At 60.8% G+C, this 198,788-nt stretch carries 175 protein-coding genes, 1 tRNA gene, 2 rRNA genes and 4 pseudogenes (1 of these 182 only partly in view); 81 read left to right on the forward strand and 101 right to left on the reverse strand.

Annotated elements, in window-relative coordinates; translation table 11 throughout:
• On the forward strand, positions 1-261 hold the 3' portion of the coding sequence (locus AC245Y_RS16925; protein ID WP_017994940.1) for a group II truncated hemoglobin. The gene continues 150 nt to the left of window position 1, outside the view; 261 of the gene's 411 nt are visible here — the last part of the coding sequence; its start codon lies off the left edge, out of view; the stop codon is at positions 259-261.
• Complete coding sequence (locus AC245Y_RS16930; RefSeq protein ID WP_017994941.1) at positions 258-629, forward strand: DUF423 domain-containing protein; 372 nt, start codon at positions 258-260, stop codon at positions 627-629. Before AC245Y_RS16925 ends, AC245Y_RS16930 begins: the two co-directional genes overlap by 4 nt.
• 241 nt (positions 630-870) lie before the next feature.
• Here AC245Y_RS16930 and hmuQ read toward each other — a convergent pair whose 3' ends face one another.
• The 5 genes from hmuQ to AC245Y_RS16955 form a co-directional block, all read right to left on the reverse strand.
• The gene (hmuQ, locus tag AC245Y_RS16935) at positions 871-1,185 is read right to left on the reverse strand and encodes a heme-degrading protein HmuQ (protein ID WP_017994942.1); all 315 of its coding nucleotides are present in this window, start codon (positions 1,183-1,185) and stop codon (positions 871-873) included.
• A gap of 9 nt (positions 1,186-1,194) precedes the next feature.
• Positions 1,195-1,467 carry a hypothetical protein gene (locus AC245Y_RS16940; protein ID WP_017994943.1) on the reverse strand — a complete coding sequence of 91 codons (273 nt, stop codon included), beginning with the start codon at positions 1,465-1,467 and terminating at the stop codon, positions 1,195-1,197.
• Positions 1,464-1,871 (reverse strand): DUF2325 domain-containing protein, encoded by a 408-nt coding sequence (locus AC245Y_RS16945; protein WP_017994944.1) that lies wholly within the window; start codon positions 1,869-1,871, stop codon positions 1,464-1,466. The genes AC245Y_RS16940 and AC245Y_RS16945 overlap by 4 nt, the downstream gene beginning before the upstream one ends.
• Before the next feature lie 110 nt (positions 1,872-1,981).
• Entirely contained in the window at positions 1,982-3,337 is a 1,356-nt protein-coding gene (locus AC245Y_RS16950; RefSeq protein ID WP_012758647.1) for an energy transducer TonB family protein, read from the reverse strand.
• Positions 3,338-3,494: 157 nt separating this feature from the next.
• Positions 3,495-3,917: a hypothetical protein gene (locus tag AC245Y_RS16955; RefSeq protein WP_003542212.1), complete on the reverse strand. Its 423-nt coding sequence runs from the start codon at positions 3,915-3,917 to the stop codon at positions 3,495-3,497.
• A 177-nt stretch (positions 3,918-4,094) separates the two neighbouring features.
• Here AC245Y_RS16955 and hemP point away from each other — a divergent pair, with 177 nt between their 5' ends.
• From hemP to AC245Y_RS16990, 7 genes are all read left to right on the forward strand, one after another.
• A complete protein-coding gene (hemP, locus tag AC245Y_RS16960) occupies positions 4,095-4,277 on the forward strand; it encodes a hemin uptake protein HemP (RefSeq protein ID WP_012758649.1) in 183 nt (60 codons plus the stop codon).
• An 8-nt stretch (positions 4,278-4,285) separates the two neighbouring features.
• Entirely contained in the window at positions 4,286-5,335 is a 1,050-nt protein-coding gene (locus tag AC245Y_RS16965) for a hemin-degrading factor (protein WP_017994945.1), read from the forward strand.
• Positions 5,336-5,346: 11 nt separating this feature from the next.
• Positions 5,347-6,276: a heme/hemin ABC transporter substrate-binding protein gene (locus AC245Y_RS16970; protein ID WP_017994946.1), complete on the forward strand. Its 930-nt coding sequence runs from the start codon at positions 5,347-5,349 to the stop codon at positions 6,274-6,276.
• A 2-nt stretch (positions 6,277-6,278) separates the two neighbouring features.
• A complete protein-coding gene (locus tag AC245Y_RS16975) occupies positions 6,279-7,391 on the forward strand; it encodes a FecCD family ABC transporter permease (RefSeq protein WP_017994947.1) in 1,113 nt (370 codons plus the stop codon).
• 36 nt (positions 7,392-7,427) lie between these two features.
• A complete protein-coding gene (locus tag AC245Y_RS16980; protein WP_012758653.1) occupies positions 7,428-8,222 on the forward strand; it encodes a heme ABC transporter ATP-binding protein in 795 nt (264 codons plus the stop codon).
• A gap of 147 nt (positions 8,223-8,369) precedes the next feature.
• Complete coding sequence (locus AC245Y_RS16985; protein WP_012758654.1) at positions 8,370-8,714, forward strand: DUF883 family protein; 345 nt, start codon at positions 8,370-8,372, stop codon at positions 8,712-8,714.
• Positions 8,715-8,723: 9 nt separating this feature from the next.
• Positions 8,724-9,125: a hypothetical protein gene (locus AC245Y_RS16990; protein ID WP_012758655.1), complete on the forward strand. Its 402-nt coding sequence runs from the start codon at positions 8,724-8,726 to the stop codon at positions 9,123-9,125.
• A 256-nt stretch (positions 9,126-9,381) separates the two neighbouring features.
• On the opposite strand, the gene AC245Y_RS16995 is transcribed toward AC245Y_RS16990, so the two are convergent.
• On the reverse strand, positions 9,382-9,939 hold the full coding sequence (locus AC245Y_RS16995) for an RNA polymerase sigma factor (protein ID WP_003542247.1): 558 nt from the start codon (positions 9,937-9,939) through the stop codon (positions 9,382-9,384).
• A gap of 9 nt (positions 9,940-9,948) precedes the next feature.
• Entirely contained in the window at positions 9,949-10,155 is a 207-nt protein-coding gene (locus AC245Y_RS17000; protein ID WP_003542250.1) for a NepR family anti-sigma factor, read from the reverse strand.
• 257 nt (positions 10,156-10,412) lie between these two features.
• Here AC245Y_RS17000 and AC245Y_RS17005 point away from each other — a divergent pair, with 257 nt between their 5' ends.
• The 4 genes from AC245Y_RS17005 (at position 10,413) to preA (ending at position 15,495) form a co-directional block, all read left to right on the forward strand.
• Positions 10,413-11,207 (forward strand): response regulator, encoded by a 795-nt coding sequence (locus tag AC245Y_RS17005; protein ID WP_003542253.1) that lies wholly within the window; start codon positions 10,413-10,415, stop codon positions 11,205-11,207.
• Between the two features lie 193 nt (positions 11,208-11,400).
• Entirely contained in the window at positions 11,401-12,396 is a 996-nt protein-coding gene (locus tag AC245Y_RS17010) for a sensor histidine kinase (protein WP_017994949.1), read from the forward strand.
• 408 nt (positions 12,397-12,804) lie between these two features.
• Positions 12,805-14,166, forward strand: a complete 1,362-nt coding sequence (locus tag AC245Y_RS17015; RefSeq protein ID WP_017994950.1) for an NAD(P)-dependent oxidoreductase — start codon at positions 12,805-12,807, stop codon at positions 14,164-14,166.
• Between the two features lie 15 nt (positions 14,167-14,181).
• Complete coding sequence (preA, locus tag AC245Y_RS17020) at positions 14,182-15,495, forward strand: NAD-dependent dihydropyrimidine dehydrogenase subunit PreA (RefSeq protein ID WP_012758659.1); 1,314 nt, start codon at positions 14,182-14,184, stop codon at positions 15,493-15,495.
• Between the two features lie 107 nt (positions 15,496-15,602).
• Here the strand turns inward: preA and prfH are convergent, their stop codons facing one another.
• The 3 genes from prfH to ftrA all read right to left on the reverse strand — a co-directional run bounded on the left by prfH (position 15,603) and on the right by ftrA (position 18,627).
• The gene (prfH, locus tag AC245Y_RS17025; RefSeq protein WP_012758660.1) at positions 15,603-16,217 is read right to left on the reverse strand and encodes a peptide chain release factor H; all 615 of its coding nucleotides are present in this window, start codon (positions 16,215-16,217) and stop codon (positions 15,603-15,605) included.
• Entirely contained in the window at positions 16,204-17,394 is a 1,191-nt protein-coding gene (locus AC245Y_RS17030) for an RNA ligase RtcB family protein (RefSeq protein WP_032996693.1), read from the reverse strand. The genes prfH and AC245Y_RS17030 overlap by 14 nt, the downstream gene beginning before the upstream one ends.
• A gap of 231 nt (positions 17,395-17,625) precedes the next feature.
• A complete protein-coding gene (gene ftrA, locus AC245Y_RS17035) occupies positions 17,626-18,627 on the reverse strand; it encodes a transcriptional regulator FtrA (RefSeq protein ID WP_017994951.1) in 1,002 nt (333 codons plus the stop codon).
• A 69-nt stretch (positions 18,628-18,696) separates the two neighbouring features.
• Between ftrA and AC245Y_RS17040 the strand changes: the two genes are divergently transcribed.
• Entirely contained in the window at positions 18,697-19,107 is a 411-nt protein-coding gene (locus AC245Y_RS17040; RefSeq protein WP_017994952.1) for a rhodanese-like domain-containing protein, read from the forward strand.
• Between the two features lie 57 nt (positions 19,108-19,164).
• On the opposite strand, the gene AC245Y_RS17045 is transcribed toward AC245Y_RS17040, so the two are convergent.
• Positions 19,165-20,187 (reverse strand): zinc-dependent alcohol dehydrogenase family protein, encoded by a 1,023-nt coding sequence (locus AC245Y_RS17045; RefSeq protein ID WP_017994953.1) that lies wholly within the window; start codon positions 20,185-20,187, stop codon positions 19,165-19,167.
• A 101-nt stretch (positions 20,188-20,288) separates the two neighbouring features.
• Between AC245Y_RS17045 and AC245Y_RS17050 the strand changes: the two genes are divergently transcribed.
• The 3 genes from AC245Y_RS17050 (at position 20,289) to AC245Y_RS17060 (ending at position 24,427) form a co-directional block, all read left to right on the forward strand.
• Complete coding sequence (locus AC245Y_RS17050; protein WP_017994954.1) at positions 20,289-21,188, forward strand: LysR family transcriptional regulator; 900 nt, start codon at positions 20,289-20,291, stop codon at positions 21,186-21,188.
• Between the two features lie 138 nt (positions 21,189-21,326).
• Positions 21,327-21,863 (forward strand): biliverdin-producing heme oxygenase, encoded by a 537-nt coding sequence (locus tag AC245Y_RS17055; protein ID WP_012758666.1) that lies wholly within the window; start codon positions 21,327-21,329, stop codon positions 21,861-21,863.
• Positions 21,860-24,427 (forward strand): HWE histidine kinase domain-containing protein, encoded by a 2,568-nt coding sequence (locus AC245Y_RS17060; RefSeq protein ID WP_017994956.1) that lies wholly within the window; start codon positions 21,860-21,862, stop codon positions 24,425-24,427. Before AC245Y_RS17055 ends, AC245Y_RS17060 begins: the two co-directional genes overlap by 4 nt.
• 5 nt (positions 24,428-24,432) lie before the next feature.
• On the opposite strand, the gene AC245Y_RS17065 is transcribed toward AC245Y_RS17060, so the two are convergent.
• The gene (locus AC245Y_RS17065; RefSeq protein ID WP_012758668.1) at positions 24,433-25,110 is read right to left on the reverse strand and encodes a TetR family transcriptional regulator C-terminal domain-containing protein; all 678 of its coding nucleotides are present in this window, start codon (positions 25,108-25,110) and stop codon (positions 24,433-24,435) included.
• Positions 25,111-25,385: 275 nt separating this feature from the next.
• Between AC245Y_RS17065 and AC245Y_RS17070 the strand changes: the two genes are divergently transcribed.
• From AC245Y_RS17070 to hydA, 3 genes are read left to right on the forward strand one after another with little or no spacing between them, the layout of a single operon-like run.
• Positions 25,386-26,639 carry a Zn-dependent hydrolase gene (locus AC245Y_RS17070; RefSeq protein ID WP_012758669.1) on the forward strand — a complete coding sequence of 418 codons (1,254 nt, stop codon included), beginning with the start codon at positions 25,386-25,388 and terminating at the stop codon, positions 26,637-26,639.
• The gene (locus AC245Y_RS17075) at positions 26,636-26,980 is read left to right on the forward strand and encodes a barstar family protein (protein WP_012758670.1); all 345 of its coding nucleotides are present in this window, start codon (positions 26,636-26,638) and stop codon (positions 26,978-26,980) included. Before AC245Y_RS17070 ends, AC245Y_RS17075 begins: the two co-directional genes overlap by 4 nt.
• 10 nt (positions 26,981-26,990) lie before the next feature.
• The gene (gene hydA, locus AC245Y_RS17080; protein WP_026157455.1) at positions 26,991-28,445 is read left to right on the forward strand and encodes a dihydropyrimidinase; all 1,455 of its coding nucleotides are present in this window, start codon (positions 26,991-26,993) and stop codon (positions 28,443-28,445) included.
• Positions 28,446-28,503: 58 nt separating this feature from the next.
• Here the strand turns inward: hydA and AC245Y_RS17085 are convergent, their stop codons facing one another.
• Positions 28,504-28,917 carry a cupin domain-containing protein gene (locus tag AC245Y_RS17085; RefSeq protein ID WP_012758672.1) on the reverse strand — a complete coding sequence of 138 codons (414 nt, stop codon included), beginning with the start codon at positions 28,915-28,917 and terminating at the stop codon, positions 28,504-28,506.
• Positions 28,918-29,011: 94 nt separating this feature from the next.
• Here AC245Y_RS17085 and AC245Y_RS17090 point away from each other — a divergent pair, with 94 nt between their 5' ends.
• From AC245Y_RS17090 to AC245Y_RS17120, 7 genes are all read left to right on the forward strand, one after another.
• Positions 29,012-29,788 (forward strand): ABC transporter ATP-binding protein, encoded by a 777-nt coding sequence (locus tag AC245Y_RS17090; RefSeq protein ID WP_020397631.1) that lies wholly within the window; start codon positions 29,012-29,014, stop codon positions 29,786-29,788.
• A 241-nt stretch (positions 29,789-30,029) separates the two neighbouring features.
• Entirely contained in the window at positions 30,030-30,959 is a 930-nt protein-coding gene (locus AC245Y_RS17095; RefSeq protein WP_012758674.1) for an ABC transporter permease, read from the forward strand.
• Complete coding sequence (locus AC245Y_RS17100; RefSeq protein ID WP_017994960.1) at positions 30,956-32,083, forward strand: ABC transporter permease; 1,128 nt, start codon at positions 30,956-30,958, stop codon at positions 32,081-32,083. Before AC245Y_RS17095 ends, AC245Y_RS17100 begins: the two co-directional genes overlap by 4 nt.
• A gap of 58 nt (positions 32,084-32,141) precedes the next feature.
• Positions 32,142-33,113: an ABC transporter substrate-binding protein gene (locus AC245Y_RS17105; protein ID WP_003561937.1), complete on the forward strand. Its 972-nt coding sequence runs from the start codon at positions 32,142-32,144 to the stop codon at positions 33,111-33,113.
• Positions 33,114-33,618: 505 nt separating this feature from the next.
• Positions 33,619-34,809 (forward strand): efflux RND transporter periplasmic adaptor subunit, encoded by a 1,191-nt coding sequence (locus tag AC245Y_RS17110; RefSeq protein WP_012758676.1) that lies wholly within the window; start codon positions 33,619-33,621, stop codon positions 34,807-34,809.
• 12 nt (positions 34,810-34,821) lie between these two features.
• On the forward strand, positions 34,822-38,148 hold the full coding sequence (locus AC245Y_RS17115; protein WP_017994962.1) for an efflux RND transporter permease subunit: 3,327 nt from the start codon (positions 34,822-34,824) through the stop codon (positions 38,146-38,148).
• A 165-nt stretch (positions 38,149-38,313) separates the two neighbouring features.
• A complete protein-coding gene (locus AC245Y_RS17120; RefSeq protein ID WP_012758678.1) occupies positions 38,314-38,997 on the forward strand; it encodes a Crp/Fnr family transcriptional regulator in 684 nt (227 codons plus the stop codon).
• A 120-nt stretch (positions 38,998-39,117) separates the two neighbouring features.
• On the opposite strand, the gene ureG is transcribed toward AC245Y_RS17120, so the two are convergent.
• The 18 genes from ureG to AC245Y_RS17210 all read right to left on the reverse strand — a co-directional run bounded on the left by ureG (position 39,118) and on the right by AC245Y_RS17210 (position 55,788).
• Positions 39,118-39,729: an urease accessory protein UreG gene (ureG, locus tag AC245Y_RS17125; protein ID WP_003542294.1), complete on the reverse strand. Its 612-nt coding sequence runs from the start codon at positions 39,727-39,729 to the stop codon at positions 39,118-39,120.
• A gap of 190 nt (positions 39,730-39,919) precedes the next feature.
• Positions 39,920-40,591 carry an urease accessory protein UreF gene (locus AC245Y_RS17130; RefSeq protein WP_012758679.1) on the reverse strand — a complete coding sequence of 224 codons (672 nt, stop codon included), beginning with the start codon at positions 40,589-40,591 and terminating at the stop codon, positions 39,920-39,922.
• Positions 40,592-40,597: 6 nt separating this feature from the next.
• Positions 40,598-41,182, reverse strand: a complete 585-nt coding sequence (gene ureE, locus AC245Y_RS17135; protein WP_012758680.1) for an urease accessory protein UreE — start codon at positions 41,180-41,182, stop codon at positions 40,598-40,600.
• Positions 41,183-41,268: 86 nt separating this feature from the next.
• Positions 41,269-42,129, reverse strand: coding sequence for a GGDEF domain-containing protein (locus AC245Y_RS17140; RefSeq protein WP_012758681.1), 861 nt, complete (start codon positions 42,127-42,129; stop codon positions 41,269-41,271).
• Between the two features lie 331 nt (positions 42,130-42,460).
• The gene (locus AC245Y_RS17145; protein WP_017994963.1) at positions 42,461-43,132 is read right to left on the reverse strand and encodes a TIGR02117 family protein; all 672 of its coding nucleotides are present in this window, start codon (positions 43,130-43,132) and stop codon (positions 42,461-42,463) included.
• A gap of 31 nt (positions 43,133-43,163) precedes the next feature.
• Entirely contained in the window at positions 43,164-44,876 is a 1,713-nt protein-coding gene (gene ureC / locus AC245Y_RS17150; protein ID WP_012758683.1) for an urease subunit alpha, read from the reverse strand.
• A gap of 3 nt (positions 44,877-44,879) precedes the next feature.
• Complete coding sequence (locus AC245Y_RS17155; protein WP_012758684.1) at positions 44,880-45,503, reverse strand: hypothetical protein; 624 nt, start codon at positions 45,501-45,503, stop codon at positions 44,880-44,882.
• 16 nt (positions 45,504-45,519) lie between these two features.
• A complete protein-coding gene (locus AC245Y_RS17160; protein ID WP_012758685.1) occupies positions 45,520-45,927 on the reverse strand; it encodes a lysozyme inhibitor LprI family protein in 408 nt (135 codons plus the stop codon).
• A gap of 22 nt (positions 45,928-45,949) precedes the next feature.
• Positions 45,950-46,255 carry an urease subunit beta gene (locus AC245Y_RS17165; RefSeq protein ID WP_012758686.1) on the reverse strand — a complete coding sequence of 102 codons (306 nt, stop codon included), beginning with the start codon at positions 46,253-46,255 and terminating at the stop codon, positions 45,950-45,952.
• Positions 46,256-46,265: 10 nt separating this feature from the next.
• Complete coding sequence (locus AC245Y_RS17170; RefSeq protein ID WP_012758687.1) at positions 46,266-46,517, reverse strand: DUF1272 domain-containing protein; 252 nt, start codon at positions 46,515-46,517, stop codon at positions 46,266-46,268.
• 10 nt (positions 46,518-46,527) lie between these two features.
• Entirely contained in the window at positions 46,528-46,830 is a 303-nt protein-coding gene (locus AC245Y_RS17175) for an urease subunit gamma (RefSeq protein ID WP_003542318.1), read from the reverse strand.
• A gap of 33 nt (positions 46,831-46,863) precedes the next feature.
• Positions 46,864-47,685, reverse strand: a complete 822-nt coding sequence (locus AC245Y_RS17180; protein ID WP_012758688.1) for an urease accessory protein UreD — start codon at positions 47,683-47,685, stop codon at positions 46,864-46,866.
• 151 nt (positions 47,686-47,836) lie between these two features.
• A complete protein-coding gene (gene urtE, locus AC245Y_RS17185; RefSeq protein ID WP_020487020.1) occupies positions 47,837-48,532 on the reverse strand; it encodes an urea ABC transporter ATP-binding subunit UrtE in 696 nt (231 codons plus the stop codon).
• Between the two features lie 198 nt (positions 48,533-48,730).
• Complete coding sequence (urtD, locus tag AC245Y_RS17190) at positions 48,731-49,486, reverse strand: urea ABC transporter ATP-binding protein UrtD (protein WP_020487021.1); 756 nt, start codon at positions 49,484-49,486, stop codon at positions 48,731-48,733.
• Between the two features lie 5 nt (positions 49,487-49,491).
• A complete protein-coding gene (urtC, locus tag AC245Y_RS17195; protein WP_012758689.1) occupies positions 49,492-50,655 on the reverse strand; it encodes an urea ABC transporter permease subunit UrtC in 1,164 nt (387 codons plus the stop codon).
• Entirely contained in the window at positions 50,652-52,289 is a 1,638-nt protein-coding gene (urtB, locus tag AC245Y_RS17200) for an urea ABC transporter permease subunit UrtB (RefSeq protein WP_017994967.1), read from the reverse strand. Before urtB ends, urtC begins: the two co-directional genes overlap by 4 nt.
• A 115-nt stretch (positions 52,290-52,404) precedes the next feature.
• On the reverse strand, positions 52,405-53,697 hold the full coding sequence (urtA, locus tag AC245Y_RS17205) for an urea ABC transporter substrate-binding protein (RefSeq protein WP_017994968.1): 1,293 nt from the start codon (positions 53,695-53,697) through the stop codon (positions 52,405-52,407).
• Between the two features lie 186 nt (positions 53,698-53,883).
• Positions 53,884-55,788 (reverse strand): acid phosphatase, encoded by a 1,905-nt coding sequence (locus AC245Y_RS17210; protein WP_012758692.1) that lies wholly within the window; start codon positions 55,786-55,788, stop codon positions 53,884-53,886.
• A gap of 178 nt (positions 55,789-55,966) precedes the next feature.
• Here AC245Y_RS17210 and AC245Y_RS17215 point away from each other — a divergent pair, with 178 nt between their 5' ends.
• Positions 55,967-59,353: a hybrid sensor histidine kinase/response regulator gene (locus AC245Y_RS17215; protein ID WP_017994969.1), complete on the forward strand. Its 3,387-nt coding sequence runs from the start codon at positions 55,967-55,969 to the stop codon at positions 59,351-59,353.
• The gene (locus AC245Y_RS17220; RefSeq protein WP_012758694.1) at positions 59,346-60,263 is read left to right on the forward strand and encodes a response regulator transcription factor; all 918 of its coding nucleotides are present in this window, start codon (positions 59,346-59,348) and stop codon (positions 60,261-60,263) included. The genes AC245Y_RS17215 and AC245Y_RS17220 overlap by 8 nt, the downstream gene beginning before the upstream one ends.
• 131 nt (positions 60,264-60,394) lie before the next feature.
• On the opposite strand, the gene AC245Y_RS17225 is transcribed toward AC245Y_RS17220, so the two are convergent.
• The 7 genes from AC245Y_RS17225 to AC245Y_RS17255 form a co-directional block, all read right to left on the reverse strand.
• Positions 60,395-61,366, reverse strand: coding sequence for a 2-hydroxyacid dehydrogenase (locus AC245Y_RS17225; RefSeq protein WP_017994970.1), 972 nt, complete (start codon positions 61,364-61,366; stop codon positions 60,395-60,397).
• Positions 61,367-61,501: 135 nt separating this feature from the next.
• Positions 61,502-62,623, reverse strand: a complete 1,122-nt coding sequence (locus AC245Y_RS17230; RefSeq protein ID WP_003542332.1) for a branched-chain amino acid ABC transporter substrate-binding protein — start codon at positions 62,621-62,623, stop codon at positions 61,502-61,504.
• Between the two features lie 120 nt (positions 62,624-62,743).
• Positions 62,744-63,097: a DUF6867 family protein gene (locus AC245Y_RS17235; protein WP_003561969.1), complete on the reverse strand. Its 354-nt coding sequence runs from the start codon at positions 63,095-63,097 to the stop codon at positions 62,744-62,746.
• An 18-nt stretch (positions 63,098-63,115) separates the two neighbouring features.
• The gene (locus AC245Y_RS17240; RefSeq protein ID WP_012758696.1) at positions 63,116-63,859 is read right to left on the reverse strand and encodes an ABC transporter ATP-binding protein; all 744 of its coding nucleotides are present in this window, start codon (positions 63,857-63,859) and stop codon (positions 63,116-63,118) included.
• Positions 63,859-64,734 carry an ABC transporter ATP-binding protein gene (locus tag AC245Y_RS17245; RefSeq protein ID WP_012758697.1) on the reverse strand — a complete coding sequence of 292 codons (876 nt, stop codon included), beginning with the start codon at positions 64,732-64,734 and terminating at the stop codon, positions 63,859-63,861. The genes AC245Y_RS17240 and AC245Y_RS17245 overlap by 1 nt, the downstream gene beginning before the upstream one ends.
• A complete protein-coding gene (gene livM, locus AC245Y_RS17250; protein WP_017994972.1) occupies positions 64,734-66,125 on the reverse strand; it encodes a high-affinity branched-chain amino acid ABC transporter permease LivM in 1,392 nt (463 codons plus the stop codon). The genes AC245Y_RS17245 and livM overlap by 1 nt, the downstream gene beginning before the upstream one ends.
• A gap of 4 nt (positions 66,126-66,129) precedes the next feature.
• Positions 66,130-67,032, reverse strand: a complete 903-nt coding sequence (locus AC245Y_RS17255) for a branched-chain amino acid ABC transporter permease (RefSeq protein WP_003561974.1) — start codon at positions 67,030-67,032, stop codon at positions 66,130-66,132.
• 543 nt (positions 67,033-67,575) lie between these two features.
• On the opposite strand from AC245Y_RS17255, the gene cysQ reads away from it, so the two are divergent.
• The 3 genes from cysQ (at position 67,576) to AC245Y_RS17270 (ending at position 69,742) form a co-directional block, all read left to right on the forward strand.
• The gene (gene cysQ / locus AC245Y_RS17260; RefSeq protein ID WP_012758699.1) at positions 67,576-68,373 is read left to right on the forward strand and encodes a 3'(2'),5'-bisphosphate nucleotidase CysQ; all 798 of its coding nucleotides are present in this window, start codon (positions 67,576-67,578) and stop codon (positions 68,371-68,373) included.
• A gap of 188 nt (positions 68,374-68,561) precedes the next feature.
• Positions 68,562-68,843, forward strand: coding sequence for a hypothetical protein (locus AC245Y_RS17265; protein ID WP_157628340.1), 282 nt, complete (start codon positions 68,562-68,564; stop codon positions 68,841-68,843).
• A gap of 173 nt (positions 68,844-69,016) precedes the next feature.
• Positions 69,017-69,742, forward strand: a complete 726-nt coding sequence (locus tag AC245Y_RS17270; RefSeq protein WP_017994975.1) for a sugar transferase — start codon at positions 69,017-69,019, stop codon at positions 69,740-69,742.
• Positions 69,743-69,792: 50 nt separating this feature from the next.
• Here AC245Y_RS17270 and AC245Y_RS17275 read toward each other — a convergent pair.
• Positions 69,793-70,646, reverse strand: a pseudogene (locus AC245Y_RS17275) (LuxR C-terminal-related transcriptional regulator).
• Between the two features lie 399 nt (positions 70,647-71,045).
• Here AC245Y_RS17275 and sciP point away from each other — a divergent pair.
• On the forward strand, positions 71,046-71,321 hold the full coding sequence (gene sciP / locus AC245Y_RS17280) for a CtrA inhibitor SciP (protein WP_007533628.1): 276 nt from the start codon (positions 71,046-71,048) through the stop codon (positions 71,319-71,321).
• Positions 71,322-71,344: 23 nt separating this feature from the next.
• On the opposite strand, the gene AC245Y_RS17285 is transcribed toward sciP, so the two are convergent.
• A complete protein-coding gene (locus AC245Y_RS17285) occupies positions 71,345-71,911 on the reverse strand; it encodes a paraquat-inducible protein A (protein ID WP_017994976.1) in 567 nt (188 codons plus the stop codon).
• A gap of 55 nt (positions 71,912-71,966) precedes the next feature.
• Between AC245Y_RS17285 and AC245Y_RS17290 the strand changes: the two genes are divergently transcribed.
• Entirely contained in the window at positions 71,967-72,245 is a 279-nt protein-coding gene (locus AC245Y_RS17290) for a GNAT family N-acetyltransferase (protein ID WP_012758703.1), read from the forward strand.
• Positions 72,246-72,449: 204 nt separating this feature from the next.
• Here the strand turns inward: AC245Y_RS17290 and AC245Y_RS17295 are convergent, their stop codons facing one another.
• Positions 72,450-72,800: a hypothetical protein gene (locus AC245Y_RS17295; RefSeq protein ID WP_003542353.1), complete on the reverse strand. Its 351-nt coding sequence runs from the start codon at positions 72,798-72,800 to the stop codon at positions 72,450-72,452.
• Positions 72,801-73,235: 435 nt separating this feature from the next.
• Between AC245Y_RS17295 and ctrA the strand changes: the two genes are divergently transcribed.
• Positions 73,236-73,937, forward strand: a complete 702-nt coding sequence (gene ctrA / locus AC245Y_RS17300; RefSeq protein WP_003542362.1) for a response regulator transcription factor CtrA — start codon at positions 73,236-73,238, stop codon at positions 73,935-73,937.
• 335 nt (positions 73,938-74,272) lie between these two features.
• On the opposite strand, the gene AC245Y_RS17305 is transcribed toward ctrA, so the two are convergent.
• Together AC245Y_RS17305 and chpT are read right to left on the reverse strand one after the other, a co-directional pair.
• Complete coding sequence (locus AC245Y_RS17305; RefSeq protein ID WP_003542364.1) at positions 74,273-74,635, reverse strand: response regulator; 363 nt, start codon at positions 74,633-74,635, stop codon at positions 74,273-74,275.
• 121 nt (positions 74,636-74,756) lie between these two features.
• Positions 74,757-75,404, reverse strand: a complete 648-nt coding sequence (chpT, locus tag AC245Y_RS17310; RefSeq protein ID WP_003542366.1) for a histidine phosphotransferase ChpT — start codon at positions 75,402-75,404, stop codon at positions 74,757-74,759.
• A 194-nt stretch (positions 75,405-75,598) separates the two neighbouring features.
• Here chpT and AC245Y_RS17315 point away from each other — a divergent pair, with 194 nt between their 5' ends.
• The gene (locus AC245Y_RS17315; protein WP_012758704.1) at positions 75,599-76,186 is read left to right on the forward strand and encodes a DUF1134 domain-containing protein; all 588 of its coding nucleotides are present in this window, start codon (positions 75,599-75,601) and stop codon (positions 76,184-76,186) included.
• Between the two features lie 116 nt (positions 76,187-76,302).
• A complete protein-coding gene (locus AC245Y_RS17320; RefSeq protein WP_012758705.1) occupies positions 76,303-77,469 on the forward strand; it encodes a coiled-coil domain-containing protein in 1,167 nt (388 codons plus the stop codon).
• A 70-nt stretch (positions 77,470-77,539) separates the two neighbouring features.
• Here AC245Y_RS17320 and AC245Y_RS17325 read toward each other — a convergent pair whose 3' ends face one another.
• Positions 77,540-78,364 carry a TrmH family RNA methyltransferase gene (locus AC245Y_RS17325; RefSeq protein WP_017994977.1) on the reverse strand — a complete coding sequence of 275 codons (825 nt, stop codon included), beginning with the start codon at positions 78,362-78,364 and terminating at the stop codon, positions 77,540-77,542.
• Positions 78,365-78,371: 7 nt separating this feature from the next.
• On the reverse strand, positions 78,372-78,758 hold the full coding sequence (locus AC245Y_RS17330) for a hypothetical protein (protein WP_017994978.1): 387 nt from the start codon (positions 78,756-78,758) through the stop codon (positions 78,372-78,374).
• A 43-nt stretch (positions 78,759-78,801) separates the two neighbouring features.
• Between AC245Y_RS17330 and AC245Y_RS17335 the strand changes: the two genes are divergently transcribed.
• Positions 78,802-79,827 carry an RluA family pseudouridine synthase gene (locus AC245Y_RS17335; protein ID WP_017994979.1) on the forward strand — a complete coding sequence of 342 codons (1,026 nt, stop codon included), beginning with the start codon at positions 78,802-78,804 and terminating at the stop codon, positions 79,825-79,827.
• A 189-nt stretch (positions 79,828-80,016) separates the two neighbouring features.
• Positions 80,017-80,925, forward strand: a complete 909-nt coding sequence (rpoH, locus tag AC245Y_RS17340) for an RNA polymerase sigma factor RpoH (RefSeq protein ID WP_017994980.1) — start codon at positions 80,017-80,019, stop codon at positions 80,923-80,925.
• Between the two features lie 123 nt (positions 80,926-81,048).
• On the opposite strand, the gene AC245Y_RS17345 is transcribed toward rpoH, so the two are convergent.
• On the reverse strand, positions 81,049-83,577 hold the full coding sequence (locus AC245Y_RS17345) for a hypothetical protein (RefSeq protein ID WP_017994981.1): 2,529 nt from the start codon (positions 83,575-83,577) through the stop codon (positions 81,049-81,051).
• A 60-nt stretch (positions 83,578-83,637) separates the two neighbouring features.
• Positions 83,638-84,936 (reverse strand): adenylosuccinate synthase, encoded by a 1,299-nt coding sequence (locus tag AC245Y_RS17350; protein WP_017994982.1) that lies wholly within the window; start codon positions 84,934-84,936, stop codon positions 83,638-83,640.
• Positions 84,937-85,129: 193 nt separating this feature from the next.
• On the opposite strand from AC245Y_RS17350, the gene AC245Y_RS17355 reads away from it, so the two are divergent.
• On the forward strand, positions 85,130-86,047 hold the full coding sequence (locus AC245Y_RS17355; RefSeq protein ID WP_026157456.1) for a DMT family transporter: 918 nt from the start codon (positions 85,130-85,132) through the stop codon (positions 86,045-86,047).
• 23 nt (positions 86,048-86,070) lie between these two features.
• Here the strand turns inward: AC245Y_RS17355 and AC245Y_RS17360 are convergent, their stop codons facing one another.
• The 7 genes from AC245Y_RS17360 to AC245Y_RS17390 form a co-directional block, all read right to left on the reverse strand.
• On the reverse strand, positions 86,071-86,919 hold the full coding sequence (locus tag AC245Y_RS17360; protein WP_017994984.1) for a GNAT family N-acetyltransferase: 849 nt from the start codon (positions 86,917-86,919) through the stop codon (positions 86,071-86,073).
• Positions 86,920-87,287: 368 nt separating this feature from the next.
• Positions 87,288-89,105 carry a putative bifunctional diguanylate cyclase/phosphodiesterase gene (locus tag AC245Y_RS17365; RefSeq protein ID WP_017994985.1) on the reverse strand — a complete coding sequence of 606 codons (1,818 nt, stop codon included), beginning with the start codon at positions 89,103-89,105 and terminating at the stop codon, positions 87,288-87,290.
• Between the two features lie 131 nt (positions 89,106-89,236).
• Positions 89,237-91,021 carry an IlvD/Edd family dehydratase gene (locus AC245Y_RS17370; protein ID WP_017994986.1) on the reverse strand — a complete coding sequence of 595 codons (1,785 nt, stop codon included), beginning with the start codon at positions 91,019-91,021 and terminating at the stop codon, positions 89,237-89,239.
• A complete protein-coding gene (locus tag AC245Y_RS17375; RefSeq protein WP_017994987.1) occupies positions 91,018-91,929 on the reverse strand; it encodes an NAD(P)-dependent oxidoreductase in 912 nt (303 codons plus the stop codon). Before AC245Y_RS17375 ends, AC245Y_RS17370 begins: the two co-directional genes overlap by 4 nt.
• A gap of 206 nt (positions 91,930-92,135) precedes the next feature.
• On the reverse strand, positions 92,136-95,336 hold the full coding sequence (locus AC245Y_RS17380; protein WP_017994988.1) for an efflux RND transporter permease subunit: 3,201 nt from the start codon (positions 95,334-95,336) through the stop codon (positions 92,136-92,138).
• A gap of 119 nt (positions 95,337-95,455) precedes the next feature.
• Positions 95,456-96,646: an efflux RND transporter periplasmic adaptor subunit gene (locus AC245Y_RS17385; protein WP_017994989.1), complete on the reverse strand. Its 1,191-nt coding sequence runs from the start codon at positions 96,644-96,646 to the stop codon at positions 95,456-95,458.
• 46 nt (positions 96,647-96,692) lie between these two features.
• Entirely contained in the window at positions 96,693-97,505 is an 813-nt protein-coding gene (locus tag AC245Y_RS17390; protein WP_026157457.1) for an alpha/beta hydrolase fold domain-containing protein, read from the reverse strand.
• Positions 97,506-97,673: 168 nt separating this feature from the next.
• On the opposite strand from AC245Y_RS17390, the gene AC245Y_RS17395 reads away from it, so the two are divergent.
• Positions 97,674-98,585: a LysR family transcriptional regulator gene (locus AC245Y_RS17395; RefSeq protein WP_017994991.1), complete on the forward strand. Its 912-nt coding sequence runs from the start codon at positions 97,674-97,676 to the stop codon at positions 98,583-98,585.
• A 282-nt stretch (positions 98,586-98,867) separates the two neighbouring features.
• Here the strand turns inward: AC245Y_RS17395 and AC245Y_RS17400 are convergent, their stop codons facing one another.
• The gene (locus AC245Y_RS17400) at positions 98,868-99,770 is read right to left on the reverse strand and encodes an SDR family oxidoreductase (RefSeq protein ID WP_017994992.1); all 903 of its coding nucleotides are present in this window, start codon (positions 99,768-99,770) and stop codon (positions 98,868-98,870) included.
• 87 nt (positions 99,771-99,857) lie between these two features.
• A complete protein-coding gene (locus tag AC245Y_RS17405; RefSeq protein WP_017994993.1) occupies positions 99,858-100,601 on the reverse strand; it encodes an SDR family oxidoreductase in 744 nt (247 codons plus the stop codon).
• A gap of 119 nt (positions 100,602-100,720) precedes the next feature.
• Here AC245Y_RS17405 and AC245Y_RS17410 point away from each other — a divergent pair, with 119 nt between their 5' ends.
• The 3 genes from AC245Y_RS17410 to AC245Y_RS17420 are packed head-to-tail and all read left to right on the forward strand — an operon-like array spanning position 100,721 to position 102,654.
• The gene (locus AC245Y_RS17410; RefSeq protein WP_020487022.1) at positions 100,721-101,629 is read left to right on the forward strand and encodes a LysR family transcriptional regulator; all 909 of its coding nucleotides are present in this window, start codon (positions 100,721-100,723) and stop codon (positions 101,627-101,629) included.
• Positions 101,630-101,668: 39 nt separating this feature from the next.
• Positions 101,669-101,983: a hypothetical protein gene (locus tag AC245Y_RS17415; RefSeq protein ID WP_012758722.1), complete on the forward strand. Its 315-nt coding sequence runs from the start codon at positions 101,669-101,671 to the stop codon at positions 101,981-101,983.
• A 53-nt stretch (positions 101,984-102,036) separates the two neighbouring features.
• A complete protein-coding gene (locus AC245Y_RS17420) occupies positions 102,037-102,654 on the forward strand; it encodes a DNA-3-methyladenine glycosylase (RefSeq protein ID WP_032996463.1) in 618 nt (205 codons plus the stop codon).
• 57 nt (positions 102,655-102,711) lie between these two features.
• Here the strand turns inward: AC245Y_RS17420 and AC245Y_RS17425 are convergent, their stop codons facing one another.
• From AC245Y_RS17425 to AC245Y_RS17435, 3 genes are read right to left on the reverse strand one after another with little or no spacing between them, the layout of a single operon-like run.
• Entirely contained in the window at positions 102,712-104,253 is a 1,542-nt protein-coding gene (locus AC245Y_RS17425; RefSeq protein ID WP_012758724.1) for a DHA2 family efflux MFS transporter permease subunit, read from the reverse strand.
• Positions 104,246-105,487 (reverse strand): HlyD family secretion protein, encoded by a 1,242-nt coding sequence (locus tag AC245Y_RS17430; RefSeq protein WP_017994996.1) that lies wholly within the window; start codon positions 105,485-105,487, stop codon positions 104,246-104,248. Before AC245Y_RS17430 ends, AC245Y_RS17425 begins: the two co-directional genes overlap by 8 nt.
• The gene (locus tag AC245Y_RS17435; RefSeq protein WP_012758726.1) at positions 105,480-105,944 is read right to left on the reverse strand and encodes a MarR family winged helix-turn-helix transcriptional regulator; all 465 of its coding nucleotides are present in this window, start codon (positions 105,942-105,944) and stop codon (positions 105,480-105,482) included. The genes AC245Y_RS17430 and AC245Y_RS17435 overlap by 8 nt, the downstream gene beginning before the upstream one ends.
• Positions 105,945-106,188: 244 nt before the next feature.
• On the opposite strand from AC245Y_RS17435, the gene AC245Y_RS17440 reads away from it, so the two are divergent.
• The 3 genes from AC245Y_RS17440 to AC245Y_RS17450 all read left to right on the forward strand — a co-directional run bounded on the left by AC245Y_RS17440 (position 106,189) and on the right by AC245Y_RS17450 (position 112,356).
• Complete coding sequence (locus AC245Y_RS17440) at positions 106,189-107,733, forward strand: cation:proton antiporter (protein WP_012758727.1); 1,545 nt, start codon at positions 106,189-106,191, stop codon at positions 107,731-107,733.
• Between the two features lie 262 nt (positions 107,734-107,995).
• On the forward strand, positions 107,996-109,171 hold the full coding sequence (locus tag AC245Y_RS17445) for an efflux RND transporter periplasmic adaptor subunit (RefSeq protein ID WP_012758728.1): 1,176 nt from the start codon (positions 107,996-107,998) through the stop codon (positions 109,169-109,171).
• Positions 109,168-112,356, forward strand: coding sequence for an efflux RND transporter permease subunit (locus tag AC245Y_RS17450; RefSeq protein WP_017994997.1), 3,189 nt, complete (start codon positions 109,168-109,170; stop codon positions 112,354-112,356). The genes AC245Y_RS17445 and AC245Y_RS17450 overlap by 4 nt, the downstream gene beginning before the upstream one ends.
• A 29-nt stretch (positions 112,357-112,385) precedes the next feature.
• Here the strand turns inward: AC245Y_RS17450 and AC245Y_RS17455 are convergent, their stop codons facing one another.
• The gene (locus AC245Y_RS17455; RefSeq protein WP_017994998.1) at positions 112,386-113,162 is read right to left on the reverse strand and encodes a metallophosphoesterase family protein; all 777 of its coding nucleotides are present in this window, start codon (positions 113,160-113,162) and stop codon (positions 112,386-112,388) included.
• Positions 113,163-113,325: 163 nt separating this feature from the next.
• Here AC245Y_RS17455 and AC245Y_RS17460 point away from each other — a divergent pair, with 163 nt between their 5' ends.
• Positions 113,326-114,453 carry an acyl-CoA dehydrogenase gene (locus AC245Y_RS17460; protein WP_017994999.1) on the forward strand — a complete coding sequence of 376 codons (1,128 nt, stop codon included), beginning with the start codon at positions 113,326-113,328 and terminating at the stop codon, positions 114,451-114,453.
• Here the strand turns inward: AC245Y_RS17460 and AC245Y_RS17465 are convergent, their stop codons facing one another.
• Both AC245Y_RS17465 and AC245Y_RS17470 read right to left on the reverse strand, forming a co-directional pair.
• Positions 114,454-114,918, reverse strand: coding sequence for an RrF2 family transcriptional regulator (locus AC245Y_RS17465; RefSeq protein WP_026157458.1), 465 nt, complete (start codon positions 114,916-114,918; stop codon positions 114,454-114,456).
• Positions 114,919-115,094: 176 nt separating this feature from the next.
• Positions 115,095-115,883, reverse strand: coding sequence for an SDR family NAD(P)-dependent oxidoreductase (locus AC245Y_RS17470; protein WP_017995001.1), 789 nt, complete (start codon positions 115,881-115,883; stop codon positions 115,095-115,097).
• Between the two features lie 142 nt (positions 115,884-116,025).
• Here AC245Y_RS17470 and AC245Y_RS17475 point away from each other — a divergent pair, with 142 nt between their 5' ends.
• Positions 116,026-116,796: a TIM barrel protein gene (locus AC245Y_RS17475; protein WP_017995002.1), complete on the forward strand. Its 771-nt coding sequence runs from the start codon at positions 116,026-116,028 to the stop codon at positions 116,794-116,796.
• Here AC245Y_RS17475 and AC245Y_RS17480 read toward each other — a convergent pair.
• A pseudogene (locus AC245Y_RS17480) lies at positions 116,793-117,799 on the reverse strand (LacI family DNA-binding transcriptional regulator). The gene AC245Y_RS17475 and the pseudogene AC245Y_RS17480 overlap by 4 nt on opposite strands.
• Positions 117,800-117,979: 180 nt before the next feature.
• On the opposite strand from AC245Y_RS17480, the gene AC245Y_RS17485 reads away from it, so the two are divergent.
• The 8 genes from AC245Y_RS17485 to AC245Y_RS17520 all read left to right on the forward strand — a co-directional run bounded on the left by AC245Y_RS17485 (position 117,980) and on the right by AC245Y_RS17520 (position 130,016).
• Positions 117,980-119,905, forward strand: a complete 1,926-nt coding sequence (locus AC245Y_RS17485) for an ABC transporter substrate-binding protein (protein ID WP_017995003.1) — start codon at positions 117,980-117,982, stop codon at positions 119,903-119,905.
• 87 nt (positions 119,906-119,992) lie between these two features.
• Entirely contained in the window at positions 119,993-122,101 is a 2,109-nt protein-coding gene (locus AC245Y_RS17490) for a family 10 glycosylhydrolase (RefSeq protein ID WP_017995004.1), read from the forward strand.
• A 104-nt stretch (positions 122,102-122,205) separates the two neighbouring features.
• Entirely contained in the window at positions 122,206-123,192 is a 987-nt protein-coding gene (locus tag AC245Y_RS17495; RefSeq protein WP_011653237.1) for an ABC transporter permease, read from the forward strand.
• A gap of 10 nt (positions 123,193-123,202) precedes the next feature.
• Positions 123,203-124,393 carry an ABC transporter permease gene (locus AC245Y_RS17500; protein ID WP_017995005.1) on the forward strand — a complete coding sequence of 397 codons (1,191 nt, stop codon included), beginning with the start codon at positions 123,203-123,205 and terminating at the stop codon, positions 124,391-124,393.
• 10 nt (positions 124,394-124,403) lie between these two features.
• Entirely contained in the window at positions 124,404-126,131 is a 1,728-nt protein-coding gene (locus AC245Y_RS17505) for an ABC transporter ATP-binding protein (RefSeq protein ID WP_017995006.1), read from the forward strand.
• A 10-nt stretch (positions 126,132-126,141) separates the two neighbouring features.
• Positions 126,142-126,936 (forward strand): 2-oxo-tetronate isomerase, encoded by a 795-nt coding sequence (otnI, locus tag AC245Y_RS17510; protein WP_017995007.1) that lies wholly within the window; start codon positions 126,142-126,144, stop codon positions 126,934-126,936.
• Positions 126,933-127,808: a 2-hydroxy-3-oxopropionate reductase gene (locus AC245Y_RS17515; protein WP_017995008.1), complete on the forward strand. Its 876-nt coding sequence runs from the start codon at positions 126,933-126,935 to the stop codon at positions 127,806-127,808. Before otnI ends, AC245Y_RS17515 begins: the two co-directional genes overlap by 4 nt.
• Before the next feature lie 108 nt (positions 127,809-127,916).
• On the forward strand, positions 127,917-130,016 hold the full coding sequence (locus AC245Y_RS17520) for a beta-galactosidase (protein ID WP_017995009.1): 2,100 nt from the start codon (positions 127,917-127,919) through the stop codon (positions 130,014-130,016).
• Between the two features lie 3 nt (positions 130,017-130,019).
• Here AC245Y_RS17520 and AC245Y_RS17525 read toward each other — a convergent pair whose 3' ends face one another.
• Genes AC245Y_RS17525 through AC245Y_RS17550 form a run of 6 tightly spaced genes read right to left on the reverse strand, consistent with a single transcriptional unit; the run spans position 130,020 to position 135,669 of the window.
• Positions 130,020-130,760 carry an ABC transporter ATP-binding protein gene (locus AC245Y_RS17525; RefSeq protein ID WP_012758743.1) on the reverse strand — a complete coding sequence of 247 codons (741 nt, stop codon included), beginning with the start codon at positions 130,758-130,760 and terminating at the stop codon, positions 130,020-130,022.
• The gene (locus AC245Y_RS17530; protein WP_026157459.1) at positions 130,757-131,581 is read right to left on the reverse strand and encodes an ATP-binding cassette domain-containing protein; all 825 of its coding nucleotides are present in this window, start codon (positions 131,579-131,581) and stop codon (positions 130,757-130,759) included. The genes AC245Y_RS17525 and AC245Y_RS17530 overlap by 4 nt, the downstream gene beginning before the upstream one ends.
• Complete coding sequence (locus AC245Y_RS17535) at positions 131,574-132,431, reverse strand: ABC transporter permease subunit (protein ID WP_017995010.1); 858 nt, start codon at positions 132,429-132,431, stop codon at positions 131,574-131,576. The genes AC245Y_RS17530 and AC245Y_RS17535 overlap by 8 nt, the downstream gene beginning before the upstream one ends.
• Positions 132,428-133,510, reverse strand: coding sequence for an ABC transporter permease (locus AC245Y_RS17540; protein ID WP_012758746.1), 1,083 nt, complete (start codon positions 133,508-133,510; stop codon positions 132,428-132,430). The genes AC245Y_RS17535 and AC245Y_RS17540 overlap by 4 nt, the downstream gene beginning before the upstream one ends.
• Complete coding sequence (locus AC245Y_RS17545) at positions 133,511-135,097, reverse strand: ABC transporter substrate-binding protein (RefSeq protein ID WP_017995011.1); 1,587 nt, start codon at positions 135,095-135,097, stop codon at positions 133,511-133,513.
• 29 nt (positions 135,098-135,126) lie between these two features.
• Positions 135,127-135,669, reverse strand: a complete 543-nt coding sequence (locus AC245Y_RS17550; protein ID WP_003562034.1) for a carboxymuconolactone decarboxylase family protein — start codon at positions 135,667-135,669, stop codon at positions 135,127-135,129.
• 266 nt (positions 135,670-135,935) lie between these two features.
• On the opposite strand from AC245Y_RS17550, the gene AC245Y_RS17555 reads away from it, so the two are divergent.
• On the forward strand, positions 135,936-136,409 hold the full coding sequence (locus AC245Y_RS17555; RefSeq protein WP_017995012.1) for a cupin domain-containing protein: 474 nt from the start codon (positions 135,936-135,938) through the stop codon (positions 136,407-136,409).
• 86 nt (positions 136,410-136,495) lie between these two features.
• On the opposite strand, the gene AC245Y_RS17560 is transcribed toward AC245Y_RS17555, so the two are convergent.
• The 5 genes from AC245Y_RS17560 to AC245Y_RS17580 all read right to left on the reverse strand — a co-directional run bounded on the left by AC245Y_RS17560 (position 136,496) and on the right by AC245Y_RS17580 (position 142,571).
• Positions 136,496-137,605 carry a sn-glycerol-3-phosphate import ATP-binding protein UgpC gene (locus AC245Y_RS17560; RefSeq protein WP_012758748.1) on the reverse strand — a complete coding sequence of 370 codons (1,110 nt, stop codon included), beginning with the start codon at positions 137,603-137,605 and terminating at the stop codon, positions 136,496-136,498.
• A 12-nt stretch (positions 137,606-137,617) separates the two neighbouring features.
• Positions 137,618-138,532, reverse strand: coding sequence for an ABC transporter permease subunit (locus AC245Y_RS17565; RefSeq protein WP_017995013.1), 915 nt, complete (start codon positions 138,530-138,532; stop codon positions 137,618-137,620).
• A gap of 10 nt (positions 138,533-138,542) precedes the next feature.
• Positions 138,543-139,427: a carbohydrate ABC transporter permease gene (locus tag AC245Y_RS17570; RefSeq protein ID WP_012758750.1), complete on the reverse strand. Its 885-nt coding sequence runs from the start codon at positions 139,425-139,427 to the stop codon at positions 138,543-138,545.
• 222 nt (positions 139,428-139,649) lie between these two features.
• The gene (locus tag AC245Y_RS17575; RefSeq protein ID WP_017995014.1) at positions 139,650-141,005 is read right to left on the reverse strand and encodes an extracellular solute-binding protein; all 1,356 of its coding nucleotides are present in this window, start codon (positions 141,003-141,005) and stop codon (positions 139,650-139,652) included.
• A gap of 360 nt (positions 141,006-141,365) precedes the next feature.
• Entirely contained in the window at positions 141,366-142,571 is a 1,206-nt protein-coding gene (locus AC245Y_RS17580; protein WP_012758752.1) for an ROK family transcriptional regulator, read from the reverse strand.
• A 223-nt stretch (positions 142,572-142,794) separates the two neighbouring features.
• Between AC245Y_RS17580 and AC245Y_RS17585 the strand changes: the two genes are divergently transcribed.
• The 6 genes from AC245Y_RS17585 to AC245Y_RS17610 all read left to right on the forward strand — a co-directional run bounded on the left by AC245Y_RS17585 (position 142,795) and on the right by AC245Y_RS17610 (position 148,855).
• Positions 142,795-144,033 (forward strand): extracellular solute-binding protein, encoded by a 1,239-nt coding sequence (locus tag AC245Y_RS17585; protein WP_012758753.1) that lies wholly within the window; start codon positions 142,795-142,797, stop codon positions 144,031-144,033.
• A 73-nt stretch (positions 144,034-144,106) separates the two neighbouring features.
• A complete protein-coding gene (locus AC245Y_RS17590) occupies positions 144,107-144,991 on the forward strand; it encodes a carbohydrate ABC transporter permease (protein WP_012758754.1) in 885 nt (294 codons plus the stop codon).
• Positions 144,991-145,836, forward strand: a complete 846-nt coding sequence (locus AC245Y_RS17595) for a carbohydrate ABC transporter permease (RefSeq protein ID WP_012758755.1) — start codon at positions 144,991-144,993, stop codon at positions 145,834-145,836. The genes AC245Y_RS17590 and AC245Y_RS17595 overlap by 1 nt, the downstream gene beginning before the upstream one ends.
• On the forward strand, positions 145,833-146,855 hold the full coding sequence (locus tag AC245Y_RS17600) for an SIS domain-containing protein (RefSeq protein ID WP_017995015.1): 1,023 nt from the start codon (positions 145,833-145,835) through the stop codon (positions 146,853-146,855). The genes AC245Y_RS17595 and AC245Y_RS17600 overlap by 4 nt, the downstream gene beginning before the upstream one ends.
• Positions 146,856-147,785 (forward strand): PfkB family carbohydrate kinase, encoded by a 930-nt coding sequence (locus tag AC245Y_RS17605; RefSeq protein WP_017995016.1) that lies wholly within the window; start codon positions 146,856-146,858, stop codon positions 147,783-147,785.
• A complete protein-coding gene (locus tag AC245Y_RS17610) occupies positions 147,782-148,855 on the forward strand; it encodes an ABC transporter ATP-binding protein (protein WP_012758758.1) in 1,074 nt (357 codons plus the stop codon). Before AC245Y_RS17605 ends, AC245Y_RS17610 begins: the two co-directional genes overlap by 4 nt.
• 131 nt (positions 148,856-148,986) lie before the next feature.
• Here the strand turns inward: AC245Y_RS17610 and AC245Y_RS17615 are convergent, their stop codons facing one another.
• The 5 genes from AC245Y_RS17615 to AC245Y_RS17635 form a co-directional block, all read right to left on the reverse strand.
• Positions 148,987-149,814, reverse strand: coding sequence for a glycoside hydrolase family 16 protein (locus tag AC245Y_RS17615; protein WP_012758759.1), 828 nt, complete (start codon positions 149,812-149,814; stop codon positions 148,987-148,989).
• Positions 149,815-149,864: 50 nt separating this feature from the next.
• Positions 149,865-151,346 (reverse strand): lipopolysaccharide biosynthesis protein, encoded by a 1,482-nt coding sequence (locus AC245Y_RS17620; protein WP_017995018.1) that lies wholly within the window; start codon positions 151,344-151,346, stop codon positions 149,865-149,867.
• Positions 151,347-151,424: 78 nt separating this feature from the next.
• Positions 151,425-152,669: a glycosyltransferase family 4 protein gene (locus AC245Y_RS17625; protein WP_017995019.1), complete on the reverse strand. Its 1,245-nt coding sequence runs from the start codon at positions 152,667-152,669 to the stop codon at positions 151,425-151,427.
• Positions 152,666-154,015, reverse strand: coding sequence for a glycosyltransferase family 4 protein (locus AC245Y_RS17630; protein WP_017995020.1), 1,350 nt, complete (start codon positions 154,013-154,015; stop codon positions 152,666-152,668). Before AC245Y_RS17630 ends, AC245Y_RS17625 begins: the two co-directional genes overlap by 4 nt.
• The gene (locus AC245Y_RS17635) at positions 154,012-154,749 is read right to left on the reverse strand and encodes a Crp/Fnr family transcriptional regulator (RefSeq protein ID WP_017995021.1); all 738 of its coding nucleotides are present in this window, start codon (positions 154,747-154,749) and stop codon (positions 154,012-154,014) included. The genes AC245Y_RS17630 and AC245Y_RS17635 overlap by 4 nt, the downstream gene beginning before the upstream one ends.
• Positions 154,750-155,217: 468 nt before the next feature.
• On the opposite strand from AC245Y_RS17635, the gene AC245Y_RS17640 reads away from it, so the two are divergent.
• The 5 genes from AC245Y_RS17640 to AC245Y_RS17660 all read left to right on the forward strand — a co-directional run bounded on the left by AC245Y_RS17640 (position 155,218) and on the right by AC245Y_RS17660 (position 161,804).
• Positions 155,218-155,919 carry a sugar transferase gene (locus AC245Y_RS17640; RefSeq protein ID WP_017995022.1) on the forward strand — a complete coding sequence of 234 codons (702 nt, stop codon included), beginning with the start codon at positions 155,218-155,220 and terminating at the stop codon, positions 155,917-155,919.
• 117 nt (positions 155,920-156,036) lie between these two features.
• A complete protein-coding gene (locus AC245Y_RS17645; RefSeq protein WP_017995023.1) occupies positions 156,037-157,803 on the forward strand; it encodes a polysaccharide biosynthesis tyrosine autokinase in 1,767 nt (588 codons plus the stop codon).
• Positions 157,800-158,822 carry a glycosyltransferase family 2 protein gene (locus tag AC245Y_RS17650; RefSeq protein WP_017995024.1) on the forward strand — a complete coding sequence of 341 codons (1,023 nt, stop codon included), beginning with the start codon at positions 157,800-157,802 and terminating at the stop codon, positions 158,820-158,822. The genes AC245Y_RS17645 and AC245Y_RS17650 overlap by 4 nt, the downstream gene beginning before the upstream one ends.
• 6 nt (positions 158,823-158,828) lie before the next feature.
• Positions 158,829-160,214 (forward strand): polysaccharide biosynthesis/export family protein, encoded by a 1,386-nt coding sequence (locus tag AC245Y_RS17655; protein WP_017995025.1) that lies wholly within the window; start codon positions 158,829-158,831, stop codon positions 160,212-160,214.
• A gap of 123 nt (positions 160,215-160,337) precedes the next feature.
• Positions 160,338-161,804 carry a hypothetical protein gene (locus AC245Y_RS17660; RefSeq protein ID WP_017995026.1) on the forward strand — a complete coding sequence of 489 codons (1,467 nt, stop codon included), beginning with the start codon at positions 160,338-160,340 and terminating at the stop codon, positions 161,802-161,804.
• A 185-nt stretch (positions 161,805-161,989) separates the two neighbouring features.
• On the opposite strand, the gene AC245Y_RS17665 is transcribed toward AC245Y_RS17660, so the two are convergent.
• Positions 161,990-162,289, reverse strand: a complete 300-nt coding sequence (locus tag AC245Y_RS17665) for a hypothetical protein (RefSeq protein WP_012758769.1) — start codon at positions 162,287-162,289, stop codon at positions 161,990-161,992.
• Positions 162,290-162,597: 308 nt separating this feature from the next.
• Here AC245Y_RS17665 and AC245Y_RS17670 point away from each other — a divergent pair, with 308 nt between their 5' ends.
• Positions 162,598-163,509: a glycosyltransferase family 8 protein gene (locus AC245Y_RS17670; protein WP_012758770.1), complete on the forward strand. Its 912-nt coding sequence runs from the start codon at positions 162,598-162,600 to the stop codon at positions 163,507-163,509.
• 132 nt (positions 163,510-163,641) lie between these two features.
• On the forward strand, positions 163,642-164,664 hold the full coding sequence (locus AC245Y_RS17675) for a glycosyltransferase family 2 protein (RefSeq protein ID WP_012758772.1): 1,023 nt from the start codon (positions 163,642-163,644) through the stop codon (positions 164,662-164,664).
• A gap of 181 nt (positions 164,665-164,845) precedes the next feature.
• Here the strand turns inward: AC245Y_RS17675 and AC245Y_RS17680 are convergent, their stop codons facing one another.
• The gene (locus AC245Y_RS17680) at positions 164,846-165,595 is read right to left on the reverse strand and encodes a Crp/Fnr family transcriptional regulator (RefSeq protein WP_012758773.1); all 750 of its coding nucleotides are present in this window, start codon (positions 165,593-165,595) and stop codon (positions 164,846-164,848) included.
• A gap of 452 nt (positions 165,596-166,047) precedes the next feature.
• On the opposite strand from AC245Y_RS17680, the gene AC245Y_RS17685 reads away from it, so the two are divergent.
• Positions 166,048-166,704 (forward strand): sugar transferase, encoded by a 657-nt coding sequence (locus tag AC245Y_RS17685; protein ID WP_012758774.1) that lies wholly within the window; start codon positions 166,048-166,050, stop codon positions 166,702-166,704.
• Positions 166,705-166,854: 150 nt separating this feature from the next.
• On the opposite strand, the gene AC245Y_RS17690 is transcribed toward AC245Y_RS17685, so the two are convergent.
• Both AC245Y_RS17690 and AC245Y_RS17695 read right to left on the reverse strand, forming a co-directional pair.
• On the reverse strand, positions 166,855-167,151 hold the full coding sequence (locus AC245Y_RS17690; RefSeq protein ID WP_012758775.1) for a hypothetical protein: 297 nt from the start codon (positions 167,149-167,151) through the stop codon (positions 166,855-166,857).
• 592 nt (positions 167,152-167,743) lie between these two features.
• On the reverse strand, positions 167,744-168,964 hold the full coding sequence (locus AC245Y_RS17695) for an acyltransferase family protein (RefSeq protein ID WP_017995029.1): 1,221 nt from the start codon (positions 168,962-168,964) through the stop codon (positions 167,744-167,746).
• Positions 168,965-169,106: 142 nt separating this feature from the next.
• Between AC245Y_RS17695 and AC245Y_RS17700 the strand changes: the two genes are divergently transcribed.
• From AC245Y_RS17700 to AC245Y_RS17710, 3 genes are all read left to right on the forward strand, one after another.
• Positions 169,107-171,425, forward strand: coding sequence for a membrane-bound PQQ-dependent dehydrogenase, glucose/quinate/shikimate family (locus tag AC245Y_RS17700; protein WP_012758777.1), 2,319 nt, complete (start codon positions 169,107-169,109; stop codon positions 171,423-171,425).
• A 147-nt stretch (positions 171,426-171,572) separates the two neighbouring features.
• Entirely contained in the window at positions 171,573-173,360 is a 1,788-nt protein-coding gene (locus AC245Y_RS17705; protein WP_017995030.1) for an adenylate/guanylate cyclase domain-containing protein, read from the forward strand.
• Between the two features lie 192 nt (positions 173,361-173,552).
• On the forward strand, positions 173,553-175,724 hold the full coding sequence (locus AC245Y_RS17710; RefSeq protein WP_012758779.1) for an adenylate/guanylate cyclase domain-containing protein: 2,172 nt from the start codon (positions 173,553-173,555) through the stop codon (positions 175,722-175,724).
• A 6-nt stretch (positions 175,725-175,730) separates the two neighbouring features.
• On the opposite strand, the gene AC245Y_RS17715 is transcribed toward AC245Y_RS17710, so the two are convergent.
• The 3 genes and pseudogenes from AC245Y_RS17715 to AC245Y_RS17725 form a co-directional block, all read right to left on the reverse strand.
• The gene (locus AC245Y_RS17715) at positions 175,731-176,237 is read right to left on the reverse strand and encodes a YHS domain-containing (seleno)protein (protein ID WP_012758780.1); all 507 of its coding nucleotides are present in this window, start codon (positions 176,235-176,237) and stop codon (positions 175,731-175,733) included.
• Between the two features lie 13 nt (positions 176,238-176,250).
• Positions 176,251-176,844: an ankyrin repeat domain-containing protein gene (locus AC245Y_RS17720; RefSeq protein ID WP_012758781.1), complete on the reverse strand. Its 594-nt coding sequence runs from the start codon at positions 176,842-176,844 to the stop codon at positions 176,251-176,253.
• 132 nt (positions 176,845-176,976) lie between these two features.
• A pseudogene (locus AC245Y_RS17725) lies at positions 176,977-177,294 on the reverse strand (FCD domain-containing protein); the annotation flags it as partial.
• A gap of 68 nt (positions 177,295-177,362) precedes the next feature.
• Here AC245Y_RS17725 and AC245Y_RS17730 point away from each other — a divergent pair.
• Positions 177,363-178,552 (forward strand): IS3-like element ISRle4 family transposase gene (locus AC245Y_RS17730; protein ID WP_085989693.1). Its coding sequence is split into 2 segments (ribosomal slippage): positions 177,363-177,612 and positions 177,612-178,552, totalling 1,191 coding nucleotides; the frame shifts between segments, so codons are not numbered across the junction.
• Positions 178,553-178,574: 22 nt separating this feature from the next.
• Here AC245Y_RS17730 and AC245Y_RS17735 read toward each other — a convergent pair.
• The 3 genes and pseudogenes from AC245Y_RS17735 to AC245Y_RS17745 form a co-directional block, all read right to left on the reverse strand.
• Positions 178,575-179,036 (reverse strand): annotated as a pseudogene (locus AC245Y_RS17735) (FadR/GntR family transcriptional regulator); the annotation flags it as partial.
• Positions 179,037-179,231: 195 nt separating this feature from the next.
• Positions 179,232-180,218, reverse strand: coding sequence for a substrate-binding domain-containing protein (locus AC245Y_RS17740; RefSeq protein WP_012758783.1), 987 nt, complete (start codon positions 180,216-180,218; stop codon positions 179,232-179,234).
• Between the two features lie 48 nt (positions 180,219-180,266).
• Positions 180,267-181,247: an NAD-dependent epimerase/dehydratase family protein gene (locus AC245Y_RS17745; protein WP_017995034.1), complete on the reverse strand. Its 981-nt coding sequence runs from the start codon at positions 181,245-181,247 to the stop codon at positions 180,267-180,269.
• A gap of 259 nt (positions 181,248-181,506) precedes the next feature.
• On the opposite strand from AC245Y_RS17745, the gene AC245Y_RS17750 reads away from it, so the two are divergent.
• Together AC245Y_RS17750 and AC245Y_RS17755 are read left to right on the forward strand one after the other, a co-directional pair.
• Positions 181,507-182,247 (forward strand): ATP-binding cassette domain-containing protein, encoded by a 741-nt coding sequence (locus AC245Y_RS17750; protein ID WP_017995035.1) that lies wholly within the window; start codon positions 181,507-181,509, stop codon positions 182,245-182,247.
• A 40-nt stretch (positions 182,248-182,287) separates the two neighbouring features.
• Positions 182,288-183,286 (forward strand): ABC transporter permease, encoded by a 999-nt coding sequence (locus AC245Y_RS17755; RefSeq protein WP_003542537.1) that lies wholly within the window; start codon positions 182,288-182,290, stop codon positions 183,284-183,286.
• Positions 183,287-183,344: 58 nt separating this feature from the next.
• Here AC245Y_RS17755 and AC245Y_RS17760 read toward each other — a convergent pair whose 3' ends face one another.
• The 6 genes from AC245Y_RS17760 to AC245Y_RS17785 form a co-directional block, all read right to left on the reverse strand.
• On the reverse strand, positions 183,345-184,394 hold the full coding sequence (locus tag AC245Y_RS17760) for an ABC transporter ATP-binding protein (protein WP_012758786.1): 1,050 nt from the start codon (positions 184,392-184,394) through the stop codon (positions 183,345-183,347).
• Between the two features lie 13 nt (positions 184,395-184,407).
• Positions 184,408-185,250 (reverse strand): carbohydrate ABC transporter permease, encoded by an 843-nt coding sequence (locus AC245Y_RS17765; protein WP_012758787.1) that lies wholly within the window; start codon positions 185,248-185,250, stop codon positions 184,408-184,410.
• Positions 185,247-186,170: a carbohydrate ABC transporter permease gene (locus AC245Y_RS17770; protein WP_012758788.1), complete on the reverse strand. Its 924-nt coding sequence runs from the start codon at positions 186,168-186,170 to the stop codon at positions 185,247-185,249. The genes AC245Y_RS17765 and AC245Y_RS17770 overlap by 4 nt, the downstream gene beginning before the upstream one ends.
• Before the next feature lie 11 nt (positions 186,171-186,181).
• Positions 186,182-187,429, reverse strand: a complete 1,248-nt coding sequence (locus AC245Y_RS17775; protein ID WP_017995036.1) for an ABC transporter substrate-binding protein — start codon at positions 187,427-187,429, stop codon at positions 186,182-186,184.
• A 132-nt stretch (positions 187,430-187,561) separates the two neighbouring features.
• Complete coding sequence (locus AC245Y_RS17780; RefSeq protein ID WP_012758790.1) at positions 187,562-188,353, reverse strand: SDR family NAD(P)-dependent oxidoreductase; 792 nt, start codon at positions 188,351-188,353, stop codon at positions 187,562-187,564.
• A complete protein-coding gene (locus AC245Y_RS17785) occupies positions 188,350-189,108 on the reverse strand; it encodes a FadR/GntR family transcriptional regulator (RefSeq protein WP_012758791.1) in 759 nt (252 codons plus the stop codon). Before AC245Y_RS17785 ends, AC245Y_RS17780 begins: the two co-directional genes overlap by 4 nt.
• Before the next feature lie 160 nt (positions 189,109-189,268).
• Between AC245Y_RS17785 and AC245Y_RS17790 the strand changes: the two genes are divergently transcribed.
• The 3 genes from AC245Y_RS17790 to AC245Y_RS17800 are packed head-to-tail and all read left to right on the forward strand — an operon-like array spanning position 189,269 to position 191,674.
• Complete coding sequence (locus AC245Y_RS17790; RefSeq protein WP_012758792.1) at positions 189,269-190,414, forward strand: mandelate racemase/muconate lactonizing enzyme family protein; 1,146 nt, start codon at positions 189,269-189,271, stop codon at positions 190,412-190,414.
• Positions 190,415-190,472: 58 nt separating this feature from the next.
• On the forward strand, positions 190,473-191,339 hold the full coding sequence (locus AC245Y_RS17795; RefSeq protein ID WP_017995038.1) for a DUF6772 family protein: 867 nt from the start codon (positions 190,473-190,475) through the stop codon (positions 191,337-191,339).
• A complete protein-coding gene (locus tag AC245Y_RS17800; RefSeq protein WP_012758794.1) occupies positions 191,339-191,674 on the forward strand; it encodes a hypothetical protein in 336 nt (111 codons plus the stop codon). The genes AC245Y_RS17795 and AC245Y_RS17800 overlap by 1 nt, the downstream gene beginning before the upstream one ends.
• A 44-nt stretch (positions 191,675-191,718) precedes the next feature.
• Here AC245Y_RS17800 and AC245Y_RS17805 read toward each other — a convergent pair whose 3' ends face one another.
• From AC245Y_RS17805 to AC245Y_RS17830, 6 genes are all read right to left on the reverse strand, one after another.
• Positions 191,719-193,113, reverse strand: coding sequence for an FAD-dependent oxidoreductase (locus AC245Y_RS17805; RefSeq protein ID WP_012758795.1), 1,395 nt, complete (start codon positions 193,111-193,113; stop codon positions 191,719-191,721).
• Positions 193,114-193,132: 19 nt separating this feature from the next.
• Complete coding sequence (locus AC245Y_RS17810; RefSeq protein WP_026157462.1) at positions 193,133-193,936, reverse strand: SDR family NAD(P)-dependent oxidoreductase; 804 nt, start codon at positions 193,934-193,936, stop codon at positions 193,133-193,135.
• A 544-nt stretch (positions 193,937-194,480) separates the two neighbouring features.
• Entirely contained in the window at positions 194,481-194,846 is a 366-nt protein-coding gene (locus tag AC245Y_RS17815) for a hypothetical protein (RefSeq protein WP_157628341.1), read from the reverse strand.
• A 32-nt stretch (positions 194,847-194,878) separates the two neighbouring features.
• Positions 194,879-194,955, reverse strand: a tRNA-Met gene (locus AC245Y_RS17820).
• 209 nt (positions 194,956-195,164) lie between these two features.
• Positions 195,165-195,279: ribosomal RNA gene (rrf, locus tag AC245Y_RS17825) — 5S ribosomal RNA — on the reverse strand.
• 229 nt (positions 195,280-195,508) lie between these two features.
• Positions 195,509-198,412: ribosomal RNA gene (locus tag AC245Y_RS17830) — 23S ribosomal RNA — on the reverse strand.
• Positions 198,413-198,788: the final 376 nt, after the last annotated feature.

Here is a 198,788-nt window from a genome sequence, read left to right on the forward strand (position 1 = left end):
GAGAAATTTTACGAATATATGAGCGGTTATCTCGGCGGCCCGCCGCTCTATATCGATAAGCGCGGCCATCCGCGTCTGCGCAGCCGCCATTTCGTCGCCGAGATCGGTCCTGTCGAGCGCGACGAATGGCTGCTCTGCTTCCGCCGCGCCCTGGACGAGACGATATCGAGCCAGGCGCTACGCGATCTCATCTGGGCGCCGGTGGAACGGCTCGCCCATCACATGCAGAACAAGGCCCCTGACGACAAGGAACAACCATGAGCTTGAACGCGCGTCTGGAGCCGGTGCTCTATCTCTTTGCCGGCCTGTTTGGCGTAGCCGGCGTGGCGCTTGCCGCCCTAGCTGCCCATGGCGGCGGCGAGGCCAATCTTGCGGCATCCGCATCTGCCATGTGCCTTGCCCACGCCCCTGCCCTGCTGGCATTGGCTCTCGGCAACGCCAGGCTCAGAACCGCCTGGCTGGCCGGTTTGCTGATGATTGCCGGAACGCTGCTTTTTGCGGGCGATCTCGTCACCCTGCGTTTTACCGGCTCTAGCCTCTTCCCCTATGCCGCGCCGACCGGCGGCTGGGCGATGATGCTTGGTTGGCTGGCCGTTGCGGCAGGCGCGGTTCTGCGCGTCAGGGCTTGAGAGCTTTTACTGACCGTTCAAGCCCTCTCCTCCCTCATTCCTGTGCCTGTCACAGGAATCCAGTGCGCCCAAGTCCTTGGGCGCAAAAGACTCTTCCCCCGCGATATGGGTTCATTCACGGCGCGGACGCACCGTGGCTGGATTCCTGTGACGAGCACAGGAATGAGGATGCGCGTGGGGCCAAGGCGAATACAAAGCTAAGATTTCAACCAAGAGCTAAGTCACGCCGCATCAACCGCAATTAAATGCCGTCGACCACGTTGAAACCCTCGAAAACAGGCGGCCCCTTGTAGATCGCCTTGTGATCGCCGGCATTGCGGTGCGCCGCGCGAAAGCTCTCGGACTTCGTCCAGTTCTGAAAATCCGCTTCGCTTTTCCAGACCGTGTGCGAGGAATAGAGCGTATAGCCCTCCTCGTCGTTGACCTTGCCGCGCAGCAGGCGGAATTCGACGAAGCCAGGCACCTCGGGCAGGCTGGAATCGCGGTTGCGCCAGACCGTCTCGAAATCGCCTTCGCTCCCGGTTGCAACCTTGAAGCGGTTCATTGCGATATACATGGAATCTCCCTACGCCTTCCTCTTGCCCGCCCTTGCAGAACGCAAGGGAAAGGCGAGAACATTATCGCCGTTTGCCGCTGCCGGGCCAAGCGGTCTTGTTGTCGCTTCCCCAGGCATGCGCGCTTCCCAGGTCGGGAACAGCGTTACATTCTGGTAGATCTGCTTGCGTTCGGCATGCTGCTGGAAAAGTTCGTAGAGTTCGGGCACGAGGCCCTCGCCTGTCTGCGCGGCGAGCTTATGCAGGCCGATCATGGTGAAGCCGTCGGGGCGCTGGTCGTTCATCGGGAATTGTCTCGTTCGTTCATCGTCTGCAGCGCACGCTCCAGGCTGGACTTGCTGCCATTGCGCAGCGGGATGAAGGTCTTGCCGAATTTCTTGCAGCCGGTCTTCACACGCAGGCAGGCATCGTGGCTGATACAGTCGATCGGGCAGAACACGCAGTCGACCGAGGGAAGCACGGTATCGATGCGGGAAACCGCTTCGCGCAACCCGCCGTCATGATGAATGAGCTCGGCGCCGAAATTGCTGCAGATCTGGCGAAGATGCGCCACCTGGCAGTCACGGCCACCGACATAGAGGAAACTGCGGCCATCCAGTTTGGACCGACCGAGGGATGCCTGACCAGCGTCCTCGCCCGCGCTATCGCGGACCTCCCGGTTCGAACCCTTCTTGCCCTTGCGAGCCATATGCCACCCGTTCGCTCGTTGATCGTCACACGATTCCTGCGTGTGCGGGTGGACCTTATTAAACTTGATTTTTAGAGTAAAGTATAAAGTTGATTATTTTTATCATATTATTATGGCACGATCTCGATAGGCGCTGACATGGTCATCGCCTGCCCACCGGGCGGGGGGCTGAAGGGTGCCGCACGACGCACCGCATCGAGAGCAAGCTGATCGATCTCCGGAACGCCGGACCCACGCGAGACACGAGCGGAGGTCAGGCCGCCGCCGCCGTTGACTGAGAAGGTGACAACAACGCTGCCTTCGACACCTCGGGGCTTCCTGATCGCACGCCGAATACGGCTACGGACCTTGCCTTTATAGTTTGCGGTCGCGGCCGTCCCCACCCCGTTATTGCCGTTGGCGGCCTGCGAACTGTTGTCGGATTGCGCCGATGAATTGCCTTCGGCAACGCCACGCGTTGAAGTCTGCTGCCCCTCCCCCTTGTCGCCAGCGGCCTTCTGCGGCGGACGCTTCTTCTCGACCGGCTTGGGCTTCTCCTGTGCCACTTTCGGCTTTGGCGTCGGCGTTACAACCTCGGGCGGCTGTTCCGGTTTCGGCTGGATTTCTGCCGTTTCTATGGGCTTCACCCCCTGTGGAGTCTCCTCCGCGACTTCCGCCGGGGTTTCCGCAGGCTGCACCTCGCTCGGCTGGACCGCAGTCGGCTGTACCTCGGATGGCGGCACTGCGTCGAGCGGCACCTGCTGCTGTTCGGGAACAACCGTCGACATTGGCTGCGCGACGGACTCCTCCGCCGGCACCTCGGACACCAGAATCTCCGGCTCGACGGCCGCGGCCGTTTCGGGCGAAACGCGCGTCACTTCCGGTGCCGGCGCCTGCTGAATAGGATCCTGCGCTTCGAAGGGCGAAACTTCGGTCGGCTGCACGGTTTCCGGTTGAACTTCCGCCGTTTGCGTCGGCTGGATCGTGTCAGGCTGCACTTCTTCGGGAATGATTTCCTGCTGGATGGTCGTTTCGGTCTCGCCAGCAGCAGCCTGGTCGATATCGGAATCGCCATACATGACGACGCTCATCGCCTGACCGGCTTCTTCGATTGCCTCCTCCGGCGCTTTGGGGAAAGCAATCAGCAGCACAGCCGCCAGTGTCGCGTGAAAGATCAGCGAGCAGATGTACGTCAGCGCCACCCGTCTCCGCACCGGTGCCTTCTCGTCTCCCTGCTTTTCTACCGCTGCATCCATCGGCGGCGCAGGAACAGAGGCTGTCGGTTCGGCCTCCGGATGATCGGGAAAGGAGGGTATCTGCGCGAAACGCGCATAATGGACCACCGCCTCGCCAGCCGGCTGCCGCTGCACATTGCGCAGGTCGGAAAGCTCGTGGCCGGGATGCATGTTGTTGTCGTTCAGACCGCCGTCAGCGTCCGGCTCCCCGATGAGCACCTGTCTCGATCTGGTCTTCGCTGAAATTGCCATTTGTATGCCTCGGACAGTCTGACCATGCCCGCCGGGATTCATTCCCGGCGTATTCTCAAAGCAATTCCAGGAAAAGTGCGAAGCGGTTTTCCCTCCGGAACTGCGTAAAAACAAAAGGTTAGAGCGGTTCTGCGCTTTCGTGAAAAGCTGAACCGCTCTAGCCCTCGAAGGGAACGGAAATCTGCGAGCGGGTGACGAGACCCTTCATGCATTCGCCCGCCGCCGGGCCGTCACAGACCGGCGTGTCGTTGATGATGATGCGGGTGACCGTCTCGCACTTCACATTCGGCATATCGAACTGGCGCACGCGCTTCTTGCCCTGCGGCAGATCGCGGAAGTCGAGCACGGTGATGCGGTCGACGGCATTCTTGTCGTTGAAAAAAGCAAGCTCGAAGGAGATCTTGTTGATCGGGGTCTGGAGATTGTTCTCGGCGACGAAAGTCATCATGCAGCCCTTTTGCGATGGCGCCAGAGCGTTGAGTTCGACATCCAGCTTGGCTGTTGCCGCATCCTGCGCCTGGCAAATGCCTGAAACCGCCATCACCATGCCGGCTGCAACAGCCGCAAACCTACCCGTCATCATCTTCTCCGCCATTGTCGCGAACCGCCGCCAGGCGGCCTCATATCAGCAATCTTAAAAACTTGACTGTATTTGTCTCCTATTGCGTCTTTAAAAAACTATGAGTAAGAAAGTCAAGATAATTGTCATCACAACCGGGGACCCCTGATCACCGGCCTTATGGAATTGCCAACCGAAATGATGGTTGAAAAGCCAGATAACTTTAAGCACGTGCCGCTGCAGAGCGAGCCTGCGGCGCAGCACCGGATCGTCGAAAGCGCGGATCTTTTCCGCGGCACGAACGAGATCATGATAAGACATGACGGCTTGGTCTATCGCCTGAAGATCACCCGTCAGGGCAAGCTCATTCTCAATAAGTAGGGTAGGACATGACCGAACAGACAAGACCGGCACCAGCCGAAATCCGTGCGTTTCGCGCTGACAATCCGAAGATGCGCGAGCGTGATATCGCCGCCCAGCTGAAGATTTCCGAGGCAGCCCTCGTCGCCGCCGAAACAGGCATCAGCGTGACCCGAATCGATGGCAGTGCGCTGAAGCTTCTCGAGCGCGTGGCCGGCCTCGGCGAAGTCATGGCGCTGTCGCGCAACGAAAGTGCCGTTCACGAGAAGATCGGTGTCTTCGAAAACATCAAGAGCGGCGCGCAGGCCGCGATCGTTCTCGGCGAGAATATCGATCTGCGCATCTTCCCGAGCCGCTGGGAGCATGGTTTCGCCGTATCCAAGAAGGATGGTGACCAGGAGCGCCTCAGCCTGCAATATTTCGATAAGGCGGGCAACGCGGTGCACAAGGTGCACCTGCGCCCGAGCTCGAATGTCGAGGCCTATCACGCGATCGTCGCCGAGTTGAAGCTGGAAGAACAGTCGCAGGAATTTGTCGAGGCTGAGACCTTAAATGCCGTCGATGAAACCGCCGACGTCAACCGCGACGAACTGCGCGACAACTGGAGCAAGCTCACCGATACGCATGAGTTCTTCGGCATGCTGAAGCGCCTGAAGATCGGCCGCCAGGCGGCCGTGCGCACCGTCGGCGACGACTATGCCTGGAAGCTCGACAACAGCGCGACGGCAGACATGATGCATGCCTCGGTGAAATCCGGCCTGCCGATCATGTGCTTCGTCGCCAATAACGGCATCGTCCAGATCCATTCCGGCCCGATCTTCAACGTGCAGCCGATGGGTCCGTGGATCAATATCATGGACCCGACCTTTCACCTGCATCTGCGCCAGGATCACATCGCCGAGACCTGGGCCGTACGCAAGCCGACCACGGACGGCCACGTCACCTCGCTGGAGGCCTACAATGCCGAAGGCGAGATGATCATCCAGTTCTTCGGCAAGCGGAAGGAAGGCTCCGACGAACGCGCCGAGTGGCGCGAGATCATGGAAAACCTGCCGCGGGCAGCGAGCGTGGCCGCATAAGGATCGCAACGATGACGATGCGTAACAATCTGCGCCGGATCCGCCCTTGGGAACTGGCCCTGACGGCGGCCATCATGGCGCTGCCGCTGATCCCGACGGCGCCGACCGTCGAAGGCTTCGCCTTCATCCGCGCCGCCCACGCCGAGGAAAAGAAGCTCGACACGTCGCGCCTGGTTTCGGTCGGCGGCGACATCACCGAAATCGTCTATGCGCTCGGCGAGGAAAGCCGGCTGATCGCCCGCGACACGACGAGCATCTATCCGGAGGCTGCGCTGAAGCTGCCGAACGTCGGCTACATGCGTGCGGTCTCACCGGAAGGCATCCTCGCCATGAACCCGACGGCGATCATCGCCATCGAAGGTTCAGGCCCGCAGGAAGCGCTGGCTGTGCTGAAGAATGCCAGCGTGCCCTTCGAGACCGTGCCGAGCGCCTTTACCCGTGACGGCATCATCGCCAAGATCGACCGTGTCGGCACGCTGCTGGGCGTGCCCGACAAGGCAAAGGCGCTCGAAGAAAAGGTCGCGGCCGACCTCGACTCGGCGATCGCCGATGCCGAAAAGCGCCCGGAGGCCGAGCGCAAGCGCGTTCTCTTCATCCTCAGCGCCCAGAACGGCCGGATCATGGCATCGGGGACCGGCACGGCCGCCGATGGCATCGTCAAGCTCGCCGGCGCCATCAACGCAGTCGGCGCATTCCCGGGCTACAAGCCGTTGACGGACGAGGCGATCATCGAAGCCAAGCCCGACATCATCCTGATGATGAATCGCGGCGACGGCGCCGGCACCAAGAACGAGGACCTGCTGGCTCAGCCGGCGATCGCGCTGACGCCGGCAGGCGAGAAAAAAGCGATCATCCGAATGGATGGCGTCTACCTGCTCGGCTTCGGCCCGCGCACCGCAGCCGCCGCGCGCGAGCTCAACACGGCGATCTACGGGGGCTGATCATGGCCCTGCCGCAAGCCATGATGGAACAAAGGCGACGATTCACGATGGCGGACATCCGCGAAATCAGGCAGGCGGGCGACAGGACGCGGCTCGCCTTGCTGGCGATCGCGCTGCTCGTCGTCGGCTCGGTCTTTTCGATGCTGTTTTCGGTAACGACCGGCGCCTCGGATGCCTCGATCCTCGACGTCATCAGCAACATGGCCGGCTCCGAGGCGGCGCTCAGCACACGTGACCGGATCATCATCTTCGATATCCGCCTGCCGAGGGCGATCCTCGGTTTCCTGATCGGCGCCTCGCTGGCCGTTTCCGGCACGGTGATGCAGGGCCTGTTCCGCAATCCGCTGGCCGATCCCGGCCTCGTCGGCGTCTCCTCCGGCGCAAGCCTCGGCGCGGTCGCGATGATCGTGCTCGGTGGCGGTCTCGCAGCGCCGGTCGAGGCGCTTCTCGGCATCTACGCTCTGCCGACAGCCGCTTTCGGCGGCGGCCTCGTCACGACGCTGCTGCTCTACAGGATCGCCACCCGTCACGGACAGACCTCGGTGGCGACGATGCTGCTTGCCGGCATCGCGCTCGGCGCGCTCGCCCTCGCCATCACGGGACTGCTGATCTACATGGCCAACGACCAGCAGCTGCGCGACCTGACCTTCTGGAGCATGGGCTCGCTTGCCGGCGCCACGTGGACGAAGATCGCCGCCGCCAGCCCGATCATCCTGTTGTCCTTTACCGCCCTGCCCTTCATGGCCCGCGGCCTCAATGCCATCACGCTCGGTGAGGCGGCCGCCTTTCATATGGGCGTGCCGGTGCAGCGGCTGAAGAATGTCGCGATCGTCGGTGTCGCTGCGGCGACCGGCGCGTCCGTCGCCGTCAGCGGCGGCATCGGTTTCGTCGGGATCGTCGTGCCGCATATCCTGCGCATGGCGATCGGCCCCGACCATCGTTTCCTGCTGCCGGCCGCAGCTCTTCTCGGCGGCTCCCTGCTGATCTTCGCAGATGTCTTGGCGCGCACCCTGGTCGCCCCGGCCGAGCTGCCGATCGGCATCATCACGGCGGCGGTCGGCGGGCCGTTCTTCCTGTGGATCCTGCTGAGGCAGCGTTCGCGCCTTGCCCTGTGAGTGATGTCGTGAGTGACCCCCGTGAGTGACATTGAGATGATCGAAGTTTCCGGCGTCTCCGTGCGCCTTTCCGGCAAAACCATCATCAGCGACGTGACTTTTGCGGCAAAGGCCGGCGAACTGACGGCGATTGCCGGGCCGAACGGCTCCGGCAAGACGACGACGATGAAAGCCATCTCCGGCGAACTTGCCTATGGCGGCTCGGTGCGCATCGGCGACGACGAAGTACAGGCGCTGAAACCCTGGCAGCTTGCCGCCATTCGTGGGGTACTGCCGCAGGCAAGCACCATCTCCTTTCCCTTCACCGTGCGCGAGATCGTCCGCATGGGCCTGACGTCAGGCCTCAACCTGCATCCCGACAAGGCCGAGCAGACGGCGACGGCAGCGCTTGCCTCCGTCGACTTGACCGGCTTCGAAGGCCGTTTCTATCAGGAACTCTCCGGCGGCGAGCAGCAGCGCGTGCAGCTTGCCCGCGTGCTCTGCCAGATCGCCGAGCCCATCGTCGACGGCAAGCCCTGCTGGCTGCTGCTCGACGAGCCGGTCTCGAGCCTCGACATCAGCCACCAGCTGACCATCATGACGCTCGCCCGCAATTTCTGCGAACGCGGCGGCGGTGTCATCGCCGTCATGCACGATCTCAACCTGACGGCGCTCTTTGCCGACCGCATCGTGCTGATGAAATCCGGCCGTCTCGCCGCTGCCGGCAGCATAGGCGAAGTGCTGACGAACGAAACGATGCTCTCGGTGTTCGGCTGCGCGCTGCGGATCAACCAGGTACCATCAGATGGCACGCCCTTCGTACTCGCCCATAGCGCCGTTTCCCGCCCCTGAGCACCGCGCGAGCGGAACTTTTGATCGCCCGGCACGTTTCCGGCATGATCTGGGTCAATGCCGGGCGATATCATTCATGCAACGGACGGTGGTGACCCTCGTGCGAAACAGGCGGGCTTGTGCGCGCCCCAGCCAATGGAGACAGCCATGAGCTATTCTATCTTCCAGTCCGGCCGCAGCCGCCGCAACGGCACCTTCCACAATTTGGAATCCGGCATCGAGGAGCAGATCGAGGCGCTGCGCGGCGAACTCGCCGAACTGACGCGCCTCGTCGGCAAGAGTTCACGCCATCAGGGCGAAAAAATCCGCAGCCAGGCTGGTGCCGGCTATGAGGAACTGCTCGGCCGCAGCGAGGATCTGCTGCGCGAATTGCAGCACGGCTATGAGCGTGGAACGACGGAAATGCGCGAGACCGTGCGCAAGCATCCGCTGGCAACCATCGGCGCTGCGGCCGCTTTCGGCCTTGCCATCGCCTTCCTCGCCCGGCGCTGAGGAAGCGCGATGCTCTTACCGATCCTCAGCCTGCTGACGGGCGCAAGCGTGCACCGGACCGTTGCGCGCGCCAAGCGCAATGGCATCTTCATTGCGCTTGCCGTGCTCTTCCTCCTCACCGCCTACGCGCTGGCCGTCACCGCCGGCGCTATCTGGCTCGCCGGCATCTACGGCCCGGTCGGCGCTGCTCTCTTCCTGGCCGCCTGCGCGCTGCTGATCGCCATCATCGCCTTGGTGGCGATGTCGATCATCAACGCCCGGGAAGCACGCCGCGCCCGTGAACGCCGTGCGTCGCTCGAATCGCTGGCAACGGTCGGGCTCGGTCTTATCCGCGCCCAGCCGCTCCTGACCGCCGGTGTTCTGGCGGCAATCGTCGCGGCCAATCTGGTAGGGTCAAAGCGCGAGGATTGATTGAGGAGACGCGCAGCAAGCGGCTGCCCCTCACCCTAACTCTCTCCCCGTAAAAACGGGGAGAGGGGACGTGCCCTGCGAGAGCGAGGTGGGAACGGTGAGGGTGCGACATGTTCCTTCGCCCGCTCGCGGGGAGAAGGTGGCGGCAGCCGGATGAGGGGCGAATACACACAATTATATCAATGGCATAACCGAAAAACGCAAAAAAGCCGGCGCCCCGAAGGGCAACCGGCTTTCCTCCCAAATATGACTCTTGTCAGAACGCGAAAGCCTTCGACGTCAGCGGCGCCGAGGTGGCGTCGGGGCCAAAATCAGCCTCGCCTGAGATCTGCAGCAACTCCTGCAGCCGCTGGCGGGCCCGGTTGACGCGGCTCTTGATGGTGCCCACGGCGCAGCCGCAGATTTCGGCCGCCTCCTCGTAGGAAAAACCCGAGGCGCCGACGAGGATGATTGCCTCGCGTTGATCCGGCGGCAGCTGGTCGAGCGCCTTCTTGAAGTCCTGCAGATCGAGCGCACCATATTGCGAGGGGTGCATCGCCATCGATTCGGTAAACAGCCCGTCGCTGTCCTGCACTTCGCGGCCGCTCTTGCGCATCTGGCTGTAGAGTTCGTTGCGCAGGATCGTAAAGAGCCAGGCCTTCATATTGGTGCCCATCTCGAAATGATCCTGCTTGGCCCAGGCTTTCATGATGGTGTCCTGGACGAGATCGTCGGCACGGTCGTGCCGCCCGATGAGCGAGATCGCGAAGGCGCGAAGGCTTGGGAGTGCCGCCAGCAGTTCCCGCTTGAAGCTGGGTTGCGATTTGTCTTCCATGCGGCGATCCTATTCGGCCATCTTGGCAGAAGCCATCATTTCAGCATGGTCGAGCTTTTCGAGAAGGTCGAGAAAACGATCGGGAATCGCCTCATCCTGTGCGGCCGAATAGAGCGACCGCAGCCTGACGCCGATCTGGTTGTTCGGGTCCAGGATGTCGCTTGCCCGCAGCTCCAGCTTTCGCTGATCGGCTGCTTCTTTCTTGCGTGTAGTCATCAATTCGTCTTCTCGCCGGTTGTCTGTTCGAGGGGCGTGGATGGGATCAAACACGATTTCAACCATCGACATCGAACGTTCCATTGTCGATGTCGCTGGCATTTGCCGTTGCATGGGTCAAAACGCTACGCCCTTTCTTCGTCGGCTGGAATAATGCGGCGCGACGAAAAAAGTTCCTCCCCTTCCGGAACTTTTTTATCAAGGCGGCGTTAACCGCTCATTGAAGCCAATGCCGGCCTGTATGCAGGAGCCCATTAATGACACTTTCTACTCGGATTGCGCCGCACCTTCCTTATCTGCGCCGCTATTCCCGCGCCCTTACCGGCACTCAGACTTCGGGCGACGCTTATGTCGCCGCCGTTCTCGAAGCCATCATCGCCGATCTGTCGATTTTTCCGGATACGGCGAATGACCGGGTCGCACTCTACAAACTGTTCACGCAACTGTTTGGTTCCACCGCAGTCCAGATTCCAGAGCCGACCTCGCCCTATGCCTGGGAGCAACGCGCCACGCTGAACCTTTCCAAGGTTTCGCCGCGCGCCCGTCAGGCCTTCCTGCTCGCCTCCGTGGAAAATTTCCGCGTCGCCGAAATCGCCGAAATTCTGGAGACCGAGGAACAGGATGTCATGCATCTGCTCGACGTCGCGTCGCAGGAGATTTCCCGTCAGGTCGCAACCGATATCATGATCATCGAAGACGAACCGCTGATCGCCATGGATATCGAGCAGATGGTCGAGAGCCTCGGCCATCGCGTCACCGGCATTGCCCGTACGCATGCCGAGGCCGTGGCGCTTTACAACAAGACCAAGCCGAGCATGGTGCTGGCCGACATCCAGCTTGCCGATGGCAGCTCCGGTATCGACGCAGTCAACGACATCCTCAAGACGTCGAGCGTGCCGGTGATCTTCATCACCGCTTTCCCGGAACGGCTTCTGACCGGCGAGCGCCCGGAACCGACTTTCCTGGTCACCAAGCCGTTCAATCCCGACATGGTCAAGGCACTGATCAGCCAGGCTCTTTTCTTCAATGAATCGACCAGAGTAGCCGCCTGAGACGCAATTTTCCGGCCTTCGGAACCAAATCGCCAAAGCAGGCGTTCCGGTGCTACCGGGACGCTCCGGTGGCTTTAACGGTTTTTTGCAGCGCTTTGTTCTAGAGTTGGCAGGCGGTGTCTGTAAGGGCGCTCCCTTCAGCGACGTTCAAGATGTCACAAGGAAAGGCGGCCGAGTGAATACGACTGAACCATTGTCCGGCATGCCTTTTACCTTCGAAGGCAAAGCCGCAATGATGGAACGCGCGCTCGGCAGCGCCGGGATTTCGATCCTCTGCCAGGACGCCCGACTGTCGATTTTCTACGCCGAAAATCTGCCGCCGCATTTTGCAGCACTCTTTACGCCCGGCAGCAGCGACGCCGCCCTTTTCGGCGACGCCCATGGGCGATATCTGACAGCGCTGAAACACAAGGTGCTGGAAACCGGCATCCCCAACAATGCCGAAGTCGAGATCGACGTTGACGGCGAAAGGCGCACTTATGAACTGAAGATCCAGCGCACCGGCGAACGCGGCGCATATGGACTTTTGTCCGTCATGGCTGAAGTCACCGAAAGCCGGCATCGCGAAAAAGTTCTGAAGTCGCTGCTGCGCGAACTCTCACACCGCTCGAAGAACCTCCTCGCCATCATCCAGGGCATTGCCACGCAGACGGCGCGCAACACGCTCTCTCTCGACAGCTTCCTCCTCAAGTTCCGCGGACGGCTGCAATCGCTTTCCAACTCGCAGGACCTGATCACGGATTCGAGCTGGCGTGGCGCCTATCTCTTCGAACTCGCCGAAAAGCAGTTTGCCCCCTATTGGCCGGAGACGGCCGGCTCCATGCCGATCTACGGGATCAACGCTCATCTGACGCCGAATGCCGCCGTGCATCTCGGGCTCGCCCTCCACGAACTCATCGTCAACTCCGCCTCCTTTGGCGCGATATCAGGCGGCGCCGCGTCCATCACGCTGAATTGCCGCGAAGCCATGATCAACGACAGGAAAGCGATCGAAGTCGCCTGGGCGGAAGTGCTGCATGATCAGTCGGAAGTCCACGAATTCAGCGACAACAGCTTCGGCCGCACCGTGCTGGAGCGTGTCGTGCCTTCTTCGGTCAACGGCAAGGCGGAGTTGAACCTCGTTCCCGGCCGCATCGAATATCGTCTGACCATTCCGGAAACTGAATTCGAGATCTTCAAGCGAGTGTGAAAGCCTTGGAGACAGCCAAAAACGGAAAAACAGCCGGTGCGAGGGCGGCGCACCGGCTGTCTTCACTCACCGGGAGGGGACCGTGAGTACGTCCGGATAGTGGGTTGGGGGCGCGCATGTTGGGTCGATGCGATCACCATCCGGATATCGCAATAACGACGACATCAAACTTTGGTTCCCTGCCATCCGAAAAAAATTCGACTTTTTTGAATCTTTTTTCGGATGCCCTTCCTTCATCGCGCGCTCAGCCGTTTCACCGATATAGAGCGATTAATTTCTTCCAGCAAAAACAGTGGATTACTTGCGAGACAGCAAGACAAAATCGTCAAAATTTTACCGTTTGATAAATTTTTAAACCTGAGTTACGCTTTCCCTCACAGGCCGTTTACCAATAATGAGGGAACTTCAATGGAACGACTGGAAACGGGGATTCATGCCGGCCGGCTTTCGCCCACCGAGTATGAGGCTAATTTTTCCGATCTTCATCCGCGCCTCGACAATCATGAGGCGCTGGTCGCCGCTGACCGCTGTTATTTCTGTTACGACGCGCCATGCATGACGGCCTGTCCCACCTCGATCGACATTCCGCTGTTCATCCGCCAGATTTCGACCGGCAATCCGATCGGCTCGGCAAAGACGATCTTCGACCAGAACATCCTCGGCGGCATGTGCGCCCGCGTCTGTCCCACCGAAGAACTCTGCGAACAGGCCTGTGTGCGCAACACGGCTGAAGAGCGGCCGGTCGAGATCGGCCGCCTGCAGCGTTATGCGACCGATGCCGCCATGCAGGCCGGCCGGCAGTTCTATGCCAGAGCCGAACCGACCGGAAAGACGATCGCCGTTGTCGGCGCCGGCCCGGCCGGCCTTGCCGCTGCCCATCGACTGGCCGTAAACGGTTATTCCGTCGTCATCTATGATGCCAGGGAAAAGTCCGGTGGCCTCAACGAATACGGCATCGCCACCTACAAGACGGTCGACGATTTCGCCCAGAAGGAAGTCGACTACGTCCTCGCGATCGGCGGCATCGAGGTCCGGCACGGTGAGCGTCTCGGCCGCGACTTCTCGCTTTCCGATCTGCAGGCGCAATATGACGGCGTCTTCCTCGGTATCGGCCTTGCCGGCGTCAACGCGCTACGCATCGAGGGCGAGAACCTTGCAGGCGTCGACGACGCCGTCGATTTCATCGCCGCCCTCCGCCAGGCCGAAGACAAGAGCGACATCGCCATCGGCCGCCGCGTCGTCGTCCTTGGCGGCGGCATGACGGCGATCGACGCTGCCGTGCAGGCAAAGCTGCTCGGCGCCGAGGAGGTGACGATCTGTTACCGCCGTGGCAAGGAACACATGAACGCGTCGGAATTCGAGCAGGATCTGGCAAGCTCCAAGGGCGTCATCATCCGCCACTGGCTGGCGCCGAAATCGATCCTATCGCAGGACGGCAAAGTCGCCGCTATCGAGGTGGAATATACAAGGATTGTCGAAGGCCGCCTGGTCGGCACCGGCGAAACCGGTGTGATTGCCGCCGACCAGATTTTCAAGGCGATCGGTCAGAGCTTTGACGCTTCTGGTCTCGGTTCGCTGCGCATGGAATCCGGCCGCATCGCTGTCGATGGCGAAGGCCATACCTCGCTCGACGGCGTCTGGGCCGGCGGCGACTGCGTCTTCGGCGGCGACGATCTCACGGTTTCCGCCGTCGCCCATGGCCGCGATGCGGCTGAATCCATCCATCGTGCCCTCACCGCAGCAGCCGCTCCGGCTGTCGCGGTCGCTTGAAGGGGAGAATGAACAATGGCTGATCTCCGCAATAATTTCGTCGGCATCAAGTCCCCCAACCCGTTCTGGCTGGCGTCTGCGCCGCCGACCGACAAGGCCTACAATGTCGAGCGCGCCTTCAAGGCCGGCTGGGGCGGCGTGGTCTGGAAGACACTCGGCGAGGAAGGCCCACCCGTCGTCAACGTCAACGGCCCGCGCTACGGTGCGATCTGGGGCGCCGACCGCCGCCTGCTCGGTCTGAACAACATCGAGCTCATCACCGACCGCGACCTCTACACCAACCTGCGAGAGATGAAGCAGGTGAAGATGAACTGGCCGGACCGGGCGCTGATCGCCTCGATCATGGTACCCTGCGAGGAAGAGGCCTGGAAGGCGATCCTGCCCTTGGTCGAAGAGACCGGCGCCGACGGTATCGAGCTCAATTTCGGCTGTCCGCACGGCATGTCGGAGCGCGGCATGGGCTCGGCGGTCGGCCAGGTGCCTGAGTATATCGAGATGGTCGTGCGCTGGTGCAAGCAGTACACCCGCATGCCCGTCATCACCAAGCTGACGCCCAACATTAGCGATATCCGCCGCCCCGCCCGCGCCGCCAAGGCCGGCGGCACCGATGCCGTCTCGCTGATCAACACGATCAATTCGATCGTCTCCGTCGATCTCGACAACTTCGCCCCCAACCCGACGGTCGGCGGCAAGGGCAGCCATGGCGGTTATTGCGGCCCGGCGGTAAAGCCGATCGCGCTCAACATGGTGGCCGAGATCGCCCGCGATCCGGAAACCTACGGCCTGCCGATCTCGGGCATCGGCGGCATCACCACCTGGCGCGACGCGGCCGAATTCCTCGTGCTCGGCTCCGGCAACGTCCAGGTCTGCACGGCGGCGATGACCTACGGCTTCAAGATCGTCCAGGAGATGATCACTGGCCTCTCCGACTGGATGGACGAAAAGGGCCACCGCAGCCTCGACGACATTACCGGCCGCGCCGTGCCCAACGTCACCGACTGGCAATATCTCAACCTCAACTACATCGCCAAGGCGAAGATCGACCAGGACGCCTGCATCAAATGCGGCCGCTGCTACATCGCCTGCGAGGATACCTCGCACCAGGCGATCACCAACTTCGTCGATGGCGCTCGCCATTTCGAGGTGGTGGACGAGGAGTGCGTCGGCTGCAATCTCTGCGTCAGCGTCTGCCCGGTCGAGAACTGCATCACCATGGAGCAGCTTCCCGCCGGCGCCCTCGACAAGCGCACCGGCCGCGTGGTCGATCCGAACTATGCCAACTGGACCACGCACCCGAACAACCCGATGGCCCGGCAGGCGGCGGAGTAAGGATCTGCAACGCCGCGGAAATACGCGGCATGTCGTGACCTGTGAAAACGGCGCCCTTCGCGGAAGGACGCCGTTTGCTGTTTGTGGTCAGTCCATGCGATTGCGGATCACAGCTTGAAACTCTTGACTTCGTTGCCTCTCTCGATGGTTCGGTTGGCGATGAAGCGCCCGGATTTGGCCGCCTCCTGCTTCTCCACTTCGAGATGGCGCAGCATTGCCTCCAGACGCCGGAGCGCCAGGGCCTTGTTGCGATGCTGGGAACGCTCATCGCGCGCGGTCGCGACAAGACCCGTAGGCCGATGCAGGACGCGAACCGCACTGTCGGTCGTATTCTGGTGCTGCCCGCCCGGTCCGCCGGCTCTCAGCGTCTCGAAACGCAGGTCGGCTGGATCAATCGTCACCTCGCCGCCTTCCGGTTTTGTATCGATACGCTGAACCGAGACATACCAGTTCTGCCGTTTGTGACCCGGACGCACCTGGCTCTTGAAGGTAAAACGGATCGTCCCGCAATAGTCATTGGCAATCTGCTCCGCCTCGAAACCATTGAGGCTGACGATTGCCGACTTTGCACCGTGCTGATCCGGCATCGGGCCAAGATTGGTTTCGAAAGAGCACCCGAGCCGTACAGCCTCCCGCTCGAGAATGCCGAGAAGCGCCGCCAGCGCCATGCGGCATTCCACCGGGCCGTTGCCTGCGGTAATGAGAAGATCAATAGCGCTCATGGCCACGTCCTCCTTCCCTGCGATATTCAGGTTTTCGCCGGCGCTGCTCAACTTCCGCTTCATCAACCGCCTTCTTGAAGGTGACAAGCGGCCGAAAGCTGGCAAGCCTCACGACCAGGCTCTCATTTTCCAGATCGGTCACCACCTGCCCGGCATCCTTGTATGCGGATGCCGCCTCCTCGACGACAAGGGAGCGATCGTCGCAGATGGCGATACCGCCCCAGGAATTGCGCAACAGCTGTTCTCGTTCGGAGCGATTGCGGCCGACACGCCCGTGCATGGTGGCGCGGTCATATTTGCGACCGGCCCCGTGAGAGATGCCATCCAGCGAACGGGCAACGCCAGCGCTCGGACGAACCACATAACTGAGGCTCGCTCGAGATCCCGCAATCGGCGCAAGTTTGCCCGATACGACCGCTGCCGCACCCTTGTAGTGCACAAACCCACGATCGGACGGGCGAATGAGATTGTGCGGCACGTCGGCGATGAGACGCAGATCGACATGAAGCGCTGCGGCCGCCCGTTCTGCGATCAGTCGTCGGTTCAACGATGCCCAGGCAACGCACTGGTCATGGCGCATAAGCCAGGCGGTGCCGGCCTCAGAACCGGAAGCAAGACCGGCTGCGAGCCCCGAATGAGCGGCCACCATCTCCGAGAATATGGTGGCACCAAGAGAGCGCGAACCGGAATGAACCAGCAGATAGAGCCCCTGATCATCGAGTCCCTCGGCAGATCCGCCTTCGGCGAGATCCTCCACAGCCTGCAACTCGCAGAAATGATTGCCGCCGCCGATCGTGCCAAGCGCACCGGGTGTCAGATCGGTGGACAGACCTGCCTCCGCGAGAAGTTCCGCGGCATCTCCGATCGCCTGCGTTTCAAACCGGCGAAGCCGTTCCGCCGCCCTGTCGATCTTCAGTTTGCGCAACGGAAGATCCAGGCCGAAGAGCGACATGCCGCAACCGATATCATTGCCGATCAACAGCGGGTGCAGCCGGGACGACAACAATGCCACGCCAGTCGCACCATATTTTCCGGGGTGCAGATCTGGAAAGGCGGCGATTTCCATAACACCCGGCAGGCGGGACATTTCGTCAAGTTGGTCTAAAGCGGCGCCTTCGATCCAGGCGCTACCGGAAAAGAAACGATTGATGACCGCCGGATGTGCCGACGACGTCATCGGGGAGCTTTCGCTCCCAATGAAATTGCCCATGATAATGAACCTGGATATGAGTGGTCTTTCATCGCCAAAACGGCGATGTTCAACCGGCATTCATCGGCCCGTCGGCCGAGTTAAGCCGAAACCCTCTCGGGGCGTGCTGAGATATTCGTCATCGTGGCGCTCCCTTTCCAGAAACATCGAGAGCGCCCACTTAGGTGAAATGGCAAGGAAATGCAAGCATGGGATGCTCTAACCGCCGAATGACTTCCGATAGGCATTGGGGCTCGTCCCCAGTCGCCTGCGGAAATGATGCCGCATCGTCGCCAGTGTTCCAAAGCCGCTGGCGGCGGCGATGTCATCGAGCGAAACAGCAAGTTCCTTCTCCAGCAGATCGCGGGCATGCCGCAGCCGCTCCTTCAACAGCCATTCGCCGACGCTGAGGCCCGTCGTCGCTTCGAAGCGCCGCTGAAAGGTGCGCATGCTCATGCCCGCTCTTTTCGCAAGCAGGCTGATCGGCTGCTCCTCGGAAAGGCTTTCGCGCATCCATTCGATCAGCGGCCCCAAGCGGATGCCCTCGCGTTCCTCGGGAACCGGCGCGTGAATGAACTGCGCCTGTCCGCCTTCGCGGTGCGGCGGCACGACGAGGCGTCTTGCCACGCTGTTTGCAGCTTCCGAACCGAAATCGCCGCGCACTACATGCAGGCAGAGATCGATGCCGGCCGCACTGCCCGCCGCCGTCAGCAGGCTGCCCTCGTCCATGTAGAGAACGTCGGCATCGAGCGTGATGTCGGGATAGCGCGCGGCGATCGAGGCGACATAACGCCAATGCGTCGTCGCCCTGCGGTTCGTTAGCAGACCCGACCCGGCAAGAACGGCAACGCCCGAGCAAAGCGACATGATCCGCGCGCCGCGTTCATGCGCTGCCTTGAGCGCTGAAACCAGCGGCTCGGGAACGGCGGCATCGATCGACCGCCAGCCGGGCACGACGATCAGGTCCGCTTCGTCAAGCACTTCCAGTCCCTTGTCGACTGCGACCGTCAGCCCTCCCGCAGCGCGAAGCGGACCCGGTTCGATGCCGCAGACCGAGAAGCGATACCAGCCTTCGCCCATCTCCGGGCGTGGCAGGCCGAAGACCTCGTAGGCGATGCCGAATTCGAAGGTGCAGAGCCCATCATAGGCAAGCGCGGCGACCAGCGGTCCTTTGCTCTGCTGCGGCGATGAGTTTGGCATGATCTTTACGCTGTCGGTCATGTTGGCCAATTTCGCACAGCTTTAGCATCGGCGATACCAGGCGGCAACTTCAGAAAAAAGGAAAGACCGATGCCAAGTCCCGTTTCCCAAATACCTGCTGCGGCTCCGGATGCCGCTGCCGCTCACTTTGCCGCTAAGCTCGCTTTCGAAACCGATTGCTCGGACGTGCATGCCACCTTTGTGGCCGGCAAAGTCGATTTCGTTCTCCTCGACGTGCGCTCGCCGCAGCTCTTCGCAGAGTCCCATATTCCAGGAGCGATCAACCTGCCGCACGGCAAGATGACGGCGCACCGCATGTCGACATGGGCAAGCGATACACTCTTCGTCGTCTATTGCGCTGGCCCGCACTGCAACGGCGCCGACAAGGCTGCCTTCCGCCTCGCCAGTCTCGGCCTCCAGGCCAAGCTGTTGATCGGCGGCATGACCGGCTGGGCCGATGAAGGCTTCGCCTTCGAGCAGGGCGTCCCCGCTGCCGCCTGAACGGCCCCCGTCTCCCCCTTAGAATTATACTGCGGGGAGACGGGAAATTCGCCGCCGTCAGAACTCGACGACCACCTTGCCGAAGGGCCCGCGATAGAGATGATCGAGCGCCTCAGGGAATTCGTCGAAGGCATAACGCTTGTCGATCACAGGCTTCAGCCCGGTCTGGTCGATTGCCCGCACGAGGTCTTCCAGCGCACGGCGATGGCCGACGGATATGCCCTGCACAACCGGCGCCTTGAGCAGCAGCGGGCCGGCCGGGCCGGAAACCTCGAACCCTTCGAACACGCCGATCACGGAAATGCGGCCATTGATCGCCACCGCCTTCAGCGCCTGGCCGAGATGCGGGCCGCCGACAATCTCGAGCACGTGATCGGCGCCATAGCCGCCGGTCAACTGATAGAGTTGCTCCACCCAGTCACCCTCATGGCGGTTGATCGCGTGATCGGCGCCGAGAGCAATGGCGCGCTCGAGCTTCTCGGTGCTGCCTGATGTGATGAAGACCTCCGCGCCATGCGCCTTGGCGATCTGCAGACCGAAGAGCGCCACGCCGCCGGTGCCTTGCACCAGCACCTTGTCGCCGGCCTTCAGACCGCCGCGTTCGATCAGGGCGAACCAGGCAGTCAGCCCGGCACAGGGCAAGGTGCTCGCCTGCGCCGCATCGAGCGTATCAGGCGCGCGTGAATACCACTCCTCGGAAAGCACGGTGTATTGGGAGAGGACGCCGGGATAAAAGCCACCGCGCGTCTTGTAAGGTGGCGTGCGCGCATCGCCCAAGCCGCGTCCGTCGATCCAGTCGGGAGAAAAGGTCGAGATGACACGATCGCCCGGCTTGAAACGGCTGACCTCGGGTCCGACTGCCTCGACGACCCCCGCCATATCGGAAGCAGGCACGAAGGGAAATTGCAGCGGCAACCCCATGCCGCTCTCCAGCACCAGCCGGTCGCGGAAATTGAGCGAGACGGCTTCCGTCCGGACCAGAACCCTGTTTCCCGAAACCGGTTCGAGCCTCCGCTCGCCGATCGTCAGCTGGCGCTCCGGTCCAACCGCGTCGATCTGCCATTGCCGTGTCGGCTGCATTGTCTTGCTCCTTGTTCATTGCAGGGAGGACAAGGATATCGTTGAATATTTCGCACCAGTTGCGATATTAATTCTCCAGAATGGTTCCAAAGAGGAAACAAATGGAACGGCTGAAGGGTATCTCGATCTTTGTCGAAGCCGTCGAGGCAGGTGGCTTTTCGGCTGCCGCCGAGCGGCTCCATCTCACGCGTTCGGCGGTCGGCAAGACGATCGCACGTCTGGAGCAGCGTCTCGGCGTGCGCCTCTTCAACCGCACGACACGCATGCAGAGCCTTACCGAGGAAGGCCGCTTCTTCTACGAGCGCTGCCTGCGGGCGGTCGAGGAAATCCGCCTCGGGGAAGCCATGCTGGAATCCGGCCGGCGTGACGTGCGCGGCCGGCTGCGCATCTCGATGCCCGTGCTTTTCGGCCGCCACTGCATCGCGCCGACCCTGGCACGCCTGCTCGATGAACATCCGAACCTCGAACTCGACCTTTCCTTCAACGACCGTATCGTCGACCTGCTCGAAGACGGCTTCGATCTTGTCATTCGCAACGGGCCGTTGAAGGACAATCCGGATCTGATGGCCCGCGCGATCGCCCGCCAGCGAATGACCGTCTGCGCATCGCCCGCCTATCTGGAAAAACATGGCGCGCCGCAGACAGTCTTCGATATTCCCCAGCATGAAGGCATCGTCTACAGGCGGGGCGATGACGACAAGGGTTGGATCTTTCCGACCGCAGCCGATCCCGGACGGCGGCTGGTGCCAAAGGCGCGACTACGGCTCGACGACCTCGCTTCGATTTCCGATGCGGCCGTCGCTGGGCGCGGTCTTGCCTGGCTGCCATGCTGGCTGGTCCGCGAGGAGGTGCTGGCAGGCCGGCTCATTCAGGTATTGAAGCAGGAACCGGCCAATGTCTTCGATGCCCATGCCGTGTGGCTGCGCTCCCCGGTCATGCTGCCGAAGGTGCGGCTCGCGATCGATACGCTCGCCGCCAGACTGCCGGCAATGATGGGCTGAAGCGCTCGCCGCGCCTGCGAGCGACGAGAAACCCATGTTATTCTTCGGCTTTCTCTGGAAATAACGCGATACCGCAGTATATCCGCTCATTCACCGTCCGTTGTGGGCGGCCGCCATATCACTCGGAAAAACGCCAGCATGTCACTTCGCAGCGCCCTCCGCGCACAAACTGCAGATTGCCACACCGCGGTGGACACTCTCTTCGGCAGTTTCGACCTCTCACGCATCCAGGATTACAAGGCTTTCTTGCGCGCGCATGCCCGGGTCGTACCATCAGTCGAACATGCGCTTGAGAATGGAGGAATCGGCCGTCTGCTGCCGGACTGGCCGGAACGAAGGCGGGCGCATCTATTGGCTGCCGACATCCGGGAACTCGATGATCGATTGCCGGTGCTGCTGCCGCAACCGGTATTGCGCTGCGAAGCAGCGGTCTGGGGCGCCGCCTATGTCCTTGAAGGCTCCAAGCTCGGCGGCGCGCTGCTCGCCAAGGCCGTGCCCGACCACTTGCCCAGCAGCTATCTGAGCCCGCAGGGCCCGAAGGGCGCCATACGGCTTTTCATGGATCGTCTCGACGCGAGCGAGGTGGACGATCCGGGTGCGGCTGTCGCCGCAGCCCGCGATGTCTTCGATCTCTTCCTCAAAGCGGGGCAAGTCGAATTGGAAGCCGTCCCATGAACGGCACGCACGAACCGGTCGATCTCACCAATTGCGACCGTGAGCCGATCCACCAGCTCGGCTCCGTCCAGCCCTTCGGCTTTCTATTGGCCGCATCCTCAGACTGGATTGTCATGCGCGCCTCCGCAAATCTGGCGGAGTTTATCGGAGTGACAGAGGCCAACGCGATCGGCCGTCCTGTTCTCTCTCTGATTACACCCGAAGCACTCCACACAATCCGCAACAAGCTTACCACGTTGCGCGGTTCGGACGTCGTCGAGCGCATTTTCGGCATTGCTCTGACGTCCGATCAAAACAGGTTCGACCTTGCCGTGCACCTGAACGGAGGTCAGGTCATCATCGAAGGCGAGCGCTGCCAGGAAGACAGGCACGACGCCGCGTCACTCTCGATGCGCAGCATGATGTCCCGCCTCGATCACACGGAAACACTGGAAGCTTTCTTCCGTGAGGGTGCAAGACAAGCGCGGGCGCTTACCGGTTTCGATCGGGTCATGGTCTATCGTTTCGACGAAAGCGGTTCCGGCGAAGTCGTGGCGGAAGCCGCCCGGGCCGGCATCGGATCGTTCCTCGGGCTGCACTATCCGGCTTCCGACATTCCGGTACAGGCGCGCGCGCTTTATCAGCGCAACCTGTTCCGTATCATTGCTGATGTCGACGCCGTCCCGGTCCCGATCCTGCCGCCGCTCGATGAGCACGGCCGGCCGCTCGACCTCTCCATGTCGGTCTTGCGTTCGGTCTCGCCGATCCACATCGAATATTTGAAAAACATGGGCGTTGGCGCTTCGCTCTCCATATCGATCGTTGTCGACGGTAGGCTCTGGGGCCTGTTTGCCTGCCATCACTACGGCCCGCGTCTGCCTTCGGCCCAAAGCCGCTCCACTGCCGAACTCTTCGGCCAGATGTTTGCGTCGCGCCTTGAAAGCCGCGAACGGCGACTGGCTCTCGACTACGAGACCAAGGCGCGCCGCATTGCCGACCGGCTTCTCACCTCCGTCGCAGACAATGCGAGCCTGCTCGACGATCCGGCCTGGCTGATCGAGGCGCTCGCCGACGCCATTCCTGCCGACGGGATCGGCGTCTGGATCAACGGCCGGCTGGCACTTGCCGGTAACGGGCCGAATGAGAGAGGCTTCGCAGCCCTCGTCCGCCACCTCAACCGCAACGCCGCCGGCCGCATCTATGCCGTGGACAGGCTCGCGGAAACCTATCTGGATCTTGAGGTCGACGATGCTGTAGCAGGCATGCTCGCCATTCCGATCTCGCGTTCGCCGCGCGATTATGTGGTGCTTTTCCGTCAGGAATTGGTGCGCACAGTTCGCTGGGGCGGCGATCCGTACAAGCCGGTGGAATACGGTCCGAATGGCCCGCGGCTGACGCCGCGCAAGAGTTTCGAAGCCTGGTCGGAACTGGTGCGCGGCCGCTCCCTCCCCTTCACCGAGGCCGAGCGCCGTGTCGCCGAAACGATCCGCGTCACATTGATCGAGGTGGTGTTGCGCCTCACCGACGAGGTCAGTATGGCGCGCCAGACGGCAAACGAGCGCCAGGAACTGCTGATTGCCGAGCTGAACCACCGCGTCCGCAACATATTGAGCCTTATCACCGGTATCATCCGGCAGTCGCAGGCAACGTCGGTCGGCCTTGGCGACTACATCCGCCAGCTCGAGGGCCGCATCCAGTCGCTCGCCCGCGCCCATGACCAGATCACCCGCGATCACTGGGCGCCTGCTTCGCTCCGGCAATTGCTGCTGGCAGAGACCGCCGCCTATCTCGGGAAAAATGCGCAACGCATCCAGATGGGCGGCGAGGATGTACTGCTGGAACCGCACGCCTTTTCCACCGCCGCCCTTGTCTTCCACGAGCTGATGACCAACAGCGCCAAATATGGCAGCCTTTCCGGCACCGGCAGCGGCACGGTCCAACTTGGCTGGCACCGCGACGACGAGGGCAATCTGCGCATTGGCTGGCGCGAAAAGCATGGTCCGCCCGTCATCGAACCCACCCGCCATGGCTTCGGTTCGACGATCATCCGCCGCTCGATCCCCTATGACCTCGGCGGCAAGGCGGAGGTCCGCTACCTCAGGGATGGGCTCGAGGCCGATTTCTGCATTCCGGCGCGACATGTCGTCGGCCCGACCAGCGAACGGTCAAATCCGGTTCCGATCGGAGCAACCGAACCCAAGACCAATCCCGACGATCAACCGCTTTCCGGCCTGAACGTGCTGCTGGTGGAAAACAATCTGATCATCGCCATGGATGGGGAGGATATCCTGCGCCGCCTGGGCGCCGACGTCGCAACGGCACCAAGTGTCACTGAGGCGATGGAAATCCTGGCCGGCCAGTCCTTCGATCTGGCGCTTCTCGATGTCAATCTTGGCGATGAGACGAGTTTCGGGATTGCCGACCGGCTGGCAGTTGATGGCGTGCCCTTCGTTTTTGCCACGGGGTATGGGGAAGGCATCGCCCAGGCAAACAGCCACTCGGATGCACCCGTGCTGCAGAAGCCTTATACGATGGAAGGCGTGACGGATATTCTTGCCCGGGTACAGCTTCGCAGGAGCGGGTAAAACCCTCACCCTCCGAGAGGATCCGGTCGCAGCCCGCCGATGAAGAGCTGTTCCAGAAACCGCGCCGCATCCTCGAAACGCCCTTCGCCCGAATGTTCCTGCCCCAGCACCGCGCGCACCTGGACGTCGAAATCCGCGTAATGCTGCGTCGTCGACCAGATGGAGAAGATCAGGTGATAGGGATCGCATTTGACGATCTTGCCTGACTTCGCCCAGGTGCGGATGACCTCCGCCTTCTCGTCGACCAATTCCTTCAGCGGTCCCTTCAGCTCGTCCTCGATATGCGGCGCGCCCTGCAGCACCTCGTTGGCGAAAAGCCGGCTCTCGCGGGGAAAATCGCGTGCCATCTCCAGCTTGCGGCGGATGTAGCTGCGGATTTCCGCCTCCGGATTGCCTTCGGCGTCGAAGGCCCGCAGCGGCTCCAGCCAGGTGTAGAGCACCCGGTCGATCAGCGCCCGGTGCATGGCTTCCTTGGTGCGGAAATAATAGAGCAGGTTGGGTTTCGACATGCCGGCCACTTCGGCAATCTGGTCGATGGTCGAACCGCGAAAGCCGCTTGCCGAAAACACATCGAGCGCGGCTTCCAGGATCTGCTCTTCCTTCTCTTCCTGGATTCGCGTCCGCCTCAGGGTTTTCGCTGCTCTCGGTATGGTCACAGGCTGTCGTTTCCCCTTGAAATTCAACTTCTTCGCTCAAGTTTTGGTTGGGGACGACCCTCGCCGCTTCCTTGAGCAACTACCCGCATTTTTATCGGCGATTTTCGTGATTTTCGTCTTGAGCCCGGCGGTGGAAGTTGTAATGTTTACCAATCGGTCAAATTATCCGTCAGATGTAAAACAAAGGCAACTGGCGATTTTCCGGCGCTCGACAAAACCAATAAGGGGGCGCAGGAACGGACCACGGGAACAGGCAGGCATGCCCCTTGCATGACTGCCGCAAACAGGTGAGGGCATACAAAATGGTGGCAGCACCAGGCGAGAACATGCGCGTCAATGGCGACCGTCTCTGGGACAGTCTCATGGACATGGCGAAGATCGGCCCCGGCATAGCAGGCGGCAACAATCGCCAGACGCTGACGGATGCCGATGCGCAAGGGCGCAGCCTCTTCAAGACATGGTGCGACGATGCCGGTTTGACCATGGGCGTCGACCGCATGGGCACGATGTTCGCCACCCGCCCCGGCACCGATCCCGATGCCTTGCCCGTCTATGTCGGCTCACATCTCGACACCCAGCCGACCGGCGGCAAATATGACGGTGTGCTCGGCGTACTTGCGGCTCTCGAAGTCGTGCGCACCATGAACGATCTCGGCATCAAGACCAAACATCCGATCGTCGTGACCAATTGGACGAATGAGGAAGGCGCGCGTTTTGCCCCCGCCATGCTGGCGTCAGGCGTCTTCGCCGGCGTGCACAGCCTGGACTTTGCCTATAATCGCAGGGACCCCGAGGGCAATTTATTCGGCGACGAATTGAAGCGTATCGGTTGGGTCGGCGACGAAGAGGTCGGCGCCCGCAAGATGCACGCCTATTTCGAATATCACATCGAGCAGGGACCGATCCTCGAAGCCGAGGAAAAGCAGATCGGCGTCGTCACCCATTGCCAGGGCCTCTGGTGGCTGGAATTCACGCTGATCGGCAAGGAAGCCCATACCGGCTCGACGCCGATGAACCTGCGTGTCAATGCCGGCCTTGCCATGGCCCGCATCCTGGAAATGGTCCAGGGCGTGGCGATGGGCGAACAGCCGGGCGCCGTCGGCGGCGTCGGACAGGTGTTCTTCTCGCCGAATTCCCGCAACGTCCTGCCGGGCAAGGTGGTATTCACCGTCGACATCCGCTCGCCCGACAAGGAGAAGCTCGACCGTATGCGGGCAAAGATCGAGGCGAAGGCGCCTGAGATCACCGACGCACTCGGCGTCGGCTGTTCCATCGAGGCGATCGGCCACTTCGAGCCGATCACCTTCGATCCGGAACTGGTCACGTCGGTGCGCGATGCCGCCGAGCGACTCGGCTACAGCCACATGAACATCATCTCCGGCGCCGGCCACGACGCCTGCTGGGCCGCCAAGGTCGCACCGGCAACGATGGTCATGTGCCCCTGCGTCGGCGGGCTCTCGCACAATGAGGCGGAAGAGATCTCCAAGGAATGGGCGATGGCGGGAGCCGATGTGCTATTTCATGCCGTGGTGGAAACGGCGGAGATCGTGGTGTGAGCGCAACCGAAGCGGTGGTCGTCATGGATGGCACTCGACTGGTCGGGCATGATAAATTTCATGACAGCTTCGCCGAGACGTTCGGCTTTCCTGACTTCTACGGTCGCAACATGGACGCCTGGATCGACTGTATGAGCTGTCTCGACGACCCCGATGCTGGGATGTCGAAACTGACCATCGAGCCAGGAAAAGCTCTGACCGTTCGGATCAACAACTATCTGCATTTCAAGGATGCAGCGCCGCAACAGTGGGTCGACCTGATGGAATGCGCAGCGTTCGTGAATTGGCGCCGCACTGAAAAGGGCCGCGGCGCAGTCCTGGCTTTAGCGTTTTACGATTGAGGATATGATCATGACCACAGTCATCAAGAATGGCACCATCGTCACCGCCGACCTGACCTATAAGGCTGACGTGAAAATCGACGGCGGCAAGATCATCGAGATTGGTCCGAACCTCTCGGGCGACGAGACGCTGGATGCGACCGGCTGTTATGTAATGCCCGGCGGTATCGATCCGCACACCCACCTCGAAATGCCCTTCATGGGTACTTATTCCTCCGACGATTTCGAAAGCGGCACGCGCGCCGCCCTTTCCGGCGGCACGACGATGGTGGTCGATTTCGCTCTGCCCGCCCCCGGCCAGTCGCTGCTCGAGGCGCTGACCATGTGGGACAACAAATCGACTCGCGCCAACTGCGATTATTCCTTCCACATGGCGGTCACCTGGTGGAGCGAGCAGGTCTTCAAGGAGATGGAGACCATCGTCCGCGACAAGGGCATCAACACCTTCAAGCACTTCATGGCCTACAAGGGCGCGCTGATGGTCGACGATGACGAGATGTTCGCCTCGTTCCAGCGCTGCGCCGAACTCGGCGCCCTGCCGCTGGTGCACGCTGAAAACGGCGACGTCGTCGCCTCGATGTCGTCAAAGCTGCTGGCCGAGGGCAATAACGGCCCCGAGGCGCATGCCTATTCCCGGCCCGCCGAAGTGGAAGGTGAGGCCACCAACCGCGCCATCATGATCGCCGACATGGCCGGCTGCCCGGTCTATATCGTCCATACCTCCTGCGAACAGGCGCACGAGGCGATCCGCCGCGCCCGCGCCAAAGGCATGCGTGTCTATGGCGAACCACTGATCCAGCACCTGACGCTCGACGAGAGCGAATATTCAAATCCCGACTGGGATCATGCCGCCCGCCGGGTGATGTCGCCGCCCTTCCGCAACAAGCAGCATCAGGATTCACTCTGGGCAGGCCTTGCCTCCGGCTCGCTGCAGGTGGTCGCCACCGACCATTGCGCCTTCACCACGGCGCAGAAGCGTTTCGGCGTCGGTGATTTCACCAAGATCCCGAACGGCACCGGCGGCCTCGAAGACCGCATGCCGATGCTCTGGACGCATGGCGTCAACACCGGCCGGCTGACGATGAACGAATTCGTCGCCGTCACCTCGACCAACATCGCCAAGATCCTCAACATCTATCCGAAGAAGGGCGCGATCCTTGTCGGCGCCGATGCCGACATCGTCGTCTGGGACCCCAAACGTTCCAAGACCATTTCGTCCAAGGCCCAGCAGTCGGCGATCGACTACAACGTCTTCGAAGGCAAGGAAGTGACCGGCCTGCCGCGCTATACGCTGACGCGCGGCGTCGTCGCGATCGAGGAAGGTGCGATCAAGACCCGCGAGGGTCACGGCGAATTCGTCAGGCGCGAGCCGGTCACGGCTGTCAGCAAGGCGCTTTCCCAGTGGAAGGATATCACTGCACCGCGCAAGGTGACGCGTAGCGGCATTCCGGCAAGCGGCGTATGACGATGGCGTATGACGATACGGCCATCAACCGAGGACCGCTGCCTCTATGCCAATGACCTCACGCCGGCACCAAAGCGTCCAACTCCGGCAGAAGCACGACGCTTTCCTGCTCGTTCGGATCGGTGCGCGCGATGATCGCCGTGCACGGCGTGCTGCTGAGGTTCGCCGGCAGGTGTGGCACACCCGCCGGGATATAGAAAAGTTCGCCGGCATGGACGATGACGTGATGTTCCAGTTCGTCTCCGTACCAGGTATGCGCCTCGCCGGAGAGCATGTAGATCGCCGTCTCGTGCGCCTCGTGCAGATGCGCCTTGGCGCGCACGCCGGGCGGGATCGTCAACAGATGCATGCAGATGCCCTTGGCGCCGACCGTTTCGGCGGCGATGCCTGCGAAATAGCTCAGCCCCTGCTTGCCGTCATAGGCATGATTGGGGCGAACGATATGGCAGGTGGGCTTTGATGTCACGTCCATCCTCATCCTCCATGGAGTGTGTCGTCGATAAAACCGGCGGTAATAATAGCACGCAAACCGCGTTCCCGCGGCGAAAACAAGACTGGTCGCATTGATGCAAGCACCCTCCGTCGTATCCGCCAAGGATCTCTGTCTCACCTACCAGGCCAACGATGGCCCGGTGAGCGCACTGAGCAATGTCAATCTCGATGTCCGCAAGGGCGATTTCGTCTCTTTCATCGGCCCGTCGGGCTGCGGCAAGACCACTTTCCTGCGTGTCATCGCCGATCTCGAGAAGAGCACCTCGGGCGAGATCTCGATTAACGGCATGACACCGGAGGAGGCGCGCAAGGCCCGCGCCTACGGCTATGTCTTCCAGGCGCCGGCGCTCTATCCCTGGCGCACCATCGAAAACAACATCGCCCTGCCCTTGGAGATCATGGGGTATTCCGGCGCTGACCGGACGCGGCGCATCGCCGAAGCGCTCGATCTCGTCAGTCTTTCGGGCTTCGAGAAGAAATTCCCCTGGCAGCTATCCGGCGGCATGCAGCAGCGCGCCTCGATCGCCCGAGCGCTCGCCTTCGACGCCGACCTGCTGCTGATGGACGAGCCCTTCGGCGCCCTGGACGAGATCGTCCGCGACCATCTGAACGAAGAGCTGCTGAAACTCTGGACCCGCACCAACAAGACGATCTGCTTCGTCACTCATTCCATCCCCGAGGCGGTCTACCTCTCGACCAAGATCGTGGTCATGTCTCCACGCCCGGGCCGCGTGACCGATGTGATCGACTCGACCCTGCCGGCCGAACGCCCGCTCGACATCCGCGAAACCCCCGAGTTCCTGGAGATTGCCCACCGCGTCCGCGAAGGGTTGAGGACGGGGCACGCATGAGGAGCGGGAGCGTGCGCCCTGGGGCCACCCCCCTCTGCCCTACCGGGCATCTCCCCCACAAGGGGGGAGATCGATATGCTGCACCGGCTTCCCCAAACAAGGATCGCCGTTCCGTTCGCTGCAGAGCTAACACGGAGCGAGGCGCTACCCTCCTGCCGATCTCCCCCCTTGTGGGGGAGATGCCCGGCAGGGCAGAGGGGGGTGGCTGCGCGTTCGACGCCAACCAATGGGGGCAGTCGCTGTGAAACCCGACACCTTCAAGGACAAGATCGTCCCCGTCACCACAATCCTGCTGGCGCTCGTCGTCATCTGGTATATCGCCGCCATCCTCATGAACGCGCCGTTCCAGCGCGACATGGACGGCCGCGCCGGCGTTACACCTACGACCCTCGAATTCATCGGCAAGACTCTGGCGCAGCCGAAGCCGATCCTGCCGGCGCCGCATCAGGTGGCGCAGAACGTCTACGAGAACACCTTCCTGCGCAGCCTTTCGAGCAATCGCAGCCTCGTCTATCACAGCTGGGTAACGCTCTCCTCCACCCTGCTCGGCTTCGGCTTCGGCATGCTGCTCGGCATCCTTCTCGCCGTGCTGATCGTCCATAACCGCGCCATGGACCGCTCGCTGATGCCGTGGCTGGTGGCGAGCCAGACCATACCGATCCTCGCCATCGCGCCGATGATCGTGATCATCTCCTATAACGTGCTGACCGGCGACAATGCCGTTGCACATCTCCTCAATCTCGATTCCGACGCCTCCCGGCTCGTGTCGAAGGCGCTGATCTCCACCTACCTCTCCTTCTTTCCGGTCGCCGTCGGCATGGTGAAAGGGTTGCGTTCACCTGAGATCATGCATCTCGACCTGATGCGCACCTATTATGCCAGCCCGATGCAGACTTTCTGGAAGCTGCGTGTTCCAGCCTCGATCCCTTTCCTCTTCACCTCGATGAAGGTCGCGATCGCCGCCAGCCTCGTCGGCGCCATCGTCGGCGAGCTGCCGACGGGTGCCGTCGCCGGTATCGGCTCGAAGCTGCTCGCCGGCTCCTATTACAGCCAGACCATCGATATCTGGGCCGCCCTCGTCGCCGGATCGCTGCTGGCGGGCATCCTGGTTGCGATTGTCGGCGTCGCGGCGAAGATCGTCGACCGCGCCATGGGCGGGAGGCCGGCATGAGACATCTGACCTTCTCCTGGCAAGCCATGGTCGCCCTCCTCCTCTGCATCGGGGCACTGACGGCCTTGCCGCTTCTGGGCGAGGGCGCGGCGCGCCCCCTCACTGACGACACGGCAAGCCTCATTTTCATCATCGTCATCGCGGCTGCCCTGCTGTCTCTAGCGCCGCAGCCGCCGGCCTATCGTGCCACCGTGCTGTTTATCGGCGCGCATGGCGCCGCCTGGATGCTGCTTTCCGCTCTTTCCGGCAACGAGGGCACGGCGACGCGGGCTTTCTTCTTGCTGCTCTTCGCCTGCTGGCTGCTTGCCTGGCGATGCGTCACCGAGCTGTCGAAACTGCAGCCCGTCACTACTTCCGGCAAGTCGGCGCTCCAGCTTCTGATTCCGGCGATTTTCGGCGCCTGGATCCTCATTCTCTGGGAGGCGGTCACGCGTGGCGCCGGCGTTCCCTTCATCCTGCTGCCGCCGCCGAGCGCCATCGGCGCGCGGTTCATGGCATCGCTGCCGATCCTCGGCGCGGACGTCAGGCAGACGATCTTCAAGGCAGTGCTGATCGGTTATATCGCCGGCTGCCTCAGTGGCTTCGTCGTAGCGGTGCTGGCCGACCGCATCGCCTTCCTGCGCCGCGGCCTTCTGCCGATCGGCAACATGGTTTCGGCCCTGCCGATCATCGGCGTCGCCCCTGTCATGGTCATGTGGTTCGGCTTCGACTGGCCGTCGAAGGCCGCCGTCGTCATCATCATGACCTTCTTCCCGATGCTGGTGAATACCGTAGCCGGCCTTGCCGCCTCCGGCAGCATGGAGCGTGACCTGATGCGCACCTATGCCTCCGGCTATTGGCAGACGCTGCTGAAGCTCAGGCTTCCGGCGGCAATGCCCTTCATATTCAACGCACTGAAGATCAACTCGACGCTGGCGCTGATTGGTGCCATCGTTGCGGAATTCTTCGGGACGCCGATCGTCGGCATGGGCTTCCGTATCTCCACCGAGATCGGCCGCATGAATGTCGACATGGTCTGGGCGGAAATCGCCGTCGCGGCGCTGGCCGGCTCGATCTTCTATGGCATCATCGCCCTGACCGAACGGGCGGTGACGTTCTGGCATCCGTCTATCCGTGGTGGCTAGGCGCGCACGGGCTCCAGAAACGGGTCCGGGCATAACTTCAGAGGGTAAGGATAAGAAAATGAGAAAGTTGATGGTTGCAATGATGGCGAGCGCGATGTCGCTTGCATCGGCCCATGCGATGGCCGCCGACAAGGTGGTGCTGCAGCTGAAATGGGTCACGCAGAGCCAGTTCGGCGGTTATTACGTCGCCAAGGAAAAGGGCTTCTATAAGGAGGAAGGCCTCGACGTCGACATCAAGCCGGGCGGCCCTGATATCGCCCCCGAGCAGGTGATCGCCGGCGGCGGCGCCGATGTCATCGTAGACTGGATGGGCGGTGCCCTGGTTGCCCGCGAAAAGGGCGTTCCGCTCGTCAACATCGCCCAGCCCTATCAGAAGGCGGGCCTGGAAATGGTCTGCCGCAAGGACGGCCCGATCAAGACCGAAGCCGACTTCAAGGGCCACACGCTCGGCGTCTGGTTCTTCGGCAACGAGTATCCCTTCTTCGCCTGGATGAACAAGCTCGGCCTGTCCACAGAAGGCGGTCCGAACGGCGTCACCGTGTTGAAGCAGAGCTTCGATGTGCAGCCGCTTGTCCAGAAGCAGGCCGACTGCATCTCTGTCATGACCTATAACGAATATTGGCAGGCGATCGATGCCGGCTTCAAGCCGGAAGAACTGACGGTCTTCAACTACACGGAAATGGGCAACGACCTTCTTGAAGACGGCCTCTATGCGATGGAAGACAAGCTGAAAGATCCGGCCTTCAAGGAGAAGATGGTCAAGTTCGTCCGCGCATCGATGAAGGGCTGGAAATATGCCACCGAGAATCCCGACGAAGCCGCCGAGATCGTCATGGATAATGGCGGCCAGGACGACAACCATCAGAAGCGCATGATGGGCGAAGTCGCCAAGCTGGTCGGCGACAGCTCCGGCAAGCTGGACGAGGCGCTCTATGCCCGCACGGCAAAGGCGCTGCTCGACCAGAAGATCATAAGCAAGGAGCCGTCGGGCGCCTGGACGCACGATATCACCGACGCCGCTTCCAAGTAGTTTCGGCAGGATTGCGAAGCGAAACGCGCGGGAGATTTCCGCGCGTTTCGTCATTTTCTGGAGCATGATGGCAAAAACTGTCCGCGGTATTCGGACGACATTCTCTATCTATTTGATTTGGATGCTGATTCAGATTTCCGGTCAGTCGGCCTACATCATCTGCATCCAGCAACCGAAAAAAATGCCTTGCAACTGTCGCATTTTTCGGGCGTCAAACGTCTTAGGGATGAGGCGCGATCAATCTTCGTAATGTTGACATAACCTTGCGGTGATTGATTGACGTCGGAATGGTAATTATTATTGCCTAATGGGGAATTGTTTTCTGCCGGACTTGTAGATCGAGCAAATCGATACCACCTACAAGCCGAATTTGCCGGCGAGGGATGAAGGCGGCAAAGGATCGGCGGATACCTCTGAGAATGCAGGAAGGGCAGTGGCCTGATCGCGCGCTGAGTGGCAGACGCTCGAGTTCGGCCAACCTTATCATAAGATTGGACGAAGACGCATGGTACGCAAGCCGACTGGAATTCTAGGCGCCTCTACTCTTTTTGCAGCGGCACTTGCTGCATCCACCGCATTTTCGCAGGAAGCGCCGGTCGCAAAACCGCAGCAGAACCTGCCGGCGATCGTCGTCACCACTGCGGTGAACCGCACCCTCGTCGACCGTGTCATCGGCACCGGAACGGTCAAGCCCGTCGAAGAAGTCTATATCCAGCCGCAGGTCGAAGGCCTCTCGATCCGCACGCTGAAAGCCGATATCGGCGACAAGGTTCAGGCCGAAAGCACGTTGGCGACGCTCAACGATGACGCAGTGGTCCTGGAAAAGAGCCAGATGATGGCGACGAAGGCCAAGGGCGAGGCAAGCCTCGCCCAGCTGCGCGCCCAGCTCATCGAGGCGCAGGCCAATGCCGAACAGGCAAGGCAGCAGCAGGCCCGCGCCCAGGAAATGGTCAAGAAGGGCACGGTTTCCACCGCCCAGGTCGAACAGGCCGATGCGACCGCCGCCGCAGCCAATGCCCGCGTCGTCTCCGCCGAACAGGCGATCGAGGTCTCCGAAGCGGATCTCAAGGTCTTCGACAGCCAGATCGCCGATGCGGATTTGAAGCTGGCGCGCACCGACGTGAAGACGCCGGTCGCCGGCACGGTCTCGGCGAAGAACGCCAAGGTCGGCGCCATTGCCGCCGGCAACGGCGATCCGCTGTTCACCATCATCCGCGACGGTGATATCGAGCTTGTCGCTGAGGTCGCTGAAAGCGATGTCGTCAGGATCATGGCCGGCCAAAAGGCGACGATTTCGCTTTCCGGCAGCCGTGAGAAGCTTTCCGGCGCCGTACGCCTGGTTTCGCCGACCGTCGATCCGGTCACCCGCCTTGGCCTCGTCCATATCTCCATCGATGATGACAGCAAGGCGCGTTCAGGCATGTATGGCAGCGCCGAGATCACCGTGCGCGAGACTGAAGGCGTAGCGCTTCCCCTGACCGCTGTACTCACCGGCAACGAAGGCTCCTCCGCCCGCAAGGTCGAGGACGGCGTGGTGAAATTCGCCAAGATCGAGACCGGCATCCAGGACGGCGCCTATGTCGAGGTCATCGATGGATTGAAGACCGGCGACGAGGTCGTGGCCAAGGCGGGCGCTTACGTTCGCGACGGCGACCACATCACGCCGGTGCGTGAACAGCCCCCGGCTTCCAACTAAAGAGACCATCCGATGAATTTTTCAGCCTGGTCCATCCGAAATCCCATTGCACCACTGCTGGCCTTCTGCCTGTTGGTGTTCATCGGCATGCAGTCCTTCAACGCGCTGCCGATCACGCGTTTTCCGAACATCGACGTGCCGCTCGTTTCGATCAACGTGACGCAGAGCGGCGCTTCGCCGGCCGAGCTCGAAATGCAGGTGACGAAGGAGATCGAAGACGCGGTGGCCTCCATCACCGGCATCGACGAAATCCAGTCGACGGTGACCGACGGTAGCTCGCAGACCGTCGTCATGTTCCGGATGGAAGTGCCGACCGAACAAGCCGTGCAGGACACCAAGGATGCGATCGACCGCATCCGCAGCGATCTGCCGACTACGGCCGAAGCACCAATCGTCTCCAAGGTCGATGTCGAGGGACAGGCGATCCAGACCTTCGCCGTTTCCTCGCCTGCCATGTCGCTGGAAGAACTTTCGTGGTTCGTCGACGATACGATCAAGCGTTCGCTGCAGGGCCAGGCCGGCATCGGCCGTGTCGACCGTTACGGCGGCGCCGAGCGCGAAGTGCGCATCGAACTTACCCCTGACAAGCTCAATGCCTACGGCATCACCGCCGCGAGCGTGAACCAGCAGCTGCGCGGCACCAACATCGACCTCGGCTCAGGCCGCGGCCAGGTGGCGGGAAGCGAACAGGCCATCCGTGTTCTCGGCGACGCCCGCAACGTCGCCGACCTCGCCAACACGACGATCGGCCTGCCGAACGGCCGCTTCGTCAAACTATCCGATCTCGGCGTCATCAAGGACACCTATGAGGAGCCGAAATCCTTCTCGCGCTTCAACGATACGCCAGTCGTTACCTTCGGCGTTTTCCGCTCCAAGGGCGCCAGCGAGGTCAGCGTCGCCGAAACCGTGGCGCAGAACCTCGACAAGGTGCGGACCGAAAATCCGAATGTGAAGATCGAACTGATCGACGATTCGGTCTATTTCACCTACGGCAACTACGAGGCCGCCATCCATACGCTCCTCGAAGGCGCGCTGCTCGCCGTCATCGTCGTCTTCCTGTTCCTGAGGAACTGGCGCGCGACGCTGATTTCGGCAATCGCCCTACCCTTGTCCGCGATCCCGACCTTCTGGATCATGGACATGATGGGCTTCTCCCTGAACCTCGTCAGCTTCCTCGCTCTGACGCTCGCCACCGGTATCCTTGTCGACGATGCGATCGTCGAAATCGAAAACATCGCCCGCCACATCAAGATGGGCAAGACGCCCTATCGAGCGGCGATCGAGGCGGCTGATGAAATCGGCCTTGCCGTCATCGCCACCACTTTCACCATCATCGCCGTTTTCGTGCCCGTTTCCTTCATGCCGGGCATCCCGGGCCAGTACTTCATCCAGTTCGGTCTGACCGTCGCCTTCTCCGTCTTCTTCTCGCTGATGGTCGCGCGACTGATCACCCCGATGATGGCCGCTTATCTGATGCGCGCCGAAGACGCCATGGAAGACCATCACGACAATGATGGCCTGCTGATGCGGGGATACACCCGTCTCATACGTGGCACCACCGGACGCTGGTACACGCGTTATGCGACGCTGATTGTCGCGTTCGCTTTCCTGGTCGGCTCCGTTTTGTTGCTGATGCAGGTTCCCGGCAGCTTCCTGCCGCCGGAAGATGCCTCACGCATCGTTCTCTCCGTCGAGCTGCCGCCCAATGCACGCCTTGACGACACCGAGAAGACGACGGATGCGATCTATGACAGGGTCAAGGACATCTACGGCGTCGATAGCGTCTTCGTCCTCGGTGGCGCATCGCCGAAGGGCGATCTCGAACTGCGCCGTGCGACCATCACGCTGGCACTCGACAAGCTCGACCAATCGCTGGTCAAGAAGATGGTCAACGACGTGATCGGCCGTATCCCCGTCATTGGCCCGAAACTGCCGAAGGTGGAGGTCCACGGCCGTGAACGCCCGCAGTGGGATATCGAAAAGGAAGTCTTCGCCAAGCTGCGTGATATTCCCGACGTCCGGATCCTGAAGCTCAATGACCGCGGCGAACGCGACCTCTCCTTCAACTTCCTTTCCAAGAACGACAAGGACCTGAACGACGCCGTCGGTATTCTGGAATCCAAGCTGCGCGCCGATCCGCTGCTTGCCAATGTCAGCGCCGACGGCTCCCTTCCCCGTCCGGAACTGCAGGTTCACCCGCGCATGGATGAGGCGGCCCGCCTCGGCATTACGCCGCAGCAGATCTCCGAGACGATCCGCGTCGCCACCATCGGCGATGTCGATGCCGCCCTTGCCAAGATCTCGCTCGACGATCGCCAGATCCCGATCCGCGTCCAGGCCGCACTCGACATGCGTCGCGATCTCGCGGCCATCCGGACATTGAAGATCCAGACCGCCAGCGGCGGCACCGTTCCGCTCGCGAGCGTCGCCAATATCGACTATTCGGAAGGCGTAAGCTCGATCAAGCGCAACAACCGCTACCGCGTCGTCTCGATCGGTTCCGACCTGCCGCAGGGCGTAGCACTCGACACGGCTTCGGCCCGCTTCCGTCAGATCGTCAACGACGCCAATATCCCGGCCACGGTGCACCTTGCCGAAAGCGGCGACACCAAGGTGCAAAGCGAGATGCAGCAGAGTTTCGTCAACGCCATGTTGATGGGCCTGCTGTTGGTGCTGACGGTGCTGATCCTGCTCTTCAAGGACGTGATCCAGCCCTTCACCATCCTGTTCTCACTGCCGCTCGCCATTGGCGGCGTCGCAGCCGGCCTGATCCTCACCAGCAATCCGCTGTCGATGCCTGTCATGATCGGCATCCTGATGCTGATGGGTGTCGTCACCAAGAACGCGATCCTGCTCGTCGATTTCGCAATCGAGATGCGCCATCAGGGCATGCCGCGCGTCGAGGCCATGGTCGAAGCCGGCCGCAAGCGCGCCCGGCCGATCATCATGACCTCGATCGCCATGTCGGCGGGCATGCTGCCTTCCGCGCTTGGTGTCGGCGAAGGCGGCTCGTTCCGCGCGCCGATGGCGATCGCGGTGATCGGCGGCATCATCGTCTCGACTGTGCTCTCGCTCGTCGTCGTGCCCTCCTTCTTCTTGATCATGGACGACCTGTCCCGCCTGCTCGGCTGGGCTTTCGGCCGCCTGGTCGGCAGGAAGGACGAGGAGGAGCTGCCGCTGTCGCGCGAGGATCTCACCCGTGTCACTCGGGAGAACCGAAGCGAGATCGACTCGCTGGAGGAGCGCCTGACCGCAATCGAAAAGCCGGAAGGCAAACGCAAGAGCGCCAAGGGCAACGACACCAACGTGCTGCGCCTGCCGCCCTTCGCGGCGGAATAAGCAAGACCCAGGAAAGGAACGGGCCGGGAGCGATCTCCCGGCCCGTTTCGTTTTTTGGTCATGTCTGACGATTGACCGAAATCAAATCCACCGCCATCTCCCTCCCGTATTTTGCCTGGCATGCACGTGGAATTGGAAAGACCGGCCATATCAGGAGACCGGGAGATGAACAGGACGCTGACATTCAACGGCCATGAGGCCGCTGTGCTCGCCAAGGCCGCCTTCATGGCCGGGCTCGACCACAACGAGGCTGAAGCCCTGCGCGCCTGCGCCACCGTTCGCCTCTGCGACCCGCACGACGTTCTCTTCGAGGAGGGCGACAAGGCGGCCTATTTCTATTGCGTACTCAGCGGTTATGTCAGGCTCTATCGCCACAACGGCGACGGCAGGCAGGCCGATATCCGCATCTGCGAGCCCGGCGACGGCTTCGCGGAATGCCTGATCCACGCCGACGAAACCTATCGCACCGGCGCGCAGGCGATGGATCATGCCGTGCTGGCATGCTTCCGCATTCCCAAGGTCCGGCTGTTGCTGGAGGAGCGGCCGCGGATCGGCAAGGCGATCATGCGCAGCCTGTCACTGCATCTGATCTCGACGATGGAATGCCTGGCAAGCGACCGGATGCAGACCGCGCCGCAGCGCGTTGCGCATTATCTGCTGACCCACTGTGCCGGGAACGGTGCGGCCGGTTCGCTGCGGTTGCCCTTTCCGAAAAACCTGCTTGCCCGCAAGCTTGGCCTCGCACCGGAGGCGCTCTCACGCGCCTTCTCGACGCTGAAAACGAAAGGTGTCACGGTGCGCGGCCGGGCGATCGCCATCAGCGACGTCAACCTGCTGCGGCAGGTCTGACCGCCAAAATCATCCCGCTTTAGAGCAATTCCAGCAAAAGTGCGTAGCGGTTTTGCGTCCGGAATTGCGTGAAAACAAAGAGATAGAGCATTTCCGTGATTCGGAGAAAAACGGAATGCTCTAGAGCCCGCCCTGCTCCCTGAGGAAGCTGACGATCGAACTGACGCCGTCGCCGCGCTTCATGTCGGAGAAGACGAAGGGGCGGCTCGCACGCATGCGCGTCGCATCCCGGTCCATGACCTCGAGATCGGCGCCGACATAGGGCGCCAGATCCTTCTTGTTGATGACAAGCAGGTCCGATCGGGTGATGCCGGGGCCTCCCTTGCGCGGGATTTCCTCGCCCTGGCAAACCGAGATGACATAGATGGTGATATCGGCAAGATCGGGCGAAAAGGTCGCCGCCAGATTGTCGCCACCGGATTCGATGAAGACAACGTCGAGATCGGGGATTCGCTGGTTGAGGCCGGCGATCGCCTGCAAATTGATCGTCGCATCCTCGCGGATGGCGGTATGCGGGCAGCCGCCCGTCTCGACGCCGACGATGCGGTCCGACGTCAATGCTTGCATCCGCACCAGCGCCTCGGCATCCTCTGTCGTGTAGATATCGTTGGTGACAACGGCGACGGAATAGTCGTCGCGCATCGCCTTGCAGAGCTTTTCGGTCAGCGCCGTCTTGCCCGAGCCGACCGGCCCGCCGATGCCGACACGCAAAGGTCCGTTTCTTGATTTCATATGCCTTACTCCAATCGAACCCCGATGATAACGAAGCCGCCCGCCCGCGCCACCGTCAAATGACTTAGAGCGCCTGTTTTTCTTCGAATCACGGAAGCGCTCTATCTCTTGGTTTTCACGCAATTCCGGACGCAAAACCGCTGCGCACTTTTGCTGGAATTGCTCTCACCGCAGCGATAATTTCGGACAATCACGAACGGAACAGCCGCGTCGCCTGCGTCTCGTGGCGCAGGCTGGCAATATCGGCCTGCACCGTCGCCGAACCCAGATCGTCAAGCGTCGAGGCTGCCGCCCGCCGGGCGACCTCCGTGATATGGTCTTCGAGACCGGCAAGCACGGCGACACCATCCCTTTGCCCCGCGACACCGAGGCGGATGCCTGATGAAACCGCTTGTGAGGCATAGGCATGCAGGAAGGCGGCAAGCGCCTTCTCGGGCTCTATGCCATGGGCGCCCGTTACCGCCCCGACCGCAATGGGATAAGCGACCTTGCCGGGTAGCCGATCGAACACCCCGTCCGGCCAGGCCCGCGCCGCTGCGAGAAAAGCCTCGCCGAGCAACATCGTTTCCTGATGGCGCTCGCGTGATCCCGCAAGCGCCTCGGCAAGCACGGCGATCTCGGCAAGGCGTACGGCTTCCACTTGGTGCCTGTGGCTTTCAGCCAGAAGCACCGCATCGTTCCAGACCGAACCATTACCGATCAGCGTGGCGGTCCAGGCCGCAAGCGAGCCAGCATCCGTGACGAGCCCGTCGGCAACCGCCCGCTCCAGCCCGCCCGAATAGGCAAAGCTGCCGATCGGAAAGGCCGGTGACAGCCATGCGGTCAGGCGCAGCAATGCCTGCAGCTCGCGATCCCCGGTCATCAAGGCTCAGTCGTGCTTGTGGTCATGATCATGACCGCGATCGTGGCGGTGTTCATGCTCGTGCTCGTAGCCATGTTCGTGATCATGGTCATGGCCGTGATCATGCCCGTGGTCATGATTGTGATCGTGATCGTGATCATGCCCATGCGAATGCCCGCCTTGGGAATGATAGGCCCCGCGCGCCGGCTGGAATGGTTCGTCGATCTCGAGGACGACGGCGCCGAGGCCCTGCAGCATGGTGCGGATGACATGATCGCGGAGGATGACGATGCGGTCTTCCTCGATCTGCGCGGCAAGATGCCGGTTGCCGAGATGCCAGGCGAGCTCGACCAGATGCGTGCGGTCGCGGCCGCGAACCTCGAAGAGCTTCTCGTCGGCAGCGAGGATCTCGATCAGTTCGCCGTCGTCGCGCACCAGCAGATCGCCATTGGCAAAAAGCACCGGATCCTTGAGATCGAGCATGACCATCTCGCCATTTTCCAGATGCAGCAGCTTGCGGCGCAGATGGCGTAGATCATGCGGCAGCTTGACCTGGGCGATCGGATGGGAGGAAGGGGTTCCGGCAGGAAGATAGGAGGTGACGCGCTGCATGATATGTCCGTTTTGCTGAGAGGACGACCATGCAAAATAGCTCTTCCCGATGCAAGCACCAATGGTCTTTCGTTCGGGTCCCGTTTTTATATTCCGTAAGCCTGCATCACATTGTCGCTCTCCGGTCCGCCCTCGCCATCGACGCCCTTATCGACGAGCCCGTGCCAGGCGTGATGCAGACCTTCCCGCTCGTGTACGACGCGATTGCGCCCGAGCGCCTTGGCGAGATAGAGCGCCCGGTCGGCGGAGGCATAGACCGCCTGCTTGTTGCGCCCGGCGACGAGATCGGCAACGCCGCCGGAAACGGTGATGCGGATATCGTGCCCCTCGGCCTTGATGGCGCCACCGGCGATCCGGGCTCGGACACCTTCGACGCGCTCCATCCGCGCCTCCAGCGGTTCCCCGGAGACGATGACGCCAAACTCCTCCCCACCCAGCCGTGCGACGACGGACATCTCATCGAAGGCGGAGGTGAGCATGGCCGAAACGGCAATGATAACGGCATCGCCGCAGCCATGGCCGAAGCGGTCATTGATCGTCTTGAAACGGTCGACGTCAAAAATGACCAGCGACGCGTCGCCATCAGTATTCTCAAGCGCCTCGGTAAAAGCCCGCCGGTTGAGCAGTCCGGAAAGTGTATCGGTGCGGCTGAGCTTTTCGAATTCCGCCCGCGAGAGCGCGAGATCGCGCATGGCAAAGCCGGCGAACAGTGACAGCATGCCGGAAACCGTACCGCCGATCAGCCAGGAAAAGATCGCGCTGAAGCCAATTGCATGAGCGAGTGTCACCGGCAGCAACCCGAGAAGATCGAGCGACGGCATCGTCAATGCGATAATGACTCCCGAGAGAATAACGGCGAGAAAAGCCATCTTCAGGGCGAAGACGTAGACGTTCTTGCGGTATTGAAGATCGCCGAAATCGGCCTGCAGCGAAATCCAGTTTCTCATGAGAATCAACCTTCCTGCTCGGCGTTTCCAGGCATTGATAAGAGCCCAATTGCTGCGGGTGTCTTAATCGACTCGTTAAGATTCGAACGGTTTGGGACGAATCGGTGGATAGAACTTTTCTAGCAGGGGGTGCAGTTTTCCAATCTCTGAATCGAACAGCGCAGAGAGACACTTAAATTACTGATATAAAAGAGATTTATTGATCACTGCGGGGCAGATGTTCCAGAATGGTTTAGCTGGGGAAAACATCGGTTCTTCCACTGATTTTTACAACCATATGGAGAGCGCTGTTCACAATTCACTTTAAGAGCGGACTGGCTCTACGGCTGCTTCAATTGTAGACAGAAACAGACAATCGCAATGCTTGTGGAATCGGGCTCCATAAGCCGGTTCGAAGCCCAGCCGAACGCAGGGCGGCGCCGCTCCAGGTGTTGCAGCCGAAGAGAGCGTTGAAGTATCCCCTGGCCTCGAAGAAACGGTCGATCTCGCCGTAACCGGCATCCGGGATCGGCACCACCGCGCCCGCGTCGCGCACGAAGCTGTCCGAGATAAAATTGCGCAGCTGCGCCAATTGATCGTCACTGACATTGAATGCCGCAACAGTCGGCTGCGGCTCGGTGATGTGACCGGCAAGATCCACATGCAGCACTGAACGGTCGATTGTCAGCGCGCGCAACACCGGCAGCGGCTTCAGTTCCGCCCATGTGGGAGTTTCCAGATAGAAGGCCCGACCGCCCCAGCCGATAATGAGCCACTCCGCATTCGGATGGCCGAGCGGAAAACCGGTATCGTCAAGGAAGGAAAAGGCAGCCCGCGTTTCCGCGTCGAGCGGAATGGCAATATCGGTATGGATCGGGCCCGACAGCAGCAGAATCCGATGCGTCACCGCCGCAGACGACGCCTTGACCGGCGCAATCAGCGGCCGGGGAATGAAGATTCCGCAGGCCGCCGAAAACACGAGCAGGAATACGATCCGCAACAACCAGCGGATGCCTGTCCTCATCGGAGCCGTCCATCACACATCCGACCTGGGCCTAGAACAGGAAGTAGCGCTGCGCCATCGGCAGCACCGTCGCCGGCTCGCAAGTCAGCAGCTCGCCGTTCGCCCTGACCTCATAGGTCTCCGGATCGACCTCGATCTCGGGTGTCAGGTCGTTGTGGATCATCGATGCCTTGGAGATGCCGCCGCGCGTGTTTTTCACCGCGACCAGCTCCTTGGCGACGCCGAGCCGGCCCTTCAGGCCGGCATCGAGCGAGGCCTGGCTGACGAAGGTGACGGAGGAATTGGTGAGGCTCTTGCCATAGGAGGCAAACATCGGCCGGTAGTGTACCGGCTGCGGCGTCGGGATCGAGGCGTTCGGATCGCCCATCGGGGCGGCCGCAATCGAGCCACCGAGCAGCACCATATCGGGCTTCACCCCGAAGAAGGCCGGGTTCCAAAGCACGAGGTCGGCACGTTTGCCGACTTCAACCGAGCCGATCTCACGGCTGAGACCATGGGCGATCGCCGGGTTGATCGTATATTTGGCGATATAGCGGCGGACGCGGAAATTGTCGTTGTCGCCCTTTTCCTCCTTCAGCCGGCCGCGCTGACGCTTCATCTTGTCAGCCGTCTGCCAGGTGCGGATCGCCACCTCGCCGACGCGGCCCATGGCCTGGCTGTCGGACGAGATGATCGAGAAGGCGCCGATATCGTGCAGGATGTCTTCGGCGGCGATCGTCTCCTTGCGGATCCGGCTTTCGGCAAAGGCGATATCTTCGGGGATCGACGACGACAGGTGATGGCAGACCATCAGCATGTCGAGATGCTCGGCAATGGTATTGACCGTATAGGGACGCGTCGGATTGGTCGACGACGGAATGACATTCGGCTGGCCGCAGATCTTGATGATGTCAGGCGCGTGCCCGCCGCCCGCCCCTTCCGTATGGAAGGCATGGATGGTGCGGCCCTTGATGGCGCCAATCGTATCCTCGACGAAGCCGCTTTCGTTCAGCGTGTCGGTATGGATCATCACCTGCACGTCGTATTCGTCGGCAACCGACAGGCAGCAGTCGATGGCGCCTGGCGTCGTACCCCAATCCTCGTGCAGCTTCAGCGAGGTGGCGCCGGCCAGCACCATTTCGGTCAGCGCCCCCGGCAGCGAGGCATTGCCCTTGCCGGCAAAGGCAAGGTTCATCGGAAAGGCGTCGGCGGCTTCAATCATGCGCGCCAGATGCCAGGGACCGGGCGTGCAGGTGGTGGCAAGCGTGCCGTGTGCCGGTCCGGTGCCGCCGCCGAGCATGCAGGTCATGCCGCTCATCAGCGCTTCCTCGATCTGCTGCGGCGCGATGAAATGGATATGGCTGTCCATGCCGCCAGCGGTGACGATCTTGCCTTCGGCGGCGATCGCCTCCGTGCCGGGGCCGACGATGATGTTGACACCCGGCTGCATGTCGGGATTACCGGCCTTGCCGATCGCGACGATGCGCCCATCCTTGAGCCCGATATCGGCCTTGTAGATACCCGAATGATCGACGATCACCGCATTGGTGATGACCGTATCGACCGCGCCATCCGCCCGCGTCACCTGGCTCTGGCCCATGCCGTCGCGGATCACCTTGCCGCCGCCGAACTTCACCTCCTCACCATAGGTGGTGAAATCCTTCTCGATCTCGATGAAGAGCTCCGTATCGGCAAGGCGCACCTTGTCGCCGGTGGTCGGTCCGAACATGCCGGCATAGGCGGCGCGCGAGATCTTGTAGGGCATCTATCAGGCTCCTTGGGAGGAAGAGACGAGTGTTTTTCCGCCGAGCCGCTTGAGGCGGCCAGCGGCAATATAACTATCGACAAGCTGTCGTTCGGCCGCAAATGGGTGCCATTCCCAGCCGACGTGGCCGAAGCCGGCAAGCGTCACCTCGGCCTCGGCATATGTGTTCAGCACCTCGGCAATGACGATCATACCGCTGCTCGGCACGACATAGGGCGACGGAGAAAACGCCGAAAGCGAGGCATCCACGGACTCGTGAACCGCCTTGCCGATGACGACGTGCTTCTTGCCGGTATCGGCGCAGTAGACACTGAATTCATCCGTATAGTCGTCGCAGAAATCGTCGAGTTCCGGATGCGAGACGGCAAGCGGTGCCCGCATCGCGGCGAATTTTTCCGGGTCGCGCACGCTCCAGATTTCGCCCGCCGACACCACGCCCGGATGGGTGCGCCACTCACGCGAGCCGAGCATCGCCTTTGCCGGTCTGCCGGTATTGCAGACCGCGACGGCATCCGTGCGGCTGCCGCCGGCGCCATAGGAGCGGCAATCATTGAAGCGGATGACGAAATCGGCGGCATCGATGATGCCAGCCCCGCCCTCCTCAATGTCGCCATTGCCGACGATCATGATTTTCCTGATCACCCTAGTTGCTCATCGTATCTTCGAGCTCTTTCAGCTCTTTCGTGCGTTTGTCCGTGATGTTGGCGAGACACCCGGCGACCAGCATCGGCTCCATCGTGCCGCCGCGGGCCTGAAAGCCGAAGGCGTCGCATTCGGCGTCGCGATAATCGATCCAGGCGCGCTGCGCCTTGACCAGCGCCTGCTCTGCACCCTTCCTGTCGCCATCCAGGTCCTTGTCGATCGCTGTCAGGACGGCGCGGGTCTTCTTGTATTGCGCATTCAAAGCCTTGTCGGCGGCCTCATGACGCGCCGCCTCGCAGGCAGTCATGTCCGATTGCGTCTTGGGACTGTTGCAATCGACATCCTCAGCAGAGGCAGCACCTGCCGTCAGCAGCATCGCCGCCCCGACGAGGCAGATATTCAAGCGCATGCACTCCTCCAGCCTATTGTTCTTAAAGCTTGCCCATCACCAGCTGACGGAAACCGTAGACCTCGCGCTTGCCGGAAAGCGGGATCAGCGTCACCGAGCGCGTCTGCCCCGGCTCGAAGCGCACGGCCGTTCCCGCCGGGATATCGAGCCGCTTGCCATGCGCCGCCGCGCGATCGAAGGAAAGTCCCGCATTGGTCTCGGCGAAATGATAGTGGCTGCCGACCTGCACCGGCCGATCGCCCGTATTGGAAACCTCCAGCGTCACCGTCGGCGCGCCGGCATTCAGTTCGATGTCGCCGCTCGCGGCAAAGATTTCGCCTGGAATCATCTCGTCCTCCTTAAGCCGCCTTGGGCGCGCAGCCCTCGGCTTTTAGCACACGCTTCGTCGACGCCGGATTTTTGGCAAGCATCGCCGCCGGCCGAATAGGCCTCGCAACGAGATTGCCGCCGCAGTTCGGGCAGACACCCTTCAGCACGCCGTCCACGCAATCGGCGCAGAAGGTGCATTCATAAGTGCAGATCCGTGCCTCAGTGCTATCAGGCGGCAGATCCTTGTCGCAGCATTCGCAATTGGGCCTGAGCTCGAGCATCCCTATCTCCTCACCGGATCGGCTCGTGCACGGTGACGAGCTTGGTGCCATCAGGAAACGTCGCCTCCACCTGCACGTCGTGGATCATCTCGGCAATGCCCTCCATCACCTGGGAGCGGCCGATCACATGGGCGCCGGCTTCCATCAGCTCGGCAACCGGGCGGCCATCGCGCGCGCCTTCGACGACGAAGTCGCTGATCAGCGCGATCGCTTCGGGATAGTTCAGCTTGACGCCGCGCTCCAGTCGCCGCCGCGCCACCATCGCCGCCATGGAAATCAACAGCTTGTCTTTTTCTCTCGGAGTGAGGTTCATCGCTTGTCCATCTGCTTGACCGAATGCTTACGTTCATAGATTCCAGACTTTCGGCACAGGCGCACCATTGCGCAAGGCGGAAATGACCGGGATCAGGATTTTTCTGAGTGAGAAGCCGTCGGCTGCGGCAAGGCGGACGACGAGTTTGCCATTCCAGGCGCTCGCACCGCCCATCGATCCTTCGACCAGCGGCCGGACCTTGCTAAGATAGGCTTCTGAAAGCGGCCCGGCATAAAGCAGCGTCGCAAAGGCCACCTGTCCGCCGAGCACGGCCCGCCGCGCCGCCAGTGCCGCCACACCTTCGGAAAGCCTGAGTTCCTCGGCATGGATCAGTTGACCCGAGCGGCGGATCCGCCAGCGATCGCGGAACAGCCCCGATACCACCGCCTCACCCATCGCCTTGCGGCCGAGCAGCACGGCTTCGACAGCCAGAAATTCGGCGCTCTCGTCAAGATCGACATCCAGCCGGCGGAAAAGTGCGGCCCGGTCGAAGAGGATCGTTTCCTGCGGCAGCCAGTCGACACGGGCTTGGGCTCCGACCTTGATGCTGGTCGCCACCTCGGCGATGCCGGCCGATGCCTTGTAGATCTTCTCGCAAGCCTGAGTGGTGACGTCGATGCGCGTGCCGGGGCCGGCATCAACGCTCCAATCCATCCGATCGCCGCCCGTCAAACCGCCAGCAGTATTGATGATGACGGCTTCCATGGAGGCGTCGAAGGTATCGGGCAGGCGGATCTTCGCTGCCCCCTCCTGATAGAGTTCACGGATACGCGTGCGGCCATCGAACAGCTTTGCCGCCAGATGCCCGCGCCCTTCCGCTCTTTGCGGTCTCGTGCCTGCCGCCGCGATCGTCATATCGTCCCTTTCGGTCGCGCCCCTGGTTTTCATTCAAGCGCGCGAATAACGGAAAGCAAGCAATTCCTATGCCGCCCCGAGCAGACCCTTGGCGGCGGCGGAAGGTTTTCCAGGCGCCGCGCGCTTTGCTGCAAAATGCGGCATCTGCCGGTCAGACAGTCAGGTGGCGGCGGGCCTCCGGCGTATCCAGCGTCTCGGCAAGCCCTTCATGCACGATTTCGCCGCGGTCCATGATGTAGACATAGTCGGCAAGCTCGCGGCAGAAATCGAGATACTGCTCGACGAGCAGGATCGCCATGCCTGTGGAGTCGCGCAAATAGCGGATCGCCCTGCCGATATCCTTGATGATCGATGGCTGAATGCCCTCGGTCGGCTCGTCGAGCACGAGAATCCTCGGCCGCGTCACCATGGCCCGCCCGATCGCCAGCTGCTGCTGCTGCCCGCCGGAAAGATCGCCGCCGCGACGTGACAACATCGACTTCAGCACCGGGAAGAGACTGAAGATGTCATCGGGAATGTTGCGTTCGCGGCGGCCAAGCGGAGCAAAGCCGGTTTCGAGATTTTCCTTGACTGTCAGTAGCGGGAAGATTTCGCGCCCCTGCGGCACATAACCGATGCCCTGCTTGGCACGGGCAAAGGGCGGCAGGCCGTTGAGCTTGGTATCATTGAAGGCGACGGTGCCGGCCGACAGCGGATGCTGGCCGGTAACTGCGCGCAGAAGAGAACTCTTCCCCACGCCGTTACGCCCCAGCACGCAGGTGATCTTGCCCATCTCCGCTTTGATCGAGATGCCGCGCAGCGCCTGAGCGGCGCCATAATGCAGGTTTGCGTTTTCGACTGTCAGCATCGGTTTCCCTTTACATTCAAACTGCTGTCGGAGCAGGCCGCTGCCGCTCATCCGGCTGCCGCCACCTTCTCCCCGCTTGCGGGGAGAAGGGAATATGCCGCGACCTGTCCGTCCCTCGTCCACCTCTCGCATGACACGTCCCCTCGCCCCGTTTACGGGGAGAGGGTTAGGGTGAGGGGCAGCCGGCAAACACGACGCTCACCGCCCCAAATAGTTCTCGATGACCTTCGGATCCGAACTCACAAAATCGATCGACCCTTCGGCCAGCACCGATCCCTCAGCAAGGCAGGTCACCTTGACGCCGAGGTCTCGGATGAAACCCATGTCATGCTCGACGACGACGACCGAGCGGGTTTTGGCGATATCCTTGAGCAGGATCGCGGTTTCCGCCGTCTCCGCATCCGTCATGCCGGCCACCGGCTCGTCGACCAACAGCAGCTTCGGCTCCTGCGCCAAGAGCATGCCGATCTCCAGCCACTGCTTCTGTCCATGCGAGAGGTTGGCGGCGAATTCGTTGCGGCGATGCGTCAGCCGCACCGTTTCGAGGATCTCCTCGATGCGCGCCTTGTCCTCGCCCGAAAGCCGGTAGAACAGCGTCGAGAACACGCCGCGACGACGGTTCAGCGCAAGCTCCAGATTGTCCCACACCGTATGGCTTTCGAAGACGGTCGGCTTCTGGAATTTGCGGCCGATGCCGAGCTGGGCGATATCGGCTTCATCCTTCTTGGTGAGATCGATCGTGCCGTTGAAGAACACCTCGCCCTCATCGGGCCTGGTCTTGCCGGTGATGATATCCATCATCGTCGTCTTGCCGGCGCCGTTCGGGCCGATGATGGCGCGAAGCTCGCCGGGTTCGATGACGATCGACAGCGAATTCAGCGCCTTGAAGCCATCGAAGGAAACCGAGACGCCGTTGAGGTAAAGCACGCTGGTGGGTTTGTCGTCGGGGATCATGGCGCTCACTCCGCTGCCTGGATTTTCGGCTCGATGCCATCTTCCTCAGCCGCCGATGGTGCCACCTTGGAGACGACCTTCCGCTTGCCGAGATATTGGGCGATCGTGCCAACGACACCCTTGGGCAAGAACAGCGTGACGGCAACGAAGAGGCCGCCGAGCGCAAACAGCCAGAACTCCGGGAAGAGGCCGGTGAAGATCGTCTTGCCGCCGTTGACGAGGATCGCGCCGATGATCGGACCTATCAGCGTCGCCCGCCCACCGACCGCCGTCCAGATGACGACTTCGATCGAATTGGCAGGCGCGAATTCGCCGGGATTGATGATGCCGACCTGCGGCACGTAGAGCGCGCCGGCAATACCGGCCATCATCGCCGAGACGACGAAAGTGAAGAGCTTGAAATGCTCGACGCGGTAGCCGAGGAAGCGCGTGCGGCTTTCGGCATCGCGTACACCGACCAGCACCTTGCCGAACTTCGAGCGCACGATCGCCGAGGCGATCAGCAGCGATAGAGCCAGGAAGATCGCAGTTGCAGCAAAGAGGACTGCACGCGTGCCGTCAGCCTGGACGCTAAAACCGATAATGTCCTTGAAATCGGTAAGGCCGTTGTTGCCGCCGAAGCCCATGTCGTTGCGGAAGAAGGCCAGCAGCAGCGCATAGGTCATCGCCTGGGTGATGATCGAGAGATAGACGCCGTTGACGCGTGAGCGGAAGGCAAACCAGCCGAAGACGAAGGCGAGCAGGCCGGGCACGACGAGCACCATCAGCGCCGCAAACCAGAAATGGTTGAAGCCGAACCAGAACCAGGGCAGATCCTTCCAGTTCAGGAACACCATGAAGTCGGGCAGAACAGGATCTCCGTAGCTGCCGCGCGTGCCGATCTGGCGCATCAGATACATGCCCATCGCATAGCCGCCGAGCGCAAAGAAGGCACCGTGGCCGAGGGAGAGGATACCGCAGAAGCCCCAGACGAGATCAAGCGCCAGCGCCAGCAGCGCATAGGTCAGATACTTGCCGAACAGCGACATGATATAAGTCGGCACGTGCAGCGGATTGCTCGGCCCCGTCATCAGGTTCAGGACCGGCACAAGAACCGCGACCAGAAGCAGGAGGGCGATGGCAATAACGATCTTGCGATCGAGTGATCGGAGAAGGAAGGCCGTTATCATGCTTCCACCGCCCTTCCTTTGAGTGCGAAGAGCCCGCAGGGACGCTTCTGGATGAAGAGAATGATGAGGACGAGCACTAGGATCTTGCCGAGCACGGCGCCGGCGAAGGGCTCGAGGAACTTGTTGACGACGCCGAGCGAGAGTGCACCGACCAGCGTGCCCCAGAGATTGCCGACACCGCCGAAGACGACGACCATGAAGCTGTTGATGATGTAGGATTGACCGAGGTTCGGCGAGACATTGTCGATCTGGCTGAGCGCCACGCCGGCGATGCCGGCAATGCCCGAGCCGAGCGCGAAGGTGAAGGCATCGACCCAGCCGGTGCGGATGCCCATCGACGACGCCATGCGCCGGTTCTGCGTAACGGCACGCATCTGCAGGCCGAAGGCGGACCGTTTGAGCAGCAGGAGCAGCGCCACAAAGACCACCATCGAAAAGACGATGATCCACAGGCGGTTCCAGGTGATGGAGAGCCCGCCGAGATCGAAGACGCCGGACATCCAGGTCGGATTGCGGACCTCGCGGTTGGTCGGGCCGAAGCTGCTGCGCACCGCCTGCTGCAGGATGAGCGACACGCCCCAGGTGGCGAGCAGCGTTTCGAGCGGCCGGCCGTAGAGATAGCGGATGACGGCGCGCTCGATCACCAGACCGACGAAGCCGGTAAAGACGAAGGCCGCAGGCACGGCAAAGGCCAGCGAATAATCGGCAAGTTCAGGAAAGGCGGAAGTAATGTATTCCTGCACCACATAGGTGGTGTAGGCGCCGATCATCACCATTTCGCCATGCGCCATGTTGATGACGCCCATGACGCCGAAGGTGATGGCAAGGCCGATCGCGGCAAGCAGCAGGACCGAGCCGAGAGACAATCCGTACCAGATGTTCTGGACGATATCCCACAGCGCCAGGCTGCGATTGATGGAGCTGATATCCGCCTGGATCGCCGGCTTCAGGTCGTCAGGCGCGGTTTCGAGTGTGGTCGTGAGGATGGTCAGCGCATCGCGATTGCCGCGCGCCGCGATCGTATCGATCGCAGCCTTCTTGTCTTCGACGCTCGCATCCGTCTTGAGCAGCAGCACTGCGCGCGCCGCTTCCATCGTATTCTTGATCTCAGCGTCCTTTTCGGCCGCAAGCGCCGAGTTCAGCAGGTCGAGATTGGCGGGATCGGCATCTTTCAGGAGGCCCTGCGCCGCGGCAAGCCGCGCGGAGCGGTCCGGGCTCATCAGCGTCAGCTGGCTGGTGGCGGCGCCGATGACGCCGCGAAGCGCGTTGTTGATCTTCACCTTCGTCATCAGATCCGGATCGACATCGGCAGCGGCTTCGCCGGTGATCGGATCGGAATAGGTCGGTTCGTCATCGGTACCGCCCTGGAGAAGAACCGGGCCGCCATCGGAATTGACGTAGAGAAGGCCGTCGCTCAACTGCTGCAGGATCTGGCTGACATGCGGATCCTTGGAAGCGACCAGCGCCTTGATGGCCTCTTCGCGTTCCGGGAAGTCGCCGACGCCGAGCGCGTCGATAAGCACGTGGATATCATCCTGGGCATGGACTTCGCTCGAGATTATCACGCCCGAAAATGTCAGGCCCGAAAATGTCAGGCAAACCGTGATGAGGAAAATCTTTATGGCGCGATACATCGGCTTTCTCGCCCTTGATAGGGTTGGCCTCGCGGCGCAATCGCTGGGACGGAGCTTCCGCCCGGGATCAAACCCGGACGGAATCCTTCAGGCAATCATCGGATCGGAGTCGTACTCAGGAGCCCTTGCCACCGCACTTGCCCGTAGCGACGTTGAAGTTGCCGCAGGACATCGGCTTGCGCCAATCGGAGATCAGATCCTTGGAATCAGGCAGGAAGTCTGACCATTCGTCACCGACGACGGCAGGTGTCTGCTGGACGATTTCGAACTGGCCGTCGGCCTGGATTTCACCGATCAGCACCGGCTTGGTGATGTGGTGGTTCGGCATGACGGTCGCATAACCGCCGGAGAGGTTCGGAACGCTGACGCCGATGATGGTGTCGAGAACCTTGTCGGTGTCGGTCGTGCCGGCAGCCTGGACGGCCTTAACCCATGCGTTGAAGCCGATATAGGCGGCTTCCATCGGGTCGTTCGTCACGCGCTTGTCGTTCTTGGTGAACGCATGCCAGTCCTTGATGAACTTCTTGTTGGCAGGGCTTTCGACCGACTCGAAGTAGTTCCAGGCAGCGAGATGGCCGACGAGCGGCTTGGTGTCGAGACCGGCAAGCTCTTCTTCGCCGACCGAGAAGGCGACGACGGGAATGTCAGTTGCCTTGATGCCCTTGTTGCCCAGTTCCTTGTAGAAGGGAACGTTGGCATCGCCGTTGATCGTCGAGACGACGGCGGTCTTCTTGCCGGCCGAGCCGAATTCCTTGATCTTGGAAACTTCGGTCTGCCAGTCGGAGAAGCCGAACGGCGTGTAGTTGGTCATGATGTCTTCTTTCGGAATACCCTTCGAAATCAGGTATGCCTCGAGAATCTTGTTGGTCGTGCGCGGATAAACGTAGTCCGTACCTTCGAGAACGAAGCGCTTGACGCCTTCTTTTTCCATCAGGTAGTCGACAGCAGGAATGGCCTGCTGGTTCGGAGCAGCACCGGTGTAGAAGATGTTGCGCGAGGACTCTTCGCCTTCATACTGGACCGGGTAGAAGAGGATCGAGTTGGTCTCTTCGAAAACCGGCAGAACGGACTTGCGCGACGAGGACGTCCAGCAACCGAAGACGGCGGCAACCTTGTCCTTCTGGATCAGCTCACGTGCCTTTTCGGCAAATAGCGGCCAGTCGGAAGCCGGGTCGACGACGACGGCCTCGAGCTTCTTGCCGAGAAGGCCGCCCTTCTTGTTCTGCTCGTCGATGAGCATCAGCATGGCGTCCTTGAGCGTGGTCTCGGAGATGGCCATGGTGCCGGAAAGCGAGTGCAGAATGCCGACCTTGATCGTATCGTCGGCGGCAACCGCACCGCTGAAGGCAGCCGAGGCCGCCATGACGGCGCCGAGTGCAGCGCCCGCAATAGTAGTTCTGAGATTCATCTGGTTGAGCCCCTCTTCTTGTTCCGCAACAGGCCGGAAACGGAGATTAACTGTTGCTTAAGGGACTATCGGGTGCTGCAGCGCAAAAACACATACGCAAAATGACGTAGGCGCGGGGGTCAAACAGGCAGGCCAGAGAAGGAAGGGCATCCTCGCAGCAGGGATGCCCTATCTCGATACCGGAAATTATCCGTCGATCGTCAAGGTGACGGATGTCGGGCCATAGGAGAGGCTCGCCTTGTGGCCGGAGACGGTGACCTTGCCGAAGGTGCCGGTCACGGCACCCGCCTTGAGGATTTCGATCTTCGTTCCGGGCGTCGGGGCATAACCGTCGACAAGCGTCACGGCGAGGTCGCCGGCCAGCGCCGCCTTGCCCTCGACGACCAGCGTCCCCGCGCCGTTTGCGCCGAGCGCCGGCTTCGTCGTGGCATTGGCGAGCTGCTGATAATCGCCGCTCACGGTCAACGGCTTGTCGGCCGCCAAAACGAGCGAGCCACCGTTGACCGTCAGCCCGCCACGACCGAAGGCCGACGACGACAGGGCCACCAGCGCGCCCTCTTCCAGCATGGTGCCGCCGGAATAGCTGTTGGCGCCCGACAGCCCGAGGATGCCGTTGCCACGCTTCACCAGCCTGCCCCTGCCGGTGATGTCGTTCCGCCAGGTGTCGATCGAATTGAACCCGCCCTTTGCCGCGTCCATCGTCACGGTCACGTCCTGTTCGAACGCACCGTAACCGTCGGCGGCGGCAAACAGGTTGAGACGGCCGTAACCTTCCGCATCGTCGAGCAGCGGATAGCCGGAGGCGATCTCCGTCGTCTTCAGCACATCGCGGCGCTGCTCGCCGTCCAGATAGGGCAGACGCGTTTCGAGAAGCGCTTCGGCGCCCTGCGGCACGCGCGCCGGTTGATCGGTCGCATGGATCGTCGGCAGGCCGTAGCTCAGGCGCTGCAGCACGTAGGCGCGATTGGCGTCATGATCGGCGAAACGGTCTGCAGCGAGCGGTGCCGCGTGGGCGGCAACCTCGAGCGCACCCGCATCCGCAACGCCTGATTTGGCGACGAGCCATGACTGCGCTTGGGCGTAGGCATCGCTCTTCAGCGCCGCATTGTCGGCCTTGTTCAGATTGTAGACGACCGTGGCGGTGCCGAGCATGCGGCCGCCCATCACGTCGAGCGGAGAATGCATGCCGGCGAGAATACGGTCTTCACCCAGCTCGCTGGCGCGCGTGATCATTTCCTGAAAGCGCTGCGGCACGAGATAGGCCATGGCGAGCGCATCCCGCCAGGCTTCCGCCGTATGCCCGCTCGGGAAACCACCATCCTCGACCGGCTTGCCGCTCTTGGCGGGCTCTAGCGTCGGGACGACCGACACGTCCTGGCTCCAGCGGTAGGGACGGCCATATTTGAAATAGCGTTTTGCGGGCTCCGTCGAGCCGTCACCGCTTGCGGCGTTGATGAAGTCGATTGCAAGGCCCATGTCGGGATTGGCATCGGTCTTGTTTTCCGTGTCCGGCTTGCTGCCGGCGCCGCGATTGTTGCCCTTGTCGTCATATTTGGCCGTCGTCGCGTCGGCCGCCACCTCGGTGATCGTGGTGGTCTGCTTCGAGCCGGCCTTCCAGGCATCCGTCAGCGGACCGAGGCCATCGACGATGCTGGCATTCTTGCCGCGCCGATCGTCGAGATAGGCGGCGACGGCCTGATCGGCCGTCCGCGCCCGCGTTGCTTTGACGACATAGGCGATGTTGGCGTCATGGACGGCCTGGTTGAGTATATGGCCGTCGGTCTTGCTGGAAGGAATGCCGTCCCAATCCGTCTTGGCAACCGCCGGGCAATTATCCTTGGCCGGGGCTTCGACACCCGCATCGACGAAAGGCGTGCGCGGGGTCCAGATTTCGAGGAAGCCGGAGAGGAGGCGAACGGCAGCGTTGGTGTCCACCGTCGAGAAGCAGGCGTCACCGCGTTTGTTGGTGTTTCCGGCCTGCGCATAAGGCGCTTTCGCCGCCGTGGCCTGCTCGGCGCCGGCAAGCGAGGGCACGATGGAAAGGAGGCAGACGAGGGCGGTGCTCAGGCGGAAAAAGCTTAAAACAGACATGGTGATACCCGAAATAGTTGAACGAACGCCGGAGAGTTAGAGCTGTTATGTGAAAGATCAATTGCAAAAATATTGCCATTCTGTGAACCAGCTGGTGCCCGCCTCTTGCCTTTCCCATCCATCCCGCCAAAACTGCCGAAGAGACGATGAGCCCAACCGGAATGCCGGAAAGGAAGACATGGCAGCGCGCCAACGCATCATTCCGGTAAGACGCGAATATAATCGCTGGGTCGCCAACCAGACGCTGGAAGATTATGCGCTGCGCTTCACTGCCAAGAGCGCCCGCCATTTTTCCTCACAGCGCATCTCACAGACGGCGATCGGCGCAATCTCCTTCCTGGCGCTGGAGGCGATCGGCGGCGCGATCACGCTTTCCTACGGCACCACCAACGCCTTTTACGCCATCATCGTCGCCTCGATCGCCATGCTGGCGATCGGCCTGCCGATAAGCCGCTACGCCATCCGCCACGGCGTCGACATCGATCTTCTGACGCGCGGCGCGGGCTTCGGCTATATCGGCTCGACCATCACCTCGCTGATCTATGCAAGCTTCACCTTCATGCTGTTTGCGATCGAGGCTTCGATCATGTCCGGGGCGCTGGAGCTCACCCTCGGCATCCCGCTCTGGATCGGCTACATCATCAGTGCCGTCATGGTGATCCCCCTGGTGACGCACGGCGTGCGGCTGATCAGCAAGTTCCAGCTGATGACCCAGCCCTTCTGGATCGTGCTGAATATCCTGCCTTTCATCTTCATCGCCTTGCTGGATTGGGAAAAATTCGATCTCTGGCGCGCCTTTGCCGGCATCCGTCATGCCTCCGGCCCGCCCGGCACCGTCGCCGAGTTCGATCTCGTGGAGTTCGGCGCCGCCTCCGCCGTCATCCTGGCGCTGATGTCGCAGATCGGCGAACAGGCCGACTTCCTGCGCTTCCTGCCGCCGGACCCGCAGCGCAAGTGGCGCCACCGCCTGGCGATCTTTCTCGCCGGCCCCGGCTGGGTCATCATCGGCGCGCCCAAGTTGCTTGCCGGTTCATTTCTGGTCGTGCTGACCTTCACCTCGGGCGTCCCCCTCGATCGCGCCGCCGACCCGGCACAGATGTATCTGACCGCCTTCGGCTACATGGTCCCCTGGCACAATGCCGCGCTGCTGTTGATGGCGGCCTTCGTCGTCGTCTCACAGCTAAAGATCAATGTGATGAACGCCTATGCAGGTTCGCTCGCCTGGTCGAACTTCTTCTCGCGGCTGACCCACAGCCATCCCGGCCGCGTCATCTGGCTGGTGTTCAACGTCGCGATTGCCCTGCTTTTGATGGAACTCGGCATCTACCGGCTGCTGGAGGAGACGCTCGGCATCTTCTCGATCATCGCCATGGCCTGGCTCTGCACGATCTCCGCCGATCTCTTCATCAACAAGCCGCTGGGGCTGGCTCCCCCCGGCATCGAGTTCAAGCGCGCACATCTCTACGACATCAACCCGGTCGGCCTCGGCGCCATGACGCTATCGGCGACGGTGTCGCTGATTGCCCATTTCGGTGCCTTCGGCGAGATCGCCGCCTCGCTCGCTCCCTATATTACCCTCGTCGTCGCGCTGGTCGCCTCGCCTGTCATCGCCTGGGCAACGAAAGGCAAGTTCTATCTCGCCCGCAAGCCGCGCCAGAGCTGGAAGAACCTGACGAACATCACCTGCTCGGTCTGCGAGCATCCCTTCGAGCCGGAGGATATGGCCTGGTGCCCGGCCTATGCCGCGCCGATCTGCTCGCTCTGCTGCTCGCTCGACAGCCGCTGCCACGACATGTGCAAGCCGGCCGCCCGTTTCAATGCGCAAGTCGGCACCGTCGCCAAGGTGCTGCTGTCTGAAACCATCATCGAGAAGCTGACGACGCGCCTCGGCCGCTACGGCATCGCCGTCGTGCTGGCATTGACCGCCATCGGCGCGATCCTGGCGATGATCGCCCATCAGGTCGCCTCCGCCTCCCCTGAGACGGCCGAGGTCGTCAACCGCACCATCTTCATCGTCTTCTTCGTCTTCTCGGTGATCGCAGGCGTCGTCTGCTGGTTCTATGTGCTCGCCCATGACAGCCGCGTCGTTGCCGAGGAGGAATCCTCACGCCAGAACACGCTGCTGCTCAAGGAAATCGCCGCCCATAAGAAGACCGACGCTGCCCTGCAGAACGCCAAGGAAACGGCCGAGGCCGCCAACCGCGCCAAGAGCCGCTATGTCGTCGGGCTCAGCCATGAATTACGCACGCCGCTGAACGCCGTGCTCGGCTACGCCCAGATCCTCGAACGCGACGAGACCATTCCGGCGCCGCGCCAGTCCTCGATCAAGGTCATCCGCCGCAGCGCCGAACACCTCTCCGGGCTGATCGACGGCCTGCTCGATATTTCCAAGATCGAAGCCGGCCGCCTGCAGGTCTATTCCAACGAGATCAACATCCAGGATTTCCTCGACCAGATCGTCGATATGTTCCGGCCACAGGCGCAGGCAAAGGGGCTCGCCTTCATCCATGAGCGCGCGCCGGCCTTGCCGCAATTCGTCCGCACCGACGAAAAGCGCCTGCGCCAGATTCTCGTCAACCTGCTCTCCAATGCCATCAAGTTCACTGACGAGGGCGGCGTCACCTTCGATGTCGGCTATCGCAGCCAGGTCGCGACCTTTACCGTCGCCGATACCGGCCGAGGCATCACCGAGAAAGACCTGCCCCGCATCTACGAACCCTTCCAGCGCGGCGAGGCCGAAAGCGTGCGGCCAATGCCGGGGCTCGGCCTCGGCCTCACCATCACCCGGCTTCTGACCAACACGCTCGGCGGCGAGATCTCGGTTTCAAGCGTGAAGGAGGAAGGCTCGACGTTCCGCGTCCGGCTGATGCTGTCCGCCGTCATGCGCGCAGTGGCCGCAGCGCCGCAGGAGAAGCGCATCGTCGGTTATGACGGCCCGCGCCGCACGATCGTCGTCGTCGATGATAACGAGGACCACCGCGAGATGATGCGCGAGATCCTGGCGCCGCTCGATTTCATCGTGCTGACGGCGGCAGGCGGCGGCGAATGCCTGACGCTGATCGAGGGCATCATGCCGGACCTTTTCCTCGTCGATATCCTGATGCCCGGCATGAACGGCTGGCAGCTCGTCTCGCGTCTGCGCGAGGCCGGACAGACAGCGCCAGTGCTGATGCTGTCGGCCAATATCGGTGATGCGGCCGTTCTCAGCGACAGTGACGACAGCCACAATGATGCGATCGGCAAGCCGGTCGACATCCGCCAGCTGCGCGACAAGCTCGCCCTGCATCTCGGCCTGACATGGATCTATGCCGATGCCATGCCAACCGTCCCTGTCAAGATCGAAGCGCCGATGCTGAGCCCAGGTGCTGCCCATGTGCAGGAATTGCTGCGGCTCGGCGAGATCGGCTATATCAGAGGCATCGAAGCCAAGCTTTCGGACCTTGCCAAGGTGGAGGCAAATCAGCCATTCACGGAGGAACTTCGCGCCTATGTCGCCGCCTTCGATCTCGCCGGCTTCATGACCTTCCTGCACGACTTCGACGAAAAGGTGGAATCCATTGGCTGAGCCGGCCCTCCCCCGCGACATCGTTCTGCTCGTCGACGACTCGGCCGAAGCACTCGGCTTCATGACTGACGCGCTCGAACAATCCGGCTTCTCCGTGCTGATCGCCACGTCGGGTGCGGCAGCCCTTGGTATCGTCGAGCGCATCACGCCCGATCTTATCCTGCTCGACGCGGTGATGCCCAGCATGGATGGCTTCGAGACCTGCCGCCGGTTGAAGGCGAACGCCACAGTAGCGCAGGTGCCTGTCGTCTTCATGACCGGCCTGACCGAGACCGAGCATGTTGTGCACGCGCTGGAATCGGGCGGCGTCGATTATCTCAGCAAACCGATCAACATCGATGAACTGCGCGCCCGCATCCGCGTCCATCTGCGCAATGCCCGCTCGGCCCAAAGCGCCCGCATCGCCCTGGACGCGGCTGGCCGTCATCTGCTGGCAGTCAAGGGCGACGGCGCCATCCACTGGTCAACGCCGCAGGCGACACGGCTGGTCAATGCCGCCATGGGCAGCGACGACGGCATGGAAATCGTCGTGCGCCATATCGCCGGCTGGATGCACGACCGCGTCGCAGCGGTGCGCGACGGCATCATCTCGATCGCCCATGCCGGCCAGGCGGCGCTGCAGCTCGCCTTCCTCGGCGCAATCGGCCCTGACGAATATCTCTTCCGCCTCACCGCCGCCAGTCAGCGCAGCGACGACGAGGTGCTGCGCCAGCGCTTTTCGCTCACCCAGCGCGAATCCGAAGTGCTGCTCTGGATCGCCAAGGGCAAGGCCAACCGCGACATCGGTGAAATATTGGGACTGTCGGCGCGGACGGTGAACAAACACCTCGAACAGATTTACGTGAAGCTCGGCGTCGAGAACCGGGCCTCGGCCGCCGTGAAAGCCACGCATGTGCTGTACGAGATGTAAGATGGTGTTGGAGGCTAGAACAGGATGATTTTAGGCCTGTTCGGCCTAAAATCATCCTGTTCTAAATTAAATAGTTAGAGCATGATGTCGTCCGAAAACCGCTCACACTTTTCGGCATCATGCTCTAGTCGCTAAACCACCCGATCCGGCACATCCCTGCCCTCGAAAAACGCCGTCACGTTTTCGACCACCTTCATGCCCATGGCGGTCCGCGTCTCTTCCGTGGCGCTGCCGAGATGCGGCAGCACCATAACGTTCTCCATCCGTCGCAGCGCCTCCGGCACATCAGGTTCCGCCTCGTAGACGTCAAGCCCGGCGCCGCGGATCGTGCCCGCCTTGAGCGCTGCAATTAGCGCCGCCTCATCCACCACGTCGCCACGCGCCGTATTGATGAGAAAGGCGCCCGGCTTCATCGCCGCAAGCCGCGCCGCATTCATCAGGTGCCGGTTCTCTGCTCCACCTGGGCAATGCAGCGAGACGAAATCGGCCACCGCCAGCACAGCCTCGATCGTCGGCAGCTGCCGCGCGCCATAACGCGCCGCCTCGGCCGGATCGATCGGTGAACGGTTGAAGAACACCACATCCATGCCGAAGCCGAAATGGCAGCGTTGCGCGAAGGCCTTGCCGATTCGGCCGAAACCGATAATGCCGACCGTCTTCCCGGTCACCTTGGTGCCGACCATATGCGTCGGACACCAGCCCTTCCATTCACCAGCGCGTAGCTGCCGCTCGCCCTCACCGCCGCGCCGGGCAACGGAGAGCAGCAGCAACATGGCGATATCGGCCGTGCAGTCGGTCAGCACGCCCGGCGTATTTGTGACCGCAATGCCTCTCTTCTTGGCAGCGGATATATCGATGTGATTGTAGCCGACGCCGAAATTGCCAAGGATCTTGGTGACGACAGGCACGCCGTCGAAGACGGCGGCGGGCAACCGATCGGAAACCGTCGGCAATACGGCTTCAAAGGTCGAGAGCGCCAGCCGCAGCTCGTTTTCAGCGAGCGGGATATCGTCACGATTGAACGTCACATCGAAACGTTCAGCAAGGACGGTTTCCACCGTGGCTGGCCAGCGCCGGGTGACGAGAATGCGGGGTTTGGACATGGACGGTTCCGCTCGATGCTTCAAAACGATGCCAAGAGTTAGACCAGCCAGGCGAAAATTGAAACGCCCGCAAAAAGAAAGAAGCCCGGTCGGAACCGGGCTTCGATAATCATGTCCCATAAAGGGGAGCGAGGCTTACATGCCCTGCGGGAAGTAGCTGTACTTGCCGTCCGGACCCTTCTTCCATTCGTACATGATGTAGCCAGGAATCTTCGGGTCGCCCTTTTCGTCGAACGAAATGTCGCCGAGAACGGTCGGGAACGGGCCCTTTTCCTTCATGGCCTTGGCAACGGCCTCAGGATCCAGCGAACCGGCAGCCTTGGCGGCTCCGGCGATCGTCTGCATCGCAGCGTAGGAATAGAGCGTGTAGGCTTCCGGATTGAAACCAGCGGCCTTGAACTTTTCGACGAGTTCCTTGTTCGCAGGGTTCGCCGTCGGATCCGGGCCGAAGGTGTTCAGCGTACCGGCAACGGCGTCGCCAGCGATCGAGGCCAGTTCGTTCGAAACGATACCGTCGCCCGAAACCAGCGTCGCCTTCAGGCCCTGGTCGGCCGCCTGGCGGATGATGAGACCGGCTTCGGTGTGCAGACCACCCCAATAGATGATCGAGACGCCGGCTTCCTTCATCTTGGCGATGAGTGCCGAGAAGTCCTTGTCGCCGACATTGATGCCTTCGTAAATGACTTCGGTGACGCCGGCGGCGTTCATAGCCTTCTTGGTTTCGTCGGCAAGGCCCTGACCGTAAGGGGTCTTGTCGTGAACGACAGCGATCTTGGCGTCCTTGAAGTGATCGGCAAGATACTTGCCGGCGATGGCACCCTGCTGGTCGTCACGGCCGCAGGTGCGGAACGTGTTCCAGAGGCCCCGTTCCGTGAAGGTCGGGTTCGTCGCGGCCGGGGTGATTTCGAGGATGCCGTTTTCGGCATAGACTTCCGAAGCCGGGATCGAAACGCCCGAGTTGAAGTGGCCGATGACGAACTTGACGCCGTCAGCGGCGAACTTGTTGGCGACCGAAATGCCCTGCTTCGGGTCGGAGACGTCGTCGCCGAGCTCGATCTTGATCTGCTCGCCGTTGATGCCGCCAGCCGCGTTGATGTCGGCGGCTGCCTGTTCGGCACCCTTCTGGAGCTGAGCGCCGAATGCGGCGTTCGGTCCAGTCAGTGGACCAGCGACAGCGATGAGAACGTCGGCCCACGCGTTGCCGCTGAAGGCGACCATCGCCGTCAGAGCCACTGCCGACAGAAGAGACTTCTTCATATTATTACTCCCAATTTTTGGGCGGGTTCCGGTCCAAGGCCCAGCGCACTACCCACCATTGACTGCGCCAGGAAAGCTGTTCCACTCGGAAGGCAATTCATGCCTAGTTTCAACGGACTGTCAATGTTTGTCCTTCCACGAAAACGCGGAAGTTTTTTCGTACAGCCAGTAATAGTTGTTAACCATCTGATTGGTGCGGCGGTAACGGAAGCCGGCCGTCGAGAACACCAACAGCGTCACAAAGTCGAGGATATAGTAGAAGGCGTTGAGCATCGGCCCATTGAACAGGGCATGATGCAGGAACTGCATCGCCCAGGCGAGCAGGAATGTATAGACGATGACCAACGGATAGTCGGCCCAGCCTTCGGCAACCGCTTTGCCGGCGCGCCAGGCCGTCCAAAAGCCTAAGAGCAAGACGATGACACGGATCGCCACAAGGGGGCCGGCATCCGCTTCGAAGAAAAGTCCCTGCATGTCAAACTCTCCTTCGACCTAGTGTCTTCCGCCTTCGAGATAGGCGGCGCGGACCTCGGGATTGGCAAGAAGCTCCTTGCCGGAGCCGCTCATCGTCACCTTGCCGTTCACCATCACGTAGGCGCGGTGAGAAAGCCTGAGGGCGGCGAATGCGTTCTGCTCGACGAGGAAAACGGTCAGCCCCTCCGCCTCGTTGAGCTTTTTGATCGCCTCGAAGATGCCCTTGACGATCAGCGGCGCGAGACCGAGCGAGGGTTCGTCGAGAAGCAGCAGCTTCGGGCGCGCCATCAGCGCGCGGCCGATCGACAGCATCTGCTGTTCACCGCCCGAAAGTGTTCCGCCCCGCTGGGCGTGACGTTCCTTGAGACGCGGGAAGAGCGTGAAGATCTTCTCGACGTCTTCGGCGAAGTGTTTCAGATTGTCGAGGCCAGCGCCCATCTGAAGGTTTTCCAGAACCGTCATGCGCGGGAAGATGCGGCGGCCTTCCGGTGACTGTGCAATGCGCAGACGGGCGATTTCATGCGTCGGCATGTGGGTGATGTCGCGGCCCTCGAAGACCACCGAACCGGTGCGGGCCTGCGGGCTGCCGCAGATCGTCATCATCAGTGTCGACTTGCCGGCGCCGTTGGCGCCGATCAGGCTGACGATCTCGCCCTTGTTGACGTGGACATCGACGCCGGCCAGCGCCCGGATATTGCCGTAATAGGTTTCGACGCTATTCACCTGAAGGAGCGGTTGACCCGTCATTACTTCATCGCCCATCAGTTTGCGCCTCCCTCGAGCTGCTCGACGGCTGCGATCACCTCTTCCACTTCTTCATCCTCGACACCGAGATAGGCCGCGATGACCCGCGGATCGTTCTTCACGTGATCCGGTGTGCCATCGGAAATCTTCTGACCGTATTCGAGGACGACGACGTGGTCGGAGATTTCCATGACCACGGACATGTCGTGCTCGATCAGAAGGATCGACGTTCCGGTTTCGGCGCGAATGCTCTTCAGCAGTGCGTTGAGCGTTGCCGATTCCCGTGGGTTGAGGCCGGCAGCCGGTTCATCGAGGCAGAGCAGCTCCGGACCGGTGCACATGGCGCGGGCAATTTCGAGACGCCGCTGGGCGCCGTAGGGCAAATCGCCGGCGGGGTCGTCGGCGCGGTCGATCAGATCGGCCTTCTCGAGCCAGAAACGGGCGAGTTCGATTGCCGCAGCCGCTTCCCGCCTGTAGGGGCCGACACCGATAAGGCCGAGGATCGTATAACCCGATGCCTTCATCAGCTTGTTGTGCTGGGCAACCAGAAGGTTTTCGAGAACGGTCAGGCCGGAGAACAGCCGGATGTTCTGGAAGGTGCGTGCGACCTTGGCTTCCCTGGTGATGCGAAAGTCCGGCAGGCGCTCCAGCAGGTATTGCTTGCCGCTCTTCTGGTTGAACGTGATCATGCCCATCGTCGGCTTGTAGAAGCCGGTGATGCAGTTGAAGACGGTGGTCTTGCCGGCGCCGTTCGGCCCGATCAGCGCGGTGATATCGCCACGCTTGGCTTCGAAGGAGAAGTCGTTGATGGCCATCAGGCCGCCGAACTTCATCGACAGGTGTTCGACCTTGAGAAGAGTGTCGTCAGACATCGTATTCGTTACGGGGCTCATCAACCATGCCCCTCCTTGATGAAGCTTCCGGATATCGCCTTGCGCTCTCTGAGGAAGGCTGTCGGCTCACGCGAGCCGACGAAGCCGCGCGGCTTGAACAGCATGACGACGACCATGGCGAGGCCGAAGATCAGCATGCGGTAGAGTTCCGGCGTAAAGTCGGGTCCGAAGATGAGTTTTAGGAAGTCCATGCTGCGCAACAACTCGGTGCCGCCGACCATGACGATCGCGGCAATCGCGATGCCGGTCAACGAACCCATGCCGCCAAGAACGACGATGGCGAGAATGACGGCCGATTCCAGGAAGACAAAGGATTCCGGCGAGACGAAGCCCTGCCGGGCGGCGAAGAACGAGCCGGCGAAACCGGCAAACATCGCGCCCGTCGCAAAGGCGGTCAGCTTGGTCGTCACCGTGTTGATGCCGAGCGAACGGCAGGCGATCTCGTCTTCGCGCAAAGCTTCCCAGGCGCGTCCAATCGGCATGCGGCGTAGCCGGATGGTGACATAGGCCGTCAGCATGCAGAGCATCAGAATAAGATAGAAAAGGAAGATCTTGTAGTAGGCCGAGGAGGGCGGCAGGTGAAAGAGCTTGGCAAAACCGCCGGCCGTCGCATCGAAAGGAATGCCGAAGAGTGTTGCCTTCGGGATGCTCGATATACCGAAGGTGCCCCTCGTCACGTCAGTCCAGTTGATGAGGACGAGACGAATGATTTCACCGAAGGCAAGCGTCACGATGGCGAGGTAATCGCCGCGCAGGCGCAGCACCGGGAAGCCGAGAATGACGCCCCAGAGTGCCGCGAAGATGCCCGAAAGCGGCAGCAGCACCCAGAAGGATAGGCCGAAATAGCTCGAAAGCAGCGCGTAGGAATAAGCGCCGACGGCATAGAAGGCGACGTAACCGAGGTCGAGCAGGCCGGCGAGGCCGACGACGATGTTCAGCCCCCAGGCGAGCATCACATAGATCAGGATCTGGATGCCGAAATTGTCGACATATGTCAGCGAGCCCTGAGGGCCTTTGATCGCCACCACCACCATGGGATAAAGCAGCAGCGCGATCAGCGCGATCTTCAGGAAATGCCGGTGGAAGAAGCTCTTCTCGGTTGAGATGTCGAGTTCGCCCTGTCTCGCCTTTGCCAGCTTGCGGCTGTCGAGATGCGGCCGCAGGAAAACCACTGTGGCGAAGCGGCCGATGGCGGCGACCGCGACGAAGATCGCAAGCAGGCCCCAGCGCTGGACGATGATCAGCTCGTTGCTGATGTTCTGGTCGGTCTTGAGGCCGACATAGAGAACGAACATGCCGAACGACAGGACGGCGGCGAAAAGAGCTTCGGTAAGGCCTTTGCGGACAAGTCCGGCATCGGGCTTGCCTGCAGAATTTTCAATGTTTGCCATGACGTTATACCTTCTCGACTTCCGGCCGCCCGAGGATGCCGGTCGGCTTGAAGATCAACACGAAAGCCAGGATCGCAAAGGTCGCGACGTCTTTGTAGGCGATGGTGAAGTATGCCGACCACAGCGACTCGATAAGGCCGATAAGCAGGCCGCCGAAGACGGCGCCGGGCAACGAACCGATACCGCCGAGAACGGCTGCCGTGAAGGCCTTCACACCAGGCGTGAAGCCGTCGTTAAACGAGGCGACGCCATAATACATCAGGTACATCGTGCCGGCCACGGCCGCGAGTGCCGCACCCATAACGAAAGTGATCGAGATCGTCTGGTCGACGTTGACGCCGAGCAGCGCCGCCATCTTGCGATCCTGCTCTGTGGCGCGCTGGGCACGGCCGAGTGCGGTGCGATTGACGATGTACCAGAAGATCGTGAGCAGCACTGCCGTGATCACGATGATGATGATCTGTTTCAGCGACACCGAGATGTTGCCGAACTGGTAGACCGTGCTCACCATCGGTGGAATCGGCTTGTTGCGCGGGCCTTGCGTCACCTGGATGAAGTTGGACAGCGTGATCGACATGCCGATCGCGGTAATCAGCGGCGCCAGGCGGAAGGAACCGCGCAGGGGACGGTATGCGACGCGCTCGATCGTCCAATTCCACAAACTCGTCATCAGCATCGCGACAACAAGCATCGCCAGCAGCAGAACGGCCACCGGGAGACCTGCGAAGATGGATGTGAGGACGAGGAAGACGATAAGAGCGGCGAAACCACCAAGCATGAAGATGTCGCCATGGGCGAAATTGATCATGCCGATAATGCCGTAAACCATCGTATAGCCAATAGCCACGAGGCCATAGATGGATCCGAGCGTCAGCCCGTTTAAGAGCTGCTGGACGAAATACTCCATATGTCGTTTTCCCCTGGATGCGAGCCGAAAATGCTGCATCTCTTTTTGGTTCTTCAGTTCTCCGTTTCAGAGAACCTCATAGGCCGAATGCATAGCGGTTTCGTTGGAAATGTGAAGACAAAAAGGATTTACTTCGACAGATTCTTGTCTGAACAGGCCGAAATGGCGCGTTTTGAACCAAAATCCACAGAAAAACGGCAGAGCAGGGCCTATTTTTAGCCAGAAACCGCCACTGGGTTAACCGTCCGGAGATATCGCCGTCGATTTCCTGCGCCGCTTGCTGCGTAAGCTATTCCACAGAATTGGACAATGGAGCAAATTCAGACCCCAAGGCAGCTTCTTTGACGAATGCCATTTCACGAGCGATGCCCGCTTCTTCGTCTGACAAGGCTGAAAATTTATGGTAGCATCATCAGGCTTTGTATTGAGGGATGCGGAGCATGACGGGGAACACCATATAACTTGAGTATCTGGTTGTGACAGGGATGGTTTGCGGACGAGCGACAGCGGGGTGCTCGCCGCGTGGCGAACGGCAAAAGGACGATGCTGAGGACATTTGAAAAGGCGGCGCTCGAAGCCGGCAGGGCCATCATCACGGTCCTGCGCGAAGGCTTCCCCGTCGCCATGAAGGCGGATGCAAGTCCGGTCACGGTCGCCGACGAGGAGGCCGAGCGCATCATCCTCGCGCATCTCGCCAGAGATTATCCCGAAATACCCGTCGTGGCGGAAGAATCGGTCGCCGCTGGCAAAGTGCCCGACATCGATGGCCGAGGCTTCTTCCTGGTCGACCCTCTCGACGGCACCCGTGAATTCGTCGACGGACGGCAGGAGTTCACCGTCAACATCGCCTATATCGAGAACGGCGCCCCGATTGCCGGCATCGTCTATGCGCCGGCGCTGGGGCTTGCCTTCTCCGGAGAACGCGGCCACGCCGAAAGGCTCGTCGTCATGGACGATTTCACGGTTGGCGCACGCAGCGCGATCACGGTGCGCGAACAGCCGGACGACAGGCTGGCGCTTGCAAGCCTTCGCCACAACAGCCCGGAGACTGGAAGCTTCCTCGCCGATCAAGCGATCTTCAAATGCACCAATATCGGCTCCTCGCTGAAATTCTGCCTGCTGGCCGAAGGCAAGGCCGACGTCTATCCGCGTTTCACCCGCACGATGGAATGGGACACCGCAGCCGGCGATGCGGTGCTGCGCGCAGCCGGCGGTTCGACGGTGACGCTGGACGGGACGCCACTGACCTACGGCAAAACGGGAACGGCCGCCGATTTCGACTTCGCCAACCCGAACTTCATCTCCTGGGGCGGCAGGAAACGCGTCCTCGAACCGGCGTAACCACCCGCGGGAATCGCTGAAGACCGGCAAGCGGCAAATCCTTTGCATCGCCGCCACGTGTTCAGGCCCGCCGCTACGATCCGCGGTCGACCTCATGCATGCGCACCCCAACTGAGCGAGCCGCCTCCCCTTAAAGCGTGCCACGATCCTATTTCTAGCTGTGAAGTGATTCGCGTTATCGGGCCTGATTGAGCGATTCGGGCTGCGAATTCATTGCCCTGCATCTTTTCAAGACGCCGCGCGCCATCAATCCTGCCTTGATTTTGTCACATTTCGGCACGGCTTCGACGATGATCGATATCTTCATCAGAAAAATTTCGCATCGTCTTTCGTTAAGAAATACGCTTAAGAGCCACGGCCCACGTGTCGAATCGGCACGTCGCCAGCCTGCGGCGAACCCCTCCAAAGGCCTAAAAACTTTGACAAAATTCCAATTATTAACGAAATATCATGAGCTTGCCTCAACTTAACGCAAATGCGAAAGATTTGCTGCGATGCGATATTTCTCTGGACACCATTACACAATTGTCGCATTTTTCCGTTTTAGTAGGGTTACCAAGACCTAAGTGCAGCCCTGGTGACAGGGTAAACCATTGATCGCCTTTTGCCGCCGCGCCCCCTCGAAGACAACAGAGTACGATCCTTGAGCATCACGGAACTAAACAACAGCATTTCGACAGAGTCCTTCCGGCCGAGCCGCCGCCAGCAGCCGAGCCTGAAGATCCAGACCCCTGTTATCCACAGCGATGCGCCGCAGGCGCCGTTGCTGGATCTGGTCCTGAAGCGGGCGTTCGACATTGTTTCGTCGTTGAGCGCCCTCCTCGTCCTTGCCCCTTTCCTTCTGTTCGTCGCCCTGCTGATCAAGATCGACAGCCCGGGGCCGGTGCTCTTCAAGCAGACCCGCTGGGGCAAGAACTGCAAGGCCATCAAGGTCTACAAGTTCCGTTCCATGCGCACCGACCTCTGCGACGTCTCCGGCGTTGCCCAGACGGTAATGAACGATCCGCGCGTCACGCGCATCGGCGCCATTCTGCGCCGTACGAATGTCGATGAGTTGCCGCAGTTGCTGAACGTGCTGCTGGGCCACATGTCGGTCGTCGGTCCGCGCTGCCATGCGATCGGCATGCGCGCCGGCGGCGTGCTCTACGAAGAACTCGTACCGGAATATCATCAGCGCCATGCGATGCGTCCCGGCATGACGGGTCTTGCCCAGATGCGCGGCCTGCGCGGCCCGACCGATCGTCCGGCCAAGGCGCGTGCCCGCATCGCCAGCGATCTCTACTATGTCGGGAATTTCTCGATCTGGATGGATATGCGCATCGTTGCCGGAACAGTCGTGTCGGAGCTGACCCGCGGAAAAGGCTTTTAAAGCGCGTCGTGATCTTTCAGATCGGCTCCTCGCGCTTTCGGTCGTTGTTTTCACGCATGTCGCGCAAACCGATGCACACTTTGCGCGACATGCTGCCAAGCTTTAGCTTTGTGAGAAAGGACCGTCTGCATGCGGCTGACCGAATCGAGCTTGCACATCGCGCTCTTCAGATAACCCGCCACCGTATGCGACGAGAGATCGAGAATGATTGCGATCTCGTCGCTGCTCTTGCCGACAGCGCCGCTCGTCTTTTTAGACGCGCAAAGGACGCTGTAGCACTTTGAATTGCTGCGTGATTCCCTAAATCAATTCGTGGCAGGCATTCGATTTCGCGCCGGGTGAGCGTCTCCAACGGACCATCCTCCACGCTGCCGCTACGCGAAACCTTATTCAGAAGCTCCATGCAGCCGGAGAGCAGCGCCATCGCCTGCTCTCGCGTGGGCATAGGACAGCTGCCTGAAAAGGCGAAGGTGTATTGTTTCAGGTCAGCATCATGCTGCGCGAAGGCGAAGGTATTCTTCAGCCCGTGCATCTGAAAGAGCCTGTCGAGTTTGCGGTTTTCCTGATTGGCGGCGCTGCCCGCAAAAGACCCCTCCTCGCAGAAGACCGGCATGATCGCCCGCTTCATCGCGGTCACCAGTCTGCCGCAATAGAAGAGATCGGCAGCGTCATAAAAGCCGACAAGGCTTTGCAGCCAATTGCTGATCAACCGGTTTTCGGTGAAATCCGTGCGGTCGCCCCGCGGGAAAGCCGAGAGCAGATAGAAATCGAAGCCCACAAGCTTCGCCATCACCCCGAGCCGTTCCTTACCGTCGTTAAACGAAACCCCGACGCCATCGGCCTGCGAAGGCGAAAATGCAGCATCCTCAGCGCAGTCGCCGACTGCGCGTCCACGTCTTTTCATCTTTGTATCCTCGTATAGCCAGCTTCGGCTCAGCCTTGCTGCCGGCGGCGAAAAGTTCGCGTCGGGGCATCAGCAAAGACGGCTTCTTCGCCGCATCCCGAGGACACGAAGCCTCAAAAGCGCGAACTGGACCGATACAGCGGGACGAACGTAGACGACGTCTTGCGCTCATTCTTATGTTGCCGCACGTATCAGATCATCCCGGGAAATCAGCTAATATTTATTCCGCATGGCTCCCATGCGGGCGCTGCAAATTGACGTAGCAGCATGCCGCTGCCCGACGTCACCAGCCGGGCGGGCGTCTAAATTTGTTATCAAAGTCTTACGATGGGTTTAGGCAATTTTTAAATGTGGCAGGCTAGAGTGGGGTTCGTGGTCTTGCGTTGTGTAGAGAGTCCAATGACCGAAATGATACGTCCCCGAGTAAAATATGTCATCGGCCCCGATGGCAGCCCCCTGACGATCGCGGATCTTCCGCCGCCCAATACGCGGCGCTGGGTGATTCGCCGGAAGGCAGAGGTTGTCGCGGCTGTTCGCGGTGGCTTGTTGAGCTTGGAAGAGGCCTGCGAGCGTTACACGCTCACGGTCGAAGAATTCCTCTCCTGGCAGTCGTCGATCAACAGCCACGGTCTTGCCGGCCTGCGCACCACGCGCATCCAGCAATATCGTCACTGATCACACCCCAGCATTGACGACATTTATTTCGGGCCGGACGCATCTCCCGTTAGGGAATGAAGAAGGCCCGAAATCATTGACGAGGCTGCGTAGCACCAAAGGCCCGGCTGCGTGAATGCATCCGCCAGCCCCGTCGTCTTCGCCGCCGCAATGACGATCGCGACCAGCAGCACATCCATCATCGACCACTTGGACAGATGCGGTACGACGCGACGATAGAACAGGCTGCCGGCCCCACCGCCGGCGGCCGTCGCTTCCGCGGTGATCCCCATCGCCTCCACGGTGATGCCGACCATCTTCAGAAACGGGAGCAGGATCGAAACCAGGGCGACGATTGCCGCCAGCAGCCCGTCCCCGCCTTGCCATAGCGAGACGATGATTTCGATCAGCGACGGCGTCTTGTCGAAAAAATACAGCGTCTCGAAACGGACCAGCGGCAAGACGAGACCGAGCGCCAGGAAGAACGGCGCGGCCACGAGAAGCACGGGGCGAGCCATCGAAAGCGCACTCATTGCCCTGAATCTCTTATCGATCCGACATTTTGCATGAACACTCTGTCTCCTGCCTGTATTGCCTCTACGGCTTGGCACGACCGCGCTGCCATGTCACGGTCCGCTAAGACAATATCCGTTACGAGGAAAGACAATGGACATTCGAAGTGAGGAAGGCGCCTCCGGCGGCCGCTATGCGGCCGAGGTCGAAGGGCACGAGGCGGAGATGACCTATTCACGCACATCGCCGAAGCTCGTCATCATCGATCACACGGCCGTTCCCGATGCGCTGCGCGGAAAAGGTGTCGGCCAGGCACTGGCGCTCCACGCCGTGGAGGCAGCCCGCACCGGCGGCTGGAAGATCATCCCGCTCTGCCCTTTCTTCAAGGCGCAGGCGCAACGCCATACGGAATGGAAGGATGTCGTGAATTAATGCATGTCGCCCAAAAACGCACAGCGCGCTTTGGGACAGGACATGCATAAGACAAATCGTCCCCGCGGGGGACGAATCTCGTTTCCCATGGGAGCGACGCATAAGGCAAACACCAAAAGCCATGTATAACGGACAGCGCGCCCATCATACATGGCTTCTCAGTGGCGATCCCAGGGCGCCAAAGCCGGCACCCAGCCGTTTCTGTTACGCCCTTGCTCTGGCGCCGCCGTCACGCTCTTCCAGCGCTGTGGCCCTTGCATATTCCGCCTGCATCTCCTCGAGCGCCATTTCCAGCGTCTCTTCCTGCATCTTCAGTTCCTTGATCGAAACCTGCAGGTTGTCGGCCCGCTGACGCGCGGCCTTGGCGAAGGTCGGATAAGCAAAGTGATTCGGGTCGGAAATACCGGACTTCTTTTCCTCGACAACGATCTGGCTCTCCAGATCCTTCGTCATCCGTTCGAATTCGGACATCATCATCTGCAACTGCTGCAACTGACGTCGTTTTTCGTTCACCTGAAATTCCTTCAGGCGAACGAGACTTTCTCGCGACTTCATACGCATTACTCCCGTGATGCGAGACCCCGGCTCAACTTGAAACCGCCCTGCGCGCCGCTTTGACACGGTTTGCTAAAAAATTTCCTGCGATATTAACAAATACCTACCGCTGGTAACCTTTCGTTTACGGGCATCGTTAATGATAGGCCCGATGATTTAAGGGTCGGTAAATGCCGCGGCATAAGTTCGAACCTTTTCATTGGCGAGTCGGATGAATCACTTAGCGCTGTTTCCTAATGTTAAAGTTGAGGAGCACCTTTTTGAGATTCCTATTGGAAAACAGAGAAATGGAAAAATTGTTTAATAAATTCGATACTCCTTGCCAGAGTGAATTAGAATTTGTTAACCATTTCGTGGCAGCTTTCAAATCACGTAGCGTGTTCGGTATCGTGTAGGGGGCCAGACCACCTTTCGGCGGCGGTAAAGGGGATAATTATGCGGGTACTTCTAATCGAGGATGACAGCGCGACGGCGCAGAGCATCGAGTTGATGCTGAAATCAGAGAGTTTTAATGTTTATACCACCGATCTCGGTGAAGAAGGCGTCGATCTGGGCAAGCTGTATGATTATGACATCATCCTTCTCGATCTGAACCTGCCCGACATGTCCGGATATGAAGTGCTTCGCACTCTTCGGCTGTCCAAGGTCAAGACACCGATCCTCATCCTGTCGGGCATGGCCGGCATCGAAGACAAGGTTCGCGGCCTCGGTTTCGGCGCTGACGACTACATGACCAAGCCGTTCCATAAGGACGAGCTCGTCGCCCGCATCCACGCCATCGTCCGTCGCTCCAAGGGCCACGCCCAATCGGTCATCATGACCGGCGAACTGATCGTCAACCTCGATGCCAAGACGGTCGAAGTCGGCGGCCAGCGCGTCCACCTGACGGGCAAGGAATATCAGATGCTGGAGCTGCTTTCGCTCCGCAAGGGCACCACCCTCACCAAGGAAATGTTCCTGAACCACCTCTACGGCGGCATGGACGAACCGGAACTGAAGATCATCGACGTCTTCATCTGCAAGCTCCGCAAGAAGCTCGCCAACGCTGCAGGCGGCGCCAACTATATCGAGACCGTCTGGGGCCGTGGTTACGTTCTTCGCGAGCCGGATGGTGCCGAATACGCCGAAACCGCCTGATATTTTTTTCCGATCCCCCTTGTCGGACAAACGAAGATCCCGCCTTTTCGGCGGGATTTTTCGTTTCTGCCTGCGGGCAATAAGAACCCACCCTCACAACACATGACCTCAGGCCGGATCGGCCTGAGATGCTCTGTCATTTCGATCTAGAGCATGTCTCGCAAAAGTGTGCAGCGGTTTTGCGATAAAGACATGCGGAAAAGCAAAGACCTAAAGCGTGGCAAGCGAATCTGAAAGATCGCGACGCTTTAGGAAATAGCGTAGGGCGGCTGAAACCGCTTGCACTCGGCATCATGCGCCAGTGATGCCGATATCGGCGAAAAGAGATCTGCCGGTCAGGCGGCGATCGCGCGGTTTCCGAAAACGGCGGTCAGGATCTTACGATCGAACGGCTTCAGCAGGAAGTCGGTAGCACCGGCCCGTTTGCCCGCCATCAGTTTCTTCAGATCCGCCTCGACGACGCAATAATAAATCTTGACCTCTTTGCCGCCTTCCATGGCACGGATGGCGGCGATGAGGTCGAGGGCGCCTTCCATGCCGGAATCGACGATCAGATATTCCGGCAGTTCCGCCTGGCAGCGCTGCAGCGCTTCGCCGGCGTTGGAGGCTTCGCTGACGAGAAAGTCGAGTTCGGAGAGAATGCGCTTGCCGACCTTACGGACGATGTCCGAATTATCGGTGATCATGAACCTTTGCATGGCCGCTCCTTTGCCCCCGCATTCGTCGCAGCAAGAGGCCTCTTACAACCCTGGAGAATAGGTCCATCAGGCTAACGAATCGTTACCGGACGGAGCGCCGACGCACGTCTGCGCTCCGAAATCAGGCTGCCGCAGCCACTGCCGTGAACACCAGTTCGTCGGCGCTGGCGCTGTGATCAAGCGTCATTCCGCACTCCTGCGCCAGAAGCACGGTGTAATAGGGCTGGATCGAATGGGCATCGATCGCCTCCTCGATCGTGCCGGTCGATATCTCGACGAATTTCGGCGGCAAGCGCATCAACTTGCCTTTGGACGTGAGCTTGAACTTGGCATCGAACTCGGGATTTTCGAGCGTTACCTCAAGCACGCCGCCGCGCGGAATGGCGGAATAGGCAACGAGGAAGAGGTTGAGCAGCAGCTTGACACGGTTCTTGGCGACGATCGCGCGCGGTCCGTTCCAGATCACCTCGGTCTTCTTCTCGGCGACGGCGAAATCCTTGGCTGCACGCTCGGCCTCGCCAGTGTCGATCGATGCGCCGACGGAACCCGACGCGCCGAAAGCGAGACGTGCGAATTTCAGGCGGACGGAAGCGTTGAGCGCGCTGGTGCGGATCAGGTCCATCGCGTCGGCATCGGCGCCGCCCTCATCCAGGAGTTCCAGCCCGTTGTTGATCGCGCCGACGGGCGAGATGACATCGTGGCAAACTCGGCTGCAAAGAAGCGCGGCCAGATCTGGGCCGGACAGGGTGAGATTGGGGTTCTTGGACATCATTGTCTCCTGATGGGCGGCAATTTCATTGCGCCCGGAATATGCTTCATCAAAATTGCGCGAAGTTTGCGATCGTACTCGATGCCATAATGACACCATATTTGGTAAACCGATTGTTAAGATCATCGGCGCAAAATGCACCAATCGCCGCGAGCGGTTGCCCGCTCCTAGCCAAACGACGAACGGATGACACCATGCGCCCTCGATTTCCGCACCGATTCATCGGCTTCTGCAGGTTACTTTCGGCCCTCATCTTCTCCTCGCTGATGGTTGCCGGGCCGGCTGCCGCCCAGGACAACGGCCAGTACACGATGCAGGAAATCGTCGACGCCGGCCACTCCTTCTTCGGCTCCGCCAGCGGCGGACTTGCCAAAGTGGTCGAGAGTGCCTTCCAGAAATATGGCCTGCCGAACGGCTATATCCTCGGACAGGAAGGCGGCGGCGCCTTCATCGCCGGCCTTACCTATGGTGAAGGCCAATTGAACACCAAGAACGCCGGCGAACATAATCTCTACTGGCAGGGACCCTCGCTGGGCCTCGATTACGGTGGCCAAGGCTCGCGCGTGATGATGCTGGTCTACGACCTGCCTTCCGTCAACGGCATCTATGCCCGCTTCGGCGGCGTCAGCGGCTCGGCCTATGTGATCGCCGGCTTCGGCATGACGCTGCTCAAGAACAACGACGTGCTGGTCGTGCCGATCCGCACCGGCGTCGGCGCCCGCCTCGGCGTCAATGTCGGCTATCTCAAAATCACCCAGGCGCCGACCTGGAACCCCTTCTGAGGCCTCAAAGCCGCTGGAATCTGCCGCCGTCCCCACCGGCGGCCTTGCCATGCGCGTCACGCGTGCTTAATCATCGCGGCTGACCTCGTATCAACCTTCTTACCGATGGCCGCGCCGTGATCGAATATGCTCTCTTGTTCGGATTGGGCTTCCTGACCGCGGCCTTTCTCGTCTTTCTGGTCTCGCCCGCTGTTCACCGCCGCATCGTCTGGTATACGGAGAACAGGCTGAAAGCGACGATGCCGCTGAGCCCGCAGGAGGTTCGCGCCCAGAAGGATATGGTGCGCGCGCTCTATGCCGCCGAAAACGCCCGCACCGCCCAGGACCTTCTGCGTGAGCGCGAGAAATCCCTGTCACTCCAGCTTCGCCACGACGCCCTCGCCGTCGACGCCGGCAGGTTTGCCGCCGAGATCGGCGAATTGCAGGCCCAGATCGGCGAGATGCATGTCGAGGCGGCCGACCAGCGCTCGCATCTTCGCAAGGACGAGAACTATATCAGCCAGTTGAAGACCAATCTGCATATTGCCGAGCAGTCCGCTGCCAATAAGGAGAGCGAACTGACGACGATGAGGACGCGGCTGGGCAAACTCGGTGAACAGGCCGATGGGCTGAGGATAGACCTGGCCGCGCGCGAGACCGAGGCGGAGAGCCTGAAATTCCGCGTCAACGCGCTACGCGACGAACGCGACACGCTGCGCCAGGACGTCAGCTTGCTGCAGAAGCGCGCCAAGGATGCCGAACAGAAACTGACGCAGCAGCAGCATATGGTGATCCGCCTGGAGGATAAGGCCGCGCGCGAGAGCGCTTCCGCCACCGAAAAGGAAAACCTGGTCGCTCGTCGCCAGCAGGAGATCGCCAAGTTGAAGGAGCAGTTGAAGGCCGCCAACACCGAGATCCGCAAGGTCAACCGGGTGCTGCGCGACGCCGGCCTTGCCGGGTTGGTCGCGGAGCTGCCGGCGGAAATGACGGCCGAAGACACGACCACATCCACGTTCGACACCGCCATGATCACGGCTGAGATCGGCGAGGATGTCCGCAAGCGCAGCGCCGCCCTTGCCGAGCGCCTGCAAAAGGCAAAGGCCGTAACCGGACGCGACGGTGCGATCCGCGAGGAGATCGCCTCGATCGCCGCCAATATGGTGGCGCTGACCGCACTCAGCGAGGGTCCCGCCTCACCGATCCGCACGCTGCTCGTCGAAGCTGCGGAAAAGAACGCGAACGATCGTGTCAGCCTTGCCGACAGGGCGGCCGCGATCATCGCCGATCCCCCGCGCGCGCCATAGGACGCCCGGCGCGCCAACATGTTTGAATTGACGCAGAACCTGAAAATCGATTCCGATGAAAGGATGTGCGTTAGACCCGGCCCATCGCCGAGGCCATGGAAAACAACGCGATCCCCGTCGCCGTCGCGGCATTGAGGCTGTCGAGTTCCTCCGACTGCGGAATGCGCGCGCTCTGGAACCGCGCAAGCAGCGCCTCCGGCAACCCCTCGCCTTCAGTGCCGACGACGAGCGCCATGCGCGTCGAGGCGGGAATGGCGCGGATATCGGTCTTGCCGTGCGGCGAAAGCGTCCAAATGGCAAAGCCCCGTTCGGCAAGCGCCACGAGTACATCCAGCGCCTTGCCGCCGCGACGGTGCGGAACGCTCAGCACAGAACCGACCGAGACACGCAACGCCTTGCGGTAGAGCGGATCACAGGAGGTTTCGTCGAGCAGCACTGCATCCGCACAGAAGGCGGCCGCATTGCGGAACATCGAGCCGGCATTGTCGTGATTGGAAATGCCGCAGCCGACGAGCACCAGCGCCCGTTCCGGCAGCGCGTCGAGAAGGGCCGCCTCGCCGCGATCCTGTCGCCTCCCGAGCGCGAGAACACCGCGGTGCAGATGGAAACCGACGACGCCGTCAAGCACATCCGCCCCGGCGACATAGACCGGCACATCGGCCGGAAGCCGCTCCAGGATGGGCAGGACGCCCTCGACACGGTTGCGCAGCAGCAAGATCTTCTCGGCGAAAAAGCCGCGGCCTGCCGCATGCGCCTCGGCCAGCATGCGCAGCACGACCGTGCCTTCGGCGATGAAGCGGTTCTCTCGGCCTGTCAGGTCGCGCTCGCGGATCTCGCGGAATTCAGCGACGCGCGGATCGTCGGCGCTGTCGATGTCGATCGGGACGGCGGCCATGCCGGCCTCAATTGCCCGTAACAGTGACGTCCGCGACGGTGCGGCCGGTCCTGAGATCGTAAACCAGCGCCTTGTTCTTGCCCTCGCCCGTTTCGCCGTAGAACAGGATCTGCTCCGCCGAAAACGAGGTGGACTGCACCTTGAAGCCGAGCGGCAAGGAAACGGTCACCGCAAGCGGCGCATCCGAGGGCACGCCGGAGGCGGCAACAGCCGACGCCGTCTCCTTCGGTTCGCTGTGCATCACCTTGTAGACAACCGCGCCGAAGACCGCCATAAGGCTCACGAACATGATGGCGCCGGAAACGATCTGCAGGCGGACCATCTTGCGCCGGACACTTTCCATCGCCGGATCAAGGGGCTTCTCTTCCTGGTCGTCTGGCTCGATTGCTGTCATCTGTGCGTCCCGTTCTAAAAAAATACGTCGGAGAAGAAGCGTCTTGAGCGACCCCTTTAAACAAGCAGCCGGCAATAGAAAAGTCCTGACCGCCGATGAAAGCGCCGAAGGCCGGCTGGACGCCTGGCTGACGGCGCAGGTCGGCGAGGAATTTTCGCGCAGCCGCATCAAGGCGCTGATCAAGGACGGCCAGGTTTTTCTGCGCGGCGAACCCGTCACCGACCCGCAGCGCAAGGTACGCACCGGCGATAGTTTCGAACTCATGCTGCCCGAGCCGGAAGATCCGACGCCGCAGGGCGAGGACATCCCGCTGGATATCCTCCATGAGGATGACGACGTCATCGTCATCTCCAAGCCTTCCGGTCTCGTCGTCCATCCCGGCGCCGGCAACTGGACAGGGACACTGGTCAACGCGCTGATCCACCATTGCAGTGATACGCTCTCCGGCATCGGCGGCGTGCGCCGCCCCGGCATCGTCCACCGTCTCGACAAGGACACGACAGGCGTCATGGTCGTCGCCAAGAACGATATTGCCCATCGCCACCTGTCGCTGCAATTTGCCGACCATGGCCGCACTATGCCGCTGGAGCGGGCCTACCAGGCAGTCGTCTGGGGCCGGCCCCGCTCGCTGTCGGGCATGGTAGACGCGCCGCTTGGCCGCGCCACCGGCGACCGCACGCGCCGCGCCGTCAAACGCCCCGACAGTCAGGACGCCGACGAGGCGATCACGCATTACCAGGTGATCGAACGCTTCCATGAGAAGCCGGATGCGACCGCGTTCGCCTCGCTGGTCGAGTGCCGCCTCGAAACCGGCCGCACCCATCAGATCCGTGTCCATATGGCCCATATCGGCCATCCGCTGCTCGGCGACACGGTTTACGGCGCCGGCTTCAAGACCAAGGCCAATCTCCTGCCCGAAGAGATACGCAAGATCGTCAACGGTTTCGGCCGCCAGGCGCTGCATGCCTTCATGCTGCAGTTCGAGCATCCCCGCACCGGCGAAATCATGCATTTTGAGGTGCCGCTGCCGGATGATATGGTCGAACTGGTCGAAGCGCTGCGGCGATAAAGCCGGGCTCCGAATGCCGCCTGCCCAACTCACACCTGCGTGAGCGGCACCTTGAACCGCCGTTTCGCCACACTTATCTGTATATTGACTTAGTGCGGGCTCGGAGAGAGCCGCACGTCCCGGTTCGCCTTTTTTAACGCGAGGATGCGTTTCCATCGGGAACCGGAATTCACTTTAGGAGGGTGCACTATGGCCCGAAATACCTTGCCGTCCATTACCGCCGGTGAAGCCGGTCTCAATCGTTACCTCGACGAAATCCGCAAGTTTCCGATGCTGGAGCCGCAGCAGGAATACATGCTCGCCAAGCGTTATGCCGAGCATGGTGATCGCGATGCCGCCCACAAGCTCGTCACCAGCCATCTTCGCCTCGTCGCGAAGATCGCGATGGGTTATCGCGGCTATGGCCTGCCGATCGGCGAAGTCGTCTCTGAAGGCAATGTCGGCCTGATGCAGGCCGTCAAGAAATTCGATGCCGAGCGCGGCTTCCGCCTCGCCACCTATGCCATGTGGTGGATTAAGGCCTCGATCCAGGAATATATCCTACGTTCGTGGTCGCTGGTGAAGATGGGCACGACCGCCAACCAGAAGCGCCTGTTCTTCAACCTGCGCCGGCTGAAAGGCCGCATCCAGGCAATCGATGACGGCGACCTGAAGCCGGAGCACGTCTCGGAGATCGCCACCAAACTGAAGGTCTCGGAGGAGGAGGTCATTTCGATGAACCGCCGCCTCTCCGGCGACGCCTCGCTGAACGCGCCGATCAAGGCGGCCGAAGGTGACGGCGGTCAATGGCAGGATTGGCTGGTGGACGACCATGACAGCCAGGAAGACGTGCTGATCGAACAGGATGAGCTCGACACCCGCCGGCGCATGCTGGCGAAAGCGATGAGCGTGCTGAACGAGCGCGAACGCCGCATCTTCGAGGCTCGCCGCCTCGCTGAAGATCCAGTGACACTGGAAGACCTTTCGACCGAATTCGACATCAGTCGCGAACGCGTTCGCCAGATCGAGGTCCGCGCCTTCGAAAAGGTGCAGGACGCGGTTCGCAAGGAAGCCCTGGAACGGGCCAAGGCCGCCCGCGTCGTTGAAGCCACGGCATAACCTGCCGCGTGATACAATTGAAGAAGGCGGGTCCTTGCGGCCCGCCTTTTCTTTTTCATTCATCTCTGTCCGCAGCCTCAGCACCCCATCAAGATCCGGGAGCGCTGGCATTGCGTAAACACCTCATTGGCTCGTCGACACATCTCCGAGCGCGGTCCATTCCTTGATCGCAGTATTGAAGGCGTCCGTTCCCGTACCGCCCTTTTCCATCGTCAGCAGCGCGCGGCGGCCGTTGCGGTAGGTGATCGGAATATCGATCCAGTTGCGGGTCGACATCAGGTCGAGATTGGCCTTGCGCGCATCAGGGTAGTCGTTGAGCGCGATCATATGGAAATCGTCGGTGATCTTGGCCGGAACCGCGATCAGCGCATCGCCGCGGTCCTGTTCCGTGCGCTTCATCGAGATGCGCTGGACACTGTCGATGCTGCCGCCTTCGAAATTCGGCGGCACCGAGAAGACGATCTCGACGAGATGGCTTGCCGGCAGCGACGGATCGGAATTGCGTTTGAAGGTGACGAGAGCCGAGAGATTGCGCTCAGGAACCGTGACATTGCCCTGCACCGTCGCCTCCTGCCGGCCGCCTTGGCCGGCCTCGTGCTGCACGCTCCAGACGACCGATCCCTCGATCGCCGTCGGCGAGCTCTGGCCGATGCGCTCCTCATAGAGGAACATCTTTTGCGACGAACCGACGGGCGCGGCCTGCGGCGGCGATGCCGCCGCACCGTTCGGCGTCGGCGTGGCGGCGGGTGCCGCATCACCCTGCGCGCTGGCAGGCGGCGTATCGGCTGCCGCGACATTCTGTTCGGCCACCGATTTTCCTTCCGCGGTCGGCGTTCCCGGCACGGTCGCCGGTCCGCTATCGACCTCAGTTCCATCAGTCAGCAGCCGCTGGGTGAATTTCGAATTGGCCGCAGCGCCGTCATTGTTCATTGACGCTACCTGCGGGTTCGGCTGTGCCGGCGTCGCTGGAGTATTCTGCGCTCCTGGTGCGGTCGGCTGGGCTGGCGTCACCGCGCCCGGCTGGGCAGGCGTCGACGAACCGTCCGGCGGCGTTGCCGCCTCGTTCCTGGTCGCCTGCGACGGTGCCGAGCTGACGAGCCCGTCGACCATCGCCACCAATGCCTCTCTGTTCGTCCAGCCTGCATAGGCGCCGCCACCGATCAGGATGAGTGCGAAGATGAGCGTGATCACGGTGCCGATGCCGAAGCGGCGGCGCTTCGGTTCCATACGGAAGCTCTTGCCCTGCAGCTTGGAGGCGACAATCTGATCGATATCCATCGACGGATTGGCGTCATCGTCGTCAGCGGCGACCGAGCCGCGGCGGTCGTAGCCGCGCAGCGCTTTCGCTTCTCGCCAGTCCTCGCTTGGCGCGCCGCTAGCGGGCGCCGGCTTGCCGTTGTGCACTTCCGCGAAAATATCGACATCGTCGAAATGAGAGGCAACCGGTGTCTTCTTACCGCTGTCGGCCTCGATCGGCGGCAGATCGTCGAAGGCGGCCGTCTCCCAGGAAAAACTTTCCTTGGCGGCCGGCATGATGGCGGCGGGTGCCACTTTTTCGAGGCTCGATATCACCTCCTCGAAGGCGCGCGCCGAGGCATCGGCGGTAATCGGCGCCGGCGCCGTCTCCGAATATTGCCGGAGTTCCTCTTCCGCCCATTCGGTCTCCGCATCCTTGGGCGCCGGAGCCGGCGTTTCGGCAACGGGCTCGGTCCAGACGGGGTCGAAATGCGCCGCAGCTTCGGCCTGCAACGGCTCCTCGCGGCTGTGCTCGACAAATTCCTGCGGACGATCGAAGTCGGCGACCGGCTCCACCAGCCGGTTGGATGCGTGGTCTATGCCGCGGGTAATCGGCTGCAATGGCTCGACGGGCTCGTAAGCCTCCTCGGCCTCCGGCTCCTCGCTTTCTACCGCCGCCGGTTCGGCCGCGATCTCGTCGGCTTCCAGGGGATGCTGCTCGTCGGCACGGTCTTCGTCGGCTTGCTCGTCGTGATGCTCGGAGGCTGGCGCTTCCCAGCCGTCATGTTCGGCCGGCACGGCTTCAGCAGCGACGTCGCGCGCCTCGCTGGCATGCCATTCCTCGGCTGGTGCTTCCTCCTCATGCGAGGGGTGCCAGTATGTTTCGGCCGGACCGGATGTCTCCGGCGAAACTGATGTCTCGGCGGAAACAGGGGTTTCCGCGGGAGCGGCTGTTTCAGGGGAAACGAGTGTTTCCTGGGAAAGAGGTTCCTCGGCAGCGACCTCTTCCTCAGCCTGCTGCGGTGCGGCGGCTTCCACGTGATCGGGCTCGTCGGCGGCCTCGGCCGCCTGCGGTTCCGCATAGGCTTCGTATGCCGGTTCCTCGACTGCCGTCTCCGGCGCCGGTTCGCTTTCGTCGTGAACCGCTTGCTCTTCGAAGGATTCCGACGCGGTGACGGCTGCAACCGGCTCGTCGAGCGGCATCGCCTCGGAGTGTTCGCCTTCCACTTCGCGGATGGCAGCCTCGAGCTTTTCGAGCTGGCGTTGCAGCATGGCTTCCGGCGGACGCGGCTTCATGTTCTCGAGCTGCCGCTGCACTGCGCCGCGGGCACGTTCGTAGACTTTCACCCGCATCTCGGGGGTATTTTCAGCCAGGCCGTCGACGGCCCGCCGAATGACTGCAATAAAATCCGCCATCAGTACTTTCTCAAGAAGTCCGGCACTCTACCGAACCATCCTCCACAGTGACCCGTGAGCTTAATCCTCAAACGGATCGGTCACAAGTATCGTGTCATCCCGCTCCGGGCTGGTGGACAGGAGCGCGACGGGTGCCCCGATCAGCTCTTCGACCTGGCGAACATATTTGATCGCCTGTGCCGGCAGATCCGCCCAACTGCGGGCGCCGACGGTCGATTCCTTCCATCCCTCCAAAGTGATGTAGATCGGTTCGACTCTAGCTTGCGCTCCCTGGCTTGCCGGAAGATGATCAATCTGTTCGCCATCGAGCATGTAGCCGACGCAGATCTTCAATTCCTCGAGACCGTCGAGCACGTCGAGCTTGGTGAGCGCGATGCCCGTGATGCCGTTGGTGGCGACCGACTGGCGTACGAGTGCAGCGTCGAACCAGCCGCAGCGGCGCTTACGCCCCGTCACAGTACCGAACTCATGCCCCTTCTCGCCCAGGAACTGGCCAATTTCGTCGGTGAGCTCAGTCGGGAACGGGCCTTCGCCGACGCGCGTCGTATAGGCCTTGGTGATGCCGAGGATATAACCGAGCGAGCCGGGTCCCATGCCCGAACCGGCTGAGGCCTGGCCGGCCACCGTGTTCGAGGAGGTCACGAAAGGATAAGTGCCGTGATCGATATCGAGCAGGCTGCCCTGCGCGCCTTCAAAGAGGATGCGAGCACCCTTGCGGCGCTCCTTGTCGAGGAAGAGCCAGACGGTGTCGCGGAAGGGCAGCACCCGATCGGCGATCGAGGTCAGTTCGTCCATGATCGCCTGGTGGCTGACTTCGGCAACGCCGAGGCCGCGGCGAAGCGCATTGTGATGCGTCAGAATACGGTCGACCTTGCCGGAAAGACTCTCGAGATCGGCAAGATCCATGACGCGGATGGCGCGGCGGCCGACCTTGTCTTCATAGGCCGGACCGATGCCGCGGCGCGTCGTGCCGATCTTGGTGCCGCTGTTCGACGCAGCATCCTCGCGCATCGCGTCGAGCTCGCGGTGCAGCGACAGGATGAGCGTCGCATTGTCGGCAATGCGCAGATTGTCAGGCGTGACCGTCACGCCCTGCGCCTCCAGCCGGCCGATCTCGGCGATCAGCGCATGCGGATCGACGACGACGCCGTTGCCGATCACCGCCATCTTGCCCGGGCGCACGACGCCGGACGGAAGCAGCGAGAGCTTATAGCTCGTGCCGTCGATGACAAGCGTATGGCCGGCATTGTGTCCGCCCTGATAGCGCACGACAATATCCGCACGCTCCGAAAGCCAGTCGACAATCTTGCCCTTGCCTTCGTCACCCCATTGCGAACCGACCACGACTACGTTCGTCATCCAACTCTTCCTGTTACCGGCGCGGAACCGCGCACCTGCTCAAACCCGCGCATCTATAAAGCTTTGTTTTTTGGAAAGCGACCCTGTTGTCACAGCAGATTGGGCTTTTTACGTGACAAATCAGCAGCCGGCAGGCTATTTCCCGTCACAAAACGCCGCGCTCGGCGATCGCGGAAAGACGGGAAGAACGCTCTTGCAAGCCACGGCCTATATTTGCCTCGTTATCGCCACCCTCTGCTGGGGCGGCAACTCCGTCGCCGGCAAGCTCGCGCTCGGGCATATCAGCCCGATGATGCTAACCTTCCTGCGCTGGTTCCTTGCCGTCGCGATGATCGCCGCAATTTCGCTACCGCAACTGCGGAAGGACTGGCCGGTGGTGAGGAAGAACCTGCCGCTGCTCCTCTTCTACGGCGTCATCGGCTACACCCTTTTCAACGCCATGCTTTACTCGGCCGTCCAACATACGACGGCGATCAACGTCGCCATTGAGCAGGCCGGCATCCCGATGCTGATCTTCCTGCTGAATTTCATGTTCTTCCGTACCGGCATCTCGCTGGCGCAATGTCTCGGCTTCGGCATGACGCTGATCGGCGTCGCCCTGACCGCCGCGCATGGCGACCTCGCAACGCTGCTGCAACTCAGCCTCAACCGCGGCGACGGGCTGATGCTGATCGCCATTGCCGCCTATTCCGTTTACACGATCTTCCTGCGCTGGAAGCCGCCGCTCGACTGGCGCACGCTGATGGCGGTCCCGGCGTTCGGCGCCATGCTGACCTCGCTGCCGCTGCTCCTCTGGGAGGCCGGCCGGGGTGCTGCGCAGTGGCCGGACCACACCGGCTGGGTCATCACTCTCTACACGGCGATCTTCCCATCGCTGGTGGCGCAGATCCTCTATATCAAGGGCGTCGTCGCAATCGGCGCCAACCGGGCCGGCCTCTTCATCAATCTCGTGCCGGTGTTCGGAACGCTGCTCTCCGTCGCCCTGATCGGCGAGCAGCTACAGTCTTTCCATGTAATCGCACTGGTGCTGACCTTGGGCGGCATTGCGATCGCCGAAAAGGGCCGTCCGAAAGCTTCGTCGCCGACCGTGCCCGCCTCACCCGTGGATTAAAGCCTTCCCGGTCGGGAAAGGCTTTAACCGAGTTCCAGCGTCGTCACGCCGAAGACGTGCTTTAGCGGGATGGCCGGCGCCGGCCCGCGATACATGCGCGTCGTCTCGAACACCGGTTGAAGGCCAATGCCTTCGGCAAGCGCGACCGCCTGGTGGTTCTCTGCGGGAATATCGATGAAGACTGCGGCCCCCTTCGCCTCGGGGATCAATTCGGCAAGCAACGCCGCGGCGCTGTCGGCATCATTGGCAAAGAGCGGGCCGATCTTGTAGCCCTCGTAGCAGCGGCGGATCGTGCCGTAACCGCGGATCTTGCCGCTCTTGCGCACCACCGCCGAACGGCGGCCCTTGCGGCCGGTGCACCAGGAGGAGAGGAAGGCATCCCGCGGCTGCGGAAAGATCGCCGAATCATAGCGCTGCAGGCCTTCAAGGCGTGAATCCAGCACCGACTGCGCGACAAGCGTCGAGACCGGCAAGGAGGTGGCGACGCCGCCGTAGCGAATGGTGGAATAGGCTGGTTCGAAGCCGGCCTTGCGGTAGTTGTCCTGCTGTGCGGCGACGCCGTCGAGACCGATCGTGCGGTCTCCCGCGCTGGCAATGCCCGTCTCCCAGATCGCCTTGCCATAACCCTTGCCGCGAAAATCGGGATGGACGATGTAGAGGCCCAGGAAGGCGAAACTCTCACCATATTTGACGACCGAGATCGAACCGACGGGGACTTCGCCGATGGAGCCAACGAAAAATCCTGACGGATCGGCCTCGAGGAATGCAAGCGAATCGTCGAGGCCAGGGTTCCAGCCTTCCTGACGCGCCCATTCGAGCACGAGTTCAAGTTCGCCGGGCCGCATCGAACGAACGGCAAATTCCGAATTCATGCGACTTTCCTAGATTAAATGTCCCGCAAGTCCATCCCGGCAACGGCAAAGCAATTGTCAGGCCCCAGCTCTCGATTGCACCTGCGAACGATGGAGAGCCGCGCTCATGGACTTGACGACGCGTATAATCATTTTTCGATGCAATACAGAAAGCTTCGTTTCCGCATTACCATGAAACAATGCCGTTGCAAGCTCAAGAAAATTACTTGCACGCCAATTATCTTCCTGCCGATGCGAATAAAAAGCCGCGCCGAAAAGAGACCGCCTGCGAATTTGAAAGACGAGAGAAGCGTTCGTCCAAAATCACCTCCGCGACGCGGCAAAAACCGGGAGCGATGACAGTCGCCAGCGGACGGGTCGCCGGCCGTTCAGTTGCCCATCACGGTCTTCTGCTTTTCGATTCGGCTCGTCATCGATGAGAACAGACGGTCTGTCTCCGCCGCCGGTGCGGGATAACCGAACGCGTAACCCTGCAGGCCGTCGCAGCCGAGCTGCGCCAGCACAACGGCATGCGCCTCGGTCTCGATGCCCTCGGCGATCACCTCGACATCGAGTGCCTTCGCGATTTCCACGATCGAACCCACCACGCGCCGCTGCTCGGCCGAGCTGACGACCTCGGTGACGAGTTGCCGGTCGATCTTCAGCCGTTTCGGCCGCAGCTTGACGAGACCGATCAGCGAGGCATGGCCCGATCCGAAGTCGTCGATCTCGATGTCGATGCCCATCTGTTTGATATCGCCGATATGATCGAGCAGTTTTTGGTCGCTGTCGTCGAGGAAAATCGTCTCGACCAGTTCGAAGACGATCACGCCGGGCGGGATATCGAGTTTCCTCAGCTTGTCGAGCAGTGCAGGATCGGCAAGCCGCGACGCCGAGATATTGACGGCGATGCGCGGAACCGCAAGGCCGCGCAACAGCCAGAACAGCCGGTCTTCGAGAACGCTTTTGAGGATCGCCGCGTCGATCTCCGCCGCAAGTCCGTGCTCATCGGCAATCTTCAGGAATACCCCCGGAGCGAGCACGCCCTTCTCCGGATGTTTCCAGCGCGCCAGCGCCTCGAAGCCGATGACCTCCCGCGTCCGGGCGTCGAGCTGCACCTGATAATAGGGAAGGATCTCACCGCGCTCCAGCCCAAGCTTCAGCGCTTCGGCGAGGCGACGTTTGGAGCGCAGATCCTCCTGCAATTGCCGCGTGAAGAATTCGACGCGGTTGCGCCCGAGCTTCTTGGCCTGGTAGAGCGCCAGGTCGGATTCGGCCAGCAGGTTGCGCGCACGCCGATCGCCGCTCCAGGAAACGCCGATCGAGGCGCCGGATTGCAGCATCTCCTGGCCGAAGCGGATCTTCTTCCGCAGCCGACGCTGGACGTCCTCGGTGATCAGCTTCAGCTCAGTGAGATCGGCGAAATTGACCAGTACGATGACGAATTCATCGCCGCCAACGCGGGCAACCACGCCATTTGCAGGAATGGCGGCGGTGATTCTAAGTGCTGCGGCCCTGAGAACGGCGTCGCCAGCGGCATGACCGTGGCTGTCGTTAATCTGCTTGAACTGGTCGAGGTCAAGATGCAGCACGGCAAGCGTCGTGATGCTTTTGTCGGCTGGCAACTCCGCCAGCCGCTTGTCGAGAAGGCGCCGGTTCGGCAGGCCGGTGAGATAGTCATGATCGGCGACATGCTCGATGCGGGCATTGCTTTCCTCGAGCGCCAGCGCCCTCGCCTCGGCCACCACCTTTTGCCGCGCCAGTTCCGCGTTGAGCAGTATGTCGGCCGTCACATCCCATTCGGCGCCGATGAAGGAAGGCAGACCCTCCGCATCGACATAGAAATGCGCGCGCGAACGCAAATGGCGGATTTCACCGCTCGGCAGCACGATCCGAAATTGCGAATTATAGGCGCCGCGCGTCGTTATCGCCTGCTCGAAGTCGCGTTCGGCCCGCTCGCGATCATCGGGATGGATGGCATCCGACCAAAGCGATGCCGGCACCAGCCGGCACGTCTCGCCGGTCTCGTAGAGACGATGCATCTGTGCATCCCACAAGATCCCGTCCTGCTCGATGCTGTGCTCCCAGACACCGATCTGGGATGCATCGAGAGCGAGTTCGAGCCGACGCAGAAGATCCTGGAACTCCCGTTCGGATCGTGTGGCTTTGATCTCTGGCAACGCGGTCCCAGCCTTAGAAGCTTGCATAACGGCAATATGGTCTCAAGCCGGCATTAATGAAGCCTTGTGCTGATGACCGAACTAATGACTAGGTGAACTGTTCGTTACGACTTTCCCCTTTTGGATCAAAGGACTTGCAGTCTGCGGCACCTTTAAGATCAGTGGTTGTGCCGCGGCGGGTTTTTTGCGATCTGGCGGAATTCCGCCGCTCCCTCCAGCACCGCGCCGTCCGACAATTGCGTCACCGAGCGGCGGTAGATCTGCTGCCACGGCGTCGCATCCGCCGGCACTGGCGGGATGCCGTCGCCCTTGCGCCGTTCGATCTCGGCGTCCTCGACCAGCATGTCGCAGCGCCCGTGGTTGAAGTCGATGCGGATGATATCGCCGGTACGAAGCCAGGCGAGGCCGCCTCCCGCTGCACTCTCCGGCGAGGCGTTGAGGATCGAGGGACTGTCCGCCGTGCCCGACTGGCGGCCGTCGCCGATCGTCGGCAGGCTGCTGATGCCGCGCTTCAGGAGATGATCCGGCGGCTGCATGTTGACGACCTCAGCCGAACCCGGCCAGCCGATCGGCCCGGCGCCGCGGATGGCGAGGATGGTATTTTCGTCGATACCGAGTTCGGGATCGTTGATGCGCTTGTGATAGTCCTCGGAACCGTCGAAAACCACCGCCCTGCCCTCGAAGACGCCTTCGTGCCCGGGTTCCTCAAGGTAGCGCCGGCGGAAATCCTCCGAGACCACGCTCATCTTCATGATCGCGAAATCGAAGAGATTGCCTTTGAGAACGAGGAAGCCCGCCCGCTCCTTCAGCGGCTCAGCGAACGGCTTGATAACCTCGCGGTCGCGCGCTTCCTTGCCCTCTAGGTTCTCGGCGATCGTCCTGCCCGTCACCGTGCGACAGTTGCCGGCGAGCTTTCCGGCCTGCAGCAACTCCCACATGATCGCCGGCGTACCGCCGGCACGATGAAAGCGCTCTCCGAGATAGGCGCCCGCCGGCTGGACATTGGCCAGCAGCGGGATATCGAAACCATGTACCTGCCAATCGTCGGGATAGAGTTCGACGCCGGCGTGCTTCGCCATCGCGGCCAGATGCGGCTGCGCGTTGGTCGAGCCGCCGATCGCCGAATTGGTGCGGATCGCATTCAGGAAAGCCTCGCGCGTCAGGATATCCGACGGCTTCAGATCCTCGAACACGATCTCGACGGCGCGCCGCCCGGTGCGGTAGGCCATCTGGCCGCGTTCGCGGTAAGCGGCCGGAATGGCGCCACAGCCGGTCAGCGAAAGGCCGAGCGCCTCGGCCAGCGCATTCATCGTCGAAGCGGTGCCCATCGTATTGCAGTGGCCGACGGAAGGCGCAGAATCGAGCGCCGCCTGCAGAAATTCCTCCCGATCGATCTCGCCTGCCGCATATTTCCGCCGCATCCGCCAGATCACCGTCCCGGAGCCCGCCAGTTCCCCCTCATGCCAGCCGTCAAGCATCGGCCCGCCGGAGAGCACGATCGCCGGGATATCGACCGTCGAAGCCGCCATGATCGCCGAAGGCGTGGTCTTGTCGCAGCCAGTGGTCAACACGACACCGTCGAGCGGATAGCCGTAGAGGATTTCGACGAGGCCGAGATAGGCGAGATTGCGGTCGAGTGCGGCCGTCGGGCGCTTGCAATTCTCGAAGATCGGATGTGTCGGAAACTCGATCGGAATGCCGCCGGCATCGCGAATGCCGTCGCGCACCCGTTTGGCAAGCTCGACATGCACCCTGTTGCAGGGCGTAAGATCACTACCGCTCTGGGCAATCCCGATGATCGGCTTGCCGGAGCGCAGTTCTTCCGGCGTAATGCCGTAATTCATGAAGCGCTCGAGATAGAGCGCTGCCATGTCGATATGATCGGGATTGTCGAACCAGTCCTGCGAACGCAGGCGCCGCTTCGGCGAATGGCTGTCCGTCACTGTTTTTCTCCCGGCCGGGCATTCTTCTCTTCGAGATGGAGGAGCAGGCCACTGTGATCCTTTTCGCCATTGCCGTTGGCGACGAATTCGGTGAATTCGGCATGCACCGCCGCCGTCAGCGGCAGCGTCAGCGACAGGGTCTTGGCCGTTTCCATGGCGGCGTTCAGATCCTTCAACTGGTTGCTGGACGAACCGCCTGGGGTAAATTGCCGCTCGACCATGCGCTTGCCGTGCAACTCAAGGATACGACTCTCGGCAAAGCCGCCGCGAATGGCGTCGCGGAAGGCCGCCTGCGAGCCGCCGCCCGCTTCGATCAGCATCATCGCTTCGGCGACGGCGCCGATCGTCACCGCGACGATCTGCTGGTTGGCAAGCTTGGCGAGCTGGCCTGCCCCGCTCGGACCGACGCGGGTCACCCGCCCCATCGGCGCAAAGATATCCGCAAGCCCGTCGATCACGTCCTTGTCACCGCCCGCCATGATCGCAAGCGTACCCGCTTCCGCCCCGACGACGCCGCCTGATACCGGCGCATCGACGTGATCGACGCCGCGTTCGGCAAGCCTTGCAGAATGGTCGCGGGCGAAATGCGGGGCAATCGAACTCATGTCGATGACCGTTGTGCCAGAGGTCATCGCATCGACCGCTCCGCGGTCGAACAACACGTCCTTCACCGCCTCGGCGTTGGTCAGCATGGTGATGACGACGTCGGCGCCGGAAACGGCATCATCAGGTGTTTTCGCGCAGACCGCGCCGTCTTCCGCAAGCGCCTCGGCCTTGCTGAGATCCCGATTCCAGACGGTGACGGCAAAGCCCGCGCCCAGCAGCCGGCGAGCCATCGGCGCGCCCATCAGGCCGGTGCCGAGAAAGGCAATCCGCCTGCCGTCATGACCTTCTCTCGAACTCGTCATTCAGTCCTCCCAACTGTTGTCCGTCTTTGATAGTCCCCTCGCCCATCGTTGCAAACCGTTTTGACGGACGTAACGCATATTTGTCACATGCCCTCGAGGGCGTCGTCCGAAGGCCGCGCGCACTTCGGCCTCATGCCCTGAAATCGATACGGGCGAGAACCGAAGTTCCCGCCCGATTTACCCGACAAAGGAAGGTTGAATTCCGTTTATTCCGCCGCGAGCCGGATGACCTCCGCCTCTTCTTCCTTGTGTTCGTCCGGCTTGTGCTGGACGAGCGGACGGTTGCCCGTCAACCGCCGCAGCAGCACGTAGAACACCGGCGTCATGAAGATGCCGAAGAAGGTCACGCCGATCATGCCCGAGAAGACCGCGACACCCATGGCCGCGCGCATTTCCGCGCCGGCGCCTGTGGAGATGACGAGCGGCACGACGCCCATGATGAAGGCGAGCGAGGTCATGAGGATCGGGCGAAGGCGAAGGCGGCTGGCCTCGATCGCGGCCTCCCGTGGTGTCCTTCCCTCGAACTCCAGTTCGCGGGCGAATTCCACGATCAGGATCGCGTTCTTCGCCGATAGACCGACAAGCACCACAAGACCGATCTGGGTGAAGATGTTGTTGTCTCCACCGGTGAGCCAGACGCCGGTCAGCGCGGCCAGCACGCCCATGGGCACGATCATGATGATCGCAAGCGGCAGCGTCAGGCTTTCATACTGGGCGGCCAACACGAGGAAGACGAGCAACAGTGCCAGGGGGAAGACGACGATGCTCGAATTGCCGGCCAGGATCTGCTGATAGGTCAGATCCGTCCATTCGAAGTCGATGCCGGCAGGCAGGGTCTCGTGAAGGATCTTCTCGATTGCCGCCTGCGCCTGGCCCGACGAGAAGCCCGGTGCCGGACCGCCGTTGATATCGGCGGCAAGGAAGCCGTTGTAGCGGTTCGCGCGTTCCGGACCGGTGCTCGGCTCCACCTTCAAGAGGGCCGAAAGCGGGATCATCTCACCCGATGCCGACCGGACCTTCAACTGGCCGATATCTTCCGGCTGGGCGCGGAATTTCGCATCGGCCTGCACACGGACGCTGTAGGTGCGGCCGAAGGCGTTGAAGTCGTTCACATAGAGCGAACCGAGATAGATCTGCAGCGTCTGGAAGACGTCGGTGACGGAAACCCCGAGCTGCTCGGCCTTGGCACGGTCGAGATCGGCATAGAGCTGCGGCACGTTGATCTGGAAGCTGGAGAACAGCCCGGCGAGTTCAGGCGTCTGGTAGGCCTTTGCAAGCACTGCCTTCGTGGCTTCGTCGAGCGCCTGGTTGCCGAGGCCGGCACGATCCTCGATCTGCAGCTTGAAGCCGCCCGTCGTGCCGAGACCATTGACCGGCGGCGGCGGGAACATGGCGATGAAGGCATCCTGGATGACGCCGAACTTCTGGTTCAGCGCCATGGCGATTGCGCCGCCCGAGAGATCAGGCGTCTTGCGCTCTTCGAAGTCCTTCAGCGTCACAAAGACGATGCCGGCATTCGAGGAATTGGTGAAGCCGTTGATCGACAGGCCCGGGAAGGCGATCGCATTGGCAACGCCCGGCTGCGCCAGCGCGATGTCGGTCATGCGCTTGATGACGTCCTCCGTGCGGTCGAGGCTTGCGGCATCCGGCAGCTGAGCGAAGCCGATCAGATACTGCTTGTCCTGCGACGGCACGAAGCCGCCGGGAACCGTGCTGAACAGACTGTAGGTCGCACCGACCAGCGCCAGATAGATCACCATGACGATGCTCTTGCGCGACAACAGCCCGCCCACGCCCTTGCCGTAGGCATTCGAGCCCGCGCCGAAGACACGGTTGAAGCCGCGGAAGAACCAGCCGAAGATAGCGTCCATGAACCGCGTCAGCCAGTCCTTCGGCTGATCATGGCTCTTCAGGAGAAGGGCTGCCAGCGCCGGAGACAGGGTGAGCGAGTTGAAGGCCGAGATGACGGTCGAAATCGCGATCGTCAGCGCGAACTGGCGGTAGAACTGACCCGACAGGCCGGAGATGAAGGCAAGCGGCACGAAGACCGCGACGAGGACCAGCGCGATCGCGACGATCGGACCGGAGACTTCCCTCATCGCCTTGTAGGTGGCAGCCCGCGGAGACAGGCCTTCCTCGATATTGCGCTCGACGTTTTCGACCACGACGATCGCGTCGTCGACGACGATACCGATCGCAAGCACCAGTCCGAACAGACTGAGCGCGTTGATCGAGAAGCCGAAGACATACATGACCGCGAAGGTGCCGATGATCGAGACAGGAACGGCGATCAGCGGGATGATCGAGGCGCGCCACGTCTGCAGGAACAGGATGACGACGAGGACGACGAGCGCGATGGCTTCGAGCAGCGTGTCGATGACCTTCTCGATCGAGGCCCGCACGAATTTCGTCGTATCATAGACGATCTCGTATTTGACGCCCTCAGGCATGGCGAGCTGCAACTGATCCATAGTCGCGTTCACATTGTCCGCGATCTCGATCGCGTTCGAACCCGGCGCCTGCAGCACAGCAACGGCGACGGCCGGCTTGCCGTCGAGCAGCGAACGCAGCGTGTAGTCCGCAGCACCGAGCTCGATGCGGGCGACATCGCGAAGGCGGGTGATCTCGCCACTGGCGCCCGTCTTGACGATGATGTTTCCGAACTCCTCGGGCGTGCGCAGGCGGCCCTGGGCATTGACGTTGAGCTGCAGATCCACACCGGGCTGGCTCGGCGACGCGCCGATGATACCGGCGGCGGCCTGGATGTTCTGGGAGCTGATCGCGCTGCTGATGTCGCTGGCGGCGAGATTGTGCTCGGCCGCCTTCTGCGGGTCGATCCAGACACGCATGGAATAGTCGCCGGCGCCGAAGACCTGTACCTGACCGACGCCTGCAATGCGGGCAAGACGATCCTTGACGTTCAAGGTCGCGTAGTTGCGAAGATAGGTGATGTCGTGATTGTCCCCGTCGGAGACGAGGTTCACCACCATGATGAAGTTGGGTGAACTCTTGACTGTGGTGATGCCGAGTGAGCGGACTTCCGCCGGCAGGCGCGGTTCGGCCTGCGATACGCGGTTCTGCACGAGCTGCTGCGCCTTGTCAGGATCGGTGCCGAGCTTGAAGGTGACGGTGACGTTGAGCACACCGTCTGATGTCGCCTGGCTCGCCATGTAGAGCATGCCTTCGACGCCGTTGATCTGCTCTTCGAGCGGCGTTGCCACCGTTTCGGCGATGACGGACGGGTTGGCGCCGGGATAGGTGGCGCGCACGACGATCGACGGCGGCACGACCTCCGGATATTCGGAAATCGGCAGCGCGCGCAGGCCGATCAGGCCGGCGACCACGATGAGGACCGAAAGAACACCGGCAAAGACCGGGCGGTCGACAAAGAATCTGGATATGTTCATATCAAAGCCCTCTCCGGGGTGAACATGGATGCAAAGTCCCTCTCCGGCGGTTTGGGGGCCGCCGGCGGGTCATATCATTTCGGGTATTGGCCCTCCCCCGGAGGGGAAGGCGAAAGTCTTTACTGCGCGGTCGCGACCTTCTCTTCCATCTGAGGCGCGACGACTGCGCCTGGACGGATGCGCTGCAGACCGTTGACGACGATCTTCTCGCCGACGTTCAGGCCGCCTTCGACCACCCGCTGACCGTCAGCCAGTGTGCCGAGCTGGACCTGCCGATAGGCAACCTTGTTCTCAGCATCGACGACGAAGACGAACTTCTTGTCCTGGTCCGTGCCGACGGCGCGGTCACTGATGACGATCTTGTTCTCTGCCTTCGGCTGGCCCATGCGCACCCGCACGAACTGACCGGGGATGAGACGTCCGCCCGGATTGTCGAAGACGGCGCGCACGCCGATCGTTCCGCTTGATGCATCGACCTCGTTGTCGATCAGTTGCAGCTTGCCCTTGATCGGCGTGCCGCTGTCGGTCAGCGTGCCGACCTCCACCGGGATCTGCTCGACGGCAGGCAGGGCGCTATCCGTCTGCGGAAGCTGGGCAAGCGCGCGCGTCACCATCTCTTCGCTGGCATTGAAGCTCGCATAGATCGGATCGACGGAAACGAGCGTTGTCAGCGCCGGCGAGGTCGAACCGGCGGCGACGAGATTACCGGCGGTCACCTCGATCTTGCCGATGCGGCCGGAAACCGGAGCTCGCACCTGCGTATAATCGAGATCGAGCTGGGCCGACTGCAGTGCAGCCTGCGCCGAACGCAGCCCCGCCTGAGCCTCGGCCAGCGAACTCTGGCGCTGATCGAGATCACTCTGGGAGATGGTGCGGTTGTCGGAAAGCCTGCGGCCGCGGTCGAGTTCGGTCTGCGCCAAGCTGACCTTGGCTTCGGCCGAAGCGACCTGGCCTTGCGCCTGCGCCACGCTCGCCTGGTAGGGGGCCGGGTCGATGGTGAAGAGCAGGTCGCCCTGCTTGACCAGCGCCCCTTCGCGGAAAGCCACCGACAGGATGGCGCCGGCAACACGGGAACGCACCTGCACCCGGTCGACGGCTTCCAGACGGCCGGAGAAACTTTCCCAAGCCGTCACGTCGTGCGCCGCAACGACGGCCACCGTCACCGGCACAGCGGGAGCCTGTGCGGGGGCGGAAGCGGCCGTAGCGGTCGTGCTCATCGGCAGTTCGAAAAACAATGCAGCGCCGGAAACGGACGCAATAAGGCCTATGCCGGCGCCCACAAGGGCCCAGCGCTTCTTTCTGGACGTCATCGGTACTCTCCTTGCGGCTCAAGGCCGCCGAAATATCAGGTCTTCTTCAATGCAATTGCGGTTGAACGCTTACGTCCCGAAGGAAGTTTCCGAAATGGTGGCTGACGTTTTCCTGCCAGTCGGGCGCTCCGTCGGATTTCCCACCATAAATCGAGGGCCAGCCCGTCCCGGCGGGAAGGACATGCTGGCGCACACCGACACCGGCCTGCTTCAGGCGGGTACCGTAACCAATTGTCTCGTCGTGCAGAGGATCGTCCTCCGCGGTGAATATCAGCGCCGGCGCAACGCCCGAAATACGCGAACAGAGGCAAGGCGCCGCGTAAGGGTGGCAACCGCCGCCGCTTAGATAGTGGCTCCAGCCCTCCGTCCAGCGCTGGCGCATGCCGATGGCTTCGGCCTTGCGGATCGAGGACGTGCCCATGAAGGGATCGAGCAGCGGCGAAATCAGGACCTGGCCGTCGAGCGCATCCGGCATCTGGTCGCGCGCCTTCAGCGCCACGCCGGCGGCGACATTGCCGCCCGCTTCTTCCCCGGCGACGAAGAGCAGCGACTTGCGGTCACCGAGACCGGCGCGTTTGTTGGCGAGATAGGTGAAAACGGAGAAGGCAACTTCCAGCGCCTTTGGAAATAGATTGCCGGAAAGGCTGCTGTAATCGGCGGCAACAACGATAGCGCCGGCCTTGGCGAGGCTCATCGCCACCGGCCGGTCGACGTGTGTGTCGCTATCCAGAAACGCGCCGCCATGCAGGTAAAGCACGATCGGCGGACCCTTGCCATAATCGGCGCCCATGTAGATACGTGCGGAAACGGGGCCGATGGCCACCTTATCCAGCATCATATCTTTCAATTCCACCGTCATGGGTCTGGTCTCTTTTGCGCTTTCGGTGTCAAGCAGACAGAGCGAGCCCGCTTGCATTTTGTACAAAAAAGATATTGTTATTCCATTCAGGGAATAAGAAGCGATATCGCGATAACACTGTTCCAGATCCCGAACAATGGTGCAACGCAAACTGCGGAATTGAAACCGATGGATCAGCTTTCGGCAATGCGCGTCTTCATCCGCGTCGTGGAGACAGGCAATTTTACCCGCGCCGCCGACATGCTCGCCATGCCCAAGGCGACGGTGACCAATCTCATCCAAGGCCTGGAAGCGCATTTGCGCACCAAGCTTTTGAATCGGACCACGCGCCGGGTCATGGTGACGACGGACGGCGCGCTTTATTACGAACGCGCCGCCCAGATCATTTCGGAACTGGAGGAGCTCGATGGCAGCCTCTCTAATTCACAGAGCCTGCCGAGCGGACGGCTGCGTGTCGAGATGGCCGGCGCTTTCGCCGATTGGATCGTCGTTCCGGCACTTTGCGATTTTTATCAGCGTTATCCCGATATCCGTATCGACCTCGGTGTCGGCGACCGCACGGTCGATTATCTTGCGGAAAATGTCGATTGCGCGCTGCGGGCCGGCACGCCGGCCGACCAATCGCTGATTGCGCGGCGCGTCTCCGAAGTCGAGATGATCACCTGTGCTTCGCCGAGCTACATCCAGAAATTCGGCATGCCCGAACGGCCGGAGGATCTGGAGGCGGATCATTACACCGTCAACTATTTCCGCGCCCAGAACAACCGGACGCTGCCCTTCGAATTCCGCAGGCACAACGAGGTGATCGAGACCAGCCCGCGTTACATCGCCTCGGTCAACGATAGCCGCACCTATCTAACGGCGGCGCTGACGGGCCTCGGCATCGCGCAGGTGCCGATCTTCATGGCGCGCGAGCCGATGGCAATGGGCGAACTCGTCCGCGTGCTGCCGGATTGGCGTCGCGATCCGCTGCCGCTTTACGTCGTCTACCCGCCGAACCGCCATCTCAGCAACAAGGTGCGCGTCTTCGTCGACTGGCTGGTGAAGCTTCTAGTCGAGGCGAGACTGAACGACGTCTGAGCGCTAAAACAAATACGGCCCGGAAGGCAGGGGAAACCTTCGACGGGCCGCAATCTACAACTCTGAACATCAAGCCTGTCGCACCGTAGCAAAGGCCCGGCAGGCTCTGGAGGTTCGCAAAGAGAGTGGCAGGGAATTCCACTCTCTCGCGATAAGGCAGATATACGCACTCCCCGCAGGATTGTAAGGAAAAATTCCGCAATCACGTTCACATAATTGCGATGATGGCTTGGCCCCAGGTTCCCCGCGCGGTTGTTCCCGCGCGCCGCGGTTGGGCCAGGTTTAATTCCCGACGGCCGGCTTCAACAGGTCGTCGAGGCCGATGCGGCGGAACAATTCCGCCCGGACACGATCGGCGACGCCGTTGACGATCTCGGCGCCGTCCTCGGACGGATCGATATGGACGCGGAATGGCCGGGTGCCAAACGGCTTGCCGACGACATCGACGATGGCGACGGCAACCGCGCCGGCATCGGCGTCGGCAGGTTCGAGCGCTGCCAGGCCCTGCAGCGCCTGTTCCGGCACGCCCTTGTAGGGTCCTTCATTGTATTCGGCGGCGCGGGCGGTATCATCAGGCGAACCGGAATGGGCGAAATGGTTGGTGCCCTTGGTGAAGGCGCCGGGCACGATAATCGAGGTCTCGATGCCCCAGCGGGTCAGCTCGCCGGCATAGGAGACGGCAAGTGAATCCATCGCCGCCTTGGCGGCAAAATAGGGCGAGAGGTAGGGAGGCGTGCCGCCGCGGCTGCTCGACGACGATACCCAGACCACCAGGCCCCTGCCTTGCCTGCGCAGATGCGGAAGTGCCGCGCGGTTGACGCGCTGGGTGGAGAGCACGTTGATGTCGAAGAGCTCAGCGAACTGTTCCGGCGTGAAGGCTTCGGCCGGGCCGAAGGACATATGGCCGGCATTGTGAATGATGACATCGAGGCGGCCCGCATCGGCGATGATCCTGGCGATACCTGATACAACCGACGCGTCGGAGGCGACATCGAGTTCGACCGAGCGCAGATCGACGTTGTTGTTCCTGGCAAATTCAGCCGCATCGGCGATGGCCGGAGCGTTGCGGCCTTCCGTGGCGCGCATGCCGGCATAGACGGTATGGCCGGCCTTGGCGAGGGCGCGGGCGGTGAGCGCGCCGAAACCGCTGGAAGCGCCGGTGATGACGATGACTTGTTTGCTCATGGTCCTATTCCTTCTGGATTCGATTGGGGTTGCTTGAAGTGGAAACTTTGAGTTGGCGGCAGCCTGGAGACCGCCGCCGGTCTTTCGTCAGATCACGCCGCCATTGGCGCGCAGCGTCTGGCCGTTGATCCAGCCGCCGTCCGGGCCGGCGAGGAAGGCAACTGCAGATGCGATGTCTTCCGGTGTGCCGAGGCGTTCCAGCGGGTTCATCTTCGCCGTGCGGGCGATGAGTTCGTCCGACTTGCCGTTGAGGAAAAGGTCGGTGGCGACAGGACCGGGCGCGACGGCGTTGACGGTGATGTTGCGGCCGCGCATCTCCTTGGCCATGATCGCCGTCAGCGTTTCCACGGCAGCCTTGGTCGCGGCATAGACGCCGTAGGTTTCGAGCTTCAGGCCGACGACTGAGGTCGAGAAGTTGACGACCCGTCCGCCGTCGCGCAGACGCTTGGCTGCCTCGCGCAACGTATTGAAGGTGCCCTTCAGATTGACGCCGATCTGCCGATCGAAATTGGCGTCATCGGCCTCGGCGAGCGGGGAGAGCATCATGATGCCGGCATTGTTGACCAGCACGTCGACGCCGCCGAAGGCGGTTTCCGCGGCATCGAACATGCGGCGGACGGCCTCGGCATCGCTGACATCGGCTTTCGCCGTCAGCGCCTTGCCGCTGGCCTGCTCGATCTCCTTTACCAGTTCCTCGGCCGGAGCGGCATTGCCGGAATAGTTGATGACGACGGTGAAACCGTCATTGGCGAGGCGTCGGGCGACTGCCGCTCCAATGCCGCGGGAAGCGCCGGTGACCAGTGCCACCTTGCCGTTTTCGTTGGAAGCCATTGTCCTTCTCCTACATCCTGCGCCGCAGCGCGTTTTCGATGAGGAGAAGATACACCTGTTCATTCTGCGGATAATCATGCATTCTTCGGCATCACTATCCGGGATTGACGAACAAACAGATGGACAGATTTGATGCCATGCGCGTGTTTTGCCGTGTCGTGGAACGCCGCAGCTTCACGCTTGCCGCCGAAGACACAGGCCTGCCGCGCTCGACCGTCACCGACGCGATAAAGCAGCTCGAAGCCCGCCTCGGCGTGCGCCTGCTCCAGCGCACGACACGCCATGTCAGTCCGACGCTTGACGGCGAGGCCTATTACCAACGCTGCCTGTCGATCCTTGCCGATATCGAGGATGCCGAAGGCGCCTTTGCCGGCGCCAAGCCGAAGGGCATGCTGCGTGTCGACGTACACGGCACGCTCGCTCGCCATTTCGTACTGCCGAGCCTGCCGTCCTTCCTGGAGACCTATCCTGAGATTGAATTCTACATGAGCGAGGGCGACCGGCTAGTCGATCTCGTGCGCGAAGGCATCGATTGCGTGCTGCGCGTCGGCACGCCTGGGGATAGCGACATGGTCGCCCGGCGCGTCGCCATGCTTGATGAGGTTACACTCGCCTCTCCCGATTATATCACCACCCGTGGCCTGCCCCAGCATCCCGACCGGCTTGCCGGCCATCGTATGATCGGCTTCCGTTCAAGCAGCACGGGCAGCCTGCTGCCGCTCGAATTCATCGTCGACGGCACGGTGCGTGACGTTTCCATTCCCGCTACCGTCGCGGTCAACGCCGCCGAAAGCTATATTTCAGCGGCGAGGATGGGCCTCGGCATGATTCAGATCCCGCGCTATCACGCCGAAGAAGATCTTGCCGCGGGAACGTTGATCCAGGTGCTCAAGGATTTTCCGCTGACTCCGACACCGGTTTCCCTGCTCTACCCCCGCAACCGCCAGCTTTCGCCGCGCGTGCGCGTCTTCATCGACTGGCTGGTGAAGGTCTTCGCTCGACAAAATTCCGAAAACGCGCTTCACTAAAACGCGCCTTGCTAATATGAGCGCCCTTGGAGAACGGCCATGGCACTCAACGATATCACCGTCTACCAGACGGAAGACGGCTTCGTCGTCGAATTCGGCGGCGAAGGCGAAGACAGCATTGCCGTGACGCTGCGCAGCACGCCTGAGCTGACGTCGGAAAACGCCGTCTTGCGTGCCAAGGCCCTGCTTGCCGCAGCGATCGAACCTGCCCATGGCGACGGCGCGCGCAGCAAGGATCCTGCTTTGCTCGAAGAAGAGCTGGAAGAGGGCCTGGAAGATTCCTTCCCGGCGAGCGACCCGGTCTCGGTCACATCATCCTCGATCCCGATGCGCGATCCGAATGCCGGCCGCTGATCCCTATCGCGCAAACGCATGAAACGGTTTCGGGATGACGGCGAGCGCGCTGAATGTTATCTGCGTCTGATATGACCGACGGTGGAACGATATCAGGCGCGGTCGGCGCCGGCCCCCTTACGGGCGAAAGCCTCCGGAAATTTTTCGAGCGCGATGCGATCACCGTCTCTCGCGACCTGCTCGGCTGCCAGCTGACCGTGGACGGCGTCGGTGGGCGCATCACCGAGACCGAAGCCTATTTCCCGGATGACGAGGCCTCGCACAGCTTCCGCGGCCCGACCAAGCGCAATGGCGCCATGTACGGCAAGCCGGGCAATGTCTACATCTACCGCATCTACGGCATGTACTGGTGCCTGAATTTCGTCTGCCATCCGGGCTCGGCTGCACTCATCCGCGCCCTGGAGCCGGAAACGGGAATCCCTCGGATGATGGAGCGGCGCGGCACTGATATGCTGACGTCGCTCTGCAGCGGCCCCGGCAAGCTCTGCCAGGCGCTCGGCATCGATATCGGGATCAATGACCAGCTGCTCGACCGCCCGCCCTATGCGATCGCGCCGTCGGCCCCGGTGCCGATCGTCTCGGGAAAACGCGTCGGCATCACGAAAAATGCCGAAGCACCATGGCGCTTCGCCATTCAGGGATCGCGTTATCTCAGCAAGCCGTTTCGCTAGAGCATGATGCCGAAAAGTGTAAGCGGTTTTTCGTCCGGAATTGCGCGAATCTGGAGTTCATTCCATGACGGCGCTGTGGTCGACGGCGGGTGCTGCCTTCGGCTTGCGCAGCAGCAGCACCAGCGGAATGACTGCAAGCGACATCAGCATCAGCAGCTTGAAATCGTCCATGTAGGCGATGATCGTCGCTTGCAGCGTGATGATCTCGTTGAGCGAAGCACGGCCGGCCGCCGTCACCGGGCTCAGCCCCTGCGCCGCCACCGCATTGAAGGCGTGGTTAAACGGCGTCACATAGGCCGCGATCGATTCATGATTGCTCTGCGTGTTCTCGACGATCAGCGCCGAGACGATCGAGATGCCGACCGCCGAGCCGATGTTTCGCGACAGGTTGTAGAGACCGGTGCCGTCGCCGCGCATATGGGCGGGCAGCGTGGAAAAAGCGATCGTCGTCAGCGGCACGAACAGAAAGCCGAGGCCGGCGCCTTGGATGAAGCCGACCGAGACGATCGTCCATTGCGAGACGTCGGGTGTCCAGCCGGTCATGTCGTACATCGCCCATGCGGTGAGCCCCAGGCCGAGCGCCAGCAACGCGCGCGTATCGACCTTGCCGACCAGCCGCCCGACGATGAACATGCAGAGCATGGTGCCGAGCCCGCGCGGCCCCATGACGATGCCGGCTGTGATAACGGGATAGCCCATCAGCGTCTGCAGATAGGGCGTCATCAGCGCCAGTGAGGCGAGATAGGTAATGCCGACCACGAAGATGAAGATCATGCTGATCGAGAAGTTTTGATCGAGGAACAGCTTCGGGTTCACGAAGGATTTCTCCGCCGTCAGAGTATGCACGATCAGCAGATAGAAGGCTGAGGCGCAGATCAACGCCTCGAGCATGATCTCACCGGAAGAGAACCAGTCGAGCTGCTCGCCGCGGTCGAGGAAGAGCTGCAGCGCGGCGATGCCGAGGCTCATCATCCCGAAGCCGAACCAGTCCAGTTTGGCGAGCAGATCCCTCTTGGTCTCGGTGACGTAGACGACGATGCCCATGAAGGCCAGCGCGCCGATCGGCACGTTGATATAAAACACCCAGCGCCAGCTGATATTGTCGGTCAGCCAGCCGCCGATGACGGGCCCAAGCACCGGCCCGACCATGACCGAGACGCCGAAAAGGGCCATCGCCGAGCCGCGCTCCTCGACCGTGTAGATGTCGAGGAGGATGCCCTGGGAAAGCGGCACCAGCGATGCCCCAAACAGGCCCTGCAGCAGACGGAAGGCGACGATCTGGTTCAGCGATTGCGCCAGGCCGCAGAGAACGGAGGCCGCCACGAAACCGGCAATGGCGACGAGCAGCACGCGTTTGCGGCCGAACTTGGCGGCGAGAAAGCCCGACGGCGGCGTCATGATTGCCGCCGCGACGATATAGGAAGTCAGCACCCAGTTGATCTGGTCGGCAGAGGCCGACACGCTGCCCTGGATATAGGGCAGCGCCACGTTGGCGATCGTCGTGTCCAGCGCCTGCATGATGACGGCGAGAATGACGCAAGCCGTGATCGCACCGCGATTGGCAATCGGCGTCACCGGAGAAGCGGAAGCGTTACTCATGATCCTTGCCCTGAGGCCGACCCAGAAGCTTGTTGACGAAATCAGGCAGGCCGCGGGCATGGCCGGTCTCGACATCGACCACCGTACTCATGCCGACACGTAGCGGCGGCTTGCCTTCGGTGTCCTCGATGCTGACGCGCATCGGAATGCGCTGCACGACCTTCACCCAGTTGCCCGTGGTGTTTTGCGCCGGCAGCAGCGAGAAGCTGGAGCCGGAGGCCGGGCTGATGCTCTCGACCTTGCCCTTCCATGTCACGCCGGGATAGGTGTCGATATAGATCTCGGCCGTCTGGCCGGGCTTGACATAGGTGAGTTCGGTTTCCTTCGGGCTGGCGGCGATCCACAGATGGTCGGTGGCAACAAGCGAGAAGGCTTGCTGCGAAGCCTGCAGATAGGAGCCGACCTGCAGCGCGTTGACATTGGTGACGATGCCGTCGAACGGCGCCTTAACGACGCTGTGGTCGAGTTCGCGCTGGGCATTGTCGACATTCGACTTGGCCTGCAGGTAGAGCGGGTTTTCCTCGACCGGCTGGTCGGCATTGCCGCCGAGCTGGGCGAGCGTCGTTGCAGCTTCCGCCTTGGCGACGGTCACCTTCTGCTGCGCGGCTTCCAGATTGTGCTTGGCTTCGTCATAGGCCGACTGCGTCGCGCTGCCGTTGTTGACGAGGTTTTGCTGCCGGTCAAACTGATCCTGATAATAAGGCAGATCGGCTTGCGCCTGCGTGATCTCGGCAAGCGACTGCTGATAGCTGGCCTTGAGATTCATGATCTGGTTGCGCTGCGCGCCGAGCTGCGCCTTGGCGCCATCGAGCGCGATCTTGAAAGAATCCGACCGCAGGCTGAAGAGCACCTGCCCCGTCTTGACCGCCTCGTTCTCATGCACGTTGATCTGGTCGACGATGCCCGAGACATCGGTGGTAAGCCCGACCATATCGGCCTGGATATAGGCGTTGTCGGTCGACATCACCTGGCCGCCATTGACGTAATAATAACCGCCGACGACGAGCGCCACCGGCAGCAGGGCAAACAGGATCGGCCGCGTGGGACTGCGCCGGCGGCGGACCTTGTTGCCGCCAGGCGCAGCCACGGCGGCAGCCGGCGCTGAATTGGATGAAGGCGCTTCGGCTACCGTTTCCTGCTGTTTCGCTTCGTTTCCTTCGACAGGAGTCTTGGTCTTGGTCTTGGTCTTGGTATTGGCGTCGGCAACGACGCGGAGGGGGGATTGATCAGCCATCGTTCGTCTCATTTTCGTCAACCGGGCTCCGGCATGCCTGAACCAGGTTCGTCTTCATTACGGATAGGATGTGGAAAAGCAGCTCGCGCTGCTCGGCCGAAACGCCTTGCAACGCTTCTGCGCGGGTGGTGTCGCCGAGCTCGCGCATTTCGGCGAGCAACGGGTGCGCCTCGTCGCGCATATAGAGCAGCCAGATGCGCCGGTCGGTCGGGTGCTGGCGGCGCTCGATCAGCCCGCGCTCGGCGAGCTTGTCGAGAATGCGCACCAGCGTGATCGGCTCGACTTCCAGGATTTCGGCAAGGCCGCCCTGATGGATGCCTTCATTGTTCGAGAGATAGGCAAGCGTCTGCCATTGCGACCGGGTCAGCCCAAGGCACTTCGCGCGCTGCTCGAACCGCTTGCGCAGCAGCCGTGCGACGTCGTGGAGAAGGAAACCGAGGGTCGGAGTGGCGTTCATGAAAACCTGTAACCATTATTTATAAGCATACTTATAATATCAGTAGATATATTGAGCATGCGCGCCGCACAAGGGTATGGACGGCAGATTCAGCAGCGGCGGCTAAAATGCCGCAGATCAGGTCAAACATATCCTACGGTTCCTCCTTTCGCCGCTTGCAGGCGCCGACAGTAGCCGCAGCCGAGTTCCGCCCTAATTCTGCGGCAGGAACAGCCTCCGCCGGAGGTGCGCATTGGGGAGCTCTATGGCGTTCTTCGAAAGCATGCTGACGCTGCTGCTGGTGGCGATCGTCTTTCTGCAATTCTCCAGGAAGTTCCGGATCCCTTATCCGACAATGCTGGCGATCGCCGGCGTCATCGTCGCGGCCGTGCCCTGGGCGCCGGAGGTCGCGATCGATCCCGAGCTGGCGCTGGCGCTGCTGATCGCGCCCGTGCTCTTCGACGCCGCCTATGATCTGCCGCCGAGGACGTTGAGGCGCAACTGGCTGCCGCTATTCTCGCTCGCCGCCATTGCCGTGATCCTGACGGCCGCAGCCGTCGCCACCGTCAGCGTGACGATGGCCGGCCTGCCGCTTGCCGCAGCCGTGGCACTCGGCGCCATCGTCGCGCCGCCGGATGCGGCAGCCGCGACCGCCATGCTCGACCGCTTCACCCTGCCGCGCCAAACCTATGTGATCCTGAAGGGTGAAAGCCTCCTGAACGACGCCGTGGCGCTGCTGATCTTCAGCGCTGCGGTTGCAGCCGCCGCAAGTCCCGCCTTCTTCGCCGGCGCCCTGGCGGAGCTGGCGCTCGCCGTGCCTGGCGGCCTCATCCTCGGCTATCTCATGGGCCGTCTCTACATGGTCGTCGGCCTGAGGCTTGCCGGCACGCTCGGCGGCACCCTGCTCGAATTCGTCGCCACCTTCGGCACCTGGATCATCGCCGAGCGGCTGCACCTTTCGGCAATTCTGGCGATCGTCGTCTATGCGATGGTGATTGCCCGCTACATGCCCGAGCGGCAGACGGCCCGCCACCGCATTCATTCCTATTCGGTCTGGGAAGCCGCAGTCTTTCTGCTCAACGTGCTCGCTTTCCTGCTGATGGGACTACAGGCCCGTCAGATCGTCCTCGACCTCGATCCCGGCCGTCTGAATTTCGCGATCACTTTCGCCGCCATGGTCTTCGTCACCGTCATCGTCGTCCGCCTGGCCTGGGTGCTCTTCTATAACCGCGTCATCAACTTTCTCGCCGCGCGCGGACGCACGACACAAGCCGTTCCGACCTTCGCGACCAGCCTGCTTGCCGGCTGGTGCGGCATGCGCGGCCTCGTCACGCTGGCGACCGCGCTCGCTTTGCCGATCGACTTCCCCGATCGCGACATCATCCTGCTCTGCGCGCTCGCCGTCGTTCTCGGCACGCTCATTGTCCAGGGCCTGACGCTCGGGCCGCTGATCCGTTTCCTGAAATTCGATCCGGACACCTCCCTGGATCGCGACCTCGCCAGGGCCCGCGTCACGTTGATCGATGCGGCCCTTGCCGAACTCGCCGGCGGCGAGGACAAATCCACTCGCATCCTGCGCGACGTCTACACTTCCGAACGCGAAATCACCGCTGACGGGAAACACCCGCGCGAGGTCAGCAGGCTCGACAAGCAGCGCCGCAACGTCATCGTCGCCAAACGCCGCAGACTGGCTGCGATGCGCCGCGCCGACGAGATCGACGACGATGTCTTTCACATGCTGGAACAGGAGCTCGACTGGGCCGAACTCGCCGCCCTGCCGCCCGGCAGAGACGAGATCGTCGAGAGCTGATGCCTTCTGTGAAGTTTTGATGGATTCCGGAACCGTTACCAATTGGCATTTGCAATTTTTCGCCGCTGCCGTTTATAGTCCAATTCCATAGGGTTACGATTTTTCGGATGTGCATTGCGTGCCGGCCTTCCTTTTCCAAGGGATTGAACGCCGGGGGAATCATGGGGGCAGAGGCCCTCGTTCAAAGCAGCAAGACATGAACAGCATCACTTCATCTTGAGGTTGGCGGCAGTGAATCGGCCGTCGAGATTGGAGGACCGGTATGACTTACGCGCTTCGACAGATGGTGGTGCTTGGCTGTATTGCCGCATTCATGCCTCTCCCCGCACTGGCCCAGAGCGCCCCACCACCCCCGCCCGTCACCGTTGCCAAGCCGGTCGTTCGCGATGTCGTCGACAGCGACGAGTTCATCGGCCGCTTCGAGCCGGTCGACGAGGTCTCGGTTCGCTCGCGCGTCGGTGGTTACCTGCAGGAAATTCATTTCCAGGACGGCGCATTGGTCAAGCAGGGCGACCTGCTCTTCGTCATCGATCAGCGGCCGTTCGTAACCGCGCTCAATCAGGCAAAGGCCACACTCGAATCGGCGCAATCCGCCCTGGTCTTTGCCGACGCGCAATATAAGCGCACGCAATCGCTAACTTCGAGCGGCAGCCAGTCAGCCCAGACGCTGGATGATCGCCGCCGCGAATTCGATTCGGCCGAGGCCAATGTCCGCGGCGCACAGGCCGCAGCCGACCGCGCCTCTCTCGACATGGAATATACCGAGATCAAGGCGCCCCTCAGCGGCCGCATCGACCGCCGGCTGATCTCGGCCGGCAACCTTGTGCAGACCGACCAGACTGTGCTGACGACGATCGTTTCGCTCGATCCGATCGATTTCTATTTCGACGTCGACGAGCGCCGGCTGCTGAATTTCGCCGACACGGCGCGCAAACTGGGCAAGGATCTCCAGCAGGGCGGTGGCGGACTGGATGTGTCCGTCACGATCTCGGATCCCAGTGCCAAACCGTTCAAGGGAAAGCTCGATTTCGCCGAGAACCGGGTCGACAATGAGAGTGGCACCATTCGTCTGCGTGCCCGCTTCCCCAACCCTGATCTCGTCCTTCAGCCCGGCCTGTTCGGTCGCATACAGGTCGAAGCCTCCAACACCTACCAGGCCATTCTCGTCCCCGACGAGGCCATCGGCTCGGACCAGAATGAGCGCGTCGTTTATGTCGTCGCCGAAGACGGCACGGTTTCGACCAAGCCGGTAAGGCCCGGACCGCGCCTCTACGGCTACCGCGTCATACGCGAGGGTCTTGATGGCACCGAGACGATCATCGTCAACGGCCTGATGCGCGCCCGGCCGGGCGCAAAGATCACGCCTCAGATGACCGAACTGCCGCAGGAGCGGCAGGACGCTCCGCCGGAAACTGCCGGCGCGGAGAGCGGACAATGAGATTTGCTCATTTTTTCGTGGACCGGCCGATCTTTGCGGCCGTCATCTCGATCCTTTTTCTCGTCGTCGGCAGCATTGCCTACACGCAATTGCCGGTATCGCAGTATCCGGAGATAGCGCCGCCGACCATCGTCGTGCGCACCTCCTATCCGGGTGCCGACCCGCAGACGATCGCCGATACCGTTTCGACGCCGCTCGAACAACAGATCAACGGCGTCGAGGACATGCTTTATATGTCTTCTTACTCCAGCGCCGACGGCGCCATGTCGCTGACGATCACCTTCAAGCTCGGCACCGATCTCGACAAGGTCCAGGTGCTCGTCCAGAACCGCGTTTCCATCGCCCTTCCCCGTCTTCCCGAGGAAGTCCAGCGGCTTGGCGTGACCACCGACAAAAGCTCGCCGGATCTGATGATGGTGGTGCACCTGCTTTCGCCATCGCACCGCTATGACCAGCTTTACGTCTCGAATTACGCCCGCAACCGCATCCGCGACGTTCTCGTGCGCCTTGACGGCGTCGGCGACGTGCAGATTTTTGGCGAACGCCAGTATTCGATGCGAATCTGGCTGGATCCGGAAAAGCTCTCCGCTTACGGGATGACATCCGATGACGTCGTCTCCGCGTTGAGAGATCAGAACGTCCAGGTGTCGGGCGGCAAGATCGGGGCCCCGCCCGTCACCGGCAAGAATGCATTCGAATATACGGTGCGAACGGACGGCCGTTTCTCCGACGTGCGCGAGTTCCGATATGTCATTGTGAAATCGACGACATCGGGCCGGCTCGTGCAGCTGCAGGATGTCGCCCGGATAGAACTCGGCGCACAGGATTACGTCACCAACAGTTATCTCAACAACGATCCCGCCGTTGCTCTCGGCATCTTCGCCCGGCCGGGAACCAACGCCCTGGACACGGCCCATCAAGTCCAGACGCTCATGAAGGACATATCCCAGAATTTCCCGCCGGGTCTGGAATATCGTATCGTCTACGACACGACCGAATTCATCTCGGATTCGATCACCGAGGTCTATAGAACCATTGCAGAAGCGGCCCTCCTGGTGGCGATCGTCGTTCTTGTCTTCCTGCAATCCTGGCGAACCGCGATCATTCCGATCATTGCCATCCCGGTATCGCTGATCGGCACCTTCGCCGTTCTGCTCGCCTTCGGCTTCTCGCTCAACATGCTCACTTTGTTCGGTCTCGTGCTGGCGATCGGTATCGTCGTCGACGACGCGATCGTAGTGGTGGAAAACGTCGAGCGCAATCTGGCACGCGGCATGACGCCGAAGCAGGCGTCCCATGTCACGATGGATGAAGTCGGAACCGCCGTCGTCGCCATCTCGCTGGTGCTGATAGCCGTGTTCGTCCCGACGGCCTTCATTCCTGGCATCTCTGGCCAGTTCTACAGGCAGTTCGCGGTGACGATCTCCGTCACCACTGCAATTTCCGCATTGAATTCGCTCACACTGTCGCCCGCGCTCGCAGGCATATTGCTGAAAACCCATGACCATGAAACCAAGCGCATGAATGTCGCATCCCGTCTGGGAAGAGGGCTTGCAGACGGCTTCAATCATGGATTCGATCGGCTGAGTTCCGGCTATTCATGGACCGTTCGGCATCTGGTCAGCAGCTGGGTTGGTTTAACAGCCGCGATGGTCACCTTCGTCTGCCTGCTCGGAGCGACCTGGTACATGGGCACGAAAGTTCCCGCGGGCTTTATCCCGACTATGGACCAAGGTTACGCGATCATCGTCATACAGCTACCTGATGGAGCCTCGCTCGCGCGTACGGATGCCGTCGTCAAACAGGTGGGCGATATCGCCCGCACCGTGCCCGGCGTCGGCAATGCCGTGCAATTTGCCGGCTTCAGCGGGGCGACGTTCACCAATGCCTCAAATGCCGGCGTCGTCTTTGTCCCGTTCAAATCCTTTGCCGAACGTGAAGAAGGCGGCGAGAACGCCAACAAGATCATCGGCGAGCTTTACGGAAAGCTGCAAAGCATCCAGGAAGCCTTCATCATCGCCATCCCGCCGCCATCCGTGCGTGGCGTCGGCAATTCCGGCGGCTTCAAGATGCAGATTTCCGATCTCGAAAACGCCGACATGACGCGCGTGCTCGGCCTCGCCCGGCAGATGATGGGTGCGGCGGCAACGACCGAGGGGCTGACCGGTGTCTTTACGACATTCTCCGATGCAAGCCCGCAATACTTCCTGGCGATCGACCGCGACAAGGCGCGGTTCCTGAATGTGCCGATTCCCAATATCTTCAACGCCCTTTCCATCAATCTCGGCGTCGCCTACGTCAACGATTTCAATGCGTTCGGCCGCGTCTACCAGGTTCGCGCCCAGGCCGACCGGCAATACCGCATGGACCGGGAAGACATCCTTGCCCTGAAGGTCCGGTCGGCGACCGGGGCGCTGGTTCCGCTTGGAACCTTGATGGACATCCAGGATGCCAGCGGCCCGGCGCTTGTCCAGCGCTACAACATGTACGTCTCGGTGCCGCTTCAGGGCAATCCGTCGCCGGGTACCTCGACGGGCGATGCCATCGCCAAGATGGAGGCCTTAGCAGCGAAGATCCTGCCGCAGGGCACCACCTTCGAATGGACAGAACTCGCCTACCAGGAGACCCACACCGGCAACACCGCTATCTACATCTTCGCCCTGTCTGTCGTCTTCGTCTTCCTAGCGCTGGCGGCGCAATATGAAAGCTGGGTTCTGCCGCTCGCGATCATTCTCATCGTTCCGCTTGCGGTGCTTGCGGCGCTGATCGGGGTCTCGCTGAGGGGGATGGACAACAATGTCCTGACGCAGATCGGCCTGATCGTCCTGATCGGCCTTGCGGCCAAGAACGCCATTCTGATTGTCGAGTTCGCCAGGCAGGCGGAAGACGAGGGCAAATCGCCGGTAGAGGCGGCCATCGAGGCCAGCCATCTTCGCCTGCGCCCGATCCTGATGACGGCATTCGCCTTCATCTTCGGTGTTCTGCCGCTCGCCATCGCCACCGGCCCCGGCGCCGAAATGCGCCAGTCGCTCGGCACCGCCGTCTTCTCGGGCATGCTCGGCGTGACGATCTTTGGCCTGTTTCTGACGCCGGTCTTTTACGTCGTGCTGCGCGGTTGGCGCCGCAAGCGGCCGGCTACTGTAGAGCCAGCGAAGACGGAGCCGGTTGAGCAAGGGGTCGTCTGACACGACCCCACCGGCCGGGGAAACGGAAGTCAGGTCGAAAACAGATGCACTTGGCCTTGCCACAGGCGGGCGACGGTGAGTTTGCCGCTGCGATAGGCGCGCGTATCGAGATTGAGCCGCCTCGGCCGTATGTCGGGTTCATCGTTCGGCGTATGACCGTGAACGAAGAGCTTCGGCAACGGCACCCGGCTTTCGAGAAACCGCTGGCGGATGATGACCAGATCCTCGTCCGTCTGCTCACTGAGCCGCAGCTTCGGATTGATGCCGGCATGCACGAAAATCACGCTCGGGGTCTCCAGCAGGACAGGCATCGCCCGCATGAAATCGATATGCGTACGCGGCAGCGATTGGCGGATGAAGGCATCAAGCTTCGCGCCGGAGGGAAAGACCAGCGGTAGATGCTCCGGATCGAGGCCATAGGATTTGAGCGACTCCGCCGACCCCATCTGCATCCAATCGTCATAAGAGATCCAGCCATCGATATAGTCGAGCATGGCGACTTCGTGATTGCCGGCAAGGCAGATGCGGTCGAATCCATCTGGCGGAGGCTCCATCAGATGGGTGATGACCTGTGCCGATTCAGGGCCGCGGTCGATATAGTCGCCGAGCGTGACGATCAGCTTTCGCCCGGGCAGCCGCGCGCCATCCCGCAGGATCGCCGCTTCGGCTTTCACAAGCAGATCGTACCGACCGTGAATATCGCCGATCGCATAGGTTGGGATAGCGGCAATATCCAGCGTCAGGCGCGGTCTCGGCTGGCGCGCCATTTTCGAAACCTCGCTGCTGCGAGCACGAGAGTCGCTCATCATATTTCTCGATCAAGGAAGCCCCACGTCACCGTAAGTAGAGTAAAGGACAAGGCAATCAAGCTGGTAAGAAAATCCAAACCATTCTGGTTTTGTAGAAAAACCGGCCTTATCATTTGAGGGGCAATCCCTCACTCCTGTATCTGTCGAAAAAGAGTGGCCAATGGGAACGGTATCGCAGTTTCATCAGAGCCTGAGGCCTCCCGCGCATCGCATCGAAAGCGAAGAGGAGGCGATATCCACGGCCCGCGACCTCGCCGCTGCATTCCGGCATCAGGCGAGCGAGCGTGATATCAACCGCATCCTGCCCTTTGCCGAGCTGGACGCGCTGTCGGTATCGGGGCTGACGGCAATCGCTGTTCCGCCAGACCATGAAGGGCTCGACGTGTCGAACGCCCTGCTCGCCGAAATCGTTGCGATCATCGCCGAGGGCGATGCATCGATCGGCGAGGCGCTGGAAAGTCATTTTTCTGCGCTGGAAACGCTCCGCACTCAGGCTGCTGAGGATTTGAAGGCATCGCTGTTTGCCCGCGCGCTGCTCGGTGACCGCTTCGCGGGCGCCGCCTTCATCGACGGGGCCGAACTGACCGCCGAAGGTCCGGGCTACCGACTGAGCGGGCGCACGCGGCAGGGACCTGGTATTCTCTTCGCTGACTGGATCGCCGCTGCCGCCACCGCTCCGCCCAGCCGCCCGGTGACGCTCTACCTCGCAGGCGCTGAGGAAGGCGTGCAGGTGGTCGACGATTGGGACGGCTTCGGCCAGCGCACCAATGGCTCGGCGACGGCGATCGTCGGCACGCTTCATGTCAATGCCGATGCGATTGCCCCTGCCCCCTCGTCCGGACATTCGATCGCCATCTCGCTCGGCCTGCTGCTCAAGGCCGGCGTCAGCCTGGGCATCGCGCGGGCCGCATGGAGCGACCTGATGATCGCAATTGGCGATCGCAGCACCAGCGTCCTCCCCGGGATCGGCGAACGCGCCATCCGTATCGAAATGGCGGCGGCAGCCTTGGAACGTGCTGGCCGCAAACTCGACATTGCCCAGGTCAATCCTGTGGAGGCCGCGATGGTGGACGCGCATTTTTCCGCCTCCGCGGCCGCGATCCTTGCCGGGGAAACGGCACTCGACACCGCAAACGCGCTATTCGAACTTGCAGGGGAAACATCGGCCGGCATCGGCCTCAATCTCGACCGCCATTGGCGCAACGCCCGCATTCACGCGCTATCGCTGCCGCGGGAAAAGCTGGTGCATACCGCAGGCGAATATATGTCGAAGGTCGGCGGCGCCTAATCAGCTGGCGGCGGAGATCGGGAATTCTTCCCTCACGCCGTCGATGCTGCCGCCATCGGCGACGAACTGCTCGAGGGTCATATTGTCGAGAATGGCGGCGATCGCGTCCCGAACATCGGTCATCGAGCGCCGCACCTGACAGGTTTCCGGATCGGCACAGTCGTCGCAGGCCTCGTAAGCCGTACGGCTGGCGCAGCGGATCGGCGCTAAGGGTCCGTCGAGCGTGCGGATGACATGGCCGATGCGAATTTCGGTTGCCGGCCGCGACAGAGAATAACCGCCGCCCGGTCCCTTCTTCGAACGCAGGATGCCGACATTGCGCAGTTCCAGCAGGATCGTATCGAGAAACTTCTTCGGGATATTGTTGCGGGCCGCGATGTCATTGATGAAGGCAGTCTCGCCCGGCGCCAGTCGCGCCAGGTCGACCAGCGCCTTCAGCCCGTATTTTCCCTTTTTCGTCAGCATCGTCGTCGCCCTGTAGAAATTGCAGTATTTATCCTGCCAATAGCAGGCAAATAGCGTCAAAAGCGTGAACATACAACAAAATAGCTATTATTTATAGCTTGTATCGGCAACGTCCACAGAAACGCCCGGCAGCCTTGAGAAAGACCGGCCGCCGCGCGCCCTGCCGGGAGTCTCGGTCAGATCGTCTTCAGCATGCCGCCATCGACGAAATAGGTCGAGCCGATGCAATAGCTCGCGCGCTCCGAACTCAGGAAGACGAAGACGTTTGCCAGCTCTTCCGGTGTGCCGAAGCGTTTGGAGGCGGCGTGCTCGTTGGCGACGCTCTGCAGGTAGCCTTCCCAGTTGCCGCCGGTCTCGGCCGTCAATTGTTTGGCGGTCTTGATCCAGTCGGGCGTCAGGATCAAGCCGGCGTTGACGCAGTTGACGCGGATATTGTCCTTGATGAGCTCGGTCGAGAGCGTCTTCGAAAACATCATCAGCGCCGACTTGCTGACATTGTAGATCGGCTCGTACCAGAGCGGCTGAACGGCGCAGATCGAGGCATTGTGCAGGATCACACCGCCGCCGCGTTGCTTCATCTGCGGCGCGATGCCGCGCGCCAGCCGCACGGCGGCCATCACATGCAAGTCCCAATAGTCCTGCCACTTCTCGTCGGGCGCCTCCATCACCGTCTCGTTCGAGCCGGTGCCGGCATTGTTGATGAGGATATCGGCGCCGCCTTTTTCGGCCGCCGCCGTAATGATCGCCTCGGTTCCCGCAACCGTCGCCACATCGGCCGCGACAGCGGTGGCGCTGACGCCGTACGTCTCGGCGATACGGGCGGCTTCCGCCTCGAGCCGCTCACCGCCGCGCGCTGCCAGCACGAGGTCGGCGCCCTCAGCCGCCAGCCCCTCGGCGATTGCCAGCCCGATGCCGACCGACGCACCTGTTATGACGGCAATCTTTCCCTTCAATCCGAGATCCATGTCTTCCTCCGCAAACGGCCGGAGATTCCGGCCTGATTGCCGAGTGTTCCGCCAATGAACCCGGGCGTCAAGCGCCTGAACTCCTCTTGCGGCAGGCTCCAATCTGTCGCATGCCTGCATCAACAGGATGGGAGGAGTTTTCATGCGACGTTATTCAGCCTGCATAGAGTGGCTGTTTGCCCAAGAGGGCGACAGCTTTCCCGATCGCATCCGCCGCGCCCATGCGGCCGGCCTGACGGCGATCGAATTCTGGCGCTGGAGCGACAAGGATCTCGATGCGATCGAGGCGGCGCTGAAGGAAACCGGCCTTGCCGTCTCCAGCCTCGTCGCCGAACCGATGATCGCGCTGACCGACGCCGCCAATCGGCAGGCCTGGCTGAAAGGCCTTGCCGAATCCGTCAGTGTCGCGAAGCGTCTCGGCGCGCCAGTGCTGATTGCCCAGGCGGGCGACGATCTCCCAGGCTTGACCCGCGAAGAACAGCGCAGGGCACTCACCGAAACGCTGAGAGCCGGCGCCGATATCCTCAAAGGCAGCGGTGTCCGCCTCGGCGTCGAGCCGCTCAACATCCGCATCGACCATGTCGGCTATTTCCTCGATTCGACCCGCGAAGGTCTCGACATCATCGATGACGTCGCTCGCCCCGAGATCGGTATCGTCTACGACATCTACCATTCCGCCGTGATGGACGAGCGCACCGAGGAGGTACTGAACGGCCGTCTCGACCGTATCATCCACGTCCATGTCGCCGATCACCCCGGCCGCAACGAACCGGGCTCCGGCGATATCGACCTTGCCCGACGCCTCGGCTGGATCCTTGCCAACGGTTACGACGGCGCCGTCGGTCTGGAATACCGGCCGACCAAGTCCGGCGCGGACGCAGTCAAGGCTGCGATTGCTTCGCTCGGCGGTTAAACCTCGGCGGCATCGACGCTCGCCGCCGCCTTGCAGGGTCCGGCCGAGCGGCGCTCGATAATGCGGGAGGCAATCATGATGCGCCGCGCCGGGCGGGATTCTCGATGCGCTCGAGCAAGAGCCGCAGCCCGACCGCCCCGCATTCCTGCCCCTCCATCCTCACCGTCGTCAGCGCCGGCGAGATCTGCGTTGCGGGCGAGTAGTCGCCGAACCCGACGACCGAAATATCGTCGGGAATGCGGTATCCCTGACCGAGCAACTCGGAAACCACGGTCAGTGCCAGCCCGTCATGGGCGCAGAAAAAAGCCGTCGGCTGGATGCCTTTTTCCACGAGCGCTCGGAAGGCCGCTCTGAAGCCATTCTCTTCGTCGAACTGCATAACATGAAGCGCAACGTCAGGATAACGTTCGGCGACTTCGCGGGCGCCGTAGTGCCGCTCTTGGCGTCCCCGCAGGCCCGGCATGCCATAGACGTAAACAATGGACCGATGGCCGAGCCCGACCAGATATTCCACCACCGCCTGCCCCGCCTCATGGTCGGTGCCGCCGACATGGTCGATCTGTTCGAGTGCATCCACCCAGCCGAAACGCACGATCGGAACGCCGGTGGCACTCGCCGCCGCCACTGCCTCACGGGCATGCGGACCGACGAGCATCAGCCCGTCGCAAGCGCGCGCCAGCTCCTCCAACTGGCTGGAATCATGGGTCCAGCGTACGCGCAGCGTCATGCCAAGCCGATGAGCCTCGCGCTGCACGCCGTTCTGCACCTGCATGTAGAGCTCACTGTTAACGGCATCGAGATCGTGAAAGACAACCGCGACCTCGCCTCCAGCACCCTGCCCGGACGGCCTGGTATAGCCGAGGCGTTGCGCTGTCTCGCGGATCAGCGCGCGCGTTTCCTCGCTGACGCCGCTCTTGCCGGCAAGCGAGCGCGACACCGCATATTTCGACAGGCCGACCTCCCTTGCGATGGTCTGCAATGTAACCCGGCCTCTGCTTCCCACCTGGCACCCCTACATTCGGTTGATGGGACGCTGGCTATATCAACCGCATCCCAAAAGCAAATTTTCGCACTAACGAAAACATAACGCTTTACCTAACAATATCCAAATGTAATCTTTCTCTCATCCCAAGCCCAATAGCAAAATAATGAATAAGGGCACGGTTTTTGGAGGAGATCCCCTATGATCAAGCTGAAACGACGTGCGTTTCTGGCCGGGACGTCGGCCGCCCTGATATTGCCGGCCCTGCCGGTTTTCGCCGCTGACTTCAAGGAAGCGGATATTCTGAAAACGAAGGTGTCGAGCGGCGCCCTGCCGGGTCTGAAGGACCGGCTTCCTGAAAATCCGCTCGTCGTCAAACCAGTCGAAAGCGTCGGCAAATACGGCGGCGACTGGAACATGGCGCTGGTCGGCGGCGGGTCGCTGTCGATGCTGTTCCGCTACCAGGCCTACGAGCCGCTGCTGCGCTATACGCCCGACTGGTCTGGCGTGACGTTGAACGTCGCCGAGTCCTTCGAGGGCGATGCCGACTCCAAGGTCTATACGATCCGCCTGCGCAAGGGCATGAAATGGTCGGACGGCCATCCCTACACCACCGCCGACATCAAGTTCTGGTACGACACCGTTTTCACCGACAAGCGCGTCGCCTTCGTCGGTCAGGATCATTGGAAGTCTGGCGGCAAGCCGGCCAAGCTGGAGATCGTCGACGAACAGACCTTCAAGGTCATCTTCGACAAGCCGAACGGCCTGTTCCCGCTGCAGGTCGCCTGGGCAAACAACGACCAGACGACGCGCACGCCGAAGCATTATCTGGAGCAGTTCCACATCGACCACAATCCGAAGGCCGATGAACTCGCCAAGCAACGCGGCTTTGAAAGCTGGATCGCCTCCTTCCAGGCAGCCGCCGGTTTCCAGGACGACAACGCCTTCTTCCTCAACTCCTCGAAGAAGCCCTGCGTGCATGCCTGGATGTTCACGATAGCGCCCGGCGAAAACACCGAACGCGCCGTTGCCGAGCGCAATCCCTACTATTGGAAAGTCGACACCGAGGGCAACCAGCTGCCCTATATGGACCGTATCGTCTACCAGATGGTCGCCGACCCGCAGGTTCTGCTGCTGAAGGCCATGCAGGGCGAAGTCGACCTGATGGACCAGTATATCGCCACGCCGAACAACAAGTCGGTTCTCTACGATGCGCGTGAGCAGGGCGGCTATGATTTCTACACACTGACCTCGACTGAAGCCAATGTGATGAATTTCATCTTCAACCTGAACCACAATGACGAGACCAAGCGGAAGCTCTTCCGGAACAAGGATTTCCGTGCGGCACTCTCGACAGCACTCGACCGGCAGTCGCTGATCGATGCGGTGCTCGTCGGCCAGGGCGCGCCCGCCCAGCCGTCGATCAAGAAGGAGGACCCGCTCTACAACGAGCAGCTCGCCACGCAGTTCACGGCCTATGACGTCGACAAGGCGAATGCCATGCTCGACCAGATCGTGCCGAAGCGCGACGACCAGAACTTCCGCCTCGACGAAAAGGGCCGCCGCCTGACGATCATCTTCGAGATCGACCAGGCGCGCGCCGTCTTCCTCGATCTCTTCCAGCTGGTGATCCCGATGTTCCAGGCGGTCGGCATCGATGCACAGATGCGCTCGATGGACCGTTCGCTCTGGGAAACCCGCGTCCGTCAGGGCCGTGATTTCGATGCGACTGCCCACCAGTTCGGCGCAAACGGCGGCGTCGCCGCCATGCTCGACCCGCGCTATTACGTGCCGACCGATGCCAACGCCATGTATGCCCCCGCTTGGCAGCTCTGGTATCGCGACCGCGCCAATGCCAATGCTGAGGAACCGCCGGAAAGCACGAAGAACCAGCTTGCGCTCTACGACAAGCTGAAGGCGACCTCCGACGCATCAGGCCAGCGCGAGGTCATGAAGCAGATCCTGCAAGGCGCCGCCGACAATTTCTATGTCTTCGGCATCTCGCTGCCGCCGGACGGATACGGCGTCGTCAAGAACAACATGAAAAACGTCACGAAGATCATGCCGAACTCTTTCGGCTGGCCGACGCCCGCTCCGACCATGCCGGAGCAGTTCTACAAGGCCTGATGGCCTTCAACTTCATGAGCCATACCAGGCGCCCGACGAGCCGGTCGGCGCCGGGGGCCTTCTTTTGCCAATGATTGGATGAAGACGATGCTCGACGCCAGAAAACAGAACACCCACACGCTGAGGACGCCGGACTGGTTCAAGACCGCGACCCGCTGGACCCAGCTGACCTTCGTGGAAGACGACCCGGAGAAATACGACCCGGCATTCTGGATCGATGTCTTCAAACGCACGAAATCGAAGGCGGTCTGCCTCAGCGCAGGCGGCTATATCGCCTATTATCCGAGCGAAGTGCCCTACCACTATGTGAGCAAATATCTCGGCGACAAGGATATCTTCGGCGCGCTCGTCGACGCCGCCCGCAAGCTCGACATGCATGTCATGGCCCGCGTCGACCCGCATGCGATCCATGATGATGCCGCCAAAGCCCATCCGGAATGGGTGATGATCAATGCCGACGGCACGCCACGCCGCCACTGGGCCTATCCCGATGTCTGGGTGACCAATGCCTATGGCGACTACAACAGCGTCTTCATGCCTGAGGTGGTCAAGGAGATCGTCCGCAAATACGATATCGATGCGGTCTTCGCCAATCGCTGGCAGGGCCACGGCGTCGATTATAGCGAAGACAGCGCCCGCCGCTTCAAGGATATGTCCGGCCACGCCCTGCCTGTAAAACCCGATGCCGAGGATCCGGCCTGGCAGGCTTGGGTGCAATGGCGCCGCCGCGTGCTCACCGACATGATCGCGCAATGGGACGATGCCGTCAAAGCGATCCGCCCGCATGCGAGCTTCATTCCGAACATGGGCGGCGCGTCGCTGATGGAATTCGACCTCTCGGTCATCGCCAGGCACTGCCCCTTCCTCGTCGTCGACCATCAGGGCCGCAAGGGCCTGGAGCTCGGCTGGTCGGCTGGCCGTAACGGCAAGCGCATCCGCGCCACCTTCCCCGACCGCCCGGTTGTGCTGATCACCTCGATCGGCCCGGAGGAGGAATATCGCTGGAAGGATGCCGTCACCTCGGGTGAGGAGATGCAGCTTTGGATCAACGACGGCACTGCCCACGGCCTCTACGCCTGGTTCACCAAATTCAACGGTGTCGTGCCCGACAAACGCTGGGTCGAGCCGGTGGCCGACGCATTCGGCCTGCAGGCAGCCGTCGAGCCCGTGCTGGAAAGCATGAAGCCGACCGCCGAAATCGCTGTCGTCGATCCCTCGACGACGCTGCGCCATTGGGCGCCGGAAGAGCGGCATTCCGCCGAGAAGCACGATCTCGGTCTCTATCACGCCCTCGTCGAAGCCCGACTGCCCTTCGAGCTGCTCTCGGACCAGGTGCTGACCGAGGAAACCCTCGACCGCTTCAAGCTGATCATTCTCGCCAACGCCTCCTGCCTTTCGGATGCGCAGAACGCGGCGATCCGCGCATATGTCGATCGCGGCGGCAGCGTGATTGCCTCTTACGAGACGTCGCTGCGTGACGAATTTGGCAAGAAGCGTGACGAATTCGGTCTGGCCGACGTGCTCGGCGCCAGATACGTTTCCGGCCCGCGCGGCATCGTCAAAAACACCTATGTCGCCCTTTCCGGCAATCACCCGATCAATCGGGGTTTCGACGGCGCCGAACGCATCATGGGCGGCACCCGCCTGATCCACGCCGAACCGTCGGCCGATGCGAAGACGCCCTTCCTCTATATCCCCGATTTTCCCGACCTGCCGATGGAAGAGGTCTATCCGCGCGAGGCCCCGAAAGGCGCTGCCGTCATCGCTCGTGAGACCGGCAAGGGTGGCCGCACGGTCTATATTCCCTGGAATATCGGCGAGATCTTCTGGGAGGTCTTTGCCGTCGATCATGCGCGGCTCATCGCCAACACCGTCCATTGGGCGCTCGGCAAGACGCCGCGCGTCACCGTCAAAGGCAAGGGCGTCGTCGATCTGGCGCTGCGCGAAAACGGTGAGGGTCTGGCGCTCAGCCTCTTCAATCTCACCAATCCGATGATGATGAAAGGCCCGATCCGCGACAATTACCCTCTGGCAGCGCAGACCGTTTCGGTGGAGATTCCGGAGGGCCGATCGGTGGCGAAGGCGTGGCTCGTTGTTGCCGACCGCGCCGCAAGCTTCAGCCTCGGGAATGGCCGCGCGCAGGTGGAGGTGCCAGGTATCGATCGGCTTGAGGTCCTGCATCTCACCTGGAAATGAGATGACATGCGACGGAGGAGCGCTTTCGGCCTGGAGGGCCGAAGGCGGGTGAAGATCCGGGGGAAGCGCGTCACAGCGTTCCCGACGGGAGGAGAAACGTTTCGATGCTTGGCTATATCTTCAAGCGCGTGCTCTACATGATCCCGACCTTGTTTGGCATGTCGCTGATCTCGTTCCTGATCATCCAGCTGCCGCCGGGTGACTATCTGACCTCGATGATCGCCACCATGAGCGACAGCGGCCAGACCGTCGATCCCGCGCAGATCGAGCGGCTGAAGGAAATCTACGGCTTCGACGACCCCTTCTATGTCCAATATCTGAAATGGATCTGGGGCATCGTCAGCCGCGGCGACTTCGGCTACTCCTTCGAGTGGGGCCAGCCCGTCTCCGGGCTGATCTGGGCGCGCATGGGCTCGACGCTGGTGATCTCGCTCTTGAGCCTGCTCTTCGTCTGGATCGTGGCTTTGCCGATCGGCATCTATTCGGCCGTCCGCCGCCACTCCATCGGCGATCACGTTTTCACCTTTCTCGGCTTCATCGGCCTTGCCGTGCCGAACTTCATCCTGGCGCTGACGCTGATGTACGTCGCCTATAAATATCTCGGCCAGAGCGTCGGCGGGCTGATCTCGCCTGAGTATGCCGAGGCGCCCTGGAGCCTCGCCAAGGTCGGCGATTTCCTCGCCCATCTCTGGATCCCGATCATCATCATCGGCGCATCCGGAACGGCAGCGATGATCCGCATCCTGCGCGCCAACCTGACCGACGAGCTGCACAAGCCCTATGTCGTCACCGCCCGCGCCAAGGGACTGCCGGAATACAAGGTGATTCTCAAATATCCGGTCAGAATCGCGCTCAATCCCTTCGTCTCGGCGATCGGCTGGGTGCTGCCGCATCTCGTCTCCGGCGTGACGATCACCGCCATCGTGCTGAACCTTCCGACCGCAGGTCCCCTGCTTTTCCGCGCGCTGATCTCGCAGGACATGTATCTCGCCGGCAGTTTCATCCTGCTTTTGAGCGCGCTGACCCTTGTCGGCATGCTGCTGTCGGATCTGCTGCTGGCGCTGCTCGATCCGCGCATCCGGTTCAATTGAGGGGAATGCGATGAGCACGCACGAAACCTTCGGAAACCACGCTGGTCCGCTTCACACTGTTGCCGATGGCCCCTCGATCAGCCCGCTGAAACAGGGCAAGACCGTCTCGACCGCCGCGATCGGCCCCTGGCGGCTGGTCGCCGGCAAACTGGTCCGCCAGAAGGTGGCGATGGTGGCCGGGGCCATCATCCTCTTCCTCTATCTGGTCGGTCTCTTCGCCGAATTCCTTGCACCGGCTTTGCCGATGACCTCGCGGCCGCAATATACCTATGCTCCGCCGCAGGGCTTCAGCTTCTTCGTCGAAAAACCGGACGGCAGCTCGGAGTTCAATTTCCATGTGAAGGGCTACAAGGTCGAGATCGACAAGGTGGCGCTGCGCCGCACCTTCGTCGTCGACGACACCAAGGTCGTCCCGATCGGCTTCTTCGTCAAAGGCGCGGCCTACGATCTCTGGGGCCTGATCCCGATGAACCGCCACCTGATCGGCCCCCTCAACCAGAACGACCCGATGTATCTGCTCGGTGCCGACCGGCTCGGCCGCGACGTCTTCTCGCGGCTCGTCTACGGCACCCGCGTATCCATGTCGATCGGCCTCGTCGGCGTCGGCATGTCGCTGATCCTCGGCGTCGTGCTCGGATCCATCTCCGGCTTCTACGGCCGCTGGGTCGATACGCTGATCCAGCGCGTCATCGAGGTCGTCAGCGCCATGCCGACCATCCCGCTATGGCTCGGCCTGGCGGCGGCGATCCCGCTGACATGGTCGCCGGTCAATGTCTATTTCGTCATAACGATTATCGTCTCGCTGCTCGGCTGGACCAGCCTGGCGCGAGAGGTGCGCGGCCGGTTCCTGGCGCTGCGCAGCGAGGATTTCGTCGTCGCCGCCCGGCTCGACGGATCGAGCGAAGCACGGCTGATCTTCCGCCACATCCTGCCGTCGCTGACGAGCCACATCCTTGCGGTCGTGACACTGGCCGTGCCGACCATGATCGTCGCCGAAACCTCGCTGTCCTTCCTCGGCATCGGTCTCAAACCACCGGTCGTCAGCTGGGGCGTGCTGCTGCAGGACGCCCAGAACATCCGCACCGTCGCGACCGCGCCGTGGCTGTTGATCTGGCCGTCACTCGCGGTCGTCGTCGCCGTCCTGTCCTTCAATTTCTTCGGCGACGGCCTCCGCGATGCCGCCGACCCCTACGACAATTGAGGAGGAAACCATGACCGATCTTTCAGACGACGTCGTTCTCTCCGTCGAAAACCTTTCGATCGATTTCAGGCTGCGCACCCACATCCTGCACGCCGTCGAAAATGTCAGCTTCGAGCTGAAACGCGGTCAGACGCTCTGCCTCGTCGGCGAAAGCGGCTCCGGCAAGAGCGTCACCGCCCGCTCGCTGCTGCAGATCGTCGACAGCCCCGGCAGCATCGTTTCCGGCCGCATCCTGCTCAACAACGGCGACGGGGTCACCGGGAGTAACGGCATCACCGATATCGCCGCCCTGAAACCGTCCGACCGGGCGATGCGCGCCATACGCGGCCGTCGTATCGGCCTGATCTTCCAGGAGCCGATGAGCTCGCTGTCACCGGTCCATACCATTGGCTCGCAGATCATCGAGGCGGTGCGCCTGCACAGCAATCTCGATCAGCGTGCCGCCCGGGAAAGGACCATCGAACTGCTGCGCCAGGTCGAAATTCCGAACCCGGACAAGATGGCCGACCGCTACACCTTCGAGTTCTCCGGCGGCATGCGCCAGCGCGCCATGATCGCCATGGCACTTGCCGGCAATCCCGACATTCTCATCGCCGACGAACCGACGACGGCGCTCGACGTCACCACCCAGGCCGAAATCCTTGACCTTATCAAGCGGTTGCAGGTCGAACGCGGCATGGCCATGCTGCTCATCACCCATGACATGGGGATCGTCGCAGAAGTGGCCGATGATGTTGCCGTCATGCGCTTCGGCCGCATCGTCGAACGCGGCCCGGTGGATGCGATCTACCATGCCGCCGAGCATCCCTATACCCGCCAACTGCTGGCCTCGACGGTCAAGCTCACCCATCATGTCGAAGGGCGGCTGCCGGCCGTGGCGCTGTCGCCGGATGCGCCGCAGCCGATCCTGTCCGTCCGCAACCTTGGCAAGATCTACGGTTGGCACGGCAAGGCCAATACGCTGCGCGCCGTCGACGACGCCAGCTTCGATCTCTATCCCGGCGAAAACCTCGGCATTGTCGGTGAAAGCGGTTCCGGCAAGACGACGCTCGGCCGGCTCATCCTGCGCACCGTCGAGCCGACATCGGGCAGCATCAGCTATCGCGGCAAGGACGGTAGCGAGATCGACGTCACGAAACTCACCAAGCGCGAACTCCGCACCTTCCACCGCGAAGTCCGTCTGGTCTTCCAGGACCCCTTCGCCTCGCTCAATCCGCGCATGACCGTCAAGGAGGTGATCGGCGATCCGCTTGTTGTCAACGGGCTGGCCAAGGGCAAGGCGCTGGAGGAACGCGTCGCCGAGCTGATGCGTCTGGTCGGCCTCGATCCGATGGGCATGGAGCGTTATCCGCATGCCTTCTCCGGCGGCCAGCGCCAGCGCATCGGCATCGCCCGCGCCCTTGCGCTCGATCCGCGCATCATCATCGCCGACGAGGCAACGTCGGCACTCGACGTCTCGATCCGCAGCCAGATCCTCGACCTGCTGCTCGATATTCGCCAACGGCTGAACCTGAGCTTCATCTTCATTTCGCACGACATTTCGGTTGTGCGTTATTTCTGCGATCGCGTCGCCGTCATGCATCGCGGCAAAATCGTCGAACTCGGCGAGGCCGAGCAGATCTGCACCGCTCCCGAGGAGGCCTATACGAAGAGCCTCATTTCCGCCGTTCCCAATCCCGACCCTCGCGACAAGCGCATGCTGCACCGGCATCGTTTCGTCGCGCCTGCCAATATTTAAGGACGATCCCGTGCCGAAATTTTCCGCCAACCTTTCCTTCCTCTACCAGGACCTGCCCTTTCTCGACCGCTTCACGGCAGCCGCAGAGGACGGCTTCGGCGCCCTCGAATATCTCGGCCCCTATGCCGAACCCAAGGAGAAGGTCGCCGAGGCGCTGGAGGCGAGCGGCCTGAAACAGGCGCTCTTCAACGTGCCATCAGGCGACTGGGCCGGCGGCGAGCGTGGCATCGCCTGCCTGCCGGACCGCGTAGAGGAGTTCCGCAACGGGATCGCGCAGGCGCTTGATTATGCCGCAGCGCTCGATTGCAGGCAGGTGAATGTCATCTCCGGGCTGGTGCCGAAGGGTGCAGACCTTCAAACGCTGGAAACGGTGCTGGTCGACAATCTGAAATATGCAGCAAAGCGTTGTGCCGACGTCGGCGTCAAGCTGCTGGTCGAGCCGATCAACCTGCGCGATATTCCCGGCTTCTTCCTGTCGACCACCACTGATGCCGAACGCATACTCGACCGGGTCGGCTCGGACAATCTCTACATCCAGTATGATTTCTACCACATGCAGATCATGCAGGGCGACCTGGTCTCCACCTTCATCCGACTGAAGGAGAAGATCGCCCATGTGCAGATCGCCGACAATCCCGGCCGCAACGAACCCGGCACCGGCGAGATCAATTACGGCTTCATCCTCTCCGAACTCGATCGCCTCGGCTACGACGGCTGGGTGGGCTGCGAGTACAAGCCGAAATCCGGCACCAGCGAAGGCCTCGGCTGGATGAAACCCTATCTGACGTCAGCGAGGACAGCATGAACATCGGATTTATCGGACTGGGCGTCATGGGCCGCCCGATGGCGGAACACCTGATCGACGCCGGCCACACGCTGCATCTGAGCCGGGTGAAGGAAACCTCGCAGCATCTTGTCGACAAGGGCGGCAAAGCCGCAACAAGCGCCAGGGCGGTGGCGCACGCTTCCGACATCGTCATCCTGATGCTGCCGGATACACCAGATGTCGAGGCGGTTCTGTTCGGCGAAGCCGGCGTCGCCGCCGGCCTTTCCCAGGGCAAGCTGGTTATCGACATGAGCTCGATCTCGCCGGTCGCCACCAAGACTTTCGCCAAACGCATCGAGGCGCTCGGCTGCGATTATCTCGATGCCCCGGTTTCCGGCGGTGAGGTCGGCGCCAAGGCCGCCACGCTGACGATCATGGTTGGCGGCAAGGAGCAGGTTTTCGAGCGCGCCAAGCCGCTTTTCGAAAAGATGGGTAAGAACATCACCCATCTCGGCGGTAGCGGCGACGGCCAGACGGCGAAGGTCGCCAACCAGATCATCGTCGGTCTGACGATCGAGGCGGTTGCCGAAGCGCTGCTGTTTGCCAAGCGTGCCGGCGCCGATCCGGCCAAGGTGCGCACCGCGCTGATGGGCGGCTTTGCCTCCTCGCGCATCCTCGAAGTGCATGGCGAGCGCATGGTCAAGGAGACCTTCGAGCCCGGCTTCCGCATCCGCTTGCACCGCAAGGACATGACGCTTGCCGTCGATGCCGCCCGCGCACTCGATCTGTCGCTGCCGAACACGGCCGCCACGCAGCAGCTGATGAATGCCGCCATCGCCAATGGCGACGGCGAACGCGACCATTCCGCCCTCATCCGCACCCTGGAACTCCTCGCCGGAGGGCCGCGCTAGATCAACGCTTTTTAGAACAACCGGACGACATCTTCGATTGCCGACTGCCGGAGCCTTCTTTCCGGACGGCGAAGCCATGTCCGGTCATCGATAGAGAAGGACAGGAAAATGCTCAACAAAGATATCCAGCTGCCCTACGGCGCCGTCTATTTCCGCAAGTCCAACCCGCCCCGCGAAGATTGGGAACGCGACTACGCCACCGCCGGGCAGGACGGCCTCAACATCTTCCGCCACTGGTTCATGTGGAGCGCGATCGAAACCGCCCCCGGCGTCTACGATTGGGAGGAATACGACCGTCAGATGGACCTTGCCGCTGTAAACGGCATCAAGACCGTCATCGCCGAATTGATCCATGCCGTGCCGGACTGGGCAGTGCGCAAATATGCTCATGCGCTGCAGGTCAATGCCGACGGCACCAAACTCGGTTCCTATATGGGCGTCTCGTCGGCGACCGGCGGCTTCTCCAACAATGGTGGCGGCGCCGGCGCCCTGACGCTGAACTGCCCCGAAGTGAAGGAAGCCGCCGGCAAGTTCTTGACCGCGCTCGCCACCCGCTACAAGGATCATCCGGCGATCTATGGCTATGACGTCTGGAACGAGTGCAACTATTCCGCCGATGTCGATTACAGCCCCTATGCCAAATCAGCCTTTCGCAAATGGCTGGAGAAGAAGTACGGCAGCCTGAAGATCCTGGCGAAAGCCTGGTACCGCTACAGCTTTGCCGAATGGGACGATATCGAGCCGCCGGTGCACATGGCGCCCTACCCCGAATGCATCGATTGGCTGCAGTTCAAGCGCGACAATTTCTACGACCAGATGCAATGGCGCATCGACACCATCCGCGCCGTCGACCAGAAGAACACCATCGTTGCCCACGGCATATCCGGCGCAATTCCCAACATGGCGGCCAACGGCTGCGACGACTGGCTCGCCGCATCCAAGGTCGAGGTTTACGGCTTCACCTGGATCCAGGCCCGCAAGGGGTCGGAAGCCTGGAAGAACTGGTACGGCGTCGACATCAACCGTGCCGCCGCCCGCGGCAAACCGTTCTGGCATGCCGAACGCCAGGGCGGGCCGCTCTGGCTGCAGCCGCAGGTGATCGGCCGCGACAAGGAAGACGGCCGCGTCGCCGAGCCCGAGGACATCCGTCTCTGGAGCATGACCTCGCTTGCCGGCGGCGCCCGCGGCGTGATCAATCTGCGCTGGCGCCCGCTGCTCGACGGTCCGCTCTTCGGCGCCTTCGGCTCCTACGGCATGGACGGCTCGCGCACGCCGCGCTCCGACATGGCAAGCGCCATGGCGAAATGGGCAAACGACAAGGCGCAAAGTGCCCTCTGGGAGGCAAAGCCGGTGCGCGGCGAGGTCGGCATCCTTGTCGTTCGCGAAACCCAGGAGTTCGATTACCTCCTGAACCACGACCGCAAGGAGAAACCCTATCCGGAAGCCATGTGGGGGGCCTATCGTGCCTTCCTCGAAAATGGCGTGCAGCCGGACTGGGTGCATATCGACGACATCGCGGCCTATGATTTCCTCTATTTCCCCTACCCGATCATGTTCACATCAGAACAGGCAAAGAGCCTGAAAGCCTGGGTCGAAAACGGCGGCACGCTGATTGCCGAAGCATGCCCCGGCTATTTCGGCGATCGTGGTCAGGTCGGCACCGTCCAGCCGAACATGGGCCTCGACGAGATCTTCGGCGCGCGCGAGGAGGAAGTCGAATTCATGCCCGATGTCGGCGACCGCATCCATTTCGATCTGGACGGCGCGGCGGTCGACGGTGGCGGCTTCCTGCAGTCTTATCGGCTGACCGGCGGAACGGGACGCGGCCACTTCACCGACGGCCGTCTTGCCGTCGTCGAAAATACCTACGGCAAGGGCCGCACGCTGCTGATCGGCACCAATCCCTCCGTTGCCTATTACCGCACACAGGGAAAGGCGAACGGCGCGTTCTTTGCCGAACTGCTGAGATGGAGTGGAAAGAAGCGGCATGTGACGCTGTCGAACACCGCCCTCTTCGCTCGCGTCCACGAGGGGGAAAAGGGCAGCTTCCTCTGGCTCGTCAATCCGACGAGAACGGCGCAGAAGACCGAAGTGACACTCGCCCGGGGGGCACTTGCGCAGGACAAGGCGACCTGGCCCATCGACTATGTCAGTAACGGCGGCATCGTCGTGCCGCCACGCGACGTGCTGATCCTTTCGCTTGGCTGAAACTCAGCGAAGGCTTGACTGCTCGACCCAGCCGTTTCCAGACAGCGCGGCGCGGTCGAGCAGGCTTTCGATGCCGCCCGCCTGCATGGTGACGGCACGGTCGCACATATGGGCGACGACGCCGGGGTCGTGGCTGACCAGCACGAAGGTCATGCCATGTGCAGCCTTCAGATCGTTGAGCAGATTGAGAATTTCCGCCTGCACCGAGACGTCCAGCGCCGAAGTCGGCTCGTCGAGCAACAACAGCTTCGGCTTCAGCAGCAGCGCCCGCGCGATGGCAACACGCTGGCGCTGGCCGCCGGAAAGCTGATGCGGGTAGCGGCCGGCGATCGCAGCCGAGAGGCCGACCTGATCGAGCGCGATACGCACCGCCTCCTCGACGCCGGCAATGCCGCGCAGCGACAACGGCTCGCCCAGGATACGCGAGATGCGATGGCGCGGATGCAGCGAGGAATAGGGATCCTGGAACACCATCTGGATATTGCCGCGCAGCGCGCCGGTAATCTTCCGGCCCGGATGCAGCGGCTCGCCGAACACGCTGATGGCACCCTGCCAGCCGATATTCAATCCTGCAACGGCGCGCAACACCGTCGTCTTGCCGCAGCCGGAAGGGCCGATCAGACCGAAGGTCTCGCCTGATGCAACTGTGAAGCTCACATCGCGAACGGCGGTGAAGCCTTTGCCGCCGCCCTGGCCATGGCCATGGAAAGTGACGGAAAGATTGTCCAGGGAAAGCGCGGTCATGGCTCTTCTCCATAGACTGGCAGATGCGTGCCGTAGGTGGCGGCCGAAGGCCGTGCTGCCCAGAGCGCCCTGGTATAGGCCGATTTGGCATTGGCGAGATCGGCGGATGCCATCTCCTCCTCGATCCTGCCCCGCCGCATCACCATCACCCGGTCGGCATAACGCGAAACCTGCTGCAGATCGTGGCTGATCAGCAGCAGCCCCATGCCGAGCTCTTCCGTCAGCGAGCGCAGCAACGTCAGGATCTGGTCCTGCAGCCCGCGATCGAGCGCCGAAGTCGGTTCGTCGGCGATCAAAAGCTTCGGGCGGTTGATCAGCATGGCGGCGATCATCGCACGCTGCCCCATGCCGCCGGAAAGCGCTGCGGGATAACTCGAATAGACCCGCTTCGGATCGGGCAGTCCGACCTTGTCAAGCATGTCGAGAGCGCGGTCGCGCCGCTCGCCAGCCGAGAGCCGGGCATGCAGCAGCAATGCCTCCTCGACCTGCCGGCCGATCCGATGCGCCGGATTCAACGAATATTTCGGATCCTGCAGGATGAGGCCGATGCCGGCGCCGCGCAGCCTGTTCCAGCCGGAGGGCGAAAGTGCTGTGAGATCCTGCCCGTCGAACTCCAGCCGCCTTGCCCGGATATCCGCCTGGCGCGGCAGCAGGCCCATGATCGCGCGGCCGGTCATCGACTTGCCGGAACCGGATTCGCCGACGAGCGCCACCACCTCGCGGCCGATGGCAAAGGAGATGCCGTCGACGACGCGGAGAAGGCCGGCCTCGGAGGGAAAGGAAATTGTCAGATCCTCGACGGAAAGAAGCGGCTCAGTCATGGCGTGCATCCAGGATATCGCGCAGCCCGTCGGCAAGCAGGTTGAAAGCGAATGACGTGATGAAGATTGCAAGACCCGGCACCGCCGCCACCCACCATTGATCGAAGATCACCTGCGTTCCTTCCGAAACCATAGATCCCCATTCCGCCGTTGGCGGACGCACGCCGAGGCCAAGAAAGCCGAGGCCGGCGGCAGCGAGGATGATGCCAGATAGATCGAGCGCCAGCCGGATGATGGCGGATGGCAGCACCAACGGCAGGATATGCCCCCAGAGCAGCCGGACACCCTTGATACCGACCATTTCGGCGACGGCAAGATAATCGCTGCGCCGCAGGGCCGCTGTCTCGACACGGGCCTGCCGGGCATAGGCGGGCCAGCTTGTCAGCGCCAGCGCCAGCGCGCCGTTGATCAGGCCCGGTCCCATGATGGCGACGAAGGCAAAGGCGAGCAACAGGCGCGGGAAGGACATGACGATATCGGTGACGCGCATCAACAGGCGTTCGGTCAGCCCGCCGAAGAAACCGGCGAGAATGCCGACGACGATGCCGAGCGGCGCCATCAGCAGAACGACGACAAGCACCAGCAGCAGGGTCGGCCGCGCGCCATAGATCAGCCGCGACAGTATATCCCGGCCAAAGGCATCGGTGCCGAACCAATGCGCCGAGGTCGGCGGCATCAACCGGTTGGCGGTTTCCTGCAGGTTGGGGTCGTAAGGGGCGATTACTGGCGCAAGAAGTGCGGCAAGCAGGATGACGGCAACGACGACAAGACCGGCTGCCGCCGAGGGTGAGCGCAGCATGCGCTTGAGGAAGGACGGCCCGCCGACCGGAGCATGCACGATCACGCTCATCGCCGCCTCCCCGCATCGAGGCGCGAGACGCCGAGATCGGTCAGCGCATTGAGCAGCACGAAGGACGCGCCGACGACGAGTGTGGCGCCGAGGATCGCTGGCATGTCGCCGGCAAACATCGCCGTCGTGAGGTAACGGCCGATGCCCGGCCAGGCAAAGACGGTCTCGGTCAGCACCGCGCCTTCGAGCAGGCTCGCATAGGAAAGCGCGATCACGGTCAGCAGCGTACCCGCTATATTGGGCATGATGTGGATGAAGGTAATACGGCTAAGGCTGGCGCCCTTGGCACGGGCCGTCGTCACATATTCCTGTCCGAGCTCGGTGAGGATCGCCGCCCGCGTCAGCCGCGAGATCGCGGCAAGCGCATGGAAGGCGAGCACGATCGCCGGCAGCGCCAGATGCGCCAACGCGTCCCTGAAGGCACCTGTCTTGCCGGACATCCATGTATCGATCAGCGCAAAGCCGGAGATCGGCTTGACCGTGTACTGAAAGACGACGTCCGCCCGGCCAGGCCCTGGTGCCCAGTGCAGGCGGGCATAGAAGAGTAGAAGCATCAGCAGCCCGAGCCAGAAGATCGGCACGGAATAACCGAACAGCGACACGAAGCGGGCAGCGCTATCCACCCATGTGCCCTGCCGCATGGCGGCCGCAATACCGAGCGCAAGGCCGATGGCAGCACCAAGGATGATCGCCGCGGTCGCAAGCTCAATCGTCGCCGGAAAGGTGCGGGCGATATCTTTCGCCACCGGCTGGCCTGTCGAGATCGACTGGCCGAAATTGCCGGAGAGTGCCGTTTCGAGATAACGCAGGAACTGCACCGGCAGCGGCTGATCGAGCCCGAGTTCGACACGCGCAGCCTCGTAGGTCGACTGGCTCGCGTGATCGCCGACGAGCTGCAGCGCTGGATCGATCGGCGACAGCCGCGTCATGGTGAAGGTGACGAGCGCCAGGCCGAACAGAGTCAGCGCAAAGGACCAGAGCCACTTGAGAAGTGGCCGGACGAAAGACAACTCCCGCCAGCGTCTGCTCTGGCGGGAGTCGTTGGTGTCGGCAGTCAAAGGTGTTGCCGTCTGCGGCACTTATTTCTCAACCTTGTCGTAATAGACCTGATCGGCGTTCAGGCCCTGGGCGTAATTCTTCACCTTGTCGCTTAGCACGACCTGGTCATTGCCCTGAAGCATGAAAACGAAGGGCGAGCTTGCCTGGATCTTCTTCTGCAGGTCCTGATAGAGCGAAACGCGCTTGGCGGCATCCTGCTCCTTAACGGCGGCAAGCGTCTCGTCGGTCAGCTCCGGGATCACCCAGCCGGCATATTTGGCGGCCGTGTTGGTGGAGTTGTCGCGGTTGATCGCAAAGGCGCTGGCATTGGAATGCGGATCAAAATAATCCGGGATCCAGTAGCGCAGCGTCATCTCGAACTTGCCGGAACGGCCGCGGGCATAGATGTCGCTCGCAACACCCGGCTGGATGTCGAGATCGATGCCTGCCTGGGCGAAGGTCGACTGCAGCGACTGCGCGATCGACAGGAACGGCTGGTCGTTGAAGACGATGAATTCAACCTTGAACGGCGTCTTGATGCCGGCGTCGGCGAGGATCTTCTTCGCCTTCTCGACGTCGAGCTTGAACGGATTGTCCGTCAGCGCGCCGGGGAAGCCGACCGGCAGGAAGGCCTGGTGCACATTGCTCTGGCCACGCAGCAGGTTCTTGGTAATGCCGTCGTAATCGACGAGGTAACGCGCCGCTTCCCAGAAGGCCGGCTTGCCGAGCGTCTCGTTCGCCTTGCTGTTGAGCAGGATATAATCGGTGCGGGCAGACGGGACCGAGAGGACCTTGATGCCGCTCTTGCCCTTCAACGCATCGATCTGGTCGGCCGAGAGGCCGCGTGCGATATCGGCATCGCCTTGCTCGACGAGCAGGCGGCGGGCGCCGACATCGGGCACATTGCGGATGATGACGCTTTCGAGCTTCGGCTTGTCGGAGGAATTCGCATTCGCCTGCAGCACGAGCGCTTCGTGCGGCGTGTAGGTGGCGATCGTATAGGCACCGCTGCCGGCCGAATTGACCTTCAGCCAGGCATTGCCGAAATCATTGTCCTTGGCTTCCGCGGCGACTGTCTTCTCGTCGACGACGGAAGCGATCGGCGCCGTCAGCAGCGACAGCGCGAAGCCCGAACCGACATCGGCGCTCCAAGTGACCTTCACATGCGTGTCGTCGACCTTCGTGACGGCAGTATCGACATTGTCGGCCGTCCAGCCGAGTTCGTTGAGGATGAAGGCCGGCGACTTGTTGAGCTTCACGGCGCGAGTCAGCGAGAAGACCACGTCTTCGGGACGCACCGGATTGCCGGAAGAAAACTTGGCGTCAGTGAGCGCGAAGGTCAGGCTCTTGCCATCGCTGCCCGCTTCCCAGGAAGCAGCGAGCGCCGGCTCGATCTTGGTGCCATCCTCGCGGTTCGACTGGACGAGTCGCTGATAGAGATTGTTGAAGGACTGCACGGTGGTGAGCTCGAATCCTTCGGCCGGGTCGAAACTGACGGCGTCGTCGATCGACTGCGCAACGACGAGAACATTGGCCGGCGTCTCGGCCTGTGTGGCGGTTGCGCCTAAAACCAGCGCAAGACCGAAAACGGTCCCGAGCAGGCGCGAGCGCTTGGTGATGATAGACATGATGGACTCCCTCAAATGATCTTTGAAATTCAGGATGCGGATGAACTGTTGCCTTCGGCAAAAGCTTCAAGCTCGGGGTCGAAATCGACCTCGACGACATTGTTGAAGACGGCGGTGGCAAGCATGATGCCGGCAAAGGCGACGAGATCGACGAGCACCTTGGTTTCGTAGCGCTGTTTCAGCTTCGCCCAGATTTCGGCGGGAACGGCGTTGGAATCGGTAACGATCGCCTTACCGAAAGCGTCCAGCAGCGCCTCCTCTTCGGAAAGCTCCAGCGCGTCAGGATCGAAGCCCTTGTTGATCAGCGCCCGGCGAAAGAAGGTGATGGCGATCTTCGATTTCGCCGCCTTCGAGATCGCATGCGAGAAGATCCAGATTTCCCGGTCGCTGATGGCGGGATCGAGCTCGGCGCGCAGCGTGAACCATTCGGCATAGATGCGGTGAGCGGCCGGCGAGTGCAGTAGCGTCCGCTTCATGTTGGTCATGCGCCCGCGCAGCCTGACTTCCTCGTCATGCGCCGCACGAACCTCTTCCGAGGCGGTGTCGTAATCGATCTGCGGGAGGTGGCTCATCGGCTCGGCTCTTTCGTTGTGCAAAGAAGCTATCGAGGTGCCGACATATTGTGCAGTCCAACTTCGTCTAGCTTTTCCGACTTTCGACAAAAACTATTCCGCCTGGGGCGACCAGCCGGCATGTTCGTGCCAATCAGATATATCAGCATCCGGCAGTCATCGAGAACACTTGCAGGCGCACTCATGAAACCCCGGGCAGCCGTGAATCCACTTGGCCGCTGCTCGACCCCCGCCTAGACTGCTCAGATCGAAGGTGGAGGCAAGGCATGGGCGACGACCACGAGCATCATCACGTCGACTGGCGGGAACATGGCGTCAAGGTCATTCCCGGCAATTCGCTCGATCCGAACACCGCGCAGACGCCAGGCATGAACCGCGCGACCGCGATCAACAATGCGCGCGCCGGGGCCGAGAAGATCTGGGCCGGCACGGTGACGATCCATGCCAACGCCAAGACCGGCGCCCATCATCACGGCGATCTCGAAAGCATCATCTACGTGGTCAAGGGCAAGGCCCGCATGCGCTGGGGCGAGCATCTGGAGTATACCGCGGAGGCCGGCCCCGGCGACTTCATCTATGTTCCGCCCTATGTGCCGCATCAGGAGATCAACGTCAGCCGCGACGAGACGCTGGAATGCGTGCTCGTCCGATCAGGTCAGGAACCGGTCGTCGTCAACCTCGACATCGAGCCGGTCGAAAAGCCGGAAGACGTCGCTTGGATCGACCCGATCCACCGTTAGAGCAATTCACCGTCGAGCAAGCGGCTGACATCCTCAGCCGCCGAACGCTCTGCCAAGATCATAGCAAAGGAACGTCGCAGACCGCTTTAGGCGTGGACGACGCCTGCGCTGTTCATAACAGGCTTCTCGATGATCCGGCCGGTATCGGCGGCATAGAGGTGGATCTGGTCGTAATCGATCGCGATGCCGATCGGATCGCCCGACTTCACCTTCACGGCCTCAGTCAGCGCCACGGCAAAGGGTAGCCCGTCGAAATCGGCGTGGACGATGCGGCTTGCGCCGAGCTCTTCGATGAAATCGGTCGTTGCTACCAAGGCGCCTGGCGCATCCGGGGCCACCAGCCGGGCGGCCTCGGCACGCATGCCGAGCACGACGCGTTTGCCTTTCAGCGGTGCGGCGCGCTCGCGTGGCAGCGCCACCATGCGGCTCTGATCGTAGACGAAGACGCCCTCGTCATTGATCGTGCCCTCGAGCAGGTTCATCGCCGGCGTGCCGACGAAGCCCGCAACGAAGCGCGAGACCGGATGATGATAGACCTCTTCGGGCGTGCCGACCTGCTCCACCCTGCCGCCGTTCATTACCACCAGCCGATCGGCCAGCGTCATCGCCTCGGTCTGGTCATGCGTGACGAAGATCGAAGTGGCCCCGAGGCGGCGGTGCAGGCGGCGGATTTCAGCGCGCATGGCAATGCGCAGCTTGGCGTCAAGGTTCGACAGCGGTTCGTCGAAGAGAAACACCTTCGGCTCGCGGATCATCGCCCGGCCCATGGCGACGCGCTGGCGCTGACCGCCGGAAAGAGCGGCCGGCCGGCGTTCGAGGAAGGGTTCGAGGCTGAGCGCCTTGGCGACCTCGCCGATGCGCCGGCTCCGCTCTGCCTTCGAGACACCGGCCACCTTCAATGCGTAACCGATATTCTCGGCAACGCTCATATGCGGATAAAGCGCATAGTTCTGGAACACCATGGCACAGCCGCGCTCGCGCGGCTCCAGCTGGTTGACGACGCGGCCGTCAATGGCGATTTCACCACCGGTGATTTCCTCGAGGCCGGCGATCATGCGCAGCAGCGTGGACTTGCCGCAGCCGGATGGGCCGAGGATGACGATGAACTCGCCCGACTGGATGTCGAGATCGACGCCGTGAACGACGGGGGTCTTGCCGTAGTTTTTCTTCACGCCACGAATGGAGATCGGTGCCAAGGGAATACTCCTTCACTTCTCGGTGGAGATAAGGCCGCGTACGAACCAGCGCTGCATCAGAATGACGAGGATCAATGGCGGCGACATGATGATCAGGGTTCCGGCCATGGCGACGTTCCAGTCGGGCAGACCGAATTCGGACGGGATGAGGGTCTTGAGCTGCGTCACGGCGATGCCGAAATTCGGATCGGTGGTGATCAGCAGCGGCCAGAGATACTGGTTCCAGGCCCAGACGAACATGATGGTGAAGAGCGCGATCATATTTGGGCGGGAGAGCGGCAGCAGAATGTCCCAGAAGAACCGGACCGGGCCTGATCCGTCCATCTTCGAGGCCTCGGCAAGCTCGTCCGGAACCGTCAGGTAGAACTGCCGGTAGAGGAAGGTACCGGTCGCGGTTGCGACCAGCGGCAAAACGAGACCGGGATAGGAATTCAGCAGACCCCATTCGAGCTTGATCTGGATGCCGGTGATCTGCGCAACGAGCCAGCTTATGCCGGTGACGTCGAGGATCGTCTGGAAAGGCTGCAGGGCGTTGGCCGCGATCGAATAGGTCGGCACGATGCGGACTTCCAGCGGCAGCATCAGCGTGATGAAGATGATCCAGAAAATCACATACCGGCCACGGAAGCGGAAGTAGACGATCGAGAAGGCTGCCATGGAAGACAGCATGACCTTGCCGGCGCCGACGGTTGCGGCGAAGATGATGCTGTGGAACAGCTTGTTGCCGAGATCGGCGCGAACCCAGGCGGTCTCAGCGTTTTCCCAGAAATGCGAGCCCGGCGTCAGCGGCAGCGGCACGCGATTGACCGTCTCCAGATCAAGCGTCGACGCGATGATGACGATGGCGAAAGGCAAAAGCGCGATCACCATACCGAGCGCGAGAAGGCTATAGCAGATGAAGTTGAATATCGGCGTGCGTTCGATCATGTCCGCGACCTCACTTGTAGTGCACCCGCCGCTCGATGAAGCGGAACTGGAAGATGGTGAGTAGGACAACCAGCACCATCAGGATGATGGACTGCGCTGCGGCGCCCGAATAGTCGAGACCTCTGAAGCCGTCGAAATAGATCTTGTAGACCATGAGCTCGGTGGCACGCGCCGGGCCGCCCTGCGTCATGATGTCGACGATACCGAAGGAATCCTGGAAGCTCTCGGTGATGTTGATGACGAGCAGGAAGAACAGCGTCGGCGTCAGCAGGGGCAGCTGGATATCCCAGATACGGCGCATCGGTCCCGAACCGTCCATTGCGGCGGCCTCGATCAGCGAGCGCGGAATGCCTTGCAGCGCCGAGAGGAAGAAGATGAAGTTGTAGCCGATATATTTCCAGGAGAAGGCGACAATGACGGCGATCATCGCGTCCTTGCCGTCGAGTGCGGGGTTCCAGAGGCCGGGCCAGACGTGGTTGATAACCGACAGAAGGCCGGCCTCCGGCGCCAGGATGAAGCGGAAGGCGAGGCCGAGAGCGGGAGCGGCAATCGCGTAAGGCCAGATGAAGACTGACCGGTAGACTTTGTGGCCGCGCAGCTCCCGATCCGTCAAAAGCGCCAGGATCAGCGCCAGCCCCATGGCAATGGCCGTCGAGCTGAAGCCGAAGATCATGCTGCGGGTGATCGAGTCCCAATAAACAGGATCGGTGAGCAGCTGTCTGAAATTGTCGAAACCGACCCAGGCATTACCGCCGCCCCATGGCTGCTCGAGCGTGAACGCCCAATAGAGCGCCTGCGCACTCGGCCAGTAGAAGAAGACGAAGATCAGCAACAGCATCGGAAATGCGAAGAGCAGTCCGATCGTCGTCGAGGAGAAAGTGACGCGCTTTTCCATGAGTGGTCGTTTTCGTCCTGGTTTGGTTTAAAGCATGTCGCGCAGCAGTTTTGCTGTAGCGACATGCGTCAAAATATAGATCTAAAGCGCGAGGAGCGAACCGGAAAGATTGCGGCGCGCTTTAGGCGTGCGCGGCGAGGCCGCATCCGCGACAATTTGAGACTTACAAAGACGCACCCGGCGCGCAAAACGCGGGCCGGGTGCGGCTCATTATCCAAGCGATCAGGGGAGCTGAACGTTCTTGTAGGTCTGCTGGAAGCGACGGAGCAGCGTATTGCCGCGTTCGGCAGCACTGTCGAGCGAAGCCTTGACATCGGCATTGTTAACGAAGATTGCCTGCAGACCATTGGCGATTTCGGTGCGGACCTGCAGCAGGCCACCGAGGCGGATGCCCTGCGGAGCCGCATCGCCAGCCGGAGAAGCGGTCAGGCTCTGAATGGCGAGTTCGCGGCCGGCATAAGGCGCCTTGCCGTAGAAGCCCTGCTTATTCAGATATTCGAAACCGGAGTTGCGAACCGGGATGTAGCCGGTAACGGTCGACCAGGTAAGAGCTTCTTCCGGCTTTGCGATGAAGTTGAAGAAGGCAGCGGCAGCCTTGTATTCGGCGTCGGAGTGACCCTGCAGAACCCAGAGCGAAGCGCCGCCGACGTAAGAGCTGTGACGGGCTGCGTCGCCGTAGGTCGGGAGCATGGCAACGTCCCAGTTCATGCCTTGCTTGGCGGTGCGGCCGACATTGCCGTGGTCGCCGACCGAGGTCAGGATGACCTGGCAATCGCCGGCGGCAAAGGCTTCGACGAAGGTCTGGCCGACAGCCTTGTTCTTGATGACGACAAGCTTGTCGTCGTACCAAGACTTGAGATCCTTGACGTAGCTGACGAGAAGCGGGTTCTTGTTGAACACCAGCTCGGCGTCCAGACCTTCAAAGCCGTTCTTCTTCGTGGCGATCGCTTCGCCGTTGACGGCTTCGAACTGCTCGATGTACTGCCAGACTTCATTGTTGGAGATGTCAAAGCCGAGTGGGCAAGCATAGCCTGCATCCTTCAGAGCCTTGAGGTCCTCGCCTGCTTCCTTCCAGGTTGCCGGAGCATGATCCTTGCCGATCTTGGCGAAGGCGTCCTTGTTCCAGTAGAGAAGAGCGGTCGAGGAGTTGAAGGGGAAGGAGTACATCTCGCCCTTCGATGTCGCGTAATAGCCGGAGATACCGGAGAAATAGTCCTTCCAGTCGACGGTATAGCCCATGTCGGTCATCAGCTTGTTTGCCGGGTAGTAGGCGCCGGAGAGCATGATGTCGAGGGTGCCGGCGTCGGAGACCTGGGCGATGGTCGGCTGCTTGCCGGCGCGGAAGGCGGCGATGGTGTTCTGCAGGGAGGCGTCATAGCTGCCCTGGCTGGTGCAGACGACTTCGTAGTCGGCCTGCGACTGGTTGAAGCGATCGCACTGCTCCTGGACACGCTTTGCGATGTCCCCGGAATTGCCGAACCAGAAGTCGATCTTGGTCTTATCGGCGGCGGCAGCGGGACCAGCAAGAAACGCTGTAGCGAGAAGGGCGCCAACGGCGCCGAGAAGCTTGGCTTGCATGAGAACCTCGAACGTAAAAGGACGCGCACTTTCAGCGCACGCCCTATTAGCTGGTTGAAATTGCCCCCGCCAATGAATATTACATGACATGAAATGTTCCAATTCCAGTTGTCACAAAGCAGTCATACAATCATTATTCGTAACATTTCGGGAAATATTTAAAGAAATTTTGTAGAGATCTCAAATGTATTTGAAATACAATATATCTACACTAAAACAAACGCAATTTTAGAACGCGTTTAATGTTCAATTATATTGGAAAGAAGCGCCTTTATTCGCGCGCCGAGTTGGAACGAAACTTGCAAAACAGCCGCATTTTGCCCTTACACGGCTGTGCAACGCCCGGTTTCAGCCTCCAAATCAAAGGGAATCCTTCAAAATTGCAGCAAAACGCGGATCGAACGCACGGCTGATCGGTCCGGCCGCAGCGCCAAGCGCCACCGACCAGGGATCGGCCATGCCGGACTGCAGGCGCGGCAGCGTCCGGCCACTACGTTCGGCGATCGAGGGCAGCAATGGGCCGATTGCCGCAATCAACCTGTTCACCAGCGCTTCCGGCGCGCTGCCGCAGAGGATGACGGTCTGCGGATCGAACAGCGTCTCGATGAGATGGATGCTCCAGCGCAGGTCCACAGCGGCCGCCTCAACCCAGGCGTCGATGCTTTGATCGCCTCTCAAGGCAAGATCGTTGATACGTGCGTGGAGATGAGGGTCGGCGGGATCGACCGATAGATGCTGATAGAGCGAGGCGAGCGAGGCGCGATGTTCGAGCGGCGTCGATTTGCCGTCGGCAAACAGCAGCGCCATGCCGATCTCGCCGGCATTGCCGTTGGTGCCGCGGTAGAGTTCGCCGTTCAGAATGAGGCCGGCGCCGATGCCATAGCCGACGAAGAGGCAGACGGCGTGGTCGAGGCCGTGGGCAACTCCCACCATGCGCTCGGCGGTCGCCGCCGCCGCCGCATCGTTCTGCAGGCCGACATCGAGCCCGGTGCCGGCGGTCAGCGTTTCCAACAACGGAAATTTCTGCCAGGCCTCCATCATCCAAGGATCGTCACCGCTGCCGGCAACCCCGAAAGGCCCAGGCATGGCGGCGCCGAGGCCAACCAGCCGCTTTTCCGACTGCTGGACGACCCCGGCAAGCTTTGAGCGTATGCCGGCGACGAGGTCGAGGATGACCTTCGTCCCATTCGACGGACCTCCAGGTGGTAGCCCGGCCTCATCACGCACGAGAACACTGCCGACGAGATCGACGGCGACCGCCCGCGTCACATGCCGGTCGATCTGCAGGCCGATCGCAAAGGCGCCCTCGGGCACTAGGCCATAGGGTGTCGAGGGCTGGCCCCTGCCCCTTCTCACCGCCTCCTGCGAACTGACGAGACCGTCGCGCTCGAGTTCCTCGATGATATTGGACACCGTCTGCTTGGTCAGCCGCGTCGCCCGCGCCAGATCGGCGCGTGAAAGCGCGCCGTTGATCCTCAGGGCATCGATCATCACGCGCCGGTTATGTGCGCTGGTGCCTTCGTGATTGGTGCCGCTCTTGGCCCGGATCGGGCGGCTGTCATTCATGTGCAATTCCCTCTTGACTCCAATAGAATGTTGAAGAAGTAATAAGTCAATACACTTGACTTAATGAGGAACCGGAGAGTTCCAGGGAACGCAGGAGGCGGGCAACGGCTCCAACGACGCTCCGAGACGACGAACCGGCACGCTTTCCGCGCGTGCTTTCTCGAACACCGATGGCGGAGAACCGCCCTCGGCAATGCGTAAATGTCAAAAACTGGAGGCTGCAATGCTGAAATCCCTTAACAAGACGCTTCTCGGTGCGGCATTGATCGGCGCATCCCTTGCGCCGCATGCTTTCGCCGAAACGACGCTGAACGCGCTTTTCATGGCCCAGGCCGCCTATAGCGAGGCCGATGTGCGCGCCATGACCGACGCCTTCGCCAAGGCGAACCCCGATATCAAGGTCAATCTCGAATTCGTTCCCTATGAAGGCCTGCACGACAAGACGGTGCTGGCGCAGGGTTCCGGCGGCGGTTACGACGTTGTCCTCTTCGACGTCATCTGGCCGGCAGAATACGCCAGCAACAAGGTGCTGGTCGACGTCTCCTCTCGCGTCACCGACGAGATGAAGAAAGGTGTGCTGCCGGGAGCCTGGACCACCGTGCAATATGATAGCAAATATTACGGCATGCCGTGGATCCTCGACACCAAATACCTGTTCTACAACAAGGAGATCCTCGAAAAGGCCGGCATCAAGACTCCGCCCAAGACCTGGGACGAGCTGACCGAACAGGCAAAGACCATCAAGGACAAGGGCCTGCTCGCCACGCCGATCGCCTGGAGCTGGTCGCAGGCCGAAGCCGCGATCTGCGATTACACCACGCTCGTCAGCGCCTATGGCGGCGATTTCCTGAAGGACGGCAAGCCGGCCTTCCAGACCGGCGGTGGCCTCGATGCACTGAAATACATGGTCTCCAGCTATTCCTCGGGCCTCACCAATCCGAACTCCAAGGAATTCCTCGAAGAGGACGTCCGTAAGGTCTTCGAAAACGGCGATGCCGCCTTCGCGCTGAACTGGACCTACATGTACAACATGGCCAACGATCCGAAGGACAGCAAGGTCGCAGGCAAGGTCGGCGTCGTGCCGGCGCCGGGTGTTGCCGGCAAAAGCGAGGCTTCGGCCGTCAACGGCTCGATGGGCCTCGGCATCACCTCGGCCAGCAAGCATCCTGATGAGGCCTGGAAATACATCACCTTCATGACCTCGCAGGCGACGCAGAATGCCTATGCCAAGCTCAGCTTGCCGATCTGGGCGTCCTCCTATGAGGACCCTGATGTCACCAAGGGTCAGGAAGAATTGATCTCCGCCGCCAAGATCGGCCTTGCCGCGATGTATCCGCGTCCGACGACGCCGAAATATCAGGAGCTCTCGACCGCGCTGCAACAGGCGATCCAGGAATCGCTGCTCGGCCAGTCCTCTCCCGAAGATGCGCTGAAGTCGGCGGCCGACAATAGCGGCCTCTGATTAAGCCATGAAACCCCGGGCGGCGCCCGCCGTCGCCCGGTCTCCAAACCGATAATGAAGAAGGGTCGCCTTGATGTCGGGCACTTGGCTGACAACGCGCGCGTGGCTTTTGATGCTGCCGCTTCTCGTGGTCATGATATCAGTCATCGGCTGGCCTCTGATCGATACCGTCGGCCTCTCCTTCACCGATGCCAAGCTCGTCGGCACCGAAGGAAACTTCGTCGGCATCGACAATTACGCGAAGATGATCACCGGCTCGAATTTCCAGCGCACGCTGATCACCACCGCATGGTTCGCGATCGTCTCGGTCGCCGCCGAAATGGCGATCGGCGTTCTGGCAGCCCTGCTGCTGAACCAGCAGTTTCGCGGCCGCACCGCGCTGCGCGCCCTGATGATCCTGCCCTGGGCACTGCCGACCGTCGTCAACGCCACACTCTGGCGGTTGATCTACAATCCCGAATACGGCGCGCTAAACGCCGCGCTGACCCAACTCGGACTGCTGGAGGCCTACCGCTCCTGGCTCGGCGAACCGGGCACGGCGCTGGCGGCCCTCATCGTCGCCGACTGCTGGAAGAATTTCCCGCTGGTGGCGCTGATCGCACTGGCCGCCCTCCAGGCCGTGCCGCGCGACATCACCGCCGCCTCGCTGGTCGACGGCGCCGGCGCTTTCGCTCGCTTCCGCTTCGTCATCCTGCCCTATCTCGCCGGCCCGCTGATGGTGGCCCTGGTGCTGCGCACGATCGAAGCCTTCAAGGTCTTCGACATCATCTGGGTCATGACCCGCGGCGGCCCGGCCAACAGCACGCGCACGCTGTCGATCCTCGTCTATCAGGAAGCCTTCTCCTTCCAGCGGGCAGGTTCGGGCGCATCGCTGGCATTGATCGTCACGCTGCTGGTGACGCTGCTTGCTGCCGCCTACGCCGCTCTGGTGCGCAAGACCGCCGGGAGTGCGGCCTGATGGAACGCCAGAGCCCGCTCTTTTCTGTCTTCATTCATCTCTGCGCGCTGTTGCTTGCCGCCGTCATCCTGGCGCCGATCCTGTGGCTGTTCATCATGAGCATCTCGCCGGCCGCCGACCTTGCCGCAAAGCCGCTGCGCTGGTGGCCGCAGACGGTGGATTTCTCTCGCTACGGCGTACTGCTCTCGACGATCGAAAACAGCGCCGGCGCCGCCTTCACCTCGTCGCTGCGCAACAGCATCGAGGTGGCGGGCATGGCGACGATCGCCGCCATCGCGCTCGCCATTCCGGCCGGCTGGGCTGTGTCGCGCACACCTTCGGTCGGCTGGTCGCTATCGATGGTGATCGCCACCTACATGTTGCCGCCGGTGGCGCTCGCCGTGCCGCTCTATATGGGCCTCTCCCATCTCGGCATGCTGAACAACGTCTTCGGCCTCGCCCTCGTCTATCTGACAATTCTCGCGCCCTTCACCACCTGGTTGATGAAATCGGGCTTCGATTCCATCCCGCGCGAGATCGAATCCGCGGCGATGATCGACGGCGCCGGCCTGTTCCAGACGTTGAGGATCATCACGCTGCCGCTCGCCGCCCCCGTGATGGCGACGTCGAGCCTCTTTGCCTTCCTGCTTGCCTGGGATGAATTCTTCTATGCGCTGCTCTTCACCTCGGACCAGCGCGCCAAGACGCTGACCGTCGCCATCGCCGATCTCGCCGGCGGCCGCGTTTCCGATTACGGACTGATCGCGACGGCAGGCGTGCTCGCCGCCCTGCCCCCGGTGCTGATCGGTCTTGTCATGCAACGCGCCCTGATTTCGGGGCTCACCAGCGGCGGCGTCAAGGGATGAACATGACAGCAGAAAGACCCCGGCCGGCCGGACTTGCCGCGATCGATCGCGAAATGGCCCGCCAGCATGCCGATGCGATCTCCTCCTATGAAGCGGCCCAGCCGATGGCCACGAGGGCCGCCGCCTCGCTGAAGCGGACCGGGCGGCTATTGCTCATCGGCATGGGCGGTTCGCATGCCGTCAACCGCGCCGTCGAGCCACTCTACCGTGCCCTCGGCATTGATACCGTCGCCATGCCGCTGTCCGAGCAGCTCGGCCAGCCGCTGCCGATCGCCGGTAGGACGATCTTCGTCACCTCGCAATCCGGCGAAAGCGCCGAGGTCGTGCGCTGGTTCAACGAAACCGGCGGCACCGAGGAGACCTTCGGCCTGACACTCGAAGGCAGCTCCTTCCTCGCAAGCGCCGCCCCGTCACTCATCGGCACCGGCGGCACCGAGCTTGCCTTCGCCGCGACCCGGAGCCTGACGGTGACCTTCGCCCTGCATCTGGCAATCCTCGCCACCCTCGGTGACGATCCAGACGCCGCGATTGCCGCCCTCAAAACGCCGGAAGACCATGACATCGCCGCCGCGCTCACCGCCCTCGAAAATGTCGCGACCATCGTCACGTCAGGCCGCCGGCTGCAGGGTATCGCCGAGGCGCTGGCGCTCGGATTGACGGAACTGTCGCGCCGTCCCTGCTTCTCGCTCGAAGGCGGCCAGTTGCGCCACGGGCCGATGGAAATGCTGGGGCCGGAGATCGGCGTCGTGCTGTTCCGTGGCTTCGACGAGACGGCCGGCCTGGTGACGGCAATGGCGACATCCGCCGTCGAGACCGGCGCCCCCGTCATCCTTTTCGACGCCTCGGGCGAAGCGGCGGTCGCCGGCGCGGTGACGATCCGCTTTGCCCCGGCAACCGGCCTTGCCGCGATCTTCGCCATGCTGCCGGTCGCCCAGCGGCTGATGATCGCCTTTGCCGATGCCCGCGTGGAAAATGCCGGAACGCCGGTCCGATCCACCAAGATCACCCGGAGCGAATGAATGCGGCCGCTTGCAGTCATCGGCAACGTCAACATCGACCTCATCCTCGGACCGGCCGCCCCCTGGCCGAAGGCCGGGACGGAAATCATCGTCGATCATGACGAGTTACGGGTTGGCGGAGCCGCCGGCAACAGCGCGCTCGCCTGGCAAGCGCTTGGCGTCGAATTCGAGATCTCCGCCAATATCGGCAGTGACCAGTTCGGCCGCTGGCTGAGCGAAGCCTTCGGCCACCGTTCCGACAAGTGGCCGGTACGTCCGGAGAAAACGACGCTCTCCGTCGGCATCACCCATCCGGACGGCGAGCGCACCTTCTTCACGACAAAAGGCCACCTGCCGCGTTTCAGCCTGGCAGATGTCTTCGCCGTCATCGAGGGTGCCAGGCTGCAGGGCGGCTACGCCCTTCTCTGCGGCTCGTTCCTGACCGATGACCTGACAGCGGATTATGACGCCTTCTTTGACTGGGCCGACAGCCATGGCATCACCGTCGCGCTCGATACCGGCTGGCCACTCGACGGCTGGACAGACGAGAATTGCGCAGCGACACGCGCATGGCTCTCCCGCAGCGGTATCGCGCTGCTGAACGAGGTCGAATCAACGACACTTGCCGGCATTGCCGATCCGGTCGAGGCGGCCCGTCACATCAGGTCGCATATGCCGGAGGGCGCGATCATCGTCGTCAAGCGCGGCCCGGACGGCGCTCTCGCGATCGGGCCGGACGGCCTGTTGGTTTCGGTGACGGCACCCGTTGTCGAGGTCGTCGATACGATCGGCGCCGGCGATGTCTTCAACGCCGCCTTCCTTGCCGCGCTCGCAAGCGATGAGCCGCTGATTTCTTGTCTGGAGGCGGGAACCGCAGTCGCCTCGCGCGCCATATCCACCCTTCCCCGCAACTATGACGGCCCGTCATCTCCCGAGGAGCCTGTGCGATGAGCGCGCTCGAAATTCAGAATATCCGCAAGACCTATGGCGACGTCGAGACGCTGAAAGGCATCGACATCTCATTGGAAAGCGGCGAATTCCTGGTGCTGCTCGGCTCCTCCGGCTGCGGCAAGTCCACCCTGCTGAACATCATCGCCGGCCTTGCCGAGGCGACGAGCGGCGATGTCAGGATCGGCGGCCGCTCGGTGCTCAGCGTGCATCCGAAGGACCGCGATATCGCCATGGTCTTTCAATCCTACGCGCTCTATCCCAATCTGACGGTGCACCGGAACATCGGCTTCGGCCTGGAAATGCGCAAGGTGCCGGCGCCGGAGCGCGACAATGCCGTGCGCGACGCCGCAAAGCTCCTGCAGATCGAAAACCTCCTCGACCGCAAGCCGAGCCAGCTTTCCGGCGGCCAGCGCCAGCGCGTCGCCATCGGCCGTGCGCTGGTGCGCAAGCCGGAGGTATTCCTCTTCGACGAGCCGCTCTCCAACCTTGACGCCAAGCTGCGCATGGAGATGCGCACCGAGATCAAGCGGCTGCATCAGATGCTGAAGACCACGGTCGTCTATGTCACCCATGACCAGATCGAGGCGATGACGCTTGCAAGCCGCATCGCCGTCATGCGCGACGGCCGCATCGAGCAGCTGGGCACGCCGGAGGAGATCTACAACCATCCGGCAACGCTCTATGTCGCGACCTTCGTCGGCGCGCCGCCGATGAACCTGCTGAAGGCAACGGCGCGTGACGGTCGCCTGGCGCTTTCAGGCTCCGATGTCAGCCTGCCCCTGCCCGCTCGTTTCCGCGAGACGGCCGGCAATGGCCGCGACTTTATCCTCGGCATTCGTCCCGAGGCGCTTCGCACAGACGGCACCGGCCCGTCGATCGAGGCAATCCTTGAAGTCGCAGAGCTGACCGGCCCGGAACTCGTCGTCACCGCCCTTGCCGGAAATCAGCGCCTGATGGCCTGCCTGCCACCACGCACGCCAATCCGCGACAATGAAAAGCTCACCCTCCTTTTCGACGAGGAAGCAATGCATCTCTTCGACCCGCAAACCGGCCTCAGCTGCGGCCGCTAGAGCATGTCGCGCAAAAGTGTGCAGCGGTTTTGCGACAACGACATGCGTAAAAACAAGGACCTAAAGCGCGAGGAGCGAATCTGAAAGATCGCGACGCGCTTTAGCGACGGAACGGCTATCCCGTCGGCTGTTCAATTTGCCGCGTCGGTGGGCTTCCGCTGGTAGACGTGAATATAGTCGACAAGCAGGATGGAAGGATTGGGCGTTTCATCGATCGGCCAACCCGAGCCGAGTGCCAGGTTCACCAGCGGATAGAACGGCATGTGGAACTCCTTCGGCGTGTCGAAGCTCCAGATGAACTGACGGTCGAGATAAAAGCTCGTCTTGTCAGCTTGGATATCGACGCCGTAGGTATGATATTCGCTGTTCAGAATTCCGTCCTGGACGGTTTGCCAATGGCCACCAGTGGTGTTCTGGCCGCCCTGGCTCTGACGCCAGATATGGAAGCCCATGCTGAATTCGTAGGGCGCGCGCCCATAATATTCCAGGACGTCGATTTCGGCGGTGTATTTCGACCGATCGAGCCCGATGAGCCAGAAGGCTGGCCAGACTCCCTTGCCCGGCGGCAGCTTCATCCGTGCTTCGAAATAACCGAATTGCTGCGAGAACCCTTCGCCTTTCGGGTTCACCGACGACAACAGGCCCGATCGCCAGGTTCCATCGGCCTCCTTGCGCGCCTCGATCTTCAGAATTCCCTGATCGGTGGTAAACGGAAAGCCGGGGGCCGGATCGGTGAAACGGGCGTCACCGAAATCGCCGTTCCAGGGCGTATGGGCGATCCAGCGGGAGCTTCTCTCTCCCCAGGCCGAGACGTCGAGACTGTCGAAACTCTCCTCGAACGTTAGCTGATACGCATTGATATTGAGTGGTTGCTGAGCCACGCTGGGCTGGCCGGGCAACGCCCCCAGACCGAGAACGATGAGCAAACCCAGAGCCTTAGAAGATATCCCGTAACGCATTCTGCTCCTCCGAAAACGCCAAACCAATCGTTGGACTACACTTGTCTCGATCAAAAGGTGAGAACTCCGTTTCGTCGCGGCATGAGCCTTTGGACGACGATGGTCTCGATGCCGTCGGGCCTTCCGACAACCTGCCACAGCAGCAACGCGAAGGCCCAGAAGATCGCTACTGCCGCCCCGCCGCAAAGCGCCAGGCTGACGACAAGGTTGAGGCCGACAGGCATGGCGGAGAGCATCGGCTCGATCCACAGCAGGAAAGCGATCATCGGCAAGCTCGCGGCCAGAGGCCGTAAAAAGGCATACAACTGAGCGGCAAACGTCGCGCCGATCAGCTGCCGCGTAATGATGAGCGATGCGACATAGGCGACAAGCACCGCCACGATCCGCGCGCCCAACGCTCCGGCTACCTGAAAATAGACAATGCCCAGGATGGTGACCGGAACCCTGACGGCGAACTCGGCAAACATCCGGAGAGCGAGATAGCGGGTTTTGTTCAGGACCATCGCCAATGGCGGCATCATGTTCGTGGGAAGACCGAGCAGACTGACGATGCACAGCCATTGCAGAATCGGCGCGGCGGATGCCCATTTCTCGCCGACGATGATCCGCACGGCCGGCTCGGCAAGAAAAGCGAGCGTGATGAGGATGGGCGCTGCCACGAAGGTGATCGCGTTCGTCGCCTTCAGATAGGCAGCGATCAGATTACGACGGTCATCGACGGTCGAGAATGCCGCCATCAGCGGACGCAACAATGGCCCGACGAAGGTCTGGTATGGAATAGCGGCGATATTGTCGGCGACGCTGAAGGCGCCGAACGTCGACAAGCCGGTAAAGCGCGGCAAAAGCAGCCGGTCCAGTTGCCAGTTGATCGAACTCAGCACCTGCGACACGGTGTTCCAGCTGATCATATCCTGAAAGTGCTTCCACTCGGAAAGGCTGAACCTCGGTCGCATCGGCGCAAAGACATAGGAGGTGATCGCCGCGGCGGTCGGGCCTGCAACCGCGCCGATCGCCAGTCCCCAATAGCTGCCGGTCGCGACCGCCACCCCGACACCGAACAGCAGTGTCGACCCCTTGGTGATGAGATCGAGTGCAAACTCGCGTTTGAAATCGAACCGCTGCATGAAGAGAACCATGCGCGGGCTGATCACACTGCGCATGGCAGGCGCGATGGAGAGCACGGCGACAAGAGAGAAAAGCCGGGAATCGTCATAGATCAAAGCCATCGGCCAGGAGACGATTATCATCAGCGTGCTGATGGCCACGCCTCGAAGCAGGCTGAGGGTAAGGGCGGTGGCAAACATATCGTCCGAAGGCGACGGCTGACGCATCAGGGCCTGCGTCAGTGGCAGGTCCAGGATTGTCTCGACGATGACCAGAACCGAGGTCGCGATGGCGACAAGGCCGAAATCCGCTGGGCTCAAAAGCCTTGCGAGGATCAGAAGGCTGACGAGATCGAGCAGTCGCGCCAGGAATTTTCCGCTGATGGTCCAGATACTCGCCGTCGCCGTCCTCTGAGATACGCTTGACATGATCTATTTTCTATTCCTCGTCGGCGAATTGAGACGGTTTCGGCGCAGCAGCAAGACAGGCAGCTCCGTTCCTTGCCCTCAGCCCGCCCGTCTTCTGAAGACCTCGGCGGATCGGTCGCCATGGGTGGATAGTTGTTGCTCGATCAGGCTGGACAGACGGTCGCGGAACACGGCGGAAGAGAATTTCAGCGAGTGCGCGCGGATGGCATGCGGATCGATATCGTCCTCCACCTCTTCGAACGCCGCCATTGTTTCCAATAGAGCTTCCGTGGTCTGCTGCGCGAAGCGAAAACCGACATGCGGGGAGGAAACGGTTTCCCGGGCGCCGCCGGCGTCGAAAGCCAGGACCGGCCGCCCTGATGCCATGGCTTCCACCGGAAGGATGCCGAAATCCTCCGTGCCCGGAAACAACAGGGCGCGGCATCGCGACAGATGGTCGCGCAGAACGTTGAAGGGCTGATGGCCGAGAAACTCAACGGTCGGTCCGGCGATCGACTTCAGATAGGCCAGTTGTTCTCCCTCGCCGATCACGACCAGCTTCCGCCCGGCCTCGGTGCAGGCGCGAACGGCAATATCCGGCCGCTTGTAGGTGGTCAGCTGTCCCGCATAGAGATAGAATTCGCCTTTCCCCTTGCCCACCGCAAAATCGTCCGTCGCAACGGGCGGATGGATGACGATGGATTCCCGGTCGTAGAAGCGGCGGATGCGGCTTGCGACATAATCGGAATTGGCGACGAACACATCGACCCGCGAGGACGTCGTCACGTCCCAGGCGCGCAGCATGGGCGCGGTGATCGACATCAAGGCGCGACCCAACCAGGGCAGGCCATGCCGGTAAACATGGAACTGATCCCAGATGTAACGCATCGGCGAGTGGCAGTAGCAGACATGCAGCGCGTCAGCGCGCGTGATGATGCCCTTGGCGGGTCCGGATTCGCTCGACAGCACGAGATCGTAGTCTTGCAGATCGAACTGCTCGAGCGCGAAGGGCATCAGCGGCAGCATCTTGGTATAATGCCGTTGCGCGCCTGGGATCTTCTGCAAGAAGGACGTGCGGATGTTCCGCGTCTTCAGAAAATCGCTGATGCGATCGCGGTTGCAGACGAGGGTGAAGATGTCGGCCTGCGGAAACATCCGGCACAGCTCTTCGACGACCTTCTCGCCGCCGCGCATCGAAACGAGCCAATAATGCACGATGGCGACACGAAGCTGCTTGGTATCGCTCGCGCTTCCAGCCTCAGTGACACGTCTTTTCGCCATGACAGGCGCATCGCCGAGAAATGCCCTCGCGTCGGGAAGAGAGGTTGTTGCCTTAAGGGTCAACTCAATACTCCTTGTATCGCCACACCGTCTGTCAGCTGGGAAACCACATTCGTCGAAATCAGGCTGTGGTATTCGGAAAGAAGCGCGTCGCGCCATTCCTCGTGTGTCGAGGCGAGATCCGGCGACTTCAGGAAAGCCTGCTCGCTCATGGCGCGGACCTCATGGCTCGGCATTTGGCTAAATCTCGTCAACGTATCGGCAAAGGCGCTTTCGTCAGCCGTATCGCAGGCGATCGCCATGCCGGCTCTTTGCATTTCTTCGGCAAGAAAGGCGCTGCGCGACATGATGACCGGCAGACCGCTCCTGGCCGCTTCGATAGCGACGAGGCCGAATGGCTCGGGATAGCGAGACGGCATCAACAATGCACGCGCCTTGCGGATGGTCGGGCCGATCTCCGCATGCGACTGCCAGCCGACGGCCCTGACGTGATCCCCCGAAGCCGCAACCAGCGGCATCAGCGGCCCGTCCCCGATCACGCAGAGCCGAACGCCGGCTTTGCGCGTGGCGGCCACGGCGTCCTCTATGCCCTTCTCCTCGTCCAACCGCCCGATGAAGACGAACTCGTCGTTGGTCTCCGCCTCGATGCGTTTGATGGATAGGGGAGCGACGGGATTGCGGATCGTCGTCAATCGTTCGGGCCGATATCCGGCGCCGACGAGGAAGCTTGCCATCTTCTCGTGCAGCAGGATGATCCGGCCGAAATCGGCCCGATCCTTCAGCAGCCGGAGGATATTGGAGCCGCGGGCAGCCCGCCACAATTTGTGCGAATAACTTCTCTTGTCGCAGGCTGTCGCAATGCAGCTTCCGCCGAGCGGGCGTCGAAGGCAGATTTCCTGCGCCTGATAGTCGAAGAAGGCGCCGTTGGGGCAGGCCGTGAAGAAATCATGCGCGTGCACCACGCAGCGTCTGGCGACCGGCAGCAACGCCCTGAAAATTGCAGGAGACAGAATCTGGTGCCAGCCATGCACATGGTAGACGGTATTGGCAGTGTCGTTTGCGGCAATCCAGTTTGCGACCATACGGACGGCGGCGCCATTGTGAATGCCGGTCACGAAAGCCTTCGCACGTTCGGCGCTGAGCAGGTCGCGGCTGTTCAGCCCGACCATTGAGACTCCGAGGGCGACAAGCTCCGCATTGGAGGCGTCATCCCCGCAAATATAAGTCACGGGGATGTCGAGTTCCCGAAAAAGCTTGGCGGACAGCACGGCCAGCGCCGTCGCACCGCCTCTGGCGACTGAATAGTCGTCGATGATGACCACGCGATCGATCTTTGTCATGCCGGGGCCGGGAAACCGGCCGACGCTTGCGGCGGATCGCAGGACCTCTGGAAGCGACGGGCGCATCACTTCGCCGAAACTGCGCCGTTGGCACAAGCCTCCAGCGCCTTGCGGTTGAGGATGCGGATCTTACCCTGGCCCCCGTCGATGATCTTGCCTTCCCGCAGGCGCCGCAGGCATTGATTGACCTTCTCGCGGGACGCCGGCAGCGTCGCGGCCAGATCATTTTGCGAGATGATCAGTTCGTCGCCGCTGTTTGCCGCATCTTTTCCATAAACAATGGAGAGCCGCAGCAGCGTACTGGCCAGCCTCGACTGCAGGCTCGACGCCGCATTCGCAATGATCCGAAGTTCAAGCTCTGAAATACGCGCCAGCGCCCTGGAGAAGACCTTTTCACGAAAACAGGGATCGCTGGCGTACATGTCGCGCAGCAGCCGGCCTTCGAAGAAATGCAGTTCGCAGGCGGAACCGGCGCGGTATTCGAGGTTCAACGTCTGCCTGCGCAGAACCTCGAGCTCGCCGATGAGGCCGGATTTTGGAATGATCTCAACGATGAATTCCCTGCCGTCGGGCAGCATCGTGCTTGCGCTGACCACCCCCGAATGCACGCGCGCGAACGTATCGACGAGGACGCCGGCCCCGGCGATAATCTCGCCGCGCCGGAAACGCCGGACGCTCGACCGGCAGGAAAGGAATTCGTCGTCGATGACGATGCGGCTGTTCAGATGAATGCCGCTGTTAGCTGATATCGCCGCCTTGCCGATGCCGGCCCTGCGATCTGATGCGTGTGTCGCCCCATCCATGCGCGTAACTCCACTCGATAACCATAGGCAATGCTGCACTGCATCATTTATATTGCCTTAATATGAGAGTCAAATAACATCACGGAGATATGACGTAAAGATAAAGTATATATTTAACTTCAAAACAAAATATACACCATAGAAAGGGATCAAAATCTCAATTAAGCCAAAAAACAGCCACGCAATCCAATATGACTGCCTAATAAAATGGCTTAGTGAATAAAAAACAGCAATAATCGAAATGGTGATATCAAAACTAATAAATAATCATCAGCAGATAATCACCAAGAATTAGATTAGATTGTCGTTTTAGATGAAAATAAGGCCATCAAGGTGTAATCCTAATTCTCGATTGCCCGTTAGTAGCATAAAGAATTTGTTAAGGATTATGACCTTGGTAACAGACAACCAGAGTGCGGCGCAGCAAACTTTGAACGGTTCTTAATCGGAATGTTTTGGAGACCACCGATGACATGGGAAGCACATAGTTTCGAGGCGTGGTCGCGTGTCGGACGTTCCGCGAAAGGCGGCGATCTCCATTCGTCCCGGCCTCGTGCGGCAGGCAGATCGTCGAAGCGCGCGCTAGACCTTCTCATTGCAGTCACGGCCCTGATCCTGCTCTCCCCGCTTCTGTTGATCGTCGCGATGATCGTGAAGATAAGCGACCGCGGCCCGATCTTCTATTCCCATACGCGCGTCGGCGTCGGCGGAACGCCGTTCGGATGCCTCAAGTTTCGCACGATGAAAACCAATGCGGGTGCTCAGCTTGCCGAATTGCTGCAAAACAACCCAGCTGCGCGAAGCGAATGGGAAGAGACACGCAAGCTGAAGGACGATCCGAGGATCACGGCCGTCGGTGATATCCTTAGGCGGTCGAGCATCGACGAGCTTCCCCAACTGATCAATATCGTGCGTGGCGACATGAGCCTTGTCGGCCCCCGGCCGATCACGGCCGAGGAATTGCCGCGCTACGGCGAGCATATATGGGCCTACATGGCCGTCCGCCCGGGCCTGACCGGTCACTGGCAGACCAGCGGGCGCAATGATGTCAGTTACGAGTACCGGGTTTCCCTCGACGTTCACTATCTCAACAATTGGTCGCTCAGCCGGGACTTCATCATCATTGCCAAGACCATTCCCGCTCTGTTTTCCCAGCGCGGCTCGTATTGAGCATTCATGGGGAGAGCCGCCAATCAGGCCTGGAATCGGAAGACACGCTACTCCCCGTCCCTCCAAGCTGCCACTACCTGGTTACTCCGTGATTTCGCCATTTTGGATTAGGACGACATGACCTCAAGCACGATCTTCAGCGGTGTTTCTCCGATATCTCTGCCTGCCGCAGCCACCGGCGGGAATTCGCCGCTCACCTTGCGGGATATGCTCTTCTTTCTCAGAATGCGCTGGCTGTGGATTGCGGCGACGACTTTCGCTTTCCTTGTATTGGCAGGAAGCTACGTGCTGACCGCCGAACCGACCTTCGTTGCCAACACGCAACTTGTGATCTTCCCCCAGGTCAGCGGCTCCGAAGCACAGCGGGCTTTCGCGGAAGACGCGTTCATCGAGGGACAGTTGGAGATCGCCAAATCCAGCGATGTCGTCGGTGGAACGGTAACGGCACTTGGTCTCGATACCGATCCTGACTTTGTCGATCAGACGCCTTCGCTGCAGGTCAGGGCAAAGAACTGGTTGATGGGGGTTTCTTCCGAACCGGATACGGCATCGCAGGAAGCGGCGGGCACAGGACCGCGTGACACACAACCACAACAGCAGATCGAGGACGGGCGGATCCATGACCGGGCGATCGCCACGCTGCTGAACATGATGGGAGTACGCCGGATCGGGAGTTCGACGATCATCGAGATATCGGCTGCAGCATCGACCCCGCAGAAGGCCGTCGACATCGCCGACACGCTGGCCAGGCAGTATATCCAGAAGAATATCGCGATGAAGGCCAGTGCGTCCCGGCAATACAGCGAATGGCTGACCAGATTCGTCAGCGAGCAGCAGCGCGGATTGGCCGAAGCTGCCAGTGCCCTGGCCAGCTTCACCAGCAATCCGCGCGATCAGTTCAAGCTTGCCGAACTGCAGAGCGCGACTGACGCCCGCCGCACCCTCTATGAAAATACCTTGAATCAGCTGACCGAAGCCAAGCAGCGCATCACCTACCCGGTGTCGGATGCCACGATCGTCTCTCGGGCGACCCTGCCTCTTTCGAAAGCCAGACCACGCAGCACGCTCATCATCGCCTTTGCGGCGGCGGTTGGTCTTGGCGTCGGCTTCGCACTCGCCATGATAAGGCACGCCGGCGATCGCCGGATCGTCCGGCCCAATCAGATCGCGGATGCCGGTGGGCTGCCCTTTGTCACTTTGCTGGCGACATCGAGGACCCGCAATGATTATTCTGCGCGTTTCCTCGCCGCCGGTACCAGCAGCAGCGGCACGGTAGCCGCTTATCCTGTTATTCCGGGCATGGCGGAGCTGAGCGCCACGGTCGTTGGTCTTCGGCGCAAACGCCGAGTCGTTATTGGAATCGTCGCCGTCAATCCCGGCGGCGGGGCATCGACCATCGCATGCGAACTTGCGGTGCTCTCTTCGATATCAGGAGCGCAGACGCTGCTGATCGATGCGGCCGCACAGAAATCGTCGCTCAGCAAGTCGATCGCACCCCATAGTTCCACAGGCCTCATCGACGTTCTCGACAACGGCGAACTGATCCAGACGGCGGCATTGCCCCTCACCCCGACGCTGAAATTCCTACCCCTCGGCAAAGTCGAAGCGGTGACGCCCGCCATTCGCCTCAGTTCCCGCCGCACGCAGTTGAGTTTCGCCGACCTGAAAAAGGAGTTCGACGCCATATTCGTCGACATTTCCGCATTCTCCGCTTCGCCGGATGCCAATGCCATCGCGCCGGAACTGGACGGTGTCCTCGTGGTCACCTCGCACGGGCACACCTCGATCGACGATACCATGCACGTCATTGAGACCCTGCGGAATGTCGGCGCGGAGATCCTCGGCGCGGTCATCAACCATGCACCGAAAAGAATAGAGTCATGACTTCACCTTCGGCAGCAGCAACCAGGCAGGACAGCCCGATCGGACCGGCGCCTGTTCCTTGCGGCGCTAAAGCCGTGGCAGGCCACGCGCGCCGCCCATTGCGAATGGCGGTGGGAATTGCTTCGGCAGGCCGCCCCTCGATACTCAAGGAGACCGTCGATTATCTCACCGCCCTGCCGGACCAGGCCGAGCGGCTGATCGTCTGCGTGCCCGTGATCGACGACGCCGCCGGGCTCGCCGACCGCCTTGATGTGGAAGTCATCGTCGGCAGCCGTGGCCTGACCTCTCAGCGCAACAGGATCATCCAGGCCGCCGCCGCCGATACGGATGTTCTGATCTTCCTGGATGACGACTTCATTCCCGCCGCGACCTTCCTGTCACGTATGGCAGCTGTCTTTGCGGCAAACCCTGACGTGGCGATCGCCACCGGGGAAGTTCTGGCCGATGGCATCCTCGACGGCGGCCTCAGCATGTCAAACGCCCTGCAGGTTCTTGAAACTGCGGCCGAAGGGGCCGGGCATGTGACGGAAGTCTATAACGCCTACGGATGCAACATGGCGGTTCGCCTTTCACCCATTCTCGAGCACGCGCTGGCCTTCGATGAACAGCTGCCGCTCTACGGCTGGCTCGAGGATGTCGATTTCAGCCGGTCCATCGCCCGCTACGGCAGGTCCGTACGTGTCGAAGGCGCCCGCGGAGTGCATCTCGGCGTCAGATCCGGGCGCCAGCCCGGCCGAAGACTTGGCTATTCGCAGGTTGCCAATCCTGTCTACCTGATCCGGAAGGGCACAATGTCGAAGGGCCGTGCCATCGCACAGATCGGCCGTAACATCCTGGCGAATACGCGGGGCCTATTGTTCAATGATCGTTTGATCGACCGTTGGGGACGTTTGAACGGCAATTTGCTGGCGCTGTCCGATCTACTTATCGGGCGCGCCTCTCCGTCCCGCATTCTCGAATTCGGTAGTCCCTCGCCGCGCGAGATGCCTTCACCGTCGATAGCAACGAAACGGAGATAGCTGACAATGCAGCGCACATCCTGGTCCGACCGCTTTATCTCCGCCGCCCTTGCCTTGCTGGTATTTTCCTGCGTGACCGGCTGGAGCGTCGCCCATGCCGAAAACTATACCCTCGTGCCGGAAGATCAGGTGAGACTGCGGGTCGTCGAGTGGCGATCTTCGGATTCCCGGTATGCCAGCTGGGAAGCACTCGGCGGGACATATACAGTCGATGATGCCGGCAATCTGGCGATTCCGATCGCTGGCCAGGTGCAGGCGATCGGGAAGACGACGGAACAGGTTTCCGATGCGATCGCCACCGCGCTCGCCGAAAAGGCCGAACTGCCGGGAAAGCCGTTCATCGCCGTGGAAATTGCCCAGCATGCGCCGATCTTCGTGACCGGGACCGTGCAGACCCCCGGGCGCTATGCTTTTGAGGCCGATATGACGGTCATGAAGGCCGTCAGCATCGCCGGCGGCTTCCTTCGCGACCGCGAGGAGAATACCATCTTCGAGCGCGACCGGATCCAGGCTGCCGGCGCCTATCGAACGGCCATTCTCAACCGGCGCGATCTTCTGATGCGCCAAGCGCGATTGCGCGCCGAGATCGCCGGCGAACAAAATTTCGATATCCCTGCCGAACTCGCCGGAACACCCGATGTAGGCAAGCTGAAGGCGCAGGAATTGAACCTGATGCGGCTTCGACGTGTCGATATTGAAAGCCAGATCGATGCAGCGAGCGACCTCACCCGTCTCTACGGCCAGCAGGTCCAGTCGCTGGAGGCCAAGATCAATTCGCAAAAGCGGCAGATCGAACTCGCGCAAAAGGAACTGGATAATGTCAACAGCCTGGTGAGCAAAGGCCTGGTCAGTAATTCCCGTCAGGTCTCGGTCGACCGCGGCGTTGCGGATGCACAAGGCACCCTGATCGATCTCGAGGTCGCCTTGACCACGGCTCGCCAGGGACTCAGCGAAGCCGATCGCTCGAAGATCAATATCGTCAACCGGCAGAACAGCGACAACCAGGAGCTGCTCAACCAGGTCAATCTCGCGATCGGCAGGGCGGCAATCGACATTCAGGTGGCTCAGCTTCTCGGCGAACAGGCTGGCTACAGCGCTCAACTCGCACAGATGAACATGGACACGCCGGGTCTTGGCAGAGCGCAGAAGAACTACAGGATCGTGCGTCGCAACGACGATGGCACTTATCGCAATATCGAGGCGGACGAGACAACCAGCTTGCGGCCGCATGATGTCGTCGAAATCGGCATTAATACGGACCTTCAGACGCCGTCGCCTCCGCTGCAGTTGCAGTCCGCGCCGCAGCAGCAAAGCTCGACCGTCCCGCTGTCTGATGTAGCAGGCGATAATCAGGCGGCTCCCGGCTGGATATCCCAGACGGGATCGAATTAGGGGGCGGTTGTGACCATCGACGACAGCTGGCGACTACCGCCTCAAGCAGCGCCCCGAAAGGCGGATGCCGGTTTTCGGCAAACCCGATGCCTCCGCCGCTCCGTCCGGATCGGGATCTGAAGCATGTCGATAGAACCGATCGGTTTCATCGTTCTGCTGCTTGGCCTGCTCAGCATGGTCAACGGCGCGCGTTTTGCGATCACGACCCTTTGCCTGTCGACGCTCTTCGGAGCGGCAGCGGCTCTGCAATTGCCCGCGCTCGGCGGCAGCAGCATCCAGCCAAGCCATCTTCTCGTGCTTTTTCTCGTCGTGGCCGCCCTGTTGCGCCCGGCTCAAACACAGGCGACGCTCGCCAGCATGGCCTATCCGGGTCCCGGCTTCTGGTTTGCCGCCTATATCCTGTTTTCCGTGGCATCATCTTTCTTTTTGCCGCGCATCTTTGCAGGCGCGACCCTCGTCTACTCCTCTGCAAGAGACGCCACGGGCATGATGTCGACGGTGGCCGCTCCCCTGTCGCCGGGTTCGTCCAATCTCAGCCAGTCCGTCTATCTGCTCGGCGACCTCGCCTGCTTTGCCGTCGTCTCGGGGCTTGCAAGGCTCGGCTATGCCCGTTTCATCGCACTGCAGTTAATCGTCGCCTCGATCGCATGTTTTACCCTGGCGTTGATTGATATCGGAACATTCCTGACCGACCAGTCCTACCTGCTCGATGTCATCAGGAATGCGAATTATACGATGCATACGGCCGAGACGATCAGTGGCTTCAAACGCATCGTCGGTCCGTTCCCTGAAGCAAGCACTTATGGCGCGGTCGCATTGGCCTATTTTTCCTTCACGCTCATGCTTTGGCTGGAGCGCGTCCAAAGCCGTATGGCCGGGCTTGCGACGCTTTTCATTGGTCCGACGATCATCCTCTGCACATCGACAACCGCCTATATCGCCGGCATTTCCGTGGTCTGCATGTTCGTTCTGTTTTGCCTGAAACGACTGATCAGCGGCCCAGCCAAGACCCCGCATGTGACTTTCCTGGTGATCACGCTGTTCTTGATTCCCTGCGGGATCGCCGCGCTAAGCCTTGTCCCCGATGCCTGGGATTCCATAGCCGGCCTGGTCAACACCACCTTGTCGGACAAGCTTCAATCGCAATCCGGCGAAGAGCGCACTGCCTGGAACACGCTGGCATTGATCGCATTCGTCGATACCGCCACCTTCGGCGCCGGGCTCGGCACGGTTCGAGCCTCGAGCTTCATCGCTGCATTGCTCTCCAATGTCGGATTGACCGGCACTCTTCTCTTCGCCGCCTTCCTGTATAGCCTTGTGAGAGCCTCCGGCCGGCATAGGTCAGGCGATCGGGAGATGCACGCGATCGGAAACGCTGCGGTTATGGCATCCATCGCGCAGGTCGCCTCGGCGGCGATATCGGGGAGCGGCACGGATCTCGGCTTGCTGTTCAGCACCACGGCAGGCCTGGCGGCCGGCTGCCTGGCAACCAATACATCCCCCCGGCGCGCGACCCGATCGCTCGCAAATCGAACCCCGCTGGAGACATCGACATCTCTGATGAGAGCGCCGATGTTTTCAACACGATGACGCCCGCTTTGGAACTCCGCCACGGCGCGGGATGGCAATCTCGTCGAGCCATCGACGTGCCCGCATTGGGCCGAAGCCGGTCGGCCGCACCGCATCTTTCAAGGATCGCCTGTAAAAGCAGTCCATCGAACAAGCGCCGTCGGAGGTCAGTCGCAGAAGGCTATGCTGTAGATTTTATGCCGACATCAGCCTTGCGGGCGCTCGCTGGTGGTCGCGACGCTATCTGCAACGGAATTGTTTTCGCGCAGCTTGGCACTGCGCCGCAGAAGCCCCGACAGGAACACACCTGCCAGATAGCCGATTTCCATGATTACGAGGATAGCGATACCGGAGAGCATGGCCGCGATCACGGACGACCCGCCGGCAAAAGCCACGCCGCCGAAGCCGATTGCCACCAGGATTGCAAAAATCGCGAAAGCCCAGGCGCGGATGGACGCCCCGGCAGCGATCGAAATCACGGCTGCCCCGAGTGTGGTGATCAACATCACAATCCCCCTTCCCTCCGCATTCCGACAAGGGTTCCGGCACCACTCGCCGTACCGCGAAACAACATGTCGAAACATAGCCTTATGACAGGCAAGGCACTCTTCATGGTGAATATCTCAACAATGAAACATACAAAAGCCGCCAACAGCCAGACACCGATTCAGCACCAGCGCACTGGATACTGGCCTATATATACCGAACAGGGCCTTCATATGACAGACCCGTCGGCTCAATTCACAACTGGTCCCTCGCCTCGCAAAGACAATACCGATTCACTTGTATTGCGCACAATCGGAAAGGTGATGACATGAACAACCAGTGCGTCGTCTACGTCACGGATGTCGAGTATTCATTTCCAACCATTCTCTCGGCGCTTCAGGCTCGCAAATTCGCAAGCCCTGCGACCGACGTCTGCGTTCTGATGTCGGAACATCTCGACAATTTCGAAGAGCTGAAAGCCCTGCTCGCAAGGAGTGGGGTCATATTGACCGATGCGACCGAAGCGCTGCAGGACTCGCTCGGCAAGCTCGACAGTTCGCATTTCCAGGGACGCATCAGCGTCAGCACGATGGCCAAGCTGGTCCTTTGCGAGATACTGCCTTCCAACTATACCCAGATCATCTACCTGGATGGGGATACCCAGATCGTCAGCGATCTCGGTGCGTTCGAAAGCGCCACTGTGCCCGAGGGCAGGTTTTTCGCGGCGCGCGATTACACGGCGATCCATGACTTCCTCGACACCGGAAAGGACAGCCACTATTTCAACGCAGGCGTCCTGAAATTTCATCGAAACGGCTGGATCGGGCAGGAGGCTCTCGAGCTTTTCGCTAGAAATCCCGAGGCGTGCGAGGGCAAACATGATCAGGGTGCATTGAATTATGTCTGCGGTTCATCGCTCATCCTGGTATCCAACCGCTGGAACTTTCCCAAACAGTTCCTTCATCTGGTGAACATGTCCTCCTTGTCGATCGTCCATTATATGGCGCATCCGAAGCCGTGGCATGGAACCTTCTTTCCATGGACCGATAAAGAAAGCCAGGTCTACGTCGACCTGCGCAAAGCGCATCCGATTTACAACTCGCTGTATCGCGGAATAAGCTTCGACCGTAAGATGCTGTATAAATACAGGTCGATACGGGCACGCATCGAACACGCGATTGAGAAAGACGGACCCCACCCGCGGGTCCAAGGCCTGTTGGTCGGCGACTACGCAGTATGATGATGTATGGTTGGTCCGACCTGAATGTCCGCGTGACTGAACTCAGCGTCGCCGGTCGAGCCGTGGATTTGCAGACGGAAGCGCAAGTATTCATCCATTCATTCCAGGAATGGATAATGTTCAGGACAGAATATGAGTTATAGGGCTTCCGCCGCCAGTATCTCACATTACGTGAAAGCCCGCCTGCGCCGGTCGCTCAAGGCTCGGCAGGTTCGCTATGACCTGCTGCGCAGCGGGCTCAAGCAGGCGCGCCACGTCGTCATCTGCGTCATCCGCGACGAAGGGCACCGGCTGGCCTTCTTCCTGCAGTATTATCGTGATCTCGGCTTCGAGCACTTCATCTGCATCGATAACGGCTCGACCGACGGCACGGCCGAGTTGCTGTCCAGCTTCGACGATGTCTCCCTTCTTTCGGCTCATGGTTCCTACAAGGCGGCGAGGTTCGGAAACGACTGGATCAACGAAGTCATCAACCGCCACTGCCGGGAGAAGTGGGTCCTGTATGTCGATGCAGACGAGTTCCTGGTCTATCCGCATTGCGACACACGGCCGATCGATCAATTGACTTCCTACATGGATTCCATGGGCGGCCATTCCCTCCGCTCGGTCATGATCGACATGTACAGCCCGCATCCCGTTCTCGAAAACATATGCGAACCCGGTCGCAACCCGCTCGAGGTCTGCAATCTCTTCGACCGCTCCGGCTATGTGGCGCATTTCGACAAACACAACTGGACGATATGGATCAAGGGCGGCGTTCGCGGGCGCGTCTATTTCCACGACCGCCTCTGGGACGGCCCCGCGCTCAACAAGATACCACTCGTCTATGTGGCGGGTGAACGTCTGTTTCTCAAGTCATCGCACCAGGTCTGGCCGCTCTCCCTGAATTTGGGCGACATGCGCGGAGCGCTCGGCGTATCCGGCGCCCTTCTGCATTTCAAGTTCCTGTCAACCTTCGTGCACAAGGTCGCCGATGCGGCACACCGGTCCCAACATACGGAAGAATATACCGTATACTCCTCAGGCAAGGACATGGATGACTTCGTCTACGACGATACTGGCACCTACAGAAGCTGGAAGGACCTGTCCGATCGCGGGCTCATACAGGGTGAAGGCTGGAAATACTGGAGGAATGCTTCCGAGAGCGACGTCTAAGTATGCCGCGCCAAAATGCGCAGCGATTTTGGGACGCCGTGCATGAAGACAAGCGCCAACCTGATCATTCAGCCTGCTCCGCCTGTCCATCAACTCGCACTGTCATCAAACACAAAACCCGCCGGCGGCGGGTTCTGTCGAGGCTTTCTGCCATTCCGTCTTTTTTTGTCGCGGCGACGCCTCAGGCGAGACCCGCCCCCTCGGCATAAGCCTCCAGCGCCTTCCGATTGAGAATACGGATTTTGCCCTGTGTCCCGTCGACCACTTTGCTCTCGCGCAAGCGCCGCAGGCATTGGTTGACCTTTTCACGCGACGCCGGCAGTGTCGCGGCCAGCTCATGCTGGGAGATGATCAGCTCGTCGCCGCTATTTTGCGCATCCATTCTGTAGAGGGCAGAAAGACGCAGCAGCGTTCGGGCAAGTCTCTGCCTTAGACTCGATCCGGCATTGGAAATGATCCGCAGTTCGAGTTCGGAAACACGTGCCAGCGCCTTCGACAGGATCTTCACCTGAAATTGCGGATCGTTCGCACACAGGTCCCGCAGCAACCGACCGTCGAAGTAATGCAGTTCGCAATCCGACGAGGCCCGATATTCCAGGCTGAGAGACTGCTTGCGGAGCACCTCCAATTCGCCGATCAAGCCGCCTTTCGGAACGATTTCCACGATGAACTCTCGTCCATCGGCAAGCGGGGTGCTTGCGCTCACCATTCCGCGCTGTACGCGGGCGAACATGTCAAGGACAACGCCGGCGCCGGCAATAATCTCACCGCGGCGAAACTTTCGAACACTCGAGCGGTAAAACGGGAACTCGTGATCCAAATCCGCCCGGCCGTCGTAAACAATACCTACAGGCCCGCAAGTAACCGCTTCGCTTGTTCGCGCTGCGTTTCCTCTAGCTCTGTTATCTCTGGTGCTGATCGCCCCGTCCATACGCACAACTCCACGCAGACTAAATAACATATTATCTGGAGCGACATTCGTAATAGGTTAGCTTAGAAAGTCAAACAATAATAAAATAAAAACTTCGTGTTAAAACTATACATTATCATGAATAATCCTCATATTTATATATCATAAAATTCATATTGAATTCTATCGCAGACAATTCTTTGAGGCTGCATGACAATTTTTATACAATTTATGACAATCGCCTATCCGAAGGACACATCCACTAAGTACAACAACAACACCGAATTTTAAAATAAAACTAAATAACATTTCCGAATATAGCCAAAAGCAAAGGTAATATTTTTAATATACATAATAATTTCTTTAGAGTATAAAGAATTTATTCATGATTATGACCTTGGTCACAGACTTCAACCTTGCATTAAAACAAAGCTTTGGCTGTGATTTCTGGAATTCGTCTAACGGAGACGCGGGTGGCGGGAAAAAATCAGGGCATCAACCCAACCGGACCTTGGCGGGATTTCGCCAGGGCTCGACAGGAAAGGCGTCCATTCAATTCGTCACAACCCCGTCTAATCAGCAGAATTCTGAAGCGCGCATTGGACATTATCATTGCGGCAAGTTTCTTATTCTTTCTGTCGCCGCTCCTTCTGTCGGCGGCGGTCATCGTCGCGCTAAGTGATTGGGGCCCTGTTTTCAATTCTCATCGCAAGATCGGTTATAAGGGAAAAGAGTTTGGTTGCCTCAAGTTTCGGACGACAGGGTCCGACGCAACGACCGACACGCACGTCACGGTCGTCGGCGATATTTTGAGGCGGTCGAGCCTCGACAAGCTTCCGCAATTGGTCAACGTGTTGCTGGGTCAAATGAGCCTCGTCGGGCCTCGCGCCATTACCAAGGAAGAGCTGCAGCGTTACGGTGAACATGCCTATGCCTACATGGCCGTTCGTCCCGGCCTGACTGGCCATTGGCAAACCAGCGGGCACAACGACGTCAACTATCGGAACGGAATTTCCCTCGACGTTGAATACTTGTCCAAATGGACGCTCGCGCTGGATTTCGTGATCATGGCAAAAACGCTGTCGGCGCTGCTTTCCCGGCACGCCTTGCTGCCCAAAGTCGATTCCTAAGGCATGTCGCATAAAACTATGTTGCGGTTTTGCGATAAAGATATACGCAAAACCAGAGACCAAGGCGTGGCAAGCGAATCTAAAAGATCGCGGCGCGCTTTACACCTGACATATAGCGCAACCGAGAATTCTGCCGCCTCGGTCATGTCATTACCCATGAGGACGCTTGCCTGTGAGATGGGAGCGCTCAGTAATGGCGTTCCTTTTCCGGCGCTTCTGAATATGCCACAAGGAGAAAGCGAATAGACCCGCCAGATAGCATATCTCCATCAATACAAGCACTTCGACGCAAGAAACGACCGCCTCCGCCAAGGAGGAACCTTTCAGCAGGATCACGCCGCCCAAGGACGTGACCACCAGAAATGCAAAGATTGCAAAGGCCGAGGCGCGAATGGTTGCTCCGGCGGCGATAGAGACGGCAACCACGACGAGCGTGCTCTTCAGCATTATTCTGATCCTCTCTTCACACCTCCTTCAAGTCACCGTCAGCCCTCGATGACATGACAAAACCCGAAGTCGAAACGAAGTCCGATCAAAGTATTTTATCTATTGCGGTTAAAATATTGCTAACTTCAGTCCAGCAAATCGACGGAACAGCGCCGGAGAATATTCGACTATTCATCCAGTGGGGCCGTTCTCCCGATTAAATCCAAGAAATCCTTGGATATTGCCCTCAGAAAGATTTAGCTCTCGGGGGTTTATACGGGAGCCAGCAACGCAGATCCCGGCGTTCTCTCGCCGAACTGAACGTTCATTTGTCGATTCTGAAAAGATGAATTTGGCCATAGGCTTACGCTCGAGCGCATATGCGCTGGCAACGATCGGGCTTACGCTCGTCCGGCAAGCGTGACATCGACGGCATCAGGGTTGCGCAGCAGCCTATGGAAAACTCGGCCGCTACGATGGACCGGATATTTATCTGAGGTGATCGGCACGCAACAACGAAACAAGGCCCGCCGCTATAGCGAGCCCTGCTGATGTCCTTGCCGGTTCAGCACCTGCGATGGAATTGCCGGCATCGAGGCCGGTATCGACAAACCTATTTCGAGACCGCGCCGGCCAGTTGCCGTTTTACGCCGCGTTGGAGACTGAGGTTTTCCAGCCAGGTAACTTGTTTCCTCAATTTCAACGCCGGCTTTTCGATAAATCTCCACGAGAAGGCGGCAAAGCAAGCGGCAACAATGCTGCAGACGATGCCGTTCAACCACCAGTTATTCGCCCAGGGGCCGAGCGCCACGAACGCCTGTTGGATCGGATAGCCATAGAGGAAGACGCCGTAGGAGTAGTCGGCCCCACGCAGGACGCCAAGCTTGCGGGGCGAGGTAAGACCAAGGAAGACCGTGACATACCCCATGGCCGGAATGGCAATGAAGTCCCCAAAGGAGGTGAACCAGTAGGCCCACAATATCATTGCCACAGAGGCGAGGAAAATTCGGATATCCCAAAGAACCTTGCCCTTGTAGAGATAGAAGGTCACCCCCACAAGAAAAGCACAAATGAGCAGATTGCCAGACGCGGTCGTCGGCATAGTAGCCCAATCGCTTTCATGTTTCCAATATCTTGCAATACCGAAGGCTATGATCAAAGCCGGCGTGGCGATAAGGGCAATCACCCGCCGCCTGACCACACCGAGCAGGAAGAGAACGGCGATCACGGCATAGCACTCAAGCTCGAAAGGCACCGTCCAGAGCTGGCCGTTCACCATTGCGGCGTCAGGATTATCCAGGAATACCCCGGGGAGATTGAAGTGAATGTGCCCTGTGACATTCATCAGATATGTAAAGAACTGAGGATCGGTGAAATAGTCACGCAGGTCATACTCAGTGTAGATCGCTCCGAGTATAAAGGCAGCCAACAATACCTCTACCGCGAGAGCGGGGTAGATCCGGATAAATCGATTACCGAGAAAGGAGATCAATGTCTTCGATCGTTCAAGACTGCCGGCCACCAGGAAACCGCTCAGGACAAAGAACATGGGCAGCACTGATTTGATAAAAGGACGGAATGGCGACTCCCAAAGAAACAGGTCATCGCCATAAGTGACGCGGGCCGTGTGTATCCAAAGCACTGAAAAGGCTAACAGTAATCGCATATAGTCGAATCCTGTCGGTCGCCCGTTCGCTAGATCAAGCTTTTCGCCGAGAACCATCTGTGCCCCTTTCAGAAGTATTGACTCGATTTGGAATGGCAAGCCGTTGCCGCAGAGCGGCGGCGGCATCATTGCCGGGTCGGGGCCGCGTGTCAGTGACCACAGGTACATCAGGTAAAAATTGAACGAGAGAGCAGCCCTCTCCCGAAGACGCGTCTCTGACCATCAACCCATGGCCCTGTGCTTCCCGAGGGCCATGCGACGGTCGGAGTTGGAATCCAGGTGATCGGGCGGCGGATTGGATGAGGAGACTATGAAATTTCTGGCCACCCTGTTCTGTATTGTTCTAGCCCTTATCGGATTGGCGCTGATCGGCGGCGGCGCCTGGCTGCTGCGCCTCGGCGGCTCGCCCTATTACGCCATCATCGGGCTTGCCTATCTGGTTGCCGCGCTTCTGCTGTGGCGCCGGAAGACGGCAGGCGGGCTCATCGTCCTGCTGGTCGCCGTTTTCACCCTTCCCTGGGCGCTATGGGAGTCGGGTCTCAATTTCTGGGCGCTGTTTGCCCGCTTGATGTCCCCCATCGCGCTGGCGGGCTTTGCCCTTCTCTTTGCACCATCGCTTTCCCCGGCCGCCAACCGGAAGCTCTTTTATGGCGGCGCCTTGGTGACCGCTCTCATCTTTGTCGCGGGTTTCGGTCTCAGCTTCGTGCCGCATGGGATCATCCGCCCCTCCGCCGACATCACCGCCTATAAAACCGCCAAGGGCGACAACTCTCCCTCCGACTGGCCATCCTATGGCCGCTCCACGGCAGGAGATCGTTATTCCCCATTCGATCAGATCAACCGCGGCAATGTTTCCAAGCTCGATCTCGCCTGGACATATCGCACCGGAAAAGGCGATGGCGCCGATCAGAACACGCCTCTGCAGATCGGCGATACGGTCTACACTTGCACGCCGACAGATGTGATCGCAGCGCTCGATGCAGATACCGGCAAACCCCGCTGGGCTTTCGATCCCAAGGCGACGGCGCCTTATTGGCAACGCTGCCGCGGCCTCGGTTACTACAAGATGCCGACGGAAGCCCAGTCCGCCGATGGTCTTTGCAATGAGCGCCTGGTGCAGACGACGATCGATGCCCGTCTCCTGGAGATCGACAGCAGGACCGGCACGCCCTGCAAGGACTTCGGAGTCAATGGCACCGTGCAGCTTTCCCAGGGCATGGGCGAAGTCAAGACGGGCTATTATTTCCAGACATCGGCGCCGCTGATTGCCCGCAACCTGATCGTCGTCGGAGGCTGGGTCACGGACAATCAGGAGGTCGGCGAACCCTCTGGCGTCATTCGTGCGTTCAACGTCGTCACCGGCGAGCTTGAATGGGCATGGGATCTCGGCAACCCGGAGATCACCAAACTCCCGCCGAAGGGCCAGACTTACACGCGGGCCACGCCCAACATGTGGACGACGGCCGCATTCGACGACAAGCTTGGCCTTATCTATGCACCGCTCGGCAATACCACGCCGGATTATTACGGCGTCAATCGCCCTGCCTTCGCCGATCAATACAATGCGACATTGGTGGCACTCGATGTGACGACGGGTCGGGAAAAATGGAAATTCCAGACCGTGCATCACGACATCTGGGACTATGATCTGCCCGCTCAACCGATCCTGATCGACCTGCCTGACGGCAATGGCGCCACCATGCCTGCTCTGCTGCAGACCACCAAACGCGGGCAGCTTTTTCTCCTCGACCGCCGAACCGGTACGCCGCTTGCCGAAGTTCAGGAGAAGCCGGTGCCGCAGCAAGGCGGCGTGCCGGAAGAGAAACTCTCCCCAACGCAGCCCTACTCCGTCGGCATGCCGACAATCGGTGCGGAGCGCGTGACGGAGCAGACGGCCTGGGGCCTGACGATGTTCGATCAGCTGGCATGTCGCATCGCCTTCCGCAAGATGCGCTATGACGGCGACTTCACCCCGATCGGCACGCAATATGCGATCCAGCAGCCGGGAAATCTGGGTGGCCTCAATTGGGGAAGCGTATCGGTCGATCTGCCCAACAACAGGGTCTTCATGAACGATATCCGCGTCCCCAGTCTCTTCGCACTCATCCCACGCGAGGAGTATGTCGACTTTGCCCTCACCACGACCGCGCACGGCCCCTCCGCCCCCCAGCGCGGTACGCCTTACGCCATGGCCACCGAGATGTGGACATCGAGGCTCCGCGTTCCCTGCACGCAACCGCCCTTCGGCACCGTCACTGCAGTGGATCTGAAGACGCGCAAGATCGCGTGGCAGGTTCCTGCCGGTACAGCCGAAGAACTCGGGCCGTTCAAGATCAAAACCAAACTGCCTATGCCGATGGGCCTGCCGAGCTACGCCGGCACGTCTGCGACCGCCGGCGGCGTCGTCTTCTTCGCTGGCTTCCAGGACTATTATATCCGTGCCTATGATGCCGAGAACGGTGCCGAGCTCTGGAGATACCCCCTGCCGGTCGGCTCGAGCGCAACGCCCATGACCTACGTCTCACCGAAAACAGGCAAGCAATATGTCCTGATATCGGTTGGCGGCGCACCCTATTCGAAAGACGTCGGCGACTACGTCCTTGCCTTCTCTCTAAAAGACGGAGCTTAGCCACAGATATCGCATAAGGTTCACCGACTATCTTCAAGTCTAAGCAACCGGCCACCGGACCGCTTCTTAGCGAAGGCAATCGGATTTGGCGGCGTTGTCGGTCACACTGTGTTACTTTGATCCGACGAGGAATTGGGACTTACGAACGTGACGCGAAAACTGGCGGCGATCCTGGTCGCAGATGTGGTCGGCTACAGCCGCCTCGCCGGTGCGGACGAGGATCGCATCCTGGCGCGGTTGAGAACGCTGCGCAGCGACCTGGTCGATCCAACAATTGCCGTGCACAATGGCCGGGTCGTCAAGCGAACGGGAGACGGAAGCCTCATCGAGTTTCGCAGCGTCGTCGACGCCGTGCGTTGCGCGATCGAAGTGCAGACCGCCATGGTCGAGCGCAATATCGGCGTGCCGTCAGAGCATCGCATCGAGTTCCGGGTCGGGATCCATCTGGGAGATGTGGTCGAGGAAAACGACGGCGACTTGATGGGCGACGGCGTCAACATCGCCGCGCGGTTGGAAGGAATTGCCAAGCCCGGCGCCATCTGTCTTTCCGAAGATGCCTACCGCCAGGTGAAAGCGCGGCTTGATCTTGCCGTCACCGATCTCGGTAAAATTGAGCTCAAGAATATCGCTGAACCGATGCAGGTCTATTCACTTCAGATCGGAACTCCGGAGCCGAACTCGGCACGACAGGTGCGGCCCGCAATCGAAATGCCGTCGGCTCCGGCCGTTCCCGACAAGCCGTCCATCGCCGTACTGGCGTTCAACAACATGAGCGGCGATGCCGAACAAGAGTATTTTTCCGACGGTATCAGCGAGGACATCATCACCGATCTCTCCAAGCTGTCCGAACTGCACGTCATCGCCCGCAACTCATCCTTCGTCTACAAGAATGTAACGGCCTCCGTGCCTGCCATGGCCAAGGCGCTCGGCGTCCGCTATGTCCTCGAAGGCAGCGTCCGCAAGGCCGGCAACCGCGTGCGTGTCACCGCCCAATTGATCGACGCCAGCAATGGCGGACATATCTGGGCCAGCCGGTTCGATCGCGACCTCACCGACATTTTCGCGGTTCAGGATGAGCTCACGCAGGAGATCGTGGCCGCGCTCAGGCTGAACCTCACGCATGGTGACCAAGACCGATTAGCCCAAGGGCGCGCACTCAATGTCGACGCTTACGAGTTGTTGTTACGTGGCCGCGAGCAGGCGTCGTCCCACACCCGAACCGGAAACAGAGCCGCCCGCAGCCTGGCGGCCGACGCCATTGCCGTCGATCCGCAATATGCGGCCGCCCAGGCCCTCATTTCCTTCACCCACGTGCTAGACTACGTCAACGCCTGGAGCACCGATCCGGAAGGCTCGCTGCGGATCGGGATGGATCTCGCGCAGAAGGCCGTGGAGATGGCCGAGGAACAGCCCAACGGCCGCTTCGCACTGGGCATGGCTTGCATGTGGAACCGGGAACTGGACCGGGCGCAGGCGGAGGTGCAGCAGGGCCTCGCGCTACAGCCCAACTCCGCCGAGCTCCTGTTGCTGATGGCCCATATCCAGATATTCTCCGGCGATCCCGCCGGCGCCCTGGAAACACTCGATGCATCGATGCGGCTCGATCCGCACCATCCGGAAATTCTCTTCCAATTTCGCGCCGATGCGCACTTTTCTCTCGGCGAGTATGAACAAGCGATTGCAGCCATCGAGCAGCGGCTCCAACAAAACTCTCAGTCGGAGACCGCCTACGCCCTGCTTGCCTCATGCTATGGGCACCTCGACCGGCCGGAGGAGAGCCGGCAGGCCTGGGAAAAGGCACTCAGGATCAATCCTGATTTTTCTGTCGAGCGCCGCCGGCGGGTCCTTCCATTTCGAAACCCCGAGGACTTTGACCGCCGCGTGGAAGGACTTCGTAAGGCAGGACTTACCGGTTCAGATCTTGGTCTATGTTGAGGGGAACTGCTGTCGAGCCGATACGGCGAACAGCACATGTTATGGCGGACGCGCGACAAGCCTCAGGTCACGCCCTCTCCACGGGAGCATGTGACCCGCGAACGTGATGCCACTTCGGGCAACTGTAATGGCAACGGCACGGCACCTGCTGTAAGATATCGGTAAGGGATCGGACACCCGGAAAGAGCTGATATGGAGCGCCGCCTTGCAGCAGTCCTGATTGCGGATGTGGTCGGTTATAGCCGCCTGAGCGAGATCGACGAAGAGGGAACGCGTATCCGCTTCCACACCGACCTCCACGAACTCTTCGAACCGAAGATCGCCACGCATCACGGCCGCCTGATTAAGACCATGGGCGACGGGATTCTGGTTGAGTTCCACAGCGTGGTGGATGCTTTGCGCTGCGCCGTCAAAATCCAGCAACAAAAGGCGGAACGCAATGCGGCCCTGCGGCCCGAGCAGCGAATGCTTTTCCGCATCGGCGTCAATCTCGGCGATGTCATCGTCGAAGGAGAGGACATTCATGGAGACGGCGTCAACATAGCGGCGCGCCTGGAGAGCCTTGCCCAGCCCGGCGGGATTTGCATATCCGGCACCGCATTCGATCACACGGTACACAAGGCTGATGTCGGCTTCTCGGCTCTTGGTGAGCAGCGACTGAAGAACATAGCCGATCCCGTTCGCGTCTATCGTGTTCTGTTAGATCCCTCCGAGGCAGGCAAGGTCGTCGCCTCCCGTCGGCCGCGCCGCCGGGCGGTCGTCCTAGCCACACTTGCAGCACTGTTGATTGCGGCCACTGCGATTGTCCTCGCATGGCAATGGCCATTTGTGCCCCAACGTCCATCTGTCGCGGTGCTTCCTTTCGCCAATTTGAGTAGCGACGCCGGCCAGGATTATTTCACCGATGGCATTACAGACAGCCTGATTGCCGATCTGACCATGCTTTCGGACCTTGACGTCATCGGTCATAATTCGGTGTTTGCATACAAAGGCAAGCCTCTCGTTTTGGCCGACATCGGACGCGATCTCGGCGTGCGTTTTATCGTTGAGGGCAGCGTGCAACGGATAGGCGATCAAATCCGCGTCAATGCACAGCTGAGCGATGCCGCAAGCGGTGACCACTTGTGGGCTAACCGATTTAATCGCGCCGCGGCAGATGTCATGGCTGTGCAGGATGAGCTCAGCCGGCAGATTGCCGAAGCGCTCGGCCTGAAACTCACTCAATCCGAGGCGGAACGGATTACCCGTCCGCCGACCGCCAATCTCGAGGCATACGACTACTACCTTCGTGCTGAGCAGGCGACGCGCACCGGCCGCCGTTCCCGGCTGCTCGAGGCACTGGCGCTCTTTGACAAGGCGGAGGCGCTCGACCCCGGTTTTGCAGAGGCCTTCGCGGCCGACGCGCATGCGACCGCTTATGTCTGGCGAAGCGCGTACGACGACGTTCTGCAGAGCGCGTTGGCGCGAAAAAGAGCCTACGAGAAGGCAAGCCGCGCGCTGGCTCTCGACCCGGTTCTATCATCGCCATACGCTGTTCTTGCCGTCATGCAAGTCGTCGACCGCCGCTACGAGCAGGCGGTCGCCTCGGCGCAGCAGGCAGTATCGCTTGGGCCTGCCGATGCCGAAGCTCATATGGCGTTGGCATACGTTCAACTGTTCTCCGGAAATCATGCCGAAGCCGGCGCGGCCGTCGAGACGGCGCTCAGGCACGATCCGAACCTCTCCGCCATCAACCGATATACGGCCGGCCTGGTGTTTTATTTGCAGCGCGACTACACGAAGGCCATCGACAGCTTCGAACGCGCGCGCGATGGTTCTCCGGGAAATGGCGATTTCGTTACCCCACTCGCTATGGCCTATGCCCGTGCCGGTCGCCTCGATGACGCTCGTGCAACTGTCGCCGAAGGAATTCGCTTTGTGGCTGGACGCGATTCCCTGGCGGGCTGGCGTATCAGCAATGCCCATTTCCGCAACGAGCAGGATTTGGTGTTTATCCTCGATGCCCTGCGCGAGGCCGGCCTGCCGGAATGGCCGTTCGGTTTCAAGGGCAATGAGCAGGATCGGCTGCACGGTGAAGAAATCGCAAGCACCGTCATCGGTAAACTCCTCCGGGGCAAGACCGAGCCCTCAGGAAGCCCTGCACTCATGCAAATCGAACGCGACGGCAAGGCGGCCTTCCGCTCGGCGACGCAGATGATCACCGGAACGGTTTTCGTCAATGGCGACATGCTTTGCGAGCAGAGTGAAAACGCATTTGGACGAGCCGATTGCGGCCCGGTCTACAGACCTGCAAACTCGCCCGCAGAAACCAGCTATGCTTACGTGAACTCCACCAAGGTCTTCTATTTTTCGCCCGTCAAATAGCCGCGGTCAGTGATACTGATCCCGTTCGAGATCGGCGGCGACCTTCGGCCAGTTGCTGTCGGCTTTCGGCACTGCCTCGGCCACATGAGCGGCAAACCCCTCGGCTGATCCCTTGTCGTAGATTAGGTAAAGCTTGCCGTCGATGATCTTGAACGCTTCCGGATCGACGTTGATCGTCACCGACCCCAGAGCCACCTCGCCCGCGCAGTAACCGCCATACTGAGGCGCATATTTGATCGGCTCGCTGATGAACATTTCGCGGTGTTTGGCATTGGCGAAAAGCCACGGCGTCCCCAGCCATTCGTGGGAGAATTCCTCGGAGCCTTTCACCGCTTTGCCTTCGGTGAAATAGGCGACGGGGTCGTATCCCATGATCGCCACGCCGCCGAAGTAGCCCGTGTTTACCGAGTCGTCGGCGAAAGCCCGCGATCCACCGACAGCTGCCAAAGCCAGAAGGATCACCGCCATAGAATGCCCAATTCCTCGCGCACCGCTTATGGTCCCCGCATACATCTGCGCCTCCTATTCAATCATGAATTTCCATGCACTTCGCGTATTCTTTTTCGCCAATGCGGCTGGCCGGAGGGCAAGGCGCGCCATGCCGCTTGAAAAGCCGCACGATGTCGGTGTTGCCCTTCCAGATCGCTCGCGTGATTGGCGTGTAGCCATGAACCTCCGCATGACCGACGTCAGCCCCCTCAGCGAGAAGAAACGTGGCGAGAGCGACGTGGTTTTCCTCACCGGCGACCATCAGCGGCGTCACACCCGCTTTGTTGGCCGCATCGTCGAGCGTCGCGCCGTGGTGGAGAAGCAGTTTGCTGATCGGCAAGCTGCCGGAAAAGGCCGCGGCATGAAGCGGCGTAAAGCCGCCTGAATTCCGAGCCATGACGTCGGCGCCTTTGCCGATCAGCAATTCAGCTATGGGAAGCTGGGCTCCGAGCGCGGCGTTAATGAGAGGTGTTGCCTGATCGCGTGTCCGGCTGTCGACATCGGCACCGGTAGCCAGAACCTGCTCGACGACGGCGGTGTTGCCGGTGGCAACGGCATCGAACAAGGGGCTCCCCGCAGCGGCCACCGTCGCTGTGAAAATCAACGTCACCGATGCAAGCAGCCCACGCATGGCTCAGCCCCCGAAGGTTGCCAAGGAAAATAGCACAAGCCGCGGGTTTTGGGTAGGCATCGAGGACCGTAGCAGCTTGAATTCCCCTGCATCAAGCTATCGGCAACGCGCCAGCCGGACAGGATGCAAAATCTATCGTGACCACCGGGCTATGATGTCGTCGGTATTTGCCAACGCCTTGCGGACTGCATTGCGCGCCATGTTCGGCCGCTGCAGTCGAATGTTTTTCTCAATATTTTCGTGAAGTTTCAGCGCGTACCGCAAGTTGTCTTCCTCCCGCGTTACATGGGCGAAGAGGTGGTTCAGCGCCGATTCGATCAATACGCCGAGCGGTACCAACAGATCATTTCCCGAGGCGCGCAAGATCGCGATGTGAAATCGCGTATCGGATTCCGTCCGCTGCTGGAGCGATGTCGCCTGATCCATGTCATGCAGGGCCTGACTGATCGCGGTTGACCTTGCCCCGTTGAAATAATCCATTTTGAAGTAAGCTCTGGCCCATTTGAGAGGACCAGAGGATGAAGCGCAATCGTTTCACAGACGAACAGATCATCGGCATATTGAAGGAGCACGAGGCAGGCACGCCGGTCTCGGAGCTTTGCCGCAAGCATGGCGTCAGCGATGCCAGCATCTATAAATGGAAGGCCAAGTTCGGCGGCATGGAGGTGTCCGAGGCCAAGCGGCTGAAGACGCTTGAGGACGAGAACACGAAGCTGAAGCGGCTTCTGGCGGATGCGATGCTCGACAATGCTGCCTTGAAAGACCTTCTGGGAAAGAAGTGGTGACGCCCGCGGCCAAGCGGAAAGCTGTCGCGCATCTGATGAGCCATCATGAGATGAGCGAACGGCGGGCGTGTAAAGCCATTGGTTTTTGCCGAATGACGGTCCGTTACGAGACCAGGCGCGACGATGATCATGAGCTTCGCGAGCGAATGAAGGCGTTGGCGCATGAACGTCGCCGCTTCGGATATCGACGCATTCATGTGCTGCTCCGGCGCGAGGGACACCTTGTGAACCACAAGAGGCTCTTCCGGCTCTATCGGGAGGAGAAACTGACGGTGCGCAAGCGCGGCGGTCGCAAGCGAGCGATAGGCACGCGAGCGCCGATGCTGGTGCCGATGGTGGCCAATGATCGTTGGTCGCTAGACTTCGTGTCGGATCAGTTCACCGATGGGCGCAGGTTGCGGATTCTGACCGTCGTCGATGATTGCACGAGGGAGTGCCTGGCGCTCGTCTCCGATACATCGCTTTCCGGTCTTCGCGTCGCACGGGAGCTTGACCGGATTATCGAGGAGCGCGGCAAGCCGAGGATGATCGTCAGCGACAACGGCAGCGAGTTCACCAGCAACGCGATCCTGCAATGGGCGGACCGGACCAAAGTTGACTGGCATTACATTGCGCCTGGCAAGCCTATCCAGAACGCTTTTATCGAAAGCTTCAACGGGCGGCTGCGAGACGAGTTCTTGAATGAAACTCTGTTCTCGTCGCTTGCTCACGCCCGGTCCGCGCTTTCAAACTGGCGTAGCGATTACAACGATCAACGCCCGCATTCAGGCCTTGGCTGGCTGACACCGGCCGAATTCGCTCAGACACTCAACCCGCGACGTGATGCGGTGCTGCGCAGCCGAAATGGCTCCGCACCGCAACCCGCCGCTACCGAACCAACAACAGCAACCAAAAACCGCTGGAGCGAACTCAAAACTGGATAAAACTTGGGGGCAAGGTCACGGTCATCTGCTCCTCAGTTCGGCGCTCCGCAGCAAGCGCAGTCGCTTCCGGCTCGATCATATGCCTGAGTTCTTGCACGGCCCTCAGAAAGGATTCGCGATCAGGAGATGCCGCATACCAGCCCAAGACATCTCGATCCAGCAGGTTCCAACGTTCCTTGGGTTCGACCCAACTGCCGATTTTCGGGCGGGAAGAAAGCAGGCCCTTGGCCATCAGCATTTTGATCGCTTCGCGCACCGCCGATCGGCTGACGTCAAAGACTTCCGACCATTTTGCCTCATTTGGCAGGATTGTGCCCGGCGGATAGTCGCCGCGCACGATCCGCAGACCGATCTCGCCTGCCAAAGACACATGAACACTCGCCCCAGTCATGCGGGGAGAATTTGGGCGCCTTGTGGTGGTCGAGCGGTCAACCATCTCCACCTCGACCGTAGCCGTTGGCTTTCCCGATTTTTTGTCAGGCATTTATTTCTACTGCCTCAGCATTCTTTCGACTGTCTGCACGTATGATCAAAACAATCGTAATAACGAGGAAGTCGCCTGCGATTGACGCCGGCACAAAGCGCGGAATTCAGGGCGCGTCAAGCCCAGCGGATCTCTCGATCCGTCTCGTGGGGCAGTTCGGCGCACCCTTGAACCGGGTGCGCCAAACCGTGAAACCTACTTTTGAATGCAGGTATCGACTGTATCCTTCGTGCACTCATCGAGCCCGGTGAAGACCGGATCTTCAACCGGCTTGCCGGCAATCAGATCCATCATCACCGACGGTGCCTTGTAGCCCATCTCGAATGGCCGCTGGCCGACGAGCGCTGTCACCAGCCCTTCCTTCGCAATGGCGACCTCGTCGCCGATCGTATCGGCGGCACCAATGACGAAATCGTTGCTGGCGATCTTGTCGGCCAGCGGCTTGAACAGGTCGCGATAGGGTTGCGGTGCACCGAACAATGGCCAGCCACCCATAATGCCGAATGCGTCCAAGTCGGGATTGGCCGCCAGGATATCGGTCATTGCCTGAACGCCCTTGGCACCGTCGTCATTGGTGAACACCGGGCAACCGGCGACCTCGGTCCAGCCACCCTCGCCTTTCAGCTCGGTCAAGCCTTTCTGGCCAGTAAGCGTGTCGCGCATTCCTTGTGCGCGGCGTAGAATATTGTCCGCTCCTGGATTGCCTTCGATGGTGCAGATCTTGCCGCCCTTCGGCTTGCCCTTCTTGATGTATTCGCCGATGCGGGCGCCCATCAGATAGTTGTCGGTGCCGAGATAGGTCTTGCGCAAGGCTGCATCCTCGGCGGCAAGATCGGCATCGAGCGTCATCACCGGAACCGTCGGATTGGCCGTCTTCAGGGTCTGGGCGATCAGCTTTGCATTTGACGGCGAGATTGCGATGGCAGCCGTGTCCGCCTTGCCCAACATATCCTGAACGATCTGCGCTTCGCCGGCTTCATCGGATGTCGATGCCGGACCGGTGTAGAAGCATTCGTATTCCGCCGTGGGGTTCTCCTTGTTCCATTTCTGGCAACCTTGATTGATTGCTTCGAAGAACGGATTGTCGAGGCCTTTGACGACGATGACGAGTTGCTTCTTGGCCAAGGCCTGCCCGGCGGTCAGTGCTAAAACTGCGGCTGTAAGTAGTAATGCCTTCCTCATAGTTTCCTCCCTTGAAACAGACGGACACCGCGTGCCCGCCACACGAAATCAACCCGGATACCAGACGATGCGAGGCTCCTCCTTCGAACGCTCGTATTGCCAGGCCGAGTCGATAAGCATTTCGAGATCGTAGTTTGGCTGCCAATCCAGCAGGTATTTGGCCTTGCTGTTGTCCATCCAATTCGAATGGAAGCGGCTCGGTATGTCGACAGAGCCGAGATTGCGCGTGCGCAAGAGATAGGCGGCGACTTCAGCATAGTCGACGGGTCGATCCATGCAGATATTAAAGAGCTGCCGCTCCGCCCGGGGGTTGTCGATCGCTGCCAATATTGCCGACACAAGGTCGTCGACATGGACGAAATTGCGTTTCAGTGCACGTCCGTCGGCATCCAAGAGCAGCGGCACCGTACCCATCGCCGCATAGCGTCGTGCCGCGTCTTCAGGAACGAGCGTCTTCCAGTCCGGACCGCCAAAGACGTCGTCTCCAAAAGACAGCGAATACTTGAAATCGTCCTTTTCCATGATCCAGGGGGCGCGCAGACAACAGCCATTGAGGCCATACTGAATGCCAAACTGCTCCAGCATCACCTCTTCCAGGACTTTGGACAGCGCATAGCTTCCCGGATAGGCACAATGGCGAGCGTTCTCGGTGATCGGGCCGTCGTGGCGATAGTGGAAATGTCCCACACCCGCATCACCACCGATCAGGATGAACTGGCGTGCCGTGACGCTCGCACGGAACTCCTCGAGCAGCCAAAAGAGACCTTTGACCGTGACATCCATGATGTCTTCAGGCGTTTCCTTGCATGTGGCGAGATGCACGACATGGGTAACGTCATCCAGCGCCTTTGCCACGACATCGCGATCGGCGATCGAGCCTTGGAAGACCTCGACACGGTCGGTCGCCTCGTACAAACGATTATGACAAAGCGCACGAATACGGGCTTTGGAAAATCTCGGATCGTCAAGCAGCCCAGCAATGAAGCGCCGCCCGACCTTGCCCGTCGCACCGGTCACAAGGATCAGCATGCTCTTTCTCCCCCATTGATAGCTAATATCCGGGCGCCACTTTCGTCAAATGATATTTGTCTGACAAAACAGATTTTTGCGACAATAAGGTCAATAGCCGGGACAATGAGTTGACGCTGTCACAGGGTTTTGCGTAAATGCTCCCGATCGCTTTTCCTGGGAGGATACTGGAAAAGAGAACTCGCCGGAGCCTTGCCTCGAAGACAAGCAGGGTTTGGTGTGATGGATAGCCCGCAGGTTTTGGGAGGCGAGGAGGCTGGTGGCGGTTCTTGAGCTCAGCAATATTTCCAAACATTTCGGTGCCATCCAGGCAGTCAACGATGTTTCGTTTTCACTCGAAGCGGGGCAGGTTGTCGGCCTCATGGGCGACAACGGGGCTGGCAAGTCCACACTGGTGAAGATGATCGCCGGCAACTTCCGGCCGAGCCATGGAACCATGCGGCTCGACGGCGCCGATCTCGTGCTTCATCGGCCGAAGGAAGCGCGCCAGCATGGCATCGAGATCGTTCACCAGGACTTGGCGCTCTGCAACAATCTGACGGCGGCAGCGAACGTGTTCCTGGGACGAGAATTGCGCCGCGGCGTATGGCCTCTTCCCATCCTCGACCACAAGGCCATGTACAAGCGCGCCGGCGAGATATTTCGCGAGCTCAAATCCGAGACGCGGGCGCGCGATCTCGTCAAGCAAATGTCAGGTGGCCAGCGGCAAGCGGTCGCGATCGGCCGCACGATGCTGTCGGAAGCAAAAATCGTATTGATGGACGAGCCGACCGCAGCCATTTCCGTGCGCCAGGTCGCTGAGGTTCTGAATCTGATCCGCCAATTGCGGGACCGGGGCATTGTCGTTGTCCTGATCAGCCACCGCATGCCCGACGTCTTTTCGGTCGCCGACCGTGTGATCGTGATGCGGCGAGGCAGAAAAGTAGCCGACAAGCAGATTGCGGCAAGTTCGCCGGAGGAAGTAACGGGACTGATCACCGGCGCCATCGAACAGGTGTGATCGATGCTATCCGTTGCAACAGGAAGGAAGAAGGTCGACGATGGCGATTACACTTGACCAAACGATCGGACAGAAGCAACGGAGCTGGCTTGCAACGATCATGAGCGGCCAGACATTCTGGGTGCTGATTGCAGTCATTCTAGCCTGCATTTTTCTGTCGATGGCAACGGACTCCTTTGCGACGGCGAAGAACATCTACAACATCACCCGCAACGTCACCTTCGTCGCAATTATCGCGCTGGGCATGACGCTGGTCATCATCACCGGCGGCATCGATTTGTCCGTCGGCTCCGTACTTTGCCTGTGCAGCATGGTGTTGGCAGTCGTCATGCATGCGGGATACAGTATTGAAGTCGGCATCGCCGCCTCGATCGGTACGGCTCTTTTGGTCGGCGCTTTCAACGGCGTCTTGATTGCCTATCTCGGCTTCCCCCCTTTCGTCGTCACGCTCGGCATGTTGTCGATTGCGCGCAGCCTTGCGATGGTTGCATCCAACAACACTGTGGTTTTTGAATTCGGACCTGATCACGACAAACTATTGGCGCTGGGTGGCGGCGCCTGGGTTTTTGGCATCGCCAATCCAGTGCTTTACATGGTCGTGCTGGCACTCATTACCGGTTTCGTGCTGCGCTGGACCAAGTTCGGCCGCTATGTCTTTGCGATCGGCGGCAATGAGCACGCCGCGACACTGACAGGCGTTCCCGTGCCGAGGATCAAGGTCATCGTCTATATGATTTCTGCCCTGTCGGCGGGGGTTGCCGGCATCATTCAGACCGGCTGGCTCGGCGCCGTCACCACAAACATCGGCGCCGGGATGGAACTTCAGGTCATTGCCGCCGCGGTTATCGGCGGCGCCAATCTGGCGGGCGGCGTCGGCACCGCCTTTGGAGCCTTGGTCGGCGCCGCACTCATCGAGGTCATCCGTAACAGTCTTGGTTTGCTCGGCATCAACGCGTTCTGGCAAGGTTGCTTTATCGGTGGCGCAATCGTGCTCGCCGTCCTTTTCGACCGACTTCGCAACTTACGACAGGGCGAGTAGACGAACCCGGCTCTTAAGAGATTTCCGCGGCTCGTGCGCGCCAAGAGCGGCCGCACGTTCAAGCAGTCCGACCTCGTTCGGTCTGCTTTATTGTCTGCCCGTTGCCCTTGAAAAAGTGCACCTTCGAGACATCGGCGGTGAGCCCTATTTGGATTCCCGCCTTCGTGTCATGACCGTCGTGCAGGACGAGGCAATCGTGCCCGTCCGGCAGCTTGACGTGGAGCAGCGTTACTGCCCCGGTATATTCACAAAGCCCGACGGTTCCGCGTAGCGTCCCGTCTCGAGGTTCCACGACCGTCAGATGCTCCGGCCTTATCCCGATGGTCTCGGCGGCGGCATCCATTGCCGTTGCGCCTGTCAGCAAAGGCGCGATATCTGCAGGCAGCAGATTCATTTTTGGGCTTCCGATGAACTGCGCCACGAAGGTATTTGCCGGCCGCTCGTATAGGTCCCGGGGGGAGCCGACCTGCTCGACGCGGCCGTCGCGCAGAACGACGATCTTGTCGGCGAGCGTCATCGCTTCGATCTGGTCGTGCGTTACATAGATCATCGTCGTGGAGAGCCGCTTGTGCAGCGCGGCGATTTCAGAGCGCATGTGCACGCGCAATTCTGCATCGAGGTTCGACAGCGGTTCGTCGAACAGGAAGACATCGGGATTTCCGACGATGGCCCGGCCGATCGCGACGCGTTGCCGCTGACCGCCGGAAAGCTCGCGGGGGTAGCGATCGAGCAATGCTTCGAGCTTCAGCGTGGCGCTTGCTTCATCGACGCGCTTCTGACGCTCCTGTGCCGGAACTTTGCGGACCTTCAGCCCGAAACCCATATTGTCCCGGACGGTCAGGTGCGGATAGAGGGCATAGGATTGGAAGACCATGGCAACACCGCGTTTCGAAGCCGGCACTTCGTTGACCACCCGGCCGCCAATCGCAAGCTCACCGCCGCTGAGATATTCCAGCCCCGAAATCAGCCGCAGCAAGGTGGACTTGCCGCAACCCGACGGACCGACGAATACGACGAACTCGCCCGGATCGATCCTGAGATCGACGCCGCGGATGACCTCGACGGCGCCGAAGCGTTTTTCGATGCCTTTAAGCGATACACTGCTCATGAACGAAAATTCCTCATCCCTTCACGCCTGATAGCGCAAAACTTTCGATGATCTGCCGCTGGGCGATCAGATAGACGATCAGGATCGGCACCACTGCAAGACTTGTAGCGGCAAGCTGCAGGTTCCACAGCGGCAAGCCGTAGCTGTCGTTGAAGTTCGACAAGGCCAAAGGCAGCGTGAACATGTCGAGCGAGCTCAGAAAGATCAGCGGCTCCAGGAACAGGTTCCATGAGAACAGAAAGGTGATGATGGAAACCGCAGCCAGGGCCGGACGCGCCATCGGCAGCGCTATCTTCCACCAGACGCCGAAGCGTGAGAGGCCGTCCATCTTGCCGGCTTCTTCCAACTCCTTGGGCAGGGCCAGGAAATACTGGCGCATCAGAAACGTTGCCATCACCCCATGAGGGCCGAAGGTGGGCAGCAGGATCAGCGGCCAGTGAGTATCCACCAAACCAAACCAGCGCATGAGGAAGAAGTTCGGAATGATCGTCACTTCCTCCGGCACCATGAGCGCCGAGATTAGAAAAAGCATAAGCAGCCCGGCACCGGCAAACCGCATGCGCGCCAGCGCATAACCGGCCAGAGACGAGATGATGAGGGTGAGCGCCGTCACCACGATCGCGATGTAAAGCGAGTTGAAATACTGCCGCGCGAACGGCTGGTAGGTGAACACTTCGACGAAATTCTGCCAGCGCCAAACGCGCGGAATAAGCGTCGGTGCACCGAATATCTCGGTCACGCTCTTGAAGCCGGCAGATACCATCCAAACGAATGGGAAAACAAAAGGAATGGCGGCGATCAAGAGTGCGATCGTCCAGCAGGCGCGGTAGAGGATCTGGATTTGGCGCTGGGTCACTCCGATCCCTTTCTCCGCAGCATCACCTGCACCAGGGTCAGCGCCATGATCATCACGAACATGATCATCGCGAGCGCCGAGGCATACCCGACATTGAAGAACTTGAAGCCCTGCTGGTAGATGTAGAAGGCAAGCACCAATGTGCCGTTTTCCGGGCCGCCACCGGTCATCTGGTATATGTGATCGAAGACCTTGAAAGAGCCGATCGTCGTGATGACCATGATAACCAGCGTGGTCGGCGCCAGCAACGGCCAGGTGATCATGCTGAAAATCTGCCGGCGTGAGGCGCCCTCCAGACGCGCTGCCTCTTCATAGTCCCGCGGGATTGCCTGCAGCGCCGCAATATAGAGGATCATGTTGAGGCCGACCATTTTGATGACGCGGGTGACGATGACCGCTGCCATCGCCCAGCTCGGTTCACGCAGCCAGTTTGGGCCGGTGATCCCGACCAGCGCCAGTACCTGGTTGATGAAACCGCCTTCTCCCTGCAGCAGAAATTTCCAGACGATCGCCCAGGCGATGGCCGAGGTGATGACGGGAGCGAAAAACACCGTGCGAAAGAACACGACCCCGAAGAACGGCCGGGAAAGGGCGAGCGCCAAAGCGAGCGCGAGCGCCATGTTGAGCGGCACGAGACCGATCGCGAAAATAACCGAATTGCGTACCACCAGCCAAAAGTCAGGGTTTTCGAAGAGCGCATTCTGAAAATTGGCAAGGCCTACGAAGGTGGCCTGCTGGCTGAGCAGGTTCCATTCGGTCATTGAATAATAGACCACTGCGCAGAGCGGACCGAGGAAGAAGATGAGGAAACCGATGAGGGTGGGGCTGACAAACAGCCACGCCTCCATCATCTCTCTCATCTTCAACGTCAGCCAGGTCTTTTGGCCGGTTCGAATGGAGTTATGAACGGTATCGGCCATCTTCGTTCTGATCAAAGCAGCGGTTGGATTGCCGCGCAGATGCCCTTGATGGCGGCATCGACATCGGCATCCGGCTTCCACAAGGCATCGACGCGAGGCGCCATGGCGGCAAGGATCTGTGGCGCTTTTTCGTTAACCGAAACCACCCGGCCCTTTTCTATGGCGGCAGCCACATTCTTCATCATCTCGGGCGGCACGAGCTTGTTGCCGTTGATGAATGCATCGGCCTGCAGAACGCTCTTGCGGGCGGGCGGGAAGAACTGCGCCATGGTGGCGACGTTTTCCTTGTTGGTCATATGCGCCACGAATTCCGCGGCGATTTCCGTATTCTTGCCTTGGGCGAACACAACAAGACCGGCCTGGCCGATAACGGGTGACTCACCACCTGGGCCGGTGGGCAACGGTGCGATGCCCCACTTGAAGCCGGCTTCCGCCATCTTCGAAGCGCGGGAAATCTGGTTGACCGTCATCGCCGAATTGCCGGAAAAGTAATCGCCCTGTTCGCCCGGCGGAACGATGGACTTGTCCTTGAAGACCATGTCATGCAGCTGCTTGACCGCCTTGACCGCTTCGGGCTTGTCGAAGCCGCATTCCTTGTTCGACCAGATATCGCCACCATAGGCGCGGATTGGCGGCAGAAGGGCATGGGTCATGCGAGAGGCATAGCCTTCCCCATCCTTGAACTCGAAGCCCCATTTGCCGGGATTGGTTTCCGCGAGCTTCTTGGAGACTTCCTGGAACTTGTCCATGTTCCATTCGCCCTTGGTGGCGAGCGTCAGCGGATCTTCGAGCCCGGCTTTGTCGAACATGTCCTTGTTGTAGTAGATCATGAAAGGCGAGGTGGAGAACGGAATGCCGTAGACCGTTTCATCCTTCTGCCAGAGGCCCATGGCCGGCTTCGAAAAATCGTCGAAATCATAGCCTTCCGCCGCCTTGAGCGTCGGGCCGAGATCCATCAGAAGATTGGCGTTTTCGAAAGCCGGAGCGGCATCCTCCATCATCCAGGCTATGTCGGGAGCATTGCCGCCGGCGATCTGGAAGGTCAGTTTCTGCGTGTAGTCGCTGACCGGCACGGTCTCGAACTTCACGTTCACATCGGGGTGTGTGGCTTTGAAGCTCTCCGCAATGCCATTCAGCATCTTCAGATGCGCCTCGCTCCCGGTCCAGACCGTCATGCGGAGATCCGTCGCGAAGACGGCAGACGTCGATATGCACAATGTCAACGCGGATGCTGCGATACCTGCTAATGCGGCCTTCATGGTTTCCTCCCTTTTTGGTCGTCGGCAATCAGCCTTCACCGACTGAATGCAAACGGCATTCGCCTGGAATTTGGCTGCAAGCTGCGGCGGATGGTTCCGCCGCATGATCTCGAAAACCTTGCCGCAGGCCGCTCACCCGGCAGCGTGCGGAAGGTTCCCGGGCGCGTCTCCGATCGACCATCCTCCGTCGACCGGGATATTTGCACCCGTAACGTAGCTGGCAGCATCGCTGCACAAAAAAACAAACGCCCCAACCAGGTCCTGCGGCTGGCCCGGCCTGCCCATAGGGATCTTGGCGGCTACCGCTTTGCGGAACGCCGGGTCGCCGTAGCGCGCGGCATTGGCTTCGATCTCGATCGCACCCGGCGAAACCACATTCAGCGTGACGCCGCGATGGCCGGTTTCGCGCGCAATCGACCTGATCGCGGTCAACTGCGCCGCCTTGAGCGACGCATAAACAACCGTTTCCGCCCGCGGCCGCACCGCCATGATACTGCCTGTGGCGACGACCCTGCCCCAGCCCCGCTCGGCCATCGGTGGAACCAGCTTTGCCGTCAGCGTCAGCAGCGCCGAAAAATTCGATGCCACATGGGCGTTGACATGCGCCTCATCCAATTCCTGCCAGGGCCGCCGATGTTCGATGGCGGCATTGGCAATGAGGATATCGATCGGGCCGTATGTTCCCAGCACTTCATCGGCAAAAGCCCGCGTCGCACGCCCGTCGGTGAAGTCTGCTTCCAGTACCGGCGCTGTGCCGCCGGTCGCCCGGGCCACCTCACGCGCACCCGTCTCATTGCCGAAATGATGCAGGATCAGTTCCGCTCCATGCTCCGCAAGGCCAAGCGCAACAGCCCGGCCGATGCCGGAACTGCCACCGGTTACCAGCACGCGCCGGCCTTTCAGTGAGAAGCGCGCGGCGCTCATCGCTCGGCATCTTTCAACTTGTCGGCCACCTCGAGCGAGGCAATGTCGGCAGCTTCGAAATGCTCCCGGATTTTTTGCTCGGCGAGATCGGCATCACCAACTGCAATTGCATCGTAGATCGCCTGATGCCGGTCAATCGTTGCCCGCCAGTCAGCGTCGCTGCGATTGGCGCGACGTGAAAACAATTCCGACACCTCGCGCTGCACGGAACGCATGCTCTCCATGTGCACGCGGATCATGTAATTACCCGTCGTCACGGCAAGGCCAAGGTGAAACAGGATATCGGCGGCGGTAAAGCCGGAAGGCTCCTGCACGGAAGCCAGCATGCCCGCCAAGCCCTGCCGCATGATATCCAGACCTTCCGGATCGCGACGTTCGGCAGCGAGCCGGGCAATTCCCGTCTCGACGACGCGGCGCATTTCATTGGCTTCGCGCAGCCGCTTGAGACTGGAACGCACCGCGTAGCCGTAGATTTTGTCCATCGAGTCGCCGCTCAGCGCCTTGGCGCGGGCAACCTTGCCTTGTTGGGTGAAGATCAGCCCGGCTGCCGTCAGCTGGCGAAGCGCCTCGCGGGCGATCGGCTTCGAGACACCGAACTCCCTGGCGATCTCCCCTTCGGGCGGCAACGGCTCGCCAGGCGAGATGCGTCCATCAAAGAGTGCGGCGGCAATCGCATCGGACACCCCATCCGCCAACCGCGAAGGGTTGGGCGGCTTGGCGGTGAAAACGGGTTTCCTTTCGGGAATTTCAGTCATCTCGGTCCTCATATTCACAAAGCTAACATGCAGTTTCCAACTTAGCAACTAGGTTTATCAGTTGCCAAGTCGCCAACATCTAGCTAGGACTAACAGACACGCCCCAAAGCAGCGAGCAAAACCAAGAGCAGCGAGCAAAACATTGGGAACGAAAGAGCCGATGGATTCTGTGCAACGTTCGACCGGACAGGCGATCCTCATTTCAGATGTCGTCGCCCATCCGCTCAGCCAGACGCTGCCCAAACCGACCGTCACGTCCTGGGGCACCTATCACAAGGTCTCGATGGTTCTCGTCGAGGTGCGCACCGATGCCGGCATCGTCGGCGTCGGGGAGGTTTTGGCCCGGTTTTCGCCCAAGGCTTATGCGGAACTGATCGAAACCTCGTTAAAACCACGGCTGATCGGACAGGACGCACGCAATATCGGCGCGCTCTGGCAATCCATGCGGCGCTCGCTGTCAGGCCGCGCCGGCGGCATGCTGATCGAGGCGATCGCTGGCGTCGATATTGCGCTGTGGGACATCATGGGCAAGGCCGCCGGCATGCCGATCGCCAAGCTGCTTGGCGGCATCGGCCGGGAAGCGATCGAGGTCTATGCCGCCGCCGTAAACTGGGTCGACGATGCTGAGGCGGATCGGGAACTGGAGCGCTATATCGGCGAGGGATTCCCGCGCATCAAAGTCAAGATGGCCAATCCCGTCAGGGAAGCCTGCCGGCGCATCGAACGGCTGCGCAAGCGCGCCGGCGACGATATCGAACTCTGTGTCGATGCCAACTGGGCCTATGATCTGGACCAGGCGATCGAAGTCGGCAGGGCGCTTTCGGCCAACGGCTACTTCTGGTTCGAGGAGCCGCTGGCGCCGGAAAACGAGCAAGGCTACGTAGAACTTCGCAAACGCTGCGACGTGCCGCTCGCAGCCGGAGAGAGCAACTTTACCGCCGATCAGGCGCAGCGTCTCGTCGCCAACCGAACCCTTTCAATTCTGCAGCCGGATGTCGCGCGTGCCGGCGGCATATCCGAAACACGGCGTATGGCCGACTATGCCGCCCTGCACGATGTGGGCTACGCCCCGCATATCGGCATGTCCGGCATTATCTGCGAGACGGCCAGCGCGCATCTGGCGGCCGCCCTTCCGAATTTCCGGGTGATGGAATGCGAATGCGATCTTAGCCCCTTCAAGCGCGACCTGGCCGATCTGGCGCCCGGCTGCCTACGCCAGAAGAATGGCCGGCTCGACGTGCCGACACGGCCGGGTCTCGGCATCGAAATCGATTGGGGCGCCGTCAAACGGCTCCGCATACAGTGAGGTCAACGCCATAATGACGACATCAGTCCCCTCTTCCACAGCCGACATGATGGAAGCCATGAGGCTCGCCATGCTTCGCGCAGATCCGGCGCTCAGCCGTTTCGATCCTCTGCCGCGCATCCTGTCCTTTGACGATTTTTCGCGCGGGCATTGCGGCTGGTCACAGTTGGTCGGCAATTACGAGGACAGCCTCGACGTCATGCTGCCCGGCTTTGCCCAGCACTCGAGCGCCATGCTCTCAACGCTCGGGCATTGGGATGCAGGATCCCACGGCGGTATGGATTCGTCCTATGCGCTGAAAATCGCCACAAAGGCGAAACCCGGTGCGCAGAACGTTGCAATCAAGCGCCATACCTTCCGCAAGCGCGGGCCGATCCGCTTCGAGATTTTCTTCACGTTCAAGCCGGAGGCGACGGAACTGAAACTATCGGAAACCGACGTGCGATCGATCGGCTTCCTGTTCGACCTGCAATGCGGTGATCGCGACGGAGACGGCGAGCGGGTTATGCCACATCTGCGCTTTCTCAACGCACTCGACGGCAAGCACCTGCAGAAATGGCAGTACAAACGTGAGACCACGTCCTTCACCGCCATCGGCCGGGAAGACAAGACCGTTAGCCACTATCACCTGGCGCCTGAAGGCTGGCTGGACTTGCCGGATGGTGAACAACGGCTCTGCTACAACGAGATCCCGACGAAGGTGAACTGGAGCTATATGCGCTTCGATTTCGACCTCGCCTCCATGAAGGCGACCGGCTTGCAGTGCAACGACCGGAATTTCGATGTGTCCGGCTTCGAGTCGATCCGGATTCCGGCGATGAAAAACCTCTGGTGCATGCTGAACTTCTGCCTGTTCGCCGAGACGGATGTCGCCAAGCGTGCCTTTCTCTACGTCGATTCCATCTGCATTTCAGGGGATTTTTGATGCTTCCCGAAAACATCACGGCGGTGATAACCCGCAATGAGCGCTGGAGCGGTGACGCCGCGAGCGAACCCTATGAGGCCGGCTGGGCGCATGAAGCCGTGTTCTTTATTCGAGCATTGAAGCCTCCCGTCGGCACTGTACCCAAGGGCTGGGTGGAGATCTCGCCTGACGGCATGCACTGGGTTCGCGAAGGAACGGAATTCGCCATGCCGGGCGAACAGGACGGCGTTGCCGTGGCCCGGCTCAACGCCTTCGGCAATTGGCTGCGCGTTGCAACCCGCTTTGCCGATGGCGCCGAATGCACCGTGCTGGTGACCCTTCATCTGAAGGCCTGACTTGAGAAAACACGGGTATATAGCTTCCGCGCTTTCTCCTTCCGTCAGCCAAGATAGGCGCCCTGGGCCAGAAGTTCCCTGCGCAAATCCGCGTAGTCGACATGCCGGGGGCTTGCCCTGTTGCCGACCGAAAGTGCCGCGGCAACACCGGCCGCCTGGCCGAGCGCAAAACAGGGCGGCATGACGCGAATGGCGCTGAGCGCCTCATGCGTCGCCGAGACCGCGCGGCCGGACACCAGCAGGCCCTCATGAACGCGTGGCAGCATGACGCGGTAAGGTATCTGGTAGATATTGGCGGCATCGAGCCCCGCGCCACCGGTCCCACCGCCCGAGCCTGTGGGGTCGTGAATATCGAGCGGATAGCCGCACAACGCCACGACATCTTCGAAGGCGCGGCCGGAATGCAAATCTTGCAGCGTCAGTTCGTAGGCGCCATCGATCCGTCGGGTTTCCCGCACGCCGATCTGGGTTGCCGTGTCCCGCAGTTCCACCTGTTCGAAGCCGGGCAGATTGTCGCGGAAGAAATCGAGCAGCGCCACTGTCTGCTCGCGGCCTTCAACCTCGGCAAGCGAGAGCTCAAGGGAGTCAGCCCCATTGCGGCGCAACACGCGGCCGGTATTGATGCGCCAGACGCCCGGTTCCATGGTCTTGTAGAGGCCGATGCCGCGGCGAGGCGCGGGAAAGCGGCCTTCTGCCGTCGCCTTGGCGACGATCGAGGCGAAAGGCCGAAAGTCCTGCGGATGCGCGCGGATGTAATCCTCCACCACCTGGTCATCGACGTTCTGCACGCGGAAGAACAATGTTTGCGGCTGGGAAAGGCCGTCGCTTTCCCGCCCCTGACGGGTATGGACGCCGGCATAATGGGCGACATCGCCATCAGCCGAGCAATCGACGACGACCTTCGCACGAGCGCTCCTCAGCCCGCCCTTGCCGGCGCAAACAACCCCGAGCACCCGGGGATTGTCCGCATCATGGTCATCGACGATGGCATCCACGACCATGGTGTGCAGCAACAATTCCACTCCTGCCTCGACGCACATACGCTGCGCCGCGACCTTCGCCGCCTCAGGCTGGAAAGGGGTCACCTTGTCATGGCCGTAGACGATGAAGCCGCAATAGGCCGAACCTGCCGGGATGGTACTCGGATGCAGCGCGCCGCCGAGCGCCATCATCCGCTGAACGAATTCTTCGTAGATGCCGCGGATCAGTTGCTGGCTGCCATCGAGCGAATAGGAGGTCATGCAGGGGCCGACGAGGCCCGCCGTGAGATTGCCGCCGAGGAAGCCGTAGCGCTCCACAAGACGTACCCGCACGCCAAGACGTGCCGCCGCGACCGCGGCCGATAATCCCGATGGTCCGCCCCCGATGACGAGCACATCGACATCATCGAGTTCGGGAATATCGGCCGAATAGGCATAACGGCGGGCTGTCTGCTGCATACGTTTATCCCCTCCCCGTCTAGCGGAACATCGATCCGCCATCGACATCGAGCGCGGCGCCGTAGGTAAAGCTGGCTGCATCCGAGCACAGGAACATGATTGCCGCCGCCATGTCCTCCGGCCGCCCCATGCGCCGCATCGGCAGATTGCCGGCAATACGGTCCTTCAGCGACTGGTCGATATGAGAGTGCATCGGGGAATCCGTCGGCCCGGGGTTCAGCGCGTTAATGCGGATCTTCTTGCCCGCAAGTTCCCGCGCCACCGATTTGACCATCGACAGGGTCCCGGCCTTCGATGCCGCATAGGCGGTATCGGCAATCAGCCCGCCGCCGCCATGCACGCCGGCATCCGAGGCGATGCAGACGATGTTGCCGCCATCGGGGTTGTCGAGCATGCGTTTGACTGCGCCCTGCACGACGAAGAAGCTGCCGAGCAGATTGACGTCGAGCACGCGGTGCCAATGCGCCCGATCCTGCTCGAATATACGCTTGGCCGTGATGATCGCCGCACATGTCACGACGTTGTCAAGGCGCGCGAGATTGGCGTCGCAATAATCGAAAGCCCTATCGATGCTTTCCTGATTGCTGACATCCACCGTCACGGTATGGACAGCCGTGCCGTCATTGCGCAGCTCCGCACCGTAGCGCTTCAACCCCGCCTCATCACGATCGGCCATGACGACTTCCGCGCCCTTGCTGGCGAAGGCCCTTGCAGTTTCAAGACCCATCCCGCTCGCTGCGCCCGTGATTAAGACCGTTCGGCCCGCAAAACTATCGTCGGAAAAAGTAGCATAAGTCCCAGGCATCGTCGCAGCGTCCTTCATTAAGTCAGCAGGCCCGCCTCTCTATCGTTAGCAACGTAGCAACTATGTTATATAGTTGTAAAGTGCGATGTGGAGGCGGTATGCTATCTGGCAGTAGTATCCCGACCAGAAAGGCGCCGTGGATCGAACGGGCAAGCTCTGACGAAAGTTGCCGGAAGGTGGCCGAATTTGCTGTAGCAGTTCCAACGTCAAATCTTGGGTCGGCAGCGCCATTCGGCAAAAACAACAAAGCCCCGGCCGTTTTACGGTCCGGGGCTTTTGCGTATTATTTTTATGGAATTTGATTTCGGTTTGAGGCTTTGCCCCGTTCGGGTCTTAAACAGTTCAGTGGACTGTTTTATCGGGCGGGCCCGATCGACCGCTCACCCTTCAGGTTATGGTGAGCTCTGCGAACGAGGAGCTACCATCGCCAGGGAAAGCGAAGCTTTTCCGCCAGCGATAAGAAGGTAGATGCTGATCTTTAAGAGGAAGGATTTGGTTTCGGGGGCAGGCTTTGTAGTTTTCTGTCCCGCTGCGTCGGCTTTGCCTTCTTGCGGGCCCCTGATTAGGCATTAAACCCTCGACCCGTTACCAAACAAAAAGCCGCCCTGAAGGCGGCTATTTGTTTGGTTGCGGGGGCAGGATTTGAACCTGCGGCCTTCAGGTTATGGTCCGCAGGACGAGGAGCTACCATCGCCAGCGAAGATGAAGTCTTCGCGCCAGCGATATTGCTCTCTTCTGGCAACACAAAAAGCCCCTGCATGGCAGGGGCTTGGGAGTATCTAAGGAAAGGATTGGTTGCGGGGGCAGGATTTGAACCTGCGGCCTTCAGGTTATGGTCCGCAGGACGAGGAGCTACCATCGCCAGCGAAGATGAAGTCTTCGCGCCAGCGATATTGCTCTCTTCTGGCAACACAAAAAGCCCCTGCATGGCAGGGGCTTGGGAGTATCTAAGGAAAGGATTGGTTGCGGGGGCAGGATTTGAACCTGCGGCCTTCAGGTTATGAGCCTGACGAGCTACCGGGCTGCTCCACCCCGCGTTATCCAGGCGACGCTTGCGTCGTCCGTCCAGGTTTTGCCATCTGGCAAAATACCGACTGCCCGAGCAAATTGCTTTTGCAATTTGTCTCGTGTTTTCCTGCCGATGCATTCTAACACAAAAGGCCGCTTTGTGAGCGGCCCTTTTTGTTCGGCATGGGCCGCAGAGTTTGTTCTGAGAAGATTGTTTTACATCAGTTGCGTTTTGCAGACCTGGCAGCGACCTACTCTCCCGCGTCTTAAGACGAAGTACCATGGGCGCAGGGGCGTTTCACGGCCGTGTTCGGAAAGGGAACGGGTGCAGCCACCCCGCCATAACCACCAGGTCGGCAAAGCGCAACTATATGTTTTGAGAAGCTGGCAGGCGTTAGCCTGTTTTCTTTTTTTGAACACGTCTTTGAACCTTCTTGAGGGCGTCGGAGCAGCGCTCCGCAAGGCCAAGTGGCCGTCGCGCCTTGTGGCGCGGCCCGTCCGGAGCGAAGCGGCAAAGCCGCGACAGCGCCAGGACAAAGGTCTGGCACATCGAACGAAGTTCGATGAGCATAGTCAATGAGAACGATCAAGCCAATCGAGCTATTAGTACCGGTAAGCTTCATGCGTTGCCGCACTTCCACACCCGGCCTATCAACGTGGTCGTCTTCCACGGCTCTGATAGGGAATACTCGTTTTCAGGTGGGTTTCCCGCTTAGATGCCTTCAGCGGTTATCCCGTCCATATGTAGCTACCCTGCTATGCCCTTGGCAGGACAACAGGTCCACCAGAGATATGTCCATCCCGGTCCTCTCGTACTAGGGACAGATCCTGTCAATATTCCTACACCCACGGCAGATAGGGACCGAACTGTCTCACGACGTTCTGAACCCAGCTCACGTACCGCTTTAATTGGCGAACAGCCAAACCCTTGGGACCTGCTCCAGCCCCAGGATGCGATGAGCCGACATCGAGGTGCCAAACAACCCCGTCGATATGGACTCTTGGGGGTCATCAGCCTGTTATCCCCGGCGTACCTTTTATCCGTTGAGCGATGGCCCTTCCACGCGGGACCACCGGATCACTATGACCGACTTTCGTCTCTGCTCGACTTGTCAGTCTCGCAGTCAGGCGGGCTTATGCCATTGCACTCGACGACCGATTTCCGACCGGTCTGAGCCCACCATCGCGCGCCTCCGTTACTCTTTCGGAGGCGACCGCCCCAGTCAAACTACCCACCATACACTGTCCCGGACCCGGATGACGGGCCGCGGTTAGACATCCATGACGATAAGGGTGGTATTTCAAGGATGGCTCCACGGAAACTGGCGTCCCCGCTTCAAAGCCTACCACCTATCCTACACATGCCGACACGAATGCCAGTGTAAAGCTATAGTAAAGGTGCACGGGGTCTTTCCGTCTGACCGCAGGAACCCCGCATCTTCACGGGGAATTCAATTTCACTGAGTCTATGTTGGAGACAGCGGGGAAGTCGTTACGCCATTCGTGCAGGTCGGAACTTACCCGACAAGGAATTTCGCTACCTTAGGACCGTTATAGTTACGGCCGCCGTTTACTGGGGCTTCGATTCAAAGCTTGCACCTCTCCTCTTAACCTTCCAGCACCGGGCAGGCGTCAGACCCTATACGTCGTCTTGCGACTTCGCAGAGCCCTGTGTTTTTGATAAACAGTCGCTACCCCCTGGTCTGTGCCACCCCATAATAGTTGCCTACCATGGGGTCACGCTTCTTCCGAAGTTACGCGTGCAATTTGCCGAGTTCCTTCAACATAGTTCTCTCAAGCGCCTTGGTATACTCTACCTGACCACCTGTGTCGGTTTCGGGTACGGTCTATACGGTGGAGCTATTTCCTGGAACCGCTCCGCTGCCCATCCAATCCAATAAGAATGAACAACTTGTGCAATCCGTCACTACCACCAGGCCCACGAATATTAACGTGGTTCCCATCGACTACGCATTTCTGCCTCGCCTTAGGGGCCGGCTAACCCTGCTCAGATTAACTTTAAGCAGGAACCCTTGGTCTTTCGGCGAGAGGGTCTCTCACCCTCTTTATCGTTACTCATGTCAACATTCGCACTTCCGATACCTCCAGGAGCCCTCACGGGTCTCCCTTCATCAGCTTACGGAACGCTCCGCTACCACGTGTATTGCTACACATCCTCAGCTTCGGTGCATGGCTTCAGCCCCGTTACATTTTCGGCGCAAAGACCCTTATTTAGACCAGTGAGCTGTTACGCTTTCTTTAAATGATGGCTGCTTCTAAGCCAACATCCTGGTTGTTTTGGGATCCTCACATCCTTTCCCACTTAGCCATGACTTGGGGACCTTAGCTGGAGGTTAGGGTTGTTGCCCTTTTCACGACGGACGTTAGCACCCGCCGTGTGTCTGCCGAGTAGTACTCCCCGGTATTCGGAGTTTGGTTAGGATCAGTAAGACGGTGAGTCCCCATAGCCCATCCAGTGCTCTACCCCCGGGGGTATTCGCTCGACGCTCTACCTAAATAGATTTCGCGGAGAACCAGCTATTTCCGAGTTTGATTGGCCTTTCACCCCTAGCCACAAGTCATCCCAATCTATTGCAACAGATGCGGGTTCGGTCCTCCAGTTGGTGTTACCCAACCTTCAACCTGCTCATGGCTAGATCACTCGGTTTCGGGTCTAATGCAACAAACTAAATCGCCCTATTCAGACTCGCTTTCGCTTCGCCTACACCTACCGGCTTAAGCTTGCTTGTTACACTAAGTCGTTGACCCATTATACAAAAGGTACGCCGTCACCCTTGCGGGCTCCGACTGTTTGTAGGCATCCGGTTTCAGGTTCTATTTCACTCCCCTTGTCGGGGTGCTTTTCACCTTTCCCTCACGGTACTTGTTCGCTATCGGTCATGCACGAGTACTTAGGCTTGGAGAGTGGTCTCCCCATGTTCAGACAGGATTTCTCGTGTCCCGCCCTACTCTAGGACAATCATGATATCTACGCGTACGGGGCTGTCACCCACTACGGCCGCACTTTCCAGAGCGTTCCACTTTAATCACAATTGCCACTGGCCTGGTCCGCGTTCGCTCGCCACTACTTGCGGAGTCTCGGTTGATGTCCTTTCCTGCAGGTACTTAGATGTTTCAGTTCCCTGCGTTCGCTTCTTACACCCTATGTATTCAGGTGTAGATACCTTATCACAATACCTAGAAACCATTCGGGTTTTCACTCACGCCAGACAACCGGCGACGCACTCCGCACAGCATGGGAAACTCCCATACAGGCCAGAGGCCGTCGGCGATCGTTCGCCGTAATGTCGGATCGAAGATCCGACAACCAGAATGATTTTCTAGGTATTTAAGGTGGGTTGCCCCATTCGGAGATCCATGGATCAAAGCTCATTCGCAGCTCCCCACGGCTTTTCGCAGCGTATCACGTCCTTCATCGCCTGTGCATGCCAAGGCATCCACCAAATGCCCTTACGACACTTAATCGTTCTCATTGCCAATGCTCATCATCTCGTTGCCCGTTCCAAAGAAACGGCAACAGACCGGGTTACCTTTTACAACCCAGTCAATCCAACAATGCCATTAACGTGTTCGACAGATCTGCTTTATTGGAGCTACGCCGAGCAGCTCGCTTGCAGCCTGTCTTAAGACCAGCTTCTCGAGATTGGATCCGATACCGCGCGGTCAGGCAACGGTAATCAAGTCGTCCGTCAGATGCTCATCCCTAAAGACAGCAAACAACAACGACCCAGAGCGACAAGCTTCCTTCCTACCTCCAGTCCTTCACCCATATCCGGCCGGCTAGGCCATCCATGGGATCACTAGAACTGGGCTCGGACGCCTTGGGCAAAACCCAAAACAC

Source organism: Rhizobium sp. SRDI943, from assembly GCF_057653695.1.

Bases quoted from the DNA above. Each gene is read 5' to 3' on its own strand.
- AC245Y_RS17555 (WP_017995012.1), top strand. From the start codon at position 135,936: ATGGGCGACGACCACGAGCATCATCACGTCGACTGGCGGGAACATGGC.
- AC245Y_RS16995 (WP_003542247.1), bottom strand. From the start codon at position 9,939: ATGGAAGACAAATCGCAACCCAGCTTCAAGCGGGAACTGCTGGCGGCA.
- AC245Y_RS17530 (WP_026157459.1), bottom strand. From the start codon at position 131,581: ATGACTGAGCCGCTTCTTTCCGTCGAGGATCTGACAATTTCCTTTCCC.
- AC245Y_RS17445 (WP_012758728.1), top strand. From the start codon at position 107,996: ATGACTTACGCGCTTCGACAGATGGTGGTGCTTGGCTGTATTGCCGCA.
- AC245Y_RS17455 (WP_017994998.1), bottom strand. From the start codon at position 113,162: ATGAGCGACTCTCGTGCTCGCAGCAGCGAGGTTTCGAAAATGGCGCGC.
- ureE (WP_012758680.1), bottom strand. From the start codon at position 41,182: ATGCAGCGCGTCACCTCCTATCTTCCTGCCGGAACCCCTTCCTCCCAT.
- AC245Y_RS17175 (WP_003542318.1), bottom strand. From the start codon at position 46,830: ATGAACCTCACTCCGAGAGAAAAAGACAAGCTGTTGATTTCCATGGCG.
- urtC (WP_012758689.1), bottom strand. From the start codon at position 50,655: ATGATAACGGCCTTCCTTCTCCGATCACTCGATCGCAAGATCGTTATT.
- AC245Y_RS17715 (WP_012758780.1), bottom strand. From the start codon at position 176,237: ATGTATGCGGGGACCATAAGCGGTGCGCGAGGAATTGGGCATTCTATG.
- AC245Y_RS17305 (WP_003542364.1), bottom strand. From the start codon at position 74,635: ATGCAAAGGTTCATGATCACCGATAATTCGGACATCGTCCGTAAGGTC.
- AC245Y_RS17775 (WP_017995036.1), bottom strand. From the start codon at position 187,429: ATGAAGGCCGCATTAGCAGGTATCGCAGCATCCGCGTTGACATTGTGC.
- AC245Y_RS16975 (WP_017994947.1), top strand. From the start codon at position 6,279: ATGGCCCTGCCGCAAGCCATGATGGAACAAAGGCGACGATTCACGATG.
- AC245Y_RS17030 (WP_032996693.1), bottom strand. From the start codon at position 17,394: ATGACGTCGTCGGCACATCCGGCGGTCATCAATCGTTTCTTTTCCGGT.
- AC245Y_RS17545 (WP_017995011.1), bottom strand. From the start codon at position 135,097: ATGTCTATCATCACCAAGCGCTCGCGCCTGCTCGGGACCGTTTTCGGT.
- AC245Y_RS17585 (WP_012758753.1), top strand. From the start codon at position 142,795: ATGCTGAAATCCCTTAACAAGACGCTTCTCGGTGCGGCATTGATCGGC.
- AC245Y_RS17345 (WP_017994981.1), bottom strand. From the start codon at position 83,577: ATGGCGGATTTTATTGCAGTCATTCGGCGGGCCGTCGACGGCCTGGCT.
- AC245Y_RS17290 (WP_012758703.1), top strand. From the start codon at position 71,967: ATGGACATTCGAAGTGAGGAAGGCGCCTCCGGCGGCCGCTATGCGGCC.
- AC245Y_RS17675 (WP_012758772.1), top strand. From the start codon at position 163,642: ATGAGTTATAGGGCTTCCGCCGCCAGTATCTCACATTACGTGAAAGCC.
- AC245Y_RS17230 (WP_003542332.1), bottom strand. From the start codon at position 62,623: ATGAAGAAGTCTCTTCTGTCGGCAGTGGCTCTGACGGCGATGGTCGCC.
- rpoH (WP_017994980.1), top strand. From the start codon at position 80,017: ATGGCCCGAAATACCTTGCCGTCCATTACCGCCGGTGAAGCCGGTCTC.
- preA (WP_012758659.1), top strand. From the start codon at position 14,182: ATGGCTGATCTCCGCAATAATTTCGTCGGCATCAAGTCCCCCAACCCG.
- AC245Y_RS17570 (WP_012758750.1), bottom strand. From the start codon at position 139,427: ATGGAAAAGCGCGTCACTTTCTCCTCGACGACGATCGGACTGCTCTTC.
- AC245Y_RS17180 (WP_012758688.1), bottom strand. From the start codon at position 47,685: ATGACGATCGCGGCGGCAGGCACGAGACCGCAAAGAGCGGAAGGGCGC.
- AC245Y_RS17005 (WP_003542253.1), top strand. From the start codon at position 10,413: ATGACACTTTCTACTCGGATTGCGCCGCACCTTCCTTATCTGCGCCGC.
- AC245Y_RS17160 (WP_012758685.1), bottom strand. From the start codon at position 45,927: ATGCGCTTGAATATCTGCCTCGTCGGGGCGGCGATGCTGCTGACGGCA.
- AC245Y_RS17605 (WP_017995016.1), top strand. From the start codon at position 146,856: ATGCGGCCGCTTGCAGTCATCGGCAACGTCAACATCGACCTCATCCTC.
- AC245Y_RS16945 (WP_017994944.1), bottom strand. From the start codon at position 1,871: ATGGCTCGCAAGGGCAAGAAGGGTTCGAACCGGGAGGTCCGCGATAGC.
- AC245Y_RS17165 (WP_012758686.1), bottom strand. From the start codon at position 46,255: ATGATTCCAGGCGAAATCTTTGCCGCGAGCGGCGACATCGAACTGAAT.
- AC245Y_RS17130 (WP_012758679.1), bottom strand. From the start codon at position 40,591: ATGACCGGGGATCGCGAGCTGCAGGCATTGCTGCGCCTGACCGCATGG.
- AC245Y_RS16940 (WP_017994943.1), bottom strand. From the start codon at position 1,467: ATGAACGACCAGCGCCCCGACGGCTTCACCATGATCGGCCTGCATAAG.
- AC245Y_RS17650 (WP_017995024.1), top strand. From the start codon at position 157,800: ATGACTTCACCTTCGGCAGCAGCAACCAGGCAGGACAGCCCGATCGGA.
- AC245Y_RS17255 (WP_003561974.1), bottom strand. From the start codon at position 67,032: ATGGAGTATTTCGTCCAGCAGCTCTTAAACGGGCTGACGCTCGGATCC.
- AC245Y_RS17210 (WP_012758692.1), bottom strand. From the start codon at position 55,788: ATGTCTGTTTTAAGCTTTTTCCGCCTGAGCACCGCCCTCGTCTGCCTC.
- AC245Y_RS17000 (WP_003542250.1), bottom strand. From the start codon at position 10,155: ATGACTACACGCAAGAAAGAAGCAGCCGATCAGCGAAAGCTGGAGCTG.
- AC245Y_RS17795 (WP_017995038.1), top strand. From the start codon at position 190,473: ATGAGGCTCGCCATGCTTCGCGCAGATCCGGCGCTCAGCCGTTTCGAT.
- AC245Y_RS17330 (WP_017994978.1), bottom strand. From the start codon at position 78,758: ATGACAGCAATCGAGCCAGACGACCAGGAAGAGAAGCCCCTTGATCCG.
- AC245Y_RS17640 (WP_017995022.1), top strand. From the start codon at position 155,218: ATGACATGGGAAGCACATAGTTTCGAGGCGTGGTCGCGTGTCGGACGT.
- AC245Y_RS17060 (WP_017994956.1), top strand. From the start codon at position 21,860: ATGAACGGCACGCACGAACCGGTCGATCTCACCAATTGCGACCGTGAG.
- AC245Y_RS17700 (WP_012758777.1), top strand. From the start codon at position 169,107: ATGAAATTTCTGGCCACCCTGTTCTGTATTGTTCTAGCCCTTATCGGA.
- AC245Y_RS17395 (WP_017994991.1), top strand. From the start codon at position 97,674: ATGGATCAGCTTTCGGCAATGCGCGTCTTCATCCGCGTCGTGGAGACA.
- AC245Y_RS17100 (WP_017994960.1), top strand. From the start codon at position 30,956: ATGAGACATCTGACCTTCTCCTGGCAAGCCATGGTCGCCCTCCTCCTC.
- ctrA (WP_003542362.1), top strand. From the start codon at position 73,236: ATGCGGGTACTTCTAATCGAGGATGACAGCGCGACGGCGCAGAGCATC.
- AC245Y_RS17115 (WP_017994962.1), top strand. From the start codon at position 34,822: ATGAATTTTTCAGCCTGGTCCATCCGAAATCCCATTGCACCACTGCTG.
- AC245Y_RS17045 (WP_017994953.1), bottom strand. From the start codon at position 20,187: ATGCAGCCGACACGGCAATGGCAGATCGACGCGGTTGGACCGGAGCGC.
- AC245Y_RS17655 (WP_017995025.1), top strand. From the start codon at position 158,829: ATGCAGCGCACATCCTGGTCCGACCGCTTTATCTCCGCCGCCCTTGCC.
- AC245Y_RS17800 (WP_012758794.1), top strand. From the start codon at position 191,339: ATGCTTCCCGAAAACATCACGGCGGTGATAACCCGCAATGAGCGCTGG.
- AC245Y_RS17350 (WP_017994982.1), bottom strand. From the start codon at position 84,936: ATGACGAACGTAGTCGTGGTCGGTTCGCAATGGGGTGACGAAGGCAAG.
- AC245Y_RS16990 (WP_012758655.1), top strand. From the start codon at position 8,724: ATGCTCTTACCGATCCTCAGCCTGCTGACGGGCGCAAGCGTGCACCGG.
- AC245Y_RS17680 (WP_012758773.1), bottom strand. From the start codon at position 165,595: ATGGACGGGGCGATCAGCACCAGAGATAACAGAGCTAGAGGAAACGCA.
- AC245Y_RS17385 (WP_017994989.1), bottom strand. From the start codon at position 96,646: ATGACGTCCAGAAAGAAGCGCTGGGCCCTTGTGGGCGCCGGCATAGGC.
- AC245Y_RS17375 (WP_017994987.1), bottom strand. From the start codon at position 91,929: ATGACGAGTTCGAGAGAAGGTCATGACGGCAGGCGGATTGCCTTTCTC.
- AC245Y_RS17520 (WP_017995009.1), top strand. From the start codon at position 127,917: ATGCTCAACAAAGATATCCAGCTGCCCTACGGCGCCGTCTATTTCCGC.
- AC245Y_RS17155 (WP_012758684.1), bottom strand. From the start codon at position 45,503: ATGATCGTCGGCAATGGCGACATTGAGGAGGGCGGGGCTGGCATCATC.
- AC245Y_RS17695 (WP_017995029.1), bottom strand. From the start codon at position 168,964: ATGTACCTGTGGTCACTGACACGCGGCCCCGACCCGGCAATGATGCCG.
- AC245Y_RS17070 (WP_012758669.1), top strand. From the start codon at position 25,386: ATGGTGGCAGCACCAGGCGAGAACATGCGCGTCAATGGCGACCGTCTC.
- AC245Y_RS17515 (WP_017995008.1), top strand. From the start codon at position 126,933: ATGAACATCGGATTTATCGGACTGGGCGTCATGGGCCGCCCGATGGCG.
- AC245Y_RS17635 (WP_017995021.1), bottom strand. From the start codon at position 154,749: ATGGATGGGGCGACACACGCATCAGATCGCAGGGCCGGCATCGGCAAG.
- AC245Y_RS17645 (WP_017995023.1), top strand. From the start codon at position 156,037: ATGACCTCAAGCACGATCTTCAGCGGTGTTTCTCCGATATCTCTGCCT.
- AC245Y_RS17665 (WP_012758769.1), bottom strand. From the start codon at position 162,289: ATGTTGATCACCACACTCGGGGCAGCCGTGATTTCGATCGCTGCCGGG.
- AC245Y_RS17745 (WP_017995034.1), bottom strand. From the start codon at position 181,247: ATGCTGATCCTTGTGACCGGTGCGACGGGCAAGGTCGGGCGGCGCTTC.
- ureG (WP_003542294.1), bottom strand. From the start codon at position 39,729: ATGAAATCAAGAAACGGACCTTTGCGTGTCGGCATCGGCGGGCCGGTC.
- AC245Y_RS17660 (WP_017995026.1), top strand. From the start codon at position 160,338: ATGTCGATAGAACCGATCGGTTTCATCGTTCTGCTGCTTGGCCTGCTC.
- AC245Y_RS17590 (WP_012758754.1), top strand. From the start codon at position 144,107: ATGTCGGGCACTTGGCTGACAACGCGCGCGTGGCTTTTGATGCTGCCG.
- ftrA (WP_017994951.1), bottom strand. From the start codon at position 18,627: ATGACCGACAGCGTAAAGATCATGCCAAACTCATCGCCGCAGCAGAGC.
- AC245Y_RS17565 (WP_017995013.1), bottom strand. From the start codon at position 138,532: ATGATCGAACGCACGCCGATATTCAACTTCATCTGCTATAGCCTTCTC.
- AC245Y_RS17315 (WP_012758704.1), top strand. From the start codon at position 75,599: ATGCGCCCTCGATTTCCGCACCGATTCATCGGCTTCTGCAGGTTACTT.
- AC245Y_RS17240 (WP_012758696.1), bottom strand. From the start codon at position 63,859: ATGGGCGATGAAGTAATGACGGGTCAACCGCTCCTTCAGGTGAATAGC.
- AC245Y_RS16970 (WP_017994946.1), top strand. From the start codon at position 5,347: ATGACGATGCGTAACAATCTGCGCCGGATCCGCCCTTGGGAACTGGCC.
- AC245Y_RS17170 (WP_012758687.1), bottom strand. From the start codon at position 46,517: ATGCTCGAGCTCAGGCCCAATTGCGAATGCTGCGACAAGGATCTGCCG.
- AC245Y_RS17360 (WP_017994984.1), bottom strand. From the start codon at position 86,919: ATGAATTCGGAATTTGCCGTTCGTTCGATGCGGCCCGGCGAACTTGAA.
- AC245Y_RS17610 (WP_012758758.1), top strand. From the start codon at position 147,782: ATGAGCGCGCTCGAAATTCAGAATATCCGCAAGACCTATGGCGACGTC.
- AC245Y_RS17785 (WP_012758791.1), bottom strand. From the start codon at position 189,108: ATGACTGAAATTCCCGAAAGGAAACCCGTTTTCACCGCCAAGCCGCCC.
- urtB (WP_017994967.1), bottom strand. From the start codon at position 52,289: ATGTATCGCGCCATAAAGATTTTCCTCATCACGGTTTGCCTGACATTT.
- AC245Y_RS17410 (WP_020487022.1), top strand. From the start codon at position 100,721: ATGGACAGATTTGATGCCATGCGCGTGTTTTGCCGTGTCGTGGAACGC.
- AC245Y_RS17805 (WP_012758795.1), bottom strand. From the start codon at position 193,113: ATGCAGCAGACAGCCCGCCGTTATGCCTATTCGGCCGATATTCCCGAA.
- AC245Y_RS17365 (WP_017994985.1), bottom strand. From the start codon at position 89,105: ATGCAAGCTTCTAAGGCTGGGACCGCGTTGCCAGAGATCAAAGCCACA.
- prfH (WP_012758660.1), bottom strand. From the start codon at position 16,217: ATGAGCGCTATTGATCTTCTCATTACCGCAGGCAACGGCCCGGTGGAA.
- AC245Y_RS17600 (WP_017995015.1), top strand. From the start codon at position 145,833: ATGAACATGACAGCAGAAAGACCCCGGCCGGCCGGACTTGCCGCGATC.
- AC245Y_RS17595 (WP_012758755.1), top strand. From the start codon at position 144,991: ATGGAACGCCAGAGCCCGCTCTTTTCTGTCTTCATTCATCTCTGCGCG.
- urtD (WP_020487021.1), bottom strand. From the start codon at position 49,486: ATGATCCCCGACGACAAACCCACCAGCGTGCTTTACCTCAACGGCGTC.
- AC245Y_RS17535 (WP_017995010.1), bottom strand. From the start codon at position 132,431: ATGAGCGTGATCGTGCATGCTCCGGTCGGCGGGCCGTCCTTCCTCAAG.
- ureC (WP_012758683.1), bottom strand. From the start codon at position 44,876: ATGCCCTACAAGATCTCGCGCGCCGCCTATGCCGGCATGTTCGGACCG.
- AC245Y_RS16985 (WP_012758654.1), top strand. From the start codon at position 8,370: ATGAGCTATTCTATCTTCCAGTCCGGCCGCAGCCGCCGCAACGGCACC.
- hydA (WP_026157455.1), top strand. From the start codon at position 26,991: ATGACCACAGTCATCAAGAATGGCACCATCGTCACCGCCGACCTGACC.
- AC245Y_RS17490 (WP_017995004.1), top strand. From the start codon at position 119,993: ATGCTCGACGCCAGAAAACAGAACACCCACACGCTGAGGACGCCGGAC.
- AC245Y_RS17450 (WP_017994997.1), top strand. From the start codon at position 109,168: ATGAGATTTGCTCATTTTTTCGTGGACCGGCCGATCTTTGCGGCCGTC.
- AC245Y_RS17485 (WP_017995003.1), top strand. From the start codon at position 117,980: ATGATCAAGCTGAAACGACGTGCGTTTCTGGCCGGGACGTCGGCCGCC.
- AC245Y_RS17780 (WP_012758790.1), bottom strand. From the start codon at position 188,353: ATGAGCGCCGCGCGCTTCTCACTGAAAGGCCGGCGCGTGCTGGTAACC.
- AC245Y_RS17815 (WP_157628341.1), bottom strand. From the start codon at position 194,846: ATGCAGGGGCTTTTTGTGTTGCCAGAAGAGAGCAATATCGCTGGCGCG.
- AC245Y_RS17810 (WP_026157462.1), bottom strand. From the start codon at position 193,936: ATGAAGGACGCTGCGACGATGCCTGGGACTTATGCTACTTTTTCCGAC.
- cysQ (WP_012758699.1), top strand. From the start codon at position 67,576: ATGCTGAGGACATTTGAAAAGGCGGCGCTCGAAGCCGGCAGGGCCATC.
- AC245Y_RS17505 (WP_017995006.1), top strand. From the start codon at position 124,404: ATGACCGATCTTTCAGACGACGTCGTTCTCTCCGTCGAAAACCTTTCG.
- AC245Y_RS17400 (WP_017994992.1), bottom strand. From the start codon at position 99,770: ATGAGCAAACAAGTCATCGTCATCACCGGCGCTTCCAGCGGTTTCGGC.
- AC245Y_RS16980 (WP_012758653.1), top strand. From the start codon at position 7,428: ATGATCGAAGTTTCCGGCGTCTCCGTGCGCCTTTCCGGCAAAACCATC.
- AC245Y_RS17740 (WP_012758783.1), bottom strand. From the start codon at position 180,218: ATGAGGAAGGCATTACTACTTACAGCCGCAGTTTTAGCACTGACCGCC.
- AC245Y_RS17225 (WP_017994970.1), bottom strand. From the start codon at position 61,366: ATGTCCAAACCCCGCATTCTCGTCACCCGGCGCTGGCCAGCCACGGTG.
- AC245Y_RS17435 (WP_012758726.1), bottom strand. From the start codon at position 105,944: ATGAACGCCACTCCGACCCTCGGTTTCCTTCTCCACGACGTCGCACGG.
- AC245Y_RS17460 (WP_017994999.1), top strand. From the start codon at position 113,326: ATGGGAACGGTATCGCAGTTTCATCAGAGCCTGAGGCCTCCCGCGCAT.
- AC245Y_RS17405 (WP_017994993.1), bottom strand. From the start codon at position 100,601: ATGGCTTCCAACGAAAACGGCAAGGTGGCACTGGTCACCGGCGCTTCC.
- AC245Y_RS17495 (WP_011653237.1), top strand. From the start codon at position 122,206: ATGCTTGGCTATATCTTCAAGCGCGTGCTCTACATGATCCCGACCTTG.
- AC245Y_RS17580 (WP_012758752.1), bottom strand. From the start codon at position 142,571: ATGAATGACAGCCGCCCGATCCGGGCCAAGAGCGGCACCAATCACGAA.
- AC245Y_RS17440 (WP_012758727.1), top strand. From the start codon at position 106,189: ATGGCGTTCTTCGAAAGCATGCTGACGCTGCTGCTGGTGGCGATCGTC.
- AC245Y_RS17430 (WP_017994996.1), bottom strand. From the start codon at position 105,487: ATGGCTGATCAATCCCCCCTCCGCGTCGTTGCCGACGCCAATACCAAG.
- AC245Y_RS17525 (WP_012758743.1), bottom strand. From the start codon at position 130,760: ATGACCGCGCTTTCCCTGGACAATCTTTCCGTCACTTTCCATGGCCAT.
- AC245Y_RS17475 (WP_017995002.1), top strand. From the start codon at position 116,026: ATGCGACGTTATTCAGCCTGCATAGAGTGGCTGTTTGCCCAAGAGGGC.
- AC245Y_RS17415 (WP_012758722.1), top strand. From the start codon at position 101,669: ATGGCACTCAACGATATCACCGTCTACCAGACGGAAGACGGCTTCGTC.
- AC245Y_RS17770 (WP_012758788.1), bottom strand. From the start codon at position 186,170: ATGGCCGATACCGTTCATAACTCCATTCGAACCGGCCAAAAGACCTGG.
- AC245Y_RS17090 (WP_020397631.1), top strand. From the start codon at position 29,012: ATGCAAGCACCCTCCGTCGTATCCGCCAAGGATCTCTGTCTCACCTAC.
- AC245Y_RS17235 (WP_003561969.1), bottom strand. From the start codon at position 63,097: ATGCAGGGACTTTTCTTCGAAGCGGATGCCGGCCCCCTTGTGGCGATC.
- AC245Y_RS17140 (WP_012758681.1), bottom strand. From the start codon at position 42,129: ATGAGAAACTGGATTTCGCTGCAGGCCGATTTCGGCGATCTTCAATAC.
- AC245Y_RS17575 (WP_017995014.1), bottom strand. From the start codon at position 141,005: ATGCAAGCCAAGCTTCTCGGCGCCGTTGGCGCCCTTCTCGCTACAGCG.
- AC245Y_RS17110 (WP_012758676.1), top strand. From the start codon at position 33,619: ATGGTACGCAAGCCGACTGGAATTCTAGGCGCCTCTACTCTTTTTGCA.
- urtE (WP_020487020.1), bottom strand. From the start codon at position 48,532: ATGCTGACAGTCGAAAACGCAAACCTGCATTATGGCGCCGCTCAGGCG.
- AC245Y_RS17105 (WP_003561937.1), top strand. From the start codon at position 32,142: ATGAGAAAGTTGATGGTTGCAATGATGGCGAGCGCGATGTCGCTTGCA.
- AC245Y_RS16955 (WP_003542212.1), bottom strand. From the start codon at position 3,917: ATGACGGGTAGGTTTGCGGCTGTTGCAGCCGGCATGGTGATGGCGGTT.
- AC245Y_RS17120 (WP_012758678.1), top strand. From the start codon at position 38,314: ATGAACAGGACGCTGACATTCAACGGCCATGAGGCCGCTGTGCTCGCC.
- AC245Y_RS17040 (WP_017994952.1), top strand. From the start codon at position 18,697: ATGCCAAGTCCCGTTTCCCAAATACCTGCTGCGGCTCCGGATGCCGCT.
- AC245Y_RS17550 (WP_003562034.1), bottom strand. From the start codon at position 135,669: ATGAGCCACCTCCCGCAGATCGATTACGACACCGCCTCGGAAGAGGTT.
- AC245Y_RS17245 (WP_012758697.1), bottom strand. From the start codon at position 64,734: ATGAGCCCCGTAACGAATACGATGTCTGACGACACTCTTCTCAAGGTC.
- AC245Y_RS17710 (WP_012758779.1), top strand. From the start codon at position 173,553: ATGGAGCGCCGCCTTGCAGCAGTCCTGATTGCGGATGTGGTCGGTTAT.
- AC245Y_RS17085 (WP_012758672.1), bottom strand. From the start codon at position 28,917: ATGGACGTGACATCAAAGCCCACCTGCCATATCGTTCGCCCCAATCAT.
- AC245Y_RS17720 (WP_012758781.1), bottom strand. From the start codon at position 176,844: ATGCGTGGGCTGCTTGCATCGGTGACGTTGATTTTCACAGCGACGGTG.
- AC245Y_RS17390 (WP_026157457.1), bottom strand. From the start codon at position 97,505: ATGACGGTGGAATTGAAAGATATGATGCTGGATAAGGTGGCCATCGGC.
- AC245Y_RS17690 (WP_012758775.1), bottom strand. From the start codon at position 167,151: ATGCTGAAGAGCACGCTCGTCGTGGTTGCCGTCTCTATCGCCGCCGGA.
- AC245Y_RS17420 (WP_032996463.1), top strand. From the start codon at position 102,037: ATGTTATCTGCGTCTGATATGACCGACGGTGGAACGATATCAGGCGCG.
- AC245Y_RS17500 (WP_017995005.1), top strand. From the start codon at position 123,203: ATGAGCACGCACGAAACCTTCGGAAACCACGCTGGTCCGCTTCACACT.
- AC245Y_RS17620 (WP_017995018.1), bottom strand. From the start codon at position 151,346: ATGTCAAGCGTATCTCAGAGGACGGCGACGGCGAGTATCTGGACCATC.
- livM (WP_017994972.1), bottom strand. From the start codon at position 66,125: ATGGCAAACATTGAAAATTCTGCAGGCAAGCCCGATGCCGGACTTGTC.
- AC245Y_RS16965 (WP_017994945.1), top strand. From the start codon at position 4,286: ATGACCGAACAGACAAGACCGGCACCAGCCGAAATCCGTGCGTTTCGC.
- AC245Y_RS17055 (WP_012758666.1), top strand. From the start codon at position 21,327: ATGTCACTTCGCAGCGCCCTCCGCGCACAAACTGCAGATTGCCACACC.
- AC245Y_RS17015 (WP_017994950.1), top strand. From the start codon at position 12,805: ATGGAACGACTGGAAACGGGGATTCATGCCGGCCGGCTTTCGCCCACC.
- AC245Y_RS17325 (WP_017994977.1), bottom strand. From the start codon at position 78,364: ATGGCCGCCGTCCCGATCGACATCGACAGCGCCGACGATCCGCGCGTC.
- hemP (WP_012758649.1), top strand. From the start codon at position 4,095: ATGATGGTTGAAAAGCCAGATAACTTTAAGCACGTGCCGCTGCAGAGC.
- AC245Y_RS17670 (WP_012758770.1), top strand. From the start codon at position 162,598: ATGAACAACCAGTGCGTCGTCTACGTCACGGATGTCGAGTATTCATTT.
- AC245Y_RS17755 (WP_003542537.1), top strand. From the start codon at position 182,288: ATGGCGATTACACTTGACCAAACGATCGGACAGAAGCAACGGAGCTGG.
- AC245Y_RS17790 (WP_012758792.1), top strand. From the start codon at position 189,269: ATGGATTCTGTGCAACGTTCGACCGGACAGGCGATCCTCATTTCAGAT.
- chpT (WP_003542366.1), bottom strand. From the start codon at position 75,404: ATGTCCAAGAACCCCAATCTCACCCTGTCCGGCCCAGATCTGGCCGCG.
- AC245Y_RS17050 (WP_017994954.1), top strand. From the start codon at position 20,289: ATGGAACGGCTGAAGGGTATCTCGATCTTTGTCGAAGCCGTCGAGGCA.
- hmuQ (WP_017994942.1), bottom strand. From the start codon at position 1,185: ATGTATATCGCAATGAACCGCTTCAAGGTTGCAACCGGGAGCGAAGGC.
- AC245Y_RS17425 (WP_012758724.1), bottom strand. From the start codon at position 104,253: ATGAGTAACGCTTCCGCTTCTCCGGTGACGCCGATTGCCAATCGCGGT.
- urtA (WP_017994968.1), bottom strand. From the start codon at position 53,697: ATGAATCTCAGAACTACTATTGCGGGCGCTGCACTCGGCGCCGTCATG.
- AC245Y_RS17380 (WP_017994988.1), bottom strand. From the start codon at position 95,336: ATGAACATATCCAGATTCTTTGTCGACCGCCCGGTCTTTGCCGGTGTT.
- AC245Y_RS17465 (WP_026157458.1), bottom strand. From the start codon at position 114,918: ATGCTGACGAAAAAGGGAAAATACGGGCTGAAGGCGCTGGTCGACCTG.
- AC245Y_RS17295 (WP_003542353.1), bottom strand. From the start codon at position 72,800: ATGAAGTCGCGAGAAAGTCTCGTTCGCCTGAAGGAATTTCAGGTGAAC.
- AC245Y_RS17615 (WP_012758759.1), bottom strand. From the start codon at position 149,814: ATGCGTTACGGGATATCTTCTAAGGCTCTGGGTTTGCTCATCGTTCTC.
- AC245Y_RS17760 (WP_012758786.1), bottom strand. From the start codon at position 184,394: ATGAGCAGTGTATCGCTTAAAGGCATCGAAAAACGCTTCGGCGCCGTC.
- AC245Y_RS16950 (WP_012758647.1), bottom strand. From the start codon at position 3,337: ATGGCAATTTCAGCGAAGACCAGATCGAGACAGGTGCTCATCGGGGAG.
- AC245Y_RS17145 (WP_017994963.1), bottom strand. From the start codon at position 43,132: ATGAGGACAGGCATCCGCTGGTTGTTGCGGATCGTATTCCTGCTCGTG.
- AC245Y_RS16930 (WP_017994941.1), top strand. From the start codon at position 258: ATGAGCTTGAACGCGCGTCTGGAGCCGGTGCTCTATCTCTTTGCCGGC.
- sciP (WP_007533628.1), top strand. From the start codon at position 71,046: ATGACCGAAATGATACGTCCCCGAGTAAAATATGTCATCGGCCCCGAT.
- AC245Y_RS17215 (WP_017994969.1), top strand. From the start codon at position 55,967: ATGGCAGCGCGCCAACGCATCATTCCGGTAAGACGCGAATATAATCGC.
- AC245Y_RS17470 (WP_017995001.1), bottom strand. From the start codon at position 115,883: ATGGATCTCGGATTGAAGGGAAAGATTGCCGTCATAACAGGTGCGTCG.